Genomic DNA, 230,686 nt, shown 5'->3' with positions numbered 1-230,686 from the left:
TATAGCAACAAAATCAATGCAGATTTCGACTATTCAGCGAGCGTGGGTTTCCAATCGAGATCAGAGCGTTATGATGATCAATCGTCAAGTACAGCAGGTGGTCTTGTCACAGAAAACTGGTTTAGCTTAAGCAACAGTTACGCGCAGGCAACAACTTCAAATAGCAGAAAGGAAATGCTAAAATATGCCTACTTCGGTTCCTTGAATATTGGCTATAAAGGATTTGCTTACTTAGACGGTACTTATCGTTCTGAATATTCTTCTACACTACCTTCATCAAACAATAATTATCGCTATGGTTCGGTTAGTGGTAGCTTTATTTTCAGCGATGCTTTCGATATCAAGTCTGATAAGTTCTCCTACGGTAAACTTCGCGCTTCCTACGGTATTGTTGGTAATGATGCCGCAATCTACGAAGCAAATATCGCTTACAACCAAAATCCATTATTGACCATCAATGGAGCTGTTCCATCATTGACCTATAGAAATAACTATGGAAATCTTAATCTACGTCCTGAGCGTAAATATGAGGTTGAGGTCGGTATGGAATTGAAGTTTCTAAAAAATAGATTAGGATTGGATGTTAGTTACTACAACAACTATATCGACGACCAGATCTTAGGACTTACAACACCAGCCTCTACAGGGGCTACTTCCCAAATTTTGAATATCGGAAAAATTGCCAATAACGGTTTGGAGCTTTCTATCAACGGTACCCCAATTCAAAATGAAAACTTTACCTGGAATTCTAGACTAAACTATTCATTTAATAAGTCGACAGTTAAAACCCTAGCACCGGGTGTTGAAGAATTGGTATTCTACTCTGCCGATGAAAACTCTTTGAAGATTACGGCAAAAGAAGGTGAGAAATTAGGAAATATTTACGTTTATGACATTGCCAAAGATCAAAACGGCAATAATTTGATCTCTGACGATGGACTCTATGTGATCGACAAAACCAAGTACAAATATGCTGGCAACATTATGCCAAAAGCGATCGGAGGCTGGACCAATACATTTACCTATAAAAACTTTATGTTAGACTTTACTGCTGATTATCGTTTTGGAGGTAAAATGGTATCCGAAAACCTCAAATACGGCATGAGTGCTGGTCTATATGAAAACACCTTACCATATCGCGAAAATGGAGTGACTTTGCAAGGTGTTAACGCCAATACAGGAAAAGCAAACGATGTACATTTGAGTGCTGCAGAATATTACATGAACACATTCGGATGGGGTGCAGATTCTTGGACTGAAAAAGGTGCCGTTTACGACAACAACTTTATCAAATTAAGAGAATTGTCTATTGGTTACCGTATTCCAGACAGTTTCACCAAAAGACTTAAAATTAACAACTTAAAGGTTTCTTTATTGGGCAGAAATCTATTCTACTTCTACCGTACATTGAAAAATCTTGACCCTGAAGCTCCAGTAGGTAACAAATGGTGGGCACAAGGTGTAGACGTTGGTTCATCTGCTGCTACCCGAAGTTTCGGTTTTTCATTGAATGCTAATTTTTAATTTTTTACCCACGAGAATCATGAAAAAAACTTTTCTTTCTATATTAACTTTGGTTTCGGCCCTATCGACGATGGTCGGCTGTAAATCACAACTTGACGACAAGTTTCAAAACCCAGATGCATCGACAAAAGCAAATATTCCGGCGTTCTTTGCCGAAATGCTAAATAATGATCGTGTAAGACCAGCTTATTACCACTACCGTACATTTATTCTGTCCAATCAGGCAGTATATACGCAGACAGCGTCTTTTTATCCGTCAAATACCATGTATCAGCCGAACGATAGCTACTCTTATGCATATTGGACGGACTTTTATGCTCCTGGTGTACTCGGTATCACAAGAAGCATGGAAAAAGCATACGCTGAACTTCCTGAAGCGGAGAAAGCAAGTAAAGAGATCTTTATCCAAACGGGCAAAATTGTATTGTTTGACGAGGCGTCTAAATTAGTGGATAATTTTGGTGACATTCCTTTCAGTGAAGCCGGTAGTCTACCAACAACAAGTACGATTATTAAGCCAAAGTTTGATGCGCAAAAAGAATTATACAATCAGTTCATCAGCGAATTGAAAAATATCAACACGTATTTATCAACAGCAACGACCAATCCCGATTTTTCAAAATACGACATCTTGAATAGCGGTAATGTTGCGAAATGGCGTAAGTATGCCAATTCACTTCGCCTGCGTCTATTGATGCGTATTTCTTTTGTTGATGAGGCAAAAGCAAGAACTGAAGTACTTGAAATGCTGAATAACCCAACACAATATCCATTGGCAGATGGTGGCGCAACGGCAAACTATAACCCTAGAAATGAAGACATCTTATTGCAGCCGCTAACAAACTATACGGGAACTTTGAGACAGGCTTTGATTGAAGGTCCTAACCAATTCGCAACAGATCATATGTTGAACAAAGTGATGTTACCAGCGAATGATCCACGTATTCCGGTACTTTATGATAAATTCGGAAAAACAGTAGACGGTAAGTTTGTTCAGAACAAAGAGTATAGAGCAATGCCAATTTCCTTTACTTCAGCGGATATGGAGAAGAATTATCAAGACTACGCTGTGTTGGATTCGGCAACTATCTTCGACAACAATGCTTTGCCGGGAATTGTCATTACCGCTTCTGAAACCAATTTCAATAAAGCTGAAGCGTTATTAAGATGGGGAGCAAGTAATGCGGCCAAAGATGCTTACGATGTCGCTGTTAAACAATCCGTTTCTTTCTATTATTATTTAAATAATTTAAATACTTCAGGACTGAAAACAGAGAAAAAACCTACCGATGACGTCATCAATGACTTTGTAGACAAATCGACTATCAGCTTCTCAACAACTCAAGCAAAGAACCTAGAATTAATATGGACTCAAAAATGGTTACATTATGGTTTTTTACAGGCACAACAAGCTTGGGCTGAATTGAGACGTACAGGATATCCAATATTGACATATCCTGTGGCTGGATTGGCTAATTACGCAAATCCTCCTAAACGTTTATTATATCCTACCCAAGAGATTTCAAATAATAGTTCTAATTACGATGCTGTTAAAGCAAATGATACAAGAACAACTAAAATCTTCTGGGACGTCAAATAGATGATCACAATTTAAACGAATAAAATCTCGCGAGCAATTGTCCTGAGACTTTGAAAGAGCCTGGTATTCCCAGGCTCTTTTATTTTACTAGTATATCGAACTATACAGATACCAATAAGCGTTAAATCCCTAAAAAAAACGCCCATTTTAGGAGATGATAGTCAGGGCTTCTCGCTTAAATATCACTTAAAATTATAGCAATTTCGTTACAATACCCACCCAACCTTTCTTCATTAGATAAAAAAAAGAGCCTTCTTTTGACCAAAAACACATTATCATCAAATTCTTTTTAAAAATTTTAAAAAGAATTTTGAACTTAACACAAAGTGTGTTTATCTTTAACATACAATGCTTATGAGAATCTAAACATATTGATGATCTATAAGCAAGTTACTATGAAAAACCAAGGCGCGATGAAATGATTTTTATCAGCCATTATGAAACTTAGAGAAAACCAATAGTTATACTAATACAATTGAACTAAATTATGGGCGGCGAAATTTTGAGAATTTTGTATTACAGGCCGATGCAACCGATTGCAGATATTGCAAACTCTTTATCGAAAAGCATCCCCTCTGTCACCAAACAGATCAATGATCTTTTGACACGAAATGTTGTTGTCGAAAAAGGTTATGCAGCATCCACAGGTGGAAGAAAAGCTATACAATACATGCTTAATGAAAATTTACAGCAAAGTATTATTAGCGTGTCTATCGATCAATTCTATACATCCATATCTTCCTCAAATCTCAAGGCTGAAACAATTTCGTCGCAAAATAATATTCCAATCGACCTTAGAGATAAGAAGGCAACGGAGTCCATTCTGGAAGCATTGAACAATTTCATCATTTCCAACCAGATCAACATTACACAAGTAATCGGTATTGGAATAAGTATGCCTGGTTTTGTTGATTCGGAAACAGGTCTCAATGAATCGTACAATGAAGATTCACCCTTATATAACATTCGAAAACTATTTGAGCAAAAATTTAAGGTTCCGGCCATCATTGACAATGACTCACGTTGTATCGCCCTCGCGGAACGGAAATTTGGTGAAGCAAAAGATTCATCCCACTCGCTCGTGATCAATCTAAACTGGGGTGTAGGCTTAGGAATACTCATCAATGATGATATCTTCAAGGGAACATCAGGTTATGCCGGCGAATTCAGCCATATTCCACTTTCCGATACATTAACCTTATGCTCATGTGGCAAACGCGGCTGTCTTGAAGTCGAAGCTTCCATTAGTGCAGCCATTCGAAATACCGAGCGGGATATAAAGAATGGAGAATATTCCATTTATGATAAACTGGCCCATGAACACATCAATAAAATCGACGCATTAATTGAAGCCGTCCAAATCGGAGATCAGGTAGCAATCAACAACATTGGGAAAGTTGGCTATTTACTTGGCAAGGGAATTTCGACGTTAATACACATCCTCAATCCGGATAAAATAATCATCAGTGGCCGTGGTGCAGAAATTGGGGATATTCTGGCGCCTCATATTCAAGTGGCCATTAATGAATATAGCATTCCGAAGATTTCAAGGAAGACAACATTGGCAATTTCCACACTGCATAAAAGGGCACAACAAAAGGGGACAACTGCCTTAGTCATCGAAAAATATATTACTAACATAATTAACTAACGTTTTACACAAACACCTAAAACATGAGTCTATTTTACAAAAAAACTGCAGGATTGGCGCTATGTACACTTTTCAGTGCTACATCGCTCTACGCGCAGCAAAGCATTTCTGGAATAGTTTCAGATGCTAATGGACCAATTTCTGGCGCCACTGTCTCCGTAAAAGGAACCAGCAGGGGCACCCAAACTGGCGGCAATGGATCTTTCACAATCCAAGCTTCAACAGGTGAAACTTTGCGCATCTCCATGGTGGGCTACAAATCCCAAGAAGTTGTGGTTGGTTCCAACAAAACAATCAACGTAAGCTTAACCAGCGATCAATCCAACCTGGAAGAAGTTGTTGTTACTGCCATGGGTATCAAAAAAGCCCCGAGAGAGCTTGGTTATGCCATGAGTACGATTGATTCTAAAGAACTAACAAAAACCGGTTCACCAAACTTTGCGGGGGCATTATATGGTAAAGCACCGGGCGTACGCATCACAACTGCTCCAGGGGGAGCGACCTCAGGCGTAAATATCAATATTCGTGGTATTAACTCTATCACAGGAGGTTCACAACCATTAGTCATTATTGATGGGGTACCTATGCGCCAAAATAAATTTGATAACTCCAATTATTGGGGCGACCAACGTGCTCGTGGTAATGGCCTTGAGGATTTAAACCCTGAGGATATCGAAACAGTATCCATTTTAAAAGGCGCTTCAGCTGCTGCATTATATGGATCTGAAGCAATGAATGGTGTTGTCCTTATCACAACAAAATCAAATAAGGGGGGTACAGGCTTTTCAATTGATTTTAATGCAAACTATACGCATGATCAAATTGCATACCTACCCAAATTCCAAAATGTACGGGGGCCAGGCTATAGCTTAGCTTATGCAAATGGAGGACAGGCAGAAGATAAATTTTTCTATTATGGTGCTGATCGGGCTGTTGATGGAGTTACAAGAGGTGTTTTACCCGCAACGGTAAACTTCGGGCCTAAATTTGATGGACTACCAACGGTAACATGGGACGGTAAAGTGCGGCCTTATGAAGCTCAGAATGCTTATGGAAAGTTTTTCAACAATCCCAACAATACATCCCTTAATCTCGCGCTAGGCCACGCAACAGAAACGTCAAATGTTCGTTTCTCCCTTACGCGTCAAGATAATCAGATGACGTCGTTCGATTCGTATAACAAAAAGAACATTGTCAATTTTAACTCAACATTTAAATTGTGGAATAAACTGACAACCGATGTTGTCGTTAATTATATCAATCAGCATACGCATAACAGGCCATTTATGACGGATCGTTTGATTAACAATTTTACGGGGATGATTTCCACATTTGATAACCCAGACTGGTATGCAGATCGCTATCAAACAAGCCTAGGTTACAAATATGTAACTGGAACGAATCAAAGTCTTACCCCGGGTGAAAATCTAATACACAACGGATATAAAGTCGATGTATTAGATTATTATTGGAATACTCGAGCTAAAACAAGTGATGAATATTCAAACCGTTTAATTGGTTCATTTACCAATACTTATCAAATCACAGACGATTTATCTGTTCGCGCTAGATTCTCTGCTGACGTTACATCAGCACGATTTGAAGACCGCAGCCCTAATCGCTTCCCATTACTTTACGGTTTTGACACCGAGTCAGGATTTACGACAAAGAATCAAAATCAAAACATTTATTACACCGACCTTCTTGCCTCCTATAAAAAACAAATTAATAAGGACATTAAGTTAGGAGCTGCAGTAGGCTATACTGCGACAAAAAATCAGGACTTTTCGGTTAGTGGCTGGACTAACGGTGGATTATCTCAACGCAATTGGTATGATCTATCAGCCTCCGTTAATGATTCCAGAAGCTCACAAGCTAGGGTTTGGTCATTAAGAGATGCAACTTTTGGAACTTTAAATTTTAGTTTTAAAGACTATTGGTATGTAGAAGGGACATTACGTCGTGAGCTTATTTCACAGATGCACCCAGATAACAATGTTTTGTATTATCCATCGGTCAACTCAAGTTTAATCTTATCTGATGCGTTTAAACTTCCGGAAGTCTTCGATTATGCGAAATTAAGAGGCTCATGGGGAATTGTGGGAAATTATCCTAATATTTTCCAAAGCGCCTTGAGCTTCTCTCAAAAAACACTGGGCGATCAAGGAACAGGATCTGTGATTTATACACAGGTTCCAACCTCCGGCTTCGGAAATGAGCGCATTAAACCTGAGACCAAGCATGAGATCGAATTTGGTTTAGAAACTAGATTGTTAAAAGGCCGATTAGGATTTGACATTACTTATTACAATGGCCAGATCAAAGATCAGATCCTAGATTTCTCTTTACCAATGACGACAGGTGCTAGCTCCATTGTTGCAAACGTAGGTACATTACGTAACAAAGGATGGGAATTTGTTGTTAACGGTACACCAGTTCAAAGTGAAAACTTCAAGTGGAATACAACCGTTAACCTTGCGTTCAACAGAAACAAGGTCGAGCAATTAGCAGGCGGTGCGACCGAATTAGAGCACCGATTTATTGATGGTGATGCAGCTAAGATTATTTCGAGAGTTGGAGAACCATTGGGTGATATCTACGCTCGGCCGGTAAAAACAGATGATCAAGGACGAATGATTGTTGACGCAAATGGTTTATATCAATTGGATAACACAACGTACAAAAAAGTTGGTAATGCCATGCCTAAAGCAATTGGTGGGTTCATCAACTCCTTTAGTTACAAAAATTTCACTTTGGACGCTCTAATTGACTTCCGCTGGGGAGGACATATTATGCCTACCGGTATCAACTGGATGAAAAGTAGAGGCTTGCTAGAAGAAACCTTAGAGGGTATGGACGCTGAACATGGTGGATTGAGTTACTACTTGTCTGGAGGAAAAGGAATTGCTACTACTGGTTCCACTGGACCTAATGGAGAAACGGTTTATCATGATGGTATGTTATTGGACGGGGTTTTATTAGATGGTACTAAAAACGCGAATATCATCTCCCAAGCGACCTACTTCAATTCAACCTATAACTGGGGTGGCCCACAATATGGCGGAAACTCTCGTTATGAACTTTATGTAGAGAAAAACAACTATATCAAGATGCGTGAACTTTCGCTCGCTTATAGACTTCCGAAAGATTTCGCTCGCAAGTTAAAAGCGAAAAACATCAGTTTATCGGCCTTTGGAAGAAACTTGTTCTTCATCTACAGAACCGCCAAACACCTCGATCCTGAACAAATGACAGGTGGTTCACACTGGTCACAACAAATTACCAATGCTGGTTCAGGTCCAGCAACAAGAACTTATGGTTTAATGTTACGCGCAAGTTTCTAAAATTATGAAAATCAAAAAACACATCTTACTTGCTGGTCTATGTGCCGCGGGTATTACAGCAATAACCTCTTGTAGTAAATCATCTTTTGATGAGTTATACAGAGATCCAGGAAAAATAAGTGAAGTGTCAGCCGACAAACAGTTCGCAGGAATTACCTATTCCTACAGAGAACTGGTTGTCCCAAGTTACTGGAATTACTTTGTTATCCTCCGATCGACTGCTAATCGCTATGTTCAGGCTACGGGATGGGCAAACGAGAATAATCAATTAATACCGGGAGGTGCTTCTACCCAAGATCGGTGGAATACTTATTATGCAGGTCTTGCACAATACAGAGAATTTGAAAAAGTATACACAGCATTGCCAGAAGCAGAGCGAACTCAGCTACGCATATTTTACCTTGCAGCAAAGATTTTCTTTTATGATCAAACGCAACAGGTTGTTGATTTACATGGAGATATCCCTTGGTCGCAAGCAGGCATGTTGAGCACCAATGGTGGAAATTATCCGAGCTCGTATGCTAAATATGACACTGCAGAAGATATTTATAAAACGATGCTGGATGACCTAAAAGCCATTAGTACCGAGCTTAATACACTACCAGCACTAACTTCAGGTGTTTCCACGTCTTTTAAAACGCAAGATTTAATAAACAAAGGTGACATTACACTATGGAAAAAATACTGTAATTCCCTTCGCCTACGTATGTTGACTCGCGTAAGTGCTGCCTCTACTTTTACAGCAAGAGCAAACCAAGAGCTGGCCGACATTATTGGAAATCAATCAACTTATCCATTAACGCTCACCAATGCAGATAATATCGACATCAGTGTCTTCAATTCAGGATCAGATATCAATGCAAGAGGATTTAGAGATGGTTTAGAAAGTTGGAACGCCAATATTGCCGGGAAAGTAATGATTGACAACATGGTTTCAAAGGCAGACCCGAGATTACCATTTATTTTTGAACCTGGACAAGGTGCTAATGGAGCTTATATTGGGCTAGATCAGTCTCTAACGAGTGCAGAACAAACTGCTTTGATTTCCGGAACACCAGCTAATCCAAGTAAGATTGCCATCTATAATCGTTCTACTTACTCGAGAAATGAATATTTCCCGGGCTTATTGATCACGGCATCAGAAGTCAATTACTTACTTGCAGAATATTACAACAGGACCGGAAATAATGCTGCTGCAAAATCAGCTTTCGAACAAGGCATAAAACAATCCATTGCACTATTTCCTGCAATCAGGGCGTTAAGCAAAGACAACACAACTACTGCCGCAGCACAACCAACAGAAGATCAGATCAATACCTACATCTCAAATATTGGTTGGGGAACAAATAACGTTCAATTAATCGCCACTCAGAAATGGCTACACTTCAACGTTATTCAACCTTTACAATCCTGGGCGGAAGTAAGAAGATTAAATTACCCTGTATTTACTTTTAGAACAGAAGTATCTGATATTCAAAAAACTGTCCCTGCGAGATGGAATATCCCCGCAACAGAAGTGAATTTAAATGGCGCAAATTATGACGCTGTAAAAAGCAAAGATAAGCTTGACACCAAACTCTTCTGGGACGTAAATTAACGCATAAGCTATATCTATCTACAAGAAGGCCACCTAAGGTGGCCTTCTTTTTATCATTTTCACTATCTTTATCCATGCAAAAACTAAAAACCATTATATCCACCGCGCTGATTGCTTCAAGCGCAACATTAGCGTTTGGCCAAGCACATAACGTATCTAATGGCTATCAAAAACCGACAGATCCTCTAGTGATTGAAAATCTCGAACAATGGCAAGATATGAAGTTTGGCCTTTTCATGCACTGGGGTACCTATAGTCAATGGGGAATCGTTGAAAGCTGGAGTATCTGTCCTGAAGATGAAGGTTGGACCCAACGCAAACCCGAACATGGTAAAACCTATTTCGAATACCTCAAGAACTACGAAAATCTACAGACAACCTTTAATCCAACAGATTTTAATCCTCAAAAATGGGCCGATGCCGCTAAAGCTGCCGGCATGAAATATGTCGTCTTTACAACCAAACATCACGATGGATTTGCCATGTTCGATACCAAAGAATCGGATTATAAAATCACCTCTGCTAAAACGCCATTTTCGACAAATCCAAAGGCCAATGTAACCAAAGAAATCTTCAATACTTTTCGCAATGATGGCTTCAAAATTGGCGCCTATTTCTCCAAACCGGACTGGCACTCCGATTACTACTGGTGGTCCTACTTTCCGCCAAAAGACAGAAATGTAAATTATGACCCTAAAAAATATCCGGACCGCTGGCAAAAATTTAAAGACTTTACCTACAATCAGATCAACGAGCTGACTTCCGAATACGGCAAGGTTGATATCCTTTGGTTGGATGGAGGCCAGGTCCGCCCCTTAGAAACGGTTGACAAATCTGTCGACTGGCAACAGACAATCAAAATGGATCAAAATATTGACATGGACCGCATCGGTGGCATGGCAAGAAAAAATCAACCGGGTATTATCGTCGTTGACCGTACGGTACCTGGAAACTGGGAAAATTATGTCACTCCCGAACAAGCGATTCCTGAACATCCGTTGGATATTCCATGGGAAAGTTGCATCACCATGGGTAATTCATTCAGTTATGTGCCCAACGATCAATACAAGCCGACCAAAAAAATCGTAGAAACATTGGTGAAAATTATTTCTCGCGGCGGAAACTACTTATTGAACATAGCCCCTGGCCCTACAGGGGATTACGATCAGGCTGCATACGATCGCTTGAACGAGCTGGCAGCCTGGATGAAAATCAATCAAACTGCAGTGTTTGCAACACGTACCATTGCTCCTTATCACCAAGGTGACTATTACTACACCAGAAGCAAAGACAGTAAAGTGGTCAATGTATTCCATCTTTCTGAAGGTGACACTTACCAGCAGCCCAATGAATACGTCTTTCAAGTACCCGACAATTTTAACGTAAAAAAGATTGCTATTCTAGGTCATAAAGGTAAATTGGACTGGTCTCAACGTGGTAACCAAATTACCTTGAGAAGTCCTAGTACACGATTTAGCTATGCTACTGCAATTCAATTGCAAAGCAAATAATATAAAATTCCGTTGGATATAATCCAACGGAATTTTATCATTTAAAAAGATCATTGTTTCCCGATGACCGCCCGAACATTTCAACATACCCAAAGCTTCTGCTCGGGAATAAGAAAATAAGACATCAACAAACTATGGGTTTTTAGAACCTTAATTCCCAATGAAAAAAATCAACCTATTTCCACTATTTATCCTTCTTTTTGTAACTTTCTCATGTGCAACGTATCGACCTAAGATCCTGGTGTCAGAGCAAATTTTTAAAACAGGCCAAGTTCCATTCCAGCAATGCCATGCCTCCACGATTCAAGTCGTCGGAAAAGACAGTTTATTGGTAGCCTGGTTTGGTGGTACACATGAATCTAACCCCGATGTTGTCATATGGAGTTCACTGTATAGTCATGGACAGTGGCAACGTCCCGTACAGATTGCAGATGGCATCCTTGGTGACAACCGTTTTCCAACATGGAATCCTGTCTTCTATCAGTATCCGCACAGTGACACCCTATCTTTGTATTATAAAATAGGACCCAACCCCAGAGAATGGAAGGGCTATGTCAAACATTCGCTTGATAAAGGAACCAGCTGGTCAGCACCGCGGCAGTTGCCTGAAGGTATATTAGGACCTATCAAGAATAAACCGCTCACCTTGACAAACGGACTCCTGCTCTCCCCTTCCAGCACGGAATCCAAAACAGAAATCTGGAAAGCACACCTAGAAATCAGCCCCGATCATGGTCGCACCTGGTCCACCAGCGCAATACGTCCCGATACCAGCATACAGGTCATTCAGCCCAGTGTGATTCAACACGCGGATGGACGCATTCAGGTGCTTTGTCGAAGTAAAGAAAATAAGGTGATGGCCGCTTTTTCGACAGACCAAGGCCTTACCTGGGGGCCCTGGCAAGCGACAAACCTGCTCAATCCCAATTCAGCCACCGATGCCATCCGCCTAAAAAATGGTTTATTTATGATCGTCTTCAATCCGGCCATAGCAGGCAACGACTGGTGGGAAGGACGTACAAAACTGCATGTCGCCATATCAAAGGATGGCTTACATTGGAAAGATATCCTAACCCTGGAAGATGGAGTAAAGAACGATGAGTATTCTTATCCGACAATCATTCAGGATCCAAAGGGCCTCATCCATATCACCTATACCTGGAATAGGAAAAGTATCAAACATATTGTGCTCAAATAAAAAAAATAGGGCTGTCCAAAATTAGGCAGCCCTATAGTATTGTTTGTGGTTTAGGATTAATAATCTCTTGTTAATTCCATTTCGCCCTTCAGTCGGATATCATCCGAAGATGCTCCAACCAAGAATTTAAACTTTCCTTTTTCTGTCTTCCATGCCTTGCTTGCACTCCATAATTTGAGGTCCTCTTTGGTCAATTGAAAAGAATAGCGTTCCGTCTTTCCAGCTGCAATCTTTTTGCGTTCAAATCGCTTCAATTGCATGACCGGTGTCACGACCGAACTTACTTCATCCACAACATACAACTGTGCGACTTCATCGCCAGCCAATTTACCGTTATTGGCGATATCGAATGACACTGTACAAGCGAAATCATGTTCGGCCTCCTTCAAAGAAATTTGTAAATTGGAGTAATCGAAGCTACTATAACTCAACCCATAGCCAAAAGCATACAATGGCTTAGCCGACATTTCCACGTAGTCGTGATGTTTGGGTTTTGTATGGTTGTAATGTACCGGAAGCTGGCCGACCGAACGAGGTACCGAAATCGGTAATCTTCCCGCCGGATTGTAGTCACCGAACAATACATCAGCAATAGCCAAGCCTCCCTCCTGTCCAGGGTACCATGCATTCACAATTGCTGGTACATTGTCAGCAGCCCAATTTAAGTTCAATGGTCTTCCCATAATCGTAACAAGTACAAGGGGTTTTCCTGTAGCTTGTATCGCTTTCAGCAACTTGATCTGATCGCCCATCATATCCAGGGAAACGCGGTCAAATCCTTCTCCACTCTCCATATCACTTACCGTATTGGGATCAACATTGGCCGCCCCTGTTGCTTGATACGACGTTTTAAAATCACGTGCGCTCGAACCTCCGAGTACTAAAACCACTGCATCGGCCTGCTTTGCCGCTGCAACAGCAGCAGCAATATCTGAATTGCTGGTATCACGGATCGCACAACCTTTCACATAATCGACCTTGGCACTGTTACCAACTGCCGCTCGGATCCCGGTCAGCAGGGTCTGCACTTTACCGTCGGCCTGTGGAGCAGTGTAATCGCCAAGCTGGTTATAAGCATTATCGGCATTGGGGCCAATAACGGCTATTCGTTTCAACGATTTACTTAAGGGTAAAATGTGCTGATCGTTTTTAAGCAAAACAATCGACTCGCGGGCCACTTGTCTTGCCACTGTTTTATTTTGTGTCGTAGCGACTTTTTGGGCTACCAACTTTTCATCAACATAAGGATGATCAAAAAGACCAAGATTGAATTTCATTCGCAGTACACGGGCCACTGCTGTATCGAGAACAGCAGGTTCAATGAGCCTCTGTTGGACAGCCTTAAGCAGATTTGAACCATAACCCGTCCCGCTTAGATCAACATCCAATCCGGCATGTATACTTTGTGAAGCCGCTTCTTCTGCAGTCGCTGCTGTTGCATGCCCGCCATTGAGCCCTGATATACTCAGTAGATCCGATACGACAAACCCCTTAAATCCCCAGTCTTTCCGTAAGATATCATTCAACAGCCAGGAATTGGCTGAACAAGGAATTCCATCAATGCTATTATATGCCGTCATAACCGACCCAGCTCCTGATTTCACAGCACGCTCAAAAGGCGGGAGAAAATACTGTCTCAAGCTTCGCTCGCCAAACGATACAGACTCACCATTGTGACCGCCATCTGGAGCCGCATAGGCAACAAAATGCTTTAAAGTACCTATTATTTTATCCTGCTCACCTAACTTTTCCCCTTGAAAACCACGGATCATTGCACTTCCCATTTGTCCAATAAGATAGGGATCCTCCCCATAGGTCTCTTCAGTACGCGACCAACGTGGATCTCGTGCTAAATCCAATACGGGGCCATAGCCATTTTTACCGCCAACAGCATAAGTCTCCATGGCGATTGTTGATGCCATGTCCTGAATCAACCGCGGGTTCCATGTACTCGCCTGTCCGATCGCGGTAGGGAACACTGTTGCACCAATAGCCATATGTCCATGTGGCGCCTCTTCAGACAATAACAATGGAATTCCAAGGCGCGTGCTATCCACCATATAACGTTGGATCGCATTGGTAGCGCGCGCAGCTTCTACAGGGCTCAAACCATTCAGCAAGGTTTTTTGTGTCCAGGGATCGGCACGTAAGGTTGCCCATAATAATCCGATATGCTGTTCTTTTACCGCCTTTCGCAATTTATTGCTGATTGTAACCTGCTTTCCGTTCTTGCTATACATGTCCCAGCCCAGCAATTTGCTCAATTGCCCGACTTTCTCTTCCACAGTCATTCTTCCCAATAGATCACTTACCCTTTTTTCAATAGGTAAGGCACTATTCTTATAGGGCAATTGCTGGGCTTGAAGTTGTGGGCAGAGCAATGTCGTCATTGCCGCCATCAGTAATATACGGACTTTCATAAGTAGATTATTATTTATCTAGTTTTAATCATTAATTGGACACGGTATTATTACTTCACTGCACCTATGCAACCGGTTTCCAAAGCACTAAATTAACGATTTAGCCTAAATAATCAAGTTAAATTTTGATTCCTAATTCTTTTAACCATCTATATTTCGCAGCATCGGTTTAAATTACATGTACGTAAAACAGTAAGATCAACGGTCTGATTTAGATTAACTACTCAACTGAAGGAAAACAAATTGCAAAAAACACAAGGTTCGCTCTAGCACATTGCGAGATCGGCATGACATCAGGGAGCAAGGAAAATTGATCCAATCAGTAGAATGGGATTTTATCCATATATAACTAAAAAAAGAAAGACGGCAAGCCGTCTTTCTTTTGAGTATTAAAGGAAATATACTACTTATTTTTTTGCAGCCACCCGCTTACCTTGAAAATAGTATTCAATTGGAGCTGCGTATGCTAGCGGATTATCATTGCGCGAAATCAATATGAGCTGATCAGCATCAATCTGTACCTCATAACTTTGGTAAGGGCTACTGTCGGCAAACTTGATACTTTTCTTCTCTTTATCATAGATAAAAGCGCGATGCTGTTGTTCAGCAAAAATCAAACTTTCAAATGTTAGCTTATCATCCCCACATAGTTCCTTACCACGATTGACAGTGAACTTATTCGCTGATTCAGCAAATGTGAACGTATACACATTATCCTTTTCACAATCTTTCAGTTTATACTTATGCTGCTCATTTGTCGTACCTTTCACAGACACGATAGGGCTCCATTCAAAACTTTCCAGCTGTTTTTGAACATCCATAGGTACAGTCACTTCATTTTCCTTACTGCAGCTCGTCAGTAAAAAGAGGATAGCAAAACTTCCCGTAAATAATTTATTCATTGCGGTTTCCATTAGTTATAGCTGTATGACGATCATCCTACCAATATCGCTACAATAAATTAATTATTATTAACTAAACAGATAAAAATAGACTAAGAGCCGGAAAGCACTTCGCGCCACAAGTTCGGATGATCTGTTTGAATAAGACGTACAAAAGGATATTTCTCCAAAAAAGATCGATAAGCTTCCTTTCCTTCCTGTTCTGCTTTGTCGTCATATTCCCCCAAACTATTCATCCAAAAATAAATACCCTGTTTGCGCAATGCATTAAGTTTTTCGGTATCAGTAAATGATTCATCAAGATGGACAATTGAGGTTAATTTCATCTTTAGTATGGCCTCAAGATCCTTCATACTACGTGCCCTCGGAAAAAGTGTTATCGTTGGATTGAATTTGTAAATCTTGGGCATGTCTTTGTAATCGTAAAGAAAAAACAGCACTTGGTCTTCCATTCCCTCCTGTTCAACAAGTTCATAGGTTTTCTTAATAAACTCTTTGCGATCTTCTTTAAAATCGAGGTCAACAATAATTTTTCCCTTTGCAACGCGCAAAGCTTCCGATAGGGTTGGTATAACATGATCCGAGGCTTCACCATTTGCCTTTTTGCGTAAGTGGAGCTGTTGAAGCTCGGCATAGGTCTGTTTGGCAAGCTCTCCTTGCCCGGTTGTCGTGCGATTGACTGTTTTATCGTGCATCAGCACAAGCACACCATCTTTGGTTGCCCTTACATCCACCTCTACCACGGAAGCCCCCTGCCGAATAGCCTCTTCGATAGCGGCAATCGAGTTTTCCGGTTGCTCCAGATGAGCTCCCCGGTGGGCAGCTATGTGTAAACTCTGTTGATCTAACTTGGTTATTAAATCTTTCGACTGAGCATATAAATGGCTTGTAGAACTTACTATCATACTCAACAAGATAGTAGAAAATATAATATTTTTCATTGCTGTATAGCTATTATTTTAAGCAATCTCTTTTTGTTATGCGTTAGAAACCGGCGATCTCGCTGCAGTTACATCTTAATCGCGTCATGGATTGAATCCTGCACCTATATTGACGGAAAGTAATCCGGTTTGAATGGATCACCTTCCGTCTATGTCGTTCTACTTTTTCGACAACTCGAATGAATCAAACAACTGCCCATTCAACTTGTAGCTTGAAAAATACAGTTTATCAGCGGTCAGTTTGATCACCTGATACAATTGCGTCTGTGAGGTTGCAACTTCCATCCAGCGCTCAGAATCTGATTCATACATCTTAGGCCCCGCTACAGACAGGAGATAGACAGGTCGCTTTTTACCCAGCCCGCCACGAGCATAGGTATGATCGTGCCCCTGAAGGACCAAATCGACACCATATTTCTCGAAAATAGGTTTGAAACGTTCTCTCAAGATGGTATTGTCACGATTTTTTGCCGTGGAGTATACGGGATGGTGCATGACAACAATGTTCCATTTTTTTGTTGACGATGCCAGTACTTTTTCAAGCCATTTTTCCTGCGTTGCTGCTGCAGTCGAATCCAGCATAATCAATTGCGAATTTAGAGAGATCATACGAAGGTCCTGATAATCGAGGTAATAAACAGCATCCTGCATTCCCTCAGGTCCATTCTTCGGCAAGTTGAATTGTACTTTCCAATGCGGATCCAAGACAAGTTTCCCCAACGAATCGCGACGGTACTCGTGATTCCCGGGTGTTGGAACAGCAGGGATCATCTGATGAATAAATCCTGCGGCCTCATGCCATTCTGCCCATTCCTCATCCGCATTTGAACGATTGATCAGATCGCCCGCGTGAACAATAAAACGAGCATTTGCTTCCTGCTGGAAAGCACGACGAATGGCACGTGCCCAACGTGAACGTAGGTCGTTCTGCGCATCGCCCAAATAGATAAATGAAAACGCGCCTGAACGCTCCGCAGTTCTGAATTGGTTCCAGGCACTCCAATTGCTGCCATCTCCAACGCGATAGGCATAAACTGTACCGGGTTTCAGGTCACGGAAGGTTACCTGTCCATAAGCATCCTCTTGCTGTCCTCGCTCGAGAGATAGCGCTGTTCCATTTATTGTAGTTGCATTTTTCTCAAGTTCCGGATTGCTCTGTTCTTCGGTAATCTGACCAATGATTTTAGTCCTATCCGCATTGATCCGCCAAGAAACAGACTGTGTATTGCTGGGATTATCGGACCAGGTCAACGTAACCCGATCAGGTTGTTTGGCGTTATTATCCGTCTGGCTTTTCCCTTCCAATAAAGTGCAGCATAGTACTACAGCTAGAAGAATATGTTTGATTTTCATGGTGATATTGTTTTATGAATCGATTTGATTGTTATGTTTAATAACTTTTAATTGATGATTACGAATTACCAGGGCTTGTTTGTCCCTTGCAATAACCAAGGTTTTGACCAAGCACTATTTTCATTATCCGCTTGTGAATAAGCGGTCTTTTCAATACGTTTCAAGGCCTCTTCAGCATTTTTCTGATTCACACTCATTTCGGTTTGCATATAAGGTACGCGAACAGGAAGCTGTGTTCGAATGGCTGCGGGGCCGGCCTTTAAAGCGGGGTACCCTGTGCGACGGTAATCAAACCAGGACTGTGCGGCAGTTGTCCAACTGGCGATCCATTTTTGTTCGATAATCTGCACTTGGGTATTTTCAAACGTCACACCTTTCTGACGGATATAATTGGAATAGTCTGCCGCCTTTCCCCAGCTTGCCAGCGACTCCTGTATAGCACGCTCATAATAGGTCTTCGCTGACTCAGGCATCCCCCATCCTTTCCAAGCCGCTTCAGCTAAAATAAAATTAACTTCGGCAGCAGAAAGCAATCGTGCTTTTAATAAACTTCCCTTCGCCGAACGATAGCTATCATTCAGGTAAGAAACATGCGGGTTGATTGAGGTCTGCCCTGGTGTTGGGTTGAGATTGTAGGCTGAAGGATTTTTAGAAACACTTGGCGGCAGTCCAACATACTCCTTATCGGTATCCACCGGAATACCTTTGACAACATCCGGTGATACAATCCGGACACCATTGACGATCTTATCTGTACCTGCAGGTTCAGTATTACGGATTTCAATAGGGATCTCTATCTTTTTCGCCCAAACCGCTAGACGAGGGTCGCCCAGTTCTTGCAGCCGTTCAACTAATGTTGCACACATTTTCATGCGTCTAAAATTACTTCCACTGGCATCATAAGCGGTATTTGACGGCCAGGAGTCATTTGCATTATTACCAACAAAATCCATCAACACATCATCGTTTGCACTTGTAATAAGTGGAAATTTATCGGGGTTGGCAACAATACTTTCAATCCCCTGTTTGGCAAAGTCCGCAGACTTTGCTGAAATTCGCATATAATACCGTAAGGCCAACGAATTGGCAAAACGGCGCCATTTTGAAGCTTTTCCGCCAAAGTAAACATCCGCATTAGCCAGTACCTCATAGGAACCATCGGGACGGGATAGAAGGTCGTTCGCTTGTTTCAACTCGTCGATAATTCCCTTATAGATTATTTCCTGGCTATCGTATTTCGGAAAATTATATACAGCATCTCCCAGTTCCGCTTTTAAGGCATCGGTATAAGGTGCGTCCCCCCAGAGATCGGTCACCAAACCAAATAAGTAAGCGCGCATCACCAGCGAAACTCCTTTATGGAAATCTAGCCTCAATTTCTCCGCGCGTTTACGCATAAGTTCATTGTCACGTAAAAAGCCATAATAAGCTTCCCAGCTCAAAATTCCTCCAGTCCACTCGTAATCATTATGTGAATTGAACCAAGCATCAAACTGCGTGTGCTGCATGACTCCGCCAAGATCTGAGAAACTCAACTCATTGTATTTTTTTGCTGCTCCTGTCAATATTGTCGGTAACAACAGATTGGGATTGGCATCTTCCTCACTTACACCGTTTGGATTGATATTAAGTTCAGTCAGATCTTTACAAGCTGAAATATTCCATACTATACCAAGACCTACTACAGCCATGGTGAATCTCTTCAACTGATTTTTCATTTATGTTGTATATTTAAAATGTCACATTTACTTTAAATCCAATAGGCATTGACCAAGGGGTAACGTTATAGCGCTCAATCCCCTGTTTAAATCCAACACCAGTTTCTGGCTGGAAGGCCATTTCCGGATCTATACCTACTTTTGCTTTGGTCCATAAGATCAGGTTACGGGTATAAACGCCCACGCTACCATTTTCTATCCCAAGACGCTTCAGCCATTTTCCTGTTAAATCATAGCTAAAGGAAAGTTCCCGAAGCTTGATAAAAGATGCATCAAATGTTGCTGCATTCATAAAATCCCAGGGGTAATTGTCTGAATAAGCGATATATTTTGTTCCTTCACCACCCAGATTCTCCGTATAACCTATGATATTACCTTTATCATCATATTGTGCGATAACACCAGGATTAAACACGCCAAAATTGCCAACAAGACCACCCACACTGATCGGATAACCACCATACTCTTCGCCTGGTCCTCCAACAATGGGATAACGATTGCCCTGTACACGAACAAGATTGTTATCGACCAAATAATTGCGCAGCGTTTCACCTGTCATCCCATTGGGATTGATCATTTGGTCAAGAAAACGTTGCGTGGTTAGGTTCGATTCGAAATAGCGATAAGTCTGCGACATAAATTTCCCGCCAAAACGCATATCTGCGGCAATATTCATCGTCCATTTTTTATAGCGAAGGCTTGACTGTAGGCCCATCGTGAAATCGGGATTAAAATTTCCGATTTTGTTGCGACTATTATTGATCCGTACAGCCTGCCAAGAACCATTTTTATTGAGAATGGGAAAACCATAATACGGCGACGACTGATCCTCCACGGTCACTAACTTGGAATCGTACAGATCCCCGATCTCTTCCCCGACATAGGTACGTGCCCCACCCCGACCGTCGGTCCAAAAGGTATAGAATTCTACACCATCAGAAAGCTCATCGATACGTGTACGATTGCGATGCCAATTGACACCAACGTCCCAGGACCAATTTTCCCTGGCAATAGGTCGCCCGGAAACAGCAAGTTCAATACCTCGGCTGCTTAGCAGTCCGGCATTGATATTTTTCGAATTGAAACCGCTTGATCCCGGTAAGGTTGTTGAAATAATTTGATTTTTGTTCTCCAGCTTATAGTATGTTCCTTCAAACTTCAATCGATTATTCCACATACCCAGATCCAAGCCAAATTCGTAAGATGTGGCAATTTCGGGCTTCAGGTTAGGAACCAAGAGTGATCCTGAACGTGTTAGCCGCAATACATCACCCCAGCTACCTGGATTACTCAGTACATTGGAAAGATTATAAGGATAAGTATCATTTCCCACGCGCGCAATACCCGCTCTCAGCTTAGCCAAATTGATCGTTTTAGGCAAAGAAAATACCTGGTTGGCCAACACACTTAGAGATGCCGAAGGATAAAAATAGGATCGATTGTTTACAGGTAAGGTGCTGGACCAGTCATTACGACCAGTCACATCCAAATAAACCATATCCCGGTAACTTAGATTGATCAGTCCGTAAACACTGTTTATCGCTCTTTCAGAAATTGTGCTGTAGAAATCCAGGTTCAGTGGACTGATATTGGCCAATGTATAGAGCCCCGGCGTGATGAGTCCAGCGCCATTCTTTGATGTATTTTGCACGGTTTTACCACGATTATACCGCAAATTCCCACCCAATGATCCTGTGATCTGAAAGTCGGTGATCTTCTTTGTATATGCCGTCAGAAAGTCGATATTCTGTTCCATGTTCATCAGATTAACAATTCCATAAGCACCTCTAGGTTCGTTCGTATAACTATAAGGGATTTTTGTTTCCCTGTTTTCCCAATAGATATCCGTTGCGTACCGAATCATGGCCGTCCAATCTTTTTTGATGGTCCAATCTAACCGTAGATTTCCAAAGACACGGTCTCTTGTAAAAGCATTGTTCACCCCATAGGCAAGGAAGTACGGGTTATTGTGGTTGCCAATAGACTGTGAACGCTGTTGAATCTGCTCCTGCCCCGGCAGCCAATAATCCTGCAAATCCAGAATATTGATGTGAGGCGCAACTTCATAGGCCGCTTGCATCGGATTGGTTCCGCGATTTCCAGCAGGTCTATTGTTGGAGTTATTTCTACTGGCATCTAATGAGAGGCCCAATGTCAGGCTATTGCGCAGGCGCATGGTCGAATTGATATTCAAGGTGTTTCTAAACAGATCCGAATTGGGGATAATACCTTTATTGGCCATATTGGAATAAGAGAAACGATAGTCCAGTTTTTCGCTTCTGTTGCTCAGGGAAATCCCATTGGTGCTTGTCACTCCAGTCTGAACAAAGTTTTTGATATTATTGGGGTACGCTTTTAGTTCCGTAGGAATGGGTTTACCGTTCTCGTCAAGTGGACTATTCCATTGGACAGCTTTATAGCCCTTATCTAGCGCAGCGCCTACCATAACACTCGACTCCTCCTCAATAACTAAATTGCCGGGTAGGTCGCCTGGCCGCCATGGCAAGGTGCCACTGGCAAATTTGTTATGCAACTCAATAAATTTATAAGGAATATCAAATACTGTATTACTAGTCACAGCAATAGTCATCTTCTCCGCATTCTTACCACTTTTGGTTGTGATCAGCACCACACCATTACCCGCACGTGAGCCGTAAAGCGCCGCTGCACTTGGTCCCTTCAAGATGGAAATATTGTCAATATCTTCGGGGTTGATATTGGCAATTGCATTACCATAATCCACTTTGTTGTCGTCACCGATCTGACCAACATTATTTAAACTATTCATCAAGGGCACTCCATCCACGACAAATAGCGGCTGGTTGTCTGTACTTAACGATGATGCCCCACGAATCACCATATTCACGCTGGAACCAGTGGGTCCAGTAGAACTAATCGAAACCCCGGGTACTCTTCCGGCCATACCAACCAGAAAATTATCATTGTTGACCCGATTGATATCCTCACCCTTAATTTTACCGACAGCATAACCCAGTGAACGGTCTTGGCGTTTGATACCCAATGCGGTTACCACCACTTCATCCAATTCGTTCGCATCTTCATTTAATATCACCTGACGTATACCTGTCGTGTTGGCATCGAGCTTGAGATCCTTCAACTCTTTTTTTTCATAGCCAACATGGCTTATCAGTACATCGTATACGCCGGCAGCTAATCGAATAGTCACTTCACCTTTGGCATTCGAAAAGGCGCTCTGTCCAGTCAATGGAATATGCACAGAAGCTCCCCCAATAGGCTGTTTTGTGTGATCGACAAGCTGCAATTTCAAATCATAAGATTCTTGTCTACCCGTATTTTTCACAAGAACAATACCGCCTGAGACTCTTTTTGACTTGATGTTGGTTCCGTTCAGAATATAGGCAAGGACTTCTTCGAAGCTCGCATTCTGGAATTTCTTTTCGGCAATTAACACCCGATCTAATTGGAGCATACTCCGATCGTAGCCGATGGCTTGACCTGTTTGTTTTGACAACTGCAGTACCGCCTGCGCGGCGTTGCCACCAGACAAATGAATATTGATATTATCCCAATAAGCGCGATTGATCTTTTCCAATCCTCCAGCATGGCTATTGGTTACAGCACAAGAGACCATGGAGCAGAGCGCAAGCTTTGTCGCAAGGCCGGTAAGCTTAATTATTTTATACATATATTTGTATGAATGTTTTAAACATGAATATTCGGGTGCTCACTGGTCGATTTAGCGGTTTGCCAGATGAGCACTTTTCTTGAGCAGATAAATTATGCTGTTCTACCCCTACAGCTTTATTTGTATAAGATTATTCCATTTTTCTCCCTCCTAAATTTGATTTGATGAATATTGCAAATGATATTCAGCACTTGATCCAATGACTGTACATGCGGTATCATCAGTGAATAATTAAATGTATCAGTATTCAGATTGTCGGTATGCAGCATAACGCCGAAGCGATTATAGATTACTTCTTTTAGTTCCTTGAAGCCGATGTTATTCAATTGCATACCGCCTTGTGTCCAAAGATTGATATAAGCTGGATCCCTATCGAAAGTTTCAAAGTCATTATGAGCTACGCTATACCGTACGGCCTTACCTGCTGTAAGCATATGGTTCGCTCCATTTTTTGCATTTGCAACACGCACACGCCCCGTTTTAACTTCGACCGTCACCTGTTTAGTAGACATCGAATTGTTAACGTTGAAGGATGTTCCTAGGACTGCGACAGAAACGATGCCTGTTTCTATCTTAAATGGATGTAAGGTATCCCGTTTGACCCGAAAGAATGCCTCCCCTCGATCTAAAAAGAATCTTCTATTTGAAGCAAAATTTTTGCGATCGTAGCGAATACGCGTATTTCCATTTAAAAAAATGGATGTCCCATCAGGCAACTGAATTTCTTTCAGTTCGCCCGCATCCGTGACCGTTTCTGTCAATAATGCGATCGTTTCTGTCTGCTTTTGGGAAAGCGACATCGGGTTATGCTGAAAAAATAGCAGACTGATACCTCCTATAACCAGAATAGCCGCTGCAGCTGAAAGCCAAGAGAATTTTCTGACCGCTGTGGCTTGCATCTTCTTTTCCTTGACAGGTGCTTCAGCTATTCCTACACGAATAAATAATTCTTGTTTGATTTTTTCCCGATGATTTGCATCGATAAAGGGATTAATATCATCGTTTGAAATCGACTCGTACCAATTGTCAACATGACCTCTTTCCTCCTCGGTCGATTTTCCTCCGAGATAATCTGTTATGATAAGTTTAAAACGTTCTAAATTCACCTGCATTAATTTTTATACTAATACAGATCAAAGCGGGCAAAGTACTTTAATTAAATATGTTCTTTATATTAAATAACCATAAAGGAGAGCGCTGCCCGCAAGCAATAGAAATATAGAATCATGGTCGGCAAATCGTCTTGTCAATTCGTACCGCATGATCTTTTTGGCCTCTGACAGGTAGTTTTTAACGGTCTGTTCCGCCAGATTGAGTTCCTTGGCAATTTGTGTGATCGAATAATTGTCGGAACGCATGAGGTAGACTGCTTTCATCAATTTAGGTAATTTGTCGATCGAATCATCTACAATAGTCTCCAGCGCCTTATACCTAGCAAAAGCCTGACTATCCAAATTGGAAAAAGCCTCCATGCGTTCCATTGAATTTTCCAAGACCTGTTTTCGTACCCGCTCTGAGGCGTAGTAATTCAGTATTTTGTTTTTGAGGGCTTTGTGGAAATAGAATTTTATATCGGAGTATTCAGTACTCACGAGCGATCGTTTTTCCCAGATATGGATAAAAACTTCCTGCACAAGATCCTTTGCCTGATCCTCTTCCCGAAGGTGACGAAAAGCGACAGTGTATAGATCCTCCCAATACCGCTCAAAGAAATAGGCAAAAGCGGTGGGGTCACCTTCTTTAAAACGCAACACATGGTGGTTATCTACATTGGCTTCGGTAGTTTTCACCTCACAAAGATAGGTTCGTCAGATTATCAAAATGTTAATTTTTCGGGAAGCTTTTATTTGAATGCACTCTACTATATGAATAAACTGCGCCATTTGAATGAACTGCGCCATTTGAATGCAATCCGCTTCCTGTTTGTAAAAAACCATCCCAGGAATTGTTAATAAACATGTTAACTTTCTAGTTTAGAGCAGATATTTTGTTAAAAACATAGCGGATTTCCTATTTTTTCACGATTAAGCATTTAGGCCAAAAACAGCTCCACAAAAATGTTAATAACAATGTTAATAAACTTATAATCAACACACTTTATGTTAATAGCTACTTATAGAAAAAGCGTATAAAATTTCCTGTAATGATAGGCAACCTAACGTTGAATCAAGCATCTTAGTGGAGTGAAAAATAAAAAATCAAGTAATAAGCTAAGGGTAAATTGAATGCCAGCTGTCATAAAGATAAAAACTAATCTTTTATGAAACTATCGCCAATCTTAATCATTGGATTATTGCTTCAAGCAGGGATTACATCAGCCCAGCAACCAGCATCGCCTAAGCAAAAAAATCAGTTTGTGACCGAAACCGTCAAAGGAACCGTGATAGATAAAAATACCAGATTACCGATTGTAGGTGCCACAATTGTTATTTCATCCAGCGATGGGACAAAGTCTGTAAGTACTGATACACAGGGCATATTTCGGCTGCAGCAAGTTCCGGTTGGGCGTCAACAGCTTCAAGTTCGCATGGCCGGATACAAACCAGAAGAATTTACGGAATTACTCATCACCAGTGGCCGGGAGAATATGGTTAATGTGGAAATGGAGACACAAACTAATGCATTAGCTGAGGCTATCGTCTACGCCAATGCAGGGAAACAACCGCTCAATCAGATGGCAATGACGAGTGGACGTTCCTTTTCTCCTGAGGAAACAAATCGTTATGCAGGCGCTTTTTTTGATCCCGCCCGTATGGCACAGAGTTTTCCAGGTGTCGCTGCCGGCGGCGATGACAATGAAATTATTGTTCGCGGAAATTCCCCAAAAAGCTTGCAATGGCGGCTTGAAGGTATCGAAATTGTAAATCCCAATCATTTTGGAGCCGAAGGCGCTGCGGGCGGCGGAATCAGTATGCTCAATACCATGGTATTGGGAAAGTCTGATTTCTATACCGGTGGACTTGCAGCGGAATACAGCAATGCAACGGCTGGTGTTTTTGACCTGAGGTTTCGTAAAGGAAATACCGACAAACGCGAATACACGTTCAACGTCGGAGTCCTGGGCGTAGGAGCAACGTTAGAAGGGCCTTTCAAAAAAGGAAGTGACGCCTCCTATTTGATTAGTTATCGCTATTCTTCCTTGAGCCTCCTGGAAAAAGTAGGTGTAAAAGTTTCAGACACAGGCGTCCCAAAATACCAGGATCTTTCTTTTAATTTTGTATTTCCCACAAAAAAGGCTGGAACTTTTTCCTTATTCGGCATAGGCGGCTTAGGAAAACTCCAACAAACTGCTGAACGTAATTACGAAAAATGGGAGGAACGGACAGATGCCCAGGATCTGGATGTAAAATTTAATGCCGGAAGTGCCGGACTAAAACATCAGTACATTGCGAACGACAGATTATATTTCACAAACATTGTTTCCATGTCCCTTAGCCGTAATTCCAACCGAACCGATACATTAACACGGGACTATATTTCCAGCCTCTATCACAAGGACAAATTTACGAATACGGCTCTTCGCTATGCAGGTACGTTAAACTATCGCGCCGACAGTAAAAATACGATTAGAGCGGGCTTAAATGCAAGCCTATTACGTTATGATTTGTATGCACTAAGCTATGACACCGAATTAGCCAGCCTACGGGAACGGATTAAAGAGAATGGGAATACAAGTACTTATGATGCTTTTGCACAGTTAAAAACAGTTTTAAACGAAAAATTGACGCTAAACACCGGCGTACATACAAATTACTTTGCGCTGAGCAAAAGCTGGTCTATCGAGCCAAGGCTTGGTCTCAATTGGCATGTTGCTGCAGACCAAACCATCTCCTTCGGAACCGGCTTATATAACCGACTGGAACCCTTGGCTTATTATTTTGCCAAGAGTAGCGATCAAACAAGCCCTGAACCAAACAAGGCTCTCTCGCCAACCAAATCCGCCCAGGCTGTTATTGGCTATGAAAAGAACCTCAGCAGAACACTCCGATTTAAGACAGAAATATATTATCAACATCTTTATGATGTCCCAGTATCGACCGATTCCGACATCAACTTCTCCTTACTCAATGTATCGGATATTGCAGCCATTGGTACTTCAAGCTACCGCCAGCTTATCAATAAAGGAACCGGTAAAAACTACGGCATTGAACTCACGCTTGAAAAGTCTTTGAGCAAGGGTTATTACTTTATGGCAACGACCTCCCTTTTTGACTCGAAGTTTAAGGCGCTTAATGGTAAAGAGTACAATACTACATTCAACACACGTTATGTAGGAAATTTGCTGATGGGGAAAGAATGGACCGTGGGAAAGAATAAAAATAATCTGTTCGGTCTGAATGCCAAATTAATTTATGCCGGCGGAAGAAAATATTCCCCTGTTCTGGAAGAAGAATCGCTTCGTCTGGATGAAGAAATTATTGACCAAGATCGCATCAATACACTGACTGCCGATCCCTATGTACGTGTTGATTTCTCATCGAGCTATCGGGTTAACCGCAAAAAAGTAAGCCATCTGTTTATTTTGGATATTCAGAATCTACTCAATAGAGAGAACACGGTAGGTATGCATTATAATTTCAGCAAACGCATCATTGAACCCCAAAAATGGACTGGTATTATTCCAACCATTAACTACCGGATTGAATTCTAATTCGCAAGAGTAGCACGTACAACGGAAAGATTTATTTCCAGTCGTTTGTCTCCAGACAGCAGGCGCTGAAGGCAAACGACTGGATTGATGAGACGGCTCATGCTTCCTACAACGTCAACTAATTATTCGCCGTTTTCAAGTCACTAAAACCGATAGCCAAGCGAAATACCCAAAGAGCGGTTACGTATAGCATCTCCAGATTTATAATCCCCCCATTTGGATTCCAAATTGGCAATTCCTTTCTGAACTTCTATGCCGACAAGATAATGTTCCCTAAAAAGATAATTCACTTTTGCACGAGCGCCGTAATCAAAAGGTCTCCCAAGATTATAGCTTCCATATTCACCTTCACTGGCATCGTTCGTAAATTTAATATCGCCCTCCTCACCAATGGCAATATCACCTAAGTGGACAGGGCCTGAGGTTTTCCATTTCCCACCTAATCCATAACCGATATAAGGGCCTATACCGACCTCCAGTTTACCTGCACCAATCGTAGCATTAAAAACAACATCGATAGGCATTTCGATATAAGACGTATGTGCTTTAAAATCCTTACCCCAGCCTATAACATTTCCCTCATTTCGTTCAAATCCACGTTTAGCGAATATAAAGGCCGGTTCTAAAGAGAAATACTCACTGAGGCGTAATGTGGGACCGAGCCCCAAATACAGACCTGAAACCGCGGCCGTGCTGGCCTTATCGCCCGCTTTATTTTTAGCATCCACATTTGAAAAGGCAACTCCAGCTTTTACATTCCATTTTGTCTGCGCATAGCCTGTATATGCTCCAAGTGACAGACACAACAATAACGCGTTTTTTTTGATATTCGTCATACGAAAGAAATAGGTTTACATAATTTCTTTATTTAACGATAATTGCCTTTAAACGCTACACCGACCGTTGAACTAATAATCCAAAATACTCCCGGCAGTCATACATTTCTAAACAAATATTAACCAAAAATCTTTCGGTTTTTCGGCGCGCTGTTACGAAAACGATTGCGAAAAAACGTGCTTATTGTTTTCTGCCAATACTGTAAATTCACTTCATAGAAAATTTATTTTTCAGACCAATTAAATCTAAAAGCCTATGATCAAGATCAAAAACGCATCCGTTTCGAAGAATCGTTGGATGTATCCGGCAATACCATTATCCTGCTTGTTGGTCGTATCTAGCCTGACAACACAAGCGACTCCATTTGCACCTGTTAAAACAAACAGCAAGCTTTCACTGGCCATACAGCAGACAACCATTCGGGGTAAGGTTGTAGACAAAGACGGCAAAGGCATTGCCAATGTCACCGTTCAGATTAAAGGAACGAATCTAGCAACATCGACCAATGCAAGTGGTTCATTCGAACTCAAAAGTCAACAGAACGATGCAATATTAATTTTCACCAGCGTCGGTTATAAAAGTATCGAGACTAAGGCGCAAGCCGGCAGCCCCCTTACAATCACCTTGGAAAATGAATCCAAGGGACTTGACGAGGTTGTTGTTGTCGGTTTTGGTACACAGAAAAAAGAGAATGTAACCGGTTCGGTCTCTTCCATCCAGATGTCTGAGGTGGTGGAAAGCAGACCTGTAACCTCCTTGTCAGCTGGCCTAGCTGGGCAGGCACCGGGGTTATATGTTAATCAGGGCTCAGGTAGACCGGGCAGTGATGGGGGAACACTGCGTGTTCGTGGACAGGGAACACTCAATAATGCCAACCCACTTGTCGTGATCGACGGCGTTATTGGCGACATGAACCTAATCAACCCCCAAGATGTAGAAAGCATATCGGTGTTGAAAGATGCTGCCTCAGCGTCAATTTATGGTTCAAGAGCCGCAAATGGCGTTATCCTCATTACTACGAAAAAAGGTAAATCAGAGCAATTTAAAGTTATTTACAACAATTATTTCTCGAGTCAAAAACCATCCAACACCATTGGAATGGTTTCCAACTATGCCAACTATATGGAGCTGATCAATGAAGGCTATCGCAATGGCGATCCAAATGCTAAGCCCATATTTTCGCAGGAAAAAATTGACCTCTGGCGCCAGAACGCTGGACAGGATCCATTGAAATACCCCAACACGGACTGGGTTTCGGAGCTTTTCCAAAACAAAATCAGCCAAAACCATAACCTTTCCTTTACGGGTGGTAGTGACAAAATCAAGTTCTTTGGCTCCTATGGTCTCCTCAACAACCCTGGAATCATCGAACAGGCAACGTACAAACGTCATACCGGACGTATCAATTTAGAAGCGGATGTAAAACCCTGGTTAACGTTGGGAGCCAATATCAATGGTGTGGTTTCCAAAACAGATATTGGGACCAACATCATCGATGATGTATTTACTTTTGCTGCAGCAAGTACCCCAGGAATGGTACTGCGTGCGCCAGATGGCAGATTTGGTTCACCAAATAATCCGGAAGACGATCCGCAGTCCAACAACGTGCTCCACCGCTTGTATGCGCAGAAAGGTAACATCAACAAAAACCGCTTTGTATCACGATTCTACGGAAAACTGAAACCTATCGAAGGACTTTCTATCGAGGGATCATACACCTATACCTATGATGATGATTTCGTCTATTCGCAACCCGTGTTTAATGATCGCTGGAACTTTCTGACCAATACAGTTGCAACAGCGGGTACAGGACGTTCTTCAGTAACCAACGAATCGATCAAATCCTACCGCTATTACATGGATGGAATTGCTAAATATAAAAACAAACTGTTTGAAAAACTGAACTATGAAGTCATGGTCGGTGCCAGCCAGGAGTATTTTAAAGATGGCTGGTTTGCAGCATCCAAACTCGATTTGGTAGACCCCTCGCTGACCGTCCTCAACGCGGCGACTATGGATGCGTCGGCTTCAGGCAACATCACCGATTGGGCTATGCGTTCGTTTTTTGGCCGCATCAACCTATCTTGGGATGACAAATATCTCTTGGAAGCCAATCTAAGGACGGACGGTTCATCACGTTTTATGAGCGGAAAAAGCAGATGGGGAACATTCCCTTCAGCTTCCTTTGGCTGGAAGGTTTCCTCAGAAGATTTCTATGATGTCAAATGGATGCCCAACCTGAAATTCCGCGCATCATATGGCGCCCTGGGTAACAATGGAACCACCGATGAATCTTTCCGCAAAAACGCCAACATCAACAATTACGAATACCAAGCGCTTTATAATCCAACAAACTATGTGTTAAATAACCAGCTCTATGTCGGTTTTGCGCAGACCGTATTGAGCAATGCGCTTCTGACTTGGGAAAATACCTATATCCTGAATGCTGGTTTGGATTTTGACCTATTCAATTACAAACTGGGCGGCTCGATCGATGTCTTTAACAAAGTAACGGACAATATCTTAATCAATCTCCCCGCTCCCCTGGTTGTCGGAAATGCAACAATACCACGCACCAATGCGGCCAAAGTACGTAATAATGGTGTCGAACTGAATTTGACTTACCGCGATAAAATTGGCGATAACTTTAAATTCAACATTGGCGGTAACTTTACTTTCATTGACAATAAAGTAGTCAAGTTTAAAGGCAATGACAAGTCTATCAGTGGTTCCAATTTGCTTCAAGAAGGTTATGCCATCAATACCCAATATATCCTGTTAACCGATCGCATATTACAGACGGATGCTGATATGCAGCTCGTACAGCAGATGATCGATAATGCGCCAATCGATCCGAATACCAATCAAAAAGTCAATCCATTCGCATCTTATGGCACACCTAAAAAAGGAGATCTTTTATATAAAGACACCAATGGTGATGGCGTCATCAACGACAATGACAGGGTTCCGGTAGGCCATGGTACAGCGCCTCGCATGACCTATGGTTTTAACATGGGATTCGATTATAAAGGATTTGATTTCTCGGTCTTCTTGCAAGGTAACGCGGGCAACAAAGTGGTCTGGACGGATGGTTATTACACACCTACTGTTCGCTGGGGCTACCAGATCAATCAGGAAATTGCTGATGGCCGATGGACTGAAGGTGCTACAGATGCCAAATTCCCACGATTGCTGCCTTATACAGATACCAGAAATACCAAAAACAGCGATTTCTGGTTACAGAATAAGGCATTCGTCCGTGTAAAAAATATCCAGCTGGGCTATACAGTTCCAAACGATATTACGAAGCGGATACAGGTGCAAAATCTACGTGTTTTTGCATCGCTTGAAAATTTCTGGACCATAACCAAATATAAGGGTTTCGATCCGGAGGTTAGCGGCACCAACTATCCAACCATGAAACAGGCTGTTTTTGGTGTGAGTTTATCCTTTTAAGGAGAAAGGTGTGCGACAGAGGATATGTTCCCGACCTGTAACAGATAAATTATGAACAAAAGTTGAAAAGAGCTTTTAATTAATTAAACCTCATGAAAAAGATTTCACTACTCATAGCCGGATGCATTGCTTTATCATCTTGTTATAAGCTTGACACGACACCATATAGTCAGGTAAGTGCTAGCACATTCTGGCAAAATGAAGACCAGGCCTTAGCTGGCGTACTGGGCTGTTATAATGACTTAAAAAAAGAAGCCACCTTCGGCTTACAATTTTCTTACGATGGACTTACCGATATCGGCCTGGGCTATGATCCTCCGGGCTTGGGCGAGGTGATCAGCGGAACGTTCACCGACCGTTCATCCATTATTGTGGATAGATGGCAAGCAGGCTACGATCTGATCCAACGCTGTAATCATGCGATCGCGCATATCCAACCGATGACCATAGACAAGACCAAACAGGAGGGCTTTATAGCGGAGGCCAAGTTCTTACGGGCATTGATGTATTTCCAGCTGACCAATCTCTATGGCGCCTTACCAATATATGATGAAACTGTAGACTTGAATAAAGATTTCGCCGATCTTAAAAACAGCCGTTCTTCCGTTGAAGATGTCAATAAGTTCATCCTCAATGACCTGAACTATGCGATTGAAAAACTGCCGGTAAGCTACGATGCCAAGTATTATGGGCGGATCACCAAAGGTGCAGCGTATGCGTTAAGAGGGAAAGTAGCCCTTTACAATAAAGATTGGGCTGGAGCAATCCGGGATTTTGAAGAAATTGTTTACAACAAGACCAACACCTATGGTTACAGTTTAAATACAAGCTATTCCGCGTTATTCACCATGGATGGCGATCAATCGCCGGAGATGATTTTTGCCATTCAGAATATGGGCGGCACCGGTTTCCCGTATGGCATGCCAATGGCCTTCTATATGGGAACGCGCTCAACCTTTGGTAGTGACTGGAACAACTGTTTGCCGAGCACACGCCTTGCAGATCGTTACGAAAACCGTGATGGAAGCCCTTTTAACTGGAACGACTATTTCCCCAACTATACAACGGATAATGCGGTCAAAAAACAGGCGATGGAGTCGACACAATCAGGTGGAACGCTAACCAAAGTACCTGATACGGCGAAATTACGTCAGATCTATGCCAACCGCGACCCTCGTATGAATCAAACACTTATCGTACCTTATTCACATTACTTAGGATGGAATGCCAATAAAGAAAGAGATATGCAGCTGATTTTGGCAACCGGAGTTAATGAAAACTTTGGTCAGATCCGCAACAATCGGGGTTGGTACACCTACTTATGGCGGAAATTTGTTCCTGAAGGGAACCTAAAAGGCGCCATTACCGATCGTGCACATACACCGATCAATTTCCCTATCATACGCTTGGGCGATGTACTTTTGATGCTTTCCGAAGCGTACAACGAGTCCAATCAATTGGACAAAGCGATTACTGAGCTTAACAAAGTACGTACCCGTTCAAAAATGCCGGCGCTAAATAGTGGCAGTTCATTTTTGGCAGTCGGTAGTAAAGCAGATATGAGTAAACGTATCCAGCACGAACGGGCCGTAGAACTAGCAGGTGAAGGATGGCGTTATTTTGATCTTAAGCGCTGGAACCTCTTAGAAAGCGTTTCCAAAGACTACATCGAAAAAAGTATTACCGGAGACAATCTCGTCACCCGGGGTTACCAAAGCCGTCATAAGCTTTGGCCAATACCAGGACAAGAGATTGAAATGAACCCGGCATTACTACCACAAAATCAAGATTGGTAATCATGAGAATGTATGTAATTCTATTTCTTTTCCTGAGCAGTTTTTCTTTCCAAAGACTGCTAGGAAAAGATCTGAACCTCCTGACGGGCGCCTTTAAGCAGGATAACTTGAAAGCGAGTCTAGGAAATGACAAATCGTGGGTCCCCTATCCGGCTTATTCGGATCGGGCGGCCTGGGATAAGCTGATGGCTCCTTTTAAAGACCGTATAATCAAAAAGGGAAATGAGGCCCTTAGCTACCAATGGCAAGTCGTTAAAGCAACAGATTATCTCGAATATGAGCGTTCAGGCAACCGCAGCATCATGGAAAAACCCATGAATGAAAATTGTACTGCACTGACCAACCTACTGTTGGCGGAGCTTGCAGAAGGACAGGGGCGCTTTGTTGACCAAATCCTAAACGGTAGTTGGCAATTGACAGAAATGGCAACATGGTCGCTCTCGGCCCATCTTGGCGCCTTTCAGTCCACCAAACGGTCTCTACCGCAAGAACGAACACAAGTGGTCGATCTGATGGCCGGTGATGTAGGCTCCCTCCTCTCCTGGGTTCATTATTTCTTTCGCGATACATTCAATACAATAAACCCCGAAATCAGTATCCGTCTTAAACAACAGATTCAACAACGCATTATACAGCCCTACCTAGACCGCAACGATATGTGGTGGCAGGCATTTGAACTCAAGGAAACACAGCTGGTCAACAACTGGAATCCATGGTGTAACTTTAATGTCCTTACGGCCTTGCTTTTGATTGAAGACAATCCCGATATTCAACTGGCGGGGATTTATAAGACGATGTCTTCTGTGGATCGCTTTATCAACTATGTCAAAACAGACGGTGCCTGCGAAGAGGGCCCCTCCTATTGGGGGCATGCTGCGGGTAAGCTGTACGATTATCTGAAAATACTTTCGCTGGCCACCAAGGGTAAGATCAATATTTTTGATAAACCTGTAATTCGCGATATGGGCGAGTACATCGCACAATCTTATATTGGCGGCGATAAATGGGTCGTTAATTTTGCCGATGCTTCGGCCAAAGGGGGTGGCGATCCGCTATTGATCTACCGTTATGGACAGGATGTCAATAGTAGCGAGATGATGCAATTTGCCCGATATATGGAAAATATCGGCGACAAAACTGCAAATTTCAAACCTTCAAGGGATATTTTCCGCGCCTTCGAAGATCTGAGATGCTATCCGGAATTAGAGAACGTTACCGCTGCACTCCCTCAAAACAATTTTAAATGGTATCCAGAAACACAATTTATTTACCTGAAAAAGGGTTCATTTTTCTTTGCCGCCAAAGGTGGTTTCAATAATGAAAGTCACAACCATAACGATGTCGGGAGTTTTATCTTATACCAGGACCAACAACCATTGTTCATTGATGCCGGTGTGGGCACCTATACAAAGAAAACATTTAGCGATGACAGATACAGTATCTGGACAATGCAGAGTGCTTACCATAATGTTCCGATGATCAATGGAGCCGACCAATCTTTTGGAAAGGAATATAAAGCTGAACATGTGGCATTTCTGCCTGCACAAAATAAATTCCAGCTTGATATTGGAAAAGCATATCCGAAGTCGGCCAATGTTGAGCACTGGAATAGAAGTTACACCCTTGTACAAAACGGGCTGGACATTCAGGATGAGTTTAAAATCACAGGTCCTAAGCAGGCCAATATCTTCCATTTTCTGGTTGCTCAGGAACCAAAAATTGGCAAAGGAGAAATCCTCCTCAATAATGGGCGCGCCACCTTACACTTTGATGCGGGCCAGTTCACAGCGAGCTACGATGTCATTCCTCAGGATGACCCACGTTTGAGTCAAGTCTGGGGTAAGGAACTTTATCGCATCAAGCTCACAGCTAAAAGCATCAAATCTACTGGAAAATACACCTTTACGATTCGCCAAGAGGCTATAAAATAAAAGGAATCGAAATTATTATGTAACTTACTAAGAATATAAGCCGTTATGAAAAAAAGAAAACCTGGTCTAAAAGCGCTTTTTGTTATCGCTTCTAGTCTGATCACATTGAGCTTTACGGATCAAAAACCAAGCTTTATTGACACAAGTTTTAAAGCAGCAGAAAAGCAATATCAGTTCTTGGAACAAGCAGCAGAAAAGCAGCACAAGTTCCCGCGTACATTGAGCCCTTCGGGACAATTGGTAGGCACAGACGAATGGGATTGGACAGGCGGTTTCTTCCCAGGATCACTGTGGTATATCTACAACCACACCCATAACAAAGAAACCGAAGCTGCTGCGATCAAATGGACGGAGGCGCTTGAAAAAGCCAAAGACCTTGATCAACATCATGATATTGGTTTTGTGATGTATTGTTCCTATGGCAATGCCATCAAATACCTCAACGATCCCAAAAAGGTTGCCGCTTACAAGGATATCCTCATCCATTCCGCCAATACTGCGCTCAAGCGTTATAATCCGCAGGTGGGCGTCATCAAATCATGGAACGAAAAAAAATCTTGGGACGGCAAGACCCTGTGGAAATATCCAGTCATTATCGACAACATGATGAACCTGGAGATGCTGTGCTATGTATCCGACTTGACGGGAGATGCCAAGTACAAGGATGCGGCCATCAGTCATGCCACCCAAACCATGAAAAATCATTTCCGTAAAGATTATAGCACCTATCATGTGGTGGACTACGATGCCAAAGGAAATGCAATCCATCAACAGACCAACCAAGGCTATGCAGACAATTCAACCTGGGCACGCGGTCAAGCTTGGGCTATTTATGGATTTACCATGATGTACCGGGAGACCAAAAAACCAGAATTTCTTAAAACAGCAAAAGCGGCGGCAAAGTTTTACATGACCCATCCGAATCTGCCAAAAGATAAAATTCCGTATTGGGATTTTAATGCGGGAAAGCCAGGTTATAAGTCGGATGCTGATTTTTCCTCCTTGAAATTGAATTTTGTGCCGCGCGACGCTTCAGCTGCAGCCATTGTTGCGTCTGCACTGATTGAACTCTCAACATTGACCACTGGCACCGAAAGCAAATCCTATTTGACATTTGCTCAGGAAAGCCTGCAAACATTATCAGGAAGCACCTATTTTGCCAAATATGCGACCAATGGTGGTTTCTTACTGCAACATAGCGTCGGAAGCTTACCCCATCATTCGGAAATCGATGTTCCGCTGACCTATGCAGATTATTATTATCTGGAAGGTTTGACACGGTTGGAACAACTCAAAAAATAAAAAATACCAAGGGGAGATATTTAACATCTCCCCTTGGTATTTTTATAAGCTTTCCAATTGTATTCGGATTATTTCTTCCCGATAGTGATTCGGTTGCTTACAGTACTTCCAGCGTACTCGCCCTGTGGAAGCGAAAGCTCCAACGATTGATTTACTCGAAGCTGTTTATTGACAAGCTGAACCTTCACTATTTTGGCTTTTTGCAGTGGGTCTGCTATATCAAACTGAATCTTTTTAGGTTCCAGCAGGTTCAGTTGCATGATAGCTGGTTGATCGAGCTTTATAGACCAATCGCCAACTTGGTACGTTCCCGCATGATAACAAACCAGCTGTAGAATTCCGCTCCCTTTATGCTCCACGGCCTGTATATCCGGAGTATTCTGCCAAATTTTTATGCGCTGCATTACTTTTTTATCAACAGTTTTGGTACCGGGCACAATAATATAGGCATAGCTCGCATTGTTCGGAGCAACAGCATGATCAAACCAGAGTTTGAAGACCTTTCCATGTACAGCATCTTTGGAACGGGAACGGTTGATACGATACCAGGAGCCAACCTGATCCTTTGTTGTCAATACAACGTTCATCGCTGTTGGAAAATAATACAGGACATTATTATGGGTTATAAATTCACCTTCTTTGACAGTTCGCTGTACTGAATCGAGCGTCGACGTTTCCTTTCCATTCCAAATAACCGGGCCATTCAGCCAGGTTTGGTTTAGGGTTGTTACCACAGCTTCTGGCGCAGCACAGTGAATCCCAGCCCCCAAACAAACGATTTCCCGATCGAAAAAGAACCAGGCTTTTTGAGCGGTAACCCCATCGTACTGTACCGACATGGCTGAGGCTCCTGTCTTATCGTTGCTTACGCCGCCTGCAAAACTATTTGCGGCACGCGCGCCCCATTGTTCTTTCAGCTCCAGGTCGCCCGGATAATCGCGCGTTGTCGTTCCAGGAATTTTATCCCATTCCCATACAGGCATAATGTTATAATATTCCGGTCCAAACACCTGAATATTGGTCGCACCATCTGACATATTACGACCAAGCATATTTTCTCCATTTCCAGACTCCGATTTATTGGTACGGCTGCTGGCCAATCGAACATTAAAATGAAATTGCTTACGTAAATGAGTGGTGTAGTCACCTTTCCAGTAATGGCGGTGGGCCTCGATATTTTCGGCGTCAAAAGGCTGCACACTATCCAATTTTGCCAGCGCTTTATTCCAAACAGCATTTTTAGCTGGATCGATCAGCTTCATTTGTTGTAATATGGCAGTCTCCTGTGTCTTTTCCAAGATATTGGGGCGTGAGATCCCACGGCCATGTACATTAAAATCGATATAACGCGAACGTATAATTGGTAAATATGTTTCTGTGAGAAAACGTTCAAAAAGATCCAGTCTTTTCTGGTCAACAGCATAAGGTGTCTCGCGCACATAAGCCATAACTTTTGAAATCCCTTTCAGAAACTCCTCCCCATAGCCCGCAATATACAACTGTGGACCATGTTGTAAGTAAGAGAAATCATATTGCAGTCCTTCCTTGCCATCCACGAGCTGTATCGGAAAAAGCAATTGCTCCATCGAAGCAGCCAATAGATTTGCATCTTCCAAGATTACTGCACGATAAAAATAGTGCATGGCAATATCACTTTTATTTGCTCCTGTTTTTGTGTAAGGATCGCCACGCTTCATCAGCTCAACAAGCGAAGTCTCTACTGTCGTAGGAATTTTTTCCTTCCCAAATTTCATCAGGATCAGACAAACACCGATGGCCTTTGGAGAAGCGATTTCGTTATGCCACCAATTCGAAGATTCAAAACGATTATTCGCCCAATATTGTGCCGCAAGCAGGATTTTATCGTAAAGTGATTTTTGTTGATAAGCTCCGCTTTGTGGAGACACATAGGCAACAATAAGTGTCCTTAACCGATCCAAGTGTTCTCCCGGAGGCCAAAGCGATATTGACTTACTGCTGTAATCGATATCTGCCCAGGTACCGTCCGCACGCAATTGATCACATAGGTTTCGTGTTTTATCTGCACCGGGCAATGGGCCACTTAATTCATCATCGTATACATGCTTTTTAATACGCACAAACGTATCGCTGTTCTGCGCCTTTGCCATAACTAAGGCAAAGGACAATAAAAATAGGATTAGTCCTTTCATCTGTTTTTAGTATTCTTTACTTAAGGATATTGTCGTTCTGCGGCACGTCCGACGACATCCATCCGGTGTTTCATCAGTTGATTTTGATCATTATCCAATACGGAGCTTAGCCATTTTGGTTTCTCCAGTCCCTTTTCCCATTCCGTCAGTTTATGCAGCATCTCCTTTACACGCTCAGGATATTTCGCGGCCAGATTGTGCTGCTCCCGAAGATCATCCTTAAGATTGAATAACAAAATCGGATCATCTTTAACCACAATCAGCTTCCACTCTTTATGTCGTACAGCACGTGCAATCCCCCGGCGCCAAAATAAATAGTCGTGCCCATTTTTCACATCCTTATAGGAAGATAGCAAACTGATGCCATCGATTTGCTGCCTAGGGATTTTCTTACCTTTTATTGCGTCGATGCTCGTGGGTAAAATATCCATACCCGATACCATGGCATCGGATGTTATCCCTTTCGGTAGTTTGGCTGGCCATTGCATAATAAGGGGAACCCGAATTCCACCTTCCCATTTTGATCCCTTTAAACCACGCAATTGCCCATTGTCTGCACCATTATTTGTTGCCGCACCATTATCATTCATAAAAATGATTAAGGTGTTTTCATAAAGTCCTTCTTGCTTTAAATGGTTGACCAGACGTCCAATATTTTCATCCATATTGTCCAACATAGCCAGATAAGCCCGTCGCAATGGATCGGCTACATTTTTATACTTTTCAATGGTCTTCAGGGGTGCTTCGACGGGTGTATGCACAGCATTGAATGCTAAATACATAAAAAAAGGCTGGCTTCTATACTGATGAACATACGAAATTGCTTTATCAGTCAATGTTTCTGTCAAATAACGAATCGAATCTTCGGGGACTACACGTTGATCGTCATAAAGCAGCTGCTTTGGCTTAACGGCTCCCTGGATTGGGAAGTAAGGACGGTCGCCGCCAATAAAACCATAGAAATGATCAAATCCACGTTTAAGCGGATTAAATTGTGGACCATCCCCCTGATGCCATTTGCCAATGGCCACAGTTTTATAGCCGTTATACTTCATAAAGTCGGCGATGGTGGCTACCTGTGTATCCATCCCGATGTCCTCTGGTGCGACACCCGCTGTTGGACGTTTGGAAATATTATGTTCAAAACCAAAACGCTGTTGATATCGGCCAGAAAGTAATCCCGCGCGAGAAGGAGCGCACACCGAAGCTGAGGCATAGGCCGACTGAAAACGCACCCCATTTTGTGCAAGTGCATCAATATTTGGGGTGTAGACCTCCTTGCCGCCGTAACAACCAAAATCATCATAACCTCCATCGTCGCTCAAGATGACAATAACGTTAGGATGTTGCTGCCCAAATACAGGAATCCCAAACGTAAAGAGTATATTCACAAGGGTTAATATACTATAGCACGTAAATCGGTAGAACATAACATTAGATTTATCCTTAAATGTATCGTTAAATGTATAGGATTTTTTGTTAAAAAACCGCAAACGATTTCGTTAGACTATTATTAGAAGATTAAAAATAAAGGTCAGTGATGAAAACAGCTGAAAAAAAATTGGTCGGTACACTTGCGCATTTTTTGGTCAGTGATTCCGATAGCACTGCATTAAGGTCATTTTTGTCTTCATTGACCTATCATCCCAGTACCATTAGAACCGAACTCGTTCAATTGTTAAGCAAATGGCAGGATAAAGAGGATGGCTTAATAATTCCTACGGAGGACCTCTGGATGGATTTCAAGCAACTTGCGGAGAGCAATCCCGATCTCGGCGTGGCTGTGATTGATGGCTGTAACATCAACGATATTGCAAGTTTTTACGAAGAAATCAATGCCGTCTACATGTCCAGCGAAAGCTGGAAGATAGGAAGCCTGGATGGCTTTGACGACTTGCTCTACGGTGGATTTGGAACCTTTAAAGACGCTACTTCACATTGTATTGTTTGGAAGGATATTGCACAAAGCAGGGCATCATTGGGCATCGAAACAACTTTGACCTATTATCAGGGAAAGCTTGGCGCACAATCACCATTCAATCAAACGCATTTTCAAAAGAAACTAGATGAGCTAAAAGCTGGCCGTGGAGAAACCTATTTTGACATTGTTGCCGATATCATCCGATCGCACCGCAAAGTAACCTGGATTTACACGGGGTATCCTCAGAACAAATCGGTATATTTAAAATAACTAAACTTAACATATGAAGCATCTTATCCGCCTAGTTTTCCTGCTCCTATTCTTCCAACAAGTTGCACAGGCCAGTGAGCGACTTAAAGTTGCTGTTGCGGGGCTCAACCATGACCACGTGTTCTTGCTTTTAAATTTATATAAGGATAAAAAAGTCGATATTATCGGTATTGCTGAACCGAATCAAACCTTATCAAACAAAATCCGAACGCAGTATAATTTACCTGACGCAATCTTCTATCATGACTTGCCCAGTTTATTGAAACATATCAAGCCGGACGCGGTGCTGGCCTACAATCCAACCAATGAGCATATCGACGTCGCAGAGACCTGTCTCCCGCTCAAGATCCCTGTCATGGTAGAAAAGCCTCTTGCGACGACTCTTTCTGACGCAAAACGTATTGCATTTTTGTCCAAACAGTTCGAAACGCCCTTTTTGGTGAATTACGAAACGACCTGGTATAAAAGCAATCAACAACTGAAGCAGCTGGTCGACAAGGATGAAATTGGAAAAATCACACGTATACTTGTAAAAGACGGGCACGAAGGACCAAAAGAAATCGGCTGTAGCAATTACTTCCTTGACTGGCTTACTGACCCGAAAAAAAACGGCGGCGGTGCAATTATGGATTTTGGCTGTTATGGCGCCAATCTGATGACCTGGCTCAAAAATGGAGAAAGGCCAATTTCGGTGACGGCCTTTACACAACAGCTCAAACCCGAGGTTTATCCAAAGGTAGACGACAATGCCACCATCATACTGAGCTACCGTGACGGCAGCACGGGCATTATTCAAGCTTCTTGGGCTTGGCCATACAGTGTTAAAGATCTGCAGGTATTTGGCACAAAAGCTCAGCTCTACGCCAAAAATGATAAAGAGCTCTTCAAATACAAACAACAGAATGATCCACCTACGAATGTACCGACTACGGTCTCCTATTTTGAGAACCATATTGCCTATCTGGAACAGGTCCTGAAAGATGCCCTGGTGCCAGAAAATGATCTTGGATCGATCCACAATAATGTCACTGTAGTCGAAATCCTGGAAGCGGCAAAACGCTCGGCTAAAGAAGGGAAGTCCATTTTATTAAAATAAAAAAGATCTGTAGCGTACACCGCTACAGATCTTTTTCATGCCCTGCCGCTAGGCGGTAAGCAAAGCCGATCCGCTCAGTTAATAGGCGAGCAGCCGACCATTTAGTCGGCTAAGGATCCAAGGGTTCATCTGGATCGATTGTATAGGCCTCTTCTTTTGCCTTGAACTCGATGATCACATCTGAAATTCGTTTACCCAATGTATAGGGAATATACCCCAATTCACGCATGCAACGATCGCCCATCTTTTCCACCGCATCAATGTGCACTTTACTACTGTTAACGATGGCGTATTTATCTTTTGGAAAACCATAATTTAACAGGATACGTGCGGTATTTCGCAAATTTGTGGTCGTATGTCTCGCGTGCGGATCAATCAATATTGCCGCTTCGGGTACTCCCATAACCTCAATCAGATACTTTTTCATTTCTATTGCCTCAATAAAGTGCGTCTTATAGGGATGTACTTTACCGCCAGACAGTACAATAAAAGGAGCCAATTTTTCAAAGTAGCTTCGGGCTGCCATCCGCGCACGTAACATTCCACCAGGACTAATAGGCTGTCCATACAGCTCGGGGCCCGCACCTAAGGTCAGCAACAGACTATAAGGATAGCTGGCAAAGTCGGTATTTTTGACCGCTTCGTAAGCTTTCTTGTTTTCGAGTTCAATCAGCGGCTCAAGTTGTGCTGCGTCCCATCGCTCATTAATTTCCAACAAGCGTACTGCAGTCATCATGGTCATAAAAAATGCCATTTTAGGGGTCGGAATATCTTTGCGGATGTCTTGGCGAACATCGTCCAAAAGGTGAAGGTAGGCCGCAGTTCTTACATCGAAAGAGATCGAATCTATCTTGGGGTAATTGGGACTTTCGCCACCCGCATAGACGTCCACTACATAATTCATTGCCTTTAAATCCTGTTTCAAGGCTTTCGTAAAATAGGCCTTTGCTGTTTCATGATGCAAGACACCATAGGTCATTGATGGAATAAGACTTGCCTGAACAAGCTGGTCCAACTTCTTGTTATGACCAAGTTGCTCCGCCAGCTGCTCTGCCAACAGGTCGATTTCGTTATCCTGCCATTTGAAGGCATTCAAATAGCACATGAGATCGGCGCAACTAGCGCTGTTGTTAAACCGTTCGAACCGTTTTTCCAATACCTGTGCTATCGCCTTGGAGCTGACGAGCTCCTGTATAAGGGCAGAATCTTTTAAAAGCAAATAGGATGCATAATAATTCTTCTTGATCAGCCAATCCTGTGGGCCATTAGGCATATTGTTTACCTGACCTTTGGAAATATGCATACAGCATATTCCCAAGACAAGTAACAAGATTTTTCTGATATTCTTTATCATATCCATTCGATAACAGATTAATAACCCGGATTTTGATACATACGTGTCGGATCCAGCTTATATTCGTCAAAAGGAATTGGATAGTATCGATCTTTTGTCGAAATATTGGAGATTTTAGCATTTCCGTAATCAGCCTGGCTTTTCGTTTTGAAATAAGTCACCAGTTCCTGTGCATTGTAATTACGGATGAGATCAAACCAACGTTGGTTTTCAAATGCCAGTTCCACACGGCGTTCATGCAATATAGCCTCCTTTAAAGTTGGATATTTACTGCGATAAGCCGTATTTAACATGGAAGCAGCATAGGAAGGCAATCCGGCACGTTCACGTACTTGATCTAACAGCGCGATAGCTTCCGCATCCTTACCCAGATGATACTTGGCCTCGGCCAACAACAGCATCACATCCGCGTAACGGATCAAGATCCAGTCGTTTCCGCCCCAACCATTGGTACCGGCAGCGTCACTGTTATCCCTAAATTTGGTTACAAACCAATCGTTAACCTGGGTATTTGTTGCAAACTTCACAGAGAAATCTTTTCGGATATCGCTTTGCTCGTAATCTTTAACCAAATCTAGTTTTGCCACTTCACCAGCACCGGTCGAGTTATAGCGTGAATTGATGGTTTCTCCCCGTGCTTGATAATTACGGGCAATACTTGAGCTATAGTTTTGGTCTCCCTGTTTATACTGAATCTGAAAAACGAGTTCTTTACAGCTATTTTTCTTGGTCACATCGAAAACATCCGCATAGGGGATTTCGTTCAGTTTACCAAAAGTTCGCATTTGGTAGGCCGCATTGAGGTACTGTTCTGCTTTCGCAAAATTTTCCGCATTACCTGATGTCTGCGTTGCACCCAAAGTTAAGTATACCTGTCCCAAAATTGCATTGATGGCCGATTTAGATGCTCTGCCAATAACGTAATCTTTTTGCGTATTGGGAAGATTGCTGGACAATGCCTCCGTCAGATCTTTAATGATCTGTTCGTACACAATCGACTCTTTCTGTCGAAAAGCCAATTCATTTGCTTGTTCTTTACTGGTCACCTGTACGGTAGATAATGGAATATCTCCGAATTTACGTACCAGATGGAAATATAATAATGCACGAACGAATTTCACTTCCGCAATATAACGTCCTTTTAATTCAGCACTTGTAAAAGTCACATCGTCGACATGTGAAAGAACCACATTACAGCGGCTGATTGCTGCGTACATAGCCGACCAATGTGTCTTGAGATAGGTATTACTTGGCAGCAACGAAAAGTCATTGAATTGAAAAGGCTCCCCGGCATTGGATTGGTTATCATTACGCCCACTATTATCCGAACGTTCCTCGTTATACAACGTGCTGGATTCCCCGATCGTGCTTCCCGAACGAAGTGATTGATAGAGGCCGTTGACAGCCAAAAGGACATCATTTTCCGACTTGAAGTAATCATCGATTGTGACGGCATTGGGGTTTTTCTGATTTAAAAAATCTTTGGTACATGAAGACAATGCCAACAAAACAAAGGGTAATATATATCTTTTTTTCATCCTGTTATTTTTTTATTTTTCATCAGCCTACGTAACTGCAAAGCGCAGTTCGTAGGACTAGTTTTACAATACTAGAGCTATCAAAACGGAGGTTTCCTTGAAATTCCCACGCACAATAGCTCCTTGATCCTGCTATTAGAACGTTACTTTCACACCAAGGTTATACGACCGCACCAATGGATAAAGCCCATAATCCACACCTGGAGTTAAGTTGCCGCGTTGATTATAATCCGGTTCTGGATTGTAGCCTTTGTATTTAGAAATCGTAAATGGATTGTCCACTGTAGCGTAGACCCTTACACCAGAAAGTGTTAGTTTTTCTGCTAGGCTCTTGGGAAGATTGTAACCCAAAGCAATATTTGTCATACGCAGGAATGAACCGTCCTGCAGGTAAAAATCGGAAAGACGTGTACTGTTACTTTGCGTACCGCCACGCGATGCACGGTATACTTTACCATTTCCCGGATTTTGAGCCGAACGGTAGCGTTGTGCGACATCCGCATATTGATTGCCGGAACCTTCCATATTATAGAGGTAATAATCATAGCCATCCAGCACTTTATTCCCTTGGGAGCCATTAAATGATGCGCGTAGATCAAATGCCTTATAGCGTGCGTTGACGGCAAAGCCATAGGTGAAATTAGGATGCGGATTGCCGATCACACGTTTATCGGCATCATTGACGATACCATTGCCGTCAACATCTTCAAAATAAAGATCTCCAGGTTGTAGCGGAGTTGTTGAAGCAGCGGAAGGTGCGACAGTTTTATAGTTTTCCTCCGTGGCAACACCCAAAACTTTAAAGCCGTAGAACATACCAATCGGACTTCCTTCTTGTGTAATATGCGTTAAGTAGGAGCGTTCAGCACCATTCGTCAAGATGGTAGAAGCCCCACCAAGATCGAGCACTTTATTTCTGTTGACATTGATATTCCCACTGAATCCTAATTCAAATTCATTTTTGCGAATCAGTGTGGCATCAACCTGCACATCAAAACCTTTGTTCTGCACCTTCGAATTTGGCAGATTGGTCAAGATTGTTGTTGATCCGGATACAGCGGAGAGTGGCTGATTGAATAATAAATTGAAGGAACGGCTCAGGTAGAAGTTGGTCATAATGTTGAGTCGTCCTTTTAACAAACCGAGATCCACGCCAGCGTTGTATTGCGAGGTTGATTCCCAACCCAATTTTGGATCGAACAGATCACCTGCTGTATAGGAAGTCTCCACTTTATCACCAAGAATAACTCCTGCTGGCGAGTTGATAACGGATAACGCGCGATAATCACCAATATTATTATTTCCACTACGTCCCCAGCTCGCTCTTAGTTTGACCGTTGACTGTTGTCCTAACCAATCCGTATAAAACTCCTCCTTGGAGAGGGTCCAACCACCTGAAACCGATGGGAAGGTTCCCCATTTATTATTTGGCCCGAAACGTGATGATCCATCGGTACGAATGGAAGCTGAAAGGAAATATTTGGAATCAAAGCTATAGCTTACACGGCTAAAATATGACTGGAGCGTTGTAATGCGTTTGAACGTATCGTCTTTTAGCAATTGGAAATTAGAAGGATCGGCTCCTTTATCTGTAATTTCCCCAATTGCATTATTATTAAAACCGTTGGCTCTCACACCTTGATAATCGTAATCTGTTCGTTGAGCCGAATAGCCCAATAAAGCGGATACCTGGTGTTTACCACCAAAAGTCTTGTTATAGTTTAACGTTGTTTCCAGCAATTTGTCCAATTCATTTTTTGTCTTGGCATCTGCATAGGCTGCAGATACCGCTTGCGGTGAAAACGGTTTGTTATTCCCATCAGAAAGACTTGTAGGACGGAAATAATCATACTTCTCGTCGTAAGTAGACAATCCACCGTTTATTTTCAGATTTAGGCCATCAATAATGGAAAAATCAGCAAAGGCATTGTATAACCCCCTTTTTCCACGACGATTGTTTTTAATCTCAGTGACATAGGCCAATGGGTTTTCAGGATTTTGGATACCGTAATTGTTCGCCGAAAGATCAGCCATCAGGTATTTGGCATAGGTTCCATCTTCGTTATAAACAGGGAGGGTAGGCAAATAAATTAACGCGGCCATTGATGGGCTTCTGTCGTAACGTCCTGTCGTCACCTCGTTGTTGTCATTATATGTAAATGAAACATTTGCACCAACGGTCAATCTCTTGCTGACTTTGCTATCGATATTGGCGCGGAAATTAAAGACCTTTTGATCCGTCCCGAGCATGATCCCTTGTTGATTCTGATAAGATCCACTTAGGAAATAGCGATTTTTTTCGTTACCGCCATAGGTTGATAGATTATGACGTTGAAAAGGTGCATTACGGTATAAGGCATCTTGCCAATCCGTATCATATTTTGCTTTTTTTGCCATACCAGATGCGAAGTCATAGTAGTCTTCAGGAATACTCACCGAGCCGGCATTTCCAACATTAGCAATACGCGTTTTATTATCATCAAAGCGTCTACTATCGCTCCAGGCAATCCCTTTCGTAGCCAAAAGGTCTTTATACGAATTGTTACGACCATCAATCAGGAGATCAATAAACTGTTCCGAATTTAAAACATCGATTTTCTTGGAAAGCTGACCGAAACCACCCAATACTTCGTAGTCCACATTACTCTTACCTTCCTTGCCACGCTTGGTTGTAATCAATACAACACCGCCAGCACCACGAGATCCATAGATCGCTGCAGAAGCGGCGTCCTTTAACACATCGATAGACTCAATATCATTGGGGTTGATATTTAAATTGTTTCCTGCTGGATATCCATCAATAACGTACAATGGATCCGAACCAGCATTGATCGATCCCATTCCGCGGACGCGCATTTTGGTCCCATCGTATGGAGCGCCACTTGTCTGCATCACCTGTACACCTGCTACTTTACCAACCAATGCCTGGGATAATTTTGGTGCGCTCAGATTGAGTTCTTCCGCCTTAACGCTAGCGATTGCGCCAGTGACATCCGACTTTCTGATCCGCTGATAACCGATTGAGATGGTCACTTCTTCCAATGTGTTTTCATCGGTCTTTAGAGAAAAGATCTGCCCATTGGATTGGCTGACAGCTTGCACGAGTCTGCCATATCCAATAAAGGAAATACTCAGGTTATCGCCCATTTCAGCTTCGATCTGGAAATTTCCCCTCTCGTCAGACTGAACAGATTTTTTACTTTTCAAATTTTGAACGGTTGCTCCTGCGATTGCGTTTCCTTGGGCGTCTAGGACACGGCCTTTGACGATCCCCTGTGCATACGTAAATTGCGAGGTGGTTAGTGTGAACGGTTTGGCTTGAACAGCGGGTGAGCTCGCTGCAATGGTACATAACAACCAAAAGACATTGTTGGCTTTAAATTTCATAAGTAGCGCATTTGATTTATGGGTACAAGATTACAAATGCTATATGAAGGTAGGGTCAACAAAACATTAACAGTTTTTAACTAAACCGGGTTAGCAAACTGACGAGACTTAACAAAAAGGTAATATTAAAAAGGCGGCTGTGTACTCAGCCGCCGTGCAAAATTGCTATAAATATATTGAAAAAGTGCTTTGGTAATCGTATGGACTAACGCGTTTTCTTGAACGTATAGATCTCTGTAAATTTTCCCCGACGTCCCGAAGGCTGGACAAGATAATACGTCACATGTATGGTTTTCGTTGCTGGGTCATAATAGTTATTTGCCGTATTGTCGATCTCGCCATACCGTCCACTACTATTGGAACCCTGTCCATAATAGTTGGTCACTGCTGTGACCTTATTTGTTGCATTGTCGAACGTGAATATTGGGCTCCAATTGCCGAAATAAGAATTTGATCCCCCCGCGTTAAAATAATAGGAATGTGGAGAACTACCGTTATTGAAGGTTGTATAATTAATTTCAGTGGTATTACCTGTGAGCGTAACCAGATTTGCGGTCTGTGGATAAATTCCTTTAAAGGCAGCATTGACATAGTCCTGGTAGGTTCCTGTGATCTCATAAACACCATCGTATTTATTCTTTATCGATACAGCATAGATCCCTTCGGCATAATTTCCGCTGATCTTTCCACCTGTCGCGGTCTGTATCTGGATGCCAAGCGCATAGGACTTGGTAAAATCGGTGGCTGTAAAACGCGGAGGATAAATTTTAACATTTAAAACAGCTTCTTTTGCCCCTTTGGGTATAGTAACATCATAGGTGTCGACGGCATATAAACGCGTAGGTAATGCTTCGTATTTAGATTGCCAGGCCAGGTTGTATTTATCAACAGAGCTGTCATTTATTTTCAAGGTTAGCTTCAGGTCTTCTGGGGCACCTTGTGAACCTGTCAACTGAACTTTTACAGGAAGGGTCACCACGTCAAGGGCTTCAAAAACAGTTGTTACCGCACGGGCAATTGCCGTACTGCTTGTCCGTGCAGGAAGTACAAGCTGCACAATGCCTGAGCTTCCACCATCTTCAAAGACACCTTTTTCTTTTACACAGCCCCAGAGCGCCATACTCAAGGTGACCGCTGTCAGGCCTAATACTGATTTTTTATTTATTTTCATTGATTTTCAAGCTTTAGTTGATGATGTTGATCAATTGATATCCCAAAAGATTGGATCCGAAAATCCATTCGTCAATTTGGGAACGTTCACATTTAAATTTATTTCAGTCTGTGGATAAAGATTTCGTATTGGAAGTTTATCCGCGCGGGACGAACCCGATTGGACCGATGCAAATGTTTCCGTGGCAACTTGCGAACCATTGACAATTTTTGGATATCCTGTGCGGCGAAATTCGTTCCAGGCCTCATGACCATGGAAAAAATTCAAGGCAATATATTTCTGCGTGATGATAGCCTCCAACCGTTGTGCGGTTGTGGCGGCCAAAGCATAGTTGACAAGATAATTTGTACTATTTTCTGTTTTATAATTCGCAGCATCAGTTGCAGGCACCTGTCCTGTTGCCAATGCATTGGTCGCATTCTTTTCCAGATAAGTAAATGAAGCTAAAATACCTTTTTCAAAATTGGTTGATGCCGAACCACTAAGCTCGTGCCCATATAAGGCCGCCTCGGCTAGTAAGAAATACGTTTCCGAAGCAAGAAATATTGGCAAACCTGCGGTACGTCCTTTCAATACACCTAGGGCATCTGCACTTCCTGTTCCAACATACCACACATAGTCATCAGAATTGGGGTTATTGACTTCGTCGCCAAGCTGACCGATGGATGTATTGGGAAAATTTCGGAACGTAAGTTTGCCACGTTTCTCATCGGTTATTTTACGACCGTCATAGAACGTAAACAGGTATTTAGAAGGCACATAATAATTGGCGGCCGTTGAAATTGAACCAGCAGTTGAGCTATGAAAACTTGCAAACAAAGGGTTCTGTGTTGCCGTGGCCTGATATCCGGGATCGACGAGTACATCATCGATCAGAAATCCATCCGTCGAGAACTTACTAAAAGCCGATTGGACAAAGCTGTCAATAGAAGTACCCCTTGCTCGCACCAAAAGACGCAGCTTAAGGTTGTTGGCAAACTTAATCCAGTTGTCCAAGTTACCAGCAAACACCGGATCGGTCTTTTTCGTTAGACTTCGGTAACTTAGATCACCCTTATACTGCTTAATATCCGCAATAACCGCATCGAGTTCGGTAACCAATTCCTGATAAACGACTGCATCATCGTCAAACTTGGGCGCCAAGTTGTTATCCCCCTGCAGCGCTTCTGTGTAAGGTACATCCCCGTAGGCATCGACGAGCAGCTGATAATTGAACACTTTAAAAATGCGCGCTATATCACCAAAGAATTTATACTCGGGGCTTTTTTGTGTGTAGTTGATAATAAATTGGTAATCGCGAAGATTGTTGAACACATTATTCCACAATCCCACATTGGTATTGGATGTGATGTTATACGTGTACGTATCTCCATACCCGCCAATCCCGCCACCGGGAAGCTGATATCCCACCAAAAAGGCTCCATATGAATGATAACTAACGATATTGGATGCCGTGGCAGCAATCGCCTGGGTCAATACCAGGTCGGGTGTTATTGTTGCTTCGGTTGCCGCATTGGGATTTTCATTGATATCCAATTGTGAGCAAGAAGATAGTGCAATGATGATCCCCAGGGACAATATATTTTTCAAATGTAATTTTTTCATTGAGAATAAGTATATGATTGTTCACTAGTTAAAAAGTAAGTGATAGTGTAGCCCCAAAATAGCGTGTCGGTGGAGTCTGTCCTGTTGTCGAGACCCCTATTGCATTGTTATCATTGGCACTGTAATCAGGGTCGGTATATTCGTTGGACTTAGGGGCAAATAACAATAGGTTGCGCCCTTGGATGCTGACTGAAGCAGCTTTCACCCCTTTTAAGCGCGAAATGATATGCTGCGGTAAGCGGTAGGAAAGCGAGGCCTCGCGCCACTTCCAATAATTTCCAGAAATCACATAATTGCTGTACACACCCCTGTTATATGTACCCGAAGTCCAAAATCCAGCTCCACCATCTGAAACTGTAATATGATCGTTGGCCACATATTGACCACTTGTGGCATCTAAATAAGAAGAGTTTGGAAAGACAAACTGCTCCCGGTTGTAGTAGGCACTTCGAGCCGATGAACCGCCAAAATCAAGCGTACTACCGAGGTCTATAGCGGCAAATTTGTATCCACCGCGATATTCAAAAAGGGTGCTGAAAGAGAAATCCTTCCAACGTAAAGACAGATCAAGACCCAAGCGGTGACGTGGTGTGGTATTGCCAAGTATTTTGCTTTCAGAAGCCACGGAAGGGTAACCCGTATTTACGTCGACAATGACACGGCCCTGCTCATCACGGGCATAATCTGAAACAATAATCTGATTCAGCTCGTAGCCCTTCTGTGCATAGATCACACTACTTCCATTAATGGAAATACGATCTAGTCCAGGGTAAAGATCCTGTAAGATATTTTTATTGTGCGTATAGTTTCCCCCAACCGTTAGCTGAAAGTCTCTGCTACGAATAGGCGTGATATGTAGAGCGGTTTCAATCCCCTCGTTTGTGACTTTACCCGTATTGACATAAAATTGAGAATAGCCGGATGAAATCGCTATCCCGGCAGGGATAGCCTGTCCTGTTGTTCCGGTATGATAGTACGTGATATTTGCATCAATGCGGTTATCCCACAACCTAAAATCGGTACCAAACTCTACCCCTGTTGTAATCTCCGGTTTTAAATTAGATGAAATAATCCGGCTTCCCTGAGAAAAGAAAGTTCCGCTACTATATCCTGTAACTGAGGAGAAGGTAGGTACCAGCGAGTAAGGATCCACGTTGACATAGCCAGTGCGCGACACACCTCCTCTCAACTTCCAGTAATTGACAATCGAGTTGTCTTTTAATTGCTTGAAGGCATCTGTTGGAATAAAAGACAGGTCTACAGAAGGGTAGAAATAAGACCTATTTGCTTTGCTGAGTACGGATGTCCAATCGTTACGGCCTGTAGCATGTAAGAAAAGATAATCCTTGTATCCAACCAGGAGATCACCCCATACCGCAAATGTACGCGCAAGTGTATTCGACTCGCTAGCGCCAGCTTCCCCGATTCGGTTGGACACGTTGTAAAGCCCCGGAATTTCAAGACCTGATGCCGAAACAGCCACCGATTTATACCGTCGGCTAATGGCAGTACCGGTCAGATTAAAATTGAAAGAGAAATCATTGACATCCTTTTTTATGCCTATCTGAAGATCATGGTTGATACGGGCACTGTTATATTCAGTATCCGAAACACCTCCCGCTAAATTGGTACGTCCAATGGTATTGACAGAATAGCTCGAGTATGTCTGTTTGGGTGAAACAGATTTTGAATCATACCATCGGTTGGAAATTGAGGGTCTATAGGTAAACTCCAACCAAGTTGTCGGACGATACTTCAGTTCAATTTTGGCCGTCAGATAGCTATTTTTTGTTTTCGATCGGTAATTATCCGCTGTCCAATACGGGTTTAAGTACCAAGGATTGTACCAGCCATCAGGTGTTGCAAAAGGATTATTGACATAGTCTTTGTAACTCAATAATGGAATGTTGGCTGGAGTCTGTGTTAACTGTGTATAAATGGAGCTTGTGGCTGAGGTAATATCATAAAAGTTCTCGACATAACTCGCTGAATAATCCAGGGTCAGATTGGGATAAAAAGCTCTTGTACCGTTCAAACGAAAAGAGATCCGATTGTATTTATCGCCCGGGGTTGTTCCTCTACCGGTAAGATATTGCCCGGCAATGTATTGAGAAGATTTATCATTTCCGGAGGAGATTGAAAGATCGGTTTGGTTATTGCGGCCGACATTCCAAAAATCAAAACGATCTTTGCGCGGAGAATATATGCCGTATTGCTGTTCACCATTTTCCAGCGGGTTACCAATCGCAACCGTAGACCCGTCGAAGGCCGGACCATACTGTTGGTTCTCTTCGGGGTTGTAGACCTGTGCACCCGAAGTGGATCCTGCGCCAAACTTATCCTGTAACTTCGGGAAGAAACTGATTTCTTCCAACGTAAAAGTATTACTCAAGTTGATCGCGGTACGTCCCGCCTGCCCCTTCTTTGTTGTAATGATAAGCACTCCATTGGATCCTTCGGCCCCATATGCTGCTGCACCGGCAGCGCCGTTTAAGACCTGTACATTCTCTACATCGGCGGGATTAATATTGTTGAGCAAATCGCTACTTACAACCGCATTGTCCAATACGATCAAAGCCGTATTGTCTCCTAATAAAGATCTGTTTCCTCTAAGCACCAACCTGTAGTTGGGATTTACGCCACTGCTGATCTGATTGATCTGTAATCCTGGGACCTTGCCCTGAAGTCCTCCGGAAATAGTCGGTGATTTTCCCTGGGTGAGGTTTTCGCCGGTAACCTGTGTGGTTGCATAGCCCTGCTCGCGTGGAGTTCGGAGAATTCCTCCTGCCGATACCACAACTTCATCCAAGACAGACTCCTCTTTCAGTAACACAATATCCAACGATGATCGTCCTTTTAAATCAATGTGACGGACCTGATAGCCTATGAAGCTAAATATCAGTTTTTCAGAAGCTGCGACATGGATGCTATATTGACCATCTCTACCTGTTTGTGTGGCTTCTTTTGTGTTCTCTACCCGGATAGAAACTCCAGCCAAAGGCGTGCCGTCCGCAGCAGACACAATACCGCTGACTTTACGAGCAGACTGTGCTTGAACATGAACGACAAAGAGGATCCCCAACAAAAAATAGATTAATTTTTGTTTCATTGTAATTTTCGATTAATAAAAGTGTAGCATGTCACACAGGGACAAAGCAATACCCTAGAGGCATTTGCTCGGCATCCCTTTTTGCGACAAAAAAGTAGAACAACATGAGGTAAACCCCATATCGTCAATGAATAAAATAGCGGGAGTAGTTGAGGCCTACATATATGGAATAGGCATGCACATTCGTGCTTGGGAAATATAGGCTGAGGTTAGCTGTTGTAGCATAAAAATCACTTTCCATTTTTCTTCAACAACAACGACCGTCGTTGAGGAAATATTTTTTTTACGGGATAAAATCGATAACTGTGTTTTCATAAATTCTGCATGTTTACTGTTTAATCAACGATATATTTAGAAAGTTGGCGTTCCAAATCTTCACCACGAAGGTTTTTGGCAATAATTTTTCCATTGGGATCGATCAGAAAATTTTGAGGAATCGATCGGATATTATAGAGTTTAGCCACTTGGTTATCCCAAAAATTAAGGTCCGAAACCTGATCCCATTCTAATTTATCATCTGCAATAGCTTTTAGCCAGCTGTTCTTTTTGCCAGGTTGATCTAAAGATACGCCGAGCACGGTAAATTTTTTGTTTTTTAGGGCATGATAAGCCTTTACGACATTAGGATTTTCCTGACGACAGGGACCACACCAACTTGCCCAGAAATCCAACAATACATATTTACCCCGATAATCGGCAAGGGAGATATTTTTCCCATCCGGGTTAGCTTGGGTAAAAGCCGGAGCAATCTGTCCGATTGATGTCGCCTTGGTTTGATCAATCTGTAGTGCAAAAGCTTTTCCTTTTTCTGAATGACGAATTTCAGGCGTAAGCTGTTTGAAATATCGGTCTAGATCGTCAGCCTCAGGAGCATAGCCAACAACTTCTGCAATCCGGTCTAAGCTGACGAAAGAATTAGGATTCTCTGAGATAAAGGCTTCCAGAATTTTCTTATTTTCAAGCTGATAGTTCTCACTGAGCTGTTCAATTTCTTTTTTGAATTCTGGGGAATTTCGTTGCTCTTGGCTCGCCGAAAAATATTTTGTATTCAACGCATCACGCAAAGGAGCAATTTGTTCCAGCCGTTTCTTCAATTGGCTAAGCTCCTTATTTGTATTCCCTCCCTGGATCAATGGATTTTTTAATGAATCGGTGGACTGAACCTTGATCGCTGTGTTTTCAAGATAAAGTGTTAGATTTTTTGACCGTTGAGCCAGGGCAAGTGTCTTACCTACCGCTAGGCTGGCCACTGTCGGATCAGCAATGGTATAATTGAATTGAAATGTTCCATTTGAACCAATGTTGACGGAATCGACGATACGTTGTGTTCCATTCCGATAGCTCAGAAAAGCTTTGTCCTGCGTCGTATAGCCAGTCACTTGACCGTTTAACAGGGCAGTTTTATGCTGCGCCATAATCGCTGTAGAGAAAGTGAGCGATGCAATCAATGTAAATACTTTAGTCATATGTTTATTATTTTATAAAAACTACCAAATAAGTAGACTATTCAAAAATAAGTGGTTTGACTATTCATTTCCAACAGTTAGGTAGAAAATGTTCCTATATTAAATGGTGCTACGAAGATTTAATACGCCTTTACGAAGAAGGCTTTACGAGGAGGACAGCAGTGATTTTTAAATAAATAAAAATAAAGACTACTACATAAGTAGATTATATTTTCAAAATACTTATCTTTGTTTATACCAAACCCTGTATTCACATTAATTTGCATTCTATTAACCATGAGCAATGTTACATCACAAGAAATTATCAAAGCCGTTAAAGAGCGTAGGAAATATCTCAAGATTTCCCAACGGGCAATGGCTGAACAATTATATATATCATTAAAAGCCTATCAGAACCTTGAGATTGGAACAACGAAGATAGACATTGAGCGTTTACAGCAAATTGCGGATATATTAAACACGGATATGAATAGTCTGATCAATTCTCCGACAGCTCAGTTAAAGCAAGAAAAATTACCCTTAGCAAAGGAAAAGCAGCTTTTACGCGACAAAGAGAGTTATATTTCTTATTTAGAGGAAAGTTTACAGTATTACAGAAACCTTATTAAGGAGAATAATTTATTATAGTCAAGGAGCCTGAAACTAGCGAATGTATTCTTGGCATTCTTTATGAAATTTATAAAATTTCTAGCGCTTTCTTATGGTGGCGCGATATATCCAGAAGATCATCAGAGCCAGTGTTGCAGAAAAAAGAATATTGCCGATCAATTTTAGAGGTTCAAATTCGTGGTATCCGACCTGCTCATTAAGATCCAGGCTATAGCCACTCCCTTTCCGAAAGAATATCCAGGGAAATCCTACGGTTAAATTACCGTCGACGTCCAGATCATTATGATAGAAACAAACTGTCAAAATAGCAAAAACACCAATAGTACCAACAAGGACGTTGTATAATGTCGGCACTATTGATGTTTTACGTTGTTCGGGTTTTGCGTGCATGCTTAAATATAGCGATTCATTTTGATTGCATGTTATAATCACTATAGGTACCTTGCCAGTGACTAGCTAGGTCCACATTTTGATCGTCGTATTTTACAAGGTTGATCAAACTTAACATAGCCTTATGCTGTGTACGTTGTTTTATCTCTCACCACCACTAATTAAATATTGCATGCTCTCCCTTTCTATCAACTGGATAAAAAGAATACCTTCCTTCCACATTTATGATGACCAATTTATTTTGCTGAATGAGTCCATACAGTACATTTTTCAAATGTCTTGGATAAATCCGGAGGTGAGCCAATCCCGTATCCTTAACTTTCCGAAACAACTGATAGGGAGAAGCCCCCGATCTGAAGAAATCCACATCCAAAAGGAGGTTAATTTTCTGTCGTACATGCAACATTGCATCCGATTCTATCTGAAGGTCCTTTTCAGCCTTCCATTCTTCAAATTGTAATTTTGGAGCAGCGGGTTTATTATCTCCAGCTACAAACTGCCAAGGTAGTTCGAGCGTATAACTCCATTTTACCTCATCCTCTTCGATATGTAGGCGCACGAGACGCTCTTCGGAAACTTCATATTTTTCACGGTGGAATTCCATCGCTTCTATGCAGGAGCTTGCATAGATGCGGTCGAGCAGGATGGACTCTTGTATTAAAAATTTTCGAACTTGATACATTTTCTCAAAATCCAAATAAGCGTGATCGGCTTTCCCCAGTAAAAACGACAGTTCCTCCGGCCTCCACTCTTGTTGAATACGCCGCTTAAGATAGGTGTACCAAAGCTGAAAATCGTGTGAATACATCATTCCCGAATAGGAAGTTTTTAGAATAGATTCTGTTTTCATAATTTATTTTGTAATTGGTTATTCAAATAATTTAAGCAGCTCATCTTTACTGATCGACTTCATTAGATTAGCCTCATCTAAAATCAGTCCTTCGGATATTCGTTTTTTACTTTCTTGGAGTGCTAAGATGTGCTCCTCAACGGAATCCCGACAGACAATCTTATAAGCCATCACATGTTTATCTTGTCCTATACGGTAACAACGATCGATAGCTTGTGCTTCGGCAGCGGGATTCCACCAGGGATCCAAAATATAAACATAATCAGCTGCGGTCAGATTCAAGCCTGTTCCTCCGGCTTTGAGGCTGATTAAAAACACACGGCATCCGTTCTCGTTCTGAAATCTTTCGACCGCATTTTGCCGCTGATCCTGATTCATCTTACCATCAAGATAGGCATACGCTATACCCTTATTTTCGATTCGTTGTGCCACGAGCTTTAGCATGGACGTATACGCCGAAAAGAGAAGAATCTTATGATTCGGAGCTACTTCATCCATGATCTCATCAATAAAATCCAATTTGATCGAATCATGACCGAAGCCACCATCTTTCATCAGCATGGGCGAATTGCACAGCTGTCGTAGTTTTTGCAGCGCCTCTATCGCCAAAAATTTGGATTTTGTGGAATCGGCACTATTCAGATTACTTTCAATCTCCCCCTTGAATATCTTTCTGACCTTATCGTATATCTTTCTTTGCTCCGGAAGCATATCCATATACAGAATTGTTTCGGTCTTTTCAGGAAGGTCCAAAGCAACCTGTTTTTTTGTACGCCGAAGGACAAAAGGTTGAATCATCTTTTGAAGCCCAAGAATAGTTGTTTGCGCTGTATTTTCATCTTTGATCCCTCGATAAGTGTTATTGAAACTGCCATAAGTTCCAAAAAAACCCGGGTTGACCATACTCATCTGTGCGTAGATATCCTCCACTCCATTTTCGATAGGTGTTCCCGTCATCGCTATGCGATAGCAAGATTTTAGCTCAGTTAGCGATTTAAATCTTTTTGAATGACGATTTTTTATCGCCTGCGACTCATCTAAAATCATGTAACTAAAGGACTGGGATTTAAGAAAGTCAAGCTCCATCATAACTGTTCCATAGGTTGTAATTAAGATGGATTCGTTCTCTATTTCCGTGACTTCCCTCCTTTTTTGTCCATGATAAATAGATGTTCGACGATTTGGAGAAAATTTCTTGAATTCAGCCAGCCAATTGAATAGTAGGGAATTGGGTACAATAATAATTGAGGGGGCTGCCTTTGGATTATTTTGATAGAAATATTCCAAAAGCGTTATTGCCTGTAATGTTTTCCCTAATCCCATATCATCAGCCAAGATACCGCCCCATTGAAAATCGCTTAAGAATACCATCCAGCTAAACCCTGCCTGTTGGTAAGGGCGCAACTCTGCCTGGATCGCTTTTGGAACATCCAACAGGGCTATTTCATCCGTATCCAACAGTTTCTTTCGACGTTCAGCTAGGCTATTTTGAATAATACGGGGATCAATTCGATCCAGCCGTGTTTGGAAAGATAGCAATTGGGCTGAAGTGAGTTTAAGACAGTCGGTTTCAACCAGCGCATAATTAAACAGCACATCAAATAATGCTTTATCTGAGGCTTTAATATATCCGAAAGATTTATCTGCCAATTGGATGCTACTGTAGTCGTTTATGATCTTTTCTTCAAACTCTCCCGGTAAATAGGTCGTTGTTCCAAATTTGAAAATCATGTAAATGGAAAATACATTATTGTCCTGACGAATATCCAATACTTCCCATTTCAGTTGGTGTGGCAGCAAATAAGCTCCCTTTGAAATATTGTTCAGAATAGTTTTGTACCCCTTGCTCTTACATTTTTTTATAAATTCATACAGTCTATTTCTGTTGCTATGCGCCTGCCATTCCAAGCGCTTAACCATTCTATTGGTGCAGCTTTTCAAATTTGGCAACTGTGCTTCAATAAAGGTATTAAACTCATGCTCGCCAACAAGATCTCTCTCCGTATACAGGCAGGTTCCATTTTCCGGTTTTAAAATCAAGTTTCCTCCATATGGAATTACATATTCTTCCTTTTCACTCAGCATAGCTTTCAATTCGAAATTTAAATGATCATCGTCGTCTTTCTCCACCACAACCTTAAATTGAGGCACATGATGAGCGGTATTAGAAATAAAAACTGTATCCTTGTTTAAAGGTTCAAGGTCTATGTGAAAGGATGTTGACAATGGAATCAACATACGCGTAAAGAAGTCTTCATAGTCCCGCTTTAACACCGTTATTTTAGTAGAAATACTGTAAAAGAAACGTAATACAAACTCCTTTTGAAGATTATCAACAAAAAGACACTCGTCTTCATTTAGATTGATAAAGAAGAAATTGGACCGACATTCGGATGTATAGTCTTTCAACTCCTTTCCTTTGTAGACAAGAATTAACGATAGAAGCAGGTGATCGCTGCCTTCTTTCAAATGAAATTTCAGACTAAGATCATCGCCCGCCAAAATCACATTCCGATACGTTGTACGATATTTGGATGGATATTTGAAGTTTTCAATTGTAGTTTTAAAATTATTTCTATCGACAAAAGCAACACGTAATCTTTGATCCGATTTTCCTTCCAAAAGTTTACGCCAAGCACTGATGATAAAATCCTTCTCCACACGATCAGCGTCATTTCGCATCTCATCTTTTTCCCTATCCCCTAATTGTCTTTGTGGACTTTTGGAAAAAGCTAAAATCTTACGACATAAATCGATTTTTAAAACATCACTATCAGCAAAATTCGCCAACTTATTACCAAATTCTCCTAAATAATTTATCTTACTGTTTATTTCAAAAGGTATTAAAAAGGGCAGTCCGTCCACCTGACGCTCTCTAGGAATAACATACATAAAATTCGGAAAAGGCGCCTCATGCTGTTCCATCCATCGGTTTTCAGATGCTGCATCTAGCAATTCCGATTCAAGCTCCTGGTGGTCGAAATAATTATATACCTGACCAAATTGACTATGATTTTCAATACAAACCTTGTCCTTGCGGTAATATAGCCTAGAAATACCCAATTGAAAGTACTTATGCTGACTTTCGGGTAGGATGGCAATATCTTTTGCATATAAATCATGTAAGAATTTATTACTGACTAAAAACTTACGATAAAGTCCAATAATTACATAATCACACAGACTATCATGACGCTTTTTACAATCGCACTTAACCTTCAATCCGATTTCTCGGATCTCGAGATCAATTTTGAGATTTTTGTTTTTATAATTTCCGTCTCTTCTTAGAGAAAATGGCCATTTAAACTTGTTGACTTTGATTATCCTAACGCTGTAACTATAAAGCTGAAAATCCGTCAGTGGTATTTCTCCTTTATAGAGCTTAAGAAAGTAGTCTGATGAAATATAAAGATCCTCTTGGTTTTCCCAAGGAATAATAAAGCTATTCTTCTCTTTGTCAGGTATAATCGGAACAACATCTGTTACTAACTCCAGATTTTCAACACTATTTTCCATAAATCCTCCTTTATTGTTTATTGGACTTAACCTCCGATTTCAACTCCATATACCGTATGCTCTGATCGCAGAGATCGACAAAGAAATCCGTAATTTCTTTCGCTTTTGACTTAAAGTAGTCCATATCAAGCTGAGCCAATTGTGCAGGAAGCTCATAGACCCGCCCTTTCATGTGTTTTAACAGCTCTGCATTCAATATTTCCTCCACCTCACTTCTTGTTGTAAAAAATTCTTTCACCTTTTTATCACAGATACAGGTCCAATCCACGAGGTCTGCAATGGTGACATTCATCGGTGCATAACCGATTCGGAGATACAGATAGCTATATAATCCAATAGAAGTCAACTGATTTAAGAATAATACAGCCAATTGGGCACTAGAAAGGTTTTCAGAAGAAAAAACAGCCAAAAGATCCTGCATGAGTTTTGAATTCCGCCCCCATGAAATTGAGATCTTAAATAAGGTACTATGCCAATCGACAGGCACAACCGAATAAGTCGGTTTATAACGCGAATGGCGGTAGAGAACAACAGATTCATTCCAGATGATATGAGAGAATCGACTACCTTCGTTGAGTTTTGTCTCCAGAAAGTCCGTATTCAAAAAAGCTACAACTGCAGTAACTTGACCGTAAGCTACTTTTCGAAAGTGACAGTGACCCAATTTCTTTTTTATCACAACAAGATAGATCTCGGCTTTTCCATTTTCCTGACGAGGAAAGTCAAACAGCCCTTTTCCATGAGTATCGCTGACATAATAATTGAGCAACATCATTTGTTCGGGATTATTTTCCTGACGGATCTGATGCAACAACTCCTGTACATCGCTCTGATACTGCGCTGGCCAGGGGAAACTATGAAAGTCTGCACCAGCTTCGACTTGCTCTTGTTCCTTCATTTTAGCCAGCTTGCTCTTTTCTAGCGCCGCTTGCGCAGCACCTTCTGCCGTCACAAGCGCATCGTATACAGCCTGTAAAGCTTCCGTAAAGTAGCGAAACAACTTTTCTATTGCAGCCTGCAATACGAGACAACGATCATATAGTTGCGAAGCATCTACGGCCGAAATATCCAGGTCTCTATTTTGATTAACAGCATTAAAAGAACTATCCAGTAATGCAAAACGCATCTTATCTTCGTCTGTCTCGCCCATAAAGACCGATTTGAACATCGGAAAATGCGTATGCAGGCTCCGAATTCGACTGTCAAGACTATGTACATTATTTCCCTTACCTTCTACCATTACCTGAAGCAGTTTCAAATGACTTTCCAAACTTTGGTGAACCATAAATAAAGCACGCGGATAATTGGCTATTTCTGCAAATGTTTGTGCTCCCTGTAAAAACTCCGCGGATACAGCGGTCGCCTTCTCATAATACTTTTCCGAGAGATCCAATATGCCACGTATTTCCTTTCCTTTACTGATGACAGAACTACTTCGTGTACTACTAAAAATCTCATGCTGAGGCAAGATCGCATAACAATAAAATAAGCTCCCAAGCTTTATTTTATTCTTCAATTCTGGCGCAAAAATCAATTCAAATGAAATGTTCTCCTGATCCATCAAGCACAACTCCACAATAGGTTTTAGCACTTTGTGTGAAAGTCCACTCACGGGTTTAAGCGCTAAAACTAAATGATGGGATTCCTGATCGAGAAATTGATATTTAATGACATAGGCACAATCGAGATCCATACGCTGGGAAAGCCGATCAATAATTAATTGGCTATTAATTTCCATACTAAATGATTTAAGGTTAAAAAATTGGCGCAATAAAACAGACCAACAGGTCAAACTGTTACAGACTATTATTGCAAATAATCAATACTTAATTTGTAAAAAAGATAGTATAATATCCAAGGAGACTACATAGGGTTCAACACGTTTTAATAGCTAGACGTTCGCCCCTTGGTTTTTTAGGAAATACCAGCACCACAATTAAAAATGTATCGAAACTTTCACTTCATGAAAAAGTGATGAGCTACCGCTGGTAATTTGGTAACTAAACACTTTGTAATTCAATTACAAGAAAAACAATAACAATACAATTATATAGTTAATATATACAAATATATAAATTAACAATTTTAAAACAAATTATTTTTTAGATTTCACTTTTGTATGTTTAAAAATAGCCAATAAGAAAATCCAATAGTGCTTTAAATACACGAATTATAAATGGCGAGAAGCGAATTGTAAACAATCGATAGATTACTTATATACTTCTGTTATCTTTAGCCGAATAGATCTTTTATAATTGCTATAGAACATAGCATTGACAGTTATGAAAAATAGCTTAAAAATGGGACTAATAAGTGCTTTGATAGGTCTGCTCTTTTCCTGCAAAGAGCAAGTGAGTCCTTTGTCTGAAGCTTACTACAAAAAGAGCGGTGCAATTTATTTTATACCGGGCGGCAATGGTTTTGAAAGAGGGTCGAGAAAGACCGTTGCCGATGTAGCTAGTTTTTCAGTGATTAAAGATGTCTATGCCCGCGATAAAGATCACCTCTATTTCATGGGCTGCCCCCAACAACTCGTCGACGTAAAGACCTTTCAACTGAAAAACAGGATTCCTGTCGATCAACGACACGTATTCAAGTTTGAAGGTTTTGCTTCGGCTACTTCCGATTGCAGCCAAAACCAGCTCACCATTATTGATGGAGCCGATCCGGCAACTTATACGACGTTATATGATCAACTGCCGGCACTAGCTAAAGACAAAGCACATTACTTTTATAAGTATCAACCCCTTCACGTCGACTATGCGACTTTCAGCGTTGTCAACAGCAACTTTGTAAAAGATAAAAATCAGCTTTATGTTGTTACGGACAAAGGTATTCTTTCGATCCACTATAAAACAGATAAGATTGAGGCGCTCAATGCAGCATATACCCTACTGGATGGTAAAAAGTTGCTTTATTATGAACCTTATCAACGTATCGGTCTGTTGGAAATCGATATTCCTTCGTCAAAGGAAATCAAATTCCTTAATGAGAAAACAGTAATCATTGACCAATTGATAGTTATTTCGGGAAAGAAATTTGGATACCCTGCGGTCGATGCGGGCAGCTTTGAATTATTAGAAGGATCAAACGGAAACGCCACTTGGTCACGCGACAAAAATCATGTCTATTATAAGCAACAGATATTTTCAGAAGCAGATCCAAAGACTTTTGAGGTCCTCAAGTTTGCCGTTGCCAAGGATGCCAAACATATTTTCATTGGCAATAAAATATTCAACGGACCAGATGTAAAAAGTTTCAAAAAGGTGGATAAATCCCGGGTGAGCCATGATTTCGAAGATGACCTTGGCAACAGATACTGGTATCAAACCAATAAAGGGGAGGTTATTTTGGTTCCGGTTACTAAAAAGTAATAGAAGCACCGAGGACTTTATGCCCGGGGTTAAGAAAGTATGAGTTCGTACCGTACAGATCTCCCATGTCCCAACTGTTCAACTATCCCCAGTTCCTGCAACCTTTGCAGATCCCTAGTCGCAGTAGCTTTTGAGGTCCGTGTAATAGAGATATATTTTTTTGCAGTCATCCCGCCAATAAAACCTTCAATTCCCTGCTCAAATTAGGCCACTCTTTATATTGCCAGTTATACATATTGAGCCGATTAACCAAATTAATCGGCTCAAAGGAAAAAGCATATTCATTATTGGCCTCTCTTGACGATAATTTACAAATCCAGCAAAGGAAAAATTCCCTTCCTTTTGAATCTTCAAGATAATCACTGAAATCGGCTATTTTTCTAACGATTGTTTCCCCTACTTTAGCTTCCAAACCCAATGGTTTAGTAAGCGTATAGTTTAAATACCTGTAATCAACAAGCTAGTAACCGCAACAATACACGGGCTACTTACAAACAACCAGGTTCAATTTATAGAAAAAAGGATGATCAAATCATTATTGCTAAGTATAACAACTATGCTATGTATCACAGCATGTGCACAGGAATCCGCCATAATCGCAAAAAATGACCGGGTTAAATGGATTCCCTATCAAACCAAAAACAAGCAGTTTGTCTTTGTCGACAGTGCATTCCAGAAGAAGCTATCCCAAGAGTTCCATTGGGCTCAGCCTTTCACGTCCACAGGATATGCACTGGTAGCCAATGAAAAGGATCAAACGGGGATCATTAACAGCAAAGGTGAATTTATCGAACATTATTCCGACACAGATTTACAGCTCTTAGACCTCAAGCAGCTGACTCTTCTGATGAAACGCCAGGAATATGAAAAGAAATTGCCCTTCTGGAAATGGGACTGGAATATCCTAAGCAGTTATATCAAGAAAACAGCTACTTATGTCAAGCTTGAAATACGGGTATTGGAAAGTAATCAGATTCTGCTCAAAAAAGATATTCCTTACGATGAGAACGAATATAACCTTGCAACTTACCCCTTAGACGACAAGCAACTGATCCTCAATGGGAACCTGTATCTGCTAAAAGATCAAAAACTTAAGAAAATAGAAGAACACATTAAAATGCCCTTGGAAAACGGACGTTATATTCCAGCATCAGCAAACAGTTTTGCCATCCTTGATATCCGAAGCAAAAAACCGGTTTTATCCGCTTTGACAGGCATAGACAAAATAGACCTTCTTTGGAAAAATGAGGCCATACAGCTCGATTCTATCAATCAGGAGCGCTACAGCCCAGCAATTCCCAAACTACTAAAGGACAATAATACAGGCAGCATATATGCCTTTCCACAATACGACAAAGCTTTTCCAAAACAAATTAGACAAGCCAATGTGACACAGATTGCCTTTCTAAAAGAAATATCCTTAGTTTATTCGGTGACTAATTCGCCCTATTTTATTCTAGGAAGATTTAACTACGATCATGCCATCTGGGCTTATGATTGGTTATATATGGATAAAGATGGCAACTTATTGGACACCATCAAAGCCTCGAATTTCTATATCCTGGATCAGGTGGGTAATTTGGTCTGGCCAGACAAACACATGTTACTCACCTCGAATGCCCTGGAAAAGAATTGGAAGACCGGAAAAATAAAGTACATCGATTCATCAGAAGATCTTTATTTAATTGATGTAAAACGAGGTGATCTGGAACCTACAAAAGGCCTATGGAATTCAAGTACAAAGACTTGGGATATAAACCCCGATTTCCAACATATTGAAACCTTAGATGGTAAACGACAAATCTTTGCATTACAGGAGCATAAAGATGGTCGCTATACTTTATACAACAACAAGACAAAACAACGAATCGGCAACAAAAGCTACATGACCATCAATCCCAACGGGTGGGTACAACATAAAAATGAGCGCAATCGGGACGATGGCTATTTTATTAACATTGCTACGGGCAAGGAATATAAAGAATAAAAAATACCGCTCAATCTCAGCAAAAATTACCAAGATTAATTTATAACAGACAAAATATACTCTTTAAGATTTATTAACTTTAAAGGAATACTGAGTTATTAGCTTTGTCCAATTAAAACTGATCTTGTGAGCGAATTATTGATAGCATCATTAAAGCGAGGTGACCACTTTGCCATGGAACAGATTTTTAATCTGTACTGGGAAGCCATATTTGATGCAGCTTTTAAGAAAATAGGCGACGAAAATGTGGCTCAGGACATTACCCAGGAAATCTTCATTTCGCTGTGGGAACACCGTGAGCAGGTCATCATATCTGGTGGTCTTGCAGCCTATCTACATGGGGCTGTCAAATTCAAAGTAATCAACCATTTTCGGAATACGACAGTTAAAGATGGACATAAAGCCGAACTAGCGACTTTAATGAACCAACGATATGCGGATTCAGCGGACGACCTACTAATCCTAAAAGACGCGCAGCAAAAAGTTGAAGAAGCTTTGATGCTGCTTCCCGAACGTATGCGACTGGTCGTCACCATGAGCCGAAAGCAAGAAAAGTCTATCAAGGAAATTGCGAGCGAGTTGAATGTCTCCGTACAAACTGTCAAGAATCAAATTACCTCGGCCATGAAACTGCTCAAAAAAAGCCTCTCTTAGGCAGTTCCTCCATTTTTTTGAGTGTTAACAATAATTTAATATACTCCTAATATTTTCGACTAGTACCATTTCCCATTTGAAGTGACATGTATTCAAATGAGGGAAGAAAAAGCAAAGCAGTTACTGCAAAAATATTTAAATGGAGAGGCTACCGCCGCCGAGATTAAGCAAGTCGAAGATTGGTACGCCCAACTGGATAACGCTGCAAAAAAAGTTCCGCAGGAACGAAAAGCTGCACTGCGCGAACAATTATTGGCCAATATTCAGTCCAGTATTTCAGAAAAGGGAAGTAAACGACCTTCCCGGCTGTATTCACCTGTATTCAAAATAGCAGCCGCTATTTTAATGATTGCTTCCATAGGACTTCTTTATTGGAAAGTAAATAATCAACCTATCACAGCATCTGCGCAGATCGTCACAACAACTCTTGCAGGGGAACATAAAAAGATTGTCTTGGCAGATGGTTCGGAAATTATCCTCGAACCATCTTCAAAAATCAGCTATCCAAGTAAATTCAAGGGCAATATCCGTGAAATAGCACTTACTGAGGGGGAAGCCTTCTTTGACATTGCCCACGACGAGAAGCATCCATTTCAGGTACAGCTTGCATCGAAGCTAGCAGTTAAAGTATTAGGAACCTCTTTTCGGATAAAAGCTTATCAGGCTTCCGATCAAGTCGAAGTCACCGTCGCTACGGGTAAGGTTGTTGTGGAGCAAAATGATAAGATCCTCGGCATATTAACCAAAAACCAAAGTCTACGCTATGATAAAGAGACCAAACAATCATCGCGCAACCTAGTAGAAAAAAATACAGCCGTAGCCATTGCGTTTGATGGAACACCACTTAAGGAAGTGGTAAAAAGACTGGAATATGTCTACAACATCGAAATTATCTTAAAAGACACTTCACTTTCGCCTTTAAAAACAACAGCTACATTCAATAGCACACAAAATCCGGCAGAAATACTGGATATCATCTGCAGCCTACATCACCTCAAGTACAGTACGATTGAAAAGGATAAAATATTTAAAGTCCACAAATAATGTCTAAAAATTTACCTAAAACATCTTAGTCACCATGCGTAATTCATTACCTAATCATTACAAAAAAATGAAAACACCTGCATTCAAAAGAGAATTCTCTTTTTATCGGATCATGAAGTATCCCTGCATCGCATTTTCGATTACTTCGGTATTCTGCAGTTCATTGATGGCCTCCCCAAGCATGGCCCAACGTCTGGACAAAAGCAGTGTAAACATCAAAATAAGCAAGGGCGAGAAACTCGATGTGATTCTACACAAAATCGAGAGTCTTTCAGGCCTTCATTTTGTTTACAATCCTGATCTATTGCAAGAACGTAACACGGTCTTAAGCGGCAGTTTTAAAACTGAACCAGTTCGCTCTCTTTTGAATAAGCTTGGAATCAATGCGGTGGAAAAAGAGGACTATGTAATCTTGAACACACAAGCAAACATGAAGGCAGATCGTATCGTGACAGGTTTTGTACGGGACACATTGGGAACTGCAATCGCAGGTGTTTCTGTAAAAGTAGTTGGTACGCAGGTTGGAACGACAACAGATACAAAAGGAGCCTTCCGAATCGAGGCAGGACCGCAAGCTGTACTTTCTTTTTCGATGGTCGGATTCCATTCCAAGGAAGTCGCAGTTGGCGAAAATGAAGTTATTAATGTAACGCTAAGCGAAGAACGTTCGACCCTATCCGAAGTTGTTGTTGTTGGTTATGGAACGCAGAAAAAAGAGACATTAACGGGCGCTGTAAGCTTGGTTTCACTTGACAAATTATCGTCTAGGTCTGTCAACAGTGTTGGAGAAGTATTGGCCGGTAAATCACCAGGTGTTATTGTCACAAACGAAGGTGGTGACCCAACTGCTTCGCCCCGTATCAATATCCGCGGTGCTGGTGGTATCAATGGTGAAAGTGTACTCTATGTTATTGATGGTTCCATTTTCCTAGGTACTCCACAATTAAATCCCAACGACATTGAGTCTATTTCCGTATTAAAGGATGCTTCTGCAGCGATCTATGGTGCTAGAGCTTCTGGTGGTGTGGTACTGATCACCACTAAAAAAGGAAAAAAAGGACAGATGCAAATTAGCGTTGATGCCAAGTTAGGCCAACAAAGCGCTTGGCGAAAATTACAGCCGCTAAATGCCGAACAACGTGCCGAAGTCGCTGCAACAGCTGCAAAAAATGGTGGAACTACGATCCTACCTGCTTTTGATCCAGCCAAATACCCAGAGGGTCTAGTGACCAAAACAAACTGGATGGATGAAGTTTTTAGAAATGCAGCACTACAGGATTACAATGCTGCAATTAATGGTGGTAGCGAAAAATCTAGTTTTTACCTCAGTTTCAATTACCGCAACGCCGAAGGTATTGTCCTAAATACGAAAACCAAGCGCTATAATTTCCGGATAAATTCAGAACATCAACTCACCCCTTGGTTGAAAGTTGGTGAAAACTTATCCTACAGCAGTACCAATGGAAATGGCGCCAATACGAGTAGCGATTATACAGGAGCGCTATTGTCTGCCATTTATTATCCAACCAATGGAACCCCTTACAATGCAGACGGAAGCTTCGCCGGTCTACCAGGGCCATTCCCGGGCGATTACGGTGATATCATTAACCCTGTTGCCGAACTGATGCGCATCGACATCAACAATCCGGTCAATGTCCTTGTTGTCAATCCGTATGCGAGCATCCAATTGGCAAAAGGCTTAACATTCAGATCCAACTTAAGTATTACTAAATCAAACGCTAGATATAAAAGTTTTACACCACGACGTCCTGAAATAGGTAAACCCGTTTTGAGCAATAGTCTAGTTGAACGAGCTGATGATGCAAACGATATCCTTGCAGAACAAGTTTTAAATTACAAAACTTCTTTCGACAAGCATCAACTTGACCTAACCGGTGGTTATACCTTCCAAAAGACAAAAAACACCTATCTATATACTTCCGGGGCAGGCTTTGATGATGAGTCCAAACAATACCGTTATTTAACAAATGCCAATACCATTCAACCTTCAGAAAGTGGCTACGCTTCAACAGCAATATCCTCGCTATTCTTACGAGCAAACTACAGTTACAATGATAAATATTTATTATCGTTGATTGGTAGACGCGATGGGTCATCCATGTTGACAAAGGAAAATAGATTTAAAAACTACGCTTCTGCATCAGCAGGATGGGTAATCAGCAAAGAAGAGTTTTTAAAATCAGCAACCTGGTTAGATCAATTAAAATTACGCGGTAGCTATGGTATTTTAGGTAATCTCGGTAGTTTGTCAGCTGCAGCTGTCAACCCGCTACTAGCATCGACACAAAGTTATTTCGGTCAAACACCAACCTTACAAAAAGGATACGTACAAACGATTCTGGCCAACAAGAACCTCACTTGGGCAGAAAGTAAACAGACTAATATAGGTTTAGATTTGGGAATTTTCAACCATTTTAACTTAGTCGCCGATTATTTTATTAAGGAAACAAATAAAATGATCTTAACCCGTTCACTACCAGGTACAGCAGGCTTAAATAGTCAAACGATCAACGCGGGTTTAGTCAAAGACAGGGGTATTGAGCTAGGATTGACCTACAATAGTTCAAGAAATTCCGACTTTACATATTCCATCAATGCAACCTTAACCAAATTAAACAACAAGGTTGAAGAATTAGCACCGGGCTTGAACACCATTGCTGTGGGTACTAATTTCAGAAATGAATTGGCTCCGCTCTCTATTACCGTCGGTCAACCGCTCTACAGCTACTATGTGCTCAAAACAGATGGTATCTTCCAGAGTCAAGCCGAAGCTGATAATTACAAAAACGCCAATGGACAAAAAATTCAGCCGAATGCAAAAGCGGGAGATTTCAAATTTGTAGACATTGATGGCAATGGTTCAATCGGACCTGAAGATCGTTATTTTGCGGGCAGTGCATACCCGGATTTCTCTTATGGATTGAGCTTTAATGCGAATTATAAGGATTTTGATTTCAATATTTTTGCTCAGGGGGTTCAAGGCAACAAGCTTTTCAACGCTATCAAAAGAACAACGTATAGTGCAAGCGGCCCTTCTTACAATAAGTTAACGGGTATTTTGGATGCCTGGTCTCCAGAAAATCCAAACGGTAAAGTGCCAATCATTTCCACCTCAGATGCTAACGGAAACTTCAATGCATCTGATTTTTACATTGAAAACGGTTCTTACCTCCGCATTCGTAACGTTACATTAGGCTACACTTTACCAAAATCAATTGCAAGCAAATTTAAGACGGGTAACGTACGCATTTATGCAACGGCCAATAATCTGTTCACCATTACAAAATATACAGGTTTTGACCCAGAAATTGGGATGGATAACAATGGTCTTGATGTCGGCCGTTATCCACAAGCCCGAAGCTTTATTGTTGGTTTAAATGTCAATTTCTAATCTTAAAACAATGCAGATAAGTTATACTTATCTGCCCTAAAAAATAAAAAAAAAAAAATGAAAACGAATATAAAATACCTTGCAATAGCTGCACTAGCATTTTTTGCATCGTGCAACAAACAGTTAGATATAACGCCAGAGGGCTCCCCGTCTGCACAGAATTTCTGGAAAACGGAACAAGATGCGATCAAAGCAGAAGCTGGTATGTATGAAAAGTACAACGAAGAGGATTATTATGGTCGTGGAATGTTCTGGTTTATTAATGCCAGTGACGACATGGTGACCGGACGTAACAAACCCGAAGCCGACAATATCAAAAATTTCAACCGCAATTACATCGGTGGCGGTTATACAGAATCGCAATGGAGCATGCGTTATGCGATTATAAAAAGGGCCAACGATATTATTGTGAATGTTCCCAATATCTCCATGGATGAAGCTCGAAAAAAACAGATCATTGGTGACGCCTATTTCAATGCAGGCCTGGTTTATTTTCAGCTCGCCGCAAACTATGGTAACGACAAAGCGGGTGTTCCTATTGTTACACCTGAAACAGATGCTTCCGTTCCGGTAGCCAGAGCCAACAACGTTAATGAAAACTACGATTACATCATTTCACTGCTATTAAAAGCGGCCGACAACCTTCCTTATTTTTCTGAGATGAAGGATACCGATTATGGTAAAGCCCACAAAACAGCTGCATGGGCCTATTTATCAAAAGTGTATCTGTACAAAAAAGATTATACCAATGCAGCGAAGTACGCGGATATGGTGATCAGTTCGGGCAAACATGAATTATTGACCAACTTTGTGGATGTGTTTAAAGCCGCCAACAACTGGTCCAAAGAATATATCTGGTCGGTGGTCTGTACACCTAATGGTGGCGGTACTGGCTGGGGCAGCAAACTTCCAGGTGTGATGTTGACCAACAAAGCTTGGGGAATTTACAACGGCTGGGGTTACTATCTGCCGACAAAAGAACTTTACGATTCTTTTGAAACAGGTGACTTGCGTCGTGAAGCAACAATCTTGAAACCAGGAGACAAATTCCAGTTTTTTGGCGCAGAACGTACATTTACTAAAGACGGTGGCGCGACTTCGAACTATCAGTTCAAAAAGTACATGGAACCATTTTCATATGCCAACCCTATTCCAACACATGTCAATCCAAATGGTGACAACGGCACTACAGACCTCAATGTACCCTTGATGCGTTATGCCGAAGTATTATTGATTAAAGCTGAGGCGGCCATTAATTTAAATGGCGCTGGTGCTGGTGATACCGAATTAAATAAAATTAGAAAAAGAGCTGGTTTAATCGCAAAAAGCGGAATGACCCTCGTAGACCTAAAACGTGAGCGCCGCAATGAACTTGCTGGTGAATGGGCAGACCGTCACCGCGATTTGGTCAGATGGGGCGATGCGCAAGCTACCTATGCCAAACCGCTACACGATTTTGATGGTGCTGTAATTTGGCCGGCTAGAAATTTCAATCCGCAAGTACATGATGTCTGGGCAGTTCCACAACGCGAGATCGACAACAGTTCCGGCGTCATTAAACAAAATGCAGGATGGTAAAAAACACTAAATTAATGTGGCTGTTATTTGCCGGCCTAAGCATTCAGTCAGTTTCTGCACAACAGAAACTGACTGCCAATGCAGGTCATAGCCACAATGATTACAAACAACAAATTCCGCTGTTGGAGGCTTACTATGCTGGAATGGGCTCTATCGAAGCGGACGTCTTCTACCGCAATGGAGAGCTCTACGTTGCTCATGAAAGCAGCGAAATCAAACCAGGGAAGACGTTAAAAAAACTTTACATCGACCCTTTAATTGCCTTCTTTAAGGAGAACGGCAATAAACCTTATGCCAAACCTGAGCAAACCTTGCAGCTTGTGATTGATATTAAGGAAAATTACGAACAGGTATTGTCTAAATTGTTAGCCGATTTGAAGGGCAACGAATCTGTTTTCGACCAGCAGAAAAATCCTTCCGCCATTAAAATCGTCGTCAGCGGTGAAATCCCACCGCCCGAAAAGTTCGACAATTATCCATCGATGATTTATTTTGATGGTAGGCCGGAAAAAGACTATACGCCGGCACAGCTCAAACATATTGGGATGATCAGTCAGGATATTAAGCAGTATTCTGTCTGGAATGGCAAAGGGACTCCCACTCCGCCCGACCTTGAAAAGATGAAATCTGTAATAGACAAAGCGCATAAATTAGGTAAACCCTTTCGTTTTTGGGCTACGAAAGATAGTCCCAATAGTTGGAAAGAGCTTGGTCATATGGGGGTAGACTGGATCAATACAGACCACCCTACTGCACTTAAGAATTTCTATTTAAACAACGCTAAAGTCGAATACGCAAATCCAAAGGCCTACATTCCCTATCAGCCAACCTATAAAAATGATGGTGCAACGAGCAAGGTCAAGAATGTTATTTTACTTATTGGTGATGGAATGGGCTTAGCCCAAATACAAGCAGGTTTAAGTGCCAATTTTGGTCAGTCCAATATCATCAATATGAAACATATTGGTCTTTCGCGCACCGAAGCATCCAACTCGGATTTTACAGACTCCGCTGCGGGCGGGACAGCTTTGGCTACTGGACATAAAACCAATAACCGTTACATTGGCGTGGATGCAGACGGTAAATTGTTGAGCGCTATTCCTGATACACTTGCTCAACACGGGATCAAAAGCGGTATCATCAGTGCGGGAGATATTACAGATGCTACTCCGGCTGCATTTTATGCACATCAGATCGATCGGACCATGTCGCAGGAAATTGCGGCAGATTTCAAAAATAGCCATGTGGATATTCTCGTTGGATCCCGTCGCGAAAGCTTCCTCAACAACAAGGATAACACGCTGATGAAGCAACTGACAGCAAAAGGTTATCAGCTTCAGCAAAATTTAGGTGATTTTGAAAAAGCGACATCAGGCAAACAGCTCGTACTCCTGGCGGATTCTGCGACAAGAAGAATACTCGATGGACGGGGAGAAATGCTAAAAACTTCCCTCTCAAAAACGATTGAGCTTTTGTCTAAAAATAAAAATGGCTTCTTTATCATGGCCGAGGGTGCACAGATTGACTATGGAGCCCATGCCAACGATCTCCCTTATGTTGTTACCGAACAGCATGACTTTGATCGGCTTGTCGGGGAAGCCCTAAAATTTGCGGATCAAGATGGTGAAACACTCGTCATTGTCACGGCAGATCACGAAACGGGAGGACTATCCCTGTTGGATGCCAATTATAAAAAGGGAACTGTTAGGGGCAATTTCAGCAGCGATGATCATACCAATATTATGGTACCTGTCTTTGCTTATGGACCAGGTGCGCAAAATTTTATTGGCATCTACAACAATACAGCCGTTTTTAAAAAGATTATCCAGGCCTTTAACTTGAAATAATCGCGTTAAAGCTTTAATACTAAACAAAGACCCTTCGTTTAAATACGAAGGGTTTTCAATTTTTTCAAAAACTACACTCCATACCTCACAGCCACTTCAAAACCGATTTAAGGATCGATATTCGATTTTTTGCCTATCTTGTAAGTCAAAAAACAGAACAACCTTTATGATACCATCAATCAAGCGACTACTGATTCTGTCATTATTGCTATTCAGTATTTCGGCCAAACTATTTGCACAAACTTCTGAAAAAGCCTCATGGTTTAAAGATGCCCGCTTTGGCATGTTCATTCATTGGGGACTATACAGTGCTGCTGAAGGCATGTGGAAGGGCGAACCTTTGCGTTATATGAATAACTATGCCGAGTGGTTAAGATATCGCAACCGCGTCTCCAAAGAAGAATACGGTACCTTGGCAAAACGTTTCGACTGGAGTAAAATAGATCCTGAGCAATGGGTTCTTCTAGCAAAAGAAGCTGGGATGAAATACATTATCATCACCGCCAAACATCACGATGGTGTTGCTCTTTGGGACACAAAAGTTGGTCATTATAGCCTTCCACAATTGAGTGGTTCCAATCGGGATGTCATCAAAGATATTGCAGTAGCCTGTAGAAAGCACGGCATGAAATTGGGTTTTTATTATTCACATTGGATTGACTGGGAACATCCATACGGTTGGAACCATCAGCAGGAGCTGTCGGGACATGTTACCGATGCCCAATACAATCAATATTGGCAAGAAAAAGTCATCCCTCAACTGCGCGAACTGATGACCAATTATGGCGATATTGCATTGATATGGTTCGACATGTGGATCCCTTATCAAAAATCTATTATTAAAAAAGAACAATTACTTCAAGTTGTCAAACTTATCCGTGAACTTCAACCTAATTGCCTGATTAATTCACGTCTAGGTCTTCCTACGGATGCAGAGAATGTGGATTTCGAGACATTAGGTGACAACCAATTTGGCAGCAATTATATTAACCATCCCTGGGAAACCCCTGGGACGATTGCCCATTCTTGGGGATACAATGGCCAGGAAAATGAATGGAAATCAACCAGTCAAATTTTCCAGTCCTTAATCTCCAATGTAAGTCTCAACGGCGGGTTCACCTTAAATATCGGACCACGTGCCAATGGAACAGTGCCCTACGAAAGTGTCAGTCGTCTGCACGAAGTCGGAAATTGGCTAAACACATACGGAGAAGGCATCTACGGCAGCACCGGCCTTGATCTAAAAAACAACCAGTTCGATTGGGGTTACCTGACAACCAAAAAAGAAGGGCAAAAAACAGTCGTGTATGCACACGTCTTTAATTGGCCCTTAGACCATACACTTCGGATTACAGGAATCAAATCGACACCAGAACAGGTTTCCCTGATGAAGGGAAGTGTATCAACGGCACTAAAATTTGATCAGAGTCTCAGTTTAATCCATATCCAATTGCCTGACGCGCAGCCGGATCATTATGTTTCAGAAGTTAAATTAACCTTTAATGGGCCGGTGGAACTAGACAAAAATACGGTCTCAGAATCAACCTTTGGTGGCTTTTCATTGAAATCAACCAATAGCCTGAACCAAGGACTCAAAATTGTACGCTATAACGGCAAAAATCCAACGCATGCGATCCTGACGGGGGATACTAAGATCGATTGGGAGGTAACCATCCCCGAAGCTGGCGTCTACTCACTCGATTTTTCAGCACATAATCCCAATAAAGAAAACAGTGTTTTTGAAGTCAGCACGACCAATCAGCGGTTGGAAGGAAGTTTTGCTCCTACAAACAAAATGGTGGTCGAGCCCAATGAAAACAATTATACAGAAGAATTTGTCGAAAACCGCATCGGCAAATTTAAATTCGATAAGCCCGGAAAGTATATCATCACCTTTAATAGTAAACAAGTACAACCACTTTGGTTCAACTGGATGTGGCTAGAAAAAATTAAGAATTAGACAGAAGGTCTTAGGCACAGAAGAGGTAAAATACTAGCAGGTATATTGTTATGTATGCATAACAATATACCTGCTAGTATTTTATATAAAAAGTTACATATTTTAATATTTATTTATTATTTTGGGGTAAAAGTTACCAATTTTGCAAATTAAGTACTCAATGAGTTGCTTATACTTTTAAATGAGAAAATTAACCCTAAATATGGTTGAATAATGCATCAGCAGCGGGACTCTTTATCTATGCTTTTTGATCAAACTGTAAATACAAGGTTGGAGGGAACAATCACGACCACAGATGATGGCACTATTTTACTATTCAACAAAAGGGCTCAAGAACTTTTAGACCTCGATAGTACGGCAGATACCTACAAAATACATCAATTAATTACGTTTTACAGAGCAGATGATCTTTCGGTATTGTCGCCTTCAGAAACGCCATTTTTTACTGCTCTTTCCAAAAACCAAGACCAAAATGAAATTATCCTAGGACGAAAAAAGGATCAAGAGTTTAAATGGTATCAATTCGATGTTCATGTTATGATAGAAGACAATAAAAAAGGTCTTTTAATTTCATTAATAGATGTATCGAAATTGGTCAATAAAAACCGCGTCCTGGAAGATAAGCAACACCAACTTCAATTGCTTGTTGCCTCATTAAATGATCTCGTATTTGAGGTAACCGATGCCGGGGTATTTAAAAACTACTGGACCAACAATCCAGATCTCTTGTTCTACAGTCCCGAAGAATTTCTAAACAAGAGTCTCACAGAACTCTTTCCGCCAGATCTTGCTATACCCACTGTCCAATTAATACAAAATTCATTAAAATTGGACCGCGAACTTAAGATGGATTTTCAATCCAATTTAAACGAGCACAAGGACAAATGGTATCGTTTACAGATTAAACCCATACATAGGGCTCAGAACCGGGTAGCCCTGGTTATTTCCGACATTACAAAACAAGTCGAGTCCAATGAAAAAAGTAAATTCAATGAACACAAGTTTAATCAAGCATTTTATTTATCAGGTCTGGGAATTTCATTGACAAGTCTCGAAGGCTACTCCATAGAATCCAATAATATGTTAACCAAAATTCTTGGTTATTCGCATGAAGAAATGTCGAAAACCAAGTTTACTGATAGGACGCACCCCGATGATATAAACAAAGATGTTGAACTTAGAGAAAAACTTGTCAGGGGTGAAATCGACGCATTTACGCTTCAAAAACGCTATATACATAAATTAGGCCATTTTGTATGGTGTTCTGTAACGGTTGCGGCAGTTTTTGATAATACCAATACCGCACAATTTCTCATCGTCCAGGTTCAGGATATTTCCGAATCAAAAAAGAATATCGAAATCCTAAAAAGGCAAAAAATTGAATCGGATTTAGTCAAAATAGATCTTGAAACCAAAATACGGCAACTGGAAGAATTTGCGAACATCCTCGCTCATGACCTAAAAGGCCCACTCAGCAATATACAGATGCTTATTGCCGAAATTAAGTTAACGCATGATGAAAAAATAAAGGCTGATTTTATGAACCTGCTGCATACTAGCAGTGACGATCTGACTGAAACGTTACATAATTTGGACGGAATACTTGATATCAAATCAAACAATTCACTGATTTATGAACAATGTAATTTTTTAGATATATTCAAAAAAGTGCAGCAGCAATTTATGGAAGAAATACAGCAAAAAAATGCAATAATTTCCATCGAATTCAATGTAAAAGACATTTATTATCCTAAGATTTATCTGGAAAGTATTTTCAGCAACCTCATCAGTAATGCGCTCCGATTTACAGCGACAGACCGAGCCCCTAAGATCGAAATACATACGCATCAGGAACAAGAAGGAACGTTATTAACGGTTAAAGACAACGGATTGGGTATTAACTTGCCAAAATACAAATCGGAGCTGTTTATGTTCAAAAAGGTTTTTCACCGTGGATTTGAGAGTAAAGGTGTCGGATTGTTCCTCATTAGATATCAGATCGAATCATTGGGCGGAAAGATCGATGTACAAAGTAAAATCGATTCGGGTAGCACCTTTTATGTCAAATTTTTAGAAAAAGCATATACAGATCCGCTGATACAGCTATAATAAAAAATCAGCGTTCAATCCTGTTAGCAGAAAATAACTGCTACGATCCTGGACAGCGTGATCTCATAAATAAAAGAGTGAAAGAAAAACTGCGCTGTCAATCAAAACGAAGATGAGGTTTATTGACACGATGAAAAACAATTATTAATCAAAAAGACCATGACTCCTGAAACCAAAAGAACGATCATTCTCATTGATGATAATGCCATTTTACGGACTATTTTCGCCCATATGCTACAGGGATTTACCGAATACGAGATTGACTTTCATTCCTTCCAAAATGCCCTGGACGCATTGGATTTTTTGGATAACAATGACCTCAGCCAGTCGTTGATGCCAGCAATACTCTTTGTGGACATCAATATGCCATTTATGACTGGTTGGGAGTTAATGGATGTGCTTGAAAACCGGACCGACTTCATCAAGCAAACCAACATTTTTATTGTCAGTTCCTCCACGAGCAAAAACGATCAGGAGCAACTGGCAAATTACCCTTTTATAAGCGGTTTTATTCTGAAACCTTTTGGAAAAGAATCCATTTATGAGATTTTGAAAAAACCCGATTAAAAAAAGGCCCCCCAAACCTTTTTTACCTAATGAGTGGGGGGCCGTTTATGTTGGCAACTTCGTGTTGTGCCCAGCGGATAACCACTGTCGTTATCTCTTTTGAGTGTTAAATCGCCTGGCACTTGTCTGCCAACCAATTCTTTTCCTCAGCAGTAAGATGAGTCGATAATTGATCAAACACCCACTGATTATAGTTATTCAACCAAGCAATATGTTTCTTATCCAATAGGGATTTTTCGATTAAATCAGTTGCGATATAACATATTGTTAGTGTCTCAAAATCCAGAAAGTCTCCAAATTCGGAAGAACCCGCTTTACGGGTCAACACAAGGTTTTCAATGCGGATACCATGTTTGCCTACGCGATACAATCCGGGCTCGATCGATGTAATCATCCCTGGTTCAACAGCAACATCTATTGCAGCTGCATTGAACACTTGCGGCCCCTCGTGAACGTTTAGGAAGAAACCGACGCCATGTCCTGTACCATGTCCATAATTGCGTAATGTTTCCCACAATGGGCGACGCGTAATGGCATCGATCTGGTAGCCGCGGGTTCCAGTAGGGAAAATGGCCTGAGAGCCTTCTATTGTTCCCTTGAGTACAAGCGTATAATCCTCTTTTTCCTCCTGCGTAAGACCACCAAGCGTTACCACCCTTGTAATATCCGTTGTACCAGTAGTATATTGTCCGCCAGAATCGACCAATAGTAAACCTTTAGGTTGTAATATATAGTTCGATTTTTCATTGGCTGAATAATGCGGTAGGGCACCGTGATCCAAGTATCCCGCAATTGTCGTGAATGAGACGTCGACAAAACCATCTTGACTTTCGCGAAATCCACGTAATTTCTCCGCAATAGATAATTCGGAAAGCTCACCAGAGGAGACATTTTCTTCCAACCATTTGAAGAAACGCGTCAACGCTATACCGTCTTTCACAAAGGTATGGCGGTTATTTTCAACTTCAACCTTGTTCTTAATCGCTTTTAAACTTGTCGAGGGGTTTATTTTCTCAACAATCTTAACCTGTTTAGGTATGCTATCGTAAACAGCAAAACAGGTACGTTTAGGATCAATTAAAATTGAAGCAACATCCAATGAAGGAATCGCTTTAAAAATATCTTCATAAGCCGAAACACTTACTCCATAGCCTTTAAGTTCTTCAGTTGCCTGAGTTGTCAACTTCGAAGGTTCGATATAAAGCGTTGCATTTTCTGGGGTAATAAATACAAATCCCAAAACAACAGGGTTACATGGTACATCTTGACCACGGATGTTTAATAACCAGGCCAAGTCATCCAAAGATGAGATCAGATGAGCTTCCGTTCTATTCTTTTTCATCTCCGCACGAACAGCTTCAATTTTAGAAACCGTCGACTGTCCCGTAATATTTTCACCCAGCAGGTAGGCCTGTGCCTTAGGCAGCGCTGGTCGTCCTTCCCATAATGACGACAACAGGTCAACATGACCATCTACTTTGATCTCCAAAGGCTCCAAAGTATGCTGAACAGATTGAGCCACTAATAAAGAAGCGAGATTGCCGTCAAAAGCAACTTTAGCACCAGCGCCCAACTGTTCGCCCAACCAATCTGCATACTCCGCTGCACCTTGCACTTTCAATTTCACCAATTCAAAGCCTGTTCCCGCCAATTGCTCTGCTGCTTGGACAAAATAACGAGAATCGGTCCAAAGGCCGGCAAAATCCTGTGTGATTGCCAACGTCCCTGCTGATCCGGTAAAACCAGACGCCCAGGCAATACATTTATAACGCTCCGGTAGATATTCACTAATATGAGGATCTGAAGATGGAATGATATATCCATCGATTCCCTGAACCTTCATCGCCTCACGAATGGCAGCTAATTTTTCGATATGCTTCATGTCGTCTATACAATTTTATGCAAGTTAGGATTTTTTAGGGTCGAATGCCTAACTTTAAGCCAAATAAAACAAACGAACTACAGCGGACGCTTTTCCCTAAAATTGGCAGCGTCCCAGTAATGACAATACATCCAAAGGAATATCCATGATTTTCAAACACGAATAAAAAATAACCGTGTCAACAAGCTTATCGAAGATAAGCTGGATATACCATAGGACTATAAAACATGATATATGAACCAATTTGTGCTAAGTGCCATTGCTTTTTCTGCCTACACGTTAACGACCGTTGCTACGCCAGTATATGCGCAGGATCTTCGTAGTAAAATTCAGGATGCATTCACGCAATTTCAAAATCAGGAAAACCTCAGAAATGGTTTGAGCTCATTGACCGTTTTCGACGCAAAAACAGGCCAGACTGTATTCGCAGCAAATGAGAACGTCGGATTGGCGACCGCCTCCACCATGAAGGTCATCACTTCGGCTACGGCCTTGGACTTCCTGGGCAAGAATTTTCAGTTCAAAACAACCCTGTATTATACAGGTGAAATCGATGAGAACGGAGTGTTAAACGGAAATATTATAGTGACAGGTACGGGAGATCCTACCCTCGGCAGCGCCCGCTACCCGGAGACTCAAGCAACAACGATACTGAACAAGTGGCTTACAGCAGTCCAGAATGCCGGTATTAAAAGTATAAATGGCGCAATCATCGCCGATGACCGGCTTTACAATGGCAACCAGCTTCCAGGGGGCTGGATCTGGACCGACATGGGCAATTACTATGGTGCTGGAATTTCTTCCCTCAATTGGTGTGAAAATGCCTTTGGCATAAATTTTCTGCCAAGCACCAAAGTCGGAGCTAAAGCTGAAATCGCCAATTACACAACACCAGTTCCGTATCTGGAAATTATCAATGAAACGACCACAGGCAAAACAGGAAGTGGTGACAATGTGTACGCCTACGCTGCCCCCTATTCAACCAAGATATTTGTGCGCGGCACCTATGGACAGGACCTCAAGAAAACAATCGAGCTCTCTTCGCCAGACCCGGCCTATGATCTCGCTTATCAATTAAATGAAGTACTAAGTAACAACGGTATTACCGCCAGCGAACTACCTGCTACCGGGACCAAGATGGATTCAGTTGATATTTCAAAAAAACAGACCCTCGATATCCATTTATCTCCGACCTTAGATAAAATCGTCTACTGGTTTAACCAAAAGAGTATCAACCTTTACGGGGAGGCCTTGTTGAAAGCGATTGCTTATACAACAGCTGGGAAAACGGGCACCGAAGATGGCGCGTATTATGTACAAAAATATTGGAATGCCAAATTAGGCATAAAATCCAGTGAACTCAATAGTATGGACGGTTCGGGACTCTCGCCTCAAAATCGAGTGACTACATCAGCGATGAATAAGATTATGCAGTATGCACAAAAACAGAGTTGGTATCCTGCCTTCTACGAAAGTCTTCCCACCTATAACAATATGAAGATGAAAAGTGGAACAATTGGCGGCGTACTTGGTTATACAGGTGTGCATACCAATAAAACAGGGCAGTCGTTTACTTATACTTTACTGGTCAACAACTATGCAGGAGCGGCGTCCAGCATGCGTCAGCAAATGTTTAAACTATTGGATGTCCTGAAGTAACATATTATTGTCTAATTATAATAAGATATTGGCAAATATTTCCAATTATCAAAAAGAATGATAGATTTGTAGCCTTAAATTAATAAAATCGTAATGAGTAACACTAATCGTAAACAGGCAGCATTAAACTACCACGCAATGGGTAGACCTGGTAAAATAGCTGTTGTTCCGACCAAACCAACAAATTCGCAAAGAGACTTATCATTAGCATACTCTCCTGGTGTAGCGGAGCCATGTTTGGCTATTGCTGAGAACAAAGAAGATGCTTATAAATATACTGCAAAAGGAAACCTTGTTGCTGTGATCAGTAATGGTACAGCAGTATTGGGCTTAGGCGATATCGGCGCCCAAGCTGGTAAACCAGTCATGGAAGGTAAAGGTTTATTATTCAAAATTTTTGCCGACATTGATGTATTTGACATTGAAGTGGACACCAAAAATGTCGATGAATTCGTCAATATCGTTAAAGCATTGGAGCCTACTTTTGGAGGTATCAACCTCGAAGATATCAAAGCACCAGAATGTTTTGAAATCGAACGCCGTCTAAAAGAAGAAATGAACATCCCGGTGATGCACGATGACCAACATGGAACTGCAATCATCTCAGGTGCAGCATTGATCAATGCCTGTGAAATTATCGGTAAAGATATTTCAAAAGTAAAAATCGTCGTAAATGGTGCTGGAGCAGCTGCAATGTCATGTACGGCAATGTATATTTCTGTAGGTGCCAGCAAAGAAAATATTGTGATGCTGGATAGCAAAGGTGTAATCCGTACGGATAGAGAAAATCTAGACAGTATGAAAGCACAATATGCAACAGATCGCGATATTCGCACCCTAGCAGATGCGGTAAAAGATTCAGATGTATTTATCGGTCTATCGGCAGCAGACGTCATGTCGGCAGAAATGTTGTTATCGATGGCTCCAAACCCAATTGTATTGGCGATGGCAAATCCAAATCCTGAGATTGCTTACGATCTGGCGATGGCAACACGTAACGATATTATCATGGGTACGGGTCGTTCAGACTATCCTAACCAAGTAAACAATGTATTGGGTTTCCCCTATATATTCCGTGGTGCTTTAGACGTACGTGCAACTGCAATTAACGAGGAAATGAAAATTGCTGCAGTGCGTGCAATTGCAGACTTGGCGAAACAACCTGTTCCAGAAGAAGTAAATCAAGCCTATAACACCAGCAATTTAAAATTCTCGGAAGAGTATATCATTCCAAAACCTACCGATCCGCGTTTGATCACTGAAGTTTCCATGGCTGTTGCAAAAGCTGCCATCGCATCAGGTGTAGCACAGACCGTAATCGAAGACTGGGATCAATACAGCGACGCTTTACGTAAACGTCTGGGTAAAGATGATGCGATTATGCGCAATTTGACCATGGCTGCTAAAAGAGATCCTAAACGTGTTGTTTTTGCAGAAGCAGACAATTACAAAACGTTGCGTGCAGCACAGATTGTTAAAGAAGAAGGCATCGCTATTCCAATTCTTTTGGGTAGAAAAGATAAAATCGAACGTCTAATCAAAGAATATGCTTTTGAACTGGATGGCCTTGAAATTATCGACCCGGTTGCTGAAGTAGATGGCGAAACGGAGCGCTCGAAGAAATTTATTGAGCATCTTTATAGCAAAAGACAACGTCGTGGTATTTCAAAATACGACGCTCGTAAGTTGATGTACGATCGTAACTATTTTGGTGCCTCTTTAGTGGAATTTGGCGAAGCTGACACCCTAATTTCCGGTATGACCAAAAATTATGCAAATACAATCCGTCCGGCATTGCATGTAATCGGTGCTAAGCCAGGCAGCCGTGTGGCGGGTATGTACATGATGTTAACCAAAAAAGGACCAATCTTCATGGGCGATACAACCGTAAATGAAGACCCTACAGCACAAGAATTGGCAGACATTACCCTGTTACTGGATAAAGCTGTGAAACGTATGAACATTCAGCCACGTATTGCATTACTATCTTACTCTAATTTTGGTTCAAGTGAAGGAAAAACGCCAACAAAAGTAAGAGCAGCAGCGCAGATTCTACACGATCAACATCCAGAGATTATTGCTGATGGTGATTTACAAGCAAACTTCGCCTTGAACAGCGAAATGTTGACCGCAAACTTCCCATTCAGCTGCTTGAATGGAAAATCGGCGAATACACTTGTATTCCCTAATTTGGAGTCCGGAAATATCGCTTATAAATTATTGCAAGAAGTTGGTGAAGCTGAGGCTGTAGGTCCAATCCTTTTGGGTATGAACAAACCAATTCACGTATTGCAATTGGATAGCTCGGTGCGCGAAATCGTCAATATGGTTACCATTGCCGTAGTAGATGTACAAGCACATCTTAAAAATTTATAGAATAGCTTAAAATCTTCCTATATTCGTATACTATGTACGAATATTTCAATGGAAAATTAGCATATAAAGCCCCCACTCATGTTGTTATCGATGTGAGTGGGATTGGTTATTATGTCCACATCTCGCTCTATACCTTCTCCCAAATCAAGGATCAGCAAAACTGTAAACTATTTATTTCACTTCAAGTTCGGGAAGACTCACACACGCTTTATGGCTTTGCAACTGAAGGCGAGAAAAAATTATTCGAAAATTTGATCTCTGTTTCCGGTATTGGCCCCAATACAGGCCGTATGATCCTATCGTCAAACACACCCGATGAGATCCAGTCTGCCATCGTCAATGGCCAGGTTGCCCTCATTCAAAAGATTAAAGGAATTGGTCCTAAAACAGCACAACGTCTTATACTGGAACTTCAGGATAAATTAAAAAAACAGGGCTTCGAAGCTTTGGCATCCCCGATCCAATCCCAATCAGTTCCGGACGAAGCATTGTCAGCACTAGTGATGCTCGGATTCAACAAAGTCGCGGCAGAGAAGGTGCTAAATACCATTTTAAAGACCGAAAGCAATCTTTCCGTAGAGGATATGATCAAATTAGCGTTGAAACGACTTTAATGCATAAACATTTGCTGAACATATCCGATATTAATCATTAGATAAAGGATACGTGCTGTTCATGCTGTAGCCTAAAAGATATAAGGAACCTTCGGGTTCCTTTGTCATTTCCCGAACCTCAGTTTTACAATAAATCGAGGACTAAAAAGGAAGCATCACGACAGCGATTTATTCTTTACAAAGGCGTAGCCCTTTCCTTCTTTTCGCTTTGGTTTTTAGATACAGCAAACGGGCATTAAATAGGGATCAAATGTCGTCTTTTGACACTGTTTATTCAGTGCTTGTTCAGTGATTGTTCAGTGCTTGCTCAGTGATTAGTCAGTGAAGACTGAATAAGCACTGAGTAAGTACTGTCTAAAAATTGATTAAATATTATGCTTATTTTGAATTTGGTATCAACCAATTATAGCCATTTTCAAAATGGCGTTTGAGGGACTGTTTCCAGAAAAGCAGATTCCGTTGTGCCCGCTACTGAACAGCTGCTCCGTAGAACAGGGATAGATACAGTTAAAAGGCATAAATTTTTTCACCTAAATTTGGATACTATTCCCGAAATAAAATATCCCCTTTAACAGACTAAACAAACGATTGATCTACCCCAAACACGTTATTATCCAAACTACTTCTAAGTGCCCAAAAACACTTTCAACAGTGTTTTCACACCCTATTTGTTACATTTCCTCTTTGCTAAAACGTATTTATTCACCTATTTTTAGGACTTCTTATTTCAGTTATAATCTCACGCATGAAGAAATTATTTTCACTTGCGCTGGCCCTAAGTATAGGAGCAGCAGTATTTGCGCAAGAAAAGAAAGATGCTACCTTGAACATTGTGCCCTTACCGCAACAGGTTCAAATTAAAAATGGTACATTTAAAATCAACGCTAACACCAAGATCGCCTTTGATAGCGAAGAGGACAAAAAAGTTGCAACATTATTTCAGGAGTTCCTAAAAAGCAACTACAATCTCAATTTATCCCTAGTGAAATCAGCGAGCAGCAATAGCATCTATTTCTCCTCCAAAAACGCAAAATCCACTAATGCTGAGGCGTATGAACTTAACATTAGTTCAGACCGTGCGACAATTAACGGAAAAGCTGCTGGTCTATTTTACGGTATGCAATCGTTGATCCAGTTGCTACCTGTGGATAAAAAGGCGAGCATCGAAATTCAACAAGCTTCAATCCAGGATGAACCTCGCTTTGCTTACCGTGGATTACATCTCGATGTTGGCCGCCACTTCTTTCCCGTAGAGTTTGTAAAAAAATACATTGATATTCTGGCTTCTTACAAATTGAATACGTTTCATTGGCATTTGACAGACGACCAAGGCTGGCGTATCGAGATCAAATCACACCCAAAATTGACTCAGATTGGCGGTTACCGCAAGCAAACGCTGCTGGGTAACTACAAGACAGATGGCGATTATGACAACACGCCTTATGGTGGTTTCTATACCCAAGACCAAATCAAAGAAGTGGTTGCTTATGCAAAAGCTAAATATGTAACGGTTATCCCAGAAATCGAGATGCCAGGACATGCGTTAGCAGCACTTTCGGCTTATCCAGAATTGGGCTGTGGTGATAAGCCAGGACCTTACACGGCTGCGCAGACTTGGGGCGTGTTTGACGATGTTTTCTGTGCCGGAAAAGAAGAAACATTCAAGTTATTGGAAGATGTCATTGACGAAGTCATTCCCCTATTCCCGAGCGAATATATCCACATCGGTGGTGATGAATGTCCAAAAACAAAATGGAAAACATGTCCATTTTGTCAAAAAAGAATCAAAGATAACAACCTCAAAGATGAACACGAGTTACAGAGCTATTTTATCCAACGTATGGAAAAATATATCAATAGCAAAGGTAAACGTATCATTGGATGGGATGAGATCTTAGAGGGCGGTTTAGCGCCTAATGCGACTGTCATGAGCTGGAGAGGCGACCAAGGTGCGATTGATGCAGCCAATCAAGGTCACGATGTAATCATTACGGCAAACAGCTATGGTCTATACTTCGATCATAAACAAGGTCCTGATCAAAACAGAGAACCTTTAAGTATCGGCGGACTTTCCACATTGAGCAAAGTATATTCGTCGGACCCAATGCCTAGCAAAATTGCTGAAAACAACAAGAAACACGTTTTAGGTGTACAAGCAAATATTTGGACAGAGTATATTGGATCATCCAATAAAGTCGAATTTACAGTACTACCACGCGTTTTAGCACTTTCTGAAATTGCCTGGACACAGCCTGAGAAAAAGAACTGGAAAAATTTCTCAGAACAGCGTGCAGCAAATCAGCTGGCTAAACTTGACCAAACCAATACATTCTATCGTGTACCAGAAGTATATGGCATCACAGACAGCACCGTCTATGCTTCAGAATATACGATCCGTGGGCTGAAACCTTCTGTTGAAGGAGCCAAAATTTATTACACATTGGACAACTATGATCCTTCGGAATTAGATTTAGAATATACAGGTCCAGTGAAAATTACGGTTCCTAATGGTAAAGAACGTATTTTCAAAGCAGTTGTTGTAACGCCTTCCGGCAAAAGAAGCAACTATATTCGGGTGAACATTATCAACACAAAGAAATAATAACATTTGCCTGATGCGAAAGCGCTAATATTCTGTTAACTTTGAACAGCGTATTAGCGCTTTTTCATTTCATGCAGGTTGGGACTCAATATGTCGTGAAGCTTTCCGGACTGGCAAAACATCTTTGGCATTGTAGTCCTGGTAGCAAATGCATGATTATTTTTTACATAGATTTTTATGGCAGAGGATTTACAAATAGCTAAAGGTAGCAAAGAAGAACAATATCAAAATTTACTTCCTCAAATTGGAGGACTTTTGCAAGGCGAGCCTAATCAAATTGCCAATTTGGCTAACATCGCTGCTGCACTGAAAGAACAATTCAATTTTTTCTGGGTTGGTTTCTATCTTGTCGATGGAGACGAGCTCGTATTAGGCCCTTTTCAAGGACCCGTTGCATGCACGCGTATCAAGAAAGGTCGTGGAGTATGTGGGGGTGCTTGGGCACAGGAAAAAACATTGATTGTTCCTGATGTGGAGCAATTTCCGGGACACATTGCTTGTAGTTCGCTCTCGCGGTCCGAAATAGTGCTACCCGTTTTTAAACAGGGACAGATTATCGGTGTGCTGGACGTTGACAGCAGTGAATTAAATAGTTTTGATGAAGTCGATGAGAAATACCTTACGCAGGTATTACAGCTTTTAGACAGCGAATAGGTAAGCTCCACAAAAAAGAGTGAAATAGCGTTAGTATCGGTCTAAATTTGAAAAACGAACCGTATACTTACGCTATTTTTTTACATTTCAAGCTATCGACACCTGTTAATAAAAAAAACATCCGATAGATACCTAAAAACCAAATCCTACCTGTAAAGTAAAACGGTGCAGATCATATTTTTTATCCATTTGTGTTGTTCCATACCCTATGCTAGTGTCTGGCAAACTTGCTGAGGGTCGCGTATAAGTATCCTTTCGGCTATAGTGCTGATACCGATATCCTGTTGCCAAAGACCAATATTTCGCTGAATTCTTAAATTTAAAGCGCCAACCTAACTGTGGATTTACCAACAAGCCACCCTGATATTCATATTTTAAATTGCTCTCGACTAGATTTTTATTCAAGAAAGCAAAACTATAGCCTAAATCCAATCCTGCAAAAAAACTACGTTTTCTGTCAGGGAATTCCACATAATTTACTTTGGCTGAGAGTGGTAAAAACCATTTTGATCCTTCATTGTTTACAGGATACCTATCCACCCCTGTATTTAAACCCAGAGCGATATTTTCATGGAGCTGCACCCCATGGAATGTATGTAGGCCAAATCCAGATTCGAGAAAAGCAGGGCCATAAGTAATAACCGAAAATTCATTATGATTTGTATATTTTTTTGTTTGGGCATCAACAGTTAAATACCCGAGAAGAGCCAAAATGGCAATCGAAAGTCTTTTCATATCAGAATAATGAAGCTCTTGAAATAGTGTCTTAATTGGATCTAATAACAGGAATAATGCTCAATTCCTTCAATTTGGCCTTATTGCTATAATCATATTGATGTACACCTTTTTCTCCAACAATAATTAGCGATTTTGGTCCAGCGATAACATCCATACTCATCAGGTCTTTGTGAGTTTCTAAAAGCTTATTACCTATTTGACTAACATCACTGGCATCGAATGACTTCAACCCGAATTTTCCATCACAGATATACAGCGTGTGGTCCGATAGCGCCAGTCCGTAAGGATTCTCCAAAGTGAAGCTATGTTTCAGCATCGGTTTCGTCAGATCTTGGATATCGATAACTTCCAACAAATTTTGCTGCCCCCCACATACCACGCCTGCACGTAAGGTTACAAAGGCATATTTCTCATTGACAACGACAGGATCACAGGCACGAATATGTGCATAACGCGACAGCTCTACGGGAGCTGATGCCGTCGTGATATCATAAATCACCATGCCTGTATTGGAGCCGATAAACAGGTTGTTTTTAAAGGGAAAAATTGTTTCGATACCAGGCCCTATTTTGATATCCTTTACATAGGCAGGTTTACTCGCATTTTGCACGTCAAAAAGGTGCAACGTCGTTTGGTCCACGGCATATAGATGTTTATTGGCAATGGTAAATCGCGCCATGGATCCGCCCTGTCCCGAGCCCGAATTGGTCTCGTTATAGAGAGGTTCTTTTCGGTCATAAGGTGAATATTTATCTTTTTGGCTATAGCTTACCAGGCTATCTCGGTATCCCGTAATGATGCGATCGGCAGTATTATTCAGGTAATCCATTTGAAGCAACATCTTAAACACATCCTTATTTCGTGTCAATAATTTTGGAGATGCAGGATTTTCGAGATCGAAGGTCAACAAATCTGTAAAACTATCCGCATACAGCTTTCCATCTAGAACCGCAAGATCCACATTGCCGGGAATACTTAAGAATGCCATCGCCAGGGGTTTTGACGGATCAACATTATTAAAGATATGAACTCCTTTCCCTGGCTCATTTATAAACAAGTAATCTTGATAAATATAAATCTTTCCGGTTTGAACAATTGTCGTAGGGCTGCTTACGGGATTAGCTTTAGCCCGTATACTTTCCATTGTTTCGAATATGGGCACGCTAGCTAGATACATTCCTTTACTTTCGATTTTATCACAGCTCGAAAGCGCTATACAGCCTAATAGGATAAGCCAAATTCTTTTCATAAAATATAACTATAAGGTCAATTAAATTTATAATTACCATAGTTAACGATATAATTATGAATTCGCTACAAATGACTTTACTTTTTATGCCCCTAAGTTAGTCCGCACTTCCTGCCCGATCTTTTATACATGAAATTCCCAGACTTTCACTAGTTTGTCATCGCTGACGCTAAAGAAATATTGCCCATTTTCGGACCATGCTCCCGCATTTACAGATAAATGATGGCCATCTTGCATCTTCTCGCGACTCATATTTTTCAATAGTGCAAAATCGGCTGTGGACCAAAATTTCAACGATTTGTCGCGACTGACAGTAGCAAAAATTGGCGCCTCAGGATGGGGATATATTCCGTATACGGTAAAAAGGTGAGGTACAAAGGAAAAATTAGTTGTCAATTGATTGGGGTCTGAAATCACCAATTGCGCATCCCGTCCACCGCTTAACAATTTATGAGGAATAAATGCAAGAGACGTTGCGGGCATACTATGCAATTTTGAATCCGCAATAATATGAAAATCAGCACTGTCCAAGGTATAAACCTTACCATCTTTATCGCCCAATGCTATCCGTCCAAGTCCTTCATCAATTGCAATTGCGCGAATTGTTGTTGGGGATATACGCTTCTCATAAATGCTTTTATAAGTTGCCAGATTAATAACGTACAATGTTCCCTCTTCACCTACTGCCAGAAGCTCATTTTTCCAGGACATATAAGCCAATGCAAAAATAGCTTTGTTGCTCAGCTGTATACTTGCTACAAGCTTTTGCTCTTCGACATCTACAAAAAGCAGTTTACCCTCACGCAAGGCTATGGCCAGAATCGGCGTCCCCGGGATCAACCGTAAAGCGTAAACCGATGAACTTACCGCGCAGAGAATACGCTTAAATGCATTCTGTTCAATATCCCATTCGACAACGCCCTTATCGTTACCAGCCGTAAAAAATGTATGCGCATAATAGCCCTTCTCTACACAAAAAATAGGGTTTTGATGCCCTGATAACGTCGATTTTAATGTAATATCCATAGTAATTCGCTAAAACGCCTTCTCTATTCGGAGCACCTGTTTTAAGCCTATTTTTTTTATGTTATAGGACCGAATTCTCCGCTGACTGAGCTGTGATCCAGAAAGATCAATACAGCAATACATATTGCTAGCCTGTAGACACAAGAAGTGCAGTATATCCACAAATATACTGCACTTCTTAGATTATTTTGTCATCTTAGCTTAAAGCCTTCTTTCCGCTTCAGATTTTGTTCAACGCTGATGCCGTCGTCCAAATACCTATTGATGTCTGCTCTCGAGGTTTTTCGCAATTGTTTCCAAAGAAAATCCTTTCTCACGCAACAATACGATCAAATGAAACAATAAGTCTGAAGTTTCATTAATAAAATCAGTATCCGTTTCGGTCAATGCTGCAATGACTGTTTCTACGGCTTCCTCGCCAACCTTTTGCGCAATCTTATTGATACCGCGAGAACGCAGACGATTGACATAAGATTCGTCAGAAGGATGTTCATAGCGATGGTTGACGATACGCTCCAGCTCCAACAGAAAGTTTTGGTTGAAGTCTGTATTAAAACAACTTCTGCTCCCTGTATGACAGGTAGGTCCCATTGGTTCTGCTTTGATCAAAACAGTATCCTTATCGCAATCAACATGGATACTTTTTACATTCAAAAAGTTTCCACTTTCCTCTCCTTTTGTCCAGAGGCGATTTTTGCTTCGGGAGAAAAACGTAACGCGTTTCTCTGCTTGTGTCTTCTGCCAAGCTTCCTCGTTCATATAGCCTAACATCAACACTTCCAATGTTTGGAAGTCCTGCACAATCACTGGAACAAGGCCGTCACTTTTTGCAAAATCTAACATGATTTTAGTATTTCAATTTTTAATTATTTTCGAAGAGCCATGAGCCCAGTTTAATTTCTCAGGATTTCTTTCAGCAAGTTTATAACTTCCACCCCTTTGATTATCGATCTTTACTCCGCTATTCTATCTTACGACAATACCATTTTGGCGTAAGGTAGCTTTAAGATCGGGGATCAATATTTCACCATAATGGAAGACCGATGCCGCCAGGGCAGCATCCACGTTAGCCTGTTGAAAAACATCGACAAAATGCTGTTGATTACCGGCACCGCCAGAAGCAATCAGTGGAATATGAATCTGGTCGTTTATTGTTTTTAAAAAACCATTGTCAAAGCCATTTTTTGTTCCATCATGATCCATTGACGTCAACAGGATCTCTCCTGCTCCACGTTCCTGCGCTTCAAGGATCCAATCCGCTGTGTCCAATTCCGTCTTAATGCGTCCGCCGCTTAGATGAACAAAATTGTGACCTTCGATCGACCGGGTATCTACAGCAACCACAACAAATTGTGCACCAAAAGCTGCAGCCATTTGGTTGATAAGAGCAGGATTGCGTACTGCAGCGGAATTGATGGATATTTTGTCTGCACCTGCATTCAACAAGATATCAGCATCTCTGATTTCATTGATACCACCGCCGATTGTAAAGGGAATATTCACTTGACGTGCGACTGCTTTGACCAGATCAATTGTCGTTTTACGCCCCTCGTGCGTTGCTGTAATATCTAGGAAAACGAGTTCATCAGCCCCTTGTTGAGAATATTCATAGGCCAATTCAACAGGATCACCTGCATCGCGCAGATCCACAAAATTGACTCCTTTTACCGTCCGCCCATCTTTGACATCCAAACAGGGAATTATACGTTTTGCCAGCATTTTAAAATCTGATTAACGATTTTAAATTCCAATCTTTGATTTCATCGATCGAAATTCTATTTTCATAGATTGCTTTACCAACGACAACAGATTCTACACTACCCAATTCCTGAAGTTTCTGAATATCGTCCATTGAACTGATCCCGCCAGAAGCTATTAACTTGATAATCGGAGAATGGCTCAACAACTTTTGGTACAGTTCAACGCCTGCACCGCCCAATTTTCCATCTTTACTAATATCGGTACATAAGAACCTAAAGAATCCTAAAACCAAGCATTTATCAATATATTCGATCAATTTGATTGGCGAACTTTCCAACCAACCCGAGTATTTGATTACCTCATCCAAAACGTCGATTGCAATAACGATGTGGTCGGCATATTTTACTTTACCTTCGTTCAACGTAGCCAGCTCCTCCAAGAATGAAGGATTTGTGATTGCCTGTGTTCCGACAATAACGCGATAAATCCCGGCATCAACCAATTCCTTAACCTTTTCGATACTTCTTACACCACCGCCATACTGAATTTTCATATCTGTCTTTTGGATGATATCAAATAAATAGGCCTGATTGCTGAAGTCTCCTTTTGCACCATTTAAATCAATGATATGGACGAGTTCCGTACCATTTGCACGGTAGGTTTCGATTTGCTCTTCTAAACTAATCGCATACGTTGTAACGTCATTGTAGTTACCCTCTCTCAAGCGGACAACTTTTTTGTCCAAGACATCTATTGCTGGAATGATATACATAGTCGAATATTTTTAATCAATTTGAATAGTTGAAAAATTGAGCAGCAGCTGCTCTCCTGCTTTTCCAGATTTCTCTGGATGAAATTGTACGCCAAAGAAATTGTCTTTGGAAATTGCAGCCGAAAAAGGCTGTCCATAGACACATTTCGCCGCGGTATATGTCGCATCGAATTCGATAAAGTACGAGTGGACAAAATAAAAATAAGTCTGGTCTTCAATATGTGCAAATAAAGGACTGTTTGCTGGCACGGAAACACTATTCCAGCCCATATGTGGTACTTTACCCGACTTTTCGGCATCAAAATGTAAGGTCTTCAAAGGAAATAGCTTTAACATTTCGGCATTTCCTTCTTCTGAAAAAGCCGTCAGCAATTGCATACCAACACAAATACCCAACACAGGCTTTTTTAGCTTTTTGATATAGGGCACCAATCCCGATTCCTGTAGTTTGTCCATCGCTGCGCCAGCATGCCCCACTCCAGGAATGATGATACGATCGTATTGATCGATCTCATCGGCGGTATTGACCATACCATAGGTAAGCCCAACGCGATCCAGTGCCGCTGTCAACGAGAAAATATTCCCCGCACCATAATTAATAATTCCTATCATCTTACAATACTCCTTTTGTACTTGGCAATTGCATATGGTCGGCATCACGTCTTACCGCTTTCTTGATAGATTTAGCAAAAGCCTTGAAGATCGCTTCGATCTTATGGTGCTCGTTGTCACCTTCTGCTTTAATGTTTAAATTCGATCGTGAAGCATCTGAAAAAGATTTAAAGAAGTGGAAAAACATTTCCGTAGGCATATCGCCGATCTTCTCCCGTTTAAATGCCGCATCCCACACAATCCAGTTGCGACCACCAAAATCCAATGCAACCTGAGCCAAACAATCATCCATCGGCAACGTATAGGAGTAGCGCTCAATTCCACGTTTATCCCCTAAAACCTTCAAAAAGATCTCGCCCAGCGCAATACCGGTATCTTCGATGGTATGATGCTCGTCGATATGAAGATCCCCTTTCGCCTTAATGGTCAGATCAAGTGCTCCATGTCTAGCCAATTGATCCAGCATATGGTCGAAAAACGGCAATCCCGTTTCAATGTCAGACTTACCCGAACCATCCAGATTCAATTGGATAAAAATATCCGTTTCATTTGTTTTCCGATGATGTTCGGCAGTGCGCGTACCCAATTTAAGGAATTCGTATACCGTCTTCCAATCCGTTGTCTCTAAAGCTATAACAGTCGAATCTATCGCAAGGTTTTCCAAAGCACCTAATTGATCGTTAGCACGCAGCCAAATTGCCTTTGCGCCGAGGTTTTGCGCCAATTTAACATCGTTCACACGATCGCCGATGACGAAAGATTGGCTCAAATCGTATTTCGACGCATCAAAATAGGCCCCAAGCATACCAACTCCCGGTTTTCGGGTTTCCGCATTCTCGTGTGGAAAGGTTTTATCAATATGTTCCTCGGCAAACACTACGCCTTCTCCTGCAAACGTATCAATCACAAAATGATGGACTGGCCAGAAATTCTCTTCCGGATGGGAAGACGTTCCTAAACCATCTTGGTTGGAAACCAAGATCAATTCGAAATCCAGCTCTTTTGCGATACGTGGTAGATACTGCAAAGCACCAGGATAGAATTTTAATTTGGCAAAAGAATCGATTTGTTCATCTTCTGGTTCCAAAATCAATGTTCCGTCGCGGTCTATAAACAGTACACGTTTTAAGTTATCAGGCATAGTATTATTTATTGATTTGATTAAGTTTTTCTAACAATGTTTTATTTTCAGCCGGTGTACCGACTGTGATCCGTAGACAACCTTCACACAGTTCGACTTTAGATCGATCCCTAACGATGATTCCATATTGGACGAGGTAATCGTAAACCTCCCGAGGTTGATCCATCTTGACCAAAATAAAATTGGCATCAGAAGGTGTGATATGCTGCACATAATCCAGCTCAAGCAATTCACGCACAAGTTTTTCGCGCTCTGCCACCGTTTCCTTGATCCAGTCATTGACTTGATCAACCTGATCTAAGGCTTCCAATACAATATCTTGTGTCGCCTGATTAATGTTATAGGGTGGTTTTATTTTATTGTAAACAGCGATAATCTCTTTACTGGCAAAAGCCATACCCAAGCGTAGGGCCGCAAGCCCCCAGGCTTTGGATAAGGTCTGCAATACCACTAGATTGGGGTATTCAGCCAGTTCTTGCGTAAATGATTTGACAGCAGAAAAATTAATATAGGCCTCATCCACTACCACAAGCCCCTGAAAATTATTCAGGATTGTTTCAATATCCTGACGACGGATTGAGTTTCCGGTTGGATTATTCGGAGAACAGATAAAAATCAGTTTAGTATGTGCGTCTATTGCATTGGCAATACCATCCAAATCCAGCTGGTAATCAGCAGTAAGGTTTACCTTTTTGAAAGCAACATCATTGATGTTCGCAGAAACTTCATACATCCCGTAGGTTGGCGGAACTAATATGACATTGTCAACACCAGGGGTACAAAATGCACGGTATAAAATATCAATAGCTTCATCACTTCCATTTCCCAAAAAGATATTCTCTGATGGTACACCTTTTATTTTAGAAAGTTTTGCTTTAACTTGATGTTGGAGAGGGTCTGGATATCGGTTGTAATCATGGTTTAAGGGGGATCCAAAAGGATTTTCATTGGCATCAATCAATATGGATGCCTCCCCTTTAAATTCATCTCTTGCGGATGAATAAGGTACGAGCTTCTTAATATTTTCCCGTAGTAGGTTGTTTAAGTTGAATGGATTATCCATTATAAAAAAATTAGAGCCGTAAACTTAGATAAATTGTTCATCATATGCAATATAATAAGCAATTATTCATAGGTGTTAACTCGTTTATCGTTGGGATATCAGAGAAAATTCAAAAAAATTAAACGGAAAACCACCGACCTTCCACAGAGAGTTCCGTATTTGGGAATACGGTTCTCGCTTCTTCCAATAGGGGATTTAAATCTCTGTACCGCGCTGAATAATGACCCAATAGCAACTTCTTTGCATGAGTTTCCTGGGCGATCTCTCCAGCCTCCAGCGCTGTGGTGTGAAATGTCTCTTTTGCGCGGTCGACCATATCGTGCAAGAATGTGGACTCATGATACATCAGATTAGCCTTTTGCACATAAGGCAGGTATTCCGGCGTCCGTACGGTATCCGAACAATACACATAACTGCGCGATAAGGGAGCAGGAAGGCTCAGGTCATCTGCAGTATATACTTTACCACTTTCATCGACGTAATCAAATCCTTTTTTGATCATCGGAAAATAAGCGGTGGGTATATTCAGTTCCTGTACGACATCGCCAAGCAATGTTCGTGCACGGGGCCCCTCATCAAAACGAAAGCCTGTACAGGCAATACGATGCTTTAATGGAAAAGTGCTTACTTTTAATGTTCTGTTTTCAAAAATGACACCCGGCTGTTCGGGTGAAATCGGATGAAAAACAAGATTATAGCGTAAAATAGTCTCGGAATGCAAAAATTGCACGTCTAAAATTTCCTTTAACGCAGGTGGCCCATACAAATGGAGATCACTTTTTCGGCCGACAAGGTGCATCGATGAAAGCAGCCCCACCAAACCCAAATAATGATCCCCATGCAGATGGCTAATAAATATATGTCCTAAACGATTGCTTTTGATGCCGTATCGGCTAAGTTGCATTTGTGTACCTTCTCCACAGTCGATCAAAAACAATTGCTCATTAAAGTTCAACACTTGGCTAGTCGGATGACGATCAAACATCGGTGTGGCCGAGCTATTTCCTAATATCAGAACTTCAAACTTCATATTAATCCTCGATTGCCCCCCGATACTCAGATTCCAATTCGTGTGCAAAGATTAAATCTTCCGCCACCTTTAAAGATGGTGCTATTTTCAGCGATTTATCCAAATGCGACACACGAACCATATCCATTAACGTTGGACAAAGATTAACCAAAATAAATATGCCACCAACAGACTGACATAAACGATGGGCAAGCACGCCTAATCGAATACCAACCTCGTCCGTTTGCTTAACGTGGATCATATCCAAAACGATATTCCGTTGTCCAATCGTATTCCGCAACAAAAACTCCCCTTTGAGTTTAGCGGCATTATCCGCGTCAATCACATCGACATGAGGTTCTATGACAATATAGCGATCGTGCTTATCAATGGTATACTTCATTAGTCTATCTCCTTTGTTTGAGGATACAATGTACTAATAATTTAGCGTTTTCAAGGCCTTTGCCACATTTCTTTCCACACGTTCCAGTACATTTTCCTGATCCGGATACACAAACTTCTCTCCGACGATATGCTCGTATAGCTCAATATAACGTTCAGAAATGGAAGTGACAATCTCATCCGTCATCTCCGGGACAACCTGACCGTCTTTCCCTTGGAAGCCGTTTTCAATTAACCATTTGCGAACAAACTCCTTCGACAATTGCTTTTGTGCCTCACCTTTTTCCTGACGTTCCGCATAACCTTCCGCATAAAAATAACGGGAAGAATCTGGTGTGTGGATCTCGTCGATCAGCACAATTTTCCCATCTTTTTTTCCAAACTCATATTTTGTATCCACCAAAATAAGCCCTCTTTGTGCGGCAATTTCGGTCCCCCTTTGGAACAACGCTTTGGTGTATTGCTCCAATTGAACATAGTCTTCTTCGCTTACGATGCCTTTTTTCAAGATATCGGCACGTGAAATATCCTCATCATGTCCAACAGCAGCCTTTGTTGTCGGTGTAATAATTGGCTCAGGCAATTTGTCATTTTCTTTCAGTCCTTCTGGCAATGCCTCACCACATACTTCCCGTTTACCCGCAGCATATTCGCGCCAAGCGTGTCCTGACAAGTAGCCCCGAATAACCATTTCAACTTTAAACGGCTCGCATAGCTGACCGATAGTTACACTTGGATCCGGAACAGACACGACCCAATTTGGAATAATATCAGCCGTAGCTTTTAAAAATTTGGCTGCAATTTGATTCAACACCTGTCCTTTATAAGGAATAGGACGCGGAAGTACCACATCAAATGCCGAAATACGGTCTGAGGCAACCATCGCCAAATACGTATCGGCAATCGTATACACGTCACGTACTTTTCCCCGGTAAAAAGCAGTCTGGTTTTCGAAATTGAAATTTGTTTCTTTTATAGCATTCATGTTCAACGTAAAATTCAAATATAAGTAATTGTTCATTTATGACTGCGTTCAATGGCATTCATAAATGCAGCGCATTTATTTAAGAGCTCGCTGTACTCGATTTGCCTTTTAATAAGGCTAATTGAACTATATCAGTCGGCACCTTTCGTACCCATGCCAAACTGAGATATCCCAAATCATACGTTTGCAGCATAGACCGATTAAATATCGCCATACGCTTCGAGGATGCGGCGAACCAGTTTATGGCGAACCACATCTCCACCGCTGAGGTGGATAATGTCTATTCCTTCGATATTCTCCAATAGGCGAATTGAAGTAGACAATCCAGATTGATTTTTTTTCGGTAAATCTACCTGTGTCATATCACCTGTAACGATAAATTTTGCCGTTGGCCCCATACGTGTCAAAAACATCTTCAGCTGCATATCCGTTGCATTCTGAGCTTCGTCCAGAATCACAAAGCAGTTGTCCAATGTTCGTCCACGCATAAACGCTAGAGGTGCAACTTCAATAGTCCGATTTTCCAGGTAACCTTTTAGCTTTTCTGCTGGAATCATATCGTCCAATGCATCATAGAGCGGTCTCAAATAGGGGTCTACCTTCTCCTTTAAATCGCCCGGTAAAAAACCGAGGTTTTCACCCGCCTCGACAGCTGGTCTTGTTAGAATAATCCTTTTGATTTCTTTATTTCGAAGTGCCCTGACAGCTAATGCAACCGCCGTATAGGTCTTTCCTGTACCCGCCGGTCCGATAGCAAATAAGATATCATTTTTCGAAATACTATCCACCATCTTCCGTTGGTTGGCCGTACGTGCGCGTACAATAAGGCCATTAGGCCCATACACGATCGGTTCGGATCCAAAGGCTGCATGTTTGGCCGCAAGTTCTTTTTCCTGCTGAACAGCAGAACCTGCACTTGCGCCAAGGAGATTTTCAAAATCCAATAAAGTAATGTTGTTAAATTTCTCCAGATGAGCCATGACTTCCTTAAACGATTGCTCAAACAGATCCAATTCCTTCGCGTCTCCCAACACCTTCATTTCACTCCCGCGAGCTACAATCCGCAGTTTTGGGAATTGCTTCTTCAAATAATCGAAGTGCTCATTGTCTGCTCCCCATAATATGGGCAAATTCAGACCATCTAATGCAATTAGTAATTCGTTCAAATTTTATCCTATTTAGAATTAATTAGATTGTAGCCATTACACAATATCGTTTCTGTATAATACTATTCAAAATTAACGTATTCTAACGAAACAACCAAGAAGATACAGTGTACAAACGACGATGATTTAGAAGCTTATGGAGACCGTCCACAAAGGGACACAAAGATTTCGTTATACATAAAATCTTCGCTATGTTTGTGTATATCAATCGAAAAAAGACAGATTCAAAATAAGTTATCCAATTAGCTTTATAAATCATCTGATAAATAGTAATTTTGTCCACTATTTAGATAAATTTAAGGGTATATTTAAGGGAATTCGACAGCAATTCAATCTAGGATTTAGATTATAATGGCAGTAATTACATTAACAACAGACTTAGGACACAAAGATTTTTATCAAGCCGCGTTAAAGGGTAGTCTTTTATCGCAATTGTCCGGTGCCAATATTGTTGATATTACCCACGAAATTCCAGCATTCAATATCCCTCGGGCGGCCTTTGTATTAGGCAACGCTTATCATTATTTCCCTAAAGGAACCGTACATATTATCGGCATTAACACCCTGTTTCATGAAGAGTCGAAATATATCGGTATGAAATACAACGATCATTATTTCGTCGGAGCCGACAACGGTATTTTCAGCTTATTGTTGAATGGCAACGAACCACAGGAACTCTATGAGCTCAACTTAATGCAAGACCTTCGGTATCTACACTTTCCGCTCGCAGATATTCTTTCTAAATCCGCCTGTCATATTGCTAAGGGGGGCAAACTGAAAGAAATCGGTACTTCAATGCAACAGCTCATCGAAAAAGTAACTTTGCAGCCCATCTTTGATAAAGACATGATCCGAGGCAACGTCATTTATGTTGATGCTTTTGGTAATGCCATCACCAATATTTCCAAAGATCTTTTCAATAAAGTTCAAAAAGGACGTCATTTCGTCCTTTATTTCAAACGCAATGAAACCATTACCAATCTTTCCTGGCATTACAATGAAGTGGGAGAAGGAGAGAAACTTTGTTTATTTGGCATTTCTAACTACCTTGAAATCGCCATCAATAAAGGTAATGCCAGCCAGCTACTCGGACTTCATGATGACGATTCTAATGTTATTCGTATAGAATTTAAAGATTAATTTCATAAATTCATTTGTCGTGCTTTCGCTCCATTTTTTTATCCTTGGTCAAACTGACCACAAGGCTAAAATTGCAGGTGTAGCTCCGTGGCAAAATAAAATTTTACCATCAACGTTAGTTTAACTATAGATTTGATTAAATAGATCGTCCAATTACATGATGAAATTTTTAAAATTCCTACTTCCAATCGCCGTTCTATTTTGCTTCTTTGAACAGGCCAAGTCGCAAAACAACCCTGACTCCAGCTCTTTTGAGGTCCAACGAAGTCGTGTAAATGACCTACTCGATGCCCGTCAACAGAAATTCGGCGCCTATGACACGAGCCTCACTCAAAAAACAGGGCTTTTTGGCCTTTTCAAATCAAAAGGTGACATGCAAAAGAGCATTGATATCCTTAAAGATATTGTTATCACCGACAACAATATTTTCTTAGAGACTCAAAAACTATTGAAAATCAAAGATTTTGAGAAGGACAAATTCCAACAATTGGCAACAGATTACGACAAGCAGGTATCAGCCTATATAGGCACCATAAGTAAGCTCCAAAAAGAGAACGAGAAATTGCGGGCACAGATTGACAAAACATCCGGCAACGGAGGTATAAGCCATATACTACTCTATATCGCCTTACTTGTTATCGCCGTATTAGGATATTTGCTCTATAAATTTAACGCGCAACAAACAGCTTCGAAGCGACAAAATTTAGGATAAAGCAGCACAACACAAGCATTTGCACAACGACACGCCACTTAAAACAGCCGTTTAAATCAGAAAAAGTACGATTCAGCTCAAAAAATTGACTAAAGTATGATAGCAAAATATTTTTAATCTCTTTACATTTGTCCTCGCAACAAAATTTGAAGTAGCGGATATGGCAAGAGGATTCAACAGCGGTAATAAACAAGAAGAAGATCTACCAAAACCAAAATTGAATAAAGAGCTCCTATTAAGAGCATCTAAATTGATGACCTATTTAAAACCTTATCGGTTTAAATTTGGGGTCGGCATGTTTTTCTTGGTATTATCCAGTTTGGCCATGCTCGCCTTTCCGGCTTTGCTCGGTGCGATGATTGATGCTGCGCAAGGCAAGCAAACTTACCCATGGCTTGCACCACATGTTTATTATATCGGTGGAATTGCCTTTATTATTCTGTCTTTTCTATCGGTCGTCTCTTTTTTTCGTATCCGAATTTTTGTTGAGATTGCTGAACGTACGTTATCCACATTACGCAAGGACACTTATCTTAAGCTGATTTCTTTGCCAATTGAATTTTTCGCCAATCGTCGTGTAGGGGAATTAAACAGCCGCTTGTCTGCAGACCTTTCACAAATTCAGGATACGTTAACAACAACATTGGCTGAAATCCTAAGACAGTTGATTAGTCTTTGTTTCGGTGTGTTCCTTTTGGTTTGGGTATCGCCCAAACTTGCCCTCATGAACCTTTGTATTTTACCGATTATCGTTGTGGCGGCCATTATTTTCGGAAAATTCATCCGCGAATTGTCTCGACAAGCTCAGGATAAAATGGCCGAGTCAAACAGTATTGTCCAAGAGACCCTACTGGGAATAAGCAACGTAAAGGCCTTTGTGAATGAGTACTTCGAGTTTAATCGCTACAGCAATCAGATGGATTCAGTGGTAAAATTAGCGGTCAAAGGGGCTACTTTCCGTGGTGCTTTTGCCTCTTTTATTATTTTCTGTATTTTCGGTGCGGTGATTGCTGTCATCTGGTACGGCGCAGCATTGGTTTCTATCCATGAAATGACTGTAGGCGACCTGACTACCTATATCTTGTATTCGATGTTTGTTGCAGGCTCCATGGGCAGTTTCCCCGAACTCTATGCCAATATCCAACGCTCTTTGGGCGCCAGTGAACGGATCTTGGAAATTTTAGATGAGCCCCAAGAACACCTCAATGTAAAACCAACTTGCAAGGAAGTGCACAAGACCATGACCGGAAAACTGAGCTTCAACCATGTTTCCTTTGCCTATCCAAGCCGCCCTGATATTGAAATTCTGAAAGACATCAACTTTACAGCCAATGCTGGCGATAAAATAGCCATCGTTGGACCGAGTGGAACCGGAAAATCAACAATAGCTTCATTGATTCTACAATTCTACACAGCCAATAAAGGGGAAGTATATTACGATGACAAACCGGCATCCGATTTTGAACTTTGCGATATCCGCAACCAGGTCGCTATCGTGCCGCAAGATGTTTTGCTGTTTGGCGGAACAATACGTGAAAATATAGCCTATGGTAAGCTCGATGCCACGGAAGATGAAATAATAGCGGCTGCAAAACGTGCCAACGCACATCAATTTATATTAAATTTCCCCGAAAGCTATGACACCTTAGTTGGTGAACGTGGCGTTAAACTCTCTGGTGGTCAGCGCCAACGGATTGCCATTGCGCGTGCACTATTAAAAGATCCCGCAATCCTTATCTTGGACGAAGCCACTTCTTCCCTAGACTCAGAATCAGAAAGACAAGTGCAGGAGGCGTTGGAAGAATTAATGCGTGGACGCACCTCGATCATTATTGCACACCGACTATCGACCATTATTGATGCCGATAAAATTATCGTTGTCGAAAATGGAATCGTGTCTGAGAGCGGCACGCACGTTGAACTGCTCCAAAAAGAAAGCGGTCTTTATCAGCACCTCTATAATCTGCAATCAAAGCAGCAGAAAATTGATATGTAAAATTTTGTTAATTATTGATTCTTTTTAAACAAATTCACCCTGGGATTGTTCATTTGGTATCATACTTGATTATCATTTGAATATATAACAAAATAGAAGAATTATGAAAAATAGCAAAAATGGATTAGTGGCATTTGCTTTGGTAGGATTAGCTGCGGGAGCTGCTGCATGGTATCTTTTAGGAACTGATGATGGGAAAAAACAATTAGATCGTGCAAATGACGGCATTAAAAGCTTAACTAAGTCATTGAAAGATCTTTCAAAAAAAGAAGCTAAAAAGGCACAAAAGCTAGCGAACAGAGCTTCGGCTGAATTAGACCATTTGAAATCAAAAGCACAAGCAGCTTTCAGCAAAGCATCGGATGATGCAGATGCACTGAAAAACAAAGCAAAAGAAGCCGGCAGAGAAGCTTTGGACCACGCCAACAATGCCGCTCAAAATTTGGCAAGCAAAATCGACAATACAACTGATGCTGCAAAATCCAAAATTTCTAACGCATAAGTAAAAAAACAGCTTTTTTAAGAATTGATGGTTTTGGTCACTCCCGTGGTCAAAATACATTTGTATCTTTGCTGCATATGACTTTGCTGCAACAGGTAAAAACTTTAATTCTTAAAGACATCATTCTGGAATGGCGTTCAAAATATGCTATTAACGGAATTCTACTATATGTCGTATCAACTGTTTTCGTTTGCTATCAAGCGTTCAAATCAGTTGATACGGCTACATGGAATGCATTATTTTGGATCATTATGCTCTTCGCTTCGATCAATGCAATCAACAAAAGCTTCGTCCAAGAAAACCCAAACCGGCAACTTTACTACTATTCACTGGTTGATCCCAGAGCGATCATTTTAGCGAAAGTCATTTACAATATGATGATGATGACCCTGCTGGCGATCATTGCGTATTTTGTCTATTCGACGATATTCAGAAACCCTGTCGGTGATCCAACACTTTACTTCATTTCGGTCATCTTAGGCAGCATCAGTTTTGCCACCGTCTTTACCATGATCTCCGGGATCAGCTCCAAAGCGGGCAACAACAGCACCTTAATGGCCATCTTGAGTTTCCCCGCCATTATCCCACTGTTAATCGTATTAATCAAGCTATCCCGCAATGCAATAGAAGGCCTGGAAAGGGCTTCCAGCAGCAAAGAAATAATCGTATTACTTGCAATTAATATAATCACCATCACTATTTCTTTATTGTTATTTCCGTACCTTTGGCGAGATTAAGTGTCAGAATTGAGAACAAACTAAATTCAATTTATCCATGAGAAAAAAATGGTGGAAAATATTAGCGGTAATGATTATCTGTGCGGTCATTATCAATGGTCTTTTGGGACCTGTTCCCCGCCTATTCATCCTTCACGAAAGCATACGCAACGTTTATTTTCATGTCCCAATGTGGTCGGCTATGTTCGTTATGTACCTGGTTTCTGTTATTTATAGTATCAAATACCTCAATACGGGCAAACAGGAGTATGATTTAATGGCCATTGAAGCTGTTAATACCGGAATAACATTTTGTTTTCTTGGACTTGCAACAGGTATGCTTTGGGCAAACATCACCTGGGGAGAGCCTTGGCCAAACGACCCGAAGCTTAATGGTTCTGCCATAGCAACACTGATGTATCTAGCCTATTTGGTGCTCCGCAATGCATTGGAAGAAGAGCAAAAAAGAGCCAAAATATCAGCTGTGTACAATATCTTTGCATTTCCAATTATCATCGTGCTACTTTATATTCTACCAAAGATGACAGACTCTCTTCACCCTGGAAGTGGTGGAAACGCCGCTTTTGGCGATTTAAAAATGAGCAGCGAACTTCGTCCTACATTTTATGCAGCGATGATTGGCTGGCCAATGATTGCAGCATGGATCTGTTCACTTCGCTATAGAGTACGTTTGCTCGAAAAGAAAGATTTGAACGCATAAAATTGAACGGCTAATACCGCACTTTATTTCTAAAATAAAGAAATCCGGTAGAACCCAATCAGTAAAAAACAGAATATTACATAAATCAAATAGCGTGTATCGAATCATACATAACAATGAAAAGGACACGAATAATATTTTAAACAAATGAAAAAAATAACATTGTCAATCGCCTTACTACTCTTATCAACTTTGAGCACATTTGCACAGGATGATGTCGAGATGGCGACTGGATTACGTAGCGAAGGTAAGATCTACGTTGTTGTATTGGTCATGTTGGTCATTTTTCTGGGTTTGGCTTTCTTCCTTTTCTTGCTCGATCGTCGTATCAGCAAATTGGAAAAAAAGAATAAATAGCATTTTATTGATCGTATACAATGATTATAAGTCAGTTTAGAAATTATTCACCCATCAATATTTTATTTCTATCCATCGTGGGTTTTGTTTTATGCTTAGGCATATTTCTTCACCTTCCGGACAAACTTGATTCTGTAATCTTTGAACCTGCCTTGGGGAATCTTTTGGGAGAAAACAACTTAATCAACCTCTCTCCTTCGACCAATGTTTTTATCACACTGATCTTGACGATTTCTCAGGCAACGATACTCAATCGCATCACAAGCCATTTTAACCTGCTGGGTAAGCCCAGTTTCTTGGTTGCGTTGATGTACATGACACTGGCCAGCCTATTTTTACCATTTTTGGTACTGTCTCCAACGCTCATCTGTAATTTTATTTCGATATGGATGTTAAGCAAGTTGCTCTCCCTCTATCGGCAGACAGATGTCAAAGCCGAAATGTTTGACCTCGGTATGATTGTAGGTATAGGAAGTCTGATCTACTTCCCTTTTCTGAGTATGTTCTTCTTATTATGGATAGGCCTACTCATTTTTAGGCCATTTAATTGGCGCGAGTGGATCACCCCTTTACTTGGTCTAGCAACAGTCTATTTTATCTTAGCGGTTATCTATCTTTGGATGGGTAAAATGGAGCAATTTTATACCATTTGGCTACCGTTTACCTACAAATTCCCTACTGCTATTCGCATTCAGTTAGTCGATTATTTGGTACTCGTCCCGGTCATCTTTACGTTAATACTCTTCCTTTTGGTATTAAAAGACAATTTTTTCAAAAGTGTCGTGCATATTCGCAAGTCATTTCAACTGTTGTTTTTTATGTTATGCCTTGCGATAGTCTCTTTTTACTGGAACAAAAAACTAACGGAGGCCCATTTTTTACTTTGTGCCCCGTCAATCGCTATTTATATGGCTTATTATTTCACTTATGCCAAAAAGAAATGGTTTTTTGAAGTTGTATACGCCATCATAACACTGACCATAATCTACTTTCAGTTTTTCTAAACCTTTGTGCAATAAGCGTTTAACCTTTTTTAACAAAATCGGCTTAACAAGCTCGCAAAAATTGAATAGTTTTGTATGCGATTAAAAGCAAAGAACATTTAATATAAGAGTCAGATAACTCGAAAATTTCACTAAAACTAAGTAAACATTAGTTTCTCAATTTTATAGATTGACCATGCAGAAACGCTTTACAAGCTCTCTAAGAAATAAATCACTCCAACTGTTGTTAGCAGGTGGAATTTTAGCTAGTTCTACTACCGCATTTGCACAAAAAACGACATCCGCATCACCTTATTCTCAATTTGGACTTGGTCAGATGCGTGAAGATTTATTGCCACAATATAGAGGGATGGGAGGTGTCAATACCGCTGTCCGGAGAATCAATGGCGTGTATAATACCAACCCAAGCAACCCTGCATCTTATTCTGCTACACAGTTTACGACCTTTGACGCAGGATTATATGGGAATTACACGCAGTTAAATTCGACGACAAGATCCGATAATACCGCTGATTTTGCCTTTAGCCACATCACCATGACTTTCCCAATGAAACGATTTGGTGGTATCAGTTTGGGTATCCTTCCTTACTCCGATATCGGCTATCGGACATCTTCAACGGGAACGGTCAATTCTGACCCTTATACCAAAGTTTTTACGGGCGAAGGTGGTTTAACTAAAGCCTATGCAGGTTGGGGGGTACGCATTGTAAAAGGTCTGAGTATTGGTGCCAATATGTCTTATTTATTTGGAACATTAAATGACTATAGCCGTGTAGAGTTTTTGCCTTCATCCGGAGCATTAAATACACAACAACAAAATAAGCGCGAAATCCAAGGGATTATCTTTGATTACGGTTTGCAATACGAACAACCTTTAAATAGAGAATACTCGTTGATCGTTGGTTATTCGGGATCACTCAATAATGACATCAAAGAAAGAGCAACAATTTTTAACACACGGGTTACGCCTTCAACGGATCCAGACAACCAAAATATCCCTTTAGATAGTACCTATGTTTCTGACCGTAGCAGCAGGCATCTGACGCTTCCGTTGCGACATAATGTAGGGATTACCCTTGCACGTAACAACCGATGGTTAATCGGGGCCGATTTTAAATATGCCGATTGGTCAAGATTTCAGACAAGAGCGGGTGAAAACGAACTACGGAAGAATTATGGCGTAGCGATTGGTGGTCAGATTACACCAGATGTTACTTCGCTTAAATATCTGAACCAAGTAGACTATCGAGTTGGTTTCAGGTATAATAAAACACAATATTTCTTAAGCGACCAGAATATCAACGATATGGCGGTTACTGTAGGTATTGGATTGCCCTTGGCAAGAAATCAATTTTCAGGAGCCTTCTCTAAAATAAACTTCTCTGCAGAATTTGGCCAAATGGGCAAAATCAGCAATAGCCTCCTACGTGAACGCTATATTAACTTTAATATCGGCTTTACCCTAAATGACCGCTGGTTTAGAAAACCGCCTTTAGATTAATTAATACGATGGTACGCAAGACATTTGCTTCATCCATATTCCAAAATATATCGCCCCTAGTAATCTTATTTTTACTAGGGGCGCTCTCATTGACCTCTTGCGAACCGGATCTAAAAGAGGTAGACCGCATTGCCAATATGAAAAAGGAAGAGGCGGTCGACATTTCACGTCACGTCGATATTATTTATAGCGATTCCACACGGGTAAAAGCAAATCTCACAGCCCCTGAAATGCGTATCAAACACGATAGTACCGAAGTATATGAATTTCCAAAAAGCATTAAAATCATCTTTTACGACGACAATTTAAAGGAAACTCAGCGAATCACTTCCGACCATGCTATTCGGCGGGAAAAAGAAAAGACTACCGTCTTTACTAAAAATGTGGTGGTTACCATGGCTGACGGGTCCGTTATCAAAACAGAAGAAATCATCTACGACGAAAGTAAGGCCGATAGCAACAGCAACATGACCTTTTATAATCATGTTCCCATTACCGCATTCTTTCGAGATAATCGGGGTAACTTACAAGGTTCATCATTTACTTCAGACAAAGATTTTAAACATGTCAATATAGCCAATGCAACTGGGTATACGGTCATCACCAACAACAATCTCTTCCCTTCGCTAAGTAAATAGCTATTCGCTGGCCATAAATTCAGATTTCGGTTTGGTTTAAAAGCAGGCATGGATCCGAGACGATAGCTCCAGGCAGTTTATTTATACGATTAAGTTATTCAAAACGAATCATTTGAACTAAAAGAGCACAAAAAAATCCACTTTATACAAATAGTTTTCAAATTTGTTTTGTTACATTCAGGAAAATATTCCGTTTTTTTTTATAAAAATTGTATCTTGCACCGCATTTTGCTATGCTATGCATAAATTAACGAAATACAAGTATTTACACAATATAAACACAATAAGCAGACTATGGGATTAATGGGCTTTTTGCGTAACAAAGCTGGTGTCATCTTGACCGCAGCTATGGCTATCGCAATTTTAGCATTTTTACTAGGCGATGTCGTTCGAGGGGGAGCTCCTTTTTGGGCGAGACATCAAAATCGTGTAGGGGAAGTCAACGGAACTGAAATTGAATATCCTGAGTTCAGTAAGCAAGTTGAACAGACAGAGGAAATGTTCAAACAACAAATGGGCGGTGCGGTGACCCCTCAAATGCGAACCTATGCTGTTCAACAAGTATGGAATCAATTTTTGTCAAGAGAAATCTTGAAAAAGGAAATTGAAAAAATCGGTTTGACTGTCGGTAAAGACGAATTAAATGATTTAGTGCAAGGCAACAACCCTTCACCTCAAATCGTTCAAGCATTCACCAACCCACAAACAGGGCAATTTGACCCGAGTCAACTACGTGCTTTTATTAGCCAAATGAACACATCAGGTAACCAACAAGTGGCTCAGCAATGGGAAGCACTACTTGAAGGCGTTAGAGATGAGCGTTTAAGCAGTAAATATGGCGAATTGCTTTCGAATAGTGTGTATGTTACTTCTTTGGAAGCAAATGAAGAGTACCAAGAGCGTAATAAATTGGCAAACTTCAAATACATTCTTTTAGATTACGCTTCTGTTAAAGATGCTGATGCTAAATTGACTGATGCAGATTACCAAGAATATTATAATGAACATAAAAGTATGTTCAAAACACAAGAGGAAACACGTGCGATTCAATACGTAATGGTCGATGCAAAACCTCTTGCTAAAGATTCATTGGCCGTAAAAGAGACGATCAATAAATTGAAACAAGATTTAATCGTTGCCAAAGATGACTCTTTGTTTGCTTCGATCAATTCAGACAACAAGTTTCCATTTACTTATGTAAAAAAAGGACAGTTGAGTCCTTCTTTAGATTCAGTTGTATTCAATGTTGCAGCTGGAACGACAGTTGGACCTTTCTTAAACAACAATGCGTATGAAATCGCAAAAGTTGTTTCGACGATCGTAAGCCCTGACTCTGTGAAAGCATCCCACATTCTATTGGATCCTGCTGCCGAAGGCGGTGTTGATAAAGCCCTCGCAAAAGCTGACTCGATCAAAAGTTTGATTCAAAAAGGAGACAATTTTGCAGCGCTTGCAGTTCAGTTTAGCAAGGATCCAGAAAGCAAAACCAACGGTGGTGAACTGGGTACTTTTACCAGAGGCCGTATGGTTCCTGAATTTGAGAAAGCTGTTTTCGAAGGAAAAACAGGTGATATCAAAGTTGTTAAATCTCAGTTTGGCGTCCATATCATCAAAATTGAGAAACAAACAGGTAGTTCAAAATATGCTAAAGTTGCCATTATTGACAAAGTGATCAACAGTGGAAAAGAAACGTTGAACAATGCACATAGCAAAGCAACAGCATTCTTATCTGCAGCTACAGCACAGAACTTTGCTCAAGAAGCGAAAAAACTTGGTTTGGAAGCAAAAACAGCGTCACGCGTAACAGCCATGGATAATGTATTAGATGGTGCCGAAGCTCCGCGTGATTTAATTAAATGGGCTTTCGAAGCTAAAAAAGGCGATATTTCAGATAAAGTATTCGAGACTGAAACTTCTTATATCTTAGCAAACTTGGTCGACATACAGCCTAAAGGAACTCTTTCCTTGGACGCTGTTAAGAAAGATATCGAACCTGCCGTAAGAAATATGGTTAAAGCTAAAATCTTGAAAGATAAATTTGACAAGGCTTTAGCAGGTACATCTTCTATTGATCAAGTTGCACAAAAAGTTGGTAAAGCAGCTATTCACGTTGAAAATGTTGTTTTCGCAAATCCAGTTATCCCTGGTGTTGCATTAGAAAACAAAGTGGTTGGTACTGTTTTCGGACTACAACCAAACAAACCTTCCAAAGCTATTGAAGGGAATACAGGTGTATATGTTGTACAAGTAAATGGTTTTACCAATCCTGCTGCTATTTCGGATATCAACGGACAAAAGAAACAAATGCTTGCAGCGAAAGCACAACGCGCTTGGGGATCTATTTTCCGCGCATTACAAGACAAAGCTGAAATCATTGACAATAGAGTGAAATTCTTTTAAAAGAATTTTAAGTAAATTTGTAGCCGGACGAATTATCGTCCGGCTTTTTTTATGTAAATATGGATATTCAAACAGCTATTGTCAACAAAGTTGCGCAAAGTGGGTTAGTCACAGTTGACTTGGCCAACTACCATCCTAATGCGGACAATGTAGTATATGATATTAAAGATAATCTCTTCCATGGCTTGATTCTTAAAGAAAAGGACTTCCGCGAATTCATTAAGACACACGATTGGTCGCAATACGCAGGTAAACATGTCGCCATTACGTGTACTGCCGATGCTATTGTTCCGACCTGGGCTTATATGTTATTGGCCAACAAATTGGAACCCTATGCTGCGACAGTTATCTTCGGGGATTCAGCAGAGTTGTTGCGTATGCAGTATGCCGCAGCAATTGACCAAATTGACATGGAACAATTTCGGGATCAACGTGTGGTTGTGAAAGGTTGTGGTGATATTTTTATTCCAGAATCTACATTTGTGCAGTTTACGGTAAAACTAAGTAAGGTGGCCAAGAGTATTATGTATGGTGAACCTTGTTCTACGGTCCCCGTATTTAAGCGGACGCAGCCTAAATAGATCAGCTCTAAAATAAGTATAAGTCATCGTCCATGAAGGTCTCATTAACTCCAAAAGTTAAATTTATTTGAATGAAATTAACATTTCTTTTTCAAACAAATTTCGTAAACTTACGTACATGAAACTTATATCGACTTTGCTCCTTTACTTATCCGTTATCGTAAGTACTGCTTTCGCTCAAGATTTACCACATTTAAAAGAATCGGCATTTAAAGGTGGCGAGAAATTAAAATATAAACTCCGTTATGGCTTTATTTCAGCCGCGACAGGGACATTAACCGTTGAGGATACCAAGGATGGAACCGGAAATCCTTCCTTTCATTTATACGCTGCTGGCAAAACTGCTGGCGCCTTTGCGATATATACCGTAAGAAATGAATACAACTCGTATATCAACAGCAAGACTTTTTTACCGTATTACTATACAGAGAACATTCGTGAAGGTGGATATAGACGGAATGATAAGGTGCGCTTCAACCAGGAGACAAATAGCGTTGTAGGCAACAAAGGAACTTTCAATTCGAAGGTAGATCAGACTTTCGACTTGCTTTCTTCCTATTATTTCGCCCGAAATCTAGATCTGTCGACTGTTAAACCGGGAGAATCTTTTAAGCTGACTTATTTTTTGAATGATGAGATTGCCACCTTAGGCATACAATATATTGGAATAGAAAAAATAAAAACGGAATTAGGCACTTTAGAATGTCTCAAATTCAGTCCTGAGATTAAACCAGGACGTATCTTTAAAAAAAATAGCAAGCTTTATCTGTGGGTAACCAATGATGGCAACCGTATTCCGGTCAAAGCCAATGTAGATATTCTGATTGGCTCGGTAACACTAGAATTACTCGAAGCCAGTGGATTAAAATACAAATTGGGGCAAAGAGCAAGCTACTCAAAATAATTAGAATGATTGAAGTAGGAAATGTATTGGTGCACGAAGATCTAATCAACAATGACTTTGTGTGTAATTTATCAAAATGTAAAGGTATCTGTTGTATTGAAGGCGACTCAGGCGCACCTTTATTGGAGAGTGAAAAGGCTATATTGGAGGAGATTTATCCCAAAGTAAAGCCCTATATGACCGAGAAAGGTATTGAAGCGATTGAAGAGCAAGGGAAGTATGTTGTCGATGTTGATGGTGATCTAACGACCACTTGTGTTGATGGAAATAAAGAATGTGCTTATGTGACCTGGGAAAATGGCATTACAAAATGCGCTATCGAAAAAGCTTACGAACTTGGCGAGGTGCATTGGCGAAAACCCGTTTCGTGTCACCTCTATCCTATCAGGACAACACATTATCCCGAATTCGACGTACTTCACTATGACCGCTGGCATATCTGTAAAGATGCATGCTCATTTGGTAAAGAATTACAGGTTCCTGTCTTTAAATTTTTAAAGGATCCCCTCATCCGCACCTATGGTGAAGAATGGTACAAAAATCTTGAGAAAGCAGTCGAAGAGTTGTAACAAAATCACTATCTTTAAGCTTTAACTATTTTGGTATTTCACCCCAATTCATGTCAAAATTAAGAGAGATCCAACGTCCTATTGCCCATGAACTTGAGGCTTTTGAAAAAAAATTCAAAGCTTCAATGAAAAGCTCCGTCCCCTTGTTGGATCGCATTACACAATACCTGATCAAACGTAAGGGCAAACAAATGCGGCCCATGTTTGTGTTCTTTTCTGCTGGGATATGCAACGGAATCAATGAATCCACCTACAGAGGAGCTGCTCTCGTAGAATTGCTGCATACCGCATCACTCGTACATGATGATGTGGTAGATAACTCCTACGAACGCAGAGGTTTTTTCTCCATCAATGCTTTATGGAAAAATAAAATTGCTGTTTTGGTGGGTGATTTTCTGCTGTCAAGGGGACTGCTCCTTTCTGTAAAACATCAGGATTATCACTTATTAAAAATTGTATCGGAAGCCGTTGATCAGATGAGCGAAGGTGAATTGCTTCAAATCGAAAAGGCCCGTAAACTAGATATTGAAGAATCGATTTATTTTGAGGTCATCCGAAAGAAAACAGCTTCGCTCATTGCTTCTTGCTGTGCCTGTGGATCGGCTTCTTCAAATGCAGATCAGGAAACAATCGATAAGCTTCATCAATTTGGTGAAAAGATCGGAATTGCATTCCAAATCAAGGACGATTTATTCGACTTTGGGTTAGATGACGTTGGCAAACCACTGGGCAATGACATCAAAGAGAAGAAAATGACCTTACCGTTAATCTATGCTTTGAATCAAGTGACTTCAAGTGAAAAGCGAAGGATCATTAATCTGATTAAAAACCATAATGAAGACACACACAAAGTGGCCGAAGTCATCGACTTTGTCCGCCAGAGTGGAGGGCTCGAATATGCTACAAATAAGATGCTAGAATACCAACAAGATGCTTTCCGAATTTTGGAAGACTTTCCCGACAGTGAATACAAGGCGGGGTTGGAACAGCTGGTAAAATATACAACAGAAAGAAAAAAATAAAATGAGTCACGAATTAATGTTTTTTGGCGGATTCCTCATCTTTATTGCACTTATGCTAGCAATAGATCTAGGCTTATTCTCCAAAGGCGACAAACCTGTTAGCCTAAAGATGGCTAGCATCATGAGCGCCATCTGGGTCTTATTCTCTTTGGGTTTCTATTGGCTCCTTCGTCACTATGGATTTGAATTGCACAACATCCATGACTTGGACCACCTTCAAGAAATCATTACCAAACACCATCACGATATTAAAATCATTCCAGGTGATTTAGCGGCGAGTCTCGAGCTCTACAACAAAAATCTTGGGCTGGAATATCTTACTGGTTACGTTGTGGAATATGCCCTATCGGTAGATAATATCTTTGTGATGGTATTATTATTTACTTCTTTTGGTATTCCGGAGCGCTATTACCATAAAGTTTTGGTATGGGGAATTTTGGGAGCGATCATAATGCGTTTCTTATTTATTTTCCTTGGTGCAACCCTTATTGCTAAATTCGGCTGGATCCTCTATGTTTTTGGCGCTTTTCTGGTCTTTACAGGTGTCAAAATGTTTATCAACCGTAATCAGGAAGAAGAAGTGGATCCACAGAACCACCCGGTCGTTAAATTTGCTTCCCGATACTTTAAGGTAACCCCCAAATTGGATGGCGGGCACTTCTTCCATGTAGAGAACGGCGTGAAATATATGACACCGCTATTTCTTGTACTACTGGTCATAGAATTTACGGATTTGATTTTTGCTGTGGATTCTATCCCTGCAATTTTCTCGGTGACCAAAGACGCCTATGTTGTATTTTTCTCTAATATTTTTGCAATACTTGGCTTGCGATCGATGTTCTTCCTTCTGGTCAATATTATTCACAAATTCCAATACCTCAAAGTAGGTTTAGCATTTCTGCTGGTCTTCATTGGTCTAAAGATGTTGCTGCATCATTGGTTGGCCGAAGTAGGTTTTACAACAACGCATTCGTTGATCGTTATCGTCAGCATACTTGCATTGAGTATCATTGCTTCGCTGCTTTTTCCAAAAAAAACTTCACCGGCTGATTAAGTTACAATCAATTAAAGCTGCGATTAATAAGGTACCCGTGGTCATTATTCGGCGAAAAACTCCAGTAGTCCGCGCAAAGCTATAAGCGATACAAAACAGCATGGTCAGGAAGAAATTTCTGACCATTTCTATGTGATATTATGCTTTATGCATATCCTTTTCTTCAGCAAAAGATTAGCAGAAAAACAGCGGATTTTTTTGAACAATTATTTTACAGAGGAATTTACCTTACTAAATTTAATTTATTTAATTTAGCACCACACTAAATTAACAAAATACTAACAATGAATTGGAATAAAACGATTGTACTAGCTGCTTCACTTTTCGCAGCTTCATTCCAAGTACAAGCACAAGACAATTTGATCAATGCGCTAAAAGCAAATCAAAATGACAATAGCAAATCTGGATTTACATTTACTGAAGTTATCAATCTAGGTAACACATCCATCAAAAACCAAGGTTCATCAGGTACTTGTTGGTCTTATTCAGGTAACTCTTTCCTGGAGTCAGAGATGATCCGTATGGGTAAAAAACCAGTGGAGATCTCCCAAATTTATACTGCGCGCAACACGTATTTAGACAAAGCACGTACGTATGTACGCCTTCATGGCGGATTGTCATTGGGTGAAGGTGGTCAATTCCACGATGTATTAAACTCATTCCGTAAATATGGTACAATGCCACAATCTGCTTACACAGGTCTTCACTACGGTACTACACGTAACAACTTTGGTGAGATGACCAATATGTTGGATGCGATGTTAGGAGCAGTAGTAAAAGGCAAAACATTAACGCCAAACTGGGAAAAAGCGTATACCGCTGCGATGGATTCTTATCTTGGAGAAGTACCTGAGAAATTTGACTATAACGGTAAATCCTATACACCGCGCACCTTTGCAGATCAGGTAATCGGTATCAATCCGGATGATTACGTAGGTATTGCTTCGGTGACCGACCATCCATACTACAGCCAATTCGTATTGTTGATTCCAGATAACTGGTCATTCGACCGTTTCTATAATGTTAAGATGAACGATTTAACGGACATCATTGACAATGCTTTACAAAAAGGTTATACGGTAGCTTGGGCAACTGACGTATCAGAAAAAGGGTTCTCTTGGAAAAACGGTGTAGCTTATGTACCAGAAAAACCTTTCGAGGAAATGACAGATCAAGAAAAGTCAACGATGTTTGTTGGTCCTAAACCAGAGTTAAAAGTAACACCGGAAGAAAGACAAAAAGCTTTCGACAACTGGCAAACGACAGATGACCACGGTATGCATATCGTAGGTCTTGTAAAAGATCAAAACGGAAAAGAATATTACATTGTTAAAAACTCTTGGGGCACCACAAATGACTATCACGGTTATTTATATGCATCAAAAGAATTTGTACGTTATAAAACAACTTCTTTGATGTTACATAAAGACGGTCTAACAAAAGATTTAAAATCGAAGATAAATATCAAATAAGCGATTTATCAGTCCACGAAAACACCTCTGAAATTAATACTTCAGAGGTGTTTTTGTTTTCAGATTAATTTAATAACTTAAACATAATTATGAATCTTTTGTTGAGTGAGTATGAGAAGTATAATCGCGTTATGCCTTACAATTTTATTCGGGAATTTGGCTCAAGCCCAAACTAAGGGGGTTAAATTTGTAGAAGGGTTGAGTTGGAAACAGATAAAGGAACGGGCACAAGCTGAAAACAAGTTTATCTTCGTAGAGCTATTTGCAACCTGGTGTGGCCCATGCCAATATATGAGCAATGAGATCTTTCCTTTAGAGCAGGTGGGGCAGCCAATTAATCAGAACTTCATTAGTGTTAGGGTACAAATGGATTCCACAGAATCCGACAATGCCACTGTCAAAAAATGGTATGCCGATGCGCGTGCTATTTCCAACGAATACAATATTCAATCCTTTCCCACATTTCTTATCTTTAATCCCAATGGGCAGGCAGTACACCGGATTGTCGGCGCAAGTGATGCTCCCGAATTTGTCGGGCATGTGATGGATGGACTAAATCCCGAAACACAGTATTACACGCTGTTAAAAAAATTCGAGAAAAGACCCCAAGATATTTATACGGCCAAACAGATGCTGAAAGCAGCAAATATCGCTTACGATGAAAATACAGCACGAAAGGCAGAAAACACCTTAGCGAACTCATTGGGCACGGATGAATTATTCAAAAAGGAAAATGTTCATATTTTATTGGCAGCTGCCAAATTCACCAATTCAAAAGCTTTTAATCTTATCCGCAACAATAAAGAGAAAATCGATATTCTATTAGAGTCGCCAGGCATTGCCAACCGCACGCTGGCCAATGTTGTCGTCAACGAATTATTCCAGATTAAAATAGATGCCAAACATGAACCCAACTGGGACAGTTATCAAAATGAACTGGCGGCAAAATATCCAGACATCGATTTCGTACCGATGTTCAAGAAGATAAAAGCACACTATTACCTTCAGGTGAAGAATTACGTAGCCATGAAGAATACCATCAATGATTACCTTTCGTCCGAAGATTTTACCCCACATCAATTAAATACCTTTGCCTGGACTATTTTCAACAATAGCAGTGATCCTGCCTGCATCGAATCCGCGTTAAGCTGGAGCAAGAAATCAATTATTGATGATCCAAGCAGTGCATTTTTGGATACCTATGCAAATCTGCTCTATAAGAAAGGAGAAAAAGAAAAAGCCATAAAGTGGCAAAACAAAGCGATCGAAATGGCCAGTGAGGATGACCGTCCTATCTATCAAGAAACTCTAGAGAAGATGATGAAAGGAATAAAAACTTGGGAAAACTAAACTTATCCCAGCCTATACGAACGATTAAATTAAAAATCTAAAATACCGACGTTATGAAAAAATTGATTTTAATGCTATTTCTAATTCCAACCCTACTATTTGCGCAAAGCGAGGGAATCAAATTTGAGCATGGGCTCAATTGGAGTCAGATTAAAGAAAAAGCGGCTAAAGAAAACAAATTCATTTTTGTAGACTGTTTTACAACCTGGTGTGGTCCTTGTAAATATATGTCGAGTACCATCTTCCCACAAGCCAAAGTAGGTGATTTTTTCAATGCTAAATTTATCAACGCTAAAATTCAGATGGATAAAACCAAGAATGATAATGAAGACGTAAAATCTTGGTACGAAGAGGCCGACCGTTTTGCCAAAGATTATAAAGTTAGAGCCTACCCAACTTTTCTGATCTTTGATTCAAAAGGTACCCTGGTACATCGTATCGTAGGTGGTGGTGAAGCCGACGACTTTATAGCAAAAGCGCAAAAATCACTTGATCCAAATACACAATATGAAACACTATTAGCAAAATTCAATGCCGACCCAACAAATGTAAACATCGCCAAAAGCATGGCTGTGGCAGCCAAGGAAGCTTATGATCAAGAGACACAGGCAAAAGCGGAAGGAGTCGTATTAGCGTCCTTGACTACAGATCAAATCTTCACAAAGGAGAATGTCAGTTTATTACTTTCGGCAGCAAATGTTGTCGATTCTAAGGCTTTTAATTTAATCAAAGACAATCCTGCTAAATTTGATGCCGTTAGTGAAAAAGTAAAAGCCAATGATTTCTTGTCCCAACTGTTGGTTAGCAATGCAGTAAACACCAAAATTCGTGCAAAGGAAACGGTTGATTTCACGAGCATAGAAAAAGAATTGGCGCAAAAATATCCGACTGTCAATACAGAAAAAGCAAGTCTCGAAATGCAACCGCGTTATTACGGTTATACCAAAAATTACCCTGGACTAAGAGATAGCTTCAATAAATACATTGCAAAATATGGTTCAACTATCACCGCTGCAGAACTAAACAACATGGCTTGGTCCATTTTTGAAAACTGCAATGACCCTGCATGCTTAAAGGCGGCAGCCGAATGGAGCAAATTGTCCAACGAGAAAGAAAAAGATGCGCCCATGTATCTAGACACTTTTGCAAACATACTCTATCGCCTTGGAGAAAAAGAAAAAGCAATTAAAACGCAAGAAAAAGCGATCTCACTCATTACCGATGCTACTCAAAAAGAAGAATATGTAGCAACATTACAAAAAATGAAAAAGGGTGAAAAGACCTGGCAATAACAAGATGTGCTGATAGTCACTCGACAAAAAAGTCCCAATCAATATGTGATCGGGACTTTTTATTGATAGCGCAACTGACAGCATTTTGAGCCAACAGGCAATGCTCTGAGCGCTCGGAAGCTGCCTGCTTACTTTATTTCTTTAATGCCCATATTCCAAAGAGCAAAAGCATATTTATCAACTGTACTATTGATCAGAACTTCTGTTGACCGCCCAGCACCATGACCAGCTTTTGTCTCAATACGAATCAATACCGGATTATCACAAGCTTGTTTTGCCTGTAGTTCGGAAGCAAACTTATAGGAGTGTGCTGGTACCACACGATCATCATGATCTCCCGTAAAGACCATTGTCGCTGGGTAACAAACTCCAGTTTTCACATTATGTACCGGAGAATATGCTTTCAGATAGTCAAACATTTCTTTGCTATCACTGACTGTACCATAGTCATAGGACCAACCTGCACCAGCTGTGAAGGTATGATAACGCAACATGTCCAAAACACCGACCTCGGGAAGCGCGACCTTGGCTACTTTGGGATCTATTGTCATTGTTGCACCAACAAGAAGCCCTCCATTAGATCCCCCCGATAAAGCGGTATACTCGGGTGACGTATAACCATTCTCCTGAAGATAATGTGCGGCGGCAATAAAATCGTTAAACACATTCAACTTATTGAACTGTCTGCCGCCATCATGCCATTTCTGACCATATTCGCCGCCCCCACGTAAATTCGGAACAGCATAAACACCGCCATTTGCCAGCCACACCGCAACGGAAGTACTAAAGGCAGGTGTCAAGCTGATATTAAAGCCTCCATAACCGTACACAATCGTCGGGTTTTTGCCATTCAAAACCATCCCCTTCTTATACGTAATAATCATCGGAACTTTAGTACCGTCTTTGGATGTGTAGAAAACCTGTTTCGATTCATACTGATCGGAATCAAACTTCACCTTAGGTTTGATATAAAGAGTAGACTGACCGGAATTCACGTCAAATTTATAGCTTGAAGAAGGTGTAATATAATTTGAAAAACCAAAATAGATTTCTTTTTCCTTTTTCTTACCCGAAAAACCACTCGCTGTACCGACACCAGGCAATTCTATTTGCCGAATCTTTTTACCGGTATAATCATATTGAATCACCACTGAAACCGCATCTTTCAAATAATTTGCAAAAAGATAGCCTCCACCAGTACTGATCGAAAGCACATTTTCAGTTTCTGGAATAACATCTTTCCAGTTCTCCTTTGCAGGATTCTTCAAATCCACTCTTACCAAACGGTTGTTGGCAGCCTTGTAGTTTGTCTCCAATAAGAAACTATCCCCAATATTGTCAACGACACCTGTATTGGCATCAAAATGATCTTGTAGGCAGACAATCTTGCTATTCGGTTGCTGGAGATCCTGATAATAAAGTTCATTTCCTGATGTCGTATTTGCAGCAGAAATAATCAGGTAACGTTGATCGTCTGTTAATGAAGCACCGACATACCGTCTCGGTGTTGCAGCACCGCCAAAAACCAATTTATCTGTAGATTGGGCTGTTTTAAGTTTATGGTAGTATAATTTATGTTGGTCTGTTTTTTCAGAAAGTTCAGATCCCTTTGGCTTATCGTAACTCGAGTAATAAAAACCATCATTTCCTTTCCATGCAATACCAGAGAATTTGACATCCACGAGCGTTTCACCTACAGGCGCTTTATCTTTGGCATTCAGCACAATGACTTTTCGCCAGTCTGATCCACCTTCAGAAATAGAATAGGCGACTAAGCTCCCATCCTTTGAAAATGAAACATCAGCCAATGAAGTCGATCCATCTTTCGAGAATGTATTTGGATCCAGGAAAACTTCTTCGGCTCCCCCCTCCCCTAGTTTACGGTAAAGCACAGCATGTTGCTGCAAGCCATTATTCTTAAAAAAATATGTATACCCACCTTCCTTAAACGGAGTTCCTATTTTTTCATAATTCCATATTTCGGTCAATTGATCTTTTAATTTTGTACGGAATGGAATTGCATTCAAATAGTCAAAAGTCACTTTATTCTCTGCCTGTACCCAGCTTTTTGTTTCAGCTGAACGGTCATCTTCCAGCCAGCGGTAAGGATCTGCTACCTTTTCACCCCAAAATTCATCCACGACAGTTCCTTTATTTGTCGTCGGATATGTCAACTGTTGTCCATAACCAGTCGTCGCTGTACCTGCCATACCTATCATCATTAGGATAAGACCAAATTTCTTATTTTTCATAAAACCTTTATACTTGTTTCAACCAATCTAAGTTTTATTCACCTAGCATCTGAAAATTCAATTTGAGTTGAATATAAACAAATTTATCGACCTCTTACCTACCTCAGGTAGTTTTTTCTATTCCTCGAATAAGAACTAAAAAACCTCGATCCATCACTTCCCGCTTGTCCTTTACGCTAGCAATCAAACCACCTACATCAAAGCGAATAAATAAATAGATAAATAAAACATGAGCCGCTCATAGTAGCATTAAACACATTTCTGCAGCGTATATTTTTATCACAACCGAAATTTCTTTAGATTTATTTAAATCTTGAAAATACTATAACCATGTTCAAAAAAGTCGTATACCTTTCTTTGTCCATTTCCATTCTTCAAATTGGAATAAGCGAAGCACAACAACTTTCCATAGATCAACAATATCGATCCACTCCCACTCAGATCAACGATCTTGTCCACACCAAACTCGATGTGCGTTTTGACTATACCAATCAATTCCTCAATGGAAAAGAGTGGGTTACATTAAAACCTCATTTCTACCCAACAGACTCCCTCCGCCTTGATGCAAAAGGCATGGATATTAAACAGGTTTCTTTGGTCAATGGCTCACAATTGATTCCCTTAAAATATACCTATGATGATCACTCTCTACGGATTAAGCTCGACCGTAATTACCTTGCTAAGGAGCAATATACCGTATACCTCGATTACACAGCAAAACCCAACTTATTAAAAGTTCAGGGCAGCGCGGCAATCAACGATGCAAAGGGGCTTTATTTTATCAATCCAGATGAGCATACGCCAAACAAACCCCGTCAAATATGGACACAAGGTGAGACCGAGGCATCATCCGCCTGGTTCCCGACGATTGATCGCCCCAACCAAAAAACGACGGCTGAAATCTCCATGACCGTTCTTGACAATTATGTCAGTTTATCGAACGGTGCATTGAGCAGTCAACAGAAGAATAGTGATGGTACCCGTACAGATACCTGGAAAATGGATCTGCCACATGCTCCATATCTATTTATGATGGCCGTTGGTGATTTTAAAATCTATCAGGACAAGTACAATAATATTCCTGTTGATTACTACCTGGAACCGAAATATGCACCCTATGCCAAGGATATTTTCGGAAAGACACCGGCCATGATGGATTTTTACAGCAAGACTCTAGGCGTTCCTTACCCTTGGAATAAGTATGCGCAGATTGTCTGTCGCGATTATGTCTCAGGCGCCATGGAAAATACAAGTGCAACATTACATGGCGAACATGTACAGAAGACGAAACGCGAATTGTTGGACGATAATCAGGAGGGAACGATTGCCCATGAACTGTTTCACCAGTGGTTTGGCGATTTGGTAACAGCAGAATCTTGGTCCAATTTAACCATGAATGAATCCTTCGCTACTTTCGGCGAGGTTATCTGGCGTGAGCACGATGGTGGTAAAGATCGTGGCGATAAATCTAGATTTGAAAAACTCCAGTCTTATCTCAAATCGACTAAAAATGGAAAAAGTCCGACTTTAGCCCGTTATTATTATCATGATAAAGAAGATATGTTTGATAATATCAGCTATGCAAAAGGCTCATTGATTCTCTACGCCTTAAAAGAACAAATGGGTGATGAAGCGTTCTATCAATCGTTGAAAAAATACTTGACAGACAATTCCTTTAAAACCGGCGAACCGCAACAGCTCCGTCTAGCGATGGAAGAGGTGACCGGAAAAGACTGGGCTCCGTACTTCAATCAATGGTATTACCAAGGTGGACATCCAATTTTGAAAATCACGACAAGAAACGGAGAGAACAGTATTATCTTGAATGTAGCCCAAATACAAGATTCAACCGTGCAGACATTCCAACTTCCTTTGGCCGTCGATATCTATACCAAAAATGGTAAGATCAGACAGACCTTTCAACTCAACAAGCGAAATGCCCAATTTATGATTCCGTTACCTGCTGCTGTTGAATTTATTGATATCGATCCCGAAAAAACACTCGTTGGTCAAATTCAAATCGATAAGTCAGATGCCGACTATCTGTATCAATATGAGCATGCACCTTCATTTGCTAACCGCGTCGGTGCGATTGCATACGCCTCAAAAAATCCGACAAATACCATCAGCCAGCAAATCTTAACAAAAGCATTGGCGGATACCGATGCAGACCTTGCTGCAACAGCGATTCAAGGTCTCGATCTAAGCAATCCCGCGGTTCGCAAGTCGACAGAAAAAACCATCTTGACACTTGCAGAGAAATCTGAGGCCTCTGTTATCCGTGCCTCTGCGATTCAAAAGCTTGCACAGACAAAAGATAAAAAATATAAAAGTCTAATTCTGAATGCTGTCTCCGACAAATCCTATATGGTTATCGCAAGTTCAATCATGGCAATAAAAAGTGCGTATCCAGATCAACTTCAGCAGTCCTTGAAGCGCATTGATCCCGATGCTACGGAATATCTAAAGGCGCTCATCACCGAATTATCTAAATCATAGCAAAATATATTGTGGAGGCGCATTTTGTATTCGCCTCCATTTTTTTTAGTTTTGGCCACATGTCAACAAGAACAAAAATTTATTTTGCCTCCGACTTTCATCTTGGATCTTACCCCTTGGAACGTTCACGGGAAAGGGAGCTGCAAATTATACAGTGGCTCGACCAGATCAAAACAGATGCTGCACAGCTCTATCTTGTTGGTGATATTTTTGATTTCTGGTTTGAATATGCCACGGTTGTCCCGAAAGGCTATATCCGCTTTTTGGGTAAATTAGCCGAAATTTCGGATCTCGGCATTCCCATTACTTTATTTAAAGGAAACCACGATATGTGGATGTTTGATTATCTCAAAAAGGAATTAAATGTTCGAATCATCGACAATGAGCTGGAATTAGAACTCAACGGAAAACACTTTTATATTCACCACGGCGATGGATTAGGTTCCGGGGATTACAAATACAAGATACTCAAGAAACTATTTCGGAGCCGTCTATGCCAATGGTTATTTGCGCGGTTGCACCCAAATCTCGGAATCGGAATCGCAACACGCTGGTCCAAACATAGCAGGCTTTCGAATAATGAAGACGAAAAGTTTTTGGGCGAAGATAAAGAATGGCTGATTGGCTATGCCAAAGAGCTGGAGTCAACCCAACATCACGACTATTATATCTTTGGTCATCGACATCTCCCCTATGATGTTGAACTGAACTCCAATAGCCGTATTTTAAATTTAGGGGAATGGATCAATTACCATACCTATGCAGTATGGGATGGTGAAACTTTACGTTTGGAAAAATGGGCGAGCAAATCCTAATTTCTTTATCCGATTGCCTGAATGGTTACCACTTCCTAACACCCGAAAGTGCTGCAAAATTGGAGCAGGTCAGTAAGAAAATCACAGCGAAAAGAAATAGCCTGTTGATCGAACAGGACAAAATTCAAAAACACATCTATTTTCTGGCTTCCGGATTAGCCCGCGTTTACTACGAGACGGCCAACCGTCAGATTACCCTGGATTTTGTTTCACCCGGTGGAACGCTCATATCCATGAATAGTTATGTACATGATACCCCAGGTTATGAAAATATAGACCTTTTGGAGGACAGTGTTGTTTATCAGATAGACCAAAAGCAACTTTTTGATCTCTACGAAAGTGATATTGCCATTGCCAACTGGGGAAGAAAGATGGCTGAACTTGAATTTATCAAGGCCGAGCAACGAACCATGTCCAAGCTCTTTAATACTGCCCAAGAGCGCTATGCCGAGTTACTTCAAAAATACCCCCAATATATTCAACGGATCAAACTTGGTTACATCGCCTCCTATCTCGGTGTCAGTCAGGTTACCCTAAGCCGGATTCGCGCAAATATTCACACAAATTTTTAACATTTGTAAAAATTATTATCGCCCTAAAGCCGGATCTTTGTATCGAAACAAAAAATCAAAAAAAGATATGAACTGGGTATTTTTAATATTGGGTGGATTATGCGAAATCGGCTTTACGACCTGCTTAGGTAAAGCCAAAGATGCAACCGGAAATGCGCAATGGCTCTTGTACGGTGCCTTTGTCGTATTCTTATTTGCAAGTATGGGCTTATTGATCAAAGCTACACAGACACTTCCCTTAGGCACAGCTTATGCTGTTTGGACCGGAATAGGTGCAGTAGGTACCGTTTTAATGGGGATCATCTTCTTTAAGGAGCCGGCAGATTTTTGGCGCATATTCTTTATTTTCACGCTGATTGCTTCCATCGTGGGACTAAAAGCAGTTTCCTCTCATTAATAGCAGGCTAGGTTGTTTAAAAGCAACAAAATTTCCTTACTTTTGTACACTCAATAGTAATCTAGGTCATACATTCCTAGAAGAAGCATTTTTGATATATGTTAGATAAATTACAAGCGATAAAAGAAAGATGGGAAGAAGTGGAAGCCGAATTGAGCAACCCTGATACCATGCAAGATATGAAACGTTTTGCCAAATTGAATAAAGAGTACAAAGATTTGGGCAAAATCGTGGATCAGTACCATATTTACAAAAATATGGTGAGTAATATTGATACCAATAAGGACATCATCATGAACGAGAAAGATCAAGAACTTCGTGAGATGGCTAAAGAGGAATTGGATCTTTTATACGTAGCAAAAGAAGAAAAAGAAGAAGAAATTCGCTTAATGTTGATTCCGAAGGATCCTGAAGATGCGAAAAACGCCATTATCGAAATTCGTGGTGGATCAGGTGGTGATGAAGCAGCCTTATTCGCTGGCGACCTTTACCGCATGTACACACGTTATTTCGAAACCAAAGGCTGGCGCAACGAAGTAATGGACGTTACTGAAGGAACTTCTGGCGGTTATAAGGAGGTGATCTTAAAAGTCATCGGTGAAGACGTTTACGGACAATTGAAATACGAATCAGGTGTACATCGTGTACAACGCGTTCCGGATACGGAAACACAGGGTCGTGTACATACTTCTGCAGCATCTGTTGCAGTTCTTCCTGAAGCTGAAGATGTCGATGTTGAGATCAATCCGGGTGATATTGAATTACAGACATCCCGTTCGGGTGGTGCCGGTGGACAGAACGTCAACAAGGTAGAAACAAAGGTACAGTTGACGCATAAACCGACGGGTATCGTTGTTGTTTGTCAGGTAGAACGTTCCCAATTAGCCAACCGTGAGTTAGCGATGGAGATGTTGCGAAACAAACTTTACGAGCTCGAGCTGAACAAAAAGAACGGCGACATCGCTGCAAAAAGAAAAACTTTGGTATCTACTGGAGACCGTTCGGCAAAAATTCGTACCTATAACTACCCACAAGGTCGCGTAACGGAGCACCGTATTGGAATGACGATGTACAACTTACCGGCAATTATGGACGGTGATATTCAAGGAATTATCGATGCATTGCAGTTTGCGGAGAATGCGGAGAAGATGAAAGACGGTCAAGTAGATTAGTTTTTTTTCAAAAAATCTTTGCAGATACGTAAACAAACGCTATATTTGCACACCTTCTGAGGAGAAGGGTTGAGGTCTGGTAGTTCAGCTGGTTAGAATACATGCCTGTCACGCATGGGGTCGCGGGTTCGAGTCCCGTCCAGACCGCTTCAAAAGAGAGAGAAATCTCATACGTTCTTTAACAAAAATAAGTTTTTAAGATTTTTAGGTCTGGTAGTTCAGCTGGTTAGAATACATGCCTGTCACGCATGGGGTCGCGGGTTCGAGTCCCGTCCAGACCGCCAAAAATTATTAAAAACAATCCTTAAGATTTTAGGTCTGGTAGTTCAGCTGGTTAGAATACATGCCTGTCACGCATGGGGTCGCGGGTTCGAGTCCCGTCCAGACCGCTAAAATTTTAAAAACACATTGTTGGTCTGGTAGTTCAGCTGGTTAGAATACATGCCTGTCACGCATGGGGTCGCGGGTTCGAGTCCCGTCCAGACCGCCAACAAGAAAAGCATCATTTAATTATAAATGATGCTTTTTTTTTGCCTTAACAATACAACAACTATTATTTTTTCAATTCGTACTGAAGTGCTCCAGAAGGGCAATGCTTGATCTGTTCAATCAATTCAGCTGTACTGGCGTTTTGGGCTGTGATCCAAGGCCTATCTTTCGGATGATACACATTTGGGAGACTCTTCACACAAACCGCAGCATGTGCACAGCGTTCAGGTATCCAAAGAACGGTTATCTCTCCATTTGGATGTGGATATCTAACTATTTTTTCCATAATTCCATCTCTCTTTAGCAATTTATATTTTAAGTACTAATAACGATAAGAACAATTTTGTTTTAAGAATTGGCTTTTCGCTTTTTAATCATACTGCTCACCCGGTAGATCATAAAAATACCGATGATAGAGAGCAGAATCACACTCATCCCTAATGTAGGATAATGTTCCAAGGGGCTTTCTTTTGTTTCTTGAACAATGATTACACCTGCTAGCGAAGCTGCCACACCTCCTGCCAGCTGCTGCAACGATGAACTGATACTCATAAATGCACCCCGATCTTTCATCTCCGGAACAGCCGTGATCAAAGCGGAAGAAGGCGTCATCCGACTTAAAATGCCCGCCATCATTAAAATGTTTAAGATAACAACAATATAAAATGGAGTAACACCTAGGTTCGTGTAGATAAATACGACAACCATGAGCCAAAGGGAAGCGAACGCGAAAATCTTAAACTTATCGTAACGGTCGCTCAATTTCCCAACGATAGGCATAATAATCAATGAAGCGACACCCGAAATCATAAACAACATCGGCAGCTGCTCATGGCTAACTTTGAGGTTATTGACTGCAAAAGCACTTCCAAAAGGCATCATCATATAACCTCCAATGGATAGCAAGGCTGTTGCAGCGAAGCCGATACGATATTCTCGCTGTGAAAAAGTCAGCCAAAGGTGCTTTAACGCAGATTGATGTTTCTGAAGACCGATATGTGCTGTAATCGGAATGAGTTTAATTGCAATGATAATGACAATAATCAAAGCCATCACGGCAATCCATAAAAAGGCGCTATGCCAGCCCCAATTGTTTGCGATATACAGACCTATCGGAATGCCTAGGACCTGGCTGGCGCCAAAGCCCATCTGTACAAAGCCCATCACACGTCCACGTTGCTGAAGCGTAAAGATATCGGTGATAATAGCCATGGAGATCGAACCAATGACCCCTCCAAAGAGGCCCGTGATGATTCGAGCAGCGACCAAAGTCCAGTAATCGTTAGCAAAGCTACAGCAGAAGGTCCCGATAATAAAGCCAGAATAGAAAAAAAGCAGCAGCTTCTTTCGATCAAAACGATCGGCAAAGCCCGCGGTCAGCAGACCAGAAGCACCCGCGCTAAAAGCATAGGCCGAAACCGCAATCCCAAATTGAGCTGGTTTGAGATCGATGGCTTTCATAAGGATATCCCCCATCGGTGACATCACCATAAAATCAAGCACGACCGTAAATTGTGTCATGGCCAATAAAAAGACCACAAGTTTTTGGTATGCCGTAAAAGGCGCATTATCAAGTTTATTTATTTCCATACTGTCCGGTTTGCCTCGGTTTAAACTGGCCTAAAAATACAGAAGTGCGCGAACATTATATGTAATAAGTTTGCAAAATTATCGCCCGAGACCTTACCTTACGTGAAACGAAACGATCGTTCAGACATATCGATCGCACTATTTAATCTTATCCTAGGTCGCCAACAAAAAAGCCAGCACCTGTTTGACAGGTGCTGGCTCAATATGCGATTTAAAGCAAATTATTCAGCGATAACAGCAAATTCAGCTCCGGAAGCATAATCATCACCACGTTGGGAGTTAAGTCCTGTAAAGCGGATATAACGTCCTTTCACAGGCTTTTCGAATCGAACAGTTTTTAATTTTTTATTCCGTTCAAAAGATCCGGACATCACATCTTCCCAGTTCTTCCCATCTTTACTCACCTGGATCTTATAATCCTTGATATCGCCATTCGGTCCATCCTGTCTTGGTAGAAAAGTGAAGCCCTTAATTGTTTTGCTACTCCCAGCATCAAAATCAACCCAATGTGGATACTGTGCTACAGTAACCGAATACATCGTATGCCAAATCGAGGAAGGATCTCCATCCAATAGGTTCTTGGCATCCCCCTCACCAGTCTCTTGACTTGAAGCAAAAACAACTTCCATTGGAATGGTTTCGATTTTAGTGTATTGTTGTGTTACCTTCAATTTTTCATTTTGCTGATACCAAGCCGTTACTGTACCGCCGGCGCGTAAATCAAAAGGCGCTTTATAGACACTTGCCTTTGCATTGTTCAAACTGTATAATACGGTCTCATTTTTATTTCCCGATTGAATAGAAACTTCTCCATTTGAACTTCTTGCCAACGAAATGGGCGCATCACCGGCAGTCGCTACCTGAGCCTTTGCTATCATATCATTGTTCTGAATCGGACGGATAATGAAACCGATAGCCGTTGGTATTGCTTTCACACGGTCCTTTTCTAACGGTGGCCCTTGTCCACAGCTATTACCACCAAGTCCTGTTACAGCTGCATCAAGATGCACGTGTACGCCCGAACTCTTTGGTAATTGATAAGGGTGCGGTGCAAAGGTTAACTCAAGCTCACTATAGTCCAAAGCGGATGTTGATAAATGCTCTTTCGCAACAAAAACAACTCCCTGTCCAGCATTATTTGTCAATGCTGTCCAACGCACATCCTCATTGTTGCTCATATTTTGCGGATTAGGCCATGGCACGAACTGATCTTTTACAGTGCTTTTGTGCAATTCAATAAATTGTGCTGTCTTCCGATCAGCATAATTATTGATCGGTCCACGTCCATAATAACTATAATTGCCATACTCGGTCGGCAATTGCAAAGCATATCCCAATCGAGCTAATACAACACTTGCATTATTGGATGTAATACTCGACGACAATTCAATAGAGCCATCCTTATAAATTGTCCAGATCTGATTGCTTGTAAATTTAAAATCATCTTTGCCAAAAGGCTTATCTGTATGCTCTTTAAGCGTGTAGGTTCCCGAAGTTCCCCCCAACAAAGACGCACCATATGGGGCTTGGGATTCAACCGTAAACGCCAATACAACTGTTCCATCTTTCTTGGTATAACTGTTTGACGACAAAACCTTATGTTTAAGGTTATGCAATCCTTTTTCAAACCATTGTTGGTAAGCCCAGTTGTCATTGTCAACCGGAGCACGTAGTGCATCCAATTTTGGGCCTTCGCCATCGCGGATAACTTGTTTACCGGCATACATTAGATTATATATCGAGCCTGTTTTATTGTCAAACTTCGCGATAAATTGATCTCCCTTCACCACCTGCAAATCACCTTCTTTGGAAAGCGACGGAGCCCCCCCTAATGCAACAGCGGAAATCAACGGTTTATTTTCAGCCGCTTTGACAAACAGTTGTTCCTCCATTTGTACAAAACCTTTGGCTGCCCAAGGCCGATCCGTATTGAGGATAAACTGTATTTTTACAAAATACTCCGATCCCGCATCTAACTGTGCATAATTTATTGGCAATACAAGCTGCTTACGCTGGCGCGCTGTCGGCAAATCAGCGGCACTGATTGTACCTGCACTATTTTTTACTTCTACCCCATCCTTATATAGCGACCATTGAACCTGATAATCGGATAGATCTTTAAAATAATTTTTATTGAAAAGCTCAATTTTCCCCTGTTGAATATCAACAGCCTTTACGCCCGCATTTTGGTACACTTTCTTGACCTCAAAATACTGTGGCTTAGGTTTCATATCGGCAAAGATCAACCCATTATTGACAAAAGTTCCATCATTGGGTTTGTCTCCAAAGTCGCCGCCATAAGCGAGAAAGCGTTCGCCGGTCTTCTTATCGTAATAATACATGGCCTGATCAATCCAATCCCAAATGGCACCGCCCATAAAGAAGTTGGTCGATTCGATGGCTTCCCAATAATCAATTAGGTTACCAACGGCATTACCCATGGAATGTGAATACTCCGAGATATGAAATGGATATTTCAATTTGTAAGTGCCTTTTACAGCTCCTCTTACCCAGTCTATTGAGGGGTATTGATTGGAGCCCATATCAACGATTGTATTGTTACGCTCGTATTGAACAGGTCTTGACGTATCGATTTTCTTGATAGCCTGATAGGCGGCCACGAAATTATCACCCGGACCGGCTTCATTTCCTAAAGACCAGATAACCACTGCCGGATGGTTGATGGTCGAATGCACCATCTCGATATTACGGGCTACATGGGCATTTTTCCATTCAGGAACATGAGAAAGAGACTCTTTGCCATAATAATATTCATGGCTTTCGATATTGGCTTCATCCTCGAGATAAATTCCATATTTATCGCATAAATAATACCAATAAGCAGGTTCTGGATAATGCGAATTCCGGACATGGTTGATATTCGCCCGTTTCATTAATTTTACCTCAGCTTCCATCTGTTCTCTGGTCACTACTTTGCCATGTTCAGGATTGGTTTCATGACGGTTGACGCCTTTCAGTTTCACCGTCTTACCATTGACATAATAATAACGTCCGGCCAAGCCAAATTCATCATCCGCAGCCTTGGTATCTTTAATCTCAACCTTTCTAAATCCAACGTAGGTAGAAATAGTCTCAACCGTTTTGTTTTTTTTATCCTTCAATTCAGCCACCAAAGTATACCGATAAGGTAATTCGGCAGACCATTTATCCGGATTTTTGACGTTCAACGTTGCTACTATGCTATTGGAAACTTGACCATCCAGGGCTGGCACAGCTGATGAAGCTTCTGTCTGATCAACAAGGGTATTCTCGTCACTGTATAGTTTATTTTTATAAAGTGAATAAACTACTTTATACCCTTCAGCTTTCTTATTACCCAGATTGCGTACAGTACTCGTAATTTTCAACGAACCATTTTCGTAATTGCTGTCCAAGTCTGGAATGGCCGCTAAATCGCGAATCTGAACTTTTGGCGTTGAAGTCAGCGAAACATCCCGAAATATCCCGGGCAATCTAAACATATCCTGATCTTCCAAAAAGGAAGCGTCCGAACTCCGATAAACTTCAACAGCCAACACATTTTCAGCACCCTTTTTTAAGTAAGGCGAGATATTGAAAGATGCGACGTTTCTGGAATTTTTTGAAAATCCGACATATTTGCCATTTATCCACAGGTAGAAAAAGGAGTCTACACCATCAAAATTGATAAATACCTCACGACCGTCCCAATGAGTAGGTACTGTAAAGTTACGTCGGTACGATCCCACTTCATTACGGTAGACATAAGTTGTCCAATCTTGGGCTGGTGTCCGCATAACTCCGCCGCGCCAATCATCGACCTTAACTTGATGATGAAAGATCACACGTTGGTTGGTATAAATAGGTACACCATATTTTAAGCTTCCATCCTTCTGTATACCATAAATATTCCAGCTCATAGGGACTGGAACAGATTCCCAGGCACCCACATTATAATTCGGATCATAAAAGTCCTTTGGTCGCTCTTCCGGGGTCTTTACCCAGTTAAACTTCCAGGATCCATTGAGCGAAAGCCAATAGTTACTATGCTCGGGAAGTACTTTTCGCGCACTTTCTACGTTCTGAAAGGAGAAGAACGACGCATGCGGCAACTCCTTATTAAGTGATAATAATTGAGGCGATTCCCATTCATTCCCTTTTGGAGCTGCTGTAGCTCCATACTGGAAACCGTCGATAGATGAGGTAATCGTTTGCCCTATCGTGACGGTAGTGTCCAGCGACAGCAATGAGGCTAGAATCGTTGAAAAAATAACAGAGTTTCTTAACATAATGTAATTAAGCAATTTAGTCCAGGAAACCAAATGTAACTTCATTTTGTAGTAATAACAAGCAGATTATTAAAGCACTCGATTGCGAAACTTTTTCGATACAAAAAAGATCATATCGAACTTTAAAATTGTACTATAAGATCTCCTTTTGAGGATCGTAAATAAAACAATGTAAAAACGTAAAAAATTGACCCGGCGAAAAATAACGATGTCCTCCCAAAAGAAGCTGATTCCAATAAAAAACAAATGCTTTCGGTTTCAAGGAATAAGCCTTATTTTTGGGGATAGATTTCGCTTTAAACAAATAAAAGTTTACGTTTGAAAATATTTCGAAGAATTTTATTTTTCAAAGGGTTACAATTTAAGCATTAAGGTATTAATAGGTGAGTAAATTCAGTAAATCAGTCCTGCTAGAAAATGATGAGCAAATCATTGAAGGCATCAAAGACGGCAACAGCTTGGCGATAGATGCTATCTACAAGCGGTACTATCCGTCTATAAGCCATATGATCTTGCAAAACAATGGAAGTGAGGATGAAGCGAAAGATATTTTTCAAGAAGCTGTCATTGTGCTCTACGATAAAGTTTCCAAAGGGAACTTTGAGCTCAGCAGCAAACTTAAAACATATCTTTACTCGATTTGCAGAAGGCTTTGGCTTAAGCAACTCAATCGTGCTGGTTTTGGCAACAGTGACATTAGCGGTTATGAAGATTCCTTATTTGAGGAAGAAGATCTACAACAGCATCAAGAACTTGAAAAGAAGTTCGACCAAATGGAACTTGCCTTAGAGAAAATGGGAGAACCTTGTAAGACAATCTTACATGATTTCTACATCTTAAACCATTCGATGCAGGACATCTGTGATAAATTTGGTTACACCAATACAGATAATGCCAAGACTCAGAAGTATAAATGCCTACAACGGCTGAAAAAAATATTTTTTTCAACAGATTAAAATTAGTGTAACACCATGGGAACAATGAATCAAAAAGAATTTTTCGAATTAGCAGACCAGTATCTTCGTGGCGAATTATCGGCCGAAGAAAAAGCTGCATTTGAATCTTTTTGTGCTGATCAGCCCTCCTATGCTGCCCAATTACAACAACACCGCGAATTTGTTGCCAATATGAAAGAAACCAGTCAACGGCTGGATTTCAAAAATGCATTAGCACAATCAGCAAAAGAATACCATAAAACCCAAAACAAAGCCGCAAAGGTAGTTCCTATAAAACAATCAGCGGTAATTTCACTTTGGGAACGCATCAAAGCAAGTTCTTTAGTGGCTGCAGTGGTAGCGGTATTTGCAGTATTTGGCACATTATGGCTGAGCGGTTATTACAGCAACCTCGAGAAAGCATCTTCCGATTACAGTGCATTACGTAGAGACATGAACAATGTCAAAAAGAACGTCAACGCACACAATGCTGCTATCAGGGATATCAATGACAAAAAATCTGTAAAAGGTACCGAAAGCCAGTTTGGTGCAACAGGATTTATGTTGACGACAGATGGCTATGTCGTCACCAATTACCATGTCATTAGCGGGGCTGATTCGATCTATTTACAAAATAGTAAAGGCGAATCGTATAAAGCACAAATCGTACACACCGATCCAAGCAAAGACTTGGCTATCTTATACATCGCAGATAAGGCCTTTAAGAAAGCTAAAAGCTTACCTTACACATTCAAAACGTCGACTTCAGATCTTGGTGAAGATATTTATACGATCGGGTTTCCTCGGGACGAAGCAGTATATGGTCAGGGATACCTAAGTTCATCAACAGGTTATGCCGGTGATACCATCGCTTATCAGATCTCCGTACCTGTCAATCCAGGTAATAGTGGCGGTCCGGTATTGGATAGCAGAGGTAATGTGATTGGTATTATTTCCGGAAAACAACGTGGCATAGATGGTGCCGCCTTTGCAATCAAAACGAAATCAATCTTGAACGCCTTAGCGGACATACCAAGTGATTCACTGGTTACCGGTCTTAAGATCAACAAAAAGAATAGCTTGGCAGGTTTACCAAGGACAGAACAAATCAAGAAAATGCAAGACTATATCTACATGGTTAAAGTCTATTAGGAGGCATTTATAACTTATAAAAAAGGCAACGTTTTTCAACGTTGCCTTTTTTTGTTCTTTAATTCCAAGGGCTTACTCCCTATAGATTAGGTTGTGGCGTCGTTCTCAAATACGGTTTGATCTCTTTGAAGCCTTTTGGAAATTTAGCAGGAATATCTTCTGTCTTGATCGCTGGCACAACAATAACATCTTCACCATGCTTCCAGTCAGCGGGCGTAGCGACCTGATAATCGGCAGTTAACTGTAAAGAATCTATGACCCGTAAAATTTCATCAAAATTACGACCTGTTGATGCTGGATAGGTCAGCGTCAATTTGATCTTTTTGTCAGGACCGATAATAAATACGGAACGTACGGTCGCTGTTGCGGAAGCATTTGGGTGGATCATATCGTACAATTCGGATACATGATGATCTTCATCAGCAATAACCGGAAAATTCACTTCGGTATTTTGCGTTTCATTGATATCCTTAATCCAATTCAAGTGATCGTTTACATTATCGACGCTTAGCGCAATGGCCTTCACACCCCTCTTGTCAAATTCAGATTTCAATTTTGCCGTACGGCCCAACTCTGTAGTACATACCGGCGTATAATCTGATGGGTGCGAAAAGAAAACGACCCAGCTATCTTTGATATAATCGTGAAAGTCTATTTCACCAATGGTTGTTTGCGCTTTAAAATTTGGCGCTTCATCCCCTAATCTTAAACTCATAATCTTATTTTTTAAATGTGTTTAAATTATATAGTCTACAAATATAGTAGATTAAATTTAGCAAACAAGTAATTCTTCATTTTTTTAAATTGAAATGAAAAAACTAAACTTAATCCAATTGAAAGTAAGGACTTTACACGTATAAACAAAATGAAAACCAACATGCCCCTTGCTACTTATCCGCCCTACTCTGGCCATTACTTTCCAAAATGCTTATAATGATTAGCTCAAGTAGGTTAAAAAGTAATTTGCTATATTACTATGCTTGCATAATATATATTTTGTATATTTGAGTATGTTGGTACACCGAGCTCATAAAATGATTGTGAGTTGGGAGGAAACTTTTTGACAGCAAACCTTATTATATATAGACGTTATCGGCTTGGTAACTGATGAACCAAAAAACTGAAATGCCATGAATTTTGAATTAAGCGAAGAGCATAAAATGATCCGCGACGCAGCGCGGGAATTTGCCCAAGAGCTAAAGGCTGGGGCAATCGAGCGCGATGAAGCCGCAAAATTTCCAACAGATTTTGTCAAGCAAATGGGCGAACTCGGGTTTATGGGTATCATGACCCCCGAAGCTTATGGCGGAGCTGGAATGGATACGTTGGCCTATGTTCTCGTGCTCGAAGAAATTGCCAAAATTGATGCCTCAGCGGCCGTTATCGTATCCGCCCACAATTCCCTGGTATTATATGGACTCAATGCTTATGGTACAGAGGAACAAAAACAAAAGTACCTGATTCCTTTAGCGAAAGGTGAAAAACTTGGTGCTTTTGCGTTGTCAGAACCTGAAGCTGGTTCGGACGCCTCCTCACAGCATACCACCGCCGAAGATAAGGGGGATCACTATCTCCTAAATGGTACAAAAAATTGGATCACCAATGGTGGCCATGCCGATATCTATCTTGTCATTGCACAGACACATCCTGAAAAAGGCCACAAAGGAATCAATGTATTGATCGTTGAAAAAGGGCTGCCGGGATTTACCATTGGTCCTAAAGAAAACAAATTGGGTATTCGTAGTTCCGATACCCATTCACTTCTATTTTCCGATGTTCAGGTTCCCAAGGAAAACCGTATCGGAGAAGATGGCTTCGGATTTAAATTTGCTATGAAAACACTCGATGGCGGTCGCATTGGGATTGCGGCACAGGCCTTAGGAATTGCTGCGGGTGCCTATGACCTTGCTTTGGCTTACTCAAAAGAACGAAAGACCTTTGGAAAACCGATTTCGGACCATCAGGCCATACAGTTTAAATTGGCCGACATGGAAGTTGATATCGAGGCAGCTCGACTTTTGACGTATAAAGCTGCCTGGACGAAAGACCAGGGCCTTCCTTACGGTAAAGAAGCTGCCATGGCCAAACTGCATGCATCTGAAGTTGCCATGAAACACACTGTCGAAGCTGTACAGATCCACGGTGGCTACGGTTACGTAAAAGAATATCATGTTGAGAGGTTAATGCGCGACGCAAAAATCACGCAAATATATGAGGGAACCTCTGAGATCCAACGTCTGGTGATTGCCCGTGAGATCCTTCGCTAAGCTGTCCGTCATGCAATGAACCCAAAAAGTTAAACACTTTTTTAGGGCTTTGCATGACGGATAGCTTTATTAATCTAAAGACTCTTCAATTTGTTATCGATCATACCAAGATATTGATAATCCTGAAAGGCAAAGCTCGCCGTTTCAGCCATCGCCAGATTCAAAATAAACTTTGCTTTACGAAGTAAATTCTCCTGATTGCCATCTGTAGCATTCAACCCATCAAATAACAACGTTAAAGCCAATGGATGTAGTTGCTGAATTTGAAGATCTGTTTTGAGATATGCCGAAAGTTCATTTTCGGAAAGATTTAAAAAATAGGTCCTACTCTTTTCGAAGAATTTCTCATAAGCATCTTCAAACACTGCTGGATCAGTCGGCTCCGTAAAAGCATCATGCCCTTCTGTCCATATGCGAAGAAATTTACCAATTTCTTCGATCCAATTCATCAATACATCTTTCTTAAAACTTAATCCCATGATCTATGCTTATCTGATCTGTCCATTTCCGCGGACAATCCACTTCTCTGTTACCAATTTTTCCAATGCAAATGGTCCACGGGCATGTAACTTTTGGGTCGAGATACCGATTTCTGCACCCAGACCAAACTCACCTCCGTCCGTAAAACGTGTAGATGCATTGGCATATACCGCAGCAGCATCCACTGTATTCAAAAATTGTTCAATATGGAGTTCACTGGAAGAAACAATACATTCCGAATGTTTGGAAGAATATTTTGCGATATGCTCCAAAGCTTCGTCCAAACTGGTGACCGTCTTTATTGAACACTTCAAATCTAAAAATTCTCTTCCAAAATCGGCTTCATCTGCGCACTTTAAATTTGAAAAATTTTGACCCTGTAATATCTCATAAGCTGTAGGGTCCGCGAAAACTTCCACCTGAGCATCTTCAAAATAAGTTTTCAATTTCGTCAGGAACTCGGCAGCAACAGCACGATCGACCAAAACAGTATCTAAAGAATTACACACCGATGGCCTCGAAATTTTAGCATTGGCAACAATTTTGGCTGCCATATCCAAATCTGCTGTACGGTCCACATAAGTATGGCATACTCCTGCTCCAGTTTCAATAACTGGTACTTTAGCGTGTTCCCTGACATAATCGATCAGCGACTGTGAACCCCGTGGTATGATAATATCCACGAATTGGGTAGCTTCCAATAATTCCGAAACATGCTTCCTATCAACAGGCAACAGTTGCACAATAGTTGTTGCAATACCATACTGCTCTAAGACAGCATGGATTACTTTCAACAACGCCTCGTTGGTGTGTAACGCATCAGAACCACCGCGCAATAGACAAACGTTACCCGACTGAATACATAATGCAGCAACGTCTATCGTCACATTAGGTCGCGATTCGTAGATGACCCCAACGACCCCGAGTGGAACCGTAATTTTCTCGATCTCCAATCCATTTGGCAATATTTTTTTTAGTAATAACTGATCTGTTGGATCTGCCAACTGAGCAATCTGCTTAACACTGTCAGCCAAACCTTTTAGACGATCGCTATTGAGCAAAAGACGATCCTTTTTGGGGTCGTCATCAGCCATACGATCCAAATCAATCTTATTGGCTTCTAATATATCAGTAGTATGTGCGATAAGACCTTCTGCGATGGCATTTAAAATAGTTATTTTGGTATCAGGAGCCAGTTGTTGCAAAATTTGTTTTGCTTTGGCCGCCGCCTGAAGTTGGTTTAAGATGGATTCACTCATAATAATACAATATCATTTGCATGTGCAATTTCTACATTTTTTTTACTGGTCTGGGACAAAGCGGATGAATCCATCTTCGCGCGGGCAACGGCAACAGTTAAGCCTTCTAGATTGACAATATTTAACACTTCTCCTTTTTCAAAATGCTCGACGATACGGGTTACCCCCACAGCGAGTAAACTTTTGTGCTTCAATAATGCTTCCTCCGCTCCACGATCAACCATCAATTCCCCTTTTATTAAACTTCCACTCGCGAGCCATTTCTTGCGGGAAGAGATCTTCTTACTTTGAGCCAGACACAGTGTGCCAGTCTCGTGCTTAACCGCTTTTTGTATCGCTTCCTCGGTTTGCATACTAAAAATCACAACAGCAATCCCCATTTGATTGGCCAATCGGGCAAAGTTCAATTTCGAGGTCATTCCCCCTAATCCTACGGAAGATTTATCCTTCCTTGCCAGCCCTAAAATATCCCGGTCAATTGTTTCAATTTGCGGTATAATCTTGTTGTTTGCATCCAACACACCAGGAACGGAAGTGCTAAACAGTAATTTTTCGGCACCAAAACCAACAGCAATCAAGGTTGCCAGCTCATCATTATCTGAAAACTTCAGTTCTTTATTACTCACCACATCATTTTCATTTGCAATTGGAATAACATTGTTCCGCCACAATTCCTCATACGTATTTTTCAATTGTAGAAATTGATCCCGATTGGAAAAGTGATGTCGCTCACATAAACTCTGCGCCAATGAAATTTTAAACGGTCGGAAATAAGTAGAATACGTATTAATCAATATGGGGTTCCCAATTGCAGCAGCTGCTTTGCGTTCGGATAGCGTTCCTGTGTAGCTGGGCAGAAAACGTTTACCGGCAGCAACAGCACCTGAAGAGACCAAGACGATATTGTATTTCTTTTGTAAGGAAGCAATTTGCCTAGCGATCTCCAAAACAATACGTTCATCAACTTCTCCCTCTTTCGTGGTAATAGAAGCCGATCCAAATTTGACAACGAGAATTGGCTTTTTCATTCTTTAGTATGTTTTAGTTTAGATTTGAGCACTAATTTACTGAGAAGAATTTGATTTACGCAAAATATGTTAACAATTGAACAATATAGTTCAATAGAAAAACTTAGGAAATACGGCCGAATCCATTGGGTCAGGAGGCATTCGTGTACTCGGCATTTATTCCGTAGGAAATTTTTACTTTGACAGAATGCTGTGGAAAGCACAAAAAACGATATTATTCCGTAGATTAAATGTTTCATATGTGGTCAATTTATTTACAATTGCCACAACTATACGGACCGGAATCTTAATTTAAACGCTATTTAGCGTCGTTTAACAAATCTTAAATTGATTAACAATAATTAATACATATTAACAAGTCGCCCTGCTTTACGATGGGAAACGCTCTTCATAGAGCTTCTCCAAGGAGAACATTTCATCACGATATTTCGCTGCTTCCAAGAAATCCATTTCTTTTGCTGCTTTATCCATTTTCTTCCGTACGTTATCGATCGCTTTCTTCAGATCCTTCTCACTGAGATACTGCATCACTGGATCAGCTGCAATGGCCTGCGACGGATCAGGTTCAACATAAATTTTAGGTTCAATACCCGAGAAATCAGCAACAGAAGTCTGCTCTAAGATCTCCTCTCTTGTTTTGCCCACAGTACGCGGTGTAATGCCATGTTCCAAGTTATATTTCATCTGCTTGTCTCGGCGACGATTGGTTTCATCTATTGTGACGCGCATGCTATCCGTCATTTTATCCGCATACATAATAACCCGACCTTTATCATTCCGGGCAGCGCGACCAATCGTCTGAATAAGCGATCGTTCGGAACGCAGAAAGCCCTCCTTATCCGCATCGAGAATAGCGACAAGCGTGACCTCCGGCAAATCAAGCCCCTCACGGAGTAAGTTCACCCCAACCAGGATATCAAATTCACCCAAGCGAAGACCCCGTAAAATTTCCACCCGCTCCAAGGTTTTAATTTCGGAATGTATATAACGGACCTTTAAATTCAGCTTGGTCATATATTTGGAAAGTTCTTCAGCCATGCGTTTGGTCAATGTAGTAGCCAAGACACGTCCTCCTTCTTTAATGGTCTTATCGACCTCTTCCAAGAAATCATCGACCTGATTAATCGCTGGTCGTACTTCAATAATCGGATCCAGAAGTCCTGTTGGACGAATAACCTGCTCAACGACAACACCTTCAGTCTGCTGCAGTTCATAATCGCCCGGAGTCGCCGATACATAAATCGTCTGATTTGTCAGGGATTCAAACTCCGGAAAGTTTAAAGGTCTATTATCCAAAGCCGCGGGCAACCTAAACCCATGTTCCACCAAGGAAACTTTTCGCGATCGGTCACCTCCATACATCGCACGTAATTGCGGTAAGGTCACGTGACTCTCATCAATGACCAACAGGTAATCTTCCGGAAAATAATCCAGCAAACAGAACGGACGCATCCCCGGTTGTCTACCATCAAAAAAGCGGGAATAATTTTCAATCCCCGAACAATAGCCCAGTTCACGCATCATTTCCAGATCATAATTGACCCGCTCCTCTAAACGCTTCGCCTCCAGCATTAAGCCCTCGTCTTCCAGTTGCGTTTTCCGTTGCATCAATTCATCTTGAATAGCCCAGATCGATTCTTTGAATTTTTCTTTCGGTGTAACGAAGAGATTTGCTGGAAAAAGAGCAAGATCTTCCATCTTGTTGAGCGTTTTCCCTGAAATGGGATCGATCTCACTCAGTTCGTCAATTTCATCCCCAAAGAATGAAATCCGAATAGCGTTATCCAAGTATGCTGGAAACACGTCCACTGTATCACCTTTAACCCGAAAGGTACCCCGTTTAAACTCTGTGGTCGTTCGCGAATATAAAATCTCCACCAACTTATGCAGGAAAGCGTTTCTAGTGACAGTCATACCGACCCCAAAACGAAAGATAGACCGGGAGAAATCTTCGGGATTTCCCATACCGTAGATACAGGATACCGAAGAGACGACAACAATATCACGCCGCCCCGACATCAGGGCCGAAGTCGTCGCCAAGCGCAGCTTTTCGATTTCCTCGTTAATCGCCAAATCCTTCTCGATGTAGGTATTCGTCGAAGCAATAAAAGCTTCGGGTTGATAATAATCGTAATAAGACACAAAATAGTTGACCGAGTTATTGGGAAAGAACTGTTTGAATTCACCGTACAACTGAGCCGCCAAAGTTTTATTGTGGCTTAAAATCAATGTCGGCTTTTGGGTTTCCTGAATCACATTAGCCACAGTAAAGGTCTTACCCGAACCTGTCACCCCCAAAAGCGTCTGGTATTGCTCTGCCTGCTCTACCCCTGCTACCAACTGCTTAATTGCTTCTGGCTGATCGCCTGTGGGTTTGTATTCCGATGTCAATTCAAATTTCATATATTTCCTATTTCTTTAAGAAAACCAGTCAGGCCTTTTCCAGCAAACATTGCACCACGAATTGCTTGAGCCATAAGCTCAAAAACAGTTTTTGTAATCCGATGGTTTCAATCTGCTTCAAGACGATTTGTTGACCTGTGGTCCAGGTCATATCCTGCTATGGTCTTACACAAATTTACTAAAAATTTTACCATTTTAGCGCAAACTATAATAATACCATAGATGTTATTACTTTCAATTGATTATTTATTATCTTTAGCTTAACTGAACTAGCACACACGCCATGGTCACTATTCTATCTACCCAAAATAGCATTGCAAATCATTTTATTGCCGAACTGAGAGATATCACGATTCAACAGGATCGCATGCGCTTTCGTCGGAATCTGGAACGATTAGGTGAAATTTTCGCTTATGAAATCAGCAAGACGATGGCTTATAAACCTGTTGAAGTTGAAACTCCGTTAGGTGTGGCCAAAACCCATCTCCTGATGGAACAACCCGTACTCGCTACAATTCTGAGAGCGGGACTTCCCTTTCATCAGGGACTTTTAAATGTATTTGATCATGCCGACAATACCTTCATTGCGGCCTATCGGCATACAAAAAAGAGCGGTGAGTTTGAAATTCATAAAGAATATGTCAATACACCAAACTTAGATAATCGTACAGTAATCATTGTAGACCCCATGTTGGCCACAGGAAAGAGCCTTGTATTATGCTGTAAGGATCTCCTGGCCGAATATGACATCAAGGAATTACACATTGTTGCAGCCATTGCATCCGAGGAAGGACTGAATCACGTTCAGGCTTTTGTACCTACGGCGCACATCTGGGTAGGTGACGTCGACCACGAACTGACCTCAAAAGCTTATATTGTACCTGGACTCGGTGATGCCGGAGACCTGGCCTACGGTGTAAAACATCATTAATGTGGATAAATTATTTAAAACTAAATTAACACTTAGATCATTGAAATTCAGTAAATTTATGTCAATGATGAAGTTTATTTTTTTTATATCTAATTTATATCGCTATGAGATGGCAAAAATACAATGGCGAATCCATTCGCTCCACGATTTTCGATGCTGTTGAGGAAGTCATTAAACGAGAAGATGCCCTAGGGAATAAGCTCAAGGTTTATATAGGCACCGATTCCCAAGTCAAGAGAGGCATCATCGACTTCGCTACAGTCATCGTCTTTCTCCGGGAACATAAAGGTGGATTTATGTTTATCCAACGGGACAAAAGGCATCACCGAATGAGCATTAAAGAAAGGATGCTGCTCGAAGTCCAAAAATCCATCGATATAGCCTATCAACTCTGCCCCCTCCTCGAAAAACACAAAGTAGACCTCGAAGTCCACGCCGACATCAACACCAATCCAAATTTCCAGTCAAATGTTGCCCTGAAAGAAGCTATGGGCTATATTATGGGTATGGGGTTTGTTTTTAAGGCTAAACCCGAGTCCTTTGCCAGTACCAATTGTGCGAATAAACAGGTTCAATAACGGACTATAGGGCAGACTTTGTATATTTAGGGTGTAATTTTAATACACCATATGCAGGAATTTTTTCAGCAGATTGCGCGTCAATTTGCCCAGACCTCTTGGCTTGAATGGTTAGGTACGCTGACAGGCTTTCTTTGCGTCTATTTGGCCGCTAAACAAAATATATGGAACTGGCCAATCAGTATCATCAGCGTAGCGTCCTACGCGATTCTGTTTTATAATGCCAAACTGTACGGAGATACTGTACTACAGTTCTACTTCCTGTCCACAGCTGTGTACGGTTGGTATTATTGGATAAGACGAAAAGAAGAAAAAAAGAAACCTATCGTCAAAGCCAGCAAGGGACAATTGCTCCTTTGCCTCCTGGCAATCCTGATCCTAACGCTATCAATCGGTTATCTCCTCGATAGCAAGACAAATTCCGATGTCCCTTATATTGACGCATTCTGCACCTCCGTAAGTTTTGTTGCTCAATTTCTGATGACGCGCAAAGTGCTTCAAAATTGGCTCTTATGGGTATTTGTGGATATTTGTTATATCCCGCTCTATATACACAAAGACCTTATGCTGACCGCAGTACTCTACCTTGTTTTCACACTCATCGCTTGGAATGGCTATCGCGATTGGCAGAAAACCTATAAAAATTTTGCGTAATATTGCCTATCAAAACGATCGATGTGGGAAAAGATTTCATAAAAATTGCCGTTGTTGGCCCCGAGTCCACTGGAAAATCAACGATGGCACAATTTCTTGCCAAGGAATTTCAGACGGTATGCGTACCCGAGTATTCACGTTATTATTGCCAAAGCCTCAACAATAAATATACCCTGCAGGACGAAGTCAATATGTTTTATGGACAGGTAGCCCTAGAGGAAGCCCTGATCCCTTTAGCGCAAGACCAGCTCCTCATCTGTGACACCACCTTTCTTACGGTAAAAATTTGGTCAGATCATCTTTTCGGTCATACGCCGCAGGAAGTCACCGATAAAATTCAACAACATGTTTATGATCTCTACCTGCTGATGGATATCGATCTACCCTGGCAGGATGATCCACTACGCGATTTTCCCGAACAGCGTGAACACTTCATGGAGATCTGGAAAAGCGAATTGAACGCCATTAATGCGAATTACCGTCTTATTTCCGGGCTCGGCGACCAACGTCTTGAAAATGGACTTCATGCGGTAAAAGATTTTCTGACATTGATTTGAGACAAGTGTCTTGACGAAGCAGCCTTTTACAGCTATATTTGTAAACATAAAGTATAGCTGTTGTTTATACGGACTAAGAATACTTGCCCAACGACAGAAAGCTTTATAGAAACAATTAAAATAGAATATTAACATTTTACTTAAGAAATAATGTATCCAGAATATTTAGTAACTCCAATGCGTCAAGAGTTAGTTGATGCAGGATTCGAAGAATTAAAAACTCCTGAAGCAGTTGATCAGGCTATCGCATCAGAAGGAACTGTCTTTGTGGTTGTAAACTCTGTTTGTGGTTGCGCTGCAGCAAATGCACGCCCAGCTGCAAAAGCTGCTGTAAAAAATGAAAAACACCCAACTAAATTGGTCACTGTTTTCGCAGGTATGGAAACTGATGCTGTAAACACTGCACGTAACTACATGTTGCCTTATCCGCCATCTTCACCAGCAATGGCTTTATTTAAAGACGGAAAATTGGTACACATGATTGAAAGACATATGATTGAAGGTCGCCCGGCACAAATGATTGCTGACAATTTAGTTGCAGCATTTGACGAGTACTGTTAATCACGTATTTTGATTTTTGAATTAAAAAGGCTGTCCAAGTTATTTGGATAGCCTTTTTTGCATTTGGATAATCCGTATTCGCATTACTTTTCCTTCAGGTTGCCTTTCACTACTTTACTGATGGTCTCCTGTCCCAATAATACGCGACAATTCAGCGTAGGTACTTCACGTAAAGCAATTCGATAAGTCAAAACCCCGAGTCCGCATATCCAATAGATCTAGCCCCAAGCCTAGTTCCGTTTATTCAAAGCTTTTTGCTATTTTTAGGTTATGAAAACCTTCCCAATCATCATTTTTTTGTTCTGCTTGACCATCATTTCATGTTCACCACAAACGAAAGTGGACCTCATTGTTTATCATGCGCAAGTATATACTGTAGATTCGGCTTTTAGTATGGCACATGCTTTTGCGGTCAAAGACGGTAAGTTTATTGCCATTGGTTCCGATGAAGAAATACAGCGGAAGTACAAAGCAATAGAAAAAATTGATGCGCAGGGGAAGGCCATTTATCCGGGATTCTATGATGCCCATGCGCATTTATTTGACGAGGCCGAACTAATGGATCAAGTCGACCTAAACGGTAGCGATTCTTTCGAGGAGGTTATTCAACGTGTCAAAAACTACCAGCAAAAAAATCCGGACAAAACTTGGCTGATCGGTGGTGGCTGGGACCAAAATCGCTGGAAAGATAAAACTTTCCCAACCAAGGACCTACTCGATAAAGCTTTCCCGGATATCCCCGTCTACCTCATGCGTGTAGATTATCATGCAGCGGTCGCCAACTCCAAAGCGCTAGAATGGGCCAAATTAACCAGTATTCCCACGATTCGTGGCGGTGTGGTCGGCGGGAATAATAATATCCCCAATGGCCTCTTGATCGACAATGCAATGGATCTTGTCAATAAGACAATCCCGGTTCCGAGTGAGAAAGACTATTTAAGAATGCTCAAGCGAACGCAAGACTCCCTCCTTTCTGTCGGTCTAACCACTATTGTAGACGCAGGTTTATCAAAAGAAAGACTCGATCTCCTAAAAAAATACTATCGCGAAGGACAGTTGAAAATTAGAGATTATGCCATGATCCTCGGCAATCCCCAAAACATAAAGTCATTTATCGATCAGGGTTTCTATGAAACGGACCGTTTCGAGATCAAAGGATTTAAACTGCTCGCCGATGGTGCATTGGGATCTCGTGGCGCATGCCTCCTCGCACATTACCATGATGCCCCCACCCACGGCTTTCTCCTCCATAGCCCCCAGGAATACGAAGCCATGATCAAACAGATTGCCGAAAGTAAGTTTCAGGCAAATACCCATGCAATAGGCGATTCGGCCAATCGTATTATTCTGGATATCTATGGCAAATACCTCCACAATAATGGCGACCGCAGATGGCGCATCGAGCACGCGCAAATTATATCGCCTACAGATTTTGACAAGTTTCGAAAGTATCAAATCATACCATCTGTACAACCTACACACGCAACCTCCGATATGTACTGGGCCAAAGATCGACTTGGTGAAGAACGTATGAAAGGCGCTTACGCTTATAAGCGTCTGTTGGCAGAATATGGTAAACTCGCTCTGGGCAGTGACTTTCCGGTTGAACATTTTAACCCCTTATACGGTTTCCACGCAGCGGTAGCACGTGTCGACAAAAAAGGCTATCCTAACCACGGGTTTCAGATGCAAGATGCCATAAGCCGTGAAGATGCCTTAAAAGGAATGACGATCTGGGCGGCATATTCTTGTTTTCAGGAGAAAAAACGAGGAAGTATCGAAGTGGGAAAAGATGCCGATTTTGTTATCCTCGAAAAGGATATCTTGAAAATTCCAAATGAGCAACTGCGAAATGTAAAAACAGAACGGACAGTAATTGCAGGTGAGACCCTGTTTAAAAGATAACAAAAACTGATAGGTCTAGCCATACCCAATAAACTTATACTGCCAACAAAACAAGATAGCTAACAAAAGTATTGCTAACGAGTCAAACCTTTCTTAACCTGCATTAGCACAACCCTAGGGAGGATAATAACGAAAAGTTCAAATAAATTTTTACAATTACGAATATTTCGTATATTTACGATATAAACATATATTTATGAAATATTCATTATCAATCTTACTGTCTGTGGCCACGCAGCTATTATTTGCACAAGAGCGTACTCCTGCCATCGCTAAAGTACATTACGAATTCAAACATGTCAATGACAGTACCCAACGGGACCAATTTTTACGCGATGAAACAGTGGTTTACCTGAATCAGCAGGCCAGCTACTATACGTCATATTCATCCAAACGCATGCAGGAAGAGGTCAAAAAACAGATGGAAGATCCCGCATTTTCCGGCAATCTAACCCTTACTACGCGCTCCTCGCCCTCATCATCATCTTATCTAATCAACCCCGATCAAAATAAAATAACTGAGGTAATATCCGTTGCTAGTGACCATTTCTCCATTACTTCACCATATCCCACACAGGATTGGGAAATCTTGGGAGATCGTAAAGAAATCGGTGGTTACAATTGCCAAAATGCGAAGGCAACATTCAAAGGCCGCACCTATATCGCCTGGTTTACAACCGAACTTCCATTTTCCTATGGTCCCTGGAAACTTCATGGTCTACCCGGACTTATCCTTGACGCACGGGACACAAAAAATGAAGTGATTTTCGCTTACGCCGGATTCGATAAAATTGAAGATGGAAAAACATTTGTCGAACTGCCACAAAATACCATCGCAAGTACGGCAGATGAAGTAAAGAAAATTCAGGAAGCCTTTAAGGCCAATCCTCAAGCCTACATGCAAGCGCAATCCGGAAAGAATAGAGCCATCAATGTAGGCTCAAACGGAAACATCGTTGCCGTTCGATCCGGTAATTCAGGTGGAAGCTCCCCTATTGGTGCTTTGGATCCATCCAAAATAAAAAGTTTCAATATTTCAAGAGACGATAAATACAAACCTTCGAAGGTTACCAATAATCCCATAGAGCTGACGCCTTAATGAAAGTATTTCTATGTTTATTTATAGTCGTTTTGCTTGGGCAAATAACCTTTGCCCAGCAAACGATTAGTGGAACGGTCCAAGTGGATAAGACACAGCATCCTGTACCCTTTGCCAGTGTCAACATCCTTTCAGACGGTAAAATCATCGCTTTCAAGCCGACAGATAAAGATGGGCGTTTCACAATCACATTGACAAAGGAATATGCGAGCCTTTACCTGCAGATCAATCACCTTACTTACGAAAAATTTGAACTCAAACTTGGCACACAGACATCCAATCTTCGGATCGCACTCGTTCCAAAAACCAATCTGCTACAAGACGTCATTGTAAAGAGCAAACCTAAAGTGAGCCGTTCAAATGATACGATTTCCTACGACGTCGGATCTTTTGCCAAAGAGGAGGATCGCAATATAGGCGACGTAATCAAACGCCTTCCGGGCATGGAAGTTACCGAATCGGGGCTTATAAAATACCAGGATAAAACCGTTTCTAAACTTTACATTGACGGTGACGATCTGTTGGAAAATCGCTATGGTGTAGGTACACGGACAATCCCGCATAAAATGGTAAAGGACATTCAGGTGCTCGACAATCACGAACATTATAAGGTCCTTAAAAATAAAAGATTTACAGACGACGTCGCCATCAATCTCGTTATCAAAGAGGAAGCCAAGCTGAAGCTCACTGGACAGGCCAAAATTGGCGTCGGCACTCCCAATCTCTATGATCCTGAATTGAATTCCATCCTATTCAACAAGAAAGTAAAGATGCTGAATGTTCTCAGCGGGAATAATACAGGTCATGATCTTTCCGGAGATATCATTGGGGCCAATCAATCCTCTTTACTGGCCAAGTTCGGCAGCTCGACTATCAACAATCTCCTGGCGACGAGCACAACAGGCAGTCCAAATATTCCTAAAAACAATTATTACTTCAACAATACCGGTTCACTGAACACCAATAACCTATACAACCTCAAGAATCTCTGGCAGCTAAAATCCAATCTTCAGGTCTTATACGACAACGATCGGCAAAATAATGCCTCAAACACGCAATACCTGCTCGATGATGGCGACGTTTATTTTAATGAGCAAAATCACATGAAAACAGCGCGGTGGCTTGGCGCAGCCAGACTTTCGGCATCTACCAATACGGAAAAGAAATATGCGAACAATACTTTATCATTTGAATATGAAAAAAAAGATATTACAGCATTGCTGGCAAACTCCTCAGGGCAGATCGAGCAGTTCCAAAAACACCACATCAAGGGATTCAGCAACTTGTTCAGCTATATACCCCAACTTAAAAACAATGACATTATTGCAATCAACTGGTCTTTAAATTATGGCACTAAACCGCAGACGTTACAGATCTATCCCGGTGTTTTTCCAGAAATACTCAACGATAGCATTCCCTATAAAAGCAGCCGCCAGCAAATCGAAGTTCCTTCCTTTTTTACGGAGATCAGTATAGGTTATCGCTTCAATAAAGGCAGAATCAAACAATACTATCAAATTGGCTTCAATACAGATCGTCAACATTTCACCTCACTCCTTACCATAGTAGATAATGAGCAACGTGTTCGAACATTGGGCGATAATACCCGTAATAATCTGTATTGGAGCAGATCCCAAGCGTTTATTACACCGCAATATTCCTGGAAAACAAATCGATTTGAAACCCAGCTCGAGATCCCGATCACCTATTTGTTTACGCATTATGAAGATGTCAGCCATCAACTGGCCACGTCCAAAAATTCCATGCTGATCAATCCTAATTTAAAAGCAAGATGGCAGATTTCACAAGAAGACTATCTTCAATTTAACTATCAATTTGCGCAGGATGTAGGCAATATTGAAGATATATACCGTGGTGCCGTATTACGGAACTATAGAATGCTTAGCCAAAATAATGCCGCGCTAAATGAATCCAAAAAACATACGTTTAATCTCAATTATACTTTGGCCCGCACCCTAAAAGTATTATTTGCAAATGCTGGTATTAGCTATACAAGATCGCTTTCCAACACGATGTTATCGTCCGTTATAAAAAATAACATCACCGAAAATATATTGGTCAATATGGATAACCTGCAAGATCGATGGTCATCTCAGATCGGATTTGATAAATACATCTTCCCTTTGGCAAGTACCCTCAAACTAAAAGGAAGCATTTCTTACTTCAAATACAATCAATTGTTAAACAATGCGCTAGTGCCTACTCGAAGTATGAGCTATCTATTTCAGCCCAGTATTGAAGCTAAGGTATTTAAATCTTATAATATTTCCTATTCAGGACTATTCAATTGGAACAGGAGCAAACAACAGGGCCTTGACAATGCGATCCAAAACAAAACTACCACCATGATGCATAACATAGGCTTTCCGGCCAGTCCCTTTAAAAATGGCTTTATGCGGCTAAACCTGCGCAACCTGGCCACCTTTCAAACAAACATGAAGAATGCAAGTTACACCTTCATAGACTTTTTTACGCGCTATAAGATCAACAAGTGGAAAATGGATATCGAATTGGAAATGAATAATTTGGCCAATATCAAAAACTATCGCACCTACCTGATGACGGCCAATATGATTTCACAAAATGAATTTGAACTTCGCGGGAGAACAATTTTACTTCGTACAGTTTTCAACCTTTAAGACTCGAACCGTCAGAAAGAAACAATTACGTTTTCTAGTGCTCGTCTATTGTTGTGCCCATAGACCAATCTCTTCCAATTGAAATCCCGCTATTTTAGCAGATTATCGATGATGAACAAGAGTAATAAGTTTTTCAACCCCTAGAGGCAAACCGTTTCATAAAAAAAAAATAGAAAAAAGAAGCCTGAGCAAAAAAATCACCCAGGCTTCTTTTTATATCTTGCGAAAAATATTCTTTGTTAAAAAACTTAGAAATGTTTTCTATTGCATATCAAATAAATGTTTCTCTGCATGGTAAGAAGAACGAACCAGCGGTCCAGACTCCACATACTTGAATCCCATTTCCAAACCAATTTTCTGATATTTCTCAAATTGTGCAGGCGTAATCCACTCGATTACAGGATGGTGAGCTTTGGTAGGCTGTAAATATTGCCCCAGTGTCAAAATATGTACCCCAACGTTATATAAATCTTGCATTGCCTCGATAACATCTTCCTCTGTTTCACCTAAACCAAGCATAATTCCTGATTTTGTACGGAGTCCAGCTTCAGAAATCCGACGCAGACACTCAAGTGAACGATCATATTTAGCTTGAACGCGAACTTCTCTTGTCAAACGACGTACAGTTTCAAGGTTGTGCGAAACAACCTCGGGACGTACTGCGATCACGCGGTCCAAATTATCCCATTGTCCTTTAAAATCTGGCAAAAGTGTTTCTAAGGTTGTTTCTAGGCTTTCCCGACGAATGGCATTTATTGTCTCCGCCCATATTATCGAACCACCATCTTTTAGGTCATCACGATCCACCGAAGTGATCACACAGTGTTTTACCTGCATTAACTTGACAGAATTGGCAACACGATTAGGTTCATCCAGATCCACCGCCAAAGGACGACCTGTTGCTACCGCACAAAATGAACAAGAACGTGTACAGATATTTCCCAAAATCATGAAGGTTGCCGTTCCAGCCCCCCAACATTCGCCCATATTCGGGCAATTTCCACTCTCACAAATTGTATGTAATTTATGCTCGTCTACAAGACTTCTGACATGTCTATACTCTTTACCAACAGGCAATTTGACACGCAACCAATCAGGCTTGCGTTGTGCAGGAGTTGCCGGAATAACTGGAAGTTCAATCATACAACAAAGTTAAGGATTAAAAATGTAATTTCTAACCGTCAATTTGTTGGTTTTATATCATAAAAAATGAGCGATTGCCGTCAATAATAGAATTATGAAACAAAAATTAGGATATTTGTGTTGATTATCATTAATCTAATAACAAAACTATGCGACTGAGCCGATCTTTATCCATGTTGTTACTTGGGGGTGCAACCATTTTTACAGCACAAGCCCAAACCAACTTTGACATTATACCCAAACCTTCGAAAATCACCTTGGCTACTGGAACATACGCTATCCCTGCACATCTTCAGGTTATTGTTTCAGATGAATTTCAGGAGGCGACACAGTTACTTACTGAACACCCCGCCATCAAAAGCCTCGCTGTCGAAGTACTCAAGAAAAATAAAAAAGGTCCTAAAGAAGGCTTTCGCATTATTAAAGCTGTCGATGCAGATAATCTAAGTAAGAACGCCTATTCCATTCAAATCGATGAAAAAGGCCTGCTACTCAGGGCTTGGAATGTACCTCAGGTGATCAATGGGATTTACACGCTGGTTCAATTAGGCTATCTACAAGCCGATCCAAGTAAAGTAGCCTATGCGACAATAGTCGATGAGCCTCGCTTTGCCTATCGTGGCTTACACCTGGATGTATCGCGTCATTTTATGCCACTATCCTTTGTAAAAAAGTATATCGACATCATGGCCATCTATAAATTCAATAACTTTCATTGGCATTTAACCGACGGAGCCGGGTGGCGACTGGAGATTAAAAAGTACCCAGAGTTAACACAAAAAGCGGCCTGGCGAACACATACCAGCTGGAAAGATTGGTGGAACAATGGTCGTCAGTATGTAGAAAAAGGTACGCCAAATGCCAGCGGTGGATTCTACACACAGGAGGAAGCCCGCGAATTGGTCGATTATGCAGCCCGCAAAGGAATCAATGTTATTCCCGAAATAGAAATGCCCGGACATTCGGAAGAAGTATTGGCCGTGTATCCCGAACTCTCCTGTTCCGGAAAGCCCTATAGTCAGGGAGAATTCTGCATCGGCAATGAAAAAACCTTTGAATTTCTAAAAAATGTATTGGATGAAGTCCTCACAATATTCCCTTCCCAGTACATTCATATCGGCGGTGACGAAGCTGAGAAAAAGCATTGGGAAACCTGTCCAAAAGATCAGGCACTCATGCAGAAAGAAGGACTGAAATCTGTCGACGAACTGCAGAGCTATGCCATCAGACAAATGGATCAATACCTGCAATCTAAGGGTAGAAAACTGATCGGTTGGGACGAAATCCTCCAAGGGGGACTTACCGAAGGAGCTACCGTCATGAGCTGGCGCGGTGAAGATGGCGGCATAAAGGCCGCAAATGCAGGTCACGATGTCATCATGACTCCAGGTTCACACCTTTATTTTGATTCTTATCAGACAGACCCCCGGACACAGCCTGAGGCCATCGGCGGTTACCTGACACTGGATAAGGTGTATTCGTATGATCCTATTCCAGCGGCCATACAAGGAGATAAAGCCAAGCATATTCTCGGAGCACAAGCGAATATATGGACAGAATATGTTCCTACCACCGAACACCTTGAGTATATGGTATTCCCACGTGCACTGGCTTTAGCAGAGGTCAATTGGACCAATAAAGATGGGAAAAGCTGGACTGACTTTCAGCGAAGACTGCAATCTCATTATAAGCTTTTACAAGATCTGAACGTCAATTATTACCGTCCTTCCTTTAATGTTGCTTATACAGCAACATACAATGCAGCTAAAAACAACAATAAAATTACGCTGACAACCGAGCAACTAAAAACAGATCAGATCCGATATACCATTGATGGCAGTGAGCCTACAATCCAGTCTACACCCTATACTGCACCATTTGAACTCAGCTCAACAGGTCATATCAATGCGGCTTATTTTCTAGATTCTATCAAAATTGGTCCAACCCTATCCTTTGATATTGACATTCATCGCGCTATCGGAAAAAAAGTAACGTACAACACAGCATGGTCGGGATATCCAGCACAAAAAGATTCTACCTTAACAAATGGAATCATGGGTGGTCTTTCCTATCACGATGGCCAATGGCAAGGATTCACCAGTCCGATTGATGTGGTCGTGGATATGGAACGTAGAGAAGAAATACACCAGGTAGCCATGAATTTTATGCAGATGATTGGCCCGGGCGTTTATATGCCCGGAGAAATGGAAGTCCTGCTTTCGGATAATGGCCGTACCTTCAGATCGGTAGGAACAATCAAAAATGATATATCCGATAAAGAGTCCAAGTTGACTTTCAAAAGGTTTGAACTCAAACTTGACAAAGCACAGCAGGCGCGTTATATAAAGATCAAAGCCAGCAATCCTAAAAAAGGTTACTTGTTTACAGACGAAATCATCGTTTATTAAACACATCTGGACAGTTTTCTAAACCTGCATGTTTTATTAATTTGTGTTTTCTCATTAAAGCATCAATGAGTTCAAAACTCACTGTTATCGGAAAACAACAACCTTCATGATTTCACGGCACCAATAGCTCTAAAATCATGAAGGTTCTATACTCGTTTTTGTTTTTCAGGACTACTTTTCCAACAAACGGCATTTAATTTTGAAATATTATTAAAATAAATACTTAATTTTCAAAATTTAAAATGTAACTTTGCACTCCGACAAAGCAGTCGGAATGACCCTTCCCCATGAGCTATTTTTGATTGTCTTTGCTCAGATTTACAATAGGAAATTTAATTTTTTGAACTAGATATAATGCCAAGAAACACTTCCATTAAGTCGGTTTTAATCATCGGATCAGGTCCCATCGTTATCGGTCAAGCTTGTGAATTTGATTATTCTGGATCTCAAGCATCCCTTTCATTGAAAGAAGAAGGTATTGAAGTATCCATCATCAACTCAAACCCTGCAACAATCATGACGGACAAAGTTGTTGCGGACAATGTCTACTTACTTCCATTAACTTGCGAAAGTATTGAAGAAATTTTGCAAAAACACAACATTGACGCTGTACTTCCTACCATGGGTGGCCAAACGGCTTTGAACTTATGTATCGAAGCTTCCAACCTAGGCCTTTGGGAAAAATACAATGTAAAAGTTATCGGTGTTGATGTTGCTGCCATTGAAAAAACTGAAAACCGCGAAGAATTCCGTCAATTAATGGTTGATATCGGTGTGGGCGTTGCAACATCCAAAATTGCAAACTCATTCCTTGAAGGTAAAGAAGCGGCACAAGAGATTGGCTATCCGCTTGTTATACGTCCATCTTATACCCTTGCAGGTACAGGAGGTGGATTTGTTCACAGAAAAGAAGATTTTGACGCAGCCTTAAATAGAGGTTTACATGCATCACCAACACATGAAGTTTTGGTTGAACAAGCTGTATTGGGCTGGAAAGAATTTGAGTTGGAATTACTTCGCGATACCAATGACAATGTTATCATCATCTGTACTATTGAAAACTTTGATCCAATGGGTATCCACACTGGAGACTCGATCACTGTTGCACCAGGCATGACATTATCAGACAAATGTTATCAAGATATGCGTAATCAGGCTATCCTGATGATGCGCTCAATTGGTACATTTGCAGGTGGTTGTAACGTTCAGTTCTCTGTAAACCCAGAAAACGAAGAGATCATCGCCATCGAAATCAATCCTCGTGTATCACGCTCTTCCGCTTTAGCATCAAAAGCAACGGGTTATCCAATTGCGAAGATTGCAGCTAAACTGGCGATCGGTTACAACTTGGATGAATTGCAAAATCAGATCACAAAGACAACATCCGCATATTTTGAACCAACATTAGACTATGTGATTGTTAAGATCCCTCGTTTCAACTTCGATAAATTCAAAGGAGCAAACAAAGAATTAGGTCTACAGATGAAAGCGGTAGGTGAAGTTATGGCAATCGGCCGTACATTTATCGAAGCTTTACAGAAAGCATGTCAATCCTTGGAGACAGGCCGCGCTGGGTTAGGTGCTGATGGTCGTCAATGGAGAAACCTTGACGAAATCATGGATAGCCTGGAACATCCAAGTGGTGACCGCTTATTCCATATCAAAGATGCTTTCGAATTAGGCGTTCCTTTGGAATCGATCCGTAAGGCAACACGTATCGACAAATGGTTCTTGGTACAGATCCAAGAGTTGGTACACCTTGAGCAAGAATTACGTCGTTATCAATTGAATAATATCCCGCGCGACTTCTTCATGACCCTAAAACAAAAAGGTTATTCAGATGTACAAATTGCATGGTTATTAGGAAATGTAACCGAGGATCAAGTGTACGATCGTCGTAAGGAGTTAGGGATCAACCGTGTTTACAAAATGGTCGATACTTGTGCTGCAGAATTCCCGGCACAAACACCTTATTACTATTCGACATTCGAAGAAGAGAACGAATCCATCTCTTCAGATAGAAAGAAAATCATCGTATTAGGTTCTGGTCCAAACCGTATCGGTCAAGGTATCGAGTTTGACTACTCTTGTGTACATGGTTTATTAGCCGCTAAAGAATGTGGTTACGAAGCGATTATGGTCAACTGTAACCCAGAGACTGTATCGACAGACTTCAATATGGCTGATAAATTATACTTCGAGCCCGTATTCTGGGAGCACGTACGTGAGATCATCGAATTAGAAAAACCCGAAGGTGTTATCGTTCAGTTGGGTGGACAAACAGCTCTTAAAATGGCTGAGCGTCTAGAGCAACTTGGCGTAAAAATCATCGGTACTTCATTTGAGAATATGGACTTGGCAGAAGACCGTGGCCGTTTCTCCGATCTATTGAAAGAATTGGAAATTCCATATCCAAGATACGGTGTCGCGACTTCAGCAGAAGAAGCATTACAAGTTGCAAACGAAGTTGGCTATCCAGTATTGGTGCGTCCTTCTTACGTATTGGGCGGACAAGGCATGAGCATTGTTATCAACGATGAAGATTTAGAAAAAGCTGTTGTCAACTTATTGAAAAACCTTCCTGGAAACCATATTCTGATTGACCACTTCCTGGATCGTGCAGAAGAAGCTGAATCAGATTCGATCTGTGATGGTGAAGATGTACACATCATTGGTATGATGGAACACATCGAGCCTGCAGGTATCCACTCTGGTGACTCATCGGCGGTATTACCTCCATTTGGCCTATCACAAGCTGTTCAGGACAAAATGGAAGAATACTCTATTAAACTAGCAAAAGCATTGAACGTAAGAGGTTTATTAAACATTCAGTTTGCTGTTAAAGGTGAGAATGTGTATGTCATCGAGGCTAATCCACGTGCATCACGTACAGTTCCTTTTATCGCTAAAGCTTATGATGTTCCTTACATCAATATCGCAACTAAAGTCATGTTGGGTGTCAATAAGTTGAAAGACTTTACGATTGAACGTAAATTACAGGGATACGCGATTAAAGAACCTGTATTCTCTTTCAACAAATTCCCTGAAGTAGACAAGCAATTAGGCCCAGAAATGAAATCAACTGGTGAAGCAATTCGCTTTATCAAAGATCTTCACGATCCTTATTTCAGAGAATTGTACAATCAAAAATCAATGTTTTTGAATGCACAATAAGACATATCAATCAAATAGAAAAGGCTTGCAAATGCAAGCCTTTTCTATTTGATATCTTTCACACAGCGAAATCCAACATTATTTGTAGGACTGTTGACTTCCCCTTTTCCTCTGCTTCCGGCTTTATACCTTTCACAATATTGATCGTTGCAAAGAAATGACCCGCCCCGCTGAACGCGTTTTTCAAGGTTTGGCTCCTGCGGATCATAAGAATCCTGTGGTCCTTTGGGATTCACGGCTGTACTATGCTGATAGTAATCGGGCCTATAAAAATCAGCACACCATTCCCACACATTCCCTTCCATATCATACAGTCCCAACGCATTTGCCTGAAATGATTTTACCGGTGCAGCCCCCTCAAACCCATCTTCCTTTGAATCTTGCACAGGAAATTTTCCCTGATAAATATTTGCGGTCCATTTACCATTAGGCTTCAAGTCCTTTCCCCAATAATACAAGTCGTCGTTTGCATCATTACGTCCCCTAGCCGCATATTCCCATTCCGCTTCCGTAGGCAATCGTTTGCCTGCCCATTTCGCATAAGCTGCAGCATCTTCATAGGCAACCTGAACAACGGGATAATTCATTTTGTCCTTTATCGAGCTATCGGGTCCTTCGGGATGTTGCCAGTTTGCACCAGGGACATACTCCCACCACATCAGGTAATTGTTTAATGAATTGAGTTCTTTGGGCTTAGAGAACACAGCCGATCCCGGGACTAACATCTTGGGATCCACTCCCGGAAAATCTTTCGGATCAAGCGCTCGCTCAGCAACAGTTACATAACCTGTCTCCTTTACAAACTGCGCAAACTGTGCATTTGTGACCTCATGTTCATCCATATAAAATGAATTTAGTTCAACCTGATGTAGGGGCTTACTATCTTCAAAATTTGAACTTCCCATTAGAAATTTGCCCCCTTCAACCAATATCATTGTGTCCGCATTCTTGCTTTTTAGCTGGGCAATTTGGGATTTTATCATACCAGCGCGAGTAGGTATATTTTCCCCAACACAACAGGAAAGTGTATCCTTGGTGGAAAATAACGATAAACAGGTAATTAGAGTCAGATTGAATAACATAATTAAAGATAAACATAAAAGGGGAACAATAAAAAGTTCCCCTTCAATAAGTCATTTTATATAGGAGGACTATACGCCCAATTGTATATTTTCTTTTTTCGCTGATCTCGAACGGATAGGCGTATTTCCGCCACCTTTTAACGTGATTTCTACCGGCGTATTATTTTTCCATGCACCTTTTGTGAAATCCGGTACATCAACTGTTTTACAGTTCTTTTCGACAGATTCGAAACTCAACGGTACGATACAGCTCCATGAAGCAGCGTCATAGACATCCTGATCCAAAGGTAATCCATTGCGCAAACAATCAATTAGACGCCAGTCCATCATAAAATCCATCCCACCGTGTCCACCGACCTGCTTTGCTTGTTCACCAATATATTTTACCAATTCTGGGGTGTATTTATCATACAGTTCTTTCAATTTCTGTTCTGTAATGAATTCATGCCCAAAAGCAATATTCTCCGTAGGATACTTTTGTGCAAACCCTTTGGTGCCACTCAGTGTATGTAGCCTAGAATAAGGTCTAGGAGAAGTAACATCATGCTGCAACATAATCGTTTTCCCTTTGGCCGTACGGATAAGCGTTGTATTCATATTACCACGGTATTTCTTTCCTACAAATTCCTGAAAAAAAGAATCCTTAGCGGCTAACTCTTTTGCTTTTTCTCCCATCATAAAATCATTGGAAGACATCGCCACAAGATGATCCATTTTATCCCCTCTATTGATATTTAAGCATTGTGCCACAGGTCCAAGTCCATGTGTAGGGTACAGATTTCCATTTAGTTTTATATTTTCTCTTAGGCGCCACATGTTATCATAGCCATTTTTTGCAAAATTAAGGTCAAGCAAATCGTGAATATAAGCACCTTCGGCGTGAACGAGTTCGCCAAACAAGCCTTGGCGCACCATATTCAATGTCAGCATTTCGAAGAAATCATAACAGCAGTTCTCCAGCATCATACAATGCTTTTTAGTTGCCTCGGATGTTTTTACCACCTCCCAACAATCTTTGATTGTCAAAGCGATCGGGACTTCACATGCCACGTGATTACCCGCTTTCATCGCCGCAATACTCATCGGAGTATGATAATCCCAAGGCGTACAAATATAGACCAGGTCAAGCTTCTCTTCTTTCAACAAGGATTTCCAGCCATCTTCACCTGAATACGCTTTAGGAGCTGCTAGACCTTTCGATGTAACGATTTTTGTTGCGCGCTCCACCCGGTCTGGATGCTTGTCACAAAGTGCGACAATTTCGCATCCCTCAATAAAAGATAAGCGTTCAACAGCACCAGGACCGCGCATGCCGAGTCCAATTACCGCTACCCTGACCTTATCTATTTTTGGAGCTGCATAGCCACACATATTAAACGACTCTGCCACTGCATTGGCATTGACCAACGTAGGGAGTGAAACAGCCAGCGATGACAATATTCCGGCTTTTTTAAGAAAATCTCTTCTAGAATCCATAATTTAAAGTTCATATAAATTTAAAGGGACCAATTGGTCCCTCTAAAAAATCACCTATTTTAAAACAAACTAAACAGTCAATAGAAAAATCCTTTTGGATCGGATTTATAGTTGGTTCTACTTAAAGAACTTAATCTCTATAACAATAATATAACACTTTTTTCTAAATAAAAAATGAAACTTGAAAGCAATCGTTTGCTTAATCTACACAAACGATTGTTTAATTTTCTATCTTCGTTGTTTTTCAATCGATATTCTGCAGCCACAGAGTGTTTAATAATGAAATTCCGAGTAGAATAATGGCAATTGTGACAGTATATTCCAGCGATGATCACTAATGAATGCCGAGCTGCATTTGTTATCGCTAAGCAATTGTAACTTCACAGCGGTCTAGCTAGAGGTAGAATGTTATCGGGTTCCTGATCGGGATATGTAGATGAGAAATAGTATGTGGATACAATGATATTTGCCCTATTAAGCTTAACAATAGTGTAGAATGACCGTATAATATATGAATTTTATAGCAAGAACTATAGCCACTAGCTGTATAATTCGCAACAGTTGGGTAGCCTATAAGGAAAGTAAACTCAAGCAACGTCCTGCGATCACCAAAAAATACGGAAGATATGCAATAGCATTGTACAGGAAGTACGGGGAGTTACCTAAACGAAAGAAGCCCTTGACTGTTTCCAGCAAGGGCTTCCGTGTAAAAAAAGGCACCGACCTACTCTCCCACCTGTTACGGCAATACCATCGGCTCTGGCGGGCTTGACTGCTCTGTTCGGAATGGGAAGAGGTAGACACCGCCGATATAGGCACCTAAATATTTTTTTAGATCTGAGATCAGGGATAAGAGTATCCGGAGCCTGTAAGGTCCGAAATGATCCCTATGTTCATATCTAAATGACATATATATTGAAAGAGTTTCGTTTCTGTTTTGTTTCTAAAAATTAAAGAGGAAGACAACAGTGTTATCTGCTTGAGAAAGCTTCGGGCTATTAGTACCACTTGGCTTTGGTCTCTCAACCTTTACACCTATGGCCTATCAACGTAGTCATCTTCTACGACCCTATAAGGAAGTCTCATCTCGTGGCTAGTTTCGCACTTAGATGCTTTCAGCGCTTATCTATTCCAGACGTAGCTACCCTGCCGTACACCTGGCGGCATAACAGGTTCACCAGAGGTCTGTCCAACCCGGTCCTCTCGTACTAAGGTCAGATCCACTCAAACTTCCAACGCCCACAACAGATAGGGACCGAACTGTCTCGCGACGTTCTGAACCCAGCTCGCGTGCCACTTTAATGGGCGAACAGCCCAACCCTTGGGACCTTCTCCAGCCCCAGGATGTGACGAGCCGACATCGAGGTGCCAAACCTCCCCGTCGATATGAGCTCTTGGGGGAGATCAGCCTGTTATCCCCAGCGTACCTTTTATCCTTTGAGCGATGGCCCTTCCATACAGAACCACCGGATCACTATGTCCGTCTTTCGACCCTGTTCGACTTGTCGGTCTCACAGTCAAGCAAGCTTATGCCATTGCACTCCGCGTACGGTTACCAAGCGTACTGAGCTTACCTTTGAAAGCCTCCGTTACCTTTTTGGAGGCGACCACCCCAGTCAAACTACCCACCAAACAATGTCCTCCACATCATGGAGTTAGAAACCGAATACAGAAAGGGCGGTATTTCAAGGTTGATTCCATGACTCCTGGCGAAGCCACTTCAACATCTCCCGCCTATCCTACACATCCTGTACCCAATCTCAATGTTAAGCTATAGTGAAGGTGCATGGGGTCTTTCCGTCCCGTTGCGGGTAATCGGCGTCTTCACCGATACCACAATTTCACCGAGCTCATGGCTGAGACAGCGCCCAGATCGTTACACCATTCGTGCAGGTCGGAACTTACCCGACAAGGAATTTCGCTACCTTAGGACCGTTATAGTTACGGCCGCCGTTTACTGGGGCTTCGATTCAATGCTTCTCTTGCGATGACATCCCCTCTTAACCTTCCAGCACCGGGCAGGTGTCAGGCCTTATACTTCATCTTGCGATTTTGCAAAGCCATATGTTTTTGTTAAACAGTCGCCTGGGCCTTTTCACTGCGGCTGCTCTTTCGAGACAGCGCCCCTTCTCCCGAAGTTACAGGGCCATTTTGCCGAGTTCCTTAGCCATGACTCACTCGAGCACCTTAGGATTCTCTCCTCGACCACCTGTGTCGGTTTGCGGTACGGGTCTTCATAACCTGAAGCTTAGCGGGTTTTCTTGGAAGTCTGTTTACCTGCTCTATCAGCGCCACCGGAGCTTTGCTGTACTATTGGGTTTCAGCTAGAGTTGCGGATTTGCCTACAACTCCAATACCTACGCCTTTCAACGAACTATTCCGTCAGTTCGCGGCAGTGTCACTACTCCGTCACCACATCGCAGTTATGAAGAGTACTGGAATATTAACCAGTTGTCCATCGGCTTGCCCCTTCGGGTGCGCCTTAGGTCCCGACTGACCCTGATCCGATTAACGTTGATCAGGAAACCTTGGTCTTTCGGTGGGCGGGTTTCTCACCCGCCTTATCGTTACTTATGCCTACATTTGCTTTTCCATAACCTCCACACAGCATTGCCACTGTGCTTCCCCGGCGATGGAATGCTCCCCTACCAGATGTACATCTTTCAGTACAAATCCATAGCTTCGGTACCGTTCTTGATGCCCGTTTATTATCCACGCCCGGCCGCTCGACTAGTGAGCTGTTACGCACTCTTTAAATGAATGGCTGCTTCCAAGCCAACATCCTAGCTGTCTGGGCAACCGGACCTCGTTAGTTCAACTTAGAACGGATTTGGGGACCTTAGCTGATGGTCTGGGTTCTTTCCCTCTCGGCCTTGGACCTTAGCACCCAAAGCCTCACTGCCGGCTATATTTGATAGCATTCGGAGTTCGTCTGGATTTGGTAGGATTTGACTCCCCCGCACCCAATCGGTAGCTCTACCTCTATCAAACTCCACGCCGACGCTGTTCCTAAAAACATTTCGGGGAGTACGAGCTATTTCCCAGTTTGATTGGCCTTTCACCCCTACCCTCAGGTCATCCGGAAACTTTTCAACGTTTATCGGTTCGGTCCTCCATTACATGTTACTGCAACTTCAACCTGCCCAAGGGTAGATCACAAGGTTTCGCGTCTACCTCATCTGACTATGCGCCCTATTAAGACTCGCTTTCGCTTCGGCTGCGTCCCTGAAGGACTTAACCTTGCCAGACAAGAGTAACTCGTAGGCTCATTATGCAAAAGGCACGCTGTCACAGGACCTGCCTGCTCCAACCGCTTGTAAGCACACGGTTTCAGGTTCTTTTCACTCCCCTGTTCGGGGTTCTTTTCACCTTTCCCTCACGGTACTGGTTCACTATCGGTCTCTCAGGAGTATTTAGCCTTACCAGATGGTGCTGGTGGATTCCCACAGGATTTCTCCGGTCCCGCGGTACTCAGGATACCACTATGTCAACATTCTTTACCTGTACGGGGCTCTCACCCTTATTGCGCAGTTTCCCACCTGCTTCCAGTTCATAGCGCTGTACAATGTCGTGGTCCTACAACCCCGACCATGCCGTAACATGATCGGTTTGGGCTCTTTCCCGTTCGCTCGCCACTACTTGGGAAATCATTGTTATTTTCTTCTCCTACGCCTACTTAGATGTTTCAGTTCAGCGCGTTCGCGTTTTATACGACTATTCTTCAAATAGTCAGGTTGCCCCATTCGGAAATCTACGGATCACTTCGCATTTGCCAATCCCCGTAGCTTATCGCAGCTTATCACGTCCTTCTTCGCCTCTGAGAGCCTAGGCATCCCCCGTGTGCCCTTATTTACTTTCTTCACCGGCATAGCCTTTTGCTACTATGCGGCTGCTTTTGATATATATACTCATATGCTACGCAGAGATTCGTTCGGCATTCACCGAGGGTCTCCTCTCTACATCAGACACATACACGTATTGTCTCTATACTGTTGTCTTCTCTTGTAATTTTTTTTCTCTTTCAATATGTCAAAGAACTCTTTTTCCGGTTTGTTTCTTCGGAGCATCTGTCGATGTCCCTCCCGGAGATGTGGAGAATAACGGATTCGAACCGTTGACCCCCTGCGTGCAAGGCAGGTGCTCTAGCCAGCTGAGCTAATTCCCCTTACTTTTTCGTAGTCCCGAGCAGATTTGAACTGCTGACCCCTACATTATCAGTGTAGTGCTCTAACCAACTGAGCTACGGGACTAGCTTATCTTGTTCATCTCTTTCTCTCGGTCCTGCTCCTTTCGGGGCGGGCACTTTCTTCTGATGTTTTTTCTTCTTGCAATCATATGTAACGTGACGAGCACCGATCTGCGATACTCTAGAAAGGAGGTATTCCAGCCGCACCTTCCGGTACGGCTACCTTGTTACGACTTAGCCCCAATTATCGGTTTTACCCTAACACGCTCCTTGCGGTAACATGCTTTAGGTACCCCCAACTTTCATGGCTTGACGGGCGGTGTGTGCAGAGCGGGAACGTATTCACCGCGTCATTGCTGATACGCGATTACTAGCGAATCCAACTTCATGGGGTCGAGTTGCAGACCCCAATCCGAACTGTGAATGGCTTTTAGAGATTAGCATCATATTGCTATGTAGCTGCCCGCTGTACCATCCATTGTAGCACGTGTGTAGCCCAGGACGTAAGGGCCATGATGACTTGACGTCGTCCCCACCTTCCTCGCTGTTTGCACAGGCAGTCTGTTTAGAGTCCCCACCATTACATGCTGGCAACTAAACATAGGGGTTGCGCTCGTTGCGGGACTTAACCCAACACCTCACGGCACGAGCTGACGACAGCCATGCAGCACCTAGTTTCGTGTCCCGAAGGACGGGTGCGTCTCTGCACCCTTCACTAACTTTCAAGCCCGGGTAAGGTTCCTCGCGTATCATCGAATTAAACCACATGCTCCTCCGCTTGTGCGGGCCCCCGTCAATTCCTTTGAGTTTCACCCTTGCGGGCGTACTCCCAGGTGGATAACTTAACGCTTTCGCTGGGACGCTGGCTGTCTATCGCCAACATCGAGTTATCATCGTTTAGGGCGTGGACTACCAGGGTATCTAATCCTGTTCGATCCCCACGCTTTCGTGCATCAGCGTCAATACCAGCTTAGTGAGCTGCCTTCGCAATCGGAGTTCTAAGACATATCTATGCATTTCACCGCTACTTGTCTTATTCCGCCCACTTCAAATGGATTCAAGCCCATCAGTATCAAAGGCACTGCGATGGTTGAGCCACCGTATTTCACCCCTGACTTAACAGGCCGCCTACGCACCCTTTAAACCCAATAAATCCGGATAACGCTCGGATCCTCCGTATTACCGCGGCTGCTGGCACGGAGTTAGCCGATCCTTATTCTTCCAGTACATTCAGCTAAATACACGTATTTAGGTTTATTCCTGGACAAAAGCAGTTTACAACCCATAGGGCAGTCATCCTGCACGCGGCATGGCTGGTTCAGGCTTCCGCCCATTGACCAATATTCCTTACTGCTGCCTCCCGTAGGAGTCTGGTCCGTGTCTCAGTACCAGTGTGGGGGATTCTCCTCTCAGAGCCCCTAGACATCGTCGCCTTGGTAGGCCGTTACCCTACCAACTAGCTAATGTCACGCGAGCCCATCTCTATCCTATAAATATTTAATCAACCGAACATGCGAACTGTTGATGTTATGCGGTGTTAATCTCTCTTTCGAGAGGCTATCCCCCTGATAGAGGTAGGTTGCTCACGCGTTACGCACCCGTGCGCCACTCTCACCATCTTCGAGCAAGCTCTCCGATGGATCCCGTCCGACTTGCATGTATTAGGCCTGCCGCTAGCGTTCATCCTGAGCCAGGATCAAACTCTCCATTGTAAAATGAAGTTTTTGATTCCAACTATTTATAATAATCAGAATTCTTTTTTTATATCTCTGATCTTGGATCGAATTGAACGAATTACTTGAATTTGTTCATGACTTTCGACTTTCGTCTGTCTACTCGTCACGCTTACATGATTGTGTTTTCTTAAAGAACTTTTGTCGCTTCAACTTCCGTATCCGCTATATTCCGACAGGCATTGCGCCCCTCTTTATCTTTTTCGTTTTTCCCTTCGTTTCCGTTGGGACTGCAAAGGTAGAAATCTTTTCTGAACTTCCAAAAACTTTCTGAAGTTTTTTTTCTTTTCTCTTTTTCCGATTTCCGCGTTTAAAATAAATCCAGCGGGATTTTAAATCCTGCCAAACTTCCTTAAACCCTTCTTTTTTTCATGGTTTCTTCCTGCGAAGCAACCGTCCCTCCCTTGCGGAGTGGTGCAAAGATAGGAAGATTATTAACAAACTTCCAAGCCTTTTGTTCTTATTTATTTCATTTTCCCCTTAACTGCCTGTAAGGGTGCGAGATTCTTTTTGTAAAACAGGTGGTCGGAAGGCTGGGATGGCTGATCCTGGTCCGGAATGGGCCTTCTGAGAACCCACGTTAATCATAAATATTATGCAGGCAGGCTTCGCACCGGATCTATTATCAATTCCGTTCAACTTTTGTTAATAATTAATAGGGGTATTACAGGGGGATAACAGGGGGTTAACAGGGGTTTATCAGGGGTTCTACCCCTATTAACCCCCTGTTAAAACGGTACTATAATGGTGTTAATTACAAATCAGTATACAATTTGAACCTAAGCGACGTAACAACAGACTTCCGCAGCCTCTAATACCTCGGATAGGTATAATAAAATAGGATGTGTTGGGAACCGCAACCGCAGCGGAATAGCGGATGGCGGAACTGGCCTAAAGTAAACCTTGATCAATTTTCATTCTGCTGTAGGATTTACTTAGGTTTGTTTAGGTATAGCTTAGGTTCTAGCTAATAAACCCTAGTTAAAAGCTAACTAAATATCAATTAAAATCTAGCTTAAAGAAGAATTAAGTAAAAACGAATAAATATAACGCTATATAAATAACCCAACAAGTGTCCCAGCATCCAACCAAAATCGCCATTAAACATGCATTTTTTATGAAAACGTTAGCCTGCTATCCGTTTTGGGGATTGCTCATTATAGCGGGACGGCACGAGATTAAGAATAAATAAGTCTGTAAGGACCGAAGATTTATTTTGGCAATAGCAAAGCCAGCACAAACGCTACTATGCTTTAAGTGGACAAAAATTCACTAAATCATAATAGCGTTAATCCCTGTGGAGGCTGTGTTAGATCAAAGAAAATGATCAAGAAAAAGCATTCAGCCCCGTAATATCTTGTCCTGTGATTAATAAATGAATATCATGCGTCCCTTCATAGGTAACTACAGACTCCAGGTTCATCATATGTCGCATTATTGGAAAGTCACCGACAATCCCCATTCCGCCAAGAATCTGCCTAGATTCACGCGCTATCTGTAGCGCCATATTCACATTGTTCCGCTTTGCCATGGAGATTTGCTGAGGAGTAGCACGCCCCTCATTCTTGAGTACTCCTAAACGCCACGAGAGCAACTGCGCCTTGGTAATTTCTGTCAGAAATTCCGCCAGCTTCTTTTGCTGCAATTGAAAACCGGCAATTGGCTTTTCAAACTGATGTCGCTCCAACGCATATTGAACCGCAGTTTCATAACAGTCTATTGCTGCTCCAATCACGCCCCATGAAATTCCATAGCGGGCCGAATTCAAACAGGAAAGCGGGCCACGCATTGAATTTACGCCAGGAAGCACATTTTCTGCAGGGATATAAACATCATGAAAAACCAGTTCGCCTGTTTTGGAAGCGCGCAACGACCACTTATGCAAGGTCTCCGGAGTTTCAAAACCCGCCATTCCACGCTCAACAATAACTCCCCGTACTTTGCCGGACTCATCCCGCGCCCAAACGACGGCAATATCACAGATAGGTGAATTTGTAATCCACATCTTTGCTCCATTTAATAGAAAACCATCTCCTTTTGCCGTCAATTTCGTTTCCATTCCACCCGGATCAGATCCATGATTAGGTTCAGTCAGCCCAAAAGAACCGACCAACTCACCCGATGCCAACCGCGGTAAATATTTACGACGTTGCTCCTCACTACCATAGGTATAAATCGGAAACATCACTAAAGAGGATTGCACCGATGCTGCCGAACGAATTGCCGAGTCGCCGGCTTCCAATTCCTGCATAATTAAGCCATAGGAAATTTGATCCAACCCCGCCCCACCGTATTCGACAGGAATATAAGGACCCAAAGCTCCAATTGCCCCCAATTTAGGCATCAAACCCGCAATAGCACGATGTTCCTGCGCCGCATCTTCAATGAAAGGCTTAATCTCTGTTTTCACAAAATCACGGACAGACTGCCGTATCAGTTTATGTTCTTCGGACAACAAATCGTCCACCTGGTAATAATCGGTATTAATCTGTTTGATCATGATATAGTCTACATTAGCTTATCTAAGATAACGATTATTTTCCACTGAACAATATTCAGAACAAACTTGTCAATAAAAAATTTATTTCATACATTTAAACTATTCCACGAATAAAATAAACCATTATGATAAAATCAGCGCTTAAAACACTTGGAATATCTTCCCAGAATTTAGGATCATCAACTGGACAGCAATGGTTTTCCGAAGGTAAAGAATTCGAATCCTTTTCACCTGTCGATGGAAAACTCATCGCAAACATAAAAAGTAGCAATCGTAAAGACTATGAAGCAGTCATTAAGCAGGCCGGAGATGCATTTTTACACTGGCGCCTACTGCCTGCTCCAAAAAGAGGAGACATCGTTCGTCAGTTGGGAGACAAGCTACGTGAGCTTAAACCTACTCTCGGAAAATTAGTTTCCTATGAAATGGGAAAATCTTACCAAGAAGGCATGGGTGAAGTCCAAGAGATGATCGATATCTGTGACTTCGCCTTGGGCCTATCCCGCCAATTGTATGGTAATACCATCCATTCGGAACGTCCCGGGCACCGCATGTACGATCAATATCATCCTTTGGGTGTCGTCGGTATTATTACAGCATTTAACTTTCCAGTGGCCGTATGGGCATGGAACACCGCCCTCGCTTTGGTCTGCGGCAACACTGTCGTCTGGAAACCCAGCGAAAAAACACCGCTATGTGCCATAGCTTGCCAAAAATTACTTGCAGAAATCTTACACAACAACGGGCTGCCCGAGGGAATATCCAACCTCATTATGGGCGACAGGGAAGTTGGCGAGTGGCTTTCGGCAGACAACCGCATTGCCTTGATTTCTGCAACAGGATCTACCCGAATGGGAAAAGAAGTCGCCGTTACCGTAGCACAACGCCTTGGCAAAACACTTTTGGAGCTCGGCGGAAACAATGCGATCATCGTTACTCCAGACGCCGACTTAAAAATGACCATTATCGGTGCTGTATTTGGTGCCGTAGGTACAGCCGGACAACGCTGCACAAGCACCCGAAGACTTATTATCCATGAGGACATTTATGACAACGTCAAAAAACAACTGACAAAAGCTTATGGTCAATTAAAAATTGGTGACCCTTTGGACACGAAAAATCATGTAGGACCATTGATCGACAAAGCCGCCGTAAAATCATACTTAAACGCACTGGACAAAATTAAAACACAAGGGGGAAAAATGCTGATCAAGGGAAAGGTCCTTGAAGGCAAAGGGTATGAAAGTGGCTGTTATGTGCAGCCTGTCATTGCCGAAGTTGAAAATCATTATGAAATCGTACAGCATGAGACCTTTGCCCCTATTCTTTACTTAATCAAATACAAAGGAGATATCAGTGCGGCCATAGCACTTCAAAACAGCGTCGCCCAGGGATTGTCCTCTGCCGTTATGACCAACAACCTACGGGAAGCCGAGCTATTTCTCAGTGCTGCTGGCTCTGATTGTGGTATTGCCAACGTCAATATCGGCACATCGGGCGCCGAAATCGGAGGTGCTTTTGGAGGCGAAAAGGAGACTGGCGGAGGCCGGGAGTCTGGATCAGATGCCTGGAAAGCTTATATGCGCCGCCAGACAAATACCATCAATTATACAACTGACCTTCCCTTGGCACAAGGTATCAAATTTGATTTATAAACCATTTACACACAAAACTATGAGCAGCGTACATGAAAGATTAAGCAAACATATATTAGCCGATGGATTCCCTTTGGTTATGGATATGGAGAAATCCCATGGTTCTTATGTCGTGGATGAAAATGGGGATGAATACCTCGATATGTTCAGTATGTTTGCCTCCATGACCGTGGGTTACAACCATCCACATTTGGTCAAACAACGTGACTTCCTGGGTAAAATGGCCGTCAATAAGCCAGCCATGTCAGATATTTACCCCAAAGAGTTTGCTGATTTTGTCGACACTTTTGACCGTGTAGCCATACCGAAAGAACTCCCCTATGCCTTTTTCATCTCGGGGGGAACACTCGCCGTGGAAAATGCCTTAAAAGCTGCCTTCGACTGGAAGACAAGGCTTAATTTTGCACAGGGAATACAAAAGGAAGCCAGCCAGGTCATTCACTTTAAACAGGCTTTTCATGGTAGATCGGGCTATACCCTGTCATTAACGAATACACAAGACCCCAGAAAATACCTTTATTTTCCAAAATTCAACTGGCCACGCATTACCAATCCTAAATTGAGCTATCCTTTAACAAGCGAACATATCGATCAGACGATTGCTTTGGAGGAAAAAGCTGTCTCGGAAATACGTCAGGCGATCACGGCTAACCCCAACGATATTGCCTGCATTATTATTGAACCGATACAGGGTGAAGGTGGCGACAACCATTTTCGAAAGGAATTTTTCGTACAGCTTCGTCAAATATGTGATGAAAATCAGATCCTCTTAATTTTTGACGAGGTACAGACGGGATTGGGTATTACGGGAAAAATGTGGGCTTACCAACATTATAACGTCATTCCCGACGTTATTGCCTTCGGCAAAAAAGCACAAGTCTGCGGTATACTGGCGAGCAAGGAAAAATTTGATCAGGTGGAACATCATGTCTTTCAAGAATCCAGTCGCATCAATTCAACCTTTGGTGGCGATTTTATGGATATGCTCCGCTTTAAATTAATTCTTGAAGTCATAGAGCAAGAAAACCTGGTTCAAAATGCGGCAGAAAAAGGGCGCTATCTACAAGATAAGCTCCAGGAACTGCTAGCGAAAAAAACGCAGCTGTCTAATTTACGGGGTGAGGGTTTATTCGTTGCAGTGGATTTCGAATCGGAAGCTACACGGAATGCATTTATCAAAAATGCCTATGTAAATAAACTCATTATATTGGGTTGTGGTGAGAAAAGTATCCGTTTTAGACCGCACCTCAATGTGAGCCATGCGGATATCGATAAAACGATAGCAATTATAGAAAAGAGTATTTCCTAAAAAATATGCAATGCTAAAAGCTGCAAAGTAGCCCATCGCATTGCATATTTTTTTATAAACTACCTACCTTTGCAGACATTGGGACGATCGATATCGACCAGCTCGGAAATTCCATATTCATCAAACAGGTCTAAAAGTGCATCTGTACCCTCCTCCAGTTTGTAATCCATCTCTTCTTTATACAGGGGAATCATTGCATAAAAATTGATCAGATTACCATCTTTGGTCTTTAACTCCAAAAATTCCTCTTCAAAACTGAGCATCGGCGGAAGCAGCAACATACAACCAAACCCTGTATTTGCAATATCTTCAGCTTCCATACCATTGGGGATGGTATGCCCATAGCCCAGCCAGGTTTTGTACTCATGTGGAAACCGCGCTAATCTTTTCAAAAAGTAAACCGGCCAATAATTATTGTCATCCTGAAATTCCTCTTCTCCGATCTTCCAATCTGCCGGCAACACAACCATGAGTTCCGCCCGCTCATAAGCCTCTTTGTTTTCCACTTCGTCTGGAACAGACATGGCCAGATCACTCATGCCCGAAGTGACCAAGATATGGTATGGATAATTTGCACTTGGTTTAATCCAATGAACATCGATATGAACAAGCTCAGAGATTATCTCATGGAACACCATATCGGGTTCGGCAATATATTTGGTCAAATGCTCCTCAATCTCATCCAGATAAACACATTGAACCTCCGGAAATAAGTTTTTTGGATCCTTATCATCAGATTGATCTTCATAACGATAGACCGTAGAGCCTCCAGCAGTAATTTCTATATCTTTTTTTTCGGGCGAAGATTCTTCCGCTCCGCTACTCATAATCTTTTTGACTTTATCCCAAAATGACATACTATCTTATAAATGGTGAAAATTTAAGCGACTTTTTTACTTTTTAAATTTATTCAATCACAGCAACAACAGGTTGCCTGAATCTTGTTTTAACTGGTTTTCCCTTGACCTGACCAGGCATCCATTGTGGTGACCTGCGCATAGCAGACAACACAGCCTTTGAAAACTCGGGGCTCACTTTGTCGGGATTCTCGATTTCAATATTGCAGATCGTCCCATCTTCGCAAACAATAAACTTCAGAATTGCCGTTTGCCGAGATCCGTATTTTGCATAGGCCACACTGTCCATTGCCCGGACTGTTCCGGACAGATCCAGATTATTTTGTATAAATTTGGACCAGGCCACCACCCCGCCCTTGAAATAGGGAAAATCGTCAACGTTCTGGACAATACTGTCTGCAGGGATATCCCGCTTAGCAACCACTTGTGCACTTGCGAAAGCACACCATACCATAAAAAGTAAACTTGAAAAAAGAGTTTTGAATCCTGCTAAATACATAACCTATCCCATCCATAACCGTACCATTTAACGCTTGAATAAGATAATTTATTATTTTAATTCCCTGATCTAATTGAGCGGCATAGCAATATCAGTAACAAACTCTCCTGCTTCGTCAACAAGAAAACTAATCGGATGCTCCGGATTTTTAATAATCTCGAACAAGGTCAAACCCCAAGGTTTCCAAAAATTTTCCAAAACTTGGCCATAGGTTTTGTTTTGCCAATGATCAAAGATCGGTTTCATCGACATATCTGCTAATGGCATTGGTTCAACATAGACTTTTTGCGGGGTATTTAAATAGGTATAATCTGGTAGACGATTAAATAAGTAGGCTGAATAAAAATAGCGTGCACACAATTCCTCAAACTGGATGGGGTGCAATGTTTTGCCCGCAATAACCTTGAGAATGTCTTCGTGATAAATATTGTTTGTAGCATTATCTTGAAGACAGGCAACTACAGCAAAGTCCTTCATGCGGATAGAAAAGATCAAGGTATTGATTTCATCACGATACATAAATGTATCGGGTGCATTCTCAACCGGCACAACAACCAACGAAAATGGGAATGTATTTTCAAACTCCATCGGTACAACCAGCGACTGCAACATCGCATGCAGATTTGTAAAACGCTGTGCAAGCGCCTGAGAAAAGTTCATAGCTTCACCAGAAGCTTTTTGCTGCTGAATTCCCGCAAGAATCTCATTAAAGACCACCCCATAGATGATTTTTGTCATCCATTGAAACAATAGTAATGGATCCAACTGTTTGACAGCTTCATAACCTTGTTCAAAAGACTGTTCTACCGCACGTTCCATTTGCTCGATCGCTTCAGCTGCAGTTATGGAACATGGGAGCTTCAACGATTTGTAAGTCACCAGATTCTCATCCAGCATTTTAAAAGGTTTATCTTCCAATTGAAAAGATTTCATCATCCACACAGGAAACACCTGAATGGATTCTTCTTCCGATTGGAGTTTATTTCCTGTTAAAAAACAAATATCTGAATCAAACTGAAATTGTTTGAATGGATTATACAAAGTTGTCGCCATAGTGCAGGCAAAGTTAAAACAAATCGAAAAGTCCGCAAGAAAAGCAAATTCTTATTACGATATGGTGACTTGCCTGCTTAAACTTATTTTATTTTCAGAAATTTTTGAAAATTCAAAAACTTTGAATAACTTTAATACAACCTATTCATAGAATGGGAATAAGCTGATCGGATAAAAAGGCCGATAGAGAAAATTTAGCAAACGACACGATAGAAGCATAATGGAATTACAAGAAGCAAAACAGCAATTTATAGATACCTGGGGAGCATTAGGTTCTGAATGGGGAATCAACAAGTCCGTTGCGCAAGTTCATGCCTTACTCCTCTCGGCAAGCAATCCCATGTCTACAGACGAGATTATGGACAAGTTGGTGATCTCGCGCGGCAATGCCAATATGAGTATCCGACAATTGATCGATTATGGCATCGTCTACAAAAAGCATATTGCCGGCGACAGAAAAGAATATTTTGTTGCCGAGAAAGAAGTCTTAAAATGGGCCATGAAAATTGCGGTAATGCGTAAGCAAAAAGAACTTGACCCCGTTATGGATATTTTAAAAGATATCAGCCGAAATACCGAGAAGGATCAGACGGCAGAAGGTAAAGAATTCCATAAAACGGTCAAGGACATCCAAAATCTGACGGATCAACTCGAAACTATTGCCAACAAGATTTTCAATACAAGCGGGGGAGATTTATTAATTAAATTGATCAAATTAATGATGTAGCATCATGAACTGGACTGTAAACACACTTGCCATGCATAAAATAGTCATCGCTGGAGGAACAGGTTTTGTTGGACAATATCTTTCCGAGAGATTTCAGACATTGGGCTACCAGGTTATCATCATTGGCCGTCGGCCGGGCAATATCCTTTGGACCGATCGATCTGGTATTTCCGATGCACTGGAAAATGCGGAGATGCTGATCAATCTAGCCGGAAAGTCTGTCAACTGTCGATATAACGAAAAAAATAAGGCCGAAATATTTTCTTCAAGAACAAAGACGACAACGATTCTTGGTGAGCTGATCGCAGGCTGTACCAATCCACCAAAATTGTGGCTCAACTCCAGTACGGCGACCATCTATCGGCACGCCGAAGATCGTCCGATGACAGAAAGCTCGGGGGAAATCGGAACAGGTTTTTCTGTTGATGTTGCCAAATTATGGGAAAAGACTTTTTTCGACTTCAAATTGGAAAAGACAAGACAGGTGGCACTTCGGATGGCGATTGTTTTGGGTGCGGATGGAGGTGTTATCCTTCCTTTCAAAAATTTGGTTCGCGCTGGACTAGGAGGTATACAAGGAAATGGTCAGCAATATTTTAGCTGGATCCATATTGAAGATCTTTTTCAAATTATTTTATTCTTAAAAGATCATGGAGATATGGATGGTGTCGTCAATTGTGCGGCTCCCCACCCGATAATGAATAAGACTTTTATGGCGACTTTTCGACAAGTAATGAACCGTAACATTGGTCTAGCATCTCCCAAATGGCTACTGGTAATAGGCGCTGCTTTAATTGGTACGGAGACAGAGCTGCTTTTAAAAAGCCGTTGGGTATTACCTGAAAAGTTGGAGAATAGTGGATTTACATTTAGGTTTCCAACGATATCAAGTGCTTTACAGGATATTCTACAGCGGGGGTAAAAATTGAAAAGATCAACGTGGGGTAAACCAATTTATCCCACGTTAACCTTAAAATTTTCAAATACAAGCGGCGCAGTAACAATAGCACCCTCGTTATTTTTCACTCCTTTAAACTCGGAGGTTTTTCCTTTCTCCAACAGGTTCTTCATCTCTTTTTCGTCGAGAAAGATACCATTCAATGTTCGCCAGATCTTAAAATCACATCCACGGGCATAATGGTCGCATTGGGCTACTTTATCGTAGAGCAAAATCAATCCCTTTTCACATTTCGGACATTTTATCTTTCCTTTTTGTTGAGGTTTAACTTCCTCTTGCGCGAGAGAAATCCGCAACGTCAACAGTTCTTTTGTAATTTTGGCCGTATAGTCTTTAATATGTTTCATAAAAACATCATAGGACACTTTATTGGCCCGCATCTCTTCCAGCTTCTGCTCCCATTTACCGGTCAAGGTTACCTTGGCAATGGAACGATCTTTTACAAGATTGTATACCGCAAGTCCTTTTTCCGTTGGGATCAGTTTTTTCTTGTCGCGCTTAATATAATCCCGCTGGAAAAGTGTTTCGATGGTTGCAGCACGTGTAGCAGGGGTACCAAGTCCACAGTCCTTCATGGCCTGCCGCATTTCATCGTCTTCAATTTCCTTTCCCGAAGTTTCCATGGCCTTCAATAAGGAGGCTTCGGTATGTATGGGTCTTGCTTTGGTAAAACGTTCGGCAAGTTCGAGGGTCAGAATCTGCAATAATTCCTCGGCTAACAGCTTCGGTAACTGCGCATTTTCATTATCCTGATCGTCGTTGTTTTTATCTTCATCGGGCGCTTCGATCTGCTCCGCGGAAAGACGCCAGCCGTATTGCTTGATCACAGTACCTTTGGCGATAAGTTCAACCCCCTGCGCATCAATTGTCACGGTGGTAATATCTTTTACACATACTTCCGAGAAACTTTCCACCATGCGCTTGGCGATCATATTGTAAACATTCTGTTGCTCTTTGAGCATGGGACCCGGCTTTTCATCCGTCACCAATAGGGCGTGGTGATCGGTTACCTTTTTGTCATCGACAGAACGTTTGTTCAATTTTGCACCGATCAGATTTTTTGCGATCGACGCGATGGATTCATCCGCGGTATCCGACAAATGTTGAAAAAGTGCGCCAATTTCTTCAAAAACATCCTCACCGATGTAACGGGAACCCGTACGCGGATAAGTGATGACCTTCTTTTCGTAAAGTGTTTGCGCAATACTCAATGTCTGATCGGCCGAATAACCATACTTCTTATTTGCATCCTGTTGCAGCGATGTCAAATCAAATAGCAAGGGCGGTTGCTCTTTTGTTTCTTTGGCTTCCACCTTTGCCACGCGAGCATTGGAACCAACGGTCAATCGCGCAATGGTTTGCTCGGCGACATCCTTTTTATCGATCTTATTGGATGTTGCCTTAAAACTGATATTATCTTTTTCAAAACCGGCCTGAATTTTATAGAATGCCTGGGGTTTAAAGTCTTTATTTTCCAGATAGCGCGAACAGATCATGGCCAAAGTTGGCGTCTGTACCCGGCCCAAAGAAAGTAATCCTTTATTCCCGGCCGCCAAGGTGATGGCCTGCGTCGCATTGATACCAATTAGCCAGTCCGATTCCGAACGTGAACGGGCAGACATATACAGGCTATCGTATTCCGTACCTGCTTTCAAATTGGCAAAACCTTCTTTAATGGCTTTATCCGTTTGGCTCGATATCCAAAGGCGTTTAAAAGGTACTTTAGAACCTAAAAAATAGTATATATTACGAAAGATCAATTCACCCTCCCGTCCCGCATCGGTAGCCACAATGATTTCTTCGGCCTGTTCCAACAGGGATTTTATGGTGTTGAGTTGCTTAACTGCTCCGGTATCATCCATCTGCTTGCCATCACGCTTCACTTTCTTCGATTCCAGCTTAAATGTTGGTGGAATGATCGGCAAATTTGAAATTGTCCACGAATTGTATCCGTAAGCCTGTGGCGTACAGAGTTGAACCAAATGGCCAAAAGCATACGTAAAAGCATAGCCATTGCCGGCGATATAACCGTCTTTGACTTCCTTCGCCCCCATCACTCGAGCCAGATCACGCGCCACGGAGGGCTTTTCAGCAATTACAACCTTCATTTTAGATGTCAGATGTTAGATTTTCGATCCGAGACTTTAGGATAATACCCTCAGGTATTACAGCGAGTCTCAATTTAATATTGATATTTTACCCCTTTACCTGAAACGTCCCTATTCTATGGATGGTATTGTTATTCCCTTGATTTTACGGTACAGCTCTATGGCATAAACGTCAGTCATACCTGAAACAAAATCCAATACACAACGGATTTTTGAATACGAATCTTGTTTATCCGTATAAAATTGTTCAGGAATTAATGCAACGAGCTTTTTATCGTAATTGTTCTTGTTCTTCTTTAGGTATGCCGGAACAAACTCTTTTAATAGGGCATCCATCACCCGGTAACCAGCAATCTCAATTTGCACAACCGTGGGCGCATTATAGATTTTTGCAATGGAAATCTTCGAGATTTTTTTCATTTGTGTAACAATGTCCTCATCTAAAGCATCCATTAGCGCTGATCCGAAAGTTCCTGACAGAAATTTGTCCTGCTCACGCACAAAGACATCAACACATCCTTTAATCAAGGTATTGATCGCTTTAGCACGCAACAATGCTACACGGCTTGGGGTATCCAGCAATCCATCGAGCCTGTCGCGAAGATTTTCTTTGCCACAGAGCGGCAATAGTAATTCTTCCACTTCTTGATAGGACAATATCTTAAGATGATGTGCATCTTCCAAGTCAATAATATTGTAACAGATATCATCCGCAGCCTCCACGAGATAAACCAAGGGATGTCTTAGGTAGCCCTTTGGATTGGAAGGATCTTTTAATAATCCCAATTCATTGGCAACCTTCTCAAAAGCTTTTTGTTCTTCCGTAAAAAAGCCATATTTCTTGCGATGATGGCTTTTCTTGAGGTGGCCATCAATTGCCAGACAGGGGTATTTTACAATGGAAGCCAGGGAAGTATAGGTCAATGCAAAACCTTTAGGATCCTTTCCTTGAAAGGCATGTGTCAGAATCCGTAGGGCATTGGCATTTCCTTCAAAGTGGGTCAGATCGGCCCATTCTTCGGCCGTTACCTGCTCTTGGTATTTACGTCCATCGCCATCTGTGAAATACGTGGATATGGCGGATTCACCCGAGTGACCAAAGGCCGGGTTGCCCAAGTCATGCGACAAACACGCCGCAGAGATAATATTTCCGACTTCTTGCAAAAAAGGGTAATCATTATCCAGGTTTGGATTTTCCTCTTTCAACTGTGCATAAAACATACGTCCCAAAGAGCGCCCTACACTGGCAACTTCTAAACTATGTGTCAACCTATTGTGTACGAATACCGCGCCAGGAAGTGGAAAAACCTGCGTTTTATTCTGTAATCTCCGAAATGGGGATGAAAAGATCAAACGATCATAATCCCGTTGAAATTCCGACCGGGCCACCAGGTAACTATCTACGCTCCGATCTTCGTAACCCCAGCGCTTTGCGGAGAGCAAATCTTTCCAATTCATTTTTTCAGACATAGCGCAAACTTAGATAAATTTGCCTTTAATTACAATTATAATCATAGGAGACCGGTTCGGAAATTCCCCGAATGACTGTACGCCTATCGTTATATTTTACTGCTGTTATTTACCTGTTCAGGAGTCATTTTTGCAACAGTATCCTGGATTGCATTTCAAAATGACAAATTTTACAAACAGCTGTTGTCAAAGTCATTTTTATACTGGTTATATTCTGTATCTTTAACCTAAATACCAATAGGGATTCATCATGACGAAATATCAAACACTTATTCCAAAACATTTTGAAGGTACAATCGACGGCAAAAACACGCATTTGCTCTTATTAAAAAACGAAGGGGGCATGCAAGTACTCTTAACGGATTACGGTGCACGTATTGTCAGCATTTTGGTACCTGATAACAAGGGAAATTTGGTGGATGTTGCACTGGGCTTCGATTCCATTCAGGCCTACTTGGATTCTGATGAGAAATACCATGGCTGCACAGCGGGCCGTTTCGCCAATCGCATTGCTGAAGGCAAATTTGAAATCAACGGAAAACACTATACGCTTCCGCAAAACAATGGTAACAATTGCCTTCATGGGGGTGTTTCGGGCTTTCATGATAAGGTTTGGGACAGAAGGGTCACTTATCAATCGCACGTCGAATTTTATTATGTTTCCCAAGATGGTGAAGAAGGATTTCCAGGGAATCTAAAAGTTATGGTTTCTTATACCTTGACCAGAAATAACGAGATCATTATCAAATATCATGCGCAATCGGATGCTGATACGCACGTCAACTTGACCAATCATACGTACTTCAATCTGGATGGGGAAGGCAGTGGCGACGTATTGCAGCAGATCCTTCAGATCAATTCAGATGAAGTCTTATTTGTAGACGACAACCAGATACCGAATGCAATAGTACCTGTGGAGGGCACCGCCTTCGACTTCCGCATACCCAAACCTATTGTACAAGATATTACTGCAAATAACGAACAATTGATCGCTGCCAAAGGGTATGATCATTGTTATGTCAACAACCAGCCTATTTCGCAGCCTTGTGCAACAGTCTATTCTAAAAACACGGGCATTCAGCTGGATGTTTTTACAACGGAGCCGGGCGTACAACTCTATACAGCAAACTGGATGACCGGAAATGATTTTGGCAAAAGAGGTTACAAGTATCTTCCTTATGCCGGATTCTGCCTGGAAACACAGCATTTTCCGGATACACCCAATCAAGCGGAATTTCCTTCAACCTTGTTAAAAGCAGGCGAATCATTCGACTCCGAGACACATTTTAAGTTCTCCATAAAAAAATAAGAACATGATGTGCTGTTTCCTCTGTAGGGCCACAGCACATTTTTTATTTTAAAAGGTCATCCAGTGCAGATTCGACTTTTTCAAAACCAAAAGTTGCTTTGACCTCGGCAAACATACGTTGAATTTGATCATTGCAAAGATTTCCTATGCTTCCCTCGTGGGTATGATTTACCTCTTTTGATGGCTTGAAACGCCCTTCATCAATATCAATACCGATAGTCCTGTAGGCCTCCCGGAAAGGAACTCCTTTTAGGACCTCATTGTTCACGACTTCAACAGAGAACAAATAATCGTATTTTGGATCGTCCAGGATATTGTCTTTTACAGTTATATTTTCCAACATAAAGGTTGCGATTTCAAGACATTCATTGAGCGATTTAAACGCTGGGAATAAATTTTCCTTTAACAATTGAAGATCTCTATGGTAACCCGATGGAAGGTTGGTCGTCATCAACGCAATTTCATTTGGCAAAGCCTGTATTTTATTACAGCGTGAACGGATCAGCTCGAAGACATCGGGGTTTTTCTTGTGTGGCATGATGCTCGATCCCGTAGTCAAATGTGCAGGAAAAGAGATAAAGCCAAAATTTTGGTTGATATACAAACATACGTCCATGGCAAACTTGGCCAATGTCGCCGCGATGGAACTCATGCCCTGTGCCAAGATGCGTTCAGTCTTCCCTCTTCCCATCTGTGCATAAACTACATTATAATTGAGATCTTCAAATCCCAGCAATTGCGTCGTCATCGTTCTATTCAATGGAAAGGATGACCCATACCCTGCAGCAGATCCTAACGGATTTTTATTACAAACCTTCCATGCTGCACGCATCATTTCCAGATCATCCACAAGACTTTCCGCGTAAGCACCGAACCATAATCCAAACGATGAAGGCATCGCGATCTGTAAGTGGGTGTATCCAGGGATCAAAATATGTTTATATCGCTCGCTGAGCTGGATCAATTCATTAAAAAGAGCCTCCGTATTCTGGATGATATGCTGAATCTCTGAGCGAAAGTATAATTTTAGGTCGACCAAAACCTGGTCATTACGGGATCTGCCGGAGTGAATTTTCTTACCTGCCTCTCCAATACGCTGCGTAAGCAGCATCTCAACCTGCGAATGCACATCTTCTACCGAGTCTTCTATACGAAAGTCACCGGCTAAAATTTCTTTATAGATATTTTTCAGTTCTTTTTGAACAAGCGCTAGATCCTCATCGGTCATCAGGTTTATGCTATTCAGCATGCGTGTATGGGCCAATGAACCCAAAACATCCGCAGCAGCAAGTTGCAGGTCCATTACGCGGTCATTGCCTACCGTAAACGATTCTACAAAAGAATCGACATCTATATTTTTTTGCCAGATTTTCATTCGTATAATTTCTTTTTGATCCTGTTATCATCAAAAGCCTTTTGTCGGTTTAGTATTGATTGAAGCTCCTGATAATTCTATCACATACAATTTTTACAAAAATACCAATTGCAAATGGTTATATCAATGCAAAGATTGCATACATTTTGCGCGGACAATTGGATGAAAAACAAAAAAATCAGGTGGAAAAAAAAGGCTGTTACAAAAAAAATAAAATGTTAAAAGTTTGTTAAATCGCGATAAACACATATAATAAGTAACCACTCACTTTATTTTTAAAAGTTATTTTGTCAGTTTTTTAAGTATTCCTATGTTTGTAGTGTAAGGGAGATGAAAAAATAGAAGATGGTAAGGTTAGTAAATACTTACCGCTTTAAATACACCGAAATTTCAAACCAAATATGATAGACCTCAAAGTCTTAAAACTTGAAAGAAATTACCTAACCAATTGTGAATCGAAATTTAAAGGCACGTCAAACCAAGATGTGCCTTTTTTCTTATGTCGGGTCAAGTTTCTCTTTTAATTGAAATTTTGGCTATTTTTGTTTAGACATAATTGAGAATATTCAACATAAAACGTATACGATGGGAACAGAAAGCAAGAGACAGCAACGTTTTGCTGGGGTGATTCAACAGGATTTAGCAGCATTATTTCAACGCGAAGGTAATTCATGGGCTCCCGGCGCATTTATCACGGTTACACGTGTTCGTGTTACGCCTGATTTGGCAATTGCCCGTGTTTACGTGAGCTTTTTAAACACAAAAACGGCACAGGAAGATATGAAGGCCATTCGTTCCAAAACATCGGAAATACGCTACAAACTGGGAGCAAAAATTAAGAACCAGGTAAAGATTGTCCCTCAATTGGAGTTCTTCCTCGATGATACCAACGAATATGTTGAACACATGGATAAACTATTTGAAGAGATCGGCAAAGAACCGCGTCAGCCAGAATAATACCATCTACCGCAGCATGTTAAACAACCATGGTATTTGAACTGGATACGAACAGACTGGAGTTTCCACACCCAAGCTATGCAGAAGAAGATGGTTTACTCGCCGTAGGCGGAGATCTTTCGGTAGATCGTTTGCTACTGGCCTATAGTAATGGAATTTTTCCATGGTTCAGCGATGATAGCCCCATACTTTGGTATGCCCCAAATCCCAGATTTGTGATCAATCCGTCCAAGATCAAGATCAGCAAAAGCATGGCCAGTGTTCTCCGGAAAAAGACATTCTCCTTCTCGATAGACCAAAGCTTTAGAGAAGTCATTCAGCTTTGCGCGACTATCAATAGAAAAGACCAGGCTGGAACCTGGATAACCCAGGACATGATTCACGCATACAGTAAACTTGCTGAGTTAGGTTATGCACATTCGGTGGAAGTATGGCAAGATGGTATATTGGTTGGGGGGCTTTATGGCGTGTTAATCCGTGGTGTCTTTTGTGGTGAAAGCATGTTTTCAAAAGTCGCCAACGCTTCGAAAGCGGCCCTGATTTATCTTGCCCAAGAAATTGAACTACGTTTAATTGATTGCCAATTTCACACGGATCATTTGGAAAGCATGGGCGGTGAATACCTTTCCTTGACAGATTATTTAGCAATACTAACAAAAGACCAAAGACATGAGTAGTCCCTATCGTAAACATTTTGACATCGCTTCAGCGGTAACTTACCTCACCACACCCGGATCCGGCTTACTTTCACGTGAAACAAAGGCATGGCGGGCCCAAAGGGACCAAGATTTCTTTGACGCGAACAGCACCTTACGCGAACAGCAAGGCGCAACTTTAGATGCCTGTCGGGATACGCTCGGTAAATTCTTTAATTGCCCTTCCCAAAATGTGTTCTTATCAAGTTGTTTTTCCTTTGCCTTCAATGCGCTATTGGCAGGTTTACCGAAACAATCGAAAGTGCTGCTATTGGACAATGATTATCCTTCTGTTAATTTTCCTACAATTATAAGCGGTTTTGAACATCAATTTGTCAGGATGGACGAACAGCTGGAAACGAATTTATTGGACACAATAGCAACATTTAAACCAGATGTCCTTATTCTTTCCATTGTTCAATATATTTCGGGATTAAAAATAGACCTATCTTTCATACAGGAATTAAAGCATCAGCATCCCGAGTTGTTGATTGTAGGCGACGGCACCCAGTTTTTGGGAACAGATCTTTTTGATTTTACGCTTTCGGGCTTTGACGCCGTATTATCCAGTGGATACAAATGGCTTATGGCTGGCTTTGGCAATGGTTTTGTTCTCTTAAGTGACAGACTCAAAGCGATACTTTATGCGGATATCCAAAAAAATTACAGCTTCCTCAACAATCAATGGATGAATAAATCTGTGGTACAACTCTGTTTTGAACCAGGGCATCTGGACACCCTATCGCACGGAACGCTACAGCAGTCCCTTCTTCAATTGGAGGAATGGGGATTTTCCGAAACAGTGGCCTATACCCAAAAGTTAATTGCAGATGCCCGCGCTGAACTTGCCGACCGGAAACTGTTATTGGACAGCATCATCAATAGACGTCCGCAGAGCAATATTTTCAATATTCAGATCAACCCCGACAATTATCAGACCCTCCTGGATGAGGGCATAAAATGCTTTCCCCGAGGATCGGGGATCCGTGTTGGATTTCATTTATACAATGATCACTCGGATCTTGAGAAGCTACTATATATTATTGACACAAAAGTAAAGTAAACATGAAATTTAGAATAGGCGACTTAGTACGGTTTGTCGATGAGCCCATTGAGGGGCATATCACATCCATGCAGCCCAACGATATTGTAGGCGTTACAGACGACACTGGTTTTGAGATTCCGGTGCCCATGGATAAAATCACCCTCGTCTTCGGCAATATGCGCCGTGCAGATGATGAACTTGACCAGCATGCGACACCACTGACACCACATCGATTTATCGAAAAAGGAATACTTTTGGCAATTTCGGGAGACCACAAAGATGGACTTGCCAAATTACATATCATCAATGAAACGAGTTTTGAGCTCCTGGTGTCCGTAGCTGAAGCTACAGCAAATAAAGTGAAAGGCATTTTCAGCAATAAAATACCGCCACACGATTCGATGCAGTTTTATACAGGCAACTTTGCAAATGTTGGGAAATGGCCTACCTTCCGTTTTCAGATCATACGGCATAGTGGTAGTTTGCAGGAACTGACCTCACCAATCAACAGAGAACAGCGTGTACGTCCTGTAGATCTTACTAATCCAAAAGTCCTCAACGAAATTTTGGATGAAAAAATATGGTCCTACGAACTGGATAAGATTGAAGAGGATTTAGGACTGGATAAGCTGAAAAATCATTTCATACCACATCGTCCAAATAAAAAATAAGCTAGATGAATTTCATCTAGCTTATTTTTTATTTGGTAAACGGCTTTATTTTATTCAGCCGTCGCAGAAACCTTCCTGGTGCTCAACAATAATAGTACAATGCCAACCAAATAGACAATCCAGCCCCAGCGCATGTGCAGGGATTTAGAAAGCAATTTATCGGCAAATCCCCAGCCGAAATAATTATTTATCTTAAACCAGACCGCTGTTATACTCAACAGGTACCAACAGGCGGCCACTCGGGTCATCCACTGATAAGCTCGAACCGCACGGACAAAAAACAAGAGGGCAGTCACCCCGAGAATAAGTAATGTGATAAAAAACAAATAGGCATCTACCTGATATAAGTTCCAATTTCCCTTAATAGGCACTTTTAAGAATGGTGTCATGCTGGACAAAAAAGAAATGACGAGTCCAACAATGGCAAAGTATTTTTTGATAATAATCATGGTTCAAATTACTTTAAAATTGCTACGAATATAAGTTGAATATTGACACATATATAACTTGTATTTCACTTTTTGAAAAATTATTCTATTTTTAAGCGCAATTAACGCTTAGAACAAATAAAAAACAAGACTAACACAAAGATCATCAATCATTTAGAATCTGTTTTTCACTTGTTTAAAAGAGATGAATATAATTTTTAGCATTTAAGCCGAATAACAAACATGAAAAGAGAAGTTGAAGAAATCGCAACAGAACGACCTGCACAGCCTAATAAAAAGAAAAAGGTCTATATCGTTATTGGCGTCGTACTGTTGGTTGTCCTGGCTGCTGGCGGCGGATATTACAACTATAGCCATCGACAAGCTTTCGACGGCTTGCAGGTGGATAGTACCGCAACAGCTGTTGTGGGGTTTGACAATGCAGATCCCAAAGACCTGGAAGATGCTGATGGTTGGAGTTCACTGGAAGACTATCAACACTGGAACAATGCAATCTTCACGATTCCCGAATACGATAATATCCCGTTACGCTATAGAAGGGGTATTACAAAGATATTCATGGGTAATAACTACCTTGAACCTGTAGATGATAAACCGATATACAAGTTTACACGGATAAAAGATCGTGCTAAATCTGTTTTCTGTTATGGGAACTTTACCGATCGCAACGATTCAGACAGTTGGAATAAAGAAATGGCTTTTTTGGTAGAAAAGAACGACTACCAGAGCAGTGCCATCTGGATCATTTCAGCAAAAGGCGATATTTTATTCTGGAAGGAATATTCAAGCGAACTGCCACTCATCAACAGCTTCAAAAAGGGACAGAAAATTTTTATGGATGAGATGAAGTTGGTACCTGCTCCTGCTGATGGAATTATTGTCAAGAATAAAAATTCCAAGTACGCATTAATTTACAATAAAAGCAGCAAGACCTTCGACAGCTATTACCAATACAGTGATAGTGAAATTCAGGAAGCTACCACTTCCGAAGAGGAGCCTTATGTGGAAGAATTGCAAGATGTCACCATCGACTCTGCAACTACGAATACAGGTATTAAAGAGTAGTTTATCGTATTTTATCGCTTAAAATTTTCGTCACGATCTATCGTGACGAAAATCATTCGGTATTGCCACGCAAAACAAATAGCTGAATTACAGATATATAACCATCAAAATCAGCTATTTAAAATCTTTCTAAATTAATCCCTTTGACAGATTTTTGACACAAGCACAAAGCTTTTAAGCTACATTTGTACCGTTAAATATAAGCGAGGGATTAGAGCTTTGAAAAATCTTAAAGTATTAGCGTTTACTCATAAACATGTCGAACTAAAAGATCTAGGTAATCTAGTGATCTGCAATGAGGATTTAGAAAGTCGCCTCATCAATCTAAAGCATAGCCTAGACATTCCAGAGATCTTTTATATTGGTACTTGTAACCGAGTAGAGTTTGTATTTTATGGTGCTCACGAATTGACCCATGAATTCATTGCTGATTTTATGGGAAAATTGAACTTCTGTGTTCCGCAGGAGAGACTACAATGTTATTTAGGACAGGTTAACAAATACGAGGGTATGGATGCTTTAAACCACCTGCTTCGGATGTCATGTTCACTTGAAAGTCTTGTTGTTGGTGAAAAAGAAATTTTGGCACAGGTACGTCGGGCTTATGATCGTTGTAGAGAAGCTGGTTTTACTGGAGATTTTCTACGTCTGATGATGGATCGTCTCGTAAAAACGGCTAAAGAAGTATACACCTATACTAAAATTTCCAGAAACCCAATTTCCGTTGTCTCGCTTGCCTATCGCAAATTGCGCGAACTAAAACTGGTTGAAAACCCTAGAATCGTCATCATCGGTTCTGGAGAAACCAATCAGAACTTAGCGAAATATTTCCAAAAGAACCAAAAAGCCAAGTTCGTTATTTTCAACCGCACAGTAGAGAACGCAAAGGCCTTAGCCGAAGAATTAAATGCTGAAGCTTATCCCCTAGCTGATATTGATCAGTACAAAGAAGGCTTTGATATCTTAATTACTTGCACAGGTGCGCCGACTTCCATTATTGACAACACGCTTTATCAATCCTTATTAAACGGAGAAACGGATAAGAAAATAATCATTGACTTAGCCGTTCCGAATGATATTGATGCTGAAGTTCTCCAAAATAATCCGATTCATTATATTGAAGTGAGCAGCTTACAAGCTATTGCGGAGAAAAACATCCAAGAGCGTTATAACGAATTGGAGAGTGCCGAAAAGATTATACAGGACAATATCCAAGAATTTTTACCTTTAATCAAACAGCGACGTGTAGAGGTTGCTATGCGTGAGGTTCCTGAAAAGATTAAAGAAATTAAATCATTTGCGCTAAATGAGGTTTTTGCTCAAGAGGTTCAAGCCCTAACCCCCGAAGCGAGAGAAGTATTGGAAAAAGTCATCAACTACATGGAAAAGAAATACATCAAGGTTCCAATGGTTATGGCGAAAGAAATTTTGGTTAAAACTCCAGAAACGGAAAAAAACTAATACTAAGCTTCCTCTTCGAACAGAGTTATATTCTATTACTTTTTGTTGCTTCCCTAGGTTTTGTACCAAAGCCTATTAGCGGAATGAATCTGCGCCCATCCCGAGCTATCCTTTGACTGTTTCCTTTAAATTTCGGTTTATCAATTATTTCCTGACATATAATGACAGTAACGTGTCAACATATTCCTTCTATTTATTTATTTTTGCTCTGATAAATGGTATTAAACACATTTTTCCGAAATTGTTTATTTCCGGGGCTCAATTGAATTAAAACACATGCTGTGCTAGTTGAATACGTCGCTACTGGGGAACATTTTTGTGATTGTTTTAATAGGTAAAGTAAAATTAACGTGAATAGAAAACTAATTATTGGTACCCGGGGAAGTGTTCTTGCCATGTGGCAGGCAAATTTTGTAAAAGATCGATTGGCAGAAATCGGAATTGAAGCAGAATTAAAAGTCATTAAAACACAAGGGGATATCATTCAACACCTTCGTTTGGATAAATTAGAAGGCAAAGGATTTTTCACCAAAGAGCTTGAAGAGGAGCTTTTAAGCGGTACCATTGATTTAGCTGTACACTCACACAAAGATTTACCTACGGTCAACCCTCCGGGATTGATCATTGCAGCGGTTTCTGAGCGTGAGGATCCCGCTGAATTATTGATTATCCACAAAGATTGTGTGGATATCAAAAAACGTCTTTCATTAAAACACAATGCGACTGTTGGGACATCATCCAACCGTAGAAAAGCGCAGATCTCGGCGCTACGTCCGGATCTAGAATTTGACGATCTCCGTGGTAATTTACAGACAAGAATCCAAAAGCTACGTGATGAGCAATACGATGCTATCGTACTTGCAAAGGCAGGTATTAGCCGTATTGAAATGGATATTACAGATTTTCATGTGGAGGAGATTCCTCCTGTTGAAATTATCCCGGCACCGGCGCAAGGAGTACTTGCTATTCAGATCCGTGAAGTTGACAAGGAACTTTTTGACGCTTTACAGCCCTTAAACAATGAAGAAGTAGCAAAAACAATCTCTGTAGAGCGTCTGGTATTAAATAAATTTGACGCGGGATGTCATGCGCCATTAGGCTGTTATTGCCGTAAAAGCGGTGATGGATACGAAGCTTGGGCCTCTATTGCTGACACAAGCGAAGATTTTCCTGACCGTGTTTACCTTAGAGATACCGATACGACACGTTTAGCGGAGCGTATTTTCAGCAAGTATGCAAAGGATAGAAAGTTGCCACAATCTGTATTTATCTCCCGGGAGGTAGATGAAAATTCCTATTTCGCAAGGGCAATGGCCAAACACAATATTATTATTGAAGGCCGCTCTTTGATCAAAATATTCCCCATCATCAACAAATTGGATCCTTTTATCCTAAAACACGTGGATTGGATTATATTTTCAAGCAAGAATGGCATTGAGCACTTTTTCAATTTAGAGCCACGTTTGAGCAAAAAGACCAAGATTGGTGTCATTGGCCGTGGCTCGGAAGAGATTTTGCGCAAATATGACCGCGTTGCTGATTTCTCTGGCGACAGTGAGGGCATCAATATGGAGGAAATTGCGAAGAAATTTGCTGAATTGGCCAATGGTGGTACCGTGCTTATACCACGTGCGAAGGAATCTTTGGAGACGATCCAAAAAGCATTAAGCCCGGAGACAAAAATTATCAATATACCGGTATATGAAACGGTCTTAGAAGAAAATGTAGATCCATCCAATGCGGAGGTATTGGTCTTTACCAGTCCAAGCAATGTGGAAGCTTATTTTGCAGACAACCTACTGGAACCAGGCCAAAAAGTAATCTGTATTGGCCGCTCTACTGGTGCAAAGTTTGATGAGATGAATGTGCCTTATACCCTTCCTTATTCTCCTGATGAGATCGGCCTTTCCGAAGCCGTTTTTGGATTGGAGTATTAGAATCGTATAAAGTAGTTTGTATTTCAAAGTCAGTAAACGATTGCACTGCTATTGCAATAAACAACATAGATCATAAATAATCTTAATATAATGTTACAACGTCCGAGAAGAAATCGTAAATCTGCCGTGATTCGCGACATGATTCAAGAGACACGTTTAGACGCGTCAAATTTGATTTTCCCACTTTTTATTGTCGATGGGCAAAATCAAAAAACTGAGGTTAAATCGATGCCGGGCATCTATCGCTATTCAATAGACAATCTATTGAAGGAAGTGGAAAGTTGCCTGAAGTTGGGCTTACGTTCATTTGATCTTTTCCCTAACATTGAAGAGTCATTAAAAGACAAATATGCTACAGAAAGCTACCGTGATGGAAGTTTATACTTACGTGCAATTGCTGCGGTAAAGAAAAATTTTCCGGAGGCTTGTATCGTAACGGATGTTGCCATGGACCCTTACAGCAGTGACGGGCACGATGGAATTGTCGAAAACGGTGAGATCCTAAACGATGAGACATTAGAGGTATTGGGCAAAATGGCCTTGGCACATGCACAATCAGGTGCAGATATCATTGCACCATCAGATATGATGGATGGCCGCATCGGTTACATCCGTGAGCTATTGGACCATAATGGTTTTACTAACGTTTCTTTGATGTCGTATACGGCAAAATATGCTTCGGCCTATTATGGTCCTTTTAGAGATGCCTTAGGCTCGGCACCCAAGCATGGCGATAAAAAGACCTACCAGATGAATCCTGCCAATGCAAAAGAGGCGCTTATTGAAGCACAGCTCGACGCACAGGAAGGAGCGGATTTTCTGATGGTGAAACCAGGACTTCCCTACTTAGATATCGTTAAACTTCTTGCAGACAACTTCGATCTACCTATTGCAGTATATAATGTCAGTGGAGAATATGCGATGTTAAAGGCGGCAATTCAAAACGGCTGGTTAGACGAACGTGTCATCCTAGAAACGTTATTGAGCTTCAGACGTGCTGGCGCTACAGCAATCTTATCCTACCACTCCAAAGAAGTATTGGAGAAAGGTTTTATTTCGCATTCAACTATTTAGACTATGCAAGCACCTGATATTTCAAGAGCAAAATCTGCTGAGCTATTTGAAAAAGCAAAACAATATTTCCCTGGAGGCGTAAACTCTCCTGTTAGGGCTTTCAAATCCGTATATGGTACCCCATTATTTATTGAGCGTGGCGATAAAGCACACCTGTGGGATGCGGACGGAAATGAATTCATCGATTTTTGTTGTTCATGGGGCCCCTTAATTTTAGGGCACAATAATGATCAAGTTCGTGAAGCTGTAGCGGCACAACTCGGGAAAGGCTTAAGTTTTGGCGCTCCTACTGCGTTGGAGAACCAACTGGCTGAGTTGATTATCGAAAACAATAGATTTATTGAGAAAATTCGCTTTGTCAGTTCTGGCACCGAGGCCGTAATGTCTGCAATCCGTTTGGCTAGAGGCTATACGAAACGTGATAAGATCATCAAATTTGATGGCTGTTATCATGGCCACTCCGATTCTCTTTTGGTTAAAGCGGGTTCTGGTTTGGTCACTTTTGGTGAGACATCATCGGCTGGTGTACCTAAAGCATTTGCAGACGAAACCATTGTTATCGAATTAAACGATAAGCAAGCTTTAGAAGCTGCTTTTGCAGAATTTAAAGATCAGATTGCCGCAGTTATCATTGAGGGTATACCTGCAAACAATGGTTTATTGTTGCAATCTAAGGAATATGTTCACTTCTTACGTAATATCACCAAAGAACATGGTGCAATGTTGATTATGGATGAAGTGATCACGGGATTCCGTATTGGTTTTGAAGGTGCTTCGGCTTACTATGACGTACAACCAGATATTATTACCTACGGCAAAATTATTGGTGGCGGAATGCCTGTCGGTGCTTATGGAGCCTCAAAAGAATTGATGGCCTGTATATCTCCTGATGGTGCAGTTTACCAAGCCGGAACTTTATCCGGAAATCCAGTTGCTATGGCTGCCGGCATTGCCGCATTAGGTATCTTGGCACAAAAGGATTTCTACACAAATTTAAATGCCAAAACAGAAGCTTTCGTCAATGATATGCGTACTTATATTGCGGAGAAAGGATATAAAGTTCAACTTTTCCATGTGGCTTCTATTTTTTGGTTTGCCTTCACAGAACAGCACGAAATTAAAAAAGCGAGTGAAATCGATCCTAAATCGATGGAATCTTATAAAATTATGCACCGCGAGTTGTTAAATCGTGGCGTATATTTTGGTCCTTCAGGCTATGAAGTAGGCTTTGTTTCTGATGCACATACAGCAGCGGATCTTGACCAGGCAAAAAAACATATTTTCGATGCTTTAGACATTGTCTTTAGTGCATAAAATCAAACTACTATAAAAAAGCCCTCCAGTATATTACTAGAGGGCTTTTTTTATGGGTTAGTGGAAGTATAGGCTCGAATCAACGTGCTTATTACAGTTTGTTTGCCAACTTCTTATCTTTAGATTTCATCTTATTTAGTCCGGCAATAAGTTCATCCAATGAAAACTTACCTTTGATATCCATAAAAACACTTTCATCTTCGTTATCATGAACGAGTAGAGAAACCCGCTGAATAACATTATTCTTATCAATACGCGCATTCAGCGAAATCTCCTGTCCATCCGTGTTAATAACCAGTAATTCCTCAAATTTGTTCTTCTTCAAAAACTTATGGTAATCATCCAAAATCCGTGCATTCTTCGTTTTATCATTATTTGATAGTGTCAGCATTCTGAACTTCTTTAATTTCTTTACAATTTCAGCCATTGCACGAGACTCTTCATCATTATCGTCCTTTAAGGCTTTTTTCATAAAGGGTTTTGTTAACCACATTGGTAAATTAATGGCAACAATCTCGGCGTCGTCCGATACATTAGACCGGCTGACGAAATCCATATTGGAGGCTTTTTTTATCATGCATGACTGCATGGAGAAAAGAACGCCAACTAGGCACAACAAGGTTAGTAATCTTTTCATAATCTTCTACTTTTTGTTGTTATCACCTTTATTCTTACTCACTTTATTGTTCCCTTCGTTGACCAAGCTAGTCACGTCTTTCAACGGTATAGCCCCGTCAAGGATCATAAATAGATTTTGCCCATCTCCGTTGATCGTTAGTAACAGATTGTTTAGGATGTCGGCATTTGCAGACATATTTTCCACCATGAACCGGATATCCTGACCTTCATTATTGAGCGACATGAGTTCTTCATACTTTAAATTTGAAACTGCCCCTTGAATAATACCTGTTAAGGCTTTATCCTCCCCATCTTCAACAATCAGCATCCGCAACGATTTAACATTCTTAAGTAGTGGTGTAATTGTCTGCATATCCTCATCGTCTATTTTCAAATTACCCAATAGCTTGAACATCGGCGCCCCGATTTTGAGTGTTGTCACACCTTTCTTTCCTTGATATTGTTCAAAAAGTTTATCCAATTTTGAAATTTGTGCATTTGCCATACTTGCTACAAGTAGAAGGCAAGCTATTAAAAAACCTTTCATTTTATTTTAGTTAATCGTTATTGACATTTGTTTTATATTCATTGCTTTATCTACACCATTTTCCAGATTATTTGCCAGTAAGCCTAAAGATTTTAGGGTCAGTTCAACAGCTTCCTGTTCATTCGCGACAGGTTTCCCATTCAAAACAACATAATCTGCCTGATAGGGTTCACTTTCGACTGATTGCAGACTCTCAGCAACTATTTTCTTCTTTTCAGTCCATGCCTTCGCTCGTTTTTTAACTTTAGGATGTTTGACCGTTTCTGCGATCTGTAACGTCTTACCGCTTTTCACCGAACGGAAGCTATCATTAGCATTGGAAACTACCGTTTCTTCATTTTGATGTTCGATCAGCTTCTTGTCTGCGGATTTTAGCTCTTTCATTTCCTTTTCGGCAAGTACCGTTACTTGAGTTGTTGACTCCTGATTTAGGAATAACGCAATTCCAATAGCCATTAGCAACATGGCTGCCGCAGCATATTTTATCCAGCTATTATTCCACCATACAATACGTTTCTTATCCTCATTGATCTCACTTTGGAAGTCTTCAAAGGACCAGTCCATTGTTCTATTCTTTTCTTGATTCAATGATTGAAAAAAAACATCATCCGAGTTTTTCAATGCTCTTTCTTCCTCTAATGACGACTGGCCATTAAAGTACTTCTCTTCCAATTCTTTTAATTTCTTATCTTTCATCACTGTGCATCTTATTTTCAAAGACGATGAAACATTCGGGTTTATTTTTTATCTGAATAAATCCGCGTGGTTTCATAATCGAATAATTTTGTCAATTGTTCTTTTACCTTCTGTCTAGCACGCATCAGATTAACTCTGACCGCAGACTCGCCCATCTCCAATACTTCACTGATTTCATCGATATCATAATCCTCAACATCGCGCAGATGCATAACAAGCCGTTGTTTTTCGGGAAGGGAATTGATCATTTCCAGGATAATTTCTTTCGTATTCCCAACACTATGTTCCGTCATGGTAACAACCTGATGCTGCTCAACAAAGTCTGCCCTGACCTTATCTTTTTTTAGACGATTGAGCGCTTCATTTTTCACACTCTGCATGCAGAAGGCTTCCATATTTTTATATTGAAGCAGCTGATCTTTTAATTGCCACAACCGCATCATCACATTTTGTACCGCATCGAAAGCCTCATCATCATCAACCAAGATCCGTTTCGCAAAGCGAAATAGCTTATCCTTATGGATGAAAACGGTATTTTTAAATTGCTCTTGGTTCATATTATCGTCAATATTGAGACTTACGCTATTTTAATCTTCTAATCGGCTTTTGCCCCATCTCCGTATCACCTGTGCCTTTTATATAATCAAGACATTTCAGCTTATCGATTTATTACATCTAATATGACTATTTTTTTAAAAATATTTAATTCACTGTGTATTAAACTTCAATGAGTAGCCCAAACGGCCTATTTTTCACCTTATTACAAACAAAATAGGAACATAGACTGTTACTTAAGATGCTGAATGATTAAAAAATTAAACAAAAAAATTATGAAGTATTACAGAATTACCGGTATTACTGCTGCAGTAGCGCTCATGGTAGGCGCTATTGGGTGTAACAACTCATCTACGAAAAGTACAACAGGTGGAGCTGACTCAAGCAGCAGTATCGACACAAATACTGCACAAAAAATGGACTCAATCACCGTTAGTCCTATTGCAGACTCGAAAGAATTTCCTGGAGCTGATCTGCAGATCGCCTCGATCACTGCAGAAAAGGTAGGAACAGACTCCGCAAAAGTAACTGTAAAATATGCGATTAAGAATTTCAAATTAACGGAGATGACTGATGATGCCCATGCTGCCCATATGGCAAATTCGCATGATGGACAACATATTCATTTTATTTTAGACAATAAACCTTATACGGCTCTATACAAGCCCGAGAACTCTGTAACAGTATCGTTAAATTCGGAACATTACCTGCTCTCATTTTTATCAAGATCCTATCATGAATCCATAAAAACCACTGAAGCTTCTAAATTGGTAAAATTTAAGATTGACGCAACGGGTAAATTGACGACAGATGCAACACCAAAGGAACCATCACTTTTCTATTCTCGACCAAAAGGTGAGTATAAAGGAGATGAAACAAAAAATCTCCTGTTAGATTTTTACCTAGTCAATACCAAACTTGCTCCAGATGGCAACAAGGTAATTGCAGATATCAATGGCCAGACATTTACATTGGACAAATGGGGCCCATATGAGATAAAAGGCCTGCCAATGGGCAACAATAAAGTAAAATTGACTCTAGTAGATAAGGATGGTAATGCTGTTACCGGAGATAATGTTTCGGTAGAACGTGATATCAAACTGTCTGAAAAATAAATCCAGAGCTGTACAAAACAAAAAAGAGTCGCATTGAAATGCGACTCTTTTTTGTTTAGGATAAACTTTGAGCAACAATAAGGCATTGTCTTTATTCCTTTTTGATTAAGGCAGTTTGTCAAAATCAATTTCTGGTGCATTATTTTTATTCCGGAATTCAAACTTACTTCCTGGCTTAACAACGTCATTAAAGAAACCACCATTTTTAAGGAAGTATCCGTTTTTGGTAATGCCGCCGATTGCATCAATGCGTTGATTTGCACGATAGGTATTATCGACACTGAAAGAAGCCTCCTGTACAGCTTTCCATTGTCCATCATAGACCCATTGATTGCCAAACTCAACCTTTCTACCCAGGTAGCCTTGATTAGGACTAAAGTTCTCTAAGAAACTATGAAATCGTTTCAGGTAGGTGTTTGTCTGCGGACGTTTGAAGCTTGCGATCACATTCCATGCATTCTCTTCAGGTACAAAAAACCAGGCCGTATAGTCGGTATTCCCTTTTCCATCGGGCACACCTTTCAAGAGAAACTTATAGGTTATACCTGCTTTCCAAAAGTACTTACGGTAACTCTGCCCGCCTGACCCTTCATTTCCAAACTCGCCCGAATGCACATCCTTTCCTTTTTTTAGCAGATGGATTTTTTGCTCGTCTGGAATACTTTTCGGATCATCTGTATGGAATGGACTCCATACGGAAAATAAGATACGTCGCTCCGTTTCCGAATTAACCTGTATACCAAAGTAACCTTCGCCAAAACCATTCGCCATAAAATAGGAACCAACTTTATCTTCGCCTTGAGGGACGGTAACTTCGTTATAATAGTAACTCACGTTGCCCTCCGTAGGAACGGTATAATTAAGATGACAGGAAGGTCCTCTTCGGGACCAGTAGTAATAGTCGGGATTATCAGAATAGATAAGTCCTTCTGACGCGGCTTCACCGCTAACAAGTAGTTCTGCCACATTAGCAAAATTACTGCCCGATTTACTGACTCCTTTTAGGTCGACCCGAACATAACCGGGAGCCTTTATTTCAATGGACAGCGGAGCTGTTTCGGCAAGTTCAGTACCTTCAACATCTACAACGGCTTTTTTCCCTAGTGCGTCAATTTCTATTTTAGATTTCCCAGCATCATTTTTCGCTTTCAGCTTTAATGTCAATTTCCCTGCTTTCTGAGCCCGAAAATAAACCGATGCCACTTCCTGATTGCTTGACCATTTTACAAGGCCATTACGACCGGAAATTTCCGCATCACCGGCTCGCCCTGCAGTGATGAAAGCATTCCCAGCAAGTGGTACGGCATAAGTCTTCCCTACTGTCTGCGCTATACTGCTTATCGAAAGACAGGATAAAGCTCCCAGAAAGAGATACTGGATAAAGTGTTTTCTTTTCATACTTTATTTTTTTTATCAATTTATATATCAAACCTAGGCTAGTTATACTACCTGCGGTTATTAATGCTTGCCATGAATTCGAGATGCTGCTATACTCGAATACTTCACTAAACCGACTTCTTTGTTAGTTCCGAAACTCAATTTATCAGCTACCTTTATGCTGCACTTTACTATTGAATAAAGATGGTATCGGTTTGTGAAACTGGATTATTTGATGAAGATAAGGCTTAGATTTACAGAAAAAGAAAGGAAATGTATATCAATCGATTGTGTAAAAAAACAGCAATATAATCACATTGACTCTTGTTTATTTACCCAACATGGACTTCCTCTTCTTAAGTTAATGAACTTGGGCAATCAATGCAAAATGACGCTCCTTTTTTTGAAAAACGACATATCATTGTTCATCACGGGATAATCTATGTTTTCGAAAGACCGATTCATAAAAAAAGTGAAGGGGCTACCCTTCACTTTTCCACACGATATTAATAAAATATTGAAAACCTTATTTCGCTTTCAGGATGAACCCCCAAGTTATTCACAACTTGTTGATATTGTTGTTTAATATCCTAAAAAGGGTTAAAAACCAACGCTTTTCAAGTCTAATCCTGTACGCTCGTCTAACCCGAACATTAAGTTCATATTTTGCACCGCCTGTCCAGACGCACCTTTCAACAGATTGTCTGTTGCATTTAAAATAAGCAGCTTATTTCCGTGTTTTTCGAGGTGGATAATACTCTTATTTGTATTGACAACCTGCTTAAGGTCGATATTTTTTTTGCTGACATGCGTAAAAGGGTGAGCGGCATAATAGCTCTCATACAATGCGTAGGCCTGCTCTTCAGACAAATCGGTGTCTACATAAATAGCCGAAAAAATTCCACGGGCAAAATCTCCACGTTGTGGAATAAAATTAATTTTTGCAGCTGCGCGTTCCAACAATGATCCTCCTGAAACCGGCAAAAATCCCCCTTGCAGTTGATCCAAAGACTCTGAAATTTCCTGTAAATGCTGGTGTTCAAAAGATTTGTAAGCAGAAAGATTATTGTTACGCCAGGAAAAATGCGTGGTTGCACCCGGTTTCTGCCCCGCTCCTGTTGATCCAGTCGTTGCATTAACGTGGATTTGATCCGGTAATAAGCCTTTACTCGCTAACGGCAATAAAGCCAATTGGATATTTGTTGCAAAGCATCCTGGGTTAGCAATATACTGCGCCGTTTTGATTGCTTCTTTGTTTAGTTCTGGAAGCCCATACACAAATTTGTGCCCTTGGAAAGCTGTATTCGCACGAAGACGATAATCTTGTGAAAGGTCAATAATCTTCACGGATGCATCGATCGGATTTGCATCTAAAAATTTGCGTGCATCTCCATGGCCCACACATAAAAACAAGACATCAATCGCGGAGTGAAAGTCGGAAGAGAAGGTCAATTCAGTATCGCCAAATAAATCATTGTGTACCTCATATAACTTATTTCCTGCATTGGAAGCACTATTAGCAAATACGATTTCCACCTCAGGATGATAAATCAATACACGTAATAATTCACCACCAGTATACCCTGCCGAACCAATTATTCCTACTCTTATCATTTTTTTGAATTTAGAATTTAGGTATGTGTTGTCACCTATTATGCCCTGCATTTTTTCTTATCAATTTTACATTAAGAAAAAATACAGGGCACAAAACACAGTTTATTTTTTATTCACTTTGTGCCAAATGATGGTTTGATTTCCAAAAATTTTGGAGAAACCTTTCACATCGTCACCTGTATAGCCCTTGTTCATCTCACCATAGCTACCGAATTTATTGGACATCAAATCGTGTTCGGACTCGACACCAATGACGACAAAACGGTATGGGTGAAGTTCAACAATCACTCGGCCAGTCACTGTTTCTTGTGAAGATTGCAAGAATGCTTCGATATCACGCATAACGGGATCGTGCATTTGACCTTCGTGCATATAATTTCCGTAGAAAGCAGCGATTTGGTCTTTCCAAGACAATTGCCATTTGGTCAAGGTATGTTTTTCTAAGGCATGGTGTGCCTTAATTAAAATGACAGAAGCAGCAGCTTCAAAACCCACACGACCTTTGATACCAATGATGGTATCACCCACGTGGATATCACGGCCAATACCGTATGGTTGAGCGATTGCCTGTAATTCTTGAATCACTTTAACAGAAGCCATTTTCTCACCATTTAAGGCCACAGGCTCTCCTTTTTCAAAATCGATTGTAATTTGTTGTGGCTCTGAAGAAGTCACTGGCGTTGGCCATGCCGATTCAGGCAAATATTGGTTGGATGTCAATGTTTCTGCTCCACCAACAGAAGTACCCCAAAGTCCTTTATTGATGGAGTATTTTGCTTTTTCAGCAGAATACTCTACACCATGCTTATTCAAATACTCAATTTCGGCTTCACGCGACAATTGCAGATCACGGATTGGGGTGATAATTTCCACTCCTGGAATCAGGGTCTGGAAAATCATATCGAAACGTACTTGGTCGTTTCCTGCACCGGTAGATCCATGAGCAACACATTCAGCACCAATTTTCTTTGCGTAGTTTGCAATTGCGGTTGCTTGGCATACACGCTCAGCAGATACTGACAATGGATAAGTCGCATTTTTTAACACATTGCCAAAAATCAAAAATTTAATAGTTTCGCGGTAATAGTCTGCCGTCTCGTCTATAGCTGTATGTGATTTCACACCTAAAGCATATGCACGTTCTTCAATATTTTTTAATTCTTCATCCGAAAAACCACCTGTATTTACAACTACGGAATGAACTTCTAAACCTAAATCTTGTGTAAGATAGATACAACAAAATGAAGTATCTAAGCCGCCACTAAATGCTAAAACTACTTTTTTCATTAGAATGTTATTTTATGAGTGTTTGTTTTCAACGGCTGATTTAAGCTCGTTTCACTCGGTTTTTATTTTTATGTCGAGCGGACCATGAACAGATCGTGTTGTCACGAAGATATTCATTTGCATGCTACGTCTATTTTAATTTAATCTTTGAGGCCTTCGTTTAATATCCCTTTGCGACTTTGTTATGCTTCGGAAAATTGACGGCAATAAATTTATTGGCCGATTTCCAAAACTTCGCCTGTATGCGCTTTAGCAGAGACTGTTTTTGCGTAATTCTTTCCAAGCGCTCTTTCGCTTCATGTTTGCGTTGAATCTTCTCTCTCAATTCACGTTCTTTCTCTTCAGGGTCCCAAAGCATGGCTGTACACATACAGTTTTTACGGTCCTTACTCATCAGAATCTCATAATTCACGCAACTTTGACAGCCTTTCCAAAATTCATCGTCTGTCGTCAATTCGGAATATGGAACAGGCTCATAACCTAATTCCGAATTGATTTTCATCACGGCAAACCCGGTTGTCAAACCAAAGATCTTCGCTTTAGGGTATTTCTCACGGGAAAGCTCAAAGACTCTTTTTTTGATCGCTTTTGCCAAACCGACTTTTCTGAATTCGGGATTGACAATCAGACCTGAGTTGGCGACATAGTCACCATGCCCCCAAGTTTCTATATAACAAAAACCTGCCCATCGGCCATCTCTATGTAAAGCAATCACTGCTTTACCTTCGTTCATCTTGTTGGCAACGTATTCTGGTTTACGACGCGCAATACCAGTACCACGAGCCTTTGCAGACTCGAACATTTCGTCGCAAATAACCTCTGCATAATGTGCATGCTCAGGTTTAGCCGGGATAATTAAAAAATCTGATATAGTCATTGACTTACGACCCTAATAATAAAACAACAACTACTGTCGTGTTTTGTTACTAAATAAATTAAAATAATGGATTCAAAACCATCGGACAATCATGGTCTTGCTTGGAAAGATTCACTACCTCAAATCAAGCCCGAGGTAGTATAGGTCGTCGGAGGCGTAAAACAGGTATTTCTACAAAAATGAAAGCACAGAAGACCTTCCTCATAAACTTCTCAAAAGTTTGAGTATAAGAATAATTGTTCTTTTTGTTCTGTTTCATTTTTTAATGCGCTGTCAATTGTTTCTGACGATGCAAATGTATAAAAATATTTTTTTCTTTTCCACAATATTCTCATTGATTTTTTGCAAAAATTAAAAATTTACAATCCGCCGTCATAACCGCCCTGTAAGCTTCATTTTCAAGCAATTAATCCACAACAACTCCGCAATAGACCGCCCTCATTAGCGATATTAATTTGACAATAAAACGGATAAAGGTTTACGGCTTTATCAATTGAAATTGTTGTTTTTTATATCGGTTCTTTATTTTTAGTCAAAAACGATACTTTTGTAAGGATCATTTAATGGAGAATAGTATGTCACCGAGTTTAATATTCTATCTTATTTTTGCTGTCCCTTACATTATCTTTATGTATTGGCTCGTCAAACAGGACAAACATAAATATGCCTGGGGAATAGCAATCATTACTATTGTTGCCCTATTAGCGATCTACGTATCGCAGAAAGCCAGTAAAGTGGCCATGGACAATTATCAACAGCATCAGATCGACTCGAGAGAGATCGAGCGGGAAGAGCGTTTACAGAAACAGCAGGATAGCATTAATCATGCTCAACAATAAAAAAGCGGCGAATGCCGCTTTTTTATTGTTCGTTTGTATAATTTCAAATAAGACCTTCTAATTTAAAGAGAAAAGCATATTCCAATGCAATTTCCTTTAAGTAGTCAAATCGACCAGAAGCCCCACCGTGGCCATAATCCATATCTGTCTTTAAAAGTAAAACCGTATCTCCGGTTTTAGTTGCTCTAAGTTTAGCCACCCATTTTGCTGGTTCAAAATACTGCACCTGACTGTCGTGAAGCCCAGTTGTGACCAATAAATTGGGGTATTCTTTTGCTTCAATGTTTTCATATGGAGAATAGGCCTTCATATAACTATAAGCTTCCTTTTCATTGGGATTGCCCCATTCATCATATTCATTTGTAGTCAACGGTATAGTATCGTCCAACATCGTATTCACAACATCCACAAACGGTACCTGAGCTATTATCCCATGATATTGCTCAGGTGCAATATTAGCGACTACGCCCATCAGCAAACCTCCGGCACTTCCCCCCTGTGCATAAAGGTGTTCGGATGTACAATATTGTCGATCAATCAGGTATTTACCACAATCCACAAAATCATAAAAGGTATTCATCTTATGCATCATTTTCCCATCTTCATACCACTGCCGCCCCATTTCCTCTCCACCTCTGATATGTGCCAAGGCGTAGATAAATCCCCGATCCAACAAACTGAGCCGATTGCTCGAAAAAGTGGGGTCCATCGATGCCCCGTAAGATCCATAGGCATATTGCAACAATGGAGCTGAACCATCAAGTTTGGTTCCTTTTTTATAAACAATAGAGATCGGCACCTGAATACCATCTCTTGCCGTTGCAAAAACACGCTCGCTGATATATGCGGCTTGGTCATATCCACCCAAAATCTCCTGTTGCTTTAACAATACTTTTTCCTGCTTAGCCATGTCATATTCATAGACTGAGCTTGGTGTCACTAAAGAAGTATAGCCATATCGCAACTTATCGCTATTGTATTCAACATTAATACCCGGATATACCGTGTAGGTAACTTCTCCAAAATCCAAATAATGCTGTTGCTGACTATTTAAATTATAAATTGCCAATTGGGTCAATCCGTTTTTTCGTTCAGCAATCGCTAGAAAATCCTTAAACTCTTCAATATCGCTGACCAATACATCCGGTCGATGATCGATGAATGTCTGCCAGTTACTGCGCTCTGTACGATCTAAGGGACATTGCATGATTTGGAAATTGATGGCCTCATCATTGGTCAGAATTAAAAAGCGATCGTCCAATGCAATGACCGAATAGAGAACATTGTGTATCCTTGGCTGAAAAACGCGAAATTCCGACTGCGGTAAATCAGCATTCAATATCCAAATTTCTGAAGACAATGTCCCTTCAGAATTGATGATGATATATTTTCCATTTTTGGATTTCCCGACAGCAATATAATTTGTATTATCTTTCTCTTCATACACGGTCACATCCGCTTTTGTATCGCTGCCCAATGTATGTCGCATAATCCTCTCGCTAAGTAAAGTTACAGGATTTTTAGCCGTATAAAACAACGTCAGGTTATCATTTCCCCATATCGCTGCCCCCTCTGTATTCTTTATCTGGTCGGGATAAATTTCTCCGGTCTCAATATTTTTGATAAATATGGTATATTCCCTCCGGGATACGGTATCCACACTAAAGGCAAGCAAACGATTATCCGGACTAACCGAAAATCCCTTTGCCGTATAATATACATGCCCTTGGGCAAGCTGATCTACATCCAACAGCACTTCTTCTTCGCCCTCAAGCGTACCCTTTTTCCGACAGAATTTAAAATACTGTTTCCCCTCTTCCGTACGGCTATAATAGTAGTAGCCATTTTTGAAATAAGGTACCGACTCGTCTTTTTCCTTAATACGGGACTTCAATTCGTGAAAAAGATCCTCCTGTAGGTCTACTGTATCCTGAAGCATCAAACTGGTGTAATCGTTTTCCTCTTCCAGATAGTCAATAACTTCTTGCGCTTTTTTTCCTTTTTTAAAGTAATCAATCATCCAGTAATAATCATCTCGCACAGCATCATCATGTATATTTCTTACATGAGGGTAAACTGCTGCCATTGGGGCCATTACATTAGGCCAAACTATTTTTTTATTTTGTTGCATTCGCTTTCTTATTCGCTATTTAATATAAACGCTTTCTCATTCTGCTATCCGGACCATCCCATAAAACAGGAGCCTCCTAGAAAGATTTGAATTTAAGATATTTCGTCAACAGTTTAATAAGAGATATGGATTATAACTACTTTTAATAAAAATTAACAGTTCAGAAGAAGCATTAGCATTATCTTTGCTATTCTGCTATAGTTAGGAATAAATGAATAGGCACGCTCTTGAAAAAAATTTAAAACACACAGGAGAGAATAACCGGATGGAATGCGTTCATGGCAATCATTGAAAGCAGACACTTCATTAAGAATTATTTACATATGAATTTAAAAAAATCACTATATCTAATTGCTTTAGGCTCATTGCCACTTATCTCTTTCGGACAATCGGATACCATTCCAGCAAATTGGTTTAATTTGGATTATAAAACGGATGGGGTGATGGGAATCAGTACCGAAAAAACGTATAAAACTTTATTGAAAGGGAGAAAATCCACTCCAGTCATCGTTGGCGTATTGGATGGAGGTGTGGATGTTTATCACGAGGATCTCAAAGATGTCGTGTGGATCAATGTGAAGGATAGTCTTGCAAATGGTATAGATAATGATGGCAATGGCTATATCAATGATAAATATGGCTGGAACTTTATTGGAAACGCCAATGGAGAAGATGTTCAGTTCGACAACCTTGAACTGACAAGACAGCTTAGGATACTGGACGAAAAGTTTGCAAACATCACAGCGGCAACAGAACTCAATGACGCTGGTCGAAAAGCTTTCGCTAGTTATCAAAAAATGCTTGCCAAATATAAAAACAAGCTAGAAGAAGCTAAGATGGGTCAATTTTCGTACGATGCGCTCAAACGCAACATAGACGCTGTGGTACGTGAAATAGGTAAAAAGCCCGAGGATATCACACAGGAGGACATAGACAATTTCAAAGCGACCACAAATACCCAACGCATCGCACTAGGCTATGCAAAGGATGAAATCCACAACGGCGGCTTTGCCAAATTTTTTGATGATATCACCGAAGGTGCAAAATATTTCAACAATCAAGTTGATTATCATTTAAACAAAGCATACGATTCTCGACCTATTGTTGGCGATAATTATGAAGATGCTTCAGAGCGCCATTATGGCAACGCGGACGTAAAGGGGCCAGATGCATTACATGGCAGCCATGTCGCAGGAATTATCGGTGCAAAACGCAATAATAATATCGGTATCAATGGAGTAGCGGATAACGTTAAAATACTCACGGTTAGACTCGTCCCTGATGGTGATGAGCGTGACAAGGACGTCGCAAATGCTATTCGCTACGCTGCAGACAACGGAGCCAAAGTACTGAACATGAGCTTTGGGAAAAGTTATGCCCATAATAAGCAGGCCGTAGACGATGCCATCAGATATGCTGAATCCAAAGATGTATTGATGGTTCATGCTGCAGGAAATGACAGTGAAGATAACGATATAGAACCTAATTTTCCAATGAAGTATTATACGGATGGAAAAGGTGATACCACCGGAGTTGCCAATGCATGGATCACCGTAGGCGCAACCGGTCTTCATTTGGACAATGAACTATTAGCCGATTTTTCCAATTATGGTAAAAAAACGGTCGATGTTTTTGCTCCTGGCGTCCACATCAACTCAACGGTACCAGGTTCCAAGTATAAAGAAGAACAGGGCACGAGTATGGCTGCGCCCGTTGTCGCTGGTCTGGCGGCAATGATTCGATCTTATTATCCCAATTTGAGCGCGGTGGAAACCAAACAGATTATTATGGAATCGGTAGAAAAGCCGAACCAACTGGTACAGATAAAGGTTGGTGAAGATGCCACCAAAACAGTTCGGTTAGCGGACATCTCGGTCACCGGAGGAATTGTCAATGCCTATAACGCCATTATAAAAGCAGAAGAATATACCAACAAAAAGAAAAAATAAATATTTTCTCGTTTTTTATACCAAAACTATCTTTTGTCCGTTTAATTATTTAACTTACAGAGACAAAACAACAGATGCTTATGGTAGAAAACTTTACCCAATCAGAAAACGAAGTTCAAAATTTGCTAACCCAAAACGAGAAGGTAATGACAGACGAGGACATAGAAAATGAATTGAAACTTCAATTACCAAAAATGTTGCTTCATCCAAGCAAAAGAAGTGTAGAGAATATCCTGGCATATTCGAAACAACTGGAAAAAAGAAAGGCCTAATCTTCCAGATTAGGCCTTATTTTTTAACCTTAATATCGTCTTGATTTATCTATGATCCAAAACTGTTGAGACTTGCCTTCTATTTTGCACATTAAAATCAGAGTATTCACCATGTAGTAGGTTTCAAAATTTCTTTTTTGATGGAAATTTTGGCTAGTTTTGAACCGATGTTAAAACAAGAACGATACAAGGCTTTCGTAGATTATTTCTCCAAAAATAGTCCTGACGCACAGACAGAACTCAACTATAGTAATCCGTTTGAATTACTGGTCGCTGTTATTTTATCTGCACAATGTACAGATAAAAGGATCAACCAAGTCACGCCCAAATTGTTTGAACGCTACCCCGATGCACACAGTTTGGCAGCTTCTAGTGTAGACGAGGTGTTTAGCTATATACGATCCGTAAGCTATCCAAATAACAAGGCCAAACACCTTGTTGGAATGGCTCAACTACTGATTGAAAAGTTCAACAACATTGTACCCGAAAAAATTGAGGATCTTGTGAAACTTCCGGGTGTAGGTCGAAAAACTGCTAATGTCATTTCCTCTGTTGTTTATCATAATCCGGCGATGGCCGTAGATACCCATGTTTTCCGTGTTGCAAATCGTCTTGGGCTAACCTATCGTGCGACAACGCCATTGGCTGTAGAAAAACAGTTGGTAAAAAATCTACCCAAAGATACAATTGCCATTGCTCATCATTGGCTGATCTTACACGGACGTTACATATGTCTGGCCCGAAAACCAATGTGTGAGAAATGTCCGATCACTTATATGTGCAAATACTTTGAAAAAAATCACCATATAAAAAGTGTTTCAGCTATATCAGAAACAAAAAACTAATTTTTTTAGTGAAAATATTTGGTTTATGATTTTTAATTTTTAATTTTGAGAAATATATACTAAAAATATGAGCAACACAGATAAACTAAAAGCTTTACAGCTGACGTTAGATAAATTGGAAAAGAACTTTGGAAAAGGTTCAATTATGAAGTTAGGGGATACTGCTGTTGAGCCGATCGAAGCTATTTCGACAGGATCTCTAGGCTTGGATATCGCCTTAGGCATTGGCGGTGTACCAAAGGGCCGTATCATTGAAATATACGGACCTGAATCTTCAGGTAAAACTACCTTAGCAACTCACATTGTTGCAGAGGCACAAAAAAAAGGCGGTATTGCAGCAATCATTGATGCTGAGCATGCTTTTGATAAATATTACGCTCAAAAATTAGGCGTAGATGTAGAAAATTTATTGATTTCTCAACCAGATAATGGTGAGCAAGGTTTAGAAATTGCTGATAACCTAATCCGTTCTGGTGCAATCGACGTTATTGTCATTGACTCCGTTGCGGCTTTGGTACCAAAAGGCGAGATCGAAGGCGAAATGGGCGATTCTAAAATGGGGCTTCAAGCTCGTTTGATGTCTCAGGCTTTACGTAAGTTAACAGGTACAATTTCAAAAACAAACTGTTGTTGTATTTTCATCAACCAATTGCGTGAAAAAATTGGTGTCATGTTTGGTAACCCAGAAACAACAACTGGTGGTAATGCCTTAAAATTCTACGCTTCTGTACGTTTAGATATCCGTCGTACATCACAAATCAAAGATTCTGATGAAGTATCGGGTAACCGCGTAAAAGTGAAGATTGTAAAAAATAAAGTAGCCCCTCCGTTCCGCATAGCGGAATTTGATATCATCTTTGGTGAAGGTATCTCTAAAGTAGGTGAAATTATTGATCTCGGTGTTGAATATGGTATTATCAAAAAAGCAGGCTCTTGGTTTAGCTATGGTGAGACCAAATTAGGACAAGGTCGAGATGCTGTTAAAGCCTTATTATTCGACAATCCCGATTTAATGGACGAACTTGAAGCTAAAATCCGCGCTGAAGTGACAGGAGAAGATCCAATGCTTAACATCGAAGAAAACGAAGACTAGTTGCTGTAAAAATTAGTATAATGTAGGTAGCCATCCTGTTTAGGATGGCTTTTTTTTTGCGAAAGTTCAAGTGCTTAGATGATTATTTTGTTACATGTCCAAAGTTTTCAATTTGTACTAATAGATTTTATTAATTTTAGCAAGGCGAACTAAAAACGTCTGAAATCCAAATGCTAAACTTAATATAAACAATGAATCGTAAACTAATTCTATTTCTTTTAATACTGCTAGGGCCAGTATTCCATCTACATGCACAAACGATACGCGTACTCTCCTTCAATATCCACCATGGAAACCCACCGACTGAAAAAGAATCTATTATTAACCTTGACACGATTGCCAAAATTATTAAAAATTCAAAAGCTGACCTCGTAGGGCTTCAGGAAATCGATGTTAATCTCGGTAGATCATATTTTGAAAATCAAGCCAAGAAATTAGCCGAATTAACAGGTATGCACTATATATTTTCCAAAGGAATAGACCTGGATAAAGGTGAATATGGCACCGCCATCTTATCAAAAAATCCAATTGAACGTGTCGAAAAACACGTTCTACCCTCCCCAGTGGAAAGCGAAACACGAAGTCTATCGGTAATCGAAGTCACACTACACAAAAGAAAACTCTTATTTGCTAATACACACCTTGACCTGAAAGACAAAAACAAAATCGAACAGGCAAAATTCATTACCAATCGTTTCAAAAACGAAAAGTTACCCACCATCCTTGTCGGTGATTTGAACTCCGAGCCCAATGATCCAGCGATTATTGAACTTAGCAAAATATTCACAAAAAGCAGTATTGCCAATGGATTTACGTTTCCTCAAGATAAACCCACTACTGAAATTGATTATATCATGATCAATAAAACTGTTGCCGCAAAGTTTTCTAACCATCGAATTCTGGACGAGAAATACGCTAGTGATCATCGTCCATTATATGTCGAGATAAATATTAAATAACTACTTGTGACCTTTAAATATGAATTTTAACAGAAGAAGATTTTTAGAAGTCCTGGCGCTGGCTGGGATTACATTACCGAATATAAGCGTCGCGCAAGAAAAAGAAGCAAATGAGGCAGAAGGCGAGTTCAGTTTTCTCGTACCTGCCTATCTACAGAATCAAACGGAAACAGGCGTCAGTATTTTTACAATTTTGAGCAAAGAGGCTTTTGCTTGGCTCGAGATTCTCGATAACGCGGGAAATGTCCATAAAAAAATCTACCAATCCGAAGATGGGATGATCAACGCCAATACTGACTTTTTTCATTTTACAATTGAGGACGCGCCGCGCTCATTTCGCTATCGCATCAAGGCGAAGGAAGTCCAAAAATTCGATCCTTATAAAATTGTGTACGGTCAAGAAATAGAAACCTCCATTTTCGAGGCTAAATTAGCCAATAGCAATCAGGAGCAGATTCGCTGTCTCATATACAACGATGTCCATGAGGAAAAAAGCAGTTACCGCGACCTTATCCCAAATCAGGATATCTCGCCTTACGATTTCTTTGTGATGAATGGAGACTCGTTTCATTATGTCACCAATCAGCAAGATATCACAGAGAAATTGCTAAAGCCAATTGAATTTTTTGCGACAAGCAAACCATTCATTATGAATCGAGGAAACCATGAGACAAGGGGATCTTTCGCACGTCATTTCAAAAGATACTTTGGTTATCCGGACAACAAGTATTACCAAGCCTTTAAAAGAGGACCTATTTTTTGGATCATGCTAGACAGTGGCGAAGACAAGCCTGACAATCATGAGGTATACGCCGGAACAGTTGATTACGATAACTACAGAAAAGAACAGACCCGATGGCTGGAACAGGTTCTCCAGTCCAAAGAAAGAAAACGTGCCCAACATACAGTTGTCATTAGCCATATTCCAATTTTTCATTCGGATGACTGGCACGGCACCTTGGATAACAGAGCATGTTTCCACCCCCTGTTTCAGAAATATAAAATTGATGCCATGATCTCTGGCCACACACATCAATATGGATACTATCCAGCAGATAAAGACCACAATTACCCTGTTTTTATAGGTGGTGGTCCAAAAGCAGGGAAAAGAACCATCATCGATGTAGCCGGGAACAACAAGTCATTGAATATTCGGATGACTAGAGACGACGGAACAGAATTGGGATTATTTAAAAAATAGAAAAGGCGCTTTATAAGCGCCTTTTTCTATTTTAACAAAGCTGTTATGCTAGCTTCTTTATTCTCCTTTTTCCAAGAAAGGATATCTATAATCTGTATCTGGATTAAATGTCTCTTTGATTGTACGTGGAGACACCCAACGAAGCAAATTGATCATTGATCCTGCTTTATCGTTTGTACCCGAACCTCTAGCACCACCAAACGGTTGTTGACCTACGACAGCACCTGTACACTTATCATTCACATAGAAGTTACCCGCAGCATGTCTCAATTTATCTGTTGCTAAATTAATGGCATAGCGATCTTGCGCAATGATTGATCCTGTCAAGGCGTAAATAGATGTTGTATCAACAATAGCTAACGTCTCCTCAAACTCAGCATCCTCGTAAACATATACGGTCAAGACGGGTCCGAACAATTCCTCAACCATAGTTTCGTAATCTGGTTTCGAAGCCTCAATGATTGTGGGATGAATGAAATATCCTTTAGATTTATCGTATGTACCACCAACTACAATTTCTGCTTCAGTAGATTCTTTAGCTCTGTCGATATACTTCGCTAATTTATCAAACGACTTCTCATCAATGACAGCATTGAAAAAGTTCGTGAAATCCTCTGTTCCGCCGATTGTAAAAGATTTTACGTCATTCGTCATAGATTCTTTCAATGCTGGCCACAATGATTTAGGAATATATGCACGTGAGGCAGCAGAACATTTTTGGCCTTGGTATTCAAAAGCGCCACGAACTAAAGCCGTATTCGCTACTTTTAAATCGGCCGAAGGATGTACAACGATAAAATCCTTACCACCTGTCTCACCAACAATACGTGGATATGTTTTATAACGGTGGATATTGTTACCGATCGTTTTCCAAATATCTTGGAATACTCCTGTTGAACCTGTGAAGTGGATACCAGCGAAATCTGGGTGTTGGAAAATCACATCACCTGCATCAGGACCTGAAACATACACCAAGTTGATTACACCATCCGGAAGACCAGCTTCACGGAAAATTTTCATCAATACATTTGCTGAATAGATTTGGGTATTGGATGGCTTCCATACAACAACATTACCCATCATTGCAACACACGACGGTAAATTACCCGCAATAGCTGTAAAATTGAATGGAGTCAATGCAAATACAAAACCTTCAAGAGGGCGTTGTTCTACACGGTTCCAAACACCTTTACCTGATATAGGAGGTTGTTGTTTATAGATTTCGCTCATGTACTGTACGTTGAAACGCAAGAAATCCACAATCTCACATGCCGAATCAATTTCTGCCTGATAGGGGTTCTTCGATTGCCCCAACATTGTAGCAGCATTCAACTCATAACGGTATTTTCCCGAAATCAATTCAGCAGCTTTTAGGAAAATCGCAGCACGATCCTCCCAAGTAAGATTTTCCCAATCTTTTTTTGCCGCCAAAGCTGCATTGATTGCATCTGTTACGTGAGATTTATCGCCTTGATTGTATTGACCTAAAATATGTTGGTGGTCATGTGGAGGAGCTAGGTTTACTTTTTTAGAAGTAGTGATTTCTTTACCACCAATATACATTGGGATATCGATTTGTTTCGAACGTGCCTCATCAATTGCTGCTTTCAACAATTTACGTTCTTTCGTTCCGACAGCGTAAGTGTACACTGGTTCATTGGTAGGAACAGGAACTGTAAAAAATCCTTTAGACATATTACAATTATTAATTATTCATCCAAAAAATGCTATTTATGAATCATAAAGCTATCAAGTTTGTTCATTCCATTATTTGTATGAGAAACCATGGTTTCAACTTGTTAGCATGATACTAAATAGCGTTAATAGAAGTAAAATTACCTCAAATTTTATGAATACCCAAAGTTACTGTCCCTCTTTGAGCACCTTGGAAAAGATACGTTTAAATTTTTCCAATTTCGGTTTAATCACCAATTGGCAGTATGGTTCTTTTCCATTTAATCTGTAATAATCTTGATGATAGTCCTCTGCAGGATAAAAGACTGTTGCCGGAACTACTTCGGTTACAATAGGTTTATTGAAAACATGCTCTTTTTCTAACGCCGAAAGATAATACTGCGTCTTGTCAAGCTGCTCTTTATTATGCACAAAAATAGCTGAGCGATATTGGGTGCCGACATCATTCCCCTGGCGATTGAGCTCTGTTGGATCATGTGCCACAAAAAAGGCCTCCAATAATTTGTCGTAGCTGATCACTTTTGGATCAAAAATAATATTGGTTGCTTCCGCATGCCCTGTACTCCCGGTACAAACCTGCGCATAACTTGGATTTGCTGCCCATCCGCCAGTATATCCTGAAACAACATGTATAACCCCCTTTAACTCTTTAAATTGTGCCTCAGTACACCAAAAACAACCTGCCGCAAATGTCGCTGTATCCAAACTTGCCGTATTTTTTGCTGGCAACTTCGAGAAATCAGTTTTTTCTGCCTGCTGCCCCTGTCCCTGGCAGGAGCCCAAAATAAAAAGTGCTGCTAATAGTATCAGAATATTTTTCATCAGTAGCGGGTATGATCGTGGAGTTAACTATTATACTGTAGTGTTCTACTATGGTCTTATAAACAAATACAACTGAGGTTTTGTTTATAAAATAGAAAAGCGACAATAAATTAGTATTGTCGCTTTTCTATGGTTTTATCAAATGTTCAATTATTTTGCTGCAGCATAGTTTTGTGCTACGGCATCCCAATTGATAACATTAAAAATTTCTTCTAAATACGCCGGACGCTTATTTTGGAATTTCAAGTAATAAGCGTGCTCCCAAACATCGATACCTAAAATAGGATTTCCTTTTACTTCAGCAACATCCATCAATGGATTGTCTTGATTTGGTGTAGAAGTTACGGCTAACTTACCGTCAGCACCAACGATTAACCAAGCCCATCCTGAGCCAAAACGAGTTGCACCAGCTGCTTGAAGTTGTTTTTTCAACTCATCAAATGAACCAAATGTCGCATTGATTGCTTCGGCTAATTCACCTGTTGGAGCACCGCCAGCATTTGGACCTAAAACTTTCCAAAACAAAGAGTGATTGTAATGTCCACCACCATTGTTACGTACTGCTGCAGAATATTTACTTACATTTTTAATGATATCCAATAACGATAAGTTCTCAGCGTCTGTACCTGCGATTGCTTTATTTAAGTTATCCACATATGCCTGATGGTGTCTGTCATGGTGGATTTCCATTGTAGTTTTGTCAATATGTGGTTCCAATGCGTCGGCTGCGTATGGTAACGCTTCTAATTCAAATGCCATATCTATTTTAATTTAAATGTTTATTACTTCGTTTATAATACAAATATAACACAATATACACGGTTATGTTTTTATGTGTTACAATAAATCCATTATTTCCTTACCGTTTTTGACGAAAAAATGATTTTACCAAATCAGCACATTCTTCCTGCAAAACACCATGTGTAATGACTGTTTTGGGATGTAATATTTTATCGTGAAAATGAGAATAGCCACGCTTTTCATCTTTGGCGCCATAGACTATTTTACCAATATGTGTCCAATAGGCCGCTCCGGCACACATAATACAAGGTTCTATGGTAACGTATAATGTACATTCATCCAGGTATTTGCCTCCAAGGTAATTAGCAGCTGCTGTAAAAGCCTGCATCTCAGCATGAGCTGTCACATCATTCAATCGCTGCGTCAAATTATGACCTTTCCCTATAACACGTCCTCGATAAACAATAACTGCTCCAATAGGTACCTCCCCCTCTTCGTATGCAACCTTAGCTTCGTTCAATGCCATACGCATGAACGACTCGTCACTATCGATGAGTTGTGTTCCTTCAAAATCTATAAATGTCATGGTACAAACTTAACTAAGTTTAGATCCATTTGGTAATTTTTTGTCGACGGATGTCAAAATAATATCGCCATTTTCGTCAGCGAATCCGGTCACAAGACACTCCGAAAAGAAATTAGCGATCTGCTTTTTGGGAAAGTTCACAACGGCGACCACCTGCTTTCCAATCAACTCTTCTTTGTTATAGTGTACTGTAATCTGGGCACTGCTTTGCAATACACCAATTTCATCTCCAAAATCAAGTCGCAATTGATAGGCTGGCTTTTTAGCTTTCGGAAAATCTTTTGCTTCCAAAATAGTTCCTACCCTTAAATCCACTTTCTCAAAATCGGTCCAACTAATGGCATCACTCATAATCGGTTGCTACTAATATCCTGAATCTCTTTACCTATCGTAAATAAAACATAGGAAGGCTTCCGTCCCAAACGAGAAGACAATCGATTAATCAATTTATCCTCCTCGCCAGCTTGAAAAGCTAAATCTTCATCACTTAAGTGGTTGTACTTGCGACGGAGTTTTTCTTTGGCTACTTGCCACTGTTCTTCGTTAATTTTCAACATAACTCAGATTTAGGTATAAAATTTGTATATCTTTACTGAACTGTAAAAGTTTGTTTAAAGATACAATATATACATAAATAAAAGATTATGAAAAAGATTTTACCAGCATTACTTTTGATTTGTGGTAGCGTAGCAACGGCACAGGCGCAGCTCTTGCCAGGTTTTGAGGTGGGTGTAAAAGGAGGTCTAAACTTCTCCAAACTTAAAAGCGATGGCAAATATTTCAATTCCGACACGAAAGCAGGCTACCAAGCAGGTCTTTATGGACGTGTTGGTGTATTGGGATTCCATATTCAACCCGAGGTGTACTTAACAGGTAAAAACACGACGGTGAAAGCGGAAAATGGCGAATCAACAGATGTTAAATTTACAACGGTAGATGTTCCGGTATTATTAGGCAAACGTTTTGGTTTAGGACCGATTGGAGCAAGGATTCAAACAGGTCCGATATTTTCATTTAAAGTAGATGACAAGCAAGATAAAGTCATTGACCAATTGAACCCAAATAACTATAAAAAAAGTGGCACAGCTTGGGCTTTTGGCGTAGGTGCTGACATTTCAAGCTTACGTGTCGATGTTAGATACGAAATGGGGTTAAACAAAGTCAACAATGAGAGTCAGGCAAATCCTAAAATCAACATGTGGAGTATTGGTTTGGGTTATAGATTATTCAGTATTCTATAGTTCCTTAAGCCTTGTTCATATACCGTTTAAAAGTCCGTTTTTATTCAAAACGGACTTTTTATTTCAATAAACTTTAGAACCGTTCTAAATTATTGCTTTTTCTTGTCAAAATGGTATCATATTTAATAGCAAATAGTAGATTTGCCTAATTCAAATTAAATTACAAGGATAATGAGTAAATCAAAGCCAGTTTTCAGTTCTTCGATTGGGAAGAAGCTAATCATGAGCTTAACAGGAATCTTCCTATGTTTATTCCTAGTTGTTCACTTGGTTGGTAACTTGCAATTATTTAAAGATGATGCGGGTCTAGCGTTCAACAAGTACGCCTATTTTATGACTCACTTTACACCAATCAAAGTTGTTTCTTACTTATTGTATGCTTCGGTAATTGTTCACGTCATCTACGCTATTACATTGTCGATGAAAAACAAGGCCGCTCGTCCTATTGGTTATGCCAAATATGATGGTCAAGCAAATAGTAAGTGGAATTCACGCAACATGGGTATCTTAGGTACTGTCATTTTAGTATTCTTAGCTACGCACATGTCTAATTTTTGGTGGAAGTTTCACAATGATGAAGTGCCTTACATCGAATACCGTACTGATTTGGCAACTGGACAAACTACAGCGAGAGAACTTCAAGCTTCTGAATTCCACGACTACCAAGAAACGGTAGAAAACAATGTTCAAATCTTAAAAGCAAGAGATTTGTACAAGCAAGTTGACTTTGCATTCAAAAATGTTGCATTGGTAGCTTTATATGTTATTGCGATGGCAGCTTTGGCATTCCACTTAATTCATGGTTTCCAATCTGCATTCCAAACTTTAGGTTTTAACCACAGAAGATATATTGGAATCATCAGAGCAATCGGTGTTTGGGTATTTGGGGTATTAATTCCAATTGGCTTTGCAATAATGCCATTGTTTTTCTTCTTTAAATAATTCAGAATCTTTTAAGAGAAAGCTCAGGCTTTCTCGATCAATATAAAATTAAGAGATATGTTAGATTCAAAAGTACCAGCGGGTCCATTAGCCCAAAAGTGGTCAAATCATAAATTTAATCTTAAGTTGGTTAACCCTGCTAACAAACGTAAATTTACCGTTATTGTTGTTGGTACAGGTCTTGCTGGTGCATCTGCAGCAGCGTCTTTAGCTGAATTAGGATATAATGTAATTACATTCTGTTATCAAGATTCACCTCGTCGCGCGCACTCTATTGCAGCACAAGGTGGTATCAATGCAGCAAAGAGCTACCAAAATGACGGTGACTCTGTTTTCCGTTTATTCTACGATACAATCAAAGGTGGTGACTACCGCTCACGTGAGGCAAACGTTTACCGTTTGGCTGAAGTATCTGTCAACATTATTGACCAATGTGTTGCTCAAGGTGTTCCTTTTGCGCGTGAATACGGAGGTCTATTAGACAACCGTTCTTTCGGTGGTGCACAAGTTAGCCGTACGTTCTATGCACGTGGTCAAACAGGACAACAATTGCTGTTGGGCGCTTATTCAGCGTTAAACCGTCAAATCAAAAAAGGAAAAGTAAAATCGTACACACGTCATGAGATGCTAGACCTAGTAATGATCGATGGTCATGCTAAAGGTATCGTAACTCGTGACCTGGTTTCAGGTAAAATCGAAACGCATGCTGCACATGCAGTATTAATGTGTACTGGTGGTTACGGTAACGTGTTCTTCTTGTCTACCAATGCAATGGGATGTAACGTTACAGCAGCTTGGAGAGCACACAAACGTGGTGCTTACTTCGCGAACCCTTGTTATACTCAAATTCACCCAACTTGTATCCCGGTAACAGGAGATCACCAGTCTAAGTTGACATTGATGTCAGAGTCTTTACGTAATGATGGTCGTGTATGGGTTCCTAAAACCCAAGAAATGGCTGAAAGATTACGTAAAGGAGAGATCAAAGCCAATGACATTAAGGAAGACGACAGAGACTATTTCTTGGAGCGTAAATACCCTTCATTCGGTAACTTGGTACCACGTGACGTGGCATCTCGTAATGCAAAAGAAGCTGTTGATGATGGTCGTGGTGTTGGTAAAACTGGTTTCGCGGTATTCTTGGATTTTAAAGAAGCTATCGGTCGTCTAGGTGAAGATGCTGTACGTGCTAAATACGGTAACTTATTTGACATGTACTACCAAATCACGGACGAGAACCCTTATAAACAACCAATGCGTATCTACCCAGCTGTTCACTACACAATGGGTGGTGTATGGGTTGATTACAACTTGATGACTACAATTCCTGGATTGTATGCATTGGGTGAGTGTAACTTCTCTGACCACGGTGCAAACCGCTTAGGTGCTTCGGCGTTGATGCAAGGTCTTGCCGATGGTTATTTCGTAATTCCTTACACTGTAGGTGATTACTTAGCTAAATTAGGTTCATTTGCGCCAGTAGATCATAGCCACCCAGCTTTCGAGTCTACACGTAAAGAAGTTGAAGAGAAAATCAACAAATTGTTGTCTTTAAATGGTACACAAACTGTTGATGATATCCACAAAAAATTAGGACTCATCATGTGGGAATATTGTGGTATGGCTCGTACAGCAGAAGGACTACAAAAGGCACAAGGTTTGATCCAAGAGTTGAAAAAAGAATTCTGGACAAACGTTAGAGTACTTGGAGAGAACGAAGAATTAAATCTTTCTTTAGAAAAAGCTGGTCGCGTGGCTGACTTCTTAGAATTGGGTGAGTTAATGGTTGTTGATGCATTGCAACGCGCTGAGTCTTGTGGTGGTCACTTCCGTTTGGAAAGCCAAACTGAAGAAGGTGAAGCAAAACGTAACGATGATGAATTCGCCTATGTATCTGCTTGGGAATACAAAGGAGACAATGTACCTGAGGAATTACACAAGGAAGACTTGGTATTCGAGAACGTTCAGTTAACACAAAGAAGTTATAAATAAGAAGGAAAATTATCATGGCACAACATATGAATTTAACGCTGAAAGTTTGGCGTCAAAAAAATGATAAAGATAAAGGTCAATTTGTAACTTATCAGGCAAACGATATCGCTGATGATATGTCTTTCTTAGAGATGCTTGATATTGTCAATGAAGAATTGACTCGTAAAGGAGAAGATCCTGTATATTTCGATCACGACTGTCGTGAAGGTATCTGCGGGATGTGTTCATTAGTCATCAACGGTCGCCCTCACGGTCCTAAAGAAGGTACTACAACATGTCAATTGCACATGCGTAGCTTCCACGATGGACAGACTATCGTGATCGAGCCCTGGAGAGCCGCTGCATTCCCCGTATTGAAAGACCTTGCAGTCGACCGTACTGCTTTTGATCGCATTCAACAGGCAGGAGGATATGTAAATATCAATACAGGCGGTGTTCCTGATGCAAACGTGATTCCCATTCCTAAACGTATTGCTGACGAAGCTTTCGAATCGGCAACATGTATCGGCTGTGGTGCTTGTGTTGCAGCATGTAAAAATGCTTCTGCAATGTTATTCGTATCTGCAAAGGTATCTCAATTTGCTCTGTTACCTCAAGGTCAAACTGAGCGTTACGAACGTGCTCAGGCAATGGTAGATCAAATGGATGCTGAAGGTTTCGGTAACTGTACCAACACGGGTGCTTGTGAAGCTGAATGTCCTGTAGGTATCAAGTTAACAAACATTGCTCGCTTAAATCGTGAGTACTTGACTGCTAAAATCTTCAGACAAGAAGAACCGCACGCTTAATAAGCAATTAAAATCCTTCGTGTTTTCGATAGCATTAACAAATGCTTAAGAAACCGATTGAAGATTCTTTCTAGCCCATTAAAATAGGCTATTCAGAAAATAATATAAAAGTCCTTGCCCTAAGAAAGCAAGGACTTTTTTTTATATTTACAATAATGTAAATTGACGAACGTGAATTCTGGTATAAAAATTCGATTACTCCTACTTATCTTGACTTTATGCTTTATAGGAACAGCTATCACCATTAAAGAATCTGTTACCAATAAGGAAATACTGGACATTGATACAAAATCACTCAATGATTATATCGCTCAACAAGAGAAAAAGGTCGACCGAATTTTCAATGATTCTCTTCTACTCAAAACATTTAAAAACTACGACCAATATCCTATTGCAGTTTATCAGGCGTTCGAAAAGTTTAAAACCAATGAGAAGGTTTATTTATTTCTCTTTAAGGACCATGAACCGAAGATGTGGAGCACACATCTATTTGTGCCAATTACAGATCAGGGATTCCCAGAAAAATCCAATTTTATTCAGGATGATAACCGTTCTTACGTTGTTCGAAAAAAAACAATTGGTAATATCAGTATACTCGCCTATATTATTGTAAAAGGCTATACAAATAACAATAACCCCTATTTAAATAGCTCATTGCGAAGGAACTTCTTCGACTCTCGAAATATCGACATTGCCTCCTATACAGACACGGTCACCATTAAAAATATCTATAGCAATGAAGGGTCTTATCTATTCTCTGTTAAGCTAAAAGACGGAGAGCATGAAAATGCCTATACGATTTTGCAATTCTTCTGTTGGCTACTTGCCTGGATCGCATTACTGATCTTCTTCAATAGTCTCTGCCTACATATGGCCAAGACAGGAAGGGCCTGGTGGTCTGCATTACTGCTATTATCGGTATTTAGCCTCGTCAAATTTGCCGATCTTAAATGGAATCTGCTGTCCGAAAACGCGACATTTTCAATTTTCGATTCGCGCAATTACGCTTACAATCGCTTCTTCCCCAATATATGGTCCGTGATGTCCACCACCATATTGGTGTTATGGTTGATTCTATTTATCTATTCAATTCGCAAAGAGCTCAATTTCGACAAGATAAAGAACATCCGACTCTTCAGAATTCCTATCGCAATCGGATTTATTCTAAGTATATACCTGTCGTTCGGTCTATTGTATGACATCGCTGGTACCCTGATTACGCACTCCAACAACATCTATTTTGATTTCACAAAACTTGTCGATTTACATTTCCTAAGTTGGGTAGATTTAGGCATTGTTGGCATGGGTATTTTGGCCTTGAGCATCTACATTGATCTTGTACTATTTTTTCTTAAAAAATTAGAATTAAAACCAACGCAGCTACTCAACATTCAACTGGCATGTGTCATTTTTGTCATCCTGATCATATCCTTCTATATAGAGAAAAATAGCCTGGTCAATTTGTTACTTGCATTGATCATCCTTATTAAATCATTTGGCGAAAAGTATTTCGATCGACATATATTAACAAATTATATTGCCGTACTGATACTTTGGGCAATCATAAGTGCGATCACGCACGCTCGTTTCTATCAGGAACGGAACTTAATTGACATGAAAATCTTATTGAGTAATTTACAATCAGAAGATGATGTCAATGCTGTTTCATTGTTTTCCGATATTGAAAGTAGTATAGCAAACGATCAAGAATTAAAACACCTATTTAATATCAGCCTTCCCTATACCAATACCGAGGGGATCAACGATTTCATCAAGAAAAAGTACTTTAGTGGCTATCTCTCCAAATATGAGTTCAAAGCATATTATTATGATCAGAATAATGTTCCGCTCAATCCGGCCAGTCAGAATAAGATCAATGAATATCGAGAAAAGGTAATCAATAAGTCGATAAAAGTCACACAGAACTTCTACCGTGCCAGCGCGGAATTAGGCACGCATGAATACTTCTCCATCATTCCTGTCACCATTGACCAAAATAGGATCGTCAATGTTATCATCAATCTTTCCAATAAAGACTTTAGTTATACGGTTCCCTATCCTGAAATCCTCACCGATATGCGGATCAACAATTCGCAATATTATAACAAAGGGGATTATTCAATAGCCCTTTATAAAGGAGGTTCTTTAATAACACAGTTTGGAAAGTATACCTACGAAAACAATTTGAGGGGGCTGAAAGGTGTTCCAGGAGAATATATTCAGGTGCTGGATCGCGATGCATATTTACATATGGCTTATGTTGCCAATAAATTCTCCACCTATGTGATCAGTAAACAAAAGCCTTCTTTTTGGGATTATCTAGCGACGACTTCATTTCTGTTCTTGGTATTTTTTATGATTTTCATGTTTTTCCATTTCATAAAATCCTTCTATATCTTTCTTAAGAACACCAAGCTAACTTTCCGTAATTTAAAATATCAGTTCTACAAAATAGTTAATAAAATACAGTATTCTACACGTATTCAGACCTCCATTATCTCATCGGTAATACTGGCAATCCTCATATCGGCAGTAATTTCGTATATAAGTATTAACAAGCAGCTTTATAATAACAATAAAGCAAGTAAGGAACGTTTTATTATCGAACTAGGCAAACGGATGGAAAATATGTTGACCTACACAGATGAAACATCCACCGAGACGCAGCTTATCAGTATTCTCAAGACATTATCCGAAACTATTTCCAAAGACTTCAATCTTTATTCCAAATCAGGCAGGTTACTCTATAGCTCGCAGCGCAGAATCTACGATCTGGAGCTTTTTTCCACTTTTATTAATCCGGCTGCACTGAAGAATCTTTCCATCTTAAAAAAATCGGAGACGATTGAAGATGAGCGTATTGGCACTTTCCAATTTGAGACCAGCTACGCCACCATCAGGGATAAAAACTATAATACACTGGCTTATATAGGGATACCAAACTTCTCACTTCAGAAGGAAGAAAATATCAATAAGAATCTTCTTTTAAATACCATAGTGAACATTTATTCGCTGATTATCATAGGCTTTGGATTTTATGCGACGTTTGTGGCCAACAGTGTCACCAATCCATTGAGCATCATCAGTAAGAAGATTTCACAACTACGCCTGGGGCAGCCCAACGAGCCTCTGTTTTGGCAACGAAATGATGAAATAGGTACATTGATCAAAGAATATAATCTTATGATCATAAAGCTGGAGGACTATGCTAATAAGATCAAAGATACCGAGCGAGAATCAACTTGGCGTGAGATGGCTCAACAGATTGCCCATGAAATCAAAAATCCGTTGACACCAATGAAATTAGGCATTCAGCAACTCCGTAGATCTTACAAAGACGAGGACCCTAAATTTCCGGATCGCTTCAATAAATTCTCCACTTCATTCATCGAACAAATCGATGCATTGACGCATATTGCCTCAGAATTTTCACATTTTGCAAAATTCCCAAATACGGTAATGGAAAACATCAATATTGTAGAGAAAGTAACAAAGTCCATTTCCTTGTACAACAATACACCAAATGTTAGTATTCGTCTCATTAACAATGCGGATCACAAAACCCTTATCGTTAAAGCAGATGGTAATGAGCTATTAAGAACCTTCAATAATTTGATAAAAAATGCGATTGAGGGCGGTTATGGACGAAAAAACATGAAGATCGAGATTTCCATTGAACGCTACTCAGACAAATTTGTCAAGATAGATATCAAAGACAACGGTTATGGGATTCCCAAAGAGATGCAGGATAAAATTTTCCAGATTAATTTTACGACAAAGAGTTCCGGAAACGGTTTAGGACTAGTTCTTGTCAAAAAGACAATTGAAGCCTGTAACGGGCAAATCTATTTTGAGACTGTAGAAGGCGAAGGTACAACGTTTCATATACTGCTTCCTTTGCAACAGATAGAATCTTAAATCAACTGTAATCAGACATCCAAGAAAGCGGATAGGATACTGCACCCAAAGCATCTAAATAATAAGATGAGCCGTTCCAAGTACATAAATAAGAGGCTACCACATTCAAGTAATATAAATAAAACTAGGGCGTTCAGTTAGGCTCCTTATATCTCAAACATTGATTACATAAAACTGAACGATAAATGGGAATAGTCCTATTCTTACGACGTTCCAAGGATCAGCCTAACACAAACAGCGCACTATTAAACAAAAAAGCTCTTTGCATGACTGCAAAGAGCTTTTTTGTTTAATAGTGCATTTATTTTTAACGCAATACAACAGTAGACCGTCCCATGATTGCATTATCTTCATATAACAGAACCGTATAGGCGCCCTTAGAGAATCCTTCTTCAGCTGCCCAATAGACGATATAATCTTCACCTTTGTTGGTAAATAAAATATTGTGTTTAAAAGTATATTGTAATTTCTCGCCATGTACGTAGAAAATATTATCACCTTGCACGACCAGATTTCCCTGCGGATCAATAATTCTGACATATATATCACGTTCTCCACTTTTTGCCAACGGATTATCAGCAACGGTAAAGTTGATTTTCAGCTTATCGATTTTTTTAGCACGTTCTTCTACAAATTCTTTTCCATTCTTTTTGACTTCAAGGCCATTTATACTGATGCTTGAAACTTTTAGTGCCGAAGCAGTCGCAACCTTCTCTTTCAGGTCCGAATTTGATGTAACTAACGAAGTAATCTGTTTTTCTTTTTCAACTACAGATTCGCTCAAATTGGAGTTTTGCTTCGATAAAATTTGATTTTCCTGGATCAGCCGTTGCACATTTACACGATACGTATCCACCTGCTTCTTAAGCTGATTGATCTTGTGCTGTGCATCATCAATATCTTTTGGAGTAATACTTTTATTTTCAAGCTTTTTACGAAGCACTGCTATCTCCGCCCTAGAATCATCCTTCTGCACGGTCATCTCTGGCGTCAATTGGACATTTTCTACATCAATTTTATCCAATTCAGCTTCAATACGATCGATTTGTACCTGCAGATTTTCTTTTTCTACTGTAAGTGTATAGACTTTTTCACCATTGGACTTAAACTTGACATAAAAATATATGTTTGTTGCAAGTAATGCTGCTATCGCAATGATAAAGAAGTAAATCTTCGAAGAATCTTTCTTCTTTTCTTCTTCTTTCTTACTCGAAACAACTTCTGAATTTATCATAATATACTGTCATTTTCATAGGTATAAATCTATAAATTTATACTATTGAATGTTTAAACAAAAATTATTCCAGTTTTATTTTTTTTTACCAATTATGAATTATTCAAAATAATTCAAGGTTTCAAATCCGCCTTGTTTTAAGTATTCTTCCTTTCTCATCAGATGAAGATCGGATTGTACCATGTCTGTTACCAACATCTGAAGATCATATTTTGGCGTCCATCCGAGTTTTGTATTCGCTTTTGTCGGATCACCAATAAGTAAATCGACTTCAGTTGGCCTATAATATGCCGGATCAACTTTGACAACAGTCTGACCGAATTTAATCAGCGACTTATCAATATTTAATTGGGCCAGGCGTTCTTCGTCGATATCGATAATTACCCCCTTCTCCTGCTCTCCCTTTCCACTGAACTCAATCTCAATTCCCAATTCTGCAAAAGCCATGCGAACAAAGTCTCTAACAGTTGTTGTCACACCTGTAGCAATCACAAAGTCTTCTGCGGTTTCTTGTTGCAGAATCAACCACATTGCTTCTACATAATCTTTGGCATGCCCCCAGTCACGTTGTGCGGACAGATTACCAAGATATAATTTATCCTGCAACCCTAGTGCGATTTTTGCCACAGCCCTGGTAATTTTACGTGTCACAAAAGTTTCTCCTCTTACAGGGCTCTCGTGATTAAATAAAATACCATTACAGGCATACATCTTATAAGCTTCCCGATAATTTACAGTAATCCAATACCCGTACATTTTTGCTACAGCATACGGACTTCGGGGATAAAAGGGTGTTGTTTCACTTTGTGGAACCGCTTGCACCAATCCATACAATTCGGAAGTGGAAGCCTGATAAATACGGGTTTTTTCGATCATTCCCAATAATCTGACCGCCTCAAGAATCCGCAAGGTACCGATGCCATCTGCATTCGCAGTATATTCTGGCGTATCAAAACTAACCTTTACGTGAGATTGTGCCGCGAGGTTGTAAATTTCGTCAGGCTGTGTTTCTTGTATAATACGAATCAAATTGGTTGAATCCGTTAAATCACCAAAATGCAACGTGAAATTTCGGTTGTCAAGATGAGGATCTTGATAAAGATGGTCAATACGATCCGTATTGAATAAAGAACTACGGCGTTTTAAACCGTGTACTTTATATCCTTTCTTCAATAGGAATTCTGCTAGATAGGCACCATCTTGTCCTGTTATACCTGTTATTAAAGCAGTTTTCGTGTTTTGTTCAGCCATGTTTCTCTCTAGATTAAGCAATACCTGACGAAATCGTTAGATATTTATCCCATACCCATACTTACAATTATTTTATCCGCGATTAATTTAGCCACGCACAAGATTATCATACAATACCTGCCGTCCACCGTATTCGTCAACTCATCCGTCTACAGTGCAAATAAATCATAATGAATTGGGAGTGTAAAAGTATTAAATTTTAAACAAAAAAAGCTATAGGAATTCCTATAGCTTTCTGTTATTCTTTTTTTATCGTTTATGTTTAATTTGAGCGCGTAAAGTTAAAAACTAAATAAGCTTCTCCATTAGCAACTGTCAACGGCATACGCATAACTAATTTATTTCCATCAGAATAAGATAAATCTAATCGGTAACCTGTTGTTACGTTCTTCGCCTTATCGCCCGCATAAATCTTTTTAAATTGAAACTGAGGTTCTCCTAAGCCTTTTCCAGGATTATAGATAGACCAAAAAATCTCACGTGATGCTCCTGGAGCACACAAAGTTCCTTGCGCATTAAATGTAATTGATCCTTTCCCATTTCCAATAAAATTCCATGTGCTACCTACGAAACATTCTGCCGGAGCTTCTTCAAATACACTTTTGATCGTGAATGAAGAAGGTAAATTCTCTCTATCGATTGTATTCAATGTCCACGTTCCTTTTACAGCGGATTTCCAATCCGAAGCGCTAGGACCAGAAGCTGCACTCGTATTGGAAGAAGGATTTCCAGTTGATGTACCTTGCTTTTGTGCTCCACAAGAAAATAAGGTCACCGTAGCAAAAACAGTTGCTAATGATAAAACGAATCGATTCATATGTATAAATTTTAATTTCAAATTGTATTTTTGGGTTTAATTAATCCACAAATCATGAAGATTACAGCCAAAAATCATACCATAAGCAAAATAATCGCAAAAACACTGTTAAGGTTATTTATCATTTTATTGGCCTTTGCCTCTTATCCGCTCTTTTTAGGACAGGAAGCAAAAAGCAAATTGAATCAAATCAGCCTTGCTTTTACCAATAAGATAGCTCTTATAGCTCCTATCCTGTTATTTTGCTTCATTATTGGATTAATGATCGCTGTGCTCAAGCACAAATATAACAGAATTGACCTAAATTGGCTATTTTCTCTCGCCACTATCTTTGGTATTTTATATTTGATATTATTGTATTCAAGAATTTACCCAACGATTGCTTAATCGCAATTGCACAATTCGCCAAAGTTTCTAACTTTGGATTCTCCAAAACGCTAATTACAGCCGAACAAGATTGGATGTATAATTTATATGGATAAAAAAAAGGGGCTCAAAATAGCCA

The 230,686-nt window shown here is 40.9% G+C and carries 172 protein-coding genes, 6 tRNA genes and 3 rRNA genes (2 of these 181 running past the window's edge); 99 read left to right on the top strand and 82 right to left on the bottom strand.

The annotated features are described in order from the left end of the window. The 7 genes from AAH582_RS03470 to AAH582_RS03440 all read left to right on the top strand — a co-directional run. A protein-coding gene (locus AAH582_RS03470) for a SusC/RagA family TonB-linked outer membrane protein (RefSeq protein WP_286752303.1) crosses the window boundary here: on the top strand, window positions 1-1,524 show its final stretch. 1,701 nt of this gene lie to the left of the window's left edge; only the last 1,524 of its 3,225 coding nucleotides appear in the window; the start codon falls outside the window, past its left edge; it ends in the stop codon at window positions 1,522-1,524. Window positions 1,525-1,543: 19 nt separating this feature from the next. Further along, the gene (locus tag AAH582_RS03465) at window positions 1,544-3,124 is read left to right on the top strand and encodes a SusD/RagB family nutrient-binding outer membrane lipoprotein (protein ID WP_156167642.1); all 1,581 of its coding nucleotides are present in this window, start codon (window positions 1,544-1,546) and stop codon (window positions 3,122-3,124) included. Between the two features lie 487 nt (window positions 3,125-3,611). Beyond that, a complete protein-coding gene (locus tag AAH582_RS03460) occupies window positions 3,612-4,775 on the top strand; it encodes an ROK family protein (protein ID WP_046674150.1) in 1,164 nt (387 codons plus the stop codon). A 23-nt stretch (window positions 4,776-4,798) separates the two neighbouring features. After that, the gene (locus AAH582_RS03455; protein WP_046674151.1) at window positions 4,799-8,119 is read left to right on the top strand and encodes a SusC/RagA family TonB-linked outer membrane protein; all 3,321 of its coding nucleotides are present in this window, start codon (window positions 4,799-4,801) and stop codon (window positions 8,117-8,119) included. A gap of 4 nt (window positions 8,120-8,123) precedes the next feature. Then, a complete protein-coding gene (locus AAH582_RS03450) occupies window positions 8,124-9,716 on the top strand; it encodes a SusD/RagB family nutrient-binding outer membrane lipoprotein (protein ID WP_046674152.1) in 1,593 nt (530 codons plus the stop codon). Between the two features lie 74 nt (window positions 9,717-9,790). After that, a complete protein-coding gene (locus tag AAH582_RS03445; RefSeq protein WP_343321229.1) occupies window positions 9,791-11,227 on the top strand; it encodes an alpha-L-fucosidase in 1,437 nt (478 codons plus the stop codon). A gap of 160 nt (window positions 11,228-11,387) precedes the next feature. After that, window positions 11,388-12,425, top strand: a complete 1,038-nt coding sequence (locus tag AAH582_RS03440) for a sialidase family protein (protein WP_343321228.1) — start codon at window positions 11,388-11,390, stop codon at window positions 12,423-12,425. A 56-nt stretch (window positions 12,426-12,481) separates the two neighbouring features. Here the strand turns inward: AAH582_RS03440 and AAH582_RS03435 are convergent, their stop codons facing one another. From AAH582_RS03435 to AAH582_RS03400, 8 genes are all read right to left on the bottom strand, one after another. After that, complete coding sequence (locus AAH582_RS03435; protein ID WP_343321227.1) at window positions 12,482-14,845, bottom strand: glycoside hydrolase family 3 N-terminal domain-containing protein; 2,364 nt, start codon at window positions 14,843-14,845, stop codon at window positions 12,482-12,484. A gap of 407 nt (window positions 14,846-15,252) precedes the next feature. Continuing rightward, window positions 15,253-15,747, bottom strand: a complete 495-nt coding sequence (locus AAH582_RS03430) for a hypothetical protein (RefSeq protein WP_156167643.1) — start codon at window positions 15,745-15,747, stop codon at window positions 15,253-15,255. A gap of 92 nt (window positions 15,748-15,839) precedes the next feature. After that, window positions 15,840-16,688 (bottom strand): glycerophosphodiester phosphodiesterase family protein, encoded by an 849-nt coding sequence (locus AAH582_RS03425; protein WP_084823169.1) that lies wholly within the window; start codon window positions 16,686-16,688, stop codon window positions 15,840-15,842. Window positions 16,689-16,847: 159 nt separating this feature from the next. Continuing rightward, window positions 16,848-18,041 (bottom strand): metallophosphoesterase family protein, encoded by a 1,194-nt coding sequence (locus tag AAH582_RS03420; protein WP_343321226.1) that lies wholly within the window; start codon window positions 18,039-18,041, stop codon window positions 16,848-16,850. A gap of 65 nt (window positions 18,042-18,106) precedes the next feature. Next, entirely contained in the window at window positions 18,107-19,759 is a 1,653-nt protein-coding gene (locus AAH582_RS03415) for a SusD/RagB family nutrient-binding outer membrane lipoprotein (protein WP_343321225.1), read from the bottom strand. Window positions 19,760-19,772: 13 nt separating this feature from the next. Then, window positions 19,773-23,426, bottom strand: coding sequence for a SusC/RagA family TonB-linked outer membrane protein (locus AAH582_RS03410; protein ID WP_343321224.1), 3,654 nt, complete (start codon window positions 23,424-23,426; stop codon window positions 19,773-19,775). Between the two features lie 116 nt (window positions 23,427-23,542). Then, on the bottom strand, window positions 23,543-24,532 hold the full coding sequence (locus tag AAH582_RS03405; protein ID WP_343321223.1) for a FecR family protein: 990 nt from the start codon (window positions 24,530-24,532) through the stop codon (window positions 23,543-23,545). A gap of 63 nt (window positions 24,533-24,595) precedes the next feature. Beyond that, window positions 24,596-25,216, bottom strand: a complete 621-nt coding sequence (locus AAH582_RS03400) for an RNA polymerase sigma factor (RefSeq protein ID WP_343321222.1) — start codon at window positions 25,214-25,216, stop codon at window positions 24,596-24,598. Between the two features lie 470 nt (window positions 25,217-25,686). On the opposite strand from AAH582_RS03400, the gene AAH582_RS03395 reads away from it, so the two are divergent. Beyond that, on the top strand, window positions 25,687-28,077 hold the full coding sequence (locus AAH582_RS03395) for a TonB-dependent receptor (RefSeq protein ID WP_343321221.1): 2,391 nt from the start codon (window positions 25,687-25,689) through the stop codon (window positions 28,075-28,077). Window positions 28,078-28,220: 143 nt separating this feature from the next. On the opposite strand, the gene AAH582_RS03390 is transcribed toward AAH582_RS03395, so the two are convergent. Then, a complete protein-coding gene (locus tag AAH582_RS03390) occupies window positions 28,221-28,913 on the bottom strand; it encodes an outer membrane beta-barrel protein (protein ID WP_343321220.1) in 693 nt (230 codons plus the stop codon). A 256-nt stretch (window positions 28,914-29,169) separates the two neighbouring features. Here AAH582_RS03390 and AAH582_RS03385 point away from each other — a divergent pair, with 256 nt between their 5' ends. The 4 genes from AAH582_RS03385 to AAH582_RS03370 all read left to right on the top strand — a co-directional run bounded on the left by AAH582_RS03385 (window position 29,170) and on the right by AAH582_RS03370 (window position 37,399). Continuing rightward, window positions 29,170-32,370: a SusC/RagA family TonB-linked outer membrane protein gene (locus AAH582_RS03385; protein WP_343321219.1), complete on the top strand. Its 3,201-nt coding sequence runs from the start codon at window positions 29,170-29,172 to the stop codon at window positions 32,368-32,370. A 92-nt stretch (window positions 32,371-32,462) separates the two neighbouring features. Continuing rightward, window positions 32,463-34,166 (top strand): RagB/SusD family nutrient uptake outer membrane protein, encoded by a 1,704-nt coding sequence (locus AAH582_RS03380; protein WP_343321218.1) that lies wholly within the window; start codon window positions 32,463-32,465, stop codon window positions 34,164-34,166. A 2-nt stretch (window positions 34,167-34,168) separates the two neighbouring features. Beyond that, window positions 34,169-36,097, top strand: coding sequence for a heparinase II/III domain-containing protein (locus AAH582_RS03375; protein WP_343321217.1), 1,929 nt, complete (start codon window positions 34,169-34,171; stop codon window positions 36,095-36,097). Between the two features lie 45 nt (window positions 36,098-36,142). Next, a complete protein-coding gene (locus AAH582_RS03370) occupies window positions 36,143-37,399 on the top strand; it encodes a glycoside hydrolase family 88 protein (protein ID WP_343321216.1) in 1,257 nt (418 codons plus the stop codon). Between the two features lie 68 nt (window positions 37,400-37,467). Here AAH582_RS03370 and AAH582_RS03365 read toward each other — a convergent pair whose 3' ends face one another. Together AAH582_RS03365 and AAH582_RS03360 are read right to left on the bottom strand one after the other, a co-directional pair. Continuing rightward, window positions 37,468-39,570, bottom strand: a complete 2,103-nt coding sequence (locus AAH582_RS03365; protein ID WP_343321215.1) for a polysaccharide lyase 8 family protein — start codon at window positions 39,568-39,570, stop codon at window positions 37,468-37,470. 20 nt (window positions 39,571-39,590) lie between these two features. Continuing rightward, the gene (locus AAH582_RS03360; protein ID WP_343321214.1) at window positions 39,591-40,961 is read right to left on the bottom strand and encodes a sulfatase-like hydrolase/transferase; all 1,371 of its coding nucleotides are present in this window, start codon (window positions 40,959-40,961) and stop codon (window positions 39,591-39,593) included. A 149-nt stretch (window positions 40,962-41,110) separates the two neighbouring features. Here AAH582_RS03360 and AAH582_RS03355 point away from each other — a divergent pair, with 149 nt between their 5' ends. Beyond that, a complete protein-coding gene (locus AAH582_RS03355) occupies window positions 41,111-41,761 on the top strand; it encodes a hypothetical protein (protein ID WP_343321213.1) in 651 nt (216 codons plus the stop codon). A gap of 13 nt (window positions 41,762-41,774) precedes the next feature. Beyond that, the gene (locus tag AAH582_RS03350; RefSeq protein ID WP_343321212.1) at window positions 41,775-42,857 is read left to right on the top strand and encodes a Gfo/Idh/MocA family protein; all 1,083 of its coding nucleotides are present in this window, start codon (window positions 41,775-41,777) and stop codon (window positions 42,855-42,857) included. 109 nt (window positions 42,858-42,966) lie between these two features. Here the strand turns inward: AAH582_RS03350 and AAH582_RS03345 are convergent, their stop codons facing one another. From AAH582_RS03345 to AAH582_RS03310, 8 genes are all read right to left on the bottom strand, one after another. Then, the gene (locus AAH582_RS03345; RefSeq protein ID WP_343321211.1) at window positions 42,967-44,217 is read right to left on the bottom strand and encodes a YdcF family protein; all 1,251 of its coding nucleotides are present in this window, start codon (window positions 44,215-44,217) and stop codon (window positions 42,967-42,969) included. Between the two features lie 11 nt (window positions 44,218-44,228). Next, window positions 44,229-45,749, bottom strand: a complete 1,521-nt coding sequence (locus AAH582_RS03340) for a RagB/SusD family nutrient uptake outer membrane protein (RefSeq protein WP_343321210.1) — start codon at window positions 45,747-45,749, stop codon at window positions 44,229-44,231. 135 nt (window positions 45,750-45,884) lie between these two features. Next, entirely contained in the window at window positions 45,885-49,136 is a 3,252-nt protein-coding gene (locus AAH582_RS03335) for a SusC/RagA family TonB-linked outer membrane protein (protein WP_343321209.1), read from the bottom strand. Window positions 49,137-49,341: 205 nt separating this feature from the next. Then, window positions 49,342-50,307 (bottom strand): DUF1735 domain-containing protein, encoded by a 966-nt coding sequence (locus AAH582_RS03330; RefSeq protein ID WP_343321208.1) that lies wholly within the window; start codon window positions 50,305-50,307, stop codon window positions 49,342-49,344. Between the two features lie 30 nt (window positions 50,308-50,337). Continuing rightward, window positions 50,338-51,912 carry a SusD/RagB family nutrient-binding outer membrane lipoprotein gene (locus AAH582_RS03325; RefSeq protein ID WP_343321207.1) on the bottom strand — a complete coding sequence of 525 codons (1,575 nt, stop codon included), beginning with the start codon at window positions 51,910-51,912 and terminating at the stop codon, window positions 50,338-50,340. 28 nt (window positions 51,913-51,940) lie between these two features. Beyond that, complete coding sequence (locus AAH582_RS03320; protein WP_343321206.1) at window positions 51,941-55,021, bottom strand: SusC/RagA family TonB-linked outer membrane protein; 3,081 nt, start codon at window positions 55,019-55,021, stop codon at window positions 51,941-51,943. Window positions 55,022-55,177: 156 nt separating this feature from the next. After that, on the bottom strand, window positions 55,178-55,336 hold the full coding sequence (locus AAH582_RS03315) for a hypothetical protein (protein WP_156167645.1): 159 nt from the start codon (window positions 55,334-55,336) through the stop codon (window positions 55,178-55,180). Window positions 55,337-55,356: 20 nt separating this feature from the next. Beyond that, window positions 55,357-56,487, bottom strand: coding sequence for a TlpA disulfide reductase family protein (locus AAH582_RS03310; RefSeq protein ID WP_313155186.1), 1,131 nt, complete (start codon window positions 56,485-56,487; stop codon window positions 55,357-55,359). Window positions 56,488-56,763: 276 nt separating this feature from the next. Here AAH582_RS03310 and AAH582_RS03305 point away from each other — a divergent pair, with 276 nt between their 5' ends. After that, window positions 56,764-57,114 carry a helix-turn-helix domain-containing protein gene (locus AAH582_RS03305; protein WP_286767628.1) on the top strand — a complete coding sequence of 117 codons (351 nt, stop codon included), beginning with the start codon at window positions 56,764-56,766 and terminating at the stop codon, window positions 57,112-57,114. Between the two features lie 60 nt (window positions 57,115-57,174). Here AAH582_RS03305 and AAH582_RS03300 read toward each other — a convergent pair whose 3' ends face one another. The 4 genes from AAH582_RS03300 to AAH582_RS03285 form a co-directional block, all read right to left on the bottom strand. Then, window positions 57,175-57,486: a hypothetical protein gene (locus AAH582_RS03300; protein WP_313155184.1), complete on the bottom strand. Its 312-nt coding sequence runs from the start codon at window positions 57,484-57,486 to the stop codon at window positions 57,175-57,177. A gap of 157 nt (window positions 57,487-57,643) precedes the next feature. Further along, window positions 57,644-58,336, bottom strand: a complete 693-nt coding sequence (locus AAH582_RS03295; RefSeq protein WP_046674172.1) for a hypothetical protein — start codon at window positions 58,334-58,336, stop codon at window positions 57,644-57,646. Window positions 58,337-58,354: 18 nt separating this feature from the next. Then, window positions 58,355-61,852, bottom strand: a complete 3,498-nt coding sequence (locus AAH582_RS03290; protein ID WP_343321205.1) for a DEAD/DEAH box helicase — start codon at window positions 61,850-61,852, stop codon at window positions 58,355-58,357. A 10-nt stretch (window positions 61,853-61,862) separates the two neighbouring features. Then, window positions 61,863-63,590, bottom strand: coding sequence for a hypothetical protein (locus AAH582_RS03285; RefSeq protein WP_343321204.1), 1,728 nt, complete (start codon window positions 63,588-63,590; stop codon window positions 61,863-61,865). A gap of 544 nt (window positions 63,591-64,134) precedes the next feature. On the opposite strand from AAH582_RS03285, the gene AAH582_RS03280 reads away from it, so the two are divergent. Then, window positions 64,135-65,226 (top strand): DKNYY domain-containing protein, encoded by a 1,092-nt coding sequence (locus tag AAH582_RS03280; protein ID WP_343321203.1) that lies wholly within the window; start codon window positions 64,135-64,137, stop codon window positions 65,224-65,226. Window positions 65,227-65,255: 29 nt separating this feature from the next. On the opposite strand, the gene AAH582_RS24835 is transcribed toward AAH582_RS03280, so the two are convergent. Both AAH582_RS24835 and AAH582_RS03275 read right to left on the bottom strand, forming a co-directional pair. Beyond that, window positions 65,256-65,396, bottom strand: a complete 141-nt coding sequence (locus AAH582_RS24835) for a hypothetical protein (protein WP_376746074.1) — start codon at window positions 65,394-65,396, stop codon at window positions 65,256-65,258. Continuing rightward, window positions 65,393-65,638: a hypothetical protein gene (locus tag AAH582_RS03275; protein WP_343321202.1), complete on the bottom strand. Its 246-nt coding sequence runs from the start codon at window positions 65,636-65,638 to the stop codon at window positions 65,393-65,395. Before AAH582_RS03275 ends, AAH582_RS24835 begins: the two co-directional genes overlap by 4 nt. A 111-nt stretch (window positions 65,639-65,749) precedes the next feature. On the opposite strand from AAH582_RS03275, the gene AAH582_RS03270 reads away from it, so the two are divergent. The 9 genes from AAH582_RS03270 to AAH582_RS03230 all read left to right on the top strand — a co-directional run bounded on the left by AAH582_RS03270 (window position 65,750) and on the right by AAH582_RS03230 (window position 80,384). After that, a complete protein-coding gene (locus AAH582_RS03270) occupies window positions 65,750-67,213 on the top strand; it encodes a hypothetical protein (protein WP_343321201.1) in 1,464 nt (487 codons plus the stop codon). 126 nt (window positions 67,214-67,339) lie between these two features. Continuing rightward, window positions 67,340-67,867 carry an RNA polymerase sigma-70 factor gene (locus AAH582_RS03265; protein WP_156167646.1) on the top strand — a complete coding sequence of 176 codons (528 nt, stop codon included), beginning with the start codon at window positions 67,340-67,342 and terminating at the stop codon, window positions 67,865-67,867. 96 nt (window positions 67,868-67,963) lie between these two features. Continuing rightward, window positions 67,964-68,911 (top strand): FecR family protein, encoded by a 948-nt coding sequence (locus tag AAH582_RS03260; RefSeq protein WP_343321200.1) that lies wholly within the window; start codon window positions 67,964-67,966, stop codon window positions 68,909-68,911. Between the two features lie 67 nt (window positions 68,912-68,978). Then, window positions 68,979-72,323: a SusC/RagA family TonB-linked outer membrane protein gene (locus AAH582_RS03255; protein ID WP_343321199.1), complete on the top strand. Its 3,345-nt coding sequence runs from the start codon at window positions 68,979-68,981 to the stop codon at window positions 72,321-72,323. 57 nt (window positions 72,324-72,380) lie between these two features. Further along, the gene (locus AAH582_RS03250; protein ID WP_343321198.1) at window positions 72,381-73,901 is read left to right on the top strand and encodes a RagB/SusD family nutrient uptake outer membrane protein; all 1,521 of its coding nucleotides are present in this window, start codon (window positions 72,381-72,383) and stop codon (window positions 73,899-73,901) included. Next, the gene (locus AAH582_RS03245; protein ID WP_343321197.1) at window positions 73,895-75,748 is read left to right on the top strand and encodes an alkaline phosphatase; all 1,854 of its coding nucleotides are present in this window, start codon (window positions 73,895-73,897) and stop codon (window positions 75,746-75,748) included. Before AAH582_RS03250 ends, AAH582_RS03245 begins: the two co-directional genes overlap by 7 nt. A 166-nt stretch (window positions 75,749-75,914) precedes the next feature. After that, on the top strand, window positions 75,915-77,708 hold the full coding sequence (locus AAH582_RS03240; RefSeq protein WP_343321196.1) for an alpha-L-fucosidase: 1,794 nt from the start codon (window positions 75,915-75,917) through the stop codon (window positions 77,706-77,708). A 240-nt stretch (window positions 77,709-77,948) separates the two neighbouring features. Next, on the top strand, window positions 77,949-79,817 hold the full coding sequence (locus tag AAH582_RS03235) for a sensor histidine kinase (protein ID WP_343321195.1): 1,869 nt from the start codon (window positions 77,949-77,951) through the stop codon (window positions 79,815-79,817). 159 nt (window positions 79,818-79,976) lie between these two features. Next, window positions 79,977-80,384 (top strand): response regulator, encoded by a 408-nt coding sequence (locus AAH582_RS03230; RefSeq protein WP_046672355.1) that lies wholly within the window; start codon window positions 79,977-79,979, stop codon window positions 80,382-80,384. Window positions 80,385-80,490: 106 nt separating this feature from the next. Here AAH582_RS03230 and AAH582_RS03225 read toward each other — a convergent pair whose 3' ends face one another. Further along, complete coding sequence (locus tag AAH582_RS03225; protein WP_343321194.1) at window positions 80,491-82,266, bottom strand: aminopeptidase P family protein; 1,776 nt, start codon at window positions 82,264-82,266, stop codon at window positions 80,491-80,493. A 234-nt stretch (window positions 82,267-82,500) separates the two neighbouring features. Between AAH582_RS03225 and dacB the strand changes: the two genes are divergently transcribed. From dacB to AAH582_RS03200, 5 genes are all read left to right on the top strand, one after another. Beyond that, on the top strand, window positions 82,501-83,925 hold the full coding sequence (gene dacB, locus AAH582_RS03220) for a D-alanyl-D-alanine carboxypeptidase/D-alanyl-D-alanine endopeptidase (RefSeq protein ID WP_343321193.1): 1,425 nt from the start codon (window positions 82,501-82,503) through the stop codon (window positions 83,923-83,925). Between the two features lie 93 nt (window positions 83,926-84,018). Then, window positions 84,019-86,301, top strand: coding sequence for an NADP-dependent malic enzyme (locus tag AAH582_RS03215; protein ID WP_046672353.1), 2,283 nt, complete (start codon window positions 84,019-84,021; stop codon window positions 86,299-86,301). A 32-nt stretch (window positions 86,302-86,333) separates the two neighbouring features. Then, a complete protein-coding gene (ruvA, locus tag AAH582_RS03210) occupies window positions 86,334-86,915 on the top strand; it encodes a Holliday junction branch migration protein RuvA (protein WP_343321192.1) in 582 nt (193 codons plus the stop codon). A gap of 745 nt (window positions 86,916-87,660) precedes the next feature. Further along, window positions 87,661-89,517 carry a beta-N-acetylhexosaminidase gene (locus tag AAH582_RS03205; RefSeq protein WP_343321191.1) on the top strand — a complete coding sequence of 619 codons (1,857 nt, stop codon included), beginning with the start codon at window positions 87,661-87,663 and terminating at the stop codon, window positions 89,515-89,517. Window positions 89,518-89,694: 177 nt separating this feature from the next. Then, a complete protein-coding gene (locus AAH582_RS03200; RefSeq protein WP_046672350.1) occupies window positions 89,695-90,171 on the top strand; it encodes a GAF domain-containing protein in 477 nt (158 codons plus the stop codon). 132 nt (window positions 90,172-90,303) lie between these two features. On the opposite strand, the gene AAH582_RS03195 is transcribed toward AAH582_RS03200, so the two are convergent. The 13 genes from AAH582_RS03195 to AAH582_RS03135 form a co-directional block, all read right to left on the bottom strand. After that, window positions 90,304-90,906: a hypothetical protein gene (locus tag AAH582_RS03195; RefSeq protein WP_046672349.1), complete on the bottom strand. Its 603-nt coding sequence runs from the start codon at window positions 90,904-90,906 to the stop codon at window positions 90,304-90,306. Window positions 90,907-90,937: 31 nt separating this feature from the next. Further along, the gene (locus AAH582_RS03190) at window positions 90,938-92,158 is read right to left on the bottom strand and encodes an LVIVD repeat-containing protein (RefSeq protein WP_343321190.1); all 1,221 of its coding nucleotides are present in this window, start codon (window positions 92,156-92,158) and stop codon (window positions 90,938-90,940) included. 123 nt (window positions 92,159-92,281) lie between these two features. Continuing rightward, window positions 92,282-93,184 (bottom strand): WD40 repeat domain-containing protein, encoded by a 903-nt coding sequence (locus AAH582_RS03185; RefSeq protein WP_343321189.1) that lies wholly within the window; start codon window positions 93,182-93,184, stop codon window positions 92,282-92,284. Window positions 93,185-93,442: 258 nt separating this feature from the next. After that, window positions 93,443-94,027 (bottom strand): bifunctional phosphoribosyl-AMP cyclohydrolase/phosphoribosyl-ATP diphosphatase HisIE, encoded by a 585-nt coding sequence (hisIE, locus tag AAH582_RS03180; RefSeq protein WP_046672346.1) that lies wholly within the window; start codon window positions 94,025-94,027, stop codon window positions 93,443-93,445. 123 nt (window positions 94,028-94,150) lie between these two features. Next, window positions 94,151-94,903: an imidazole glycerol phosphate synthase subunit HisF gene (gene hisF / locus AAH582_RS03175; protein WP_343321188.1), complete on the bottom strand. Its 753-nt coding sequence runs from the start codon at window positions 94,901-94,903 to the stop codon at window positions 94,151-94,153. Between the two features lies 1 nt (window position 94,904). Further along, window positions 94,905-95,657 (bottom strand): HisA/HisF-related TIM barrel protein, encoded by a 753-nt coding sequence (locus AAH582_RS03170; RefSeq protein ID WP_046672344.1) that lies wholly within the window; start codon window positions 95,655-95,657, stop codon window positions 94,905-94,907. A gap of 12 nt (window positions 95,658-95,669) precedes the next feature. Further along, complete coding sequence (gene hisH / locus AAH582_RS03165) at window positions 95,670-96,269, bottom strand: imidazole glycerol phosphate synthase subunit HisH (protein WP_046672343.1); 600 nt, start codon at window positions 96,267-96,269, stop codon at window positions 95,670-95,672. A gap of 1 nt (window position 96,270) precedes the next feature. Continuing rightward, the gene (gene hisB / locus AAH582_RS03160) at window positions 96,271-97,410 is read right to left on the bottom strand and encodes a bifunctional histidinol-phosphatase/imidazoleglycerol-phosphate dehydratase HisB (RefSeq protein WP_046672342.1); all 1,140 of its coding nucleotides are present in this window, start codon (window positions 97,408-97,410) and stop codon (window positions 96,271-96,273) included. A gap of 4 nt (window positions 97,411-97,414) precedes the next feature. Beyond that, the gene (hisC, locus tag AAH582_RS03155) at window positions 97,415-98,473 is read right to left on the bottom strand and encodes a histidinol-phosphate transaminase (RefSeq protein WP_046672341.1); all 1,059 of its coding nucleotides are present in this window, start codon (window positions 98,471-98,473) and stop codon (window positions 97,415-97,417) included. Between the two features lie 118 nt (window positions 98,474-98,591). Then, the gene (locus tag AAH582_RS03150; protein WP_046672340.1) at window positions 98,592-99,503 is read right to left on the bottom strand and encodes a ribonuclease Z; all 912 of its coding nucleotides are present in this window, start codon (window positions 99,501-99,503) and stop codon (window positions 98,592-98,594) included. A 1-nt stretch (window position 99,504) separates the two neighbouring features. Beyond that, the gene (locus AAH582_RS03145) at window positions 99,505-99,885 is read right to left on the bottom strand and encodes an STAS domain-containing protein (RefSeq protein WP_046672339.1); all 381 of its coding nucleotides are present in this window, start codon (window positions 99,883-99,885) and stop codon (window positions 99,505-99,507) included. Between the two features lie 33 nt (window positions 99,886-99,918). Next, entirely contained in the window at window positions 99,919-100,869 is a 951-nt protein-coding gene (locus tag AAH582_RS03140; protein ID WP_046672361.1) for a phosphoribosylaminoimidazolesuccinocarboxamide synthase, read from the bottom strand. Between the two features lie 200 nt (window positions 100,870-101,069). Continuing rightward, window positions 101,070-102,035: a PhoH family protein gene (locus AAH582_RS03135; protein WP_046672338.1), complete on the bottom strand. Its 966-nt coding sequence runs from the start codon at window positions 102,033-102,035 to the stop codon at window positions 101,070-101,072. A gap of 351 nt (window positions 102,036-102,386) precedes the next feature. Here AAH582_RS03135 and AAH582_RS03130 point away from each other — a divergent pair, with 351 nt between their 5' ends. The 19 genes from AAH582_RS03130 (at window position 102,387) to AAH582_RS03040 (ending at window position 121,966) form a co-directional block, all read left to right on the top strand. Then, the gene (locus AAH582_RS03130; protein WP_046672337.1) at window positions 102,387-103,175 is read left to right on the top strand and encodes an SAM hydrolase/SAM-dependent halogenase family protein; all 789 of its coding nucleotides are present in this window, start codon (window positions 102,387-102,389) and stop codon (window positions 103,173-103,175) included. Between the two features lie 157 nt (window positions 103,176-103,332). Next, window positions 103,333-103,887, top strand: coding sequence for a hypothetical protein (locus tag AAH582_RS03125; RefSeq protein ID WP_343321187.1), 555 nt, complete (start codon window positions 103,333-103,335; stop codon window positions 103,885-103,887). A 160-nt stretch (window positions 103,888-104,047) separates the two neighbouring features. Next, window positions 104,048-105,883 (top strand): ABC transporter ATP-binding protein, encoded by a 1,836-nt coding sequence (locus AAH582_RS03120; protein WP_046672336.1) that lies wholly within the window; start codon window positions 104,048-104,050, stop codon window positions 105,881-105,883. 103 nt (window positions 105,884-105,986) lie between these two features. Further along, window positions 105,987-106,385, top strand: coding sequence for a hypothetical protein (locus AAH582_RS03115; RefSeq protein WP_046672335.1), 399 nt, complete (start codon window positions 105,987-105,989; stop codon window positions 106,383-106,385). 77 nt (window positions 106,386-106,462) lie between these two features. Next, window positions 106,463-107,122, top strand: coding sequence for a heme exporter protein CcmB (locus AAH582_RS03110; RefSeq protein ID WP_343321186.1), 660 nt, complete (start codon window positions 106,463-106,465; stop codon window positions 107,120-107,122). 37 nt (window positions 107,123-107,159) lie between these two features. After that, entirely contained in the window at window positions 107,160-107,822 is a 663-nt protein-coding gene (ccsA, locus tag AAH582_RS03105) for a cytochrome c biogenesis protein (RefSeq protein ID WP_046672333.1), read from the top strand. Between the two features lie 147 nt (window positions 107,823-107,969). Further along, window positions 107,970-108,179, top strand: coding sequence for a CcmD family protein (locus AAH582_RS03100; RefSeq protein ID WP_046672332.1), 210 nt, complete (start codon window positions 107,970-107,972; stop codon window positions 108,177-108,179). A gap of 20 nt (window positions 108,180-108,199) precedes the next feature. Continuing rightward, entirely contained in the window at window positions 108,200-109,183 is a 984-nt protein-coding gene (locus AAH582_RS03095) for a DUF6427 family protein (protein ID WP_046672331.1), read from the top strand. A 175-nt stretch (window positions 109,184-109,358) separates the two neighbouring features. Beyond that, window positions 109,359-110,684: a hypothetical protein gene (locus AAH582_RS03090; protein WP_343321185.1), complete on the top strand. Its 1,326-nt coding sequence runs from the start codon at window positions 109,359-109,361 to the stop codon at window positions 110,682-110,684. 8 nt (window positions 110,685-110,692) lie between these two features. After that, window positions 110,693-111,322, top strand: coding sequence for an LPS export ABC transporter periplasmic protein LptC (gene lptC / locus AAH582_RS03085; protein ID WP_046672329.1), 630 nt, complete (start codon window positions 110,693-110,695; stop codon window positions 111,320-111,322). Between the two features lie 294 nt (window positions 111,323-111,616). Further along, window positions 111,617-113,722: a SurA N-terminal domain-containing protein gene (locus tag AAH582_RS03080; RefSeq protein WP_343321184.1), complete on the top strand. Its 2,106-nt coding sequence runs from the start codon at window positions 111,617-111,619 to the stop codon at window positions 113,720-113,722. 59 nt (window positions 113,723-113,781) lie between these two features. Beyond that, complete coding sequence (locus AAH582_RS03075; RefSeq protein WP_343321183.1) at window positions 113,782-114,303, top strand: DUF2480 family protein; 522 nt, start codon at window positions 113,782-113,784, stop codon at window positions 114,301-114,303. A gap of 118 nt (window positions 114,304-114,421) precedes the next feature. Further along, window positions 114,422-115,207, top strand: a complete 786-nt coding sequence (locus tag AAH582_RS03070; protein WP_046672326.1) for a DUF3108 domain-containing protein — start codon at window positions 114,422-114,424, stop codon at window positions 115,205-115,207. Between the two features lie 5 nt (window positions 115,208-115,212). After that, window positions 115,213-115,776, top strand: coding sequence for a DUF3109 family protein (locus AAH582_RS03065; protein ID WP_046672325.1), 564 nt, complete (start codon window positions 115,213-115,215; stop codon window positions 115,774-115,776). Between the two features lie 50 nt (window positions 115,777-115,826). Further along, window positions 115,827-116,798 carry a polyprenyl synthetase family protein gene (locus tag AAH582_RS03060; protein ID WP_343321182.1) on the top strand — a complete coding sequence of 324 codons (972 nt, stop codon included), beginning with the start codon at window positions 115,827-115,829 and terminating at the stop codon, window positions 116,796-116,798. A 1-nt stretch (window position 116,799) separates the two neighbouring features. Then, window positions 116,800-117,852: a TerC family protein gene (locus AAH582_RS03055; RefSeq protein ID WP_046672323.1), complete on the top strand. Its 1,053-nt coding sequence runs from the start codon at window positions 116,800-116,802 to the stop codon at window positions 117,850-117,852. A gap of 284 nt (window positions 117,853-118,136) precedes the next feature. After that, a complete protein-coding gene (locus AAH582_RS03050) occupies window positions 118,137-119,324 on the top strand; it encodes an aminopeptidase C (RefSeq protein WP_286752243.1) in 1,188 nt (395 codons plus the stop codon). Between the two features lie 111 nt (window positions 119,325-119,435). Further along, complete coding sequence (locus AAH582_RS03045) at window positions 119,436-120,674, top strand: thioredoxin family protein (protein WP_046672321.1); 1,239 nt, start codon at window positions 119,436-119,438, stop codon at window positions 120,672-120,674. Between the two features lie 53 nt (window positions 120,675-120,727). Continuing rightward, window positions 120,728-121,966 (top strand): thioredoxin family protein, encoded by a 1,239-nt coding sequence (locus AAH582_RS03040; protein ID WP_046672320.1) that lies wholly within the window; start codon window positions 120,728-120,730, stop codon window positions 121,964-121,966. A 128-nt stretch (window positions 121,967-122,094) separates the two neighbouring features. Here the strand turns inward: AAH582_RS03040 and AAH582_RS03035 are convergent, their stop codons facing one another. Continuing rightward, complete coding sequence (locus AAH582_RS03035; protein ID WP_343321181.1) at window positions 122,095-124,218, bottom strand: prolyl oligopeptidase family serine peptidase; 2,124 nt, start codon at window positions 124,216-124,218, stop codon at window positions 122,095-122,097. Window positions 124,219-124,548: 330 nt separating this feature from the next. On the opposite strand from AAH582_RS03035, the gene AAH582_RS03030 reads away from it, so the two are divergent. From AAH582_RS03030 to AAH582_RS02990, 9 genes are all read left to right on the top strand, one after another. Next, a complete protein-coding gene (locus AAH582_RS03030) occupies window positions 124,549-126,717 on the top strand; it encodes a M1 family aminopeptidase (RefSeq protein ID WP_343321180.1) in 2,169 nt (722 codons plus the stop codon). A gap of 59 nt (window positions 126,718-126,776) precedes the next feature. Continuing rightward, window positions 126,777-127,532, top strand: coding sequence for a UDP-2,3-diacylglucosamine diphosphatase (locus AAH582_RS03025; RefSeq protein ID WP_343321179.1), 756 nt, complete (start codon window positions 126,777-126,779; stop codon window positions 127,530-127,532). Further along, window positions 127,514-128,104 carry a Crp/Fnr family transcriptional regulator gene (locus AAH582_RS03020; protein ID WP_084823069.1) on the top strand — a complete coding sequence of 197 codons (591 nt, stop codon included), beginning with the start codon at window positions 127,514-127,516 and terminating at the stop codon, window positions 128,102-128,104. The genes AAH582_RS03025 and AAH582_RS03020 overlap by 19 nt, the downstream gene beginning before the upstream one ends. A 67-nt stretch (window positions 128,105-128,171) precedes the next feature. Then, entirely contained in the window at window positions 128,172-128,501 is a 330-nt protein-coding gene (locus AAH582_RS03015) for a DMT family transporter (protein ID WP_343321178.1), read from the top strand. A 98-nt stretch (window positions 128,502-128,599) separates the two neighbouring features. Next, window positions 128,600-129,673: a peptide chain release factor 1 gene (gene prfA, locus AAH582_RS03010; protein WP_046672315.1), complete on the top strand. Its 1,074-nt coding sequence runs from the start codon at window positions 128,600-128,602 to the stop codon at window positions 129,671-129,673. 73 nt (window positions 129,674-129,746) lie between these two features. Continuing rightward, a tRNA-Asp gene (locus AAH582_RS03005) sits at window positions 129,747-129,820 on the top strand. A 60-nt stretch (window positions 129,821-129,880) separates the two neighbouring features. Beyond that, window positions 129,881-129,957: transfer RNA gene (locus AAH582_RS03000), tRNA-Asp, on the top strand. Between the two features lie 31 nt (window positions 129,958-129,988). Then, a tRNA-Asp gene (locus AAH582_RS02995) sits at window positions 129,989-130,062 on the top strand. Window positions 130,063-130,086: 24 nt separating this feature from the next. Then, window positions 130,087-130,163 (top strand) — tRNA-Asp (locus AAH582_RS02990). A 63-nt stretch (window positions 130,164-130,226) separates the two neighbouring features. On the opposite strand, the gene AAH582_RS02985 is transcribed toward AAH582_RS02990, so the two are convergent. The 3 genes from AAH582_RS02985 to AAH582_RS02975 all read right to left on the bottom strand — a co-directional run bounded on the left by AAH582_RS02985 (window position 130,227) and on the right by AAH582_RS02975 (window position 136,020). After that, window positions 130,227-130,448: a (4Fe-4S)-binding protein gene (locus AAH582_RS02985; RefSeq protein ID WP_046672314.1), complete on the bottom strand. Its 222-nt coding sequence runs from the start codon at window positions 130,446-130,448 to the stop codon at window positions 130,227-130,229. A 62-nt stretch (window positions 130,449-130,510) separates the two neighbouring features. Next, the gene (locus tag AAH582_RS02980; protein WP_046672313.1) at window positions 130,511-131,752 is read right to left on the bottom strand and encodes an MFS transporter; all 1,242 of its coding nucleotides are present in this window, start codon (window positions 131,750-131,752) and stop codon (window positions 130,511-130,513) included. Window positions 131,753-131,973: 221 nt separating this feature from the next. Next, window positions 131,974-136,020 carry a glycoside hydrolase family 2 TIM barrel-domain containing protein gene (locus AAH582_RS02975; RefSeq protein ID WP_343321177.1) on the bottom strand — a complete coding sequence of 1,349 codons (4,047 nt, stop codon included), beginning with the start codon at window positions 136,018-136,020 and terminating at the stop codon, window positions 131,974-131,976. Between the two features lie 383 nt (window positions 136,021-136,403). On the opposite strand from AAH582_RS02975, the gene AAH582_RS02970 reads away from it, so the two are divergent. Together AAH582_RS02970 and AAH582_RS02965 are read left to right on the top strand one after the other, a co-directional pair. Continuing rightward, the gene (locus tag AAH582_RS02970; RefSeq protein WP_115047104.1) at window positions 136,404-136,976 is read left to right on the top strand and encodes an RNA polymerase sigma factor; all 573 of its coding nucleotides are present in this window, start codon (window positions 136,404-136,406) and stop codon (window positions 136,974-136,976) included. A 24-nt stretch (window positions 136,977-137,000) separates the two neighbouring features. Further along, window positions 137,001-138,107 (top strand): trypsin-like peptidase domain-containing protein, encoded by a 1,107-nt coding sequence (locus AAH582_RS02965; RefSeq protein WP_231585198.1) that lies wholly within the window; start codon window positions 137,001-137,003, stop codon window positions 138,105-138,107. A 79-nt stretch (window positions 138,108-138,186) separates the two neighbouring features. Here the strand turns inward: AAH582_RS02965 and AAH582_RS02960 are convergent, their stop codons facing one another. After that, window positions 138,187-138,822, bottom strand: coding sequence for a peroxiredoxin (locus AAH582_RS02960; RefSeq protein WP_070563280.1), 636 nt, complete (start codon window positions 138,820-138,822; stop codon window positions 138,187-138,189). Between the two features lie 415 nt (window positions 138,823-139,237). On the opposite strand from AAH582_RS02960, the gene AAH582_RS02955 reads away from it, so the two are divergent. Further along, a complete protein-coding gene (locus AAH582_RS02955) occupies window positions 139,238-140,374 on the top strand; it encodes an acyl-CoA dehydrogenase (RefSeq protein WP_046672309.1) in 1,137 nt (378 codons plus the stop codon). A gap of 74 nt (window positions 140,375-140,448) precedes the next feature. Here the strand turns inward: AAH582_RS02955 and AAH582_RS02950 are convergent, their stop codons facing one another. From AAH582_RS02950 to uvrB, 4 genes are all read right to left on the bottom strand, one after another. Continuing rightward, window positions 140,449-140,853 (bottom strand): hypothetical protein, encoded by a 405-nt coding sequence (locus AAH582_RS02950; protein ID WP_343321176.1) that lies wholly within the window; start codon window positions 140,851-140,853, stop codon window positions 140,449-140,451. A gap of 9 nt (window positions 140,854-140,862) precedes the next feature. Continuing rightward, window positions 140,863-142,113, bottom strand: coding sequence for a glutamate-5-semialdehyde dehydrogenase (locus AAH582_RS02945; protein ID WP_343321175.1), 1,251 nt, complete (start codon window positions 142,111-142,113; stop codon window positions 140,863-140,865). Next, entirely contained in the window at window positions 142,110-143,141 is a 1,032-nt protein-coding gene (proB, locus tag AAH582_RS02940; RefSeq protein WP_046672306.1) for a glutamate 5-kinase, read from the bottom strand. Before proB ends, AAH582_RS02945 begins: the two co-directional genes overlap by 4 nt. Window positions 143,142-143,510: 369 nt before the next feature. Further along, complete coding sequence (gene uvrB / locus AAH582_RS02935; protein WP_046672305.1) at window positions 143,511-145,544, bottom strand: excinuclease ABC subunit UvrB; 2,034 nt, start codon at window positions 145,542-145,544, stop codon at window positions 143,511-143,513. A 283-nt stretch (window positions 145,545-145,827) separates the two neighbouring features. Here uvrB and upp point away from each other — a divergent pair, with 283 nt between their 5' ends. The 8 genes from upp (at window position 145,828) to AAH582_RS02895 (ending at window position 154,489) form a co-directional block, all read left to right on the top strand. After that, window positions 145,828-146,475 (top strand): uracil phosphoribosyltransferase, encoded by a 648-nt coding sequence (upp, locus tag AAH582_RS02930; protein ID WP_046672304.1) that lies wholly within the window; start codon window positions 145,828-145,830, stop codon window positions 146,473-146,475. A gap of 104 nt (window positions 146,476-146,579) precedes the next feature. Beyond that, complete coding sequence (locus AAH582_RS02925; protein WP_046672303.1) at window positions 146,580-147,053, top strand: ribonuclease H-like YkuK family protein; 474 nt, start codon at window positions 146,580-146,582, stop codon at window positions 147,051-147,053. 51 nt (window positions 147,054-147,104) lie between these two features. Beyond that, entirely contained in the window at window positions 147,105-147,707 is a 603-nt protein-coding gene (gene pnuC / locus AAH582_RS02920) for a nicotinamide riboside transporter PnuC (protein ID WP_046672302.1), read from the top strand. A gap of 23 nt (window positions 147,708-147,730) precedes the next feature. Next, window positions 147,731-148,264 carry an AAA family ATPase gene (locus AAH582_RS02915; RefSeq protein WP_070563596.1) on the top strand — a complete coding sequence of 178 codons (534 nt, stop codon included), beginning with the start codon at window positions 147,731-147,733 and terminating at the stop codon, window positions 148,262-148,264. A gap of 150 nt (window positions 148,265-148,414) precedes the next feature. Continuing rightward, window positions 148,415-148,825 (top strand): BrxA/BrxB family bacilliredoxin, encoded by a 411-nt coding sequence (locus AAH582_RS02910; RefSeq protein ID WP_046672301.1) that lies wholly within the window; start codon window positions 148,415-148,417, stop codon window positions 148,823-148,825. Between the two features lie 270 nt (window positions 148,826-149,095). Next, complete coding sequence (locus AAH582_RS02905) at window positions 149,096-150,730, top strand: amidohydrolase (RefSeq protein ID WP_343321174.1); 1,635 nt, start codon at window positions 149,096-149,098, stop codon at window positions 150,728-150,730. Window positions 150,731-150,926: 196 nt separating this feature from the next. Beyond that, window positions 150,927-151,829: a GLPGLI family protein gene (locus AAH582_RS02900; protein ID WP_343321173.1), complete on the top strand. Its 903-nt coding sequence runs from the start codon at window positions 150,927-150,929 to the stop codon at window positions 151,827-151,829. Beyond that, window positions 151,829-154,489 carry a hypothetical protein gene (locus AAH582_RS02895; protein WP_343321172.1) on the top strand — a complete coding sequence of 887 codons (2,661 nt, stop codon included), beginning with the start codon at window positions 151,829-151,831 and terminating at the stop codon, window positions 154,487-154,489. The genes AAH582_RS02900 and AAH582_RS02895 overlap by 1 nt, the downstream gene beginning before the upstream one ends. A 261-nt stretch (window positions 154,490-154,750) precedes the next feature. Here the strand turns inward: AAH582_RS02895 and lipA are convergent, their stop codons facing one another. Beyond that, window positions 154,751-155,632, bottom strand: coding sequence for a lipoyl synthase (lipA, locus tag AAH582_RS02890; RefSeq protein ID WP_343321171.1), 882 nt, complete (start codon window positions 155,630-155,632; stop codon window positions 154,751-154,753). A gap of 173 nt (window positions 155,633-155,805) precedes the next feature. Here lipA and AAH582_RS02885 point away from each other — a divergent pair, with 173 nt between their 5' ends. Continuing rightward, window positions 155,806-158,040, top strand: a complete 2,235-nt coding sequence (locus AAH582_RS02885) for a beta-N-acetylhexosaminidase (RefSeq protein ID WP_343321170.1) — start codon at window positions 155,806-155,808, stop codon at window positions 158,038-158,040. 354 nt (window positions 158,041-158,394) lie between these two features. Continuing rightward, window positions 158,395-161,214 carry a carbamoyl-phosphate synthase large subunit gene (gene carB, locus AAH582_RS02880; RefSeq protein WP_046672295.1) on the top strand — a complete coding sequence of 940 codons (2,820 nt, stop codon included), beginning with the start codon at window positions 158,395-158,397 and terminating at the stop codon, window positions 161,212-161,214. A 44-nt stretch (window positions 161,215-161,258) separates the two neighbouring features. Here carB and AAH582_RS02875 read toward each other — a convergent pair whose 3' ends face one another. The 8 genes from AAH582_RS02875 to AAH582_RS02840 form a co-directional block, all read right to left on the bottom strand. Then, complete coding sequence (locus AAH582_RS02875) at window positions 161,259-162,197, bottom strand: formylglycine-generating enzyme family protein (protein WP_286728131.1); 939 nt, start codon at window positions 162,195-162,197, stop codon at window positions 161,259-161,261. 168 nt (window positions 162,198-162,365) lie between these two features. Then, window positions 162,366-163,772, bottom strand: a complete 1,407-nt coding sequence (locus AAH582_RS02870; protein WP_343321169.1) for a Gfo/Idh/MocA family protein — start codon at window positions 163,770-163,772, stop codon at window positions 162,366-162,368. A gap of 711 nt (window positions 163,773-164,483) precedes the next feature. After that, window positions 164,484-164,595: ribosomal RNA gene (gene rrf / locus AAH582_RS02865) — 5S ribosomal RNA — on the bottom strand. Between the two features lie 156 nt (window positions 164,596-164,751). Continuing rightward, window positions 164,752-167,632, bottom strand: a 23S ribosomal RNA gene (locus AAH582_RS02860). A 231-nt stretch (window positions 167,633-167,863) separates the two neighbouring features. Then, window positions 167,864-167,937: transfer RNA gene (locus AAH582_RS02855), tRNA-Ala, on the bottom strand. Window positions 167,938-167,948: 11 nt separating this feature from the next. Then, window positions 167,949-168,022: transfer RNA gene (locus AAH582_RS02850), tRNA-Ile, on the bottom strand. 121 nt (window positions 168,023-168,143) lie between these two features. Next, window positions 168,144-169,670 (bottom strand): 16S ribosomal RNA (locus AAH582_RS02845). Together the 16S, 23S and 5S rRNA genes with 2 tRNA genes alongside form the textbook arrangement of a ribosomal RNA operon. Window positions 169,671-171,018: 1,348 nt before the next feature. Continuing rightward, window positions 171,019-172,191, bottom strand: a complete 1,173-nt coding sequence (locus tag AAH582_RS02840; RefSeq protein WP_046674947.1) for an acyl-CoA dehydrogenase family protein — start codon at window positions 172,189-172,191, stop codon at window positions 171,019-171,021. Between the two features lie 125 nt (window positions 172,192-172,316). Between AAH582_RS02840 and amaB the strand changes: the two genes are divergently transcribed. Both amaB and lat read left to right on the top strand, forming a co-directional pair. Then, window positions 172,317-173,846: an L-piperidine-6-carboxylate dehydrogenase gene (amaB, locus tag AAH582_RS02835; protein ID WP_313532407.1), complete on the top strand. Its 1,530-nt coding sequence runs from the start codon at window positions 172,317-172,319 to the stop codon at window positions 173,844-173,846. A 19-nt stretch (window positions 173,847-173,865) separates the two neighbouring features. Continuing rightward, window positions 173,866-175,155 carry an L-lysine 6-transaminase gene (gene lat, locus AAH582_RS02830; protein ID WP_343321168.1) on the top strand — a complete coding sequence of 430 codons (1,290 nt, stop codon included), beginning with the start codon at window positions 173,866-173,868 and terminating at the stop codon, window positions 175,153-175,155. Window positions 175,156-175,214: 59 nt separating this feature from the next. On the opposite strand, the gene AAH582_RS02825 is transcribed toward lat, so the two are convergent. The 3 genes from AAH582_RS02825 to AAH582_RS02815 form a co-directional block, all read right to left on the bottom strand. Continuing rightward, window positions 175,215-175,982: a suppressor of fused domain protein gene (locus AAH582_RS02825; RefSeq protein WP_343321167.1), complete on the bottom strand. Its 768-nt coding sequence runs from the start codon at window positions 175,980-175,982 to the stop codon at window positions 175,215-175,217. Between the two features lie 79 nt (window positions 175,983-176,061). Further along, entirely contained in the window at window positions 176,062-176,466 is a 405-nt protein-coding gene (locus tag AAH582_RS02820; protein WP_046674943.1) for an energy transducer TonB, read from the bottom strand. A 114-nt stretch (window positions 176,467-176,580) separates the two neighbouring features. Then, the gene (locus AAH582_RS02815; protein ID WP_046674942.1) at window positions 176,581-177,564 is read right to left on the bottom strand and encodes a hypothetical protein; all 984 of its coding nucleotides are present in this window, start codon (window positions 177,562-177,564) and stop codon (window positions 176,581-176,583) included. 220 nt (window positions 177,565-177,784) lie between these two features. Here AAH582_RS02815 and AAH582_RS02810 point away from each other — a divergent pair, with 220 nt between their 5' ends. Further along, complete coding sequence (locus tag AAH582_RS02810; protein ID WP_201303460.1) at window positions 177,785-178,291, top strand: GbsR/MarR family transcriptional regulator; 507 nt, start codon at window positions 177,785-177,787, stop codon at window positions 178,289-178,291. 4 nt (window positions 178,292-178,295) lie between these two features. Beyond that, window positions 178,296-179,213, top strand: coding sequence for a TIGR01777 family oxidoreductase (locus tag AAH582_RS02805; RefSeq protein WP_343321166.1), 918 nt, complete (start codon window positions 178,296-178,298; stop codon window positions 179,211-179,213). Between the two features lie 32 nt (window positions 179,214-179,245). Here AAH582_RS02805 and AAH582_RS02800 read toward each other — a convergent pair whose 3' ends face one another. Both AAH582_RS02800 and AAH582_RS02795 read right to left on the bottom strand, forming a co-directional pair. Next, window positions 179,246-181,357, bottom strand: coding sequence for a type IA DNA topoisomerase (locus AAH582_RS02800; protein WP_046674940.1), 2,112 nt, complete (start codon window positions 181,355-181,357; stop codon window positions 179,246-179,248). Window positions 181,358-181,468: 111 nt separating this feature from the next. Next, complete coding sequence (locus tag AAH582_RS02795; RefSeq protein ID WP_046674939.1) at window positions 181,469-182,827, bottom strand: deoxyguanosinetriphosphate triphosphohydrolase; 1,359 nt, start codon at window positions 182,825-182,827, stop codon at window positions 181,469-181,471. Window positions 182,828-183,077: 250 nt separating this feature from the next. Between AAH582_RS02795 and AAH582_RS02790 the strand changes: the two genes are divergently transcribed. Continuing rightward, a complete protein-coding gene (locus AAH582_RS02790; protein WP_046674938.1) occupies window positions 183,078-184,136 on the top strand; it encodes an aldose epimerase family protein in 1,059 nt (352 codons plus the stop codon). A 43-nt stretch (window positions 184,137-184,179) separates the two neighbouring features. Here the strand turns inward: AAH582_RS02790 and argH are convergent, their stop codons facing one another. After that, window positions 184,180-185,511, bottom strand: a complete 1,332-nt coding sequence (gene argH / locus AAH582_RS02785; protein WP_046674937.1) for an argininosuccinate lyase — start codon at window positions 185,509-185,511, stop codon at window positions 184,180-184,182. Window positions 185,512-186,096: 585 nt separating this feature from the next. Here argH and rbfA point away from each other — a divergent pair. The 4 genes from rbfA to AAH582_RS02765 are packed head-to-tail and all read left to right on the top strand — an operon-like array spanning window position 186,097 to window position 188,879. Continuing rightward, the gene (rbfA, locus tag AAH582_RS02780) at window positions 186,097-186,468 is read left to right on the top strand and encodes a 30S ribosome-binding factor RbfA (RefSeq protein ID WP_046674936.1); all 372 of its coding nucleotides are present in this window, start codon (window positions 186,097-186,099) and stop codon (window positions 186,466-186,468) included. A gap of 29 nt (window positions 186,469-186,497) precedes the next feature. Next, complete coding sequence (aat, locus tag AAH582_RS02775; RefSeq protein WP_343321165.1) at window positions 186,498-187,145, top strand: leucyl/phenylalanyl-tRNA--protein transferase; 648 nt, start codon at window positions 186,498-186,500, stop codon at window positions 187,143-187,145. After that, window positions 187,138-188,226, top strand: coding sequence for an aminotransferase class V-fold PLP-dependent enzyme (locus AAH582_RS02770; RefSeq protein ID WP_343321164.1), 1,089 nt, complete (start codon window positions 187,138-187,140; stop codon window positions 188,224-188,226). Before aat ends, AAH582_RS02770 begins: the two co-directional genes overlap by 8 nt. 2 nt (window positions 188,227-188,228) lie before the next feature. Continuing rightward, window positions 188,229-188,879, top strand: coding sequence for a hypothetical protein (locus AAH582_RS02765; protein WP_046674933.1), 651 nt, complete (start codon window positions 188,229-188,231; stop codon window positions 188,877-188,879). 50 nt (window positions 188,880-188,929) lie between these two features. On the opposite strand, the gene AAH582_RS02760 is transcribed toward AAH582_RS02765, so the two are convergent. Continuing rightward, the gene (locus AAH582_RS02760; protein ID WP_112373891.1) at window positions 188,930-189,328 is read right to left on the bottom strand and encodes a hypothetical protein; all 399 of its coding nucleotides are present in this window, start codon (window positions 189,326-189,328) and stop codon (window positions 188,930-188,932) included. Between the two features lie 222 nt (window positions 189,329-189,550). Here AAH582_RS02760 and AAH582_RS02755 point away from each other — a divergent pair, with 222 nt between their 5' ends. From AAH582_RS02755 to hemL, 5 genes are all read left to right on the top strand, one after another. After that, window positions 189,551-190,393, top strand: coding sequence for a hypothetical protein (locus tag AAH582_RS02755; RefSeq protein ID WP_343321163.1), 843 nt, complete (start codon window positions 189,551-189,553; stop codon window positions 190,391-190,393). 219 nt (window positions 190,394-190,612) lie between these two features. Beyond that, entirely contained in the window at window positions 190,613-191,854 is a 1,242-nt protein-coding gene (gene hemA, locus AAH582_RS02750; protein WP_336830176.1) for a glutamyl-tRNA reductase, read from the top strand. A gap of 350 nt (window positions 191,855-192,204) precedes the next feature. Next, a complete protein-coding gene (gene hemC, locus AAH582_RS02745; protein WP_343321162.1) occupies window positions 192,205-193,791 on the top strand; it encodes a hydroxymethylbilane synthase in 1,587 nt (528 codons plus the stop codon). A 90-nt stretch (window positions 193,792-193,881) separates the two neighbouring features. Continuing rightward, on the top strand, window positions 193,882-194,865 hold the full coding sequence (gene hemB, locus AAH582_RS02740) for a porphobilinogen synthase (RefSeq protein WP_046674929.1): 984 nt from the start codon (window positions 193,882-193,884) through the stop codon (window positions 194,863-194,865). A gap of 3 nt (window positions 194,866-194,868) precedes the next feature. Next, the gene (gene hemL, locus AAH582_RS02735) at window positions 194,869-196,179 is read left to right on the top strand and encodes a glutamate-1-semialdehyde 2,1-aminomutase (RefSeq protein ID WP_046674928.1); all 1,311 of its coding nucleotides are present in this window, start codon (window positions 194,869-194,871) and stop codon (window positions 196,177-196,179) included. Window positions 196,180-196,270: 91 nt separating this feature from the next. Here hemL and AAH582_RS02730 read toward each other — a convergent pair whose 3' ends face one another. The 4 genes from AAH582_RS02730 to AAH582_RS02715 are packed head-to-tail and all read right to left on the bottom strand — an operon-like array spanning window position 196,271 to window position 198,597. Further along, window positions 196,271-196,816, bottom strand: a complete 546-nt coding sequence (locus AAH582_RS02730; RefSeq protein WP_083295802.1) for a DUF4252 domain-containing protein — start codon at window positions 196,814-196,816, stop codon at window positions 196,271-196,273. A 6-nt stretch (window positions 196,817-196,822) separates the two neighbouring features. Further along, entirely contained in the window at window positions 196,823-197,344 is a 522-nt protein-coding gene (locus AAH582_RS02725) for a DUF4252 domain-containing protein (protein ID WP_046674926.1), read from the bottom strand. Window positions 197,345-197,350: 6 nt separating this feature from the next. Continuing rightward, a complete protein-coding gene (locus AAH582_RS02720; protein ID WP_046674925.1) occupies window positions 197,351-198,040 on the bottom strand; it encodes a hypothetical protein in 690 nt (229 codons plus the stop codon). Between the two features lie 41 nt (window positions 198,041-198,081). Then, on the bottom strand, window positions 198,082-198,597 hold the full coding sequence (locus AAH582_RS02715; protein WP_343321161.1) for an RNA polymerase sigma factor: 516 nt from the start codon (window positions 198,595-198,597) through the stop codon (window positions 198,082-198,084). Between the two features lie 273 nt (window positions 198,598-198,870). On the opposite strand from AAH582_RS02715, the gene AAH582_RS02710 reads away from it, so the two are divergent. Continuing rightward, the gene (locus tag AAH582_RS02710) at window positions 198,871-199,710 is read left to right on the top strand and encodes a hypothetical protein (RefSeq protein ID WP_046674989.1); all 840 of its coding nucleotides are present in this window, start codon (window positions 198,871-198,873) and stop codon (window positions 199,708-199,710) included. Between the two features lie 105 nt (window positions 199,711-199,815). On the opposite strand, the gene AAH582_RS02705 is transcribed toward AAH582_RS02710, so the two are convergent. From AAH582_RS02705 to AAH582_RS02690, 4 genes are all read right to left on the bottom strand, one after another. Continuing rightward, window positions 199,816-201,108, bottom strand: coding sequence for a DUF3472 domain-containing protein (locus AAH582_RS02705; RefSeq protein WP_343321160.1), 1,293 nt, complete (start codon window positions 201,106-201,108; stop codon window positions 199,816-199,818). A 579-nt stretch (window positions 201,109-201,687) separates the two neighbouring features. Continuing rightward, complete coding sequence (gene argC / locus AAH582_RS02700; protein ID WP_343321159.1) at window positions 201,688-202,701, bottom strand: N-acetyl-gamma-glutamyl-phosphate reductase; 1,014 nt, start codon at window positions 202,699-202,701, stop codon at window positions 201,688-201,690. Between the two features lie 102 nt (window positions 202,702-202,803). Continuing rightward, window positions 202,804-203,988, bottom strand: coding sequence for an argininosuccinate synthase (gene argG / locus AAH582_RS02695; RefSeq protein ID WP_070561980.1), 1,185 nt, complete (start codon window positions 203,986-203,988; stop codon window positions 202,804-202,806). 160 nt (window positions 203,989-204,148) lie between these two features. After that, the gene (locus AAH582_RS02690) at window positions 204,149-204,865 is read right to left on the bottom strand and encodes a GNAT family N-acetyltransferase (protein WP_046674921.1); all 717 of its coding nucleotides are present in this window, start codon (window positions 204,863-204,865) and stop codon (window positions 204,149-204,151) included. 575 nt (window positions 204,866-205,440) lie between these two features. Here AAH582_RS02690 and AAH582_RS02685 point away from each other — a divergent pair. Continuing rightward, entirely contained in the window at window positions 205,441-205,704 is a 264-nt protein-coding gene (locus AAH582_RS02685) for a hypothetical protein (protein WP_046674987.1), read from the top strand. 43 nt (window positions 205,705-205,747) lie between these two features. Here the strand turns inward: AAH582_RS02685 and AAH582_RS02680 are convergent, their stop codons facing one another. Further along, entirely contained in the window at window positions 205,748-207,790 is a 2,043-nt protein-coding gene (locus AAH582_RS02680) for a S9 family peptidase (RefSeq protein ID WP_343321158.1), read from the bottom strand. A 368-nt stretch (window positions 207,791-208,158) separates the two neighbouring features. On the opposite strand from AAH582_RS02680, the gene AAH582_RS02675 reads away from it, so the two are divergent. From AAH582_RS02675 to AAH582_RS02650, 6 genes are all read left to right on the top strand, one after another. Then, window positions 208,159-209,784, top strand: coding sequence for a S8 family serine peptidase (locus AAH582_RS02675; RefSeq protein ID WP_343321157.1), 1,626 nt, complete (start codon window positions 208,159-208,161; stop codon window positions 209,782-209,784). Window positions 209,785-209,864: 80 nt separating this feature from the next. Continuing rightward, window positions 209,865-210,056: a hypothetical protein gene (locus AAH582_RS02670; protein ID WP_139144906.1), complete on the top strand. Its 192-nt coding sequence runs from the start codon at window positions 209,865-209,867 to the stop codon at window positions 210,054-210,056. Window positions 210,057-210,223: 167 nt separating this feature from the next. Continuing rightward, window positions 210,224-210,901: an endonuclease III gene (nth, locus tag AAH582_RS02665; protein WP_046674985.1), complete on the top strand. Its 678-nt coding sequence runs from the start codon at window positions 210,224-210,226 to the stop codon at window positions 210,899-210,901. Window positions 210,902-210,968: 67 nt separating this feature from the next. After that, complete coding sequence (recA, locus tag AAH582_RS02660; RefSeq protein WP_046674918.1) at window positions 210,969-211,994, top strand: recombinase RecA; 1,026 nt, start codon at window positions 210,969-210,971, stop codon at window positions 211,992-211,994. A gap of 191 nt (window positions 211,995-212,185) precedes the next feature. Beyond that, entirely contained in the window at window positions 212,186-212,953 is a 768-nt protein-coding gene (locus AAH582_RS02655) for an endonuclease/exonuclease/phosphatase family protein (RefSeq protein WP_343321156.1), read from the top strand. A gap of 19 nt (window positions 212,954-212,972) precedes the next feature. Further along, complete coding sequence (locus tag AAH582_RS02650) at window positions 212,973-214,154, top strand: metallophosphoesterase family protein (RefSeq protein ID WP_343321155.1); 1,182 nt, start codon at window positions 212,973-212,975, stop codon at window positions 214,152-214,154. 57 nt (window positions 214,155-214,211) lie between these two features. Here the strand turns inward: AAH582_RS02650 and pruA are convergent, their stop codons facing one another. The 6 genes from pruA to AAH582_RS02620 form a co-directional block, all read right to left on the bottom strand. Further along, window positions 214,212-215,849 carry an L-glutamate gamma-semialdehyde dehydrogenase gene (gene pruA / locus AAH582_RS02645; protein WP_343321154.1) on the bottom strand — a complete coding sequence of 546 codons (1,638 nt, stop codon included), beginning with the start codon at window positions 215,847-215,849 and terminating at the stop codon, window positions 214,212-214,214. A gap of 168 nt (window positions 215,850-216,017) precedes the next feature. Continuing rightward, the gene (gene msrA / locus AAH582_RS02640; RefSeq protein ID WP_343321153.1) at window positions 216,018-216,671 is read right to left on the bottom strand and encodes a peptide-methionine (S)-S-oxide reductase MsrA; all 654 of its coding nucleotides are present in this window, start codon (window positions 216,669-216,671) and stop codon (window positions 216,018-216,020) included. A gap of 150 nt (window positions 216,672-216,821) precedes the next feature. Next, on the bottom strand, window positions 216,822-217,430 hold the full coding sequence (locus tag AAH582_RS02635) for a superoxide dismutase (protein ID WP_070561962.1): 609 nt from the start codon (window positions 217,428-217,430) through the stop codon (window positions 216,822-216,824). 100 nt (window positions 217,431-217,530) lie between these two features. After that, window positions 217,531-217,998 (bottom strand): nucleoside deaminase, encoded by a 468-nt coding sequence (locus AAH582_RS02630; protein WP_343321152.1) that lies wholly within the window; start codon window positions 217,996-217,998, stop codon window positions 217,531-217,533. A gap of 9 nt (window positions 217,999-218,007) precedes the next feature. Continuing rightward, entirely contained in the window at window positions 218,008-218,349 is a 342-nt protein-coding gene (locus AAH582_RS02625) for a tRNA-binding protein (protein ID WP_046674912.1), read from the bottom strand. Further along, window positions 218,346-218,555 (bottom strand): hypothetical protein, encoded by a 210-nt coding sequence (locus AAH582_RS02620; protein WP_046674911.1) that lies wholly within the window; start codon window positions 218,553-218,555, stop codon window positions 218,346-218,348. Before AAH582_RS02620 ends, AAH582_RS02625 begins: the two co-directional genes overlap by 4 nt. Before the next feature lie 87 nt (window positions 218,556-218,642). On the opposite strand from AAH582_RS02620, the gene AAH582_RS02615 reads away from it, so the two are divergent. From AAH582_RS02615 to AAH582_RS02595, 5 genes are all read left to right on the top strand, one after another. Further along, window positions 218,643-219,239: a porin family protein gene (locus AAH582_RS02615; protein WP_046674910.1), complete on the top strand. Its 597-nt coding sequence runs from the start codon at window positions 218,643-218,645 to the stop codon at window positions 219,237-219,239. A 171-nt stretch (window positions 219,240-219,410) separates the two neighbouring features. After that, window positions 219,411-220,181: a succinate dehydrogenase cytochrome b subunit gene (locus AAH582_RS02610; protein ID WP_046674909.1), complete on the top strand. Its 771-nt coding sequence runs from the start codon at window positions 219,411-219,413 to the stop codon at window positions 220,179-220,181. Window positions 220,182-220,238: 57 nt separating this feature from the next. Then, entirely contained in the window at window positions 220,239-222,173 is a 1,935-nt protein-coding gene (locus tag AAH582_RS02605) for a fumarate reductase/succinate dehydrogenase flavoprotein subunit (RefSeq protein WP_046674908.1), read from the top strand. A gap of 14 nt (window positions 222,174-222,187) precedes the next feature. Beyond that, the gene (locus tag AAH582_RS02600; protein ID WP_197084076.1) at window positions 222,188-222,961 is read left to right on the top strand and encodes a succinate dehydrogenase/fumarate reductase iron-sulfur subunit; all 774 of its coding nucleotides are present in this window, start codon (window positions 222,188-222,190) and stop codon (window positions 222,959-222,961) included. Between the two features lie 171 nt (window positions 222,962-223,132). After that, entirely contained in the window at window positions 223,133-226,879 is a 3,747-nt protein-coding gene (locus tag AAH582_RS02595; protein ID WP_343321151.1) for an ATP-binding protein, read from the top strand. A 307-nt stretch (window positions 226,880-227,186) separates the two neighbouring features. Here the strand turns inward: AAH582_RS02595 and AAH582_RS02590 are convergent, their stop codons facing one another. The 3 genes from AAH582_RS02590 to AAH582_RS02580 all read right to left on the bottom strand — a co-directional run bounded on the left by AAH582_RS02590 (window position 227,187) and on the right by AAH582_RS02580 (window position 230,181). Next, entirely contained in the window at window positions 227,187-228,113 is a 927-nt protein-coding gene (locus AAH582_RS02590) for a hypothetical protein (RefSeq protein WP_343321150.1), read from the bottom strand. Window positions 228,114-228,212: 99 nt separating this feature from the next. Next, window positions 228,213-229,364: a GDP-mannose 4,6-dehydratase gene (gene gmd, locus AAH582_RS02585; RefSeq protein ID WP_046674906.1), complete on the bottom strand. Its 1,152-nt coding sequence runs from the start codon at window positions 229,362-229,364 to the stop codon at window positions 228,213-228,215. A gap of 262 nt (window positions 229,365-229,626) precedes the next feature. After that, window positions 229,627-230,181, bottom strand: coding sequence for a lipocalin family protein (locus tag AAH582_RS02580; RefSeq protein ID WP_046674905.1), 555 nt, complete (start codon window positions 230,179-230,181; stop codon window positions 229,627-229,629). Between the two features lie 474 nt (window positions 230,182-230,655). Here AAH582_RS02580 and AAH582_RS02575 point away from each other — a divergent pair, with 474 nt between their 5' ends. After that, window positions 230,656-230,686 carry the start of a lysylphosphatidylglycerol synthase transmembrane domain-containing protein gene (locus AAH582_RS02575; RefSeq protein WP_343321149.1) on the top strand. The gene runs 884 nt beyond the window's last position, so only the first 31 of its 915 coding nucleotides appear in the window; it begins with the start codon at window positions 230,656-230,658; its stop codon lies off the right edge, out of view.

The sequence above is a fragment of the Sphingobacterium multivorum genome (assembly GCF_039511225.1).
In the GTDB taxonomy this organism is placed as follows: domain Bacteria; phylum Bacteroidota; class Bacteroidia; order Sphingobacteriales; family Sphingobacteriaceae; genus Sphingobacterium.
Note: the sequence above shows the minus strand (reverse complement) of the source record. Positions and strands in the feature narration are given on the sequence as shown.

Excerpts from the sequence above, each read along its gene's own strand:
- AAH582_RS02760 (WP_112373891.1), bottom strand. The coding sequence starts at position 189,328 with ATGATTATTATCAAAAAATACTTTGCCATTGTTGGACTCGTCATTTCT.
- AAH582_RS02625 (WP_046674912.1), bottom strand. The coding sequence starts at position 218,349 with ATGAGTGATGCCATTAGTTGGACCGATTTTGAGAAAGTGGATTTAAGG.
- AAH582_RS02685 (WP_046674987.1), top strand. The coding sequence starts at position 205,441 with ATGTCACCGAGTTTAATATTCTATCTTATTTTTGCTGTCCCTTACATT.
- AAH582_RS02670 (WP_139144906.1), top strand. The coding sequence starts at position 209,865 with ATGGTAGAAAACTTTACCCAATCAGAAAACGAAGTTCAAAATTTGCTA.
- AAH582_RS03355 (WP_343321213.1), top strand. The coding sequence starts at position 41,111 with ATGAAAACAGCTGAAAAAAAATTGGTCGGTACACTTGCGCATTTTTTG.
- carB (WP_046672295.1), top strand. The coding sequence starts at position 158,395 with ATGCCAAGAAACACTTCCATTAAGTCGGTTTTAATCATCGGATCAGGT.
- lat (WP_343321168.1), top strand. The coding sequence starts at position 173,866 with ATGAGCAGCGTACATGAAAGATTAAGCAAACATATATTAGCCGATGGA.
- AAH582_RS03030 (WP_343321180.1), top strand. The coding sequence starts at position 124,549 with ATGTTCAAAAAAGTCGTATACCTTTCTTTGTCCATTTCCATTCTTCAA.
- AAH582_RS03065 (WP_046672325.1), top strand. The coding sequence starts at position 115,213 with ATGATTGAAGTAGGAAATGTATTGGTGCACGAAGATCTAATCAACAAT.
- dacB (WP_343321193.1), top strand. The coding sequence starts at position 82,501 with ATGAACCAATTTGTGCTAAGTGCCATTGCTTTTTCTGCCTACACGTTA.
- AAH582_RS24835 (WP_376746074.1), bottom strand. The coding sequence starts at position 65,396 with ATGACTGCAAAAAAATATATCTCTATTACACGGACCTCAAAAGCTACT.
- AAH582_RS03070 (WP_046672326.1), top strand. The coding sequence starts at position 114,422 with ATGAAACTTATATCGACTTTGCTCCTTTACTTATCCGTTATCGTAAGT.
- AAH582_RS03435 (WP_343321227.1), bottom strand. The coding sequence starts at position 14,845 with ATGAAAGTCCGTATATTACTGATGGCGGCAATGACGACATTGCTCTGC.
- AAH582_RS02710 (WP_046674989.1), top strand. The coding sequence starts at position 198,871 with ATGAAGTATTACAGAATTACCGGTATTACTGCTGCAGTAGCGCTCATG.
- AAH582_RS02825 (WP_343321167.1), bottom strand. The coding sequence starts at position 175,982 with ATGAGTAGCGGAGCGGAAGAATCTTCGCCCGAAAAAAAAGATATAGAA.
- AAH582_RS03270 (WP_343321201.1), top strand. The coding sequence starts at position 65,750 with ATGATCAAATCATTATTGCTAAGTATAACAACTATGCTATGTATCACA.
- hisIE (WP_046672346.1), bottom strand. The coding sequence starts at position 94,027 with ATGTTAGATTTTGCAAAAAGTGACGGCCTTGTTCCAGTGATTGTGCAG.
- AAH582_RS03095 (WP_046672331.1), top strand. The coding sequence starts at position 108,200 with ATGATTATAAGTCAGTTTAGAAATTATTCACCCATCAATATTTTATTT.
- AAH582_RS03125 (WP_343321187.1), top strand. The coding sequence starts at position 103,333 with ATGATGAAATTTTTAAAATTCCTACTTCCAATCGCCGTTCTATTTTGC.
- AAH582_RS03340 (WP_343321210.1), bottom strand. The coding sequence starts at position 45,749 with ATGAAAAAAAGATATATATTACCCTTTGTTTTGTTGGCATTGTCTTCA.
- AAH582_RS02650 (WP_343321155.1), top strand. The coding sequence starts at position 212,973 with ATGAATTTTAACAGAAGAAGATTTTTAGAAGTCCTGGCGCTGGCTGGG.
- AAH582_RS03370 (WP_343321216.1), top strand. The coding sequence starts at position 36,143 with ATGAAAAAAAGAAAACCTGGTCTAAAAGCGCTTTTTGTTATCGCTTCT.
- amaB (WP_313532407.1), top strand. The coding sequence starts at position 172,317 with ATGATAAAATCAGCGCTTAAAACACTTGGAATATCTTCCCAGAATTTA.
- AAH582_RS03020 (WP_084823069.1), top strand. The coding sequence starts at position 127,514 with ATGGGCGAGCAAATCCTAATTTCTTTATCCGATTGCCTGAATGGTTAC.
- hemL (WP_046674928.1), top strand. The coding sequence starts at position 194,869 with ATGCAAGCACCTGATATTTCAAGAGCAAAATCTGCTGAGCTATTTGAA.
- AAH582_RS02725 (WP_046674926.1), bottom strand. The coding sequence starts at position 197,344 with ATGAAAGGTTTTTTAATAGCTTGCCTTCTACTTGTAGCAAGTATGGCA.
- hisB (WP_046672342.1), bottom strand. The coding sequence starts at position 97,410 with ATGCCTGATAACTTAAAACGTGTACTGTTTATAGACCGCGACGGAACA.
- AAH582_RS03365 (WP_343321215.1), bottom strand. The coding sequence starts at position 39,570 with ATGAAAGGACTAATCCTATTTTTATTGTCCTTTGCCTTAGTTATGGCA.
- AAH582_RS02840 (WP_046674947.1), bottom strand. The coding sequence starts at position 172,191 with ATGATCAAACAGATTAATACCGATTATTACCAGGTGGACGATTTGTTG.
- AAH582_RS02810 (WP_201303460.1), top strand. The coding sequence starts at position 177,785 with ATGGAATTACAAGAAGCAAAACAGCAATTTATAGATACCTGGGGAGCA.
- AAH582_RS02895 (WP_343321172.1), top strand. The coding sequence starts at position 151,829 with ATGAAAGTATTTCTATGTTTATTTATAGTCGTTTTGCTTGGGCAAATA.
- AAH582_RS03100 (WP_046672332.1), top strand. The coding sequence starts at position 107,970 with ATGAAAAAAATAACATTGTCAATCGCCTTACTACTCTTATCAACTTTG.
- AAH582_RS03205 (WP_343321191.1), top strand. The coding sequence starts at position 87,661 with ATGAAGAAATTATTTTCACTTGCGCTGGCCCTAAGTATAGGAGCAGCA.
- AAH582_RS02980 (WP_046672313.1), bottom strand. The coding sequence starts at position 131,752 with ATGGAAATAAATAAACTTGATAATGCGCCTTTTACGGCATACCAAAAA.
- AAH582_RS02605 (WP_046674908.1), top strand. The coding sequence starts at position 220,239 with ATGTTAGATTCAAAAGTACCAGCGGGTCCATTAGCCCAAAAGTGGTCA.
- AAH582_RS03075 (WP_343321183.1), top strand. The coding sequence starts at position 113,782 with ATGGATATTCAAACAGCTATTGTCAACAAAGTTGCGCAAAGTGGGTTA.
- AAH582_RS02985 (WP_046672314.1), bottom strand. The coding sequence starts at position 130,448 with ATGGAAAAAATAGTTAGATATCCACATCCAAATGGAGAGATAACCGTT.
- AAH582_RS03330 (WP_343321208.1), bottom strand. The coding sequence starts at position 50,307 with ATGAAAATAAATAAAAAATCAGTATTAGGCCTGACAGCGGTCACCTTG.
- nth (WP_046674985.1), top strand. The coding sequence starts at position 210,224 with ATGTTAAAACAAGAACGATACAAGGCTTTCGTAGATTATTTCTCCAAA.
- AAH582_RS03445 (WP_343321229.1), top strand. The coding sequence starts at position 9,791 with ATGCAAAAACTAAAAACCATTATATCCACCGCGCTGATTGCTTCAAGC.
- AAH582_RS02925 (WP_046672303.1), top strand. The coding sequence starts at position 146,580 with ATGAGATGGCAAAAATACAATGGCGAATCCATTCGCTCCACGATTTTC.
- AAH582_RS03235 (WP_343321195.1), top strand. The coding sequence starts at position 77,949 with ATGCTTTTTGATCAAACTGTAAATACAAGGTTGGAGGGAACAATCACG.
- hisF (WP_343321188.1), bottom strand. The coding sequence starts at position 94,903 with ATGCTGGCAAAACGTATAATTCCCTGTTTGGATGTCAAAGATGGGCGG.
- AAH582_RS03325 (WP_343321207.1), bottom strand. The coding sequence starts at position 51,912 with ATGAAAAAATTACATTTGAAAAATATATTGTCCCTGGGGATCATCATT.
- AAH582_RS02580 (WP_046674905.1), bottom strand. The coding sequence starts at position 230,181 with ATGAATCGATTCGTTTTATCATTAGCAACTGTTTTTGCTACGGTGACC.
- AAH582_RS03140 (WP_046672361.1), bottom strand. The coding sequence starts at position 100,869 with ATGAATGCTATAAAAGAAACAAATTTCAATTTCGAAAACCAGACTGCT.
- lipA (WP_343321171.1), bottom strand. The coding sequence starts at position 155,632 with ATGATTGAACTTCCAGTTATTCCGGCAACTCCTGCACAACGCAAGCCT.
- AAH582_RS03375 (WP_343321217.1), top strand. The coding sequence starts at position 34,169 with ATGAGAATGTATGTAATTCTATTTCTTTTCCTGAGCAGTTTTTCTTTC.
- AAH582_RS03120 (WP_046672336.1), top strand. The coding sequence starts at position 104,048 with ATGGCAAGAGGATTCAACAGCGGTAATAAACAAGAAGAAGATCTACCA.
- AAH582_RS03230 (WP_046672355.1), top strand. The coding sequence starts at position 79,977 with ATGACTCCTGAAACCAAAAGAACGATCATTCTCATTGATGATAATGCC.
- AAH582_RS03130 (WP_046672337.1), top strand. The coding sequence starts at position 102,387 with ATGGCAGTAATTACATTAACAACAGACTTAGGACACAAAGATTTTTAT.
- hisC (WP_046672341.1), bottom strand. The coding sequence starts at position 98,473 with ATGGATAATCCATTCAACTTAAACAACCTACTACGGGAAAATATTAAG.
- AAH582_RS03040 (WP_046672320.1), top strand. The coding sequence starts at position 120,728 with ATGAAAAAATTGATTTTAATGCTATTTCTAATTCCAACCCTACTATTT.
- AAH582_RS02675 (WP_343321157.1), top strand. The coding sequence starts at position 208,159 with ATGAATTTAAAAAAATCACTATATCTAATTGCTTTAGGCTCATTGCCA.
- AAH582_RS02875 (WP_286728131.1), bottom strand. The coding sequence starts at position 162,197 with ATGATAAAATCCCAAATTGCCCAGCTAAAAAGCAAGAATGCGGACACA.
- AAH582_RS03025 (WP_343321179.1), top strand. The coding sequence starts at position 126,777 with ATGTCAACAAGAACAAAAATTTATTTTGCCTCCGACTTTCATCTTGGA.
- upp (WP_046672304.1), top strand. The coding sequence starts at position 145,828 with ATGGTCACTATTCTATCTACCCAAAATAGCATTGCAAATCATTTTATT.
- AAH582_RS02680 (WP_343321158.1), bottom strand. The coding sequence starts at position 207,790 with ATGGCAGCAGTTTACCCTCATGTAAGAAATATACATGATGATGCTGTG.
- AAH582_RS02945 (WP_343321175.1), bottom strand. The coding sequence starts at position 142,113 with ATGAGTGAATCCATCTTAAACCAACTTCAGGCGGCGGCCAAAGCAAAA.
- rbfA (WP_046674936.1), top strand. The coding sequence starts at position 186,097 with ATGGGAACAGAAAGCAAGAGACAGCAACGTTTTGCTGGGGTGATTCAA.
- AAH582_RS03465 (WP_156167642.1), top strand. The coding sequence starts at position 1,544 with ATGAAAAAAACTTTTCTTTCTATATTAACTTTGGTTTCGGCCCTATCG.
- AAH582_RS03035 (WP_343321181.1), bottom strand. The coding sequence starts at position 124,218 with ATGAAAAATAAGAAATTTGGTCTTATCCTAATGATGATAGGTATGGCA.
- AAH582_RS03440 (WP_343321228.1), top strand. The coding sequence starts at position 11,388 with ATGAAAAAAATCAACCTATTTCCACTATTTATCCTTCTTTTTGTAACT.
- AAH582_RS03305 (WP_286767628.1), top strand. The coding sequence starts at position 56,764 with ATGAGCAATGTTACATCACAAGAAATTATCAAAGCCGTTAAAGAGCGT.
- AAH582_RS02950 (WP_343321176.1), bottom strand. The coding sequence starts at position 140,853 with ATGGGATTAAGTTTTAAGAAAGATGTATTGATGAATTGGATCGAAGAA.
- AAH582_RS03050 (WP_286752243.1), top strand. The coding sequence starts at position 118,137 with ATGAATTGGAATAAAACGATTGTACTAGCTGCTTCACTTTTCGCAGCT.
- pruA (WP_343321154.1), bottom strand. The coding sequence starts at position 215,849 with ATGTCTAAAGGATTTTTTACAGTTCCTGTTCCTACCAATGAACCAGTG.
- AAH582_RS02900 (WP_343321173.1), top strand. The coding sequence starts at position 150,927 with ATGAAATATTCATTATCAATCTTACTGTCTGTGGCCACGCAGCTATTA.
- AAH582_RS02600 (WP_197084076.1), top strand. The coding sequence starts at position 222,188 with ATGGCACAACATATGAATTTAACGCTGAAAGTTTGGCGTCAAAAAAAT.
- AAH582_RS02655 (WP_343321156.1), top strand. The coding sequence starts at position 212,186 with ATGAATCGTAAACTAATTCTATTTCTTTTAATACTGCTAGGGCCAGTA.
- AAH582_RS03450 (WP_046674152.1), top strand. The coding sequence starts at position 8,124 with ATGAAAATCAAAAAACACATCTTACTTGCTGGTCTATGTGCCGCGGGT.
- AAH582_RS03225 (WP_343321194.1), bottom strand. The coding sequence starts at position 82,266 with ATGAAGCATATCGAAAAATTAGCTGCCATTCGTGAGGCGATGAAGGTT.
- AAH582_RS02870 (WP_343321169.1), bottom strand. The coding sequence starts at position 163,772 with ATGGATTCTAGAAGAGATTTTCTTAAAAAAGCCGGAATATTGTCATCG.
- hisH (WP_046672343.1), bottom strand. The coding sequence starts at position 96,269 with ATGATAGGAATTATTAATTATGGTGCGGGGAATATTTTCTCGTTGACA.
- AAH582_RS02730 (WP_083295802.1), bottom strand. The coding sequence starts at position 196,816 with ATGAAAAGATTACTAACCTTGTTGTGCCTAGTTGGCGTTCTTTTCTCC.
- AAH582_RS02630 (WP_343321152.1), bottom strand. The coding sequence starts at position 217,998 with ATGACATTTATAGATTTTGAAGGAACACAACTCATCGATAGTGACGAG.
- AAH582_RS03190 (WP_343321190.1), bottom strand. The coding sequence starts at position 92,158 with ATGAAAAGAATTTGGCTTATCCTATTAGGCTGTATAGCGCTTTCGAGC.
- hemB (WP_046674929.1), top strand. The coding sequence starts at position 193,882 with ATGTTACAACGTCCGAGAAGAAATCGTAAATCTGCCGTGATTCGCGAC.
- AAH582_RS03380 (WP_343321218.1), top strand. The coding sequence starts at position 32,463 with ATGAAAAAGATTTCACTACTCATAGCCGGATGCATTGCTTTATCATCT.
- AAH582_RS03335 (WP_343321209.1), bottom strand. The coding sequence starts at position 49,136 with ATGAAATTTAAAGCCAACAATGTCTTTTGGTTGTTATGTACCATTGCA.
- AAH582_RS02615 (WP_046674910.1), top strand. The coding sequence starts at position 218,643 with ATGAAAAAGATTTTACCAGCATTACTTTTGATTTGTGGTAGCGTAGCA.
- argG (WP_070561980.1), bottom strand. The coding sequence starts at position 203,988 with ATGAAAAAAGTAGTTTTAGCATTTAGTGGCGGCTTAGATACTTCATTT.
- AAH582_RS03280 (WP_343321203.1), top strand. The coding sequence starts at position 64,135 with ATGAAAAATAGCTTAAAAATGGGACTAATAAGTGCTTTGATAGGTCTG.
- AAH582_RS03385 (WP_343321219.1), top strand. The coding sequence starts at position 29,170 with ATGATCAAGATCAAAAACGCATCCGTTTCGAAGAATCGTTGGATGTAT.
- AAH582_RS03310 (WP_313155186.1), bottom strand. The coding sequence starts at position 56,487 with ATGACTAAAGTATTTACATTGATTGCATCGCTCACTTTCTCTACAGCG.
- proB (WP_046672306.1), bottom strand. The coding sequence starts at position 143,141 with ATGAAAAAGCCAATTCTCGTTGTCAAATTTGGATCGGCTTCTATTACC.
- AAH582_RS02715 (WP_343321161.1), bottom strand. The coding sequence starts at position 198,597 with ATGAACCAAGAGCAATTTAAAAATACCGTTTTCATCCATAAGGATAAG.
- AAH582_RS03460 (WP_046674150.1), top strand. The coding sequence starts at position 3,612 with ATGGGCGGCGAAATTTTGAGAATTTTGTATTACAGGCCGATGCAACCG.
- AAH582_RS03215 (WP_046672353.1), top strand. The coding sequence starts at position 84,019 with ATGAGTAACACTAATCGTAAACAGGCAGCATTAAACTACCACGCAATG.
- AAH582_RS02960 (WP_070563280.1), bottom strand. The coding sequence starts at position 138,822 with ATGAGTTTAAGATTAGGGGATGAAGCGCCAAATTTTAAAGCGCAAACA.
- AAH582_RS03285 (WP_343321204.1), bottom strand. The coding sequence starts at position 63,590 with ATGGAAATTAATAGCCAATTAATTATTGATCGGCTTTCCCAGCGTATG.
- AAH582_RS02770 (WP_343321164.1), top strand. The coding sequence starts at position 187,138 with ATGAGTAGTCCCTATCGTAAACATTTTGACATCGCTTCAGCGGTAACT.
- AAH582_RS03410 (WP_343321224.1), bottom strand. The coding sequence starts at position 23,426 with ATGTATAAAATAATTAAGCTTACCGGCCTTGCGACAAAGCTTGCGCTC.
- ruvA (WP_343321192.1), top strand. The coding sequence starts at position 86,334 with ATGTACGAATATTTCAATGGAAAATTAGCATATAAAGCCCCCACTCAT.
- argH (WP_046674937.1), bottom strand. The coding sequence starts at position 185,511 with ATGAAAATCTGGCAAAAAAATATAGATGTCGATTCTTTTGTAGAATCG.
- AAH582_RS03260 (WP_343321200.1), top strand. The coding sequence starts at position 67,964 with ATGAGGGAAGAAAAAGCAAAGCAGTTACTGCAAAAATATTTAAATGGA.
- AAH582_RS02955 (WP_046672309.1), top strand. The coding sequence starts at position 139,238 with ATGAATTTTGAATTAAGCGAAGAGCATAAAATGATCCGCGACGCAGCG.
- AAH582_RS02620 (WP_046674911.1), bottom strand. The coding sequence starts at position 218,555 with ATGTTGAAAATTAACGAAGAACAGTGGCAAGTAGCCAAAGAAAAACTC.
- AAH582_RS02795 (WP_046674939.1), bottom strand. The coding sequence starts at position 182,827 with ATGTCTGAAAAAATGAATTGGAAAGATTTGCTCTCCGCAAAGCGCTGG.
- AAH582_RS03245 (WP_343321197.1), top strand. The coding sequence starts at position 73,895 with ATGGTAAAAAACACTAAATTAATGTGGCTGTTATTTGCCGGCCTAAGC.
- AAH582_RS03080 (WP_343321184.1), top strand. The coding sequence starts at position 111,617 with ATGGGATTAATGGGCTTTTTGCGTAACAAAGCTGGTGTCATCTTGACC.
- AAH582_RS02690 (WP_046674921.1), bottom strand. The coding sequence starts at position 204,865 with ATGACTATATCAGATTTTTTAATTATCCCGGCTAAACCTGAGCATGCA.
- AAH582_RS02790 (WP_046674938.1), top strand. The coding sequence starts at position 183,078 with ATGACGAAATATCAAACACTTATTCCAAAACATTTTGAAGGTACAATC.
- AAH582_RS02885 (WP_343321170.1), top strand. The coding sequence starts at position 155,806 with ATGTTGTTACTTGGGGGTGCAACCATTTTTACAGCACAAGCCCAAACC.
- AAH582_RS03195 (WP_046672349.1), bottom strand. The coding sequence starts at position 90,906 with ATGAAAAGACTTTCGATTGCCATTTTGGCTCTTCTCGGGTATTTAACT.
- AAH582_RS03350 (WP_343321212.1), top strand. The coding sequence starts at position 41,775 with ATGAAGCATCTTATCCGCCTAGTTTTCCTGCTCCTATTCTTCCAACAA.
- AAH582_RS03390 (WP_343321220.1), bottom strand. The coding sequence starts at position 28,913 with ATGACGAATATCAAAAAAAACGCGTTATTGTTGTGTCTGTCACTTGGA.
- AAH582_RS02905 (WP_343321174.1), top strand. The coding sequence starts at position 149,096 with ATGAAAACCTTCCCAATCATCATTTTTTTGTTCTGCTTGACCATCATT.
- AAH582_RS02765 (WP_046674933.1), top strand. The coding sequence starts at position 188,229 with ATGAAATTTAGAATAGGCGACTTAGTACGGTTTGTCGATGAGCCCATT.
- AAH582_RS02805 (WP_343321166.1), top strand. The coding sequence starts at position 178,296 with ATGAACTGGACTGTAAACACACTTGCCATGCATAAAATAGTCATCGCT.
- AAH582_RS03055 (WP_046672323.1), top strand. The coding sequence starts at position 116,800 with ATGAGTCACGAATTAATGTTTTTTGGCGGATTCCTCATCTTTATTGCA.
- aat (WP_343321165.1), top strand. The coding sequence starts at position 186,498 with ATGGTATTTGAACTGGATACGAACAGACTGGAGTTTCCACACCCAAGC.
- AAH582_RS03415 (WP_343321225.1), bottom strand. The coding sequence starts at position 19,759 with ATGAAAAATCAGTTGAAGAGATTCACCATGGCTGTAGTAGGTCTTGGT.
- AAH582_RS03430 (WP_156167643.1), bottom strand. The coding sequence starts at position 15,747 with ATGAATAAATTATTTACGGGAAGTTTTGCTATCCTCTTTTTACTGACG.
- AAH582_RS03395 (WP_343321221.1), top strand. The coding sequence starts at position 25,687 with ATGAAACTATCGCCAATCTTAATCATTGGATTATTGCTTCAAGCAGGG.
- AAH582_RS03145 (WP_046672339.1), bottom strand. The coding sequence starts at position 99,885 with ATGAAGTATACCATTGATAAGCACGATCGCTATATTGTCATAGAACCT.
- AAH582_RS03240 (WP_343321196.1), top strand. The coding sequence starts at position 75,915 with ATGATACCATCAATCAAGCGACTACTGATTCTGTCATTATTGCTATTC.
- AAH582_RS02965 (WP_231585198.1), top strand. The coding sequence starts at position 137,001 with ATGAATCAAAAAGAATTTTTCGAATTAGCAGACCAGTATCTTCGTGGC.
- AAH582_RS03150 (WP_046672340.1), bottom strand. The coding sequence starts at position 99,503 with ATGAAGTTTGAAGTTCTGATATTAGGAAATAGCTCGGCCACACCGATG.
- AAH582_RS02815 (WP_046674942.1), bottom strand. The coding sequence starts at position 177,564 with ATGGCGACAACTTTGTATAATCCATTCAAACAATTTCAGTTTGATTCA.
- AAH582_RS03185 (WP_343321189.1), bottom strand. The coding sequence starts at position 93,184 with ATGGATATTACATTAAAATCGACGTTATCAGGGCATCAAAACCCTATT.
- lptC (WP_046672329.1), top strand. The coding sequence starts at position 110,693 with ATGGTACGCAAGACATTTGCTTCATCCATATTCCAAAATATATCGCCC.
- AAH582_RS03060 (WP_343321182.1), top strand. The coding sequence starts at position 115,827 with ATGTCAAAATTAAGAGAGATCCAACGTCCTATTGCCCATGAACTTGAG.
- AAH582_RS03345 (WP_343321211.1), bottom strand. The coding sequence starts at position 44,217 with ATGGATATGATAAAGAATATCAGAAAAATCTTGTTACTTGTCTTGGGA.
- AAH582_RS03290 (WP_343321205.1), bottom strand. The coding sequence starts at position 61,852 with ATGGAAAATAGTGTTGAAAATCTGGAGTTAGTAACAGATGTTGTTCCG.
- AAH582_RS02590 (WP_343321150.1), bottom strand. The coding sequence starts at position 228,113 with ATGATAAATTCAGAAGTTGTTTCGAGTAAGAAAGAAGAAGAAAAGAAG.
- AAH582_RS03420 (WP_343321226.1), bottom strand. The coding sequence starts at position 18,041 with ATGAAAATCAAACATATTCTTCTAGCTGTAGTACTATGCTGCACTTTA.
- AAH582_RS03200 (WP_046672350.1), top strand. The coding sequence starts at position 89,695 with ATGGCAGAGGATTTACAAATAGCTAAAGGTAGCAAAGAAGAACAATAT.
- AAH582_RS02975 (WP_343321177.1), bottom strand. The coding sequence starts at position 136,020 with ATGTTAAGAAACTCTGTTATTTTTTCAACGATTCTAGCCTCATTGCTG.
- AAH582_RS03110 (WP_343321186.1), top strand. The coding sequence starts at position 106,463 with ATGACTTTGCTGCAACAGGTAAAAACTTTAATTCTTAAAGACATCATT.
- AAH582_RS02635 (WP_070561962.1), bottom strand. The coding sequence starts at position 217,430 with ATGGCATTTGAATTAGAAGCGTTACCATACGCAGCCGACGCATTGGAA.
- prfA (WP_046672315.1), top strand. The coding sequence starts at position 128,600 with ATGTTAGATAAATTACAAGCGATAAAAGAAAGATGGGAAGAAGTGGAA.
- AAH582_RS03295 (WP_046674172.1), bottom strand. The coding sequence starts at position 58,336 with ATGAAAACAGAATCTATTCTAAAAACTTCCTATTCGGGAATGATGTAT.
- AAH582_RS03115 (WP_046672335.1), top strand. The coding sequence starts at position 105,987 with ATGAAAAATAGCAAAAATGGATTAGTGGCATTTGCTTTGGTAGGATTA.
- pnuC (WP_046672302.1), top strand. The coding sequence starts at position 147,105 with ATGCAGGAATTTTTTCAGCAGATTGCGCGTCAATTTGCCCAGACCTCT.
- AAH582_RS03255 (WP_343321199.1), top strand. The coding sequence starts at position 68,979 with ATGAAAACACCTGCATTCAAAAGAGAATTCTCTTTTTATCGGATCATG.
- recA (WP_046674918.1), top strand. The coding sequence starts at position 210,969 with ATGAGCAACACAGATAAACTAAAAGCTTTACAGCTGACGTTAGATAAA.
- AAH582_RS02720 (WP_046674925.1), bottom strand. The coding sequence starts at position 198,040 with ATGAAAGATAAGAAATTAAAAGAATTGGAAGAGAAGTACTTTAATGGC.
- AAH582_RS02820 (WP_046674943.1), bottom strand. The coding sequence starts at position 176,466 with ATGGTATGGTGTGCTTTCGCAAGTGCACAAGTGGTTGCTAAGCGGGAT.
- AAH582_RS03045 (WP_046672321.1), top strand. The coding sequence starts at position 119,436 with ATGAGAAGTATAATCGCGTTATGCCTTACAATTTTATTCGGGAATTTG.
- AAH582_RS02800 (WP_046674940.1), bottom strand. The coding sequence starts at position 181,357 with ATGAAGGTTGTAATTGCTGAAAAGCCCTCCGTGGCGCGTGATCTGGCT.
- AAH582_RS02610 (WP_046674909.1), top strand. The coding sequence starts at position 219,411 with ATGAGTAAATCAAAGCCAGTTTTCAGTTCTTCGATTGGGAAGAAGCTA.
- AAH582_RS03425 (WP_084823169.1), bottom strand. The coding sequence starts at position 16,688 with ATGAAAAATATTATATTTTCTACTATCTTGTTGAGTATGATAGTAAGT.
- uvrB (WP_046672305.1), bottom strand. The coding sequence starts at position 145,544 with ATGAAATTTGAATTGACATCGGAATACAAACCCACAGGCGATCAGCCA.
- AAH582_RS02705 (WP_343321160.1), bottom strand. The coding sequence starts at position 201,108 with ATGAAAAGAAAACACTTTATCCAGTATCTCTTTCTGGGAGCTTTATCC.
- AAH582_RS03170 (WP_046672344.1), bottom strand. The coding sequence starts at position 95,657 with ATGTATATCATTCCAGCAATAGATGTCTTGGACAAAAAAGTTGTCCGC.
- AAH582_RS03300 (WP_313155184.1), bottom strand. The coding sequence starts at position 57,486 with ATGCACGCAAAACCCGAACAACGTAAAACATCAATAGTGCCGACATTA.
- AAH582_RS03315 (WP_156167645.1), bottom strand. The coding sequence starts at position 55,336 with ATGAAAACACAGTTATCGATTTTATCCCGTAAAAAAAATATTTCCTCA.
- AAH582_RS03090 (WP_343321185.1), top strand. The coding sequence starts at position 109,359 with ATGCAGAAACGCTTTACAAGCTCTCTAAGAAATAAATCACTCCAACTG.
- AAH582_RS03250 (WP_343321198.1), top strand. The coding sequence starts at position 72,381 with ATGAAAACGAATATAAAATACCTTGCAATAGCTGCACTAGCATTTTTT.
- gmd (WP_046674906.1), bottom strand. The coding sequence starts at position 229,364 with ATGGCTGAACAAAACACGAAAACTGCTTTAATAACAGGTATAACAGGA.
- AAH582_RS03015 (WP_343321178.1), top strand. The coding sequence starts at position 128,172 with ATGAACTGGGTATTTTTAATATTGGGTGGATTATGCGAAATCGGCTTT.
- AAH582_RS02910 (WP_046672301.1), top strand. The coding sequence starts at position 148,415 with ATGTATCCAGAATATTTAGTAACTCCAATGCGTCAAGAGTTAGTTGAT.
- AAH582_RS03320 (WP_343321206.1), bottom strand. The coding sequence starts at position 55,021 with ATGAAACAAAAATTAATCTATTTTTTGTTGGGGATCCTCTTTGTCGTT.
- AAH582_RS03455 (WP_046674151.1), top strand. The coding sequence starts at position 4,799 with ATGAGTCTATTTTACAAAAAAACTGCAGGATTGGCGCTATGTACACTT.
- argC (WP_343321159.1), bottom strand. The coding sequence starts at position 202,701 with ATGATAAGAGTAGGAATAATTGGTTCGGCAGGGTATACTGGTGGTGAA.
- AAH582_RS02755 (WP_343321163.1), top strand. The coding sequence starts at position 189,551 with ATGAAAAGAGAAGTTGAAGAAATCGCAACAGAACGACCTGCACAGCCT.
- ccsA (WP_046672333.1), top strand. The coding sequence starts at position 107,160 with ATGAGAAAAAAATGGTGGAAAATATTAGCGGTAATGATTATCTGTGCG.
- msrA (WP_343321153.1), bottom strand. The coding sequence starts at position 216,671 with ATGAAAAATATTCTGATACTATTAGCAGCACTTTTTATTTTGGGCTCC.